Genomic DNA, 222614 nt, shown 5'->3' on the forward strand with positions numbered 1-222614 from the left:
CCCAACAGAGTTGCAGGCGGAAAGATGCGCTGCAAATCGCGGCCTGATTAGCAAAGCGAAAGCCGGGCGGCAACACCTTCGGAAGGAGGAACGTGCGTTTTTCCCGGAACGATGCTGCGGCCACGTCGTTTCCTTTTCATCCCCCACGACGAAAACCAACGAAAAGGACATCCCATGCCCTCCATCACATCCGCCCGCATCCTTATCCTCGCCACCCATGGCTATGAGCGCTCCGAGTTGCGCGTGCCGCTGGAACAGCTCTCCGCCAAGGGCGCCAAGGTCAAGATCGCCTCGCTCGAAAAGGCGCCGATCAAGAGCTGGGACGAGAATAACTGGGGCGACACTGTCGATGTCGATCTCACCCTCGACGAGGTGAAAATCGATGATTTCGATGCTCTGGTCATTCCCGGCGGCCAGATCAATCCCGACCTCCTGCGCAAGGAGCAGAAGGCCGTCGACGTGGTGAAGACTTTCGTCAATTCCGGCAAGGCCGTTGCTGCCATCTGTCACGGCCCATGGCTTCTGATCGAGGCCGGTGCCGTCAAGGGCCGCAAGGCGACCTCCTTCCCCTCGATCAAGACCGACATGATCAATGCCGGTGCCGACTGGCGCGATGAGGCCGTGGTTACGGATCAGGCTATCATCACCTCGCGCAATCCCGGCGATCTCGATGCCTTCGTGGCGAAGATCGTCGAGGAGATCGAGGAAGGCCGGCATCAGCGCCGCGCCGCCTGATCGCGTCTGCCAGACAACACGAGAGACCCGGCGGGCAACCGCCGGGTTTTTTGTGTTATGCCTGTGCTCACGGCATCTTCAGCCCGGAACCGAGGGCACTTCGCGCTTCAGGTCCGGCTCGTCGTGGATGAAGGTGAGCTGCAGCGTTGCCATACGCTCAATAGCGGGATCGCTGAAATCACCCAGCCCCTCTGGTGGCCCAACGGAAATGCCGCCCTCTTCCAATACGTCGACCAGCGTGCCAAATGCGCCGGCCGGAAGCGTCATCCGGATCGTGTTCATCAGGTTCGAATACATGCGCGTGTCGTCGATCCAGCCGCCGAGGCGGTTGACGGTGTCAAAGACGAAACTCGTTGCGGCCTTGCGCTCGACGCGCGTGACGGCCGTCAGCATGACGATGGCCATGGCCCGGACCCTCCCTCTCACGAGAGAGTGCAGCGGCAAGCGGTGACAAATCAAGCCTCGTGTGAAATAGGCTGAGGGCTGCGGCTTGCCGCGCAAGCTCGGACCCTGGACATGAAGAAGCAGAAGCAGCCACACAGGAAAACGGGGCGGGTTGTCGCGAAGAGCGGGCCTTCAGGGGCCGTCCGCAGCGTGGCTCATGGCGAGGGCAGCGGCGCGGCGATCCGCGACCCGGCCACCGTCAACGGCGCCGAGGACAAGGCGAGCGCTGCTGCCGAACGCTTCCGCGCCGGAGTTCGCACGCCTGGCTTCCGGATCGCCTTATCGGTATTTCTCGCCGGTGTTCTGACGGTTGCAGGTTCGCTTGCCATTCCACATGAATTCGCCTTCTTCGAGCTCGGCTATCTCTTCACGCTGTCGATCTATGATCTGGTTCTGGCCATGCTCGGCCTGTCAGTCGCCATCGGCATGGCCGAGCGGCGAGGCGAGGTCGTCTCGATTGTCGTCGCCTTTCTTGGCGTGATCACGCCGATGCTCCTCTTCTTCGACCCGATCTTCAGCGCCATCCTGCAGAGCCCGCTCGGGCACGAGCTCTTCCTGATCGCACCCATCGCCGTGATGCTGTCCGGCGTGGTCCTGTGGCTGCCGGCGCGGGTGCGCCGGATTGCAGCCCCGCTTGCGGCCGCTGTCGTCGGCTTCTCCTTCGCGCTGTTCATCGGGCTCGACGACTTCGGGATCGGCATCAAGGAATTCGCTTTCGCCGCCGTGCTCGGCGCGCTGTGGATCCTCGTTGTTCCCGGCTTGATGCTGCGCCCGTTCCGCGGCGCCTGGCTCACCATCCCGGCACGGATCATCGGTTCCTGGCTGATGGTAATCGCGGTCATCGTTACCGTCTCGCTTTACGTGCCGCTTTCACCCGATGCTCCGCCGCTGCCCGAGCTCCTCGATGACCCGTCGCTTGCACCGCTCGATCCGGCGGTCGAGGACGGGCTTACGGAGGCGCCGGAGAGCTTCGACAGCCCAGTCGACGACAACGCCATTCCACCACCGGAGTTCGGCGACAATCCGCTTCTCGGCGGCCGGCGCAACGGTGAGCCGTGAGGCGTGAGGCGAAGCAGACCGCATTGCCAGTCGACGCCTTCCACGTCAGCCGTTACAAGCGGTCAGTGTCGCCTCTGATTCCGGTAGATCCTGATGCATATCCGCTATGACCGTCCGGTGTCCCGTTCCGCCTTTCTCGCGCGACGGCTGGCGCTGTTTTCGCTCGGCTTGCTGCTGATCGTCGTGCTGGCGCATCGCTTCGGGCCGCTCTCGACGCCGGATTTCGTGCTTTTGGTGCTGGCAGCTGCCGTGCCGGCGGCGCTTGCCGTTCCGCTTGCGCTTCTCGGCCTTGCCCGGCTATGGCAGATCGGTGCGCTCGGGGGCGTGGCTTCCGCCTGGGCGCTGATCTATGCGGCCGTGCCGCTCGCCCTGCCCGGCTATGGCTATTACCTCTATGTCACCAAGCCGAAACTGACCGAGGTTTCGACCGATCTCGCCGATCGGCCGGCCTTCGTTTCCCTGCCGGATGCGCCGCAAAATCTCTTGCCCCGCCCTGCCCTGCCTGACAATGCCGGCGAGGCGCAGCTTGCCGCCTATCCGGGCTTGAACGGCCGGCGCTATGAAGGGGCAATCGACCGCGTCTATGAGGCGGTACGCAAGGTCGCGGGCGAAAACCGGCTGGTGGTGACGGCAAGCCGGGGCGAGGAATACGGCCTGCCGGCGCTGGAACTGCGGCCGACGACGGAAGTCCCGGTCGAGGCGGAAGCCCAGGGCGCAGCACCCGCGTCCCAGGACGCACTGCCGGAAAGCGGGCCGCTGCCGACCGCGCGCCCCGAGCCGAGCCTGCTCGTGCCACTGGATGACGGCGAACCGGAGGGGACGGCCCGGCTGCAGTTTGCCACCCGCACGCTGGTGCTTGGGCTGCCCTTCGATGCCGTCGTGCGGCTTCGCGAAGAAGCGGAGATGACGCTCGTCGACATCCGCGTCGCCTCACGCTACGGGCCGCATGATCTGGGGATCAGCGATGAGATTGCCGAGGGCTTCCTGCATGCGCTGGATGCGGAGCTTCTGGGGATTGCCGGGAACTGAGGCTGGCCTTGTGCCGCTTGCCCCCTCTGGCCTCCTGAGCTTGTCGAAGGGCGGCCATCTCCCCCACACGGGGGGAGAGCGGAAAACGCCGGCGCTGCCGAACCCTCCACTCTCCCCACCTGTGGGGGAGATGTCGGCGCAGCGGACAGAGGGGGCAAGCCGAAGGCTCATGACCTCTCAAGCCGGCCGATACTCTCCCGACAGCTTCGCCGGACCGTCCGTAGCGATCAGGCCCTTCTCCACGAGGTCCTCGAGATGGGCGAGCACTGAAAGGGCAGCTGCCCCATGCAGGCGGGAATCGGTGGTGGCGTAGATGACCTTGACCATGTCCGATATCCGGCGATCGCCTTGTCGAATGCGCTCCAGCACGGCGCGCTCGCGCATCAGACGATGGGTGCGCAGCGCCCGGACAAAAGCGCGGGGCTCGCTGACCGGACCGCCATGGCCGGGCAGATACAGGCGGTCGTCACGCGTGAGCAGCCGGTCGAGCGAAGCCATATAGTCGGCCATGGCGCCATCGGGAGGGGCGACGATCGAGGTGGCCCAGGCCATGACGTGATCGGCGGAAAAGAGGATGCCGGTGTTATCAAGCGTAAAGGCTGCGTGGTTGGCGGTGTGGCCGGGGGTATGCACGGCGGTGAGCTTCCAGCCATCACCTTCGACGGTCTCGCCGTCGGCAAGGGCAAGGTCGGGGACAAAATCGGTGTCGGAGCTTTCGGCGAAGGGGTTCACCTCGCCTTCAAAGAGCGGACGCGACGGGCGATGCGGGCCTTCGGCGACGATGATCGCGCCGGTCGCTTCCTTTAGCCGACGGGCGAGCGGGGAATGGTCGCGATGGGTGTGGCTGACGGCGATATGGGTGACCTCCCTGCCCTGCAATGCCTCCATCAGCGCATCAAAATGCGCGTCGTTATCGGGGCCGGGATCGACGACGCAGACGGATTTCTGACCGACGATATAGGTGTTGGTGCCGTGGAATGTGAAAGGGCTCGGATTGGGCGCTGTGAGACGCTCGACGCCGTCTGCCACGGGCACCGCCACGCCATGCTGCGGCTCGAAGGCGGTAACGAATTGCGGCACCGGCTGATCGCCCGCCGGATCTTCCGTCTTGCTCATTTATACTCGATCTCGATGAAACTCATCGGCTGGTCGCCGCCATTGATGACATTATGCTCGACGCCGGCATCCCGCCGATAGGCCTCGCCGGTCTTCGACGTCACGCGGCGCTCGCCTTCGGCATCCTCGATGAGGAAATGGCAATCGGTGAGCGGCACGACGACATAGCCGAGGCCATGGGTGTGATGGCCCGTCGCAGCTCCCGGCTCGAAATCCCAGCGGGTGATGCGGGTGACGGCATCGTCGAGGACCACGGTAGGGATGGCGGGCGGGCGGGCGGAATAGCCGGGCATGGGTATCTCCGGGTGGGTGGCGGGCACGGGCGGTGCCCGTGATGTCCGGACGTTAGCCTCTGGCCGTCCCGGGGGCAATCGCGCTGCAGGAACGGGCGCCGGCTCTAAGGCCATTTGCGATCCGCAGGTTGATCGCAAACGTCGGGATCCTCGGCGCGCGCCAGTTCGGCGTTCAGGTCGGAACCATGGCGGCAACCGTGATGTCGTGTCGCTCACCCCGTTCCTCCAGGCCGCGCCTGACGCCCTCCCGATCCGCCTCGGGGCGATTCTGGCTCATCTTGCGCTTCCCCTTGAGATCGACGATCGGCATGCGCACGCCGATGATGCCGCGCAACTGTCCGCTGATGAAGGTCTCCGGAGCATCCGCGACGGTCCAGGGCTGTTTGCGGGAAGCTTCGTGGTGATTGGTCAGGCGGTTGACGACCTCGAGCAGGCGATCGGCATCATCAAAGAACTCGACCGGGCCCGAGGCGTGCACGGCTGCATAGTTCCAGGTTGGCACCACTTTTCCATGCTCGGCTTTCGTCGCGTACCAGGATGGCGTGACATAGGCGTCGGGGCCCATGAACACGGCCAGGCCGTGTCCGACGACATCCGCCTGCCATTGCGGATTGGGTCTTGCGAGATGGCCGTAGAGCACCCCCATTTCGCCCTCGGTTTCATCAAGCAACAGTGGCAGGGGCGTTGCCATCGGCCCTGCCACTGTCGCGGTGATGAAGTTGGCCAGATGACACTGGCGCATCATCGCATGCAGCTCGGACCTTTCGGACACAACGAATGCTGGAGGGGTGTACATTTGGATCTCCGGTGACGTCTTCGGATTATCGCATCCAACTGGCATCAAACGAAGGACCAGTTTCCGGCAAAAAGCATGGACCATTTGAGCCGTGACAGGCGGTGAAATTGGCCCGGGGATGTCTTATGTCGGCCCGCAGGTGTCGGCGTAGCGGCAGAGGGCGGACGGTGTTATCATGCCAGCACCGTCAGGAAGGATCGTTATGTCCAGATACCAGACCGTGACCGTAACATTGCCCGAAGATCTTCTCGACCTGATCCGCTCTAAGGTGGCGTCTGGGGACTATGCCAATGAAAGCCAGGTTGTTTCGGAAGGGCTGAGACTGCTCGCGTCAAACGAAGACGCGCTGGAGGACTGGCTTCGCGACGAGGTAGCGCCGACCTATGACAGGGCGATGGCCGAGCCTGAGAGCTTGCTGGATCTGGATGCAGCGTTTGATGGTATCCGCGAGGGGCTGAAGTCCGGCAAGGCTTCGGCTGCAGAATGAAATATCGGCTTCGCCTGACACGCGAGGCGAGACAGGATATCGACGCACTGGCGCGATACATCGCGGAGCGTGCGGACCAGACAGTGGCTCTTGCCTATGTCGATCGATTGCAGGCATTTCTTGTCGCGACTCGCTCCGACCTCCCAAGCACAAATGCAATCCAAGGATGGCACGATGCGCACTAAGGTATGCGGTCTAAATTTGGCATGGGCACTGATCCAATTGCCTTGCAAAATAATAGTAACGGCTTCCGGCAACGGTATCTCGATTCAGTTGCGCAAGGTTATCTTGAGTTATCGAGCTATCTGAGACGTTTCCGATTAATGCTAAATCAGGGGTGAGCGGTATAATCCATTGCGTTGGTACGTCAGGAACAATGTACTGGCCGCCTTCAGATACAACGACCCGCCAAGTCGAAACAGGCTTAAAGCGTTTACAGAACTCGTCAACGCTCTGCTGAATCCAAATGCCATTAAGGTGTCTGGTCGGCACGAAACCGCCGCTCCTAACAAAAACATAGTGGTCCCGCTCCAAATTCTCTTCTTGCTCCAATGTGAGTTCATCACCATCTAAGCCGACTAATTCAGTTTCCTGATCCCTCAATTGATTGAATCGGGATCTCACGTACCAAAGCGCAAAAAAATCATCAACACTGCGCCTATCCGGCCCTTGAACCAAGCCGCATCGTTTCGCGATAACGGCTTCTGCAGCTGCTTGAAATCTAATTTCTATATCTCGCATATATCCGGACTCAGATCGTTGATCCCAAGCCCTTCTGGCGCAGAAAATTTGGTCCTTGGGCTTTGCTTTGCGCGTTCGCCCCCTAAGCAGATCATGCACCTGCAGTGTACCGCCGGCATCCGTGAATCTTGCGATGCACTTGGCTGGAAACACATGTTGCGACAACGTTAGCCCGCTGGGATTTCCCGGACGGGTCTTTGCCGGTTTGGACCATTTGGTTTCGTCTTCGTAGTCCGGTCGACCAGAGGCAGTTGCTCCCGCAATGGCGGCTGCGGAATATTCTCCGCTCCGACTGTACACCTGAATAGTCCTAGTGAAATGCTTCGGTTTATTCATTGACTTTACAAGCCTCAATGATCAGCTGTTAGAATACGTCGCGCAGGTCGTTTTGGCACCACCCCTCAAGAGGCAGATATCCCATAGCCCCATCACCCCCGCGCCTTGATCGCCGCCTGGGCCGCCCAGAGCCTCGCAATCGGCACACGAAACGGCGAGCAGGAGACATGATCCAGGCCGTCATCCTCGCAGAAGTGGATGAGGTCGGGTCGCCGCCGTGTTCGCCGCAGATGCCGAGTTTCATGTCGGGGCGGGTGTTGCGGACACATCCGCTGTCAGCGAAATCCCGAGCGCCTTCATCACTGCAAGCGTGGTCTTGAGCGTCGGATTACCCTCGCTGGACAGCGTGGTCACCTCGGCAATCCCGGCCATGCCACTTGCTCTGGCGCAGACACCGAGTGCGTGCGCGATATAGTCTGCATCTTCGGTCTTCAGCGCCTCATTGACGAAGACGGAAAGCGCTTCCGGTGAAGTGAGGTCTTCGGCTGGATCGTAGTCAGAAACAATCTCAGCCATCCCCTCACGCCTTCGCCTTGATCGCCGCCTGGGCCGCCGACAACCGCGCAATCGGCACGCGGAACGGCGAGCACGACACATAGTCCAGCCCGACATCCTCACAGAAATGGATCGAGGTCGGGTCGCCGCCGTGTTCGCCGCAGATGCCGAGTTTCATGTCGGGGCGCGTCTTGCGGCCGCGTTCGGCGGCGATGCGGATGAGTTCGCCGACGCCGTCGAAATCGAGGGAGACGAAGGGGTCCTGCACGATGATGCCCTTCTTCTGATAGGTCGGGATGAAGCGTGCGGCGTCGTCGCGGGACATGCCGAAGGTGGTCTGGGTCAGGTCGTTGGTGCCGAAGGAGAAGAATTCGGCGGCTTCGGCGATGATATGGGCGCGGATTGCGGCGCGCGGCAGCTCGATCATGGTGCCGACGAGATAGGAGATCTCGAGTTCGGCTTCGCCCATGACTTCGGCGGCCACGCGGTCGATGACGGCCTTGACGTAATCGAGCTCGGATCGCAGGCCGACCAGCGGCACCATGATTTCCGGCACGACGGCAGCGCCCGTTTCGCGGGCAGCAGTGACGGCTGCCTCGAAGATGGCGCGGGCCTGCATTTCGGCGATCTCGGGATAGGAGATGGCGAGACGGCAGCCGCGATGGCCGAGCATCGGGTTGAACTCGTGCAGGGCATCGATGCGGCGGCGCATGAAGCCGGGTTCGAGGCCCATGGCATAGGCCACTTCCTCGATCTCCTCGTCCGACTTCGGCAGAAATTCATGCAGCGGCGGATCGAGCATGCGGATCGTCACCGGCAACCCGTGCATGATGGTGAAAAGCTCGGTGAAGTCGGAGCGCTGCATGGGAAGCAGCTTGTCGAGTGCCGCGCGGCGGCCGGCCTCGTCTTCGGCGAGGATCATCTCGCGCATCACATGGATGCGCTCGCCCTCGAAGAACATGTGTTCGGTGCGGCAGAGCCCAATGCCCTCTGCCCCGAAAGAGCGGGCGGCGCGGGCGTCGGCGGGCGTATCGGCATTGGTGCGCACCGTCATGCGGCGGGTGCGGTCGGCCCATTGCATCAACTGGGCGAAATCGCCCGAGAGTTCCGGCTGAAGCATGGGCACTTCGCCCTTCAGTACCTGGCCGGAGGAGCCGTCGATGGTGATGATGTCGCCCTTGGTGAGGGTGACACCCATGCCAACCAGCTTCTCATTGCGCAGGTCGACGCGCATGGTGCCGGCACCGGAGACGCAAGGGATGCCCATGCCACGGGCAACGACGGCCGCATGGCTGGTCATGCCGCCACGGGTCGTCAGGATGCCCTGGGCTGCATGCATGCCGTGGATGTCTTCGGGGCTGGTTTCGACGCGGACGAGAATGACCTTGCGGCCTTCGCTTTCGGCTTCGACCGCCTCTTCCGCCGTAAACACGATGGCGCCGGTCGCCGCGCCCGGCGAGGCGGGCAGGCCCGAGCCGATGACATGGCGAGTGACGCGCGGGTCGATGGTCGGGTGCAGCAGCTGGTCGAGCGATGAGGGCTCGATGCGCATCACCGCCTCTTCCTCCGAGATCAGCCCTTCCGCCGCCATGTCGACGGCGATCTTCATCGCGGCCTTGGTCGTGCGCTTGCCCGAGCGGGCCTGCAGCATCCAGAGCTTGCCGCGCTCGATGGTGAATTCGAGATCCTGCATGTCGCGGTAATGGGCCTCGAGCCGGTCGCAGATCGCGCAGAATTCGGCAAACGCCTCCGGCATCAGCTTTTCGAGCGAGGGCTTGTCGGAGCCTGAATCGATGCGGGCCGCCTCGGTGATCGATTGCGGCGTGCGGATGCCGGCAACGACGTCTTCGCCTTGCGCATTGACGAGGAATTCGCCGTAGAGTTCCTTGGCGCCCGTGGAAGGGTTCCGGGTGAAGGCGACGCCGGTGGCGGAGGTGGAGCCCAGGTTGCCGAAGACCATGGTCTGCACGGTGACGGATGTGCCCCAGCCTTCGGGGATCGAATGCAGCATGCGATAGGTCTGGGCGCGCGGGTTCATCCAGCTGGAAAAGACCGCGCCGATCGCGCCCCAGAGCTGGACATGCGGATCCTGCGGAAAGGGCTCGCCCAGTTCCTGTTCCAGCACTTCCTTGTAGAGTTTCACGACCTGCTGCCACTCGGAGGCCGAGAGATCGGTGTCGAGTTCGTGGCCGAGCCTTGCCTTTTCGTCCTCCAGGATTTCCTCGAAGACCTCGTGATCGAGGCCCATGACGACATCGCCATACATCTGGATGAAGCGGCGATAGCTGTCCCAGGCGAAACGGGCGTCACCCGAATGCTCCGCGAGCGCCTCGACCGTGTGGTCGTTGAGGCCGAGATTGAGGACGGTGTCCATCATGCCGGGCATGGAGGTGCGCGAGCCGGAGCGGACGGACAAGAGAAGCGGCTGGCTGGTGTCGCCAAAGGCGCGGCCTGTTGCGGCCTCGATGCCGGATATGCCGCGGAGAACCTGGGTCTTCAGCTCGTCGGCGAGCGTCTTTCCACTCTTGTAGAAAAGGCCACACGCATCTGACACGATCGTGAGGCCGGGCGGAACCGGCAGGCCAAGCGCCGCCATTTCGGCGAGATTGGCCCCCTTGCCTCCCAGCTGCTCGATCTCGGCCCTACTCCCCTCGGCCGCTCCTCCGCCGAAGGTGTAAACCCACTTGCGCATTGCCCTCTCCACCCGAACAGGCTTGTTTTTCCACCGTTTACAGCAATTGTGACGGATTGGAAATGTTCAACAGACAAGTTTATGCTGCAATGCATCATAATTGCGGCAGATCTCGCCTCGAAGGCTCACGCGGATGTGAAATTGCGTGGAGAGACGTGAAAGACAGATTTCGACGCGGCATTGTAAGCAAGGCCTACAAGTGCAGGGATAGATGGGGACCGAAATGACTGTTCACTGGACGCGGCGCCAGCTTTTGCGGCTGGCCGGAGCGGCAACACTGACCGGAGCGCTCACCGGAGCGCTGAGGGCGGAGGGGATCGAGACCCAGACCGCGCTTCCGGCGGCGCAGACGCCACAGCTGCCTTTCGGTCTGACGCGCCCAGTGCATGTCGGCGAGGTTTGCCTGCGGGCGAAGGATGTCGCGCGGCTCAAGGCCTATTACACCAGCATGCTGGGGCTCGACGTGCTGACGGATGCGCCCGATGCCGTGACGCTCGGTGCGGGCGGGACGCCGCTCCTGCATATCCTTGCCCGGCCGGATGCGACGCCCGAGGCGCCGGGCCAGGCCGGCCTCTATCACACCGCCTTCCTGATGCCTGACCGTGCCGATCTCGCCCGCTGGCTGGTGCATGTGGCCCGCAGCCAAATTCCGCTGACCGGCTTTGCCGATCACTCGGTGTCGGAAGCGGTTTATCTGACGGATCCCGAGGGCAATGGCGTCGAGGTCTATAGCGATCGCCCGCAGGAGACCTGGCTCTGGGCTGGCAATACGGTGACCATGGGCAGTCGTGAACTCAACATCGACGACATCTTCATCAAGACGAAGACGCGCACGGACCGCGACGAGTATACGACCGTCCCGGCCGCGCTGCGGATCGGCCATATCCATCTGAGGGTCGGCGGGCTGGAAACGGCGCGCGCCTTTTATGCCGATGGGCTTGGTCTGGACGTGGTGGCCGGCAGCGATCAGCGTGGCGCGACCTTCCTGTCGTCGGGTCGCTATCACCACCATATCGGCGCCAATATCTGGGAAAGCCGTGATGCCGGCCCGCGTCAGGACGCAATGACCGGGCTCGACTGGTTCTCGCTGCACACGAGTGATGAAGCGATCCTTGAAGGGCGCCGCGCAGATCTTCAGGCGAAGGGCTTTGCCGTCAGCGCCATCGAAGGCGGGTTCGAGGCGCTGGATCCCTGGGGCACAAGGGTCAGGCTCAAGCGGGTTTGACGTGCCAGGACCGGGCTGATGTTACAGGGTCATCACGCAATGCAATAAACGGTCACGCAAAATGACCAGACAAATCAATTGAGGGTGATGCGCTCCGGTCCAGCGTTTGCTAGTTGGCATTCTAGTAAATTGTAATCCGGAATCAAACATGACCCTGACCAGCCCGGTTTCACTGACTGAGATCCCGCAGAACAACCTTTACCAGAAGGGCGACGTCTTCGTTCTTTTCGGCGAATTGTTCGGTCGTGGCTATGTCACTGGCCTGCTCGACCAGGCCAAGAAGGCCGGCATGGAGATCATCGGGATCACCGTCGGTCGCCGTGACGAGAATAACAAGCTGCGTCCGCTGACCGACGAAGAGCTTGCCCAGGCGGAAGCCAATCTCGGTGGCCGGATCATCAATATTCCCGCCATGGCCGGCTTCGATCTTGATGCGCCCGAAGGCGAGAAGACACCGACGGACCTGCTTGCTTCGCTGACGCTGGAAAACTGGGAAACGGAAAAGCTCGACTGGGCGCATATCGAAAAGTGCCGCCAGGTTGGCGTGTCGCGTTTCCAGGATGCCGTTGCCAAGATCATGGGCGAGCTGGAAGGCATGATTGCCGATGGCCGGAATGTGCATTTCGCCCACACGATGGCCGGCGGCATTCCGAAGGCCAAGGTCTTCCTCGTTCTTGCCAACCGCATCTACAAGGGCCGTGGCGCGCGCCACATGTCCTCTCAGGTGCTGCTCGACAGCGATCTCGGCAAGCTAATCCTGCAGAACTTCGACGAAGTCTCGGCCAACACCTTCCGTCACCTGATCGAGGGCAGCACTGCCATCCGCAACCGCATCGAAAAGAGCGGCGGCCAGGTGCGTTATTCGGCCTATGGCTATCACGGCACGGGCATCCTGATCGGCGACGAATATCGCTGGCAGACCTATACGAACTACACCCAGGGCTATGCCAAGATGAAGCTCGAGGCGATTGCCGAGGAGGCTTACGCTTCCGGCATCAAGGCGACCGTCTTCAACTGCCCTGAGATCCGCACCAACTCGTCCGATGTCTTCGCCGGCATTGAGCTGCCGCTTCTGCCGCTCCTGAAGGCGCTGAAGAAGGAAAATCCAGGCGCCCGCACCGAAAAGATCTGGGCCGACTGCGAGGCGCTGCTGGTCGAGGGTGCGACCGTCGAGGACGTGCTCAAGAAGATCGCCGACTTCCAGGCAAGCGACGTGATGATCCCGTTCTACGACTTCAACAACTGGCCGATGCCCAACAGCCAGGGCCAGTCCGACATCACCATCGGCACCTCGCAGGAGATTGCGCAGATGCACAAGGACGGCAAGGCGCTGATCTCGGACTATCTGAGCGTGCTCGTGGTCGAAGCAACCGGCGCGCTGATCTTTGGCGAAATGGCCAATCCGTCTGCGCCGGTGCTCTGGCTGAACCATGACATGGTCGCGCGGCAGATCAACAAGGCCGGCTGAGCGCGCGAAACGAATAGGCAGTAGCCAAGGGTCTGATGGTGCCGGGAGCTTCGCTTCCGGCATTTTTCGTTTCGCGAGGGCCCCCTCCTTCGTCATCCTCGGGCTTGTCCCGAGGATCTACTGCCGCTGCTATTGGCTCGACCTTTCAGTCCGCTCCTTAAGCCTCCAATCCATGGCAAGCCTTGGCAGATCCTCGGGACAAGCCCGAGGATGACGGCGTGTGTGGGGCGGCGAGCACCAGCCTGACCTGGCATAGCCCGTGAGCTGACCTGTCGAGACGCACGGTCTTTTCCGGGGAGAACCGATCGGCCGCCGCAACGGCTGGACTTGGCACACCGATGCTGGCACGCAGATGACTGGTCATCAGACAAATCGAGTCTCCCCGATGCATTTCCAGCCGCAGTATCGCGTCTATATCGCCTTCTTTCTGTTTGCCATGTGTACGGGATCGCTGTTCTCCCGGCTGCCCGACCTTCAGCTGCAGCTCGGGGTCAACAAGGCCGAACTGGGGCTGACGCTGATCGGCATGGCGATCGGCTCGCTGATTTCGCTCACCCTCTCCTCGCCGCTGATCGTCCGGCTCGGGTCGCGCACGACGTTGGCCATCTGTCTGCTCGGCGTCATGGCGCTCTTGTCCCTCATCTCGCTTCTGCCTTCCGCCCCTCTCGTCTTTGCCACGCTCTTCGCCGTCGGACTTCTCGCCGGCGCGCTGGAGATCTGCCTTAATGTCGAGATCGGACGGATCGAGGCGCAGGCCGGATTCGGCATCATGAACCGCGCGCATGGCTGCTGGAGCCTCGGCTTCTTCGTCACGGCGATCACTGCCTCGCTGGTCCGGCAGGCGGGGGTGACGATGCAGGTGCATATGCATGTGCTGCTGGGACTGATGTTCGTCATCGGTGCGATCACGATCGCGGGCATGAAGAATGCGCCTGTCCTCACAACCGCCGGAGCCGAGGACAAGGCACCGCATTTCGCGCTGCCGACGCTTGCTCTACTACCGCTCTGCATCATCGGCACCTCGGCCTTCCTGATCGAGGGTGCCGGCATCGACTGGTCGACGATCTACATGGAAGAAGTCTTCGACGTCTCGCCCTTCATCTCGGGTTCGGGGCTGACGCTGTTTGCCTTCTTCATGGCGCTGGCACGCCTGACGGTCGACCCGGTCGTCGATCGCTACGGCGCACGGCTCGTCGGGCGGGTGTTGCTTTCGGTCGCAGCATTAGGCATCGCCATGGCCTGGATTGCACCGTCTCCGACGATTGCCCTTCTCGGCTTCGCTCTGATGGGCGCCGGCTGCAGCGCAGTCTATCCGATGGCGGTCTCGGCCGCGGCCCAACGCACCGATCGCCCCGCCGTGATCAATGTCGCGGCAATCGCGCAGATGGCCTTTGTCGTCTTCTTCCTCGGGCCGCCGCTTCTGGGCTTCGTGGCCGAGGCCTTCGGCATCCGCAACGCCTATCTCGTCTGCCTGCCCCTGGTGCTCGGATCGATCCTCGCCAGCGGCGCGCTGCCGGTTGGGCCTGCTCGGCGGCAGAAGCTGGCGGCTTGATTCAAGAGCGCGTCAGAAACGTCAACTCCTCCGGCGTCGGATCGCCGAAGATCTTGATGCCAAGCTTGGCGTCAGAGACATAAAGCAGGGCCCGCTTGCCGTCCTCGGAGTAAAGCACGCGGATCCAGCTTGTTTCGCAGGTCCGCGGCTCGCAGGCGCGGAAGAGCTGCATGCGCTTGTCCTTGACCGCGACCTCCTCGGAGGCAAGTGCCACGTAACGCGGCTGGCGCACCAGGGCGCGCACCCAGAAGGGCAGCCCCGGCTGGCCCTTGAGCATCTCCATCAGGCTGTCGCGATGGGCCGGCGAGGTTGCCAGCACGCTCGGCAGGTAGTTGCCGGCAAGCGAGGGGGATGCGGTCTGGGCGTGGAGGGGGGCGGCGCTCACAGCCGCCAGGAGGCCAAGGGCGATGAGGTGGCGTTTCATACTACCTCCCTCTCGCGCAGGGCCTCCGCCGTCTGCAAATCAACGGAGACGAGCTGGCTGACGCCTTGCTCTGCCATGGTGACGCCGAAGAGGCGATTCATGCGAGCCATGGTGATGGGGTTGTGTGTGATGATGACGAAGCGGGTCTCGGTCGAGGCGGCCATTTCGTCCATCAGGTTGCAGTAGCGCTCGACATTGTGGTCGTCGAGCGGCGCGTCGACTTCGTCCAGCACGCAGATCGGCGCAGGGTTCGTCAGGAAGACGGCGAAGATCAGGGCCATGGCTGTCAGCGCCTGCTCGCCGCCCGACAGCAGCGTCATGGTCTGCGGTTTCTTGCCCGGCGGGCGGGCGAGGATTTCGAGGCCGGCTTCGAGCGGGTCGTCGCTTTCGATCAGCTGCAGTTCGGCGGTGCCGCCGTTGAACAGATGGGTGAAGAGGCGTTGGAACTGCGCATTGACGACGTCAAAGGCGGCGATCAGCCGTTCGCGGCCTTCGCGGTTGAGGCTCTGGATGGCACCACGCAGCTTGCGGATCGCATCAATGATATCGTCGCGCTCCTTGATGAGGGCGGCGAGCTTGTCCGACAGTTCCTTCTGCTCTTCCTCGGCGCGCAGGTTGACGGCGCCGAGCCGCTCGCGCTCCATCTTCAGACGGTCGAGATTGCGCTCGACCTCGCGCAGGTCGCCGATCTCAGAGGGATCTTTCAGGCCCGTCAGGCGGAAGGCCTCATGCGGGCTGACATTCAGCGTATCACCGATACGGGTCTCGGCCTCGATGCGCCATTCGCGGGCAGAGACCAGACGCTCTTCGGCGCGGCCGCGCTTTTCTCTGCTTTCAGCGAGTTCAGCCAGGGCGGCTGCCGCCTTCTGGTCGGCCTCGCGCTGGCGGGTTTCTGCCTCGATCAGGCGATCGGCGGCATCGCGGCGGTCCTTCTCGGCCTTGTCGAGGGCGGTCATCAGATTGCGGCGCTTATCCTCAAATTCGTCGGGCGCCATTTCGAGATCAGTGATCTCGTCGCGGGCCTCGGCCTCGCGCTCGCGCAGCGTCGCGATGTGTTCCTCGGCAGACTTGGCGCGGTTCTGCCAGTTCTGCTTTTCCTGGCGGATCGAGAGAATGCGGCGGCGGCGCATTTCATCTTCGCGGGCGAGGCCCTCGAAACGGGCGCGCGCTTCGGCGAGCAGGCCACGATCGCGGGCAACGACGGCCTCAGCTTCCCGCAGGCGGATATCGAGGGCGGAGAGATCAGGCGTCTCCTCCATCTCGATGCGGGCGGTTTCTTCATGCTCGACGATCTCCTCGATCTGGGCCTTCAACCCGTTCACCGCCTCCTCGATCACCTCGCGGCGTCGGATGAGATCACCCGAGGCACGTTCAGCCTGGGCAAGGGCATCGCGGGCTTCGGCCAGGCTTCGGACCGTCAGGCGGCTGCGGTCGCGGGCTTGCGTGAGGCGGGCTTCCTCGGTGCGGATGGCATCGGCGGCTTCAGCGAGACGATCCTCGGCCTCAACCATCTGGTCGCGGGCTTCCTCGGTCTCGATTTCGATTTCGGCAAGGCGGTTCTTCTGCGCGAGACGCAGGGCGGCGGCACTCGGGGCGTCGGCACCGGTGACATGGCCATCCCAGCGATAAACCGCACCATCGCGGGTGACGAGGCGCTGGCCGGGGGCGAGTTTGGGCATCAGGGCAAGCGCTTCGGCTTCCTCGACCACGCCGATCTGGCGGAGTGCCCGGGTAAGCGCTGCGGGTGCGCGGACATGGGTGATCAGGGGCTTCGCGCCAGACGGCAGGCTTGGGTCCCCTGCCCCGTCGCCATTGCCGTGCCAGTGGGCGGGGGCCGTGGGATCGAGCGCGCTGTCGAGATCGTCGCCGAGGGCGGCACCTAGGGCCGTTTCATAACCGCGATCGACGGAGAGTTCGTCGGCGACCGGCGGGAAGTCGCCCGTGGTCGTTGAGGCGAGGATGCGGGCGATGGTGCGGGCTTCGGTCTCCAGCCCGTTGACGCGGGCACGCGCGGCGTCCAGCGGCTGGCGCAGATGGCTTTCGGTGCGGCGGGCTTCGGTCAGCGCTGCTTCCGCCTCCATGGCCGCACTTTCGGCGTCAGCGACGGCCTGTTCGGCGATCTCGACCATTTCGCGCTTTTCGTCCGGATCAGGCAAGGCTGCTATGCGGTCGGAGATGTCGGAGAGTTCACGGGAGGCATCGGAGACCTGACGCTCCAGCCTTGCGCGGCGCTCCGTGAGGTCGCGGATGGCACGTTCCAGCTGGTTGCGGCCGGCAGCGGCTTCGGCGCGTTCGGCGGTCAGGCGGGTGAAGTCGCGTTCGCTATCGGCAAGCGTTGCAGCAGCGGCGTCGAAGGTCTCCTTCGCCTCCTCACCGAAGCGGCCGGCATCGGCGAGGATTTCCTCGAGTTCGGCTTCTTCCTCGGAAAGACGGGAAATGACCTCGGCATTCTCAGAGACGAGGCGTTCCTCACGGCGGATGTCTTCATCGAGCTGGGCAAGGCGGCGGGTCAGCTCATCGCGGCGACGGAGAATCCGGTTGGCTTCTTCGTCGAGTTGGCTGCGGGCGATCTGCAGGCGCTGTAAAGCGGCGGCGGCCTTCGCCTCCTCCTCGCGCAGTTCCGGCATCTTGAGGCTCGCGATGGCCTGGAGCTTGGCCGCCTCCATCTGGTGGTTCGCCTTTTCGGCGACCGTGGACATGGCCTGGTTCAAGGCGCTCTCGGCCTCGCCCTCGGCCTGTTTGGCTTGAGCCCAGCGGATATGCAGGAGCATGGCGTCATGGGCGCGGATGTCGGCGGACAATTGCTTGAAGCGGTTGGCCTGGCGAGCCTGGCGCTTGAGGCTCTCGATCTGGCTTTCCAGCTGGGCGGTGATGTCTTCCAGTCGCTCGAGATTGGTTTCCGCCGCACGCAGCCTGAGTTCCGCCTCGTGGCGGCGGGAATGCAGGCCGGAAATGCCAGCGGCTTCTTCGAGCAATTGCCGCCGCGCCTGGGGTTTGGCCGAAATCAGTTCGCCGATACGACCCTGGCCGACCATGGAAGGCGAGCGAGCCCCCGTCGAGGCATCGGCAAACAAAAGCTGCACATCCTTGGCGCGGGCTTCCTTGCCGTTGATGCGATAGACCGAACCATTGCCGCGCTCGATGCGGCGGGTCACCTGGATCTCATCGGCATCGTTGAAGGCCGCCGGTGCCGTGCGGTCGGAATTGTCGAGATAGAGGCCGACTTCGGCCGAGTTGCGTGCAGGACGATTGCCGGAACCGGAGAAGATCACGTCGTCCATGCCGGAGGCGCGCATGTTCTTGTAGGAATTCTCGCCCATCACCCAGCGGAGCGCTTCGACGAGGTTCGACTTGCCGCAGCCATTCGGTCCTACGATGCCGGTAAGGCCCCGTTCGATGACGAATTCGGAGGGTTCGACGAAGGACTTGAAGCCGACAACGCGGAGGCGGTTGAATTTCATGGCGCCACCCTCCGCCGAAGCAACGCACGAAAAACGGGCGCACGGGTTTCCCCGGCGCCCGTCGTCAGAACGGATCGTCGATCAGAGCATGCTGTCGATGAGGGCCGACATGGAGTCAACCGACATGTCCCCCGAATAGGCCTTGCCATTGATCAGGAAGGTCGGGGTCGACTGGACACCGAATTCCTGGGCGCCGCGGTCGCGGACTGCCGACACATCACCGGCAAGCTGGGCGTTCGTCAAGCAGGCGTCGAAGCTCTCCTGTGTAAAACCGGCAAGCTTGGACATTTGCAGCATGGCATTGCGCACGTCGCCGTCGGCCGGCGCGGCCCAGGCGGACTGCTGCTTGAGAAGCGTGGAGACGAAGGGGAAGTAGCGCTCTTCGGTCGTGCAACGCGCCAGCATGAAGGCCGCCAGCGATGCGGTGTCCTGCGGGAACGGGAATTCGCGCACGACGAAATAGACCTTGCCGGTGTCGACATAACGCGCCTTGATTTCGTCGAAGGTGCGAACGTGGAAGTTTGCACAATGCGAGCAGGTCATCGACATATATTCGATGATCTTGACCGGCGCGTTCGGGTCACCGAGCGCCATTTCCTTCAGCGGGCCGGGCTTCAATGCCTCTTCCATGTCGACGTCGCGATCGGCAGTCGGGATCTCGGCAGAGGTCGTCGAGGCGGTCGTCTCGTTGCTGACGGCGGGTTTGGGCTCGGCACTGGCGGCCTTGTCTTCTGCGTCGCTGCAGGCGGTGAGTGCCAGACCGACGGCGGCAATGGCGATACCGCCGAGGAGGCGGCGCTTGGTGATCGAGAGTTCGGATGTCGACATGGGTCAGTTACCTGCGTTGCAAGGATCTTGGATGGCTTCACCGTTATAACGGCAAAAGGCGCCAAACAAGGCAGGCTCCCACCTGAAAAATCAAAGATCCGTGACCTTTTAACCGTAGCCACGGCAAAATTGCCGAGACCGGCAAGTCATGTGCCTGCCGGTCCGGTGTCACTTTAAGGTGCGTTTTCAGCGAACCGCGGGACGGCTCACCAGCGACTGCACCGTGTAAACGAGGATCGCGATGCCGATGGCCCCCATGGCGGCGACGCCGAGCAGCACGATGATATCGACGGGACCGCCGATGTCGCCAAAGCCGGAGCGGGTGACGGCCTGGACGAACCAGACGGCGCCGATCGCGCCGAGCGGCATGGCAAGCTGGGCCAGCAGGAACTTCTTCCAGGAGACCTGGCGATCGCGGATCAGCACGTAAAGATAGGCGAGCGTGATCACGGCTGCGACCACGACCATGACCCAGAACAGGGTATGGCCGAAGATCTCTTCGAGAACCGCGACGATCATTCCGACAGTCATGTCCTTCATGGCATCCTCCTCAGGCGCGACCGCGCAGCATGGCGTTATAGGTGGGTTTCAAGGCGATCTCCTTCATCAGCCAGGAAATCCAGAGCTCTTCCAGCGGGGCGATCAGTCCGGGGAAGGACGGGACGAGATTGTCCTTGTAGTCGAACTCGACCAGCATCGCCGAGCCGATGCGGGTGATCAGCGGGCAGGACGTATAGCCATCGTAACTTTCCTTGCTCTCGCGCCCCTCGATCTGGGCGACGAGCTGGTCGACGGCGACGGGCACCTGCCATTTGACGCTGGCCGCCGTCTTGCCCTTCGGCACGCCGGCGATGTCGCCGACCGCGAAGACCTCGGGATAACGTGTGTGGCGCAGGGTGTGCTTGTCGACCTCGACCCAGCCTTGGCCCACCCATTTGTCAGCCCAGGGCAGCGGGCTGTTCAAGATGACATCGGGCGCCCGCATCGGCGGGATGACATTGGTGAAGTCGTAGCCGAGTTCCTTGTCGCCTTCCGGTGTGGTGAAGGTGGCGATCTTGCGCACGGGATCAATCTTCTTCATCACGTGTTCGTAGACCGTGTCGATGCCACGCTCCTCATAGAGCATGCGCACTTTTTCGGAGACGATCGGCACCCCGAAAAGCGCCTTGTTGTGGGCAGCATAGACGATCTTGGAGTTGCTGCGGGTACCCTTGCGGGTGAGATAATCCTCGGTGAGGAAGGTGTATTTCAGCGGAGCGCCGGCGCATTTCATCTCGGTGGCCGGGCGCGAGAAAAGTGCAAGGCCGCCCTTGTCGGTGAAGCGGTCCATCTCCGCCCAGGTCTTCTCGGCGTAATCAGGGCCTGCATAGACGGAACCGATGCCGTCCTTGCCGATCAGGTCGAGCGACATGCCTTCGATCGCCGCGTAGTCGAGCTTGAGACCGGTCGCGACGAAGAGGAAATCGTATTCGATCGCCTTGCCGCTCTCCGTCACCACCTTCTTGCCGTCGGGATCGACTTCGGCCGCACCTTCCTCGATCCATTCGACGCCGGCAGGCAGCCAGTCGGCCGTGCCGGACACGGAATAGGACGCGGGCTTGAGGCCTGCGGCGATCAGCGTGAAGCCCGGCTGGTACCAATGCTGCTTGCGCGGATCGAGAATGGTGATCCTGGCGCCGTCGAGTCGGTTGGACAACTGGTTGGCAAGCGCCGTTCCGGCCGCACCCGCACCAAGGATCAGAATTCGGGCATTGGTCTTGACGGGTTGTGCCGTCGCGCTGTGCAAAGGTGCCGCGGCCAGTGCCGCTCCACCGGCCGCCAGACCGAAAAATTGTCGTCTGCTGGTTTTCATTGCTTCCTCCCCCGGGGTGCAGCAAGTGCCCCCTTGCCTGTTCTGGATAACGCCTCGCCGAGACAGCATCGCCTACGGCTGAGGTCCTCATCATCTATCGCCGTCATATATATTATTTCGTATCTTCAATGCAACGTAGTTATTGAGATCTCGCACTAGACTGTCGTCGGGGATTTCCGTGCCGACGCATTGCCGCCAGATCGTGAGACAGCTAACAATTCATCGCTTCTGGCCGATGAACCATGCAAAGACCCAAACTTGGCCGGTCCAGTCGCGTTTGAGTTATTCTAACAAGACCTTAACGTGCCCTAGAGATTTCCGCTCGATCACAGTCAGAGTTCCTTTTCCCATGACGTTGCCGAAGAGCCGGGAGACTTTCTCTCTCGCTGCCCATAATCTGAGCCTCGCACTTGCCACCTTTTGCGTGGCGTTGTCTGTGGGCGGAGCCCTGGCGCAGCAATCCCAAAACGTCGCGCCGCGGACGGGCAGCGCATCGATCGACGAGGTCGAGGCCAAGCGAGAAGCCTTGTTCGGCCGGATGATGGCAGCACCCGACGATCTCGACACCGCTTTCGAATATGCAGCGCTGTCCTCCGAGGCCGGCGATCTGGAAGGGGCGATCTCGACGCTCGAACGTATGCTGATCTACGCGCCCGGCCTGCCACGGCTGCAGCTTGAACTCGGCGTTCTGTACTACCGTCTCGGGGCTTACGAGACCGCTCGGCAGTATTTCGACGCGGCGAAGTCCGCAGGCGACATGCCGCCGGAGGTCTCCGCCAAGGTCGACCAGTATCTTTCGGCCATCGACCAGCGCGGCGCCCCCTCGCAATTCTCCGGCATGATCAGGACCGGCATCCGCTATCAGAGCAATGCCAATGCGGGCCCGGGCAATTCGACGGTGACGCTGAATGGCCTCTCCTACACACTGGACGGCTTGAGCGTCGCCGGCGAGGACTTCAACGGCTTCGTCAATGGCGGGCTGCGTTATCGCCATGACACCGATATCCAGGGACTATCGCTGGAGGCAGGCCTTTCCGGCTATGCCGCCGGCTACCGCGACCGCAACACACTGAACACGGCTGCGGTCGAGGCCTATGCCGGCCCGGTCTTCGATCTTGGACGTTTCGGGCTCGACGACCGGACGCTCTCCGTCCTCCTGACCACCAGCGGCGTTCTGATCGAGGGTGACCGGTACATGGCATCCGCGGGGGTCTCGACGACGATCGACTGGCAGGTGACACCGGTCGACAGTCTCTCTGGCAGCCTGCAATACCGCTATGAGGATTTTTCCAACACCAAGTCCCGCCGGACCGCAAACCTGCAGAGCGGCCATCGTTTCGACGGCCAGTTTTCCTGGTCGCACAATCTCACCGAAGACTTCAGCCTGACGGGGCGCATTCTTGCGACCCGGCGCGACGCGGAGGTGGGTTACCTGTCCTCGAGCGAACTGGGCGGGGCGATCTCCGGCACCTATCGCTATGCCGCCCTCATCGGCGACGGGCCGGCCTGGGTCACCGGGGTAGAAGCGGCGGTCGCGGGACGCGGCTATGACGATCCCGACAGCATGATCAATTCGGCGACGCGTCAGCGAGACACCGACTTCAGCCTCAACCTGCGCCAGATCGTGCCGTTCAGCGAGCGCGTGGCGCTCGTCGCAGAGGCCGGCTACCGCAAGGTCTGGTCGAACTATGACATCAAGAGCTTCGACAACATCTCGCTGTCGATCGGCATCCAGTCCGCGTTCTAGGAGCATCACGATGAAGCCAAACACCCGTCATGCCCTGCTGGCCGCATCCGCGGCACTCTTCGTTGTCGTGGCGTTTCCCGTCAGCGCAGAGACCGATGTCGCTGGCGTCACCGCGGCGGTCAATCCCGATGCAAGCACCATCGACCGCGCTGGCAAGACGCGCCTGATCTCGCTCGGCGACCCCGTGATCCGCAATCACCGCATCGAGACGAGTGGTGCCGGCCTTGTGCAGATCCTTCTGGCCGACGGCACCTCGTTCACGGTCGGTCCGAACTCGTCCGTGGTGATCGACAGCTTCGTCTATGATCCGGAGAAGAACACGGCTGCGCTGGCGGCGACCATGAGCAAGGGGGCGCTGCGCTTCATCGGCGGCAAGGCATCGAAGGCGAGCGGCAACGTAACGATCAAGACGCCGATCGGCACGGCCGGCATTCGCGGCGCGGTGGTCGATATTAACCTTAGCGGCCAGACGCCCGACGGCCAGCCCCTGCCACCGCACATGACGCTGGTCTATGGCAAGGAAGTGCAGCTCACCGGCAATGGCGCGCCGCAGCGGCTGTTCAAACAGGGCTTCTCCATCGTTGCCGGCGACGGACAGCCGCGCGTCCAGCGCACCCCGCCGCAATGGGTGAGCGGGCTGCAGCAGGTGCTCGCCGGCCGGCCTGGCCAGAGCGGTGGCGCGAGCAATGCGCCGACGGAGCAGACAGTGGCCAGCAGCCCGGTTGCCGAGAGCAATTCCGCCCAGTTGCCTTCGGATAACGCCATCCCCGTGCCGACACCGCGCCCGATCGTGACGACACCGGTCGAAGAGGTGGCGAGTGCGTCGCAGCGGGATGTGGGGACGAGGCCGCAGGTGCCGGGCAGCGATGGAAACAATAGCGGCGGTGCCGACACAGAGATTGCCGTTTCCGGGCTCTCGCCCAAGGAAGTGGCTGGAGGCGGTGGCTCCAGTGGGCTAAGGCTGACTGCATCGCGCGGGACACTCACCCGAAACGCCGATGGGACGCTAAGCGGAGCCGATGGCGACAGTAACCGCTTCACCCTGCCGGCGTTGAGCTCAACCAGCGTGCTGACGGAGCGAAGCGTGTCCGCCTCGGTCAACGGGACACCCGTGACCGGTACGGCCTATACCGGAAGCGGAGGTTTCTTCACCTATATGCTGACGGCCGGCAACGACGATCCCAAGGCCTTCTACGTCATCGGCGGCACGCCTGCCGATGCACGGGTAACACTCTCGACCGGGGAAATCCTGTCCTATGTGCTGGAACCGGATCTGCTTGCTGCGCTGACGAATGGCAGCGGCACAACGATCCCGTTCACCGGCAGTTTCGACGCGGGCAGCGACGCAGCCGTGGTGAGCAATCTTCTCATAAGCGGAGTGTCGGATACCAGTGACGGCGTCATAGGACGTGCGCTACAGGCATCGCTCGTCATCAGCGGCACTGGAGCCGGCCAGCAGAGTGCCATCAATGTCTTTAGCGGTAGCGTCGAGTCCTTGTCCGGCGGGGGATATGGCCTCGTTGCTTCGACAGCGGGATCGATCCGCACCGATGCAATCGAGCTCGCCGAGAACAGCCAGGGTCAGGCCGGGAGTATTGGCTCGACCGCCGGGAAGGATCACTTCCTCGGTTCAAACGGCGAGTATCTGGTGATCGGGTCGGGATCGATCGGCGCAACAGAATTCGGCGATCCTGCTCCCGCTTTTCAGGGCTACGAGCAGGTACATGTTGCGAGCCGTGACGACACGGCAACTGTTTCAGGCAGTCGCACATTCAGCGGGAATGTTGACGGCTTCTCCTCCGCCGTGATCCGGCAGTGGGGCAGCAACAATCTGACGCGCGGCAGCTTCAGCCTCAACTTCGACAATGCTGCGGGCACATTCACCGGGGGCATCAGCACGGGCGGCGGCAGCTACTTCGCCGAATTCTACGGAGAAGCCGACCGATCCTATTTGTCCGACCAAGTGATTGCCGGAACCAATTCAAAGGACGGCGCCTATATGGTGTCGTCTGCCGTGGTGCCGGCGAAGATCTTCAACAACAGTACCAGCTCCACAATCTGCAATGCCTGTGAATTCATGACCTGGGGCTGGTGGGGTCGCAATGTCTATGGCGAAGTCAACTACACGGTTCATCTCGGCAACTGGATCATAGGCAAGCAGCCGGAAAACAGCGCTCTGCCCACCTCGGGTACCGCGACCTACAACGGCAATGCCGTGGGCACGGTGATCAATGGCAGCGCCCAATACATCGCTACGGGCACGATGACCTCGACAATGGATTTCAACGCGCGTTCTGGGACCGTTTCTGTCTCCAACTACGACAGCAAGAACTTCAGCGCCGGGGTGAACTTCGCCAGCAATGCGCCGACTTTCAGTGGGAACATCACGAGCGGCGTCGCCTCCGGCAGCGTCACAGGCGCTTTCGCCGCCAATGGCACCGATCCCGTCAAGGGGATCATGGGCAATTTCTCGGCGACTGACGGCAGCTGGGAGTCGACCGGGATCTTCGCAGGCAGCACGACAGGCGTCGTTCCGTGACCAAGGCAGCCGGAGGCCTGCGCCCCGAACAGAGACAAGGGCGGCCGACATCACGCCGCCTGTCTTCCTCGCAGCGCCGCAAGTTCGGCGTCGTGCTGGTCGGTCTTGCCGCGCTCATGATGGTCATTCTCGGCCATGCAGCTTTCTCCTCCCAGGCCTTTCGGCTCACGGCGCTGGTCTTCGACACCTATCAGGTGATGAAACCGCGTGACGCGACTGATCCACCGGTTGCGGTCATCGACATCGACGAAGTGTCGATCGGCAAGCTCGGACAATGGCCCTGGTCGCGCGGCACTGTGGCCGAGATGGTGACCAAGGCAAGCGGTCTTGGCGCGGCAGCCATCGGCTTCGACATCGTGTTTTCCGAGCCGGACCGGACGGCACCGGCGCGGCTCGTCGAGGCGATGCGGCGCCAGGGGATCGCCATCGACATCGGCGCCGACCTGCCGGACCCGGACGCCCAGCTGGCCAACTCGGTCGCCTTAAATGCCGTGGCGCTCGGGATCGCGCTCAGCAACGAGACCAACGCGCCGGCACCGGAGCCGAAGGCGGGGTTCTCGTTTCTGGGACCCGATCCGCGGGCGCGGCTCACACCCTATTCAGGCGCCTTGTCCAACCTCTCCGCGTTGACCGAACGCGCGACCGCGATGGGCTATTTCTCCTTCCCGCCGACGCCTGACAACATCATCCGCACCTTTCCACTCGTCTCCATGAGCGGCGACCGGCTCTACCCGGCCCTTTCGATCGAGGCGCTGAGGATCGCACAACAGGAGGGCTCCTTCATCCTGCGCTCCGCAGGCGCGGAAGACGGCTCGGCCTTCACCGACTTGAGGGTCGGTGCGCTCGATGTGCCGCTATCGGCCGACGGCGAGATCTGGATCTACTATTCCGGCCTTCCGAACATGCCGGTGATTTCAGCCGCCGATCTCTTCGATCCGGAGAAGGCCGAAACATTGGCAGGGCTGATCCAGGGACGCATCATGCTGGTCGGCACAAGTGCGGTGGGTCTGCGAGATATCGTGGCGACCCCGGTCGACCCCGCCATGCCGGGCGTCAAGGTGCATGCCGAAATCATCGACCAGATCGCCAGCGGGGTTTTCCTGCAGCGGCCCGACTGGATGATCGGGGCAGAACGGGCGGCAGCTGTTATCGTCGGCCTGATCCTGCTGACGGTCCTTGCAACAGCCGCGCCGGCCGTTTCGGTGGTGACGGGCCTGCTGCTGGCCGGACTTGTCGCCAGCGGATCCTGGCTTGCCTTTTCCCGGGCGTTCACGCTTTTCGATCCGTTGCTACCACTTTTCGCCCTCGGCGCGATGTTGCTGACAGCGTTGCCGCTGCTCCTGATGCTCACCCATCGGGAGAAACGCTTCGTACGTGAAAGCTTCGGACGCTATCTGTCGCCGACCCTGGTCGAACGCCTCTCCGAAAACCCGGAGGGGCTGACGCTGGGCGGTGAAGACCGCGAGCTCACGATTCTCTTTTCCGACATCAGAGGCTTTACCGGCCTCTCCGAAAAATTGACGCCGACCGAGCTCACCGGGCTGCTCAACAACTTCCTGACGCCCATGACCGACGTGCTTTTGGAGCGCGAGGCGACGATCGACAAATATATCGGCGATGCGATCATGGCCTTCTGGAACGCGCCGCTCGACATTGCGGAGCATCCGCAGAAGGCGTGTCTGGCGGCGCTCGACATGGTCTCAGCCCTCGACAGGCTCAACCGCGAGAGCGGCATGAACCTCAAGATCGGCATCGGTCTCAACTCCGGCATGGCCTGTGTCGGCAATCTCGGCTCCGACCAACGCTTCAGCTATTCCTGCCTCGGCGACAGCGTCAATCTTGCGTCGCGCGTCGAGGGCATGACCAAGCTTTACGAGGTCTCGATCCTGGTGACGGAGGATGTCAGAGCGCGGACGAAAGGGCTGGTCTTCGCCGAAGTCGACCGGGTGCGTGTCGTGGGGCGGCAGGCGCCGGTGACGCTGCATGCCTTGATCGGCAGTGCGGATGAAGCGGCGTCGGAACAGACGGACCTGCTGGCCGCCCATGTCGCCTTCATCCGCGCCTGGCAAACGGGCGATTTTTCGGCTGCACGCGAGTTGCTGAAAGACCTGCTTGTCCTGCCGCCAAACCGGCTGTCCGGCACCCATGCGCTCTACCGGGAAAGGCTGTCAGAACTCCCCGATACAGCTCCCGAAGACTGGGATGGCGTGTTTACCGCCAGCCGCAAGTAAAGGTCCTTACTCGTGCAGCGACTGCACCACGCGGTTGGCAATGGTGAGCCGCTCGGCGAGCGTGGTTGCGCAGAGGCGGTGGACGAGGAGTGCGAGCTCAGGGTCTGCCTGTTCGAGATAGAGCAGCTGGCGCCGGGCCAGGCGATAGACGGTCGAGGGCACCTCCGCCACGACATCGGCCGTGCGCGCGCCACCGCGATAGATGGCGATCTCGCCGAGCACGACGCCGGGCTTGACGGTTCTCAAACGCAGGCGCTTGCCGTTGGCGAGCACGGCCTCGACCTTGGCGCGGCCGGTCCAGAGCAGGAAGAGATCCTCTCCCGGTTCCCCCGCCCGGATGAAGCGGTCGCCTGGCTGGAGGCGGATTTCCTCCATCGAGGCGACCAGGTCCTTCAGCCGTGCGCTCGGACCAATGGTCTGGGCGAAATAATCCTCGATATCCTGCCAGGTCTCTTCGCGGGCCATGTCTTGCAGTAGATTTTGCTCGCAATATTCAATGGCATGATCAAGATCGGGCTCGAGACGGAGGGCTGGGCCAAGTGGCTCGCCGAGACCATTGCGGCGGAGCGTAGCCTGGCTCTCGGATGACAGACCACTGAGGAGCAATTCAGCGCCAGCTTCTGCCAAGAGGTTGCGGATCTTGACTAAAGCAGCGGCTGCCGCAGCGTCCATGCCGCTGACGCGGCGGAAGTCGACGATTGCATTGCGCAGCGTGGGACGATGCTGGTCCTGCAAACGCCGGCGCACAGCCGCGACCACCTGTTCCGCCGTCCCGAAGAACAGATACTCCTGGAGCTCCAGCACCTGGACCTGATCACCAACCGCTTCCAGATGGGTTGTCTCGACGGGCGGGCGATCCGTGCTGCTGCGGCGAGCATGCAGGGACGTGTCGCTGCGGATGACCGACAATCGCGCATAGTTGTAGACGAAGGACAGGATGGCGAGCGCAAGGCCTATCATCATGCCGGTCAGGAAGCCGAAGACCAGCATGCAGAAGGGAATGGTGAGAATAACCAGCCATTCGTTGCGCGGAAGTTGGCGGCGCGCTCCCCAGAGCCATTCCTCCGCCATGTCATAGCCCAGTGTGATCATAAGGCCGGCAGCCACGAAGGTAGGCATGGCACCGGCGAGTTGTCCGGCAAAGGGCAGCATCAAGACCAGTACCAGCGTGGTTGCTAAGCCTGGAAGGCGGCTTACACCGCCCATGCGGGTCGCAAGCAGTGTCATGCTCATGCTGCTGAACCCCGGCGCACCGCCGAAGCCGCCAACCAAGAGATTGGCGAGCCCGGTGGTGCGCAATTCGCTATCGGCGTCGATCTCGCGTCGCGTGGCGACCTCCTGGCCACTCGTGTTCAGAAGAAGCCCGACCATACTGAGAAGCACGACGGAAGCGATGGCGGGCGCTGCGTGAATAACGGCAGACCAATCGGCATGCGTGAAGATGGCGATGGGCGACGGCAGTTCGAGGCCGGCCTCAGCCGGCAGGGCGGGCAGCCAGTGGAAGCTCCGCGCTGTTTCAGCGTCCACGCCGAGGCCGATTAGCATCAGGTAAAAGAGGACTGCAGCCGCCAGCATGATGCCGGGGGCGACCAGCGGGCTCGAAGATCGGCGAAGCGCAAAGTTTAAAATGAAAGCGAAGATCAGGGCAATGTGCAGATTTGCGATCGCCTGACGGCCATCCACCGTCGTGAACAAGTCGATGACCGGATACCCCGCGACAAGCATGTTTACGGCCCCCTGGATCATCAGGCATCCGGACCCCGCCAGGAACCCGGCAATGACCGAGAAGGGCATGAAACGGACGAGCTTGCCGAAGCCGAATGCGCCCGACAGCACGAAGACGAGACCGGTTGCGACCGCACTGGCGCCGAGGACGGCGAAGGCGGTCATGATGCGCACATCTTCCGGCGCATCCATCAACGAGGGAGAGGCCAGTGCGGCTGCAATCGCGGCAGCCAGAATAGCGACATTCGGCTTGCGCACCTGGCCAATGCTCGTCGGGTAACGACTGCCGAGCGCGATGACGAGCGTGAGCAGGACGCTGGACATCAGGATTGCGCCGACGCCCATGCCGAAGCCGGCGGAGACGGAGCCGGTGAAGATGAGGGCGGCAAAGGCGATACTTGTACCGAGGCCATCGATGCCGGCAATCACCGCGAACAGCAGCGGCGCAATGAGACCGGTGAGCCTCGCCATGTGAGGCCGCATGGATCTCTCCGGCGCAGTCTCGGCCGGCAGTCTGTCCGGCTTTTGCGGAAACGATGCGTCCTGTAGCGTCACGAGCGTCTACGTCCTTACTCGTGCAAAGACTGCACCACGCGGTTGGCAATGGTGAGCCGCTCGGCGAGCGTGGTTGCGCAGAGGCGGTGGACGAGAAGCGCCAGCTCGGGGTCTGCCTGTTCAAGATAACGCAGCTGGCGCCGGGCCAGGCGATAGACGGTCGAGGGCACTTCGGCCACGACGTCGGCCGTGCGTGGTCCACCGCGATAGATGGCAATCTCGCCGAGCACGACGCCGGGCTTGACGGTTCTCAAACGCAGGCGCTTGCCGTTGGCGAGCACGGCCTCGACCTTGGCGCGGCCGGTCCAGAGCAGGAAGAGATCCTCTCCCGGTTCCCCCGCCCGGATGAAGCGGTCGCCCGGCTGCAGGCGGATTTCCTCCATCGAGGCGACCAGGTCCTTCAGCCGCGCGCTCGGACCAATGGTCTGGGCGAAATAGTCCTCGATATCCTGCCAGGTGTCTTCGCGACTGATAGCGGCGATCAGCCGTTCCTCGCAGCGCTCCAGGGCATGGTCGAGGTCACGCTCCCGGCCGACGGAAGGGTCGGAGACGAAATCGATGCCGTTTCTGGCCAGGGCTTGCTCGATCTCGGGCGACAGGCTGCTGAAGACGAGCTCGACTTCACTTCCGGCCAGCAGGTTGCGGATCTTGACGAAGGTGGCGGCAGCGGCCGCATCCATGCCGCTGACGCGGCGGAAATCGATGACCACGAAGCGCAGCGACAGGCGGCTGCGATCCTGCTGGCGGCGGCGGATCGCCTCGATGATCTGTTCCGCCGTGCCGAAAAACAGGAATTCCTGCAGTTCCAGCACCTGGACCTGCTCGCCTTCCAATTCGATCAGGCTGTTTTCTGCCGGCGGGCGGTCGATGCTGCTCTTGCGTTCACGCAGCGAGGCATTGACGCGGATCACCGAAAGGCGGGCATAGTTGTAGACGAAGCTGGCGATAGACAGCGCAAGTCCAAGCGCCATGCCGCCCATGAAGCCGAAGGCGGCCATGCCGAGGGGAATGGCGAGGACGACCAGCCACTCCATGCGCGGCAGTTGGGTGCGCGTGCGCCACAGCCAGTCCTGGATCAGCTCGACGCCGAGTGCGATCATCAGGCCGGCGGCCACAAAAGTCGGCATGGCGCCGGCCAGTTCGCCGGCAAAGGGCAGCATCAGCGCCAGCATCAGGGCAGTCGCGATACCGACGGAACGGGCCTTCGCCCCCATGCGGTTTGCGAGCAGTGTCATCGACAGGCCGGTGAAGCCGGGCGCACCGCCGAAGCCGCCGGCAACGATATTGGCAATGCCGGTCGTGCGCAGTTCGGCATCGGCGTCGATCTCCTGGCGGGTGGCAACTTCGAGACCGCTGGTGTTGAGAAGCAGCCCGACCATGCCGAGCAGCGCGACGGAAATGATCGCCGGCATGGCCTGCAGGACAACAGACCAATTGGCAGTGGAAACGATTTCAAGCGGTTGCGGGAGGGCAAAGCCCGGCCCTGAGGGCATGGCAGGCAGCCATTGCATTGCCCTCGCCTGCTCGCTGTCGACCCCGATCACCGCCAGCATCGCGTAGAACAGGGCGCCCCCACCGATAAGCACCAGCGGCATGGTCAGTGGGCTCGTCGAGCGCCTGATGGCAAAGACCATGACGATGGCGAAGACGACGGCGACATAGAGATTGGCGACCGCCTGCTGCCCCTCGGGGCGGACGAGAAGATCGACGAGGTTGCGGTTGCCGATGATCATCATCACCGCGCCCTGGATGAGCAGCCAGCCGGAACCGGCGAGGAAACCAGCGACGACCGGATAGGGCATGAAGCGCACGAGCCGGCCGAAGCGGCCAAAGCCGAAAAGCCAGAAGACCACACCGGTGACCACGGCACTCGATCCGAGAATGGCAAAGGCGGTGGCGACCTTGACCTCCTCGGGGGCCAGTTCGAGCTGCAGGGTCGCAGTTGCAATCGCGGTCGCAAGGATGGCGATGCTCGCCTCCTGCACCTGTCCGATGCTTGAGGGATAGCGGCTGCGCAGCGCAATCCACAGCGCCATGACGATGCTGGACATGAGGATGACGCCGACGCCCATGGAGAAGCCGGCAGCCAGCGGCCCGGCAAAGATCAGCGCGGCGAAGGCGATGCTGGTGCCGAGGCCATCGATGCCGGCGATCAGTGCAAACAGCACGGGAGCGACATAGCGCCTCGCCGCGCTCGGAACAGGATAACGCCATGCACGCTGCCGTGGGACGACATCGACCGCGGTCTTGCGATCCGGGGCGGGCGCTGGATTGTGGATGTTCACGGCTTTTCCTGCTGTTGAAAAGGCATTCGCCGCCAGGGACGACATGCCGGCTCACCGACTGGTAGACGGCGCTGGCGTGGCGGGCAACGCGACCATGCGGATCGGCCCAAACTTGGCCGGATCAGCTGCAGGAAAGGCGGAGATCGACGGGGAAAACCCGCAGGTTTAACGGGTCGGGGCCAGAGGGGAGAGCCGGTGGCTATTTGCGTTTCGCCTGCAAGACGGCGGTGCCCAGACGCTCGACGGCGCGGCGCAGGTTCTCGTTTTCAATGCCGTCCATCATCGCTTCGAGCCGGCGGGCTTTCTCACCTTCCAGCTTGCGGATACGGGGTCTCGTAATCGCCACCGAAACAGGTTTCTGGACGATGCGGACCTGGCCGATCGCGGGATAGCCGAAGAAGCCGTTGATGCGGGCGATCAGCTCGCCCTGGGCATGGGAGAGAAAGAGCGCACGCGCGCCTTCGCAGGCAACCGTCAGCACGCCTGGACGATGGCCGCCATCCTCAGGCAGATCGGAGCGGCGTGGCCAGGCGATCTTTTCGGGCCGGGTACAATCGGCAAAACCTTCGCCAACGATGTCTTCCCAGGAGCCGAGCAGCGCCGTGTTGATGCCCGCACGCCTTGCCAGCACCGGGTCGACGATGCCGTTGGCAATCTCGGAAATCTGGTTTGCGCCCTTGAATGTGGCCATGGCCTCTGGGGATCCTTCACATCGGCCCTTGAACGGGCGACTGCTTTGGTCAGATATAGGCCATCCTCCCCTCTCTTCGCAAATGACCGGCGTGACACTCCCCAGCAAAGCATCGACAAGACCGACGGCTCCCATGCTTCTCGCCTGGTATGACCGGCATCACCGCGAGCTTCCCTGGCGCATCTCGCCCGCTGCGGCGAAGCGCGGTGTGAGACCCGATCCCTATCACATCTGGATGTCGGAGGTGATGCTGCAGCAGACGACGGTTGCCGCGGTGAAGGCCTATTTTGCCAAGTTCATTGCGAGATGGCCGACGGTCAGGGATCTGGCAGAAGCGCCCACCGAGGATGTGATGGCGGCCTGGGCGGGGCTCGGCTACTACGCCCGCGCCCGCAACCTGAAGAAATGCGCGGAGGCCGTCGCCTTCGAGCATGGCGGCGTGTTTCCGGATACCGAAGAGGGTTTGCGGGCCTTGCCCGGCATCGGCGACTATACCTCGGCTGCGGTTGCGGCAATCGCCTTCAACCGGCCATCCGCTGTCATGGATGGCAATGTCGAGCGGGTGATCTCACGGCTTTTTGCCATCGAGGCGCCGCTTCCGGGATCGAAGCCGCAGATGAAGGCGAAGGTCGCGGAACTCACGCCGACCGACCGGCCCGGGGACTTTGCCCAGGCGATGATGGATCTCGGCGCCACGATCTGCACTCCGAAGCGGCCGGCCTGCGCGCTCTGTCCGTTCAACGGTGCCTGTCTGGCGCTCGCCACCGACGAGCCGGAGCGTTTTCCGGTGAAGGCGGCAAAGAAGGCGAAACCGGTGCGGCTCGGGGCGGCCTTCATCGCTGTTGATCGCGATGGCAACATCCTGCTGCGCAAGCGGGTGGAAAGCGGGCTGCTCGGGGGGATGACGGAGGTGCCGACGACCGAGTGGACCTCGCGGCAGGACGGGGAAACGGGGACGGGGGCAGCCCCCTTCCCGGCCGAGTGGCGGGCGGCGGGCGCGATCGCCCATGTCTTCACCCATTTCGAGCTTCGGCTCTCGATCTACCGCGTCGGGCCGATCGATCGCCCCTCTGTCAATCACGGTTTCTGGGTGCCCGTCACCGAACTTGATGGGCAAGCACTGCCGACTGTCATGAAGAAGGCAATTGCGGCCGCTATTCCAACCGCCTTTCCAACTCCTAAGGGCTAAGACATGACCGAAATCCGCCATATCGTCTTCGACATCGGCAAGGTGCTGATCCATTACGATCCGAACCTGCCTTTCTCGCGGATCATCCCGGACCCAGCAGAACGGGCGGATTTCTTCGCCCGGGTCTGTACCCATGACTGGAACATCGAGCAGGATCGCGGCCGCAACTGGGCCGACGCCGAGGCGCTGCTGATATCAGAGTTTCCCGAGAAGGAAGCGCATATCCGCGCCTTCCGGAAGCACTGGGCCGAGATGGTGCCGCATGCCTATGACGATAGCGTTTCCATCATGACGGGGCTGATCGATTCGGGCCGGGACGTGACCATGCTCACCAATTTCGCCGCCGACACATTTGCCGAAGCGCGTAAGATGTATCCCTTCCTGAACCTGCCACGCGGCGTCACGGTTTCGGGCGAAGTGGGGCTGATCAAGCCTGATGTGGCGATCTATGAGCGGCATGCTGTTGATTTCGGCCTGTCACCAGAGCATTCCGTCTTCATCGACGACAGTCTGGCGAATGTCGAAGGCGCGCGGGCTGCCGGCTGGCAGGCGGTGCATTTTACCGGAGCGGAAAAGCTGAAGGCGGATCTGCAGGGGCTGGGCGTCTCCGCCTGATTTTCCGGGTGGTTTACCTAGTGGGTGCCCCGCGAACACGGATCATCCCTCGTTCATCAACCGGGTCGCTCGACCAGTTCCACGCGGCGGTTCATGGCGCGGCCCGGCTCTGTCTGGTTGCTGGCACGCGGTGCCAGCATGCCCATTCCGGCGGCGGCGAGGCGTTCTTTCGAGATGCCCGCCGACACCAGTGCTGCCATGACCGCTTGGGCGCGCTTTTGTGACAGCGACAAGTTCGTCTCGGCATCCCCGATCCAATCGGTGTGGCCGACGATATAGACCTTCAGCCCCGGGTTCGAGGTCAGGAGCTTCGTCATCTCGGCAATCGCCGGGGCGGCTTCGGCGGAAAGGGTGGCGGTGCCGAAGTCGAAATAGACATTGTCGAGGGCTATATGCCCCTCGTCCGAGATGCCCTTGGCCATGGCTGCGGCATCGATCATGCGGGTTTCGAGTGCGGAAGACGTGACGAGATCCAGATGGACAGCCGCGCGTTCGGATGCATTTCCCGCGAGTGGTGCTTTCTGGTTTTGTGCGACGTAGAGCGCTACATGGCGCGTACCATCTGCTGAAACGGCTGCCATGTAGTTCTCGCCATCCTTGATATAGAGCGCGAACTCTGAGGCGGTCCCCAGATTGCGCAGCCTCCGATTTGCCGGATAGATAACCACCTTGCCCAAGAGGGCGTTGTTGCTGCCGCAGGCTCGGCCGACACATTCGAACAGGGGTGAAAAACCGGCGCCTATCAACGACGTGCGATAGTTGAGAAAGACGTCGGCAGCACTTGCGCCTTCGGGAGCGACATAGAGGCGACGCTGCAGATGCCCCTCAACCGGCTTGAGCTCGGAGGGGGCCCTACCCTTCATCGGGCCGACGGACAGATCAAAGCGCACAAAGCCGGCATCTTCCGCGCCGTAGAGGCAGGCACCTTCGTAGACGGCCATGTCCTCAAGCGGGGCGAAGCCGTCCAAGGTCGGACAGGTTTCCGCAGACGCATTATGCGCCAATCCCAGAAGCGCGAATACAAGAATGGCGAGGAATTTCCTGGAAAGCCGGACCATGCTGCACCTCTGACCGGGCAATCCCCCAATGGCCTGCCGCCTAACCGGATGGTGGCGTGTGCACAACGCCTGATCAAGTGTTTCCTATCACTCGGCATGCGTTTCCGTCACGCAGATCGAGATCCGGGACATAAGGTGAGCTGGAGGGTGTCGGGTAAGCCCTGACTCTGGGCATTGCCTGAGAGCGAGGCGCTGGCGCGGGTGGAGTTGGCGGACCCCTGCCCGCGCCAGATCGATCCCTTGAGATCGAATGCAGCCCGATTAAAGGCTTCGACTTGCTCGAAGCTGATCACAAGAATGTGAAGTTATTCTAATTTAACTGAGAATCGGATCGGCGCAATTTGGGCGCCGATCCGATGTCTTTACTCCAGGCCGCCCATGCGGCTGCGGATGACCGCACGCAAATCGTCGATCGGCTTCAGGGCACCCTTTTCTTCGACATGCCAGAAGGTCCAGCCGTTGCAGGCATCCATACCCTGGACGCGGGCGCCGACGCGGTGGATCGAGCCGGCCTCGCCGTTTGCCGTCAGCGTGCCGTCGGCGCGGATGATGGCGGAGTGGCGGCGCTTGGCATCGGTCAGGATCTGGCCGGGCTTCACGAGACCGGCTTCCAGGAGAACGTTGAAGGCAACGCGGGGCTCGGCCTTCTTGCCGGTCAGGACGGTCAGCTCGACTTTACCCAAAGGCTCGACGGCGGCGATGCGGGCAGAGGCTGCATCGATGTAATCCTGCTCGCGCTCGATGCCGACAAAATGGCGGCCGAGACGTTTTGCCACCGCACCCGTGGTGCCGGAACCGAAGAAGGGATCGAGCACGATGTCGCCCGGCTTGGTGGAGGCCATGATGACACGGGCGAGCAAGGCTTCCGGCTTCTGGGTCGGGTGGACCTTCTTGCCGTCGTCGCCCTTCAGCCGCTCGCCGCCCGAGCAGATCGGGAAAAGCCAGTCGGAGCGCATCTGGACATCGTCGTTCGAGGCCTTCATCGCATCGTAATTGAAGGTGTAGCCCTTGGCCTTCGGATCAGGCGAGGCCCAGATCATCGTCTCATGGGCGTTCTGGAAACGGCGGCCCTTGAAGTTCGGCATCGGGTTGGTCTTGCGCCAGACGATGTCGTTGAGGATCCAGAAGTTGAGATCCTGCAGCGTGGCGCCAACGCGGAAAATGTTGTGATAGGAGCCGATGACCCAGATCGTGCCGGTCGGTTTCAACACGCGGCGGCAGGCAAGCAACCAGGCGCGGGTGAAGGCATCATAGGCCTCAAACGAGGCGAACTGGTCCCATTCGTCATCGCAGGCATCGACGAGGCTCTGGTCCGGACGGTGGAGAGCGCCGCCGAGCTGAAGATTGTACGGCGGATCGGCAAAGATGACGTCGACGGATTTATCGGGAAGGGCTTCGAGGGCGGAAACGCAATCGCCCTTGATGATGCTGTCGACCCAGGCCAGCGGGTCGGACGAACGGCGGAGTTCGGCAATCGGAAATACAGAAGCCATCGGTTACTCACTCTTACGCTGACGCAGCACGGGATGTGAGGCTTATGGTTACCGAACTTGGTTACTGAAGGGTGAAGACGGGGTGAGATTTTGTGCGGGGGTGGGATGGCGTGGCGCGCCATCTTTCGATGCACGGCGAACTTAGTGATCAAGCAAAGCAGAAAGAGCTGGCAATCAGGAAGAGACGGCCGACCCGGACGTCTGGGTCGCCTTCAGTTTTTCTCCGACCTCGACGATTGCCACAAGCGCCGGAACCAGCTCCTGCCCCAGTGCTGTGAGTGCATACTCCACCGATGGCGGCGTCGTCGGCTGAATGGTCCGGGAAATCACACCACGCGCCTCCAGATCCTTCAGGCGCTGCGACAGGACCTTGGCCGAGACGGGCGGAATGTCGAGGCGCAATTCGTTGAAGCGGCGTGGACCGCCGCGCAGGTGCCAGATGACGTTCGGCGCCCAGGCGCCGCCGATGATCGACATGCACTCCGTCAGAACGCAGCTCTGGGGCGGGCGTTCGCTTCGGTTTTTTCGGATTTTCAGGGTCATGGCCGTTTCGAGTTACCGTGGAGAAACCTGAATATCCAGTAACCATAAGAAACCTGGTTTTCAAGTGTTACCTCACGCCGTAAGGTCTCTTCGTCCAACACAGACAAGGATCTATCCATGTTGCTTTATTTCAAGCACGGCGCCTGTTCTCTGGCGTCTCGCATCATTCTCACTGAACTGGACCGCGACTTCGATGCGGTCAGCGTCGATACCGAAACCGGCACCACGTCGGAAGGAGAGGATTACCGGACCATCAATCCGAAGGGGTACGTCCCGGCACTGAAAATCGCCCCTGGTGTGGTGCTGACGGAAAATCCGGCCATCCTTCAGTATCTCGGGGATCTCGCGCCTGGCGCGGGTTATACGCCGAATGCCGGCACACTTGAGCGCGTTCGCCTGCAGGAGTGGCTGAACTTCACCTCCTCCGAACTGCACAAGGCCTTCAGCCCATGGTTCAGCGGTCGCCCGTTCGAAGGCGAGGAGCGGGCACGCGCCGAAACCCGGCTTTTCCGGCGGATTGACGATGTTGAGGCCGCCCTCAAGGATGGACGCCCATACATTCTCGGCACCACATTCACGGTGGCCGACAGCTACCTCTTCGTCGTTCTCAACTGGAGCAATTTCATCGGCGTCGCTCTTGGCCGCTGGCCGGTCGTCGCTGCCTATGTGGCGCGCATCGCCGCAAGGCCAGCAGTGCGCAAGGCGTTGACGGCGGAAGGCCTGATTTCGGACGAGGCTGCCTGATGATGACGGAATTTCCGAGAATTGCAGCCGCCATCGAAGACTATTTCGATGCCCTCTATTTCTGCGATGTTGACAAGCTACAGAGCGTCTTTCACCAACGCGCCATCTATGCGACGGCCGACGAAACACCGTTCCTGCATCGCACGATGGAGGAATATTTTCCGATCGTTGCCGCACGCCAGTCCCCCGCCTCGCGCAAGGAACCGCGGCACGACTACATCGACTCCATCGAATTCGCCGGCGAAAACACCGCCTTTGCCCGGGTTCGGTGCTCAATCGGCGCACGTGACTTTGTCGATTTCCTGACATTCGTGAAAGTCGATGGAGTGTGGCAGATTATTGCCAAGGTTTTCCAGATCATCGAGCGACCGCCCCAGGAGCATTGAAGCGATGCCTTATGTGAACATCAAGATTACCCGCGAGGGCGCAACAGCTGCACAGAAGGCCGAACTCATCCAGGGAGTGACGAAACTGCTCGTGGACGTGCTGAACAAGACCCCTGCGACAACCTTTGTCGTCATCGATGAGGTCGCGATGGAGGACTGGGGTATCGGTGGCCTGCCTGTCGAGGCGTATCGACAGGCTTCGAAGCGGGGCGCCTGAAGCTTCATGGCTCTCAGAACCCGCATTACCGAAAACTTTGGTCTCTCGGTGCCGATCCTGTCGGCGCCGATGGCTGGTATCGCAGGCGGCGCCCTCGCGGCGGCGGTCGGTCATTCCGGAGGCCTGGGGCTGATCGGCGGCGGCTATGGCGACCGGCGCTGGCTGGAGCAGGAATTCGAACGCGCCGGCAATACCAAGGTCGGCGTCGGCTTCATCAGCTGGGCACTCGCCAGGGATCCCGGCCTGCTTGATATCGCCCTCGATCGATCTCCAAGAGCGATCTTCCTTTCGTTCGGCGATGTCGGGCAGTTTGCACCGGCAATCGCGCGCGCGGGCATCGCTCTCATCGCGCAGGTTCAAACGGTAAAAGCGGCGAAGATTGCCGTCGCCGAAGGGGCGCAGGTGATCGTCGCACAGGGCACCGAGGCCGGTGGTCATGGCGGCAGCCGCGCGACGCTTCCGCTCGTCCCGGCTGTCGTCGATGCCGTCCCCGGAACGCCCGTCATCGCTGCAGGCGGCATTGCAGACGGCCGGGGCCTGGCTGCTGCGCTCATGCTCGGAGCAGACGGCGTGCTGTGCGGCACGGCACTCTACGCGACACGGGAATCGCTTGCCAACATCCCGGCAAAGAACGCCGCGATCACCGGCTCCGGGGACGAGACCGTCAAGGGCACGGTCTTCGATCTGATACGCGGCCATGATTGGCCAACGCAATGGCAATTGCGGACACTCGACAACGGCTTGTACCGCGCATGGCACGACCGTCTCGCAATGCTGAAAGACAGTATCGATCAGGTTCGCCATCGCTATCTTGACGCCCAGGCGACCGGCGATACCGAGCAGTTGCCGGTCATCGTCGGCGAGGCTGTCGACCTTGTGCGGTCCCTGGAACCTGCCTCCCTCGTCATCGAACGCATGGCGCGCGAGGCCGAGGAGCGGATGCTAAACATCGTCAGAGACTGTATCACGCGCTAGTCGCGGGCATCCCAGGCCTTCACCACGGCCTTCTTCGCCTGCGTCCGCCAGACATGCGTCAGGTTTTCCCGCGCCCATTCGAGGTCGAGCCGGTCCGGACGGGCGAGCACCAGCCTATGGGGTCGGTGATGATCGGTGGTGAAAAAGGTGTCGGGGTCGATCTCAATCAGGTGGTCGCGCTCCTCGAAAGAGACCTTGAAGACCGGGCAGTCATGGGTCGGGTTCCAGAACAGCATGGCCTTGCCGTTGACCTTGAAGGACCGATGCCCCCAGGAGGTCGTTTCCTCCGTGGTCGGCAGGGCAAGGATGATCTGGCGCAGCATATCGAGGGTGATCATGGCGGGGCCTCCGGAGGTCAGTCTGCCAGAGGCTTTAGGACGTGTCATCAGGTCCACATACGCCCCCTCATCCGCCTTTCGGGCACCTTCTCCCCGCGAGCGGGGAGAAGGAGACGCCGCCAGCCTCAGGGGGCAACACGCACACTCAGATATCCGCCGTCCGCGACGCTGTCGCAAAGCTCCGACCATTCGCAGCCCGAACAGGCGGTGCGGATCTCACCGGTGGCGAAGGTTTTTCTGAGACGCGTAAGCAGAGCGGACGTCGGGGTGATGCGAGCGCCCGGTGGAAGCGGGCTGCCGATCAGGCGGGCGACGGCGTCTGCCGCTGCCCGGTCCCGCTCGACGACACCTGACCCATGGCAATGAGCCCCAGGGTCCTCAGTCAGCGGCCCGCAGATATCGTCCGGCCCCGCCACCAGTTCGATCTCCTCGCCGGCCGAGAGCCTTGAGGCGATGACCTCGTAGTTCTCGACGAAGGCGGGCGAATAGCCCTTGCCGACATAGGTCAGCATGCAGAGCAGGTGGTGGGCGCGGAGCCGGACGGTCATGCGTGTTTCAGTCGGTTGTCAGAGGCTTACAAGTCGAGCGGCTGTGCCTTGCGGCGGGCCAGTGCCATCAGCAGGGCGGCGGCGAGAGCCGATTTCAGCACGGCGCCGAGAATGAAGGGTGTGACGCCGAGGGCCAAGCCCTTTTCGGCTCCGATGAGATAGGCCAGCCATGCGCCACCGATGCCAAGGCAGAGGATATTGGCGGAGAGATGGGCGAGGAAGCTTTTGACGACTTGGCTGCCCGTCCAGCCCTTGTTCGCGAGATAACCGGCAAGCGCCGCGATGATCGGGAAGGCTGCGAGGTAACCGGCCGTCGGGCCGACAAAGGGGGCGAGGCCGCCACCGCCGTTGGCCAGAACCGGCAGGCCCATCATCGCCTCGCCGAGCCAGGCAAGCACGGTGAGCAAGCCCAGACGCCAGCCATAGAGCACGCCGATCATGGTCAGCGCAAAGGTCTGCATGGTGATCGGCACCGGCACCATGGGCACGGAGATCTGCGAGGCAAGGGCCAATACGCCCGTGCCAAAGAGGAGAAGAGCGGCCTGCACGGGAAGCGAACGGCCCGATATGCCAAGCGGATCGAAACCGCGGCCGGCGGGCGCAAGAATGGTCGTCATGGGCAATCTCCATTTTATAGATAATTTGAAGTGGCGGAGAATCTTTTATCTATGGAATCGACGAATGCCAAGATGAAGGCTGCAAGAATCTCGGAGAAGGTCGCTGGGGTGGGGATCAAGATTGCCGAGCATGGCGTAGCTTTGCGCCTCTTCTCTCTTTTTATCTATAATTTTAGAACGAGGCCGCGCCGGTCACCCTACCCTCTGCCCGCAAGCGGGGAGAGGGAGGTGCGCGCGGTCAGCGTTTTGGCCTTCTCCCCTGCAGCCAAGGAGAAGGTGCCGCCCTTCGGCGGGCTCAGGAGGCGGATGAGGGGCAGAGGATCACCCTTCACCCTGAGGTGCCTGCACCTGCAGGCCTCGAAGGGCGAGGCCACGGAAGAGCCACCCGCCTCGTCCTTCGAGGGGAGCGCTCGCTCCCGCCTCAGGATGAGGGCTTGCCACCAGAGAGGGCGCGTCCATCACAGGGCGGTGGCTGGCCAGCAGAGAGCGGCACCCTTCTGCCTGGATGAGGGCTTGCCTGAGGCGGCGCCGCCAACACCCTCCCCTTGAGGGGGAGCGTCGGACCGCAGGTCCGGGGTGGGGTGACAGCGACGCTGGCCGGGATCGAAGGCGGAGGTGGTTTTCGCCCCACAAAGCGGCCCGTGGCGGAAGTCGGACAGGTCGGCGGGTTTCACCCCCACCCGCCGCTTTGCGGCGCCCCCCTCAAGGGGGAGGCGGAGTGCGGCGGAACGGCTCGGCGACGCTCACCCGACGATGGCGAAACCTTCCGTCTCGGCGCGACCCGGCACCGGCATCGGCGCGCGGCCGATCCATTGGACGTGACGCTCGAGAATGCGTGCGGCTTCTGCCGCGTCGCCTGATTTCAGGGCTTCGAGGATGGCGCGGTGGTCGTGGTCGGTGCGGGCTTCCCAGGTGGCGCGCCAGGCGACGAAGAGGAAGCGGGCGGAGACGGCGTGGAGATCGTCGATGACGGACAGCAGGCGCGGCATGCCACAGGTGGAGACGATCAGCCGGTGGAAGCGGCGGTTGGCCTCCTCCCAGGTGCGAACATCCTTGGCGTCATCCGCGTCGGCTGCGGCCTGTTCGGCAGCGGCCAGCACCTCCGGCGTCAGGTTGGGGGCGGCGTGGCGAAGCGCCAGCACTTCAAGTGCTGCGCGCATCTCGGCGACTTCGCGCACCTGTTTGAGATCAAAGCTGGCGACCCGCACGCCCCGACGGGGCAGCGAGACGACCAGGCCTTGCGCCTCCAGCCGGCGGAAGGCCTCGCGCACGGGCACATGGCTTGCGCCGAATTCCTCGGCAATATGGTCCTGCCCCAGACGCGAACCGGGCACGAGTTCGCCATGGATGATACGCTCCGCAAGCGCGCGGCTGATGCGGCTCGCCACCGTGTCCTTCAAGGAATTGTCGCGGGTCTTGGGCATGCGGTCATGCATAGTCAGCGGGGCATGGCTTGTCGAGGGAGTGGCAGGACGCGCGTCAGTCGAGCGCCCTTAGGATCGCCTGCCAATCCTGCCGACCGCCGAGAATACGCAGGATGGTGACCTGCCCTTCCAGCCCCACATAGACGATCAGATGACTGCGATAGGGATAGATCCGGACCGGCGGCATAAACTCGAGACGTTCGCGAAACAGCGTTGGAGACCGAGCAACCCGGTCGAAGGCCTGCACGAGTTCGTCGAGATAGCGATCGGCCTGATCGGTGGAGCAGGTTTCCGCACCATAGGCCCAGACGGTTTCGAGGTCACGCTGAGCCTCAGGCGCAAGGGTGTAGCGGGCGCTAGCGGGCGCCATGGCTCTCGCGCATCCGCCGCTTGAAGGCCTCGGGATCGAAGGGCTCCGGCGGGCCGCTTTCGATCCCCTTGGTGATGGCGGCCTGAAGCTGGTCGAAGGCTGCGAGACGCTCCTGATCCTTGCGGATCAGGTCGCGGATATAGTCGCTGGCATTGCCGTAGCGGCCGCTCTCGGCCTGACGCTCGACCCAGGCCTTCATCGGATCGGGAAGGGATACGTTCATCGTTGCCATGGTCTGCCTCCAGTGATGCAGACAAAATGGCGCGGATGGCAAAGTTTGTCAAAACCCCACCCTCACCCATGCCTTGCGCGGCTATCCTCCGGCGCCTCGGCCCGGTCTTCGAGACCGTAGTCGCGCAGCACTTGGGCGACGCGCAGGCGATAGGCGGCGAAGACGCCGCCCCTGCCGGCCGCTTGCGCGGCGCGGTGTTCCTCCGTCTCGCGCCAGCGGCGGACTGCTTCTTCGTCGCGCCAGAAGGAGAGCGACAAGAGCTTGCCACGGGTCGACAGGCTCTCGAAGCGCTCAACGGAGAGGAAGCCGTCGGCCGCCTCCAGTTGGGCGCGCAGTTCACCGGCCAAATCGAGATAGCGGTGGCGTTCTCCGACAAATGGCACCACCTCGAAGATGACGGCGATCATGGCTGGACTTTCGACGATGGAGAGCTGGAGACATTCTTCAGGAAGAGGCGGTCCTCCTCCAGGATGAAGCGGGCGTTCCTGGCGAATTCATAATTGGCCTTGCCGAGCGGATCGGCAGCAAGCTTCGCGCGATAGGCTTCATAGGCCGCCAGATTTTCGATGTGGTAGATGCCGTAGGCCGTGGTTGCCGAGCCCTCGTGCGGGGCGAAGTAGCCGACCAGATCGGCGCCGCAGCGGGGGATCGCCTCGCCCCAGTTGCGAGCGTAAGTGGCGAAGTCGTCGCGACCGAAGGGGTCAATGCGGTAACGGATGATGCAGGTGATCATGGGTTGTTCCTCGTGGTTTGCGAGGTGGGCTTGCCACGGCACCGACGCCTGATGCTTCGATCGGGGTCGAAGTTTTGCCCAACCCTTTCCTTCAACAGTTCGACCCGGATCGAAGCATTGGCTACACTTGCGATGCAGACTGCGCTTTCTAACGGGGAGAACATCATATGGCGGAAGGACCTGACATCGCGCGCATCGCTTCACTGATCGGCGATCCGGCGCGCTCGAACATGCTATTGGCGCTGATCGGCGGCAAGGCGTTGACCGCGACGGAACTTGCGGGCGCTGCAGGCGTGACGCTGCAGACGGCGAGTTCGCATCTGTCGAAGCTCGAAGAGGGTGGCCTCCTCTCCCAGCGCAAACAGGGGCGGCATCGCTATTTTGCACTGGCCGACGGTCATGTCGGGACGATGATCGAGAGCCTGATGAGCTTCTCAGCGACGCGCGGGCACCTGCGCCACCGCACCGGGCCGAAGGAGCCGGAGCTGCGCAAGGCGCGGATCTGCTACGACCATCTGGCCGGCGATTTTGGCGTGCGCATGCTGGACAGCCTGGTTGGGCAGGGCGCAATCCGGGCGGAGGACGAGGCGCTGACGCTGACAACTGTGGGCGAGAGCCTGCTCGAAGGTCGCGGCCTCGATATCGGCAGCCTTAGAGCCAAGCGACGCCCGCTCTGCCGCGCATGCCTCGACTGGAGCGAGCGGCGGACGCATCTCGCGGGCGCGCTGGGGGCGGCGCTGCTCACACATTTCCTCGATCGGGGACTGGCGCGGCGGGTGGAGGAGAGCCGGATCATCCGGTTCTCACCCGAGGGCGAGCGGCATTTTCTCAAGTGGTTTCCCCTGCCCGACTGAGTTCGACATGCATGCGTCACAGGCACCTTGAAAAGAAACCAACCATACGGTATGTTTTAACATTCTCTTTTCCGGAGCCCCGTCCATGAACCCCACACTGACCGCCTATGGCGCGCTGGCTGCCGCCATCGTGCTCGAAGTCATCGGCACGACGTTGCTGCAGAAATCGGCCCAGTTCACCAAGCTTCTGCCGACGGCTGGTATGGTGATGTTTTATGTCGCCTCCTTCTACCTTCTGTCACAGGCGCTGAAGGGCATGCCGCTTGGCATCGCCTATGCGATGTGGGGTGGGCTCGGCATCGTGCTGACCGCTCTGATCAGTGTGTTCTACCTCAAGCAGAGCCTCGATCTGGCCGCGCTTGTGGGTATCGCCCTGATCGTTGCCGGCGTCATCGTGATGAACACGCTGTCGAGCACGGTGTCGCACTGATGGCGGCCTCTCCCTCGCGCGGAGACAAAACGCTTTCCGCGCATCACCGCAAGAAACAGCCGGAGCAGGTGCGCCGGGCTTTGCTGGACTGTGCCGCCCAGATTGCTGCCGAACAGGGATCGTCGGCCATCACGATCCAGGCGGTTGCCGAACGGGCCGGCGTGACAAAGGGCGGGCTGCTGCATCATTTCGACAGCAAGCAGGCGCTGCTGGCCGCCGTCTTTGAGGATCTTCTCGACAAGATGGATCAGGAAATCGACCGGACTCTGGCGGATGATACCGCGTCGCGCGGACGCTTCACGCGGGCCTATGTGCGTGCCTGCTTCTCCGACCGCCTGCTGGGCGACCGCAGCCTCTGGGGTGCACTGTCGGTCGCAATCGTCTCGGAACCGGCGCTGCGCGCGCTGTGGTCGGCCTGGCTCGACGGGCGCATGGCGCGGCATGCCGAGACCGACGCCGATCCGAGGCTGGTTGCCGTGCGGCTTGCAGCCGACGGCGTCTGGCTCGCTGACATGATGGAAAAGGCGGGCGGGCTCAAACGTTATCCGCAGGATTTCGAGGTCGTGCTGCTCGCGATGGCTGAGGCTTGAAACTAGACGGCCATGCGATGTTCGGCACGGCAGCCGTGCATGACGCGTGATTGTCCTCGCCCTCCCGATCGTGTAGGGAGCGACTTTCCCTGGACCACATGACGGATGTTTCCATGAGCGGCTTCGACCTCACCCTTTTCGATTGCGACGGCGTGCTCGTCGATTCCGAGATCATCGCGGCCAAGGTCGAATTGAAGCTTCTGACGGAAGCGGGTTATCCGATTTCGGTCGAGGAGATGGGCGAGCGCTTCGCCGGCATGACCTGGAAGAACATTCTGCTGTCGATCGAGAAGGAGATCGATATCCCGCTCTCAGCCAGCCTGATCGACAAGTCGGAACAGCTGCTCGACCAGAGGCTCGCCCGCGAGGTGAAGGCGATCGAAGGCGTGCAGTATGCCCTGGCGCGTCTCGCCGGTCCGCGCTGCATCTGCTCGAACTCGTCCTGGCATCGTCTGGACATGATGCTGACCAAGGTCGGCCTCAAGGAGTTCTTCGCGCCGCATATCTATTCGGCCAAGGATCTCGGTGCTGACAGGGTCAAGCCGAAGCCGGATATCTTCCTGCATGGTGCCCAGCAGTTCAATGTCAGTCCGTCCAAGTGCATCGTCATCGAGGACTCCGTGCACGGCGTACATGCGGCACGCGAAGCCGGCATGCGCGTCATCGGCTTTACCGGCGCCTCGCACACCTATCCCTCGCATGCAGACCGGCTGACTGATGCCGGCGCCGAAACCGTGATTGCCCGCATGCAGGATCTGCCGGGCGTGATCGCCGCCATGGCCGAGTGGGAAGGCGCGTTTTAATTCTCTGACGAGCGACCTGTTCAGGTCTTGATGGTCAACGCCAAGGGCAGGATTTCTGCGACGAAACCGCCCCGGATTGGCATTTCGCCGTCGATTTCTACCGGGAAACGCTGGGGATCACGCGGCCGCACCTCGACGCGACATCCTTTATGAAAACTTAAGAGCGGATGGCCGACATGGCCGGCGGAATGCAGGCGTCCCAGTAAATTCAGAAGGCCGAGGATCTTCTCCTCGCGCATCACGGCAATGTCGAACAGGCCATCGGCGACATCGGCATCCGGCGTGATGTGCATGCCGCCGCCAAACCAGCCGCCATTGGCAATCGCTGCGATTGCCAGCCGCCCCTGATGCACCTGCATGCCATCGATCAGCACTTCGAAATCATAGGGACGATAGCGCAGGATCGCGCGTGCCGCATGGACAAGGAAGCGGAGGGGGCCGTTCAAGATGCGTCTGCGTCCAGGCGCGTTCACAGCATCGACGATTTCGCCGGAAATGCCGACACTGGCGATATTGGCAAAGTGGCGACGCTGCTCGTTGCCGGCAGCATCGCGGCTGACGAGCAACCCGGCGTCAATCTTGCGGACAGGGGCGTTTGCGATGTGTTCTGCGAGGGCTGCCGGATCGCTCGGTAGCTTGAAGTTTCGGATGAAATCGCAGCCTGTGCCGATCGGCAGAAAGGCGAGCGGCATCTCGGGGCGCGACGAGGTCAGCACACCATCGACGACATCGCTGATCGTGCCGTCACCGCCGGCGACCACAACAACGTCGTAAGGCCGCACTGCCAGCTCGCGGGCGAGCCTTCTCGCGTCCCCGCTGGAGCGGCTTTCATGGATTTCCAGATCCGGGAAACGATGGCGGAAGGCGGCAAGCAGGGGAGCCCATTGCTTCTGGCCTGCTCGGCCGCCCGCAATGGGATTTCTCACGACAGCAATTTTCAACAAGGCCTCCCTGGGGACACAGCCTTGGTGCCCCACTCCCTCTCAATGCCAGCGCGTGCATCCCGAGGGGGCAGGCATGCTCCGCCATGTGGCTTGCACGCTAGCATCCGCCGAGCAGAGAGAGCAAGGCGAGGCACCGGCCCGGACCGATGCCTTGCACAACATGAGAAAGACGTGATCAGCCCCGCTGATGCCGGTGGGTGGAGGCAATGTGGCGATCGGTCAGTCGGGCGTTGCCGAAGAGCTTTTCCCGCAGCGGCCCTTCGCGGTATTCGGTCTTGTAGAGACCTTTCTCCTGCAGGCGGGGAATGACCAACTCGATGATGTCGTCGAAGCATTCCGGCACGACCGTGCGCGACAGGTTAAAGCCGTCGACGCCGGTGTCCTCGACCCAGTCCACCAGCCAGTCGACGACCTGATCTGCGGAGGCGACGAGTGGCGGCTGGCGGCTGCCGAGCACCATCTGTTCTATCAGTTTGCGCTTCGTCCATTGCGGTCCGGCCGCGCGGTCCATGGCCTTGATGTTGGAGGTGATCGCCTGGCTCTTGCCCGTCTCGACCGGTTCGTCCATGTCGAATTTGTCGAAGTCGATGCCCATCGAGGCGGCAGCATGGGTGAGCGCGGCCTCGGAGCTCACGTACTGGCGGTAGTCCTCGAACTTTTCGCGGGCCTCCTTTTCGGTGCGGCCGGTGACGATGGTGGCACCAAGGAAGACCTTGATGTCATCGCCTTGACGCCCCAGTCCCTCGGCACGTGCCCGGATGTCGGAGACGATCTCGCGCACGCCCTCCTTCTTCTGGCCGTTGACGAAGACGCATTCAGCGTGGGTTGCGGCGAACTGTCGGCCACGCGGCGAGGAACCGGCCTGATACAGCACCGGCGTGCGCTGGGGCGAGGGTTCGCAGAGGTGATAGGCATCGACCTTGTATTGGCGTCCATGATGATGGACGGGATGGACACGCTGCGGTTCGGCATAGACCTTTGCAGCCTTGTCGGCCACCACAGCGCCGTCCTCCCAGCTCCCTTCAAGGAGCTTGTAGATCACCTCCATGTATTCATCGGCGAGGTCGTAGCGATCGTCATGGGCCATCTGACCGTCGAGGCCGATGGCGCGTGCGGCACTGTCGAGATAGCCGGTCACGATGTTCCAGCCGATGCGGCCACCGGTCAGATGATCGAGCGTCGCCATGCGGCGGGCAAAGAGGAAGGGCTGTTCGTAAGTGAGGTTGGCCGTGACGCCGAAGCCGAGATGGCGGGTGGCCGCGGCCATGGCCGGAACCAGCATCATCGGATCATTGACCGGCACCTGCACGGCACCGCGAAGTGCTGGCGCCGGACTGCCGCTCAGCACGTCGTAGATGCCGACGACGTCGGCGAGGAAGATGCCGTCGAAGAGGCCCGCTTCCAGACGCTTCGCGTAGTCGGTCCAGTAGGCGAGGCTCGTATATTCCATCGAGCGATCGCGCGGATGGCTCCAAAGACCCTGCTGGATATGCCCGACGCAATTCATGTCGAAGGCGTTGAAACGGATTTCGCGTGCCATGCTCGTGTTCGTCCCTCTCTTTTGTCGACAGGCGGCGACTTGTGGATGCGCCGTCATCTATCGTATGTTCCCGTCCACTATAGAAGACGCGGCCGGAGAATTTGGCAAGGGTCGAGATGAAAAACACGGTGCAGAGAAACGATGTTCACGACGAGGACCGTCAGGCGCGGGCGATCGCCGAGCGGATCCGGCTGGAGCGGGAAACACGCGGCTGGTCGCTTGCCGAGCTTGCGGCGCGTTCGGGCGTCTCCAAGGCAATGATCAGCAAGGTGGAGCGCTGCGAAGCGAGCCCGACGGCAACCGTGCTCGGCCGCCTCTCCGGCGCCTTCGGCCTGCCGCTCTCGGTTCTTCTTGCGCTCGCCGAACGCGAGGGGGATCGACTGGCGCGCCACAACGAGCAACCGCTCTGGATCGATCCGGATACGGGCTATACGCGGCGGACGCTTTCCCCTGGAAACGGAGGCCAGCTTGAATTGCTGGAAGTGGTCTTGCCGCCTGGCGTCCGAGTGCCCTACCCGGCCTCTGCCTTCAGCTTCCAGCACCAGCAGATCTACGTGCTCGAAGGTCGCCTCGACTTTATGGAAGGCACACGCAGCCATCAGCTTTTGACGGGTGACTGCCTGCAACTCGGCGCGCCCAGCGATTGCGTGTTCGTCAACGCCAGCGACCAGGCAACCCGCTATCTGGTGGCCCTGACGCGGCGGGGCTAGGCGCCGATCTTCAGATCCGACGCCGTCCTCGGGAACTTACTTCTTCTTCGGCTGTTCGAAGCCGATGAAGACGCGGGCCGTGCCGGAGATATTGCCGGGAACGGTTGCCACCTTGCTGTAGATGAACTGCGTCGGCTGGTTCACATCGGCAAGTGTGACGGCATACTGCTCGACTTCGTTGAAGACTTCCTGACCGCCATCCACGACGGTGACGCGCACCGGCAGATTGATCGTGCCGGCCTTGCCCTGCGGGCCTGCGACGAGGCGACCCTGAACAAGCGCATTGATCGTGAGCGATGTTTCGGTGCGAGCGCAGGAGCGCGTGGTGTCGGCGAGCGAGGCCTGGAAGATGACCTGTTCGGCATCGCCGTCCTTGCCGCGCGCATAGGTGCGATAGGCGGCGGTTCCGTCACGCAGTGAAATCTGCGGGCAGAAGCCCTGCACGAAAGCCTGCTGAGTTGCGGCTGCAGCCGCGTTGCCTGGCTCCGACGGCGAAAGGCCGAGGCCACTGCCGAGACCGCCGGCGTTGCAGCCCGAAAGAACCATCATCAGCGAAACGGCGATCACACCGCGCGACACGTTTACAGACACGAGACTTCACCTTCCGCATGCTCGGCCCGAGGCCGAAAAACAGTCAAACTTGAGGCTTTTCAGCGCCCTCGCGGATGGTCTATACCAGCGGCCACGACAAAAATCGATTGGGTAGCCGGCAATTTGCTTCAATTTTCGATGGACCTTCGAGAGCCGGCAGGAGTCTCGGTATCAGCGCGTGAATGCACGACTGCCGGGCTTGCGAAATCCTGGCCGGTGCACTGGCGCAAACGGGCAAACCTCTTTATCCGAAACGCCATAGGTTTGACGGCGGCTTCGGCTCCAAATTCTTAAACTTTAGGGATGAGCGACGTGGAATATGTTTCGACCCGCGGCGAGGCTCCGAGCCTCGGCTTTTGTGACGCACTTCTGGCAGGCCTTGCCCGGGACGGCGGGCTCTATGTGCCGCGCGAATGGCCGCAGATGTCGAAAAAGGCGATCCGCGGGTTGCGCGGCAAGTCCTATGAAGAGGTCGCCTTCGAGGTGCTCCTGCCCTTTACGAACGGGGAGATCGAGCCCGACACCTTCCGCGCGATGATCGACGAGGCTTATTCGACCTTCAAGCATCCGGCCGTCGCACCGCTGGTGCAGACGGGGCCGAATTCCTTCGTGCTCGAGCTCTTCCATGGCACGACGCTCGCCTTCAAGGACGTGGCGATGCAGCTGCTCGCCCGCCTGATGGACCATGTTCTCGAAAAACGCGGCGAGCGGGCAACGATCGTCGGCGCGACCTCAGGTGACACCGGTGGGGCTGCGATCGACGCCTTTGCGGGTCGTGCGCGCACCGACATCTTCATCCTTTTCCCGCATGGCAAGGTTTCGCCGGTGCAGCAGCGCCAGATGACCTCGTCGCAGGACGAAAACGTGCATGCCATCGCCGTCGAAGGCAATTTCGACGACTGCCAGAACCTGGTGAAGGCGATGTTTAACGACGTACCGTTCCGCGATCGCGTCGGTCTTTCCGGCGTCAACTCGATCAACTGGGCGCGCATCATGGCGCAGGTGGTCTACTACTTCACCTCTGCAGTCGCGCTCGGCGCCCCCGACCGGAAGGTGTCCTTCACGGTGCCAACGGGCAATTTCGGCGATATCTTTGCCGGTTATGTCGCCAAGAAGATGGGCCTGCCGATCGACAAGCTGGTCATTGCCACCAATGACAACGACATCCTGGCGCGCACGATGAAAACGGGCCGCTACGAGATGAAGGGCGTCTCGGCGACCACCTCGCCGTCAATGGACATCCAGATCTCGTCGAACTTCGAACGCCTGCTGTTCGAGGCCTATGGGCGCGATGCTTCCGCGATCCGTTCGGCGATGGAGGGACTGAAGCAGTCCGGCGCCTTCGAGATCCAGCCGGAAGCACTGAAGTTCATCCGCAAGGATTTCCGCGCCGGGCGCGCGACGCAGAAGGAAGTGGCGAAGACGATCCGCACCGTTCTCGACGAGACCGGCTACCTGCTCGACCCGCATACGGCCGTCGGCGTGCATGTGGCAAGCAAGTTCGAAAAGCCGCAAAGCCCGATGGTTGTGCTGGCGACGGCCCATCCGGCCAAGTTCCCGGCGGCAGTAAAATCGGCCTCCGGTATTGACCCCGCGCTTCCGGCGTGGCTTGCTGATCTGATGGACAGGGAGGAGCGCTTCGAAGTCCTGCCCGCGGAACTGAAAGCCATCGAAAGCTTTGTCAGCAAACAGGCGCGAGCAGTCAGGTAGGAAGTGCGGAAAGACGGACCATGAATGTTGAGTGCACCCGGCTTCCATCGGGTTTGACTGTCGTAACCGAAAACATGCCCCATCTGGAAAGCGTGGCTCTCGGAACCTGGATCAAGTCCGGCTCGCGTAACGAGACCGAAGCCGAGCATGGCATTGCGCATCTGCTCGAGCATATGGCGTTCAAGGGTACGAATACGCGCACGGCCCGGCAGATCGCCGAGCAGATCGAGAATGTCGGCGGCGAAGTGAACGCCGCCACCTCGACGGAAACGACGTCCTATTACGCCCGCGTGCTGAAGGACAATGTTCCGCTCGCGGTCGATATTCTCGCCGACATCCTGACCGACAGCGTCTTCGACGAAGAGGAACTGGAGCGCGAAAAACACGTCATCCTGCAGGAAATCGGCGCAGCCGACGATACCCCAGACGACGTGGTCTTCGACCGTTTCTCCGAACAGGCCTATCGCGGCCAGACGATCGGCCGCAGCATTCTCGGCACGCCCGAGACGGTGCAGTCCTTCTCCAGCGACCAGATCCGCGCCTATCTGTCGCGCAACTACACGACCGACCGGATGTTCGTCGTGGCTGCCGGCAAGGTCGACCACGATGCCTTCGTCAAGCAGGTGGAGCAGCGTTTCGCCTCGCTGCCGACAAAGCCGTCTGCGACGCCGGTGATGGATGCCGCCCACTACACCGGTGGCGAGTCGCGTGAAGAACGCGACCTGATGGATACCCAGGTCCTGCTCGGCTTCGAGGGCAAGGCCTATCACATGCGCGACTTCTACTGCTCGCAGATCCTCGCCAACATTCTCGGTGGCGGCATGTCTTCGCGGCTGTTCCAGGAAGTGCGCGAGATCCGTGGCCTGTGCTATTCGGTCTACGCCTTCCACTGGGGCTTTTCGGATACCGGCATTTTCGGCATCCATGCCGCGACCGGCGGCGAGAACCTGCCGGAACTGGTGCCCGTGATCATCGATGAGCTGCGCAAGGTCTCCGACCGCATCGACCAGCAGGAAATCGAGCGTTCGCGGGCGCAGATCCGCGCCCAGCTTCTGATGGGCCAGGAGAGCCCGGCTGCCCGCGCCGGTCAGATCGCCCGGCAGATGATGCTCTACGGACGCACCATTCCTAACCAGGAAATGATGGAACGGCTTGCCGGCATCACCACCGAACGCCTGACGGACCTTGCCGGTCGGCTGTTCTTCGACACGGTTCCGACGCTATCGGCCATTGGCCCGGTCGATCATCTGGTTCCGCTCGACGATATCAGAGGCGCGCTGACGACACAGCCTGCCGGTATCCGCAAGGCCGTCGGCTAAGGGCCGCCGGCACAGACTGCGACCGGCGGGGACCCCGCCGGACATCGCTTGGGGATTGACGATGACGCGCTCGGTGTTTCGGTTTCTGTCCCGGCAGCCGGATATGCCGGAAATCACCAGCGAACGACTCCTCCTTCGCCTGCCCCGCTTCCGCGATTTCGAGCAATGGCACCAGTTGCGCAAAGAGAGCCGTGCATTTCTGCAGCCATGGGAGCCGTCCTGGCGCACCGACGAGCTGACCGAGCGCGCGTTTCGGCAGCGTGTGCTGCGTAATGAACAGGAATTTCACTCCGGCATGGCAGTGCCCTTCTTTGTCTTCGATCGGGCCGAGGACACCTTGCTGGGCGGGCTCACCATCGGTCTCATCCGCCGCGGAGCGGCACAAAGCTGCATGATTGGCTACTGGATGGGCGAACGTCATGCCGGCCAGGGCCACATGTTTGCCGCACTTCAGCTGGCTATTCCCTACATCTTCGGGCCACTCGAGTTGCACCGTATCGAAGCAGCCTGTATTCCGGACAACGTCAACAGCCTGAGGCTACTCGAAAAAGCGGGATTTGAGCGGGAAGGTCTTTTGCGCGATTATCTGAAAATCAACGGGGAATGGCGCGACCATCTGCTGTATTCCCGGATCGGCGGCCATAAGGCGCGGAACGGCAAGACGCCCTCATGACGAATACCCGAACCCTTTCGCGCGCCGTGCCTCGCCTCGCCGCCCTGTGGATTGCTGCGCTTACGACAGCATATCTGTGCCTCGCCGCATCGGCGGCATTCGCCGTCGAGCCGGTGAAGATTGCGCGCGACGACACTGCCCTCGACCTGACGGCAACCACCGAGATCTACACGAACCAGGGCGAGGCCTTCCAGGTTTCGACCGCCGCCGGTGCCGACGGCATTCGCCGGCGCATCGAGGTGCGTTCGAGCTCCGAGGAGCATCAGGGCGACTGGGCTGTCTTTGCGCTCGCCAATGTCTCGGAAGAACAGCTGGAGCGCGTGATCGTCGCACCGCATTTCCGTCTTTCCGGTTCCAGGATGTTCTGGCCGGATCTCGGCTCCCAGCGCATCATGGCGATCACGCCATCGGAAGGCTTCGCGCTCGACCGCGTGCCGAGTCCCGACGCCGACGTCTTCCGTATCACGCTCAATCCGGGCACCGTAATCACCTTCGTCGCCCAACTTGCTACACCGGAATTGCCGCAGATCTATCTCTGGGAGCCGGATGCGTACAAGGATACAGTCAACGCGTTCACGCTCTATCGCGGTATCGTGCTCGGCATTGCCGGTCTGCTCGCGGTGTTCCTGACGATCCTTTTCGTGGTCAAGGGAACGTCGATGCTGCCGGCCGCGGCAGCGCTTGCCTGGGCGGTTCTCGCCTATATCTGCGTCGACTTCGGCTTCCTCGAAAAGCTGATCTCGCTCACCTCGTCCGACATCCGAATGTGGCGCGCCGGAGCGGAAGTGGCGCTTGCCTCGTCGCTGGTCATCTTCCTCTTCACCTATCTCAACCTCAACCGCTGGCATGTGCATCTGGGCTACGCGACGCTTGCCTGGATGCTCGGCCTTACCGTGCTCTTCGGCGTGGCGATCTTCGACCCATCGATTGCTGCCGGCATCGCGCGCGTCTCCTTCGCACTGACCGGCGTCGTCGGCATCGGGCTGATCATTTATCTCGGCTTCAATCGCTACGACCGCGCCGTGCTTCTGGTGCCGACCTGGGCCCTGATCCTGGTCTGGCTCTTCGCCGGCTGGTTGACCGTGACCGGACAGCTCGACAACGACATCATCCAGCCGGCGCTTGGCGGTGGTCTTGTTCTCATCGTTCTCTTGATCGGATTTACGGTCATGCAGCACGCCTTTGCCGGCGGCGCCTATCAGCAGGGACTGTTCTCCGATCTCGAACGCCAGTCGCTTGCGCTCACCGGTTCCGGCGACACAGTCTGGGACTGGGACGTGGCGCGCGACCGCGTGGTGACGAGCCCTGATGTTTCGATACGTCTCGGCCTGTCGCCCGGCACCATGCACGGTCCGGCACGCAACTGGCTGCCGCGCCTGCATCCCGACGACCGGGACCGCTTTCGTGCGACGCTCGACGTGCTGCTCGAACACCGCAAGGGTCGCCTCAGCCATGAATTCCGCATTCGTGCCGAGGACGGCCACTTCCACTGGCTGAAGATCCGGGCGCGGCCGGTGCTCGGTTCGAACGGCGAAGTCATCCGTTGCGTCGGCACGATCATCGACGTGACCGAGCAGAAGAACTCGATCGACCGGCTGCTGGTCGATGCCATGCACGATAATCTGACGGGCCTGCCGAACCGCGAGGTCTTCCTCGACCGGCTGCAGGCGATCCTGTCGCTGGCCTCGACATCAGAGAGCGTGCGGCCTACCGTACTCGCGATCGACATCGATCGCTACAAGCAGGTCAATGACGCGCTTGGCATCGCGGCCGGCGACAACATCCTGATCGCCATCACACGTCGTCTGCGCCGGCTCCTGAAGCCGCAGGATACGTTGGCGCGCCTTTCCGGCGACGAGTTCGGGCTGATCCTGGTGTCGGAAAAGGATCCGGCCAAGATCGCCGACTTTGCGGATGCCATTTCCAAGGCGATCATGGTGCCGCTGAATTTCGCCAATCGCGAGATCAGCCTGACAGCCTCGATCGGCCTCGTGTCCTGGGTCGACCAGCAAGAGAGCGCGGCCAGCCTGCTCGCCGACGCGGAGCTTGCCATGTACCGGGCGAAACGATCAGGTGGCAATCGCGTCGAGCCCTTCCGTCCGGCCTTCCGCACCGTCAGCACCGACCGCCTACAGCTGGAGACGGATCTCCGCCGCGCCATCGAGCGCAAGGAGCTGTCGATGGCCTATCAGCCGATCGTCAGGCTTGCGAATGGCGAGATCGCCGGCTTCGAGGCCCTGATGCGCTGGGATCATCCGAAGCGCGGCAACATCTCGCCGACGGAGTTCATTCCGATCGCGGAAATGTCGGACCTGATCGAGCCACTCGGCATGTTCGCGCTGGAGCGCGCATCGGGTGACCTGATGGACTGGGAACGCCAGACGGGCGAACTGCCGATCTTCGTCTCGGTCAACCTCTCTTCGGCGCAGCTGATCTCGAGCGAGATCTACAACGACATCCGCGCCATGCTGGTGAAGACGCAGTGCGATCCGAAGCGGATCAAGCTGGAGCTGACCGAAAGCGTGGTGATGGAAAACCCGGAACAGGCGCGCCTGATGCTGGAAAAGCTGAAGGATACGGGCATCAGCCTGGCGCTCGACGACTTCGGCACCGGCTATTCCTCGCTTGCCTATCTCACCCGCTTCCCCTTCGACACAATCAAGCTCGACAAGGCGCTGGTCTGCGACCAGTCGGACAAGAAGTCCGTGCTGTTACGCTCCGTCGTCTCGATGGCGCGCGGGCTCGACATGCAGGTGGTGGCCGAGGGCATCCAGACCGACCAGGACGCCGCAGACCTTGCGATGATGGGCTGCGACTTCGGCCAGAGCTATCTGTTCGGCCCGCCGCTGGGTTCGGAATCGGTGCTCAGGTTGCTCAAGGAACGGTTTCCGCTGATGAAGCGGGCGTGAGGCGGAAGGGCCTCACGTGCGTTGGAAGGCGACCTGGAGGCCCAGCCCGACGAGGATCGCGCCCCCTACCCTTTGCAGATTGCGCTGCAGCGCCGAGACCCGTGATAGACGCGCGGTGATCGCGCCGGCCGTCAGGACGCAGACAATATCGGCGATGGTGAACATCGCATTGACCAGCGTGCCGAGGATCAGGAACTGCAGCCAGACTGGAAAGCCTGCCGTCGCATCGATGAACTGCGGCAGGAAGGCCAGGAAGAAAATCGCCGTCTTCGGGTTGAGTACTTCAACAAGCATGCTCTCCAGGAATGCACGGCCTGCTGATTTTGCGGGCGGCAGTGCGCCGCTCATGCCACCAGCCGCGCGGGCGGCACGGAACATGCGGACACCGAGATAGATCAGATAGGCAGCGCCTGCGAGCTTCACCGCGACATAGAGCGTGGGGACCAGGTGGAAAAGGATGGACAGGCCTGCGGCGGCGGCCACCACATGCACATAACATCCGACATGAATGCCAAGCGTCGCCATCAGGCCCGCGCGGCGATCCGCAGCCAGCGTGCGGGCCGCGACATAGAGCATGGCGGGCCCCGGGATGAAGGCGAAGACGGTCGTGGTGAGGAAGAAAGCGAAGAGGATCTCGACGGCAGGCATGGATGGGCCTCACTGTGATCTGGGCAGGATGGCCGGACGCTCGGAACATTGACCTCTCAGGTGGAGAGATGCAAGCCTTGCAACTGGGGCCGACGACAAAGCATGGGCCAGTTCCGCAGGATTTATCGGTCGGGATCGTGCAAGATTTCAGACGACTTCAATCACGCCAGAGAGTTATCATGCATCGCCAGAAAGCTTATCACGACCGTCTCGATCGGGTCCTCGACTACATCTACACCCATCTGGACGATGATCTCTCTTTCGACCGTCTGGCGGACGTCGCCTGCCTTTCGTCCTATCATTGGAGCCGCATCTATTCAGCCATGCGCGGAGAGACAATTGTTGCCACGATCCGGCGGCTGAGGCTCCAGCGTGCGGCTGATCAACTCGCGAATTCCGATTCGGATATACAGGCCATCACCCGGTGCGCCCGCTACAGCTCTGCCGACAGCTTCGGGCGGGCATTCAAGGAGGCCTTCGGTACGAGCCCGACTGCTTACCGCGAGATGGGCTCGCACGCCGCTTTCAAGGCCGCGAGCATGGCCAGCGACGGCCGCGGTTTTCCCGTGACGGTGGAGACCTTGCCAGAGCGCCGCTGCGCCGGGATCGATCACACAGGGTCCTACATGAAGATCGACCATGCCATGGGCAAACTGTTTGCCGAACTTGTCCAGCGATCTCTTCTACCGGAGGAGCCTGCCATGATCGGCATGTTTTTCGACGATCCCGATTTCGGGCCAGAGCACGCCCTGCGGTCGCGGGCCTGCATGCCGATAGCCAATCCGGTTGCCATTGATGCGCCGCTGGTGGAGACGGTTCTGCGCGGCGGATGCTATGCGAAGCTCAGCTATAAGGGCCCCTATGCCGACATGCGGGGTGCCTATCGCTGGCTGCTTGGCACTTGGTTGCCCGCCTCCGGTTACGAGCCGGATGATGCGCCAATCTTCGAAGCCTATCTCAACGACCCGCGTCACGTGCCGCAAGCGGCACTGCGCGCAGACATTCACCTGCCGCTAAAAGCCGCGCCATGACTGTGCCGCCCGTGCCGGACGCCATTTACCGCGCACTCTCTCGCCACCCGGAACATGTGCGGGGGCGTCTCCTCGAGATCCGCCAGTTGATCTTCACGGTCGCGGCAGAGATCGGAAATGTCGGTCCACTGACGGAAACGCTCAAATGGGGCGAGCCCGCCTACCTGACCGAGTTCAGCCGAAGCGGCACCACCATCCGGCTGGGCGCCACCAGAGAGGCGCCCCAGGACAGCGCGGTGCTATTCAACTGCAAGACAAGCCTCATCGCCATGGCTCGCACTGCATTTCCTGCAGATTTCAAGTTCGAGGGAAACCGTGCACTTGTGATCCCTGCCGACCGCACAATAACTCAGACGCCGTTGCTATTCTGCCTGAGTGCGGCTTTGACCTATCATCGGCAGAGAGGCACAGGCTCTCGCAACTAACGGGAGGAAAAACTCCAGGACGCCTGGCCCTCAGGCGTGCCCCGCCTCCATCGACAGCATGGCCGGATTGATCCCCATCAAGGCGAGTGCCCTGTCGTATTTGTTGTCGAGGCTGCGGTCGAAGATCAGGCTTTCGGTGGCAGCGCAATGCAGCCAGCCGTTCTGGGCGATCTCTTCTTCCAGCTGCCCCGGGCCCCAGCCGGCATAGCCGAGCAGCATGGTGGCGTGGCGGGGACCGCGCCCGTCCGAAATGGCGCGGACGATATCGAGCGTGGCGGTAAGCGAGATGTCGTCGCTGACGGGGATGGAGCTGTCCGACAGATAATCGTCGGAATGCAGCACGAAGCCACGGTTCTGCTCGACCGGGCCGCCGCACTGGATCGGGAAATGGCGGGCGTGATCGGGCAGCATGATCGCGTCGTTGCGGTCGATCAGCTCCAGGTGCAGGAGGAGATCCGCGAAGGTCACCGATTGCGAGCGGTTGATGATGAAGCCCATGGCACCGGCATCGGAATGGGCGCAGATATAGACGACCGCGCGGGCAAAGTTGCCATCGGGCATGCCCGGCATGGCAATCAGCAGCTGTCCATCGAGGAAGCCGCGTTCTCTCAGATCGGTTTTCGACGACAATGCCATGCCCGCCTCCTTAGTTCGCCTTATCGGCAATCGGCTTCACGCGTGGTTCTGATGTAGTCTCCCATTCAAGATGGGCCAGAAGCGGGTTCCGATCAACCCAAAATGATTGGCATGAAGCAAGCGTGACTGGCCAAGCCGACAGCGATCTTCTAGAGCCGGAGGCATGATCTCCAAAATGAACCCAGCGATGTCTTGTTCCCATCTCCGAGGCTTTTCTCGCAGCAGCCGCGCATCGGTAGTTGCAGCAGCCCTTGGCCTGTTCTCGCTCGTGTCCGCCATGCCGGCGCTGGCGGCGAGCAGCGACTGGGCGGTGAACGAAGGCGGACGGATGCGCCTGATCCTGCTGCCCCAGGAGGCAGACGGGACGCGACACGGCGCGCTCGTGATCGAGCCCAAACCGGGCTGGATCACCTACTGGAAAGAGCCCGGCGATGTCGGCATTCCTCCGGCAATCACGCCTCAGCCGGGCGCGTCCTACACCGTTGAGCTCATCGGCTTTCCCGTGCCGAAGGTCCTCTCAAACGACGAGATGACCGATGTCGGCTATGACCAACCCGTCACCCTGCCGCTCCGCCTGAAGAATGCGCCTGATGACACCGGCGTGACGCTGAGTGCCTTTGTCGGAGTCTGCCAAAACATCTGCATCCCCTTCCAGGCCGATCTCAGCGTGCCGCCAGACGCAGACGGGATCGCCAATGCCGTCGAAACCGCCCTCGTCCGCTCGGCCCAGGCCCAGGTGCCGCCAGGTCCCTCTCCCGACTTTCACGTCATCGACCACCAGCTGGGAGCCGGCCACAGAGAGCTCGTCGTGCGGCTGAAGATGCCAGCTGGCGCCGACAGTCCGAAGGCCTTTGTCAGCGGGCCGAGCGGCCATGTCTTCGTCGATTCCGTCGCCTCCCGAGGCGCCGATGGCGAGACGGTTCTGACATTGCCGATCGGCAAGCTGCCGAAGAAATACAAGATTGCCGGCAAACACTGGGGAATTCTCGTGGTCAGCGGCGACCGCGCCATGGAAACCACGCTTGCCTTTGATTGACCCATTCCTATATTCGCCTCGATTGCCATTCGGAGGGGTTCTGGATGGAGCAACCAAGCGAGGACGATTTCATGACCATTGCCATTGGCGACAAGCTGCCCCAGGCCACCTTCAAGGAAAAGACCGCTGACGGTCCGGTGGAGATCACCACGGAACAGCTGTTTGCGGGGAAGAAGGTCGTCGTCTTCGCCGTTCCGGGTGCGTTTACCCCCACCTGCACGCTGAACCACCTGCCGGGCTACCTGGAAAACCGTGATGCGCTGATCGCGCGTGGCGTCGACGACATCGCCGTCGTCTCCGTCAACGACTGGCATGTCATGGGCGCCTGGGCGCAGCATTCGGGTGGCCAGGGCAAGATCCATTTCCTCGCCGACTGGGACGCCTCCTTCACCAAGGCGCTCGGCCTCGACATCGACCTGTCGGGCGGCGGGCTCGGCGTACGCTCCAAGCGCTATTCGATGCTGGTCGAGGACGGCGTGCTGAAGAGCCTCAACATCGAAGAGAACCCTGGCCAGGCAACGGTCTCCTCGGCCGCCACGATGATCGAGCAGCTCAGCGCCTGAGACAGCAAGAGATTTTTTAGAACTGGAGAGGCTCGGGAAACCGGGCCTCTTCTCGTTTTGGGAAGCGTCAGTGCGCCAGATCGAAGACGAGGATGCCGGCCAGGCCACCATCGGTTGCGCCGACGATGCGTTCGCCGACTTCGACATGCTTCGGATGCTTCAGATAGTAGTCGCGGACCATCTCGTCCTCGAAGGTGACGATGAAGCCGTCATTGTAGCCGCCTGCCAGCCCTTCCGGCGAGACATTTGCCCCTGCCTTCACCTCCAGCATGCCCGGTACCACGTCCTTCAGATCGGCAATGGCCGCATAGATCGCCTGCTTCTCGGCCTCCTGGACGGCCGCCTTGAAGCGCAGGAACACGCAGTGCTGGATCATGGATGTCTCCCGTATGTTGTTTTGACGGGAGCATAGGGTCAACGGGGGAAAGGGCAAGGGGATGATGCGTGGCGCCCTCCTCGCCCCTTCGATCACTTCACCATCAGGGACTTGGGAAAGCCGCCCGACTTCTTGAACGGCTCCATGCCCTTACGGGCAAGCTCGTCGGCGCGTTCGTTCTCCGGGTGGCCGGCATGGCCCTTGACCCAGTGCCACTTCACCTTGTGGCGCTGGTTGGCGACGTCAAGCGCCTGCCACAGCTCGCCATTCTTCACCGGCTTCTTGTCGGCCGTCTTCCAGCCATTCTTCTTCCAGCCGAAGATCCACTTGGAGATGCCGTCCATCACATATTTGCTGTCGGTGTAGAGGTCGACTTCGCAGGCGTCTTTAAGCGCGTTCAGCGCCGTGATCGTGGCGAGCAGCTCCATTCGGTTGTTGGTGGTGTCGGCCTCGCCGCCGGAAAGCTCCTTCTCGGTTTCGCCGTAGCGCAGCACAGCACCCCAGCCGCCGGGGCCGGGATTGCCCGAACAGGCGCCGTCTGTGTAGATCTCGACATGTTTCATGCGATCAGTCCGTATTCCGAGGCATTGGTAACGGCGCGGTGGAAGCGCAGCTTCTTCAGATATTCGAGCGGGTCCTTCTTGACCACCAGCGCTCCGGCGGGCGTCGTCAGCCAGTCATAGAGGCGGGTCAGGAAGAAGCGGAGAGCAGATCCGCGGCAGAGGATGGGCAGGGCCTCGATTTCGGCGGGCGACAGCGGGCGCACGGACTGGTACCCTTCGATCATCGCCTTGCCTTTGGTGATGTTGTAGGCGCCGTCCTTTTCGAAGCACCAGGAATTCAGGCAGATCGACAGGTCGTAGACCAGGAGGTCGTTGCAGGCGAAATAGAAGTCGATAAGGCCGGATAACCGATCGCCGAGGAAGAAGACGTTATCCGGGAACAGGTCGGCATGGATGACGCCAGCGGGCAGATCCTTCGGCCAGTGGGTGGCGAGGACATCGAGCTCGGCGCCGATCTCGGCTTCCAGCCCCTCTTCCACCTCGTCGGCGCGCGCTTCCGACTTCGCCCAGAGCATCTGCCAGCCCTCCAGCGACAGCGCATTCGGGCGGGTCAACTCGAAGCCCTCGCCCGCGATGTGCATCTTGGCAAGCGCGGCGCCGACTTCGCGGCAGTGCTGCGCTTCCGGCTTTCGCAGCCACATGCCTTCAAGGAAGGAGATCAGCGCTGCCGGGCGGCCCGAGAGTTCGCCGAGCAGTTCGCCATCCTTGCGCGGCAGGGGCAGCGGGCAGTTGAGCCCGCGCTCCGAGAGGTGATGCATCAGGCCGAGAAAGAAGGGCAGGTCGGACTTTTCGACCCGCTTCTCGTAGAGCGTCAGGATCAGCGGGGACTTCGAGGTGTGCAGCAGGAAGTTGGAATTCTCCACGCCTTCGGCGATGCCCTTGTAGGAGAGCAGTTTGCCGGCGTCGTATTGCGCCAGAAAGGCCTTGAGGTCGATTTCGTTGATGTCGGTATAGACTGCCACAGCGTAAGTTCCGTGCCGCTTCGGGGATGACAGCAGTCCTATAACGGGCGCGGCGCCCATGCCAGCCCTGCTGCGACACGGGGCACAGGAAATGGCAAGCCTGACGCCGTCAGTTCCTTACTTGGAAAGAGCATAGCCTTTCATGTTCCCCGGATTATCATCGTCGTGCATCTGACGATCCGCAGCTTGAGCTAAGAAGCCAGAGCGCGTCAGACCATGCGCCTCGGCATGGGCATCAATGGCACGCAGGAGGTCTTCGGCCAGTGTGATGTTCACGCGGACCGCCTTTTTCGCGGGGCTTCTGAGCGGGATGAGAACGGCCACGGCATCGCTATTTCCAGGATCAGACATGATTGCCTCGAGCGACGAAGGCTCCGGAATGGCCTCACCATCCTCAATCATGCCTTCGACATGGAATGCCAGAGCTTCCTCCGCCATGCGGCGTGCATCGTCCAGATCCGTACCCGCCGTGGCGACACCGGGGAAATCGGGGAAGGAGACGCCGTAATCGCTGTCGGGATCCTTGTGAATGAGGCCAATGAAATTCTGCATGAGCTCACCTCAGCTTCAACGAAGACTGTTTCTCGATATTTTTCAGGGTGCCGATTGGCAGATCTCTCTTCGGATGAGGGACAGTGACGCGGCCGGGCTTCTTCTCATGCTTGAACTGCACATGACTGCCCTTGGTGGAGACTTCATACCACCCGTCAGCTTTCAACGCGGCGATAACTGCTGAACTCCTCATGTTAAATACTATACACACTCGATGCGCATGTCTCAAGATGCTCACCCTGTGCCGATCTTGGACGAACACTTTACGAACTGCTAATGTCGATCCGATAGCATTTCCGAAACAACGCGGGACTGTTGCAATGGATCTCCCTCCGACTGCTCGCCTGGCACATGACTTTGCTGCGACAATGAACCTCGCGCTCATCGTGGTCGACAGCCAAGGCGACATCCGATTCGCCAATGCCGCATTCTGCGCCATGTTCGGGTACGAAGCCGAGCAGGTTCGTGGCCGACAGATCACGATGATCATCCCAGAGCGCATGCGCGGCGCCCATTCAGCCGGCATGGCCAATGCTGCGTCGGGCGCCAAGCCGGGGCTGGCGGGAAAACCGGTGGAAGTGTCCGCGCTGAAGAGCGACGGAACGGAATTTCCGATCGAGATCACGCTTTCCATGTGGACTTCAGAGGGCGAATTCTGGGCCGGGGCCACCATTCGTGACATCTCCGAGCGGCGCGAGCGCGACGCGCGGTTGATGCGCCTTGCCTCGCATGACACGCTGACCGGCCTGCGAAACCGCCACGAATTCATGACCGTTCTTGCTGAAAAGCTGTCGTCGGGTGCTGCCTGCTCTCTCCTGATGATTGATCTGGACGGCTTCAAGGACGTCAACGATATGCATGGCCATCTTGTCGGTGACAGCCTCCTGCAAGCGGTCGGGGTGCGCCTGCCCTATCTGCTCGGCGACAAGACGGTGATCGGACGCCTCGGCGGCGACGAGTTTGCAGTGCTCTTCCCCGACAGTGGTGATCCGGTCGTTGCAAAAAGAGAGGCAGCGCGAATTCTCGACGCCTTTCGCAAGCCCTTCAGCCTTGGTGGTCTGGAGCTGGAACTGGGGGCGAGCATCGGCATCGCGCTTGCGCCCGCGCATGGACGTGAGGCCGAGGAATTGCTGGCATCGGCCGATTTTGCCCTCTACCGCGCCAAGGCGGCCGGCGGTCGTGCCTATCGGTTCTTCGAGACATCCATGCGCAACGAGAGCCAGGCCAAACGCGACATGCGCGACCGGCTGCGCCGCGCGTTGCACAAGAATGAACTCGAAATCTATTACCAGCCACAGGTGGATCTGAGCACGCGCAAAGTGGTCGGTTTCGAAGCGCTGATCCGATGGAACCATCCCGACCTCGGTCTCCTCTTGCCCGGCGCATTCCTGCCTTCCCTGGAGCAAAGCTCATTGGCCAGCGATATCGGCTGGTGGACCATCGAAGAGGCCTGCCAGATGGCGGCAGACCTCAATCGGCAGGACGGCCGATACCGGATCGCCGTCAATCTTTTCCCGCAACAGTTCCGGTCGCCACATCTATGCGACCGTGTGAGCGATGCGCTGGAACGCCACCAGGTGGCGCCGGAGTGGCTGGAACTGGAAATCACCGAAGAGGTGGCGTTGAACGATGCGGACGCAAGCGTCCAGGCTCTGAAGGCGATCCGCGATATCGGCGTTGGTGTCGCCTTCGACGATTTCGGGACAGGTTTTGCATCGCTGAGTTCGTTGCAGCGCTACCCGCTGACCACCCTGAAGATTGACCGAGGCTTCATCCGCGACATTCGCACGCGCACCTCGGACGCGGCAATTACCCGCGCGCTCGTCGCGATGAGCACGGAAATGGGCTTGCGGACGGTGGCCGAGGGGATCGAGGGCCCCGAACAAGAAAGCGTCTTGCGCGATATCGGCTGCCAGGAAGGCCAGGGTTATCTGTATGGTCGGCCGATGCGGAAAGAGGATGCGCTGAGATGCATCAACAATGCTGGAACGATCGGCAAACCCCTCCGCGTCAACGGACTCTGACGTCCGTGTTCAAGCTAGTCCGCGCGGAGTTGCAGAAGTCGGCCGGTTCTGGTCTTGGCGGCAATCTGCTTCTTGCCAAAGGCGCAGTCGAAAGTTTCCGCCAGCCGGCCCTTATCTATGCTGTTGGCGGCTAGCTGCGCCTGTGAGCCGGCCAGTTGCGAGCGCGATCTTGTTTCAGCCATCAGGCCATCGAATTTCATGGCGAGCTTCGGAGACTTGCGCTTCAGGAGGCACTCAAATTTCAGACTGCGCGGCAGGTCAGCCATTGACCCAGGCCATATCCTCTCGTGTCAGTTCGACATCGCGCAATTCGCGGTTGACGAGGAAATGTTCGTTTTCTTCCGCGGTGATGGCCAGTTCGACCTTGGCATCGAAGCGCTGGCGGAAGGCATCGATGATCTCGTCGACGATGACCTCAGGCGCTGAGGCGCCGGCGGAAATGCCGAGGGTTCCGATCTCGCCGATTTCGGACCAGTCGATTTCGGATGCGCGCTGGACCAGCATCGAGCGCGTCGCCCCTGCCCTCAAGGCGACTTCGACGAGGCGCTTCGAGTTCGACGAATTGGGAGCGCCGACGACGATGAAGAGATCGCAGCCGGGGGCGGCTTGCTTTACGGCTTCCTGGCGGTTGGTCGTCGCGTAGCAGATGCTATCGGCGGAGGGCGCCGTCAGGTTAGGGAAGCGCTCCATGAGGCGGGCGATGACGCCTGCCGTGTCATCAACGGACAGCGTCGTCTGCGTGACATAGCCGAGATTGTCGGGATTGGCGGGCTCGTAGGCATCCGCATCCTCGACCGTTTCGATCAGCGAGACGCTTCCGGGCGGCAGCTGGCCCATGGTGCCGATGACTTCCGGGTGGCCTTCGTGGCCGATCAGGATCACATGGCGACCGAGGCGCTCATGGCGCATGGCCTGCTTGTGGACCTTGGAGACCAGCGGACAGGTGGCGTCGAGATAGAAGAGGTTGCGGCTTGCGGCATCTTCCGGCACCGATTTCGGCACGCCATGGGCTGAGAAGACCACCGGTTGCTGGCGATGCTCGGCGGGGATTTCGTCGAGTTCCTCGACGAAGATTGCGCCCTTGGCCTCCAGGCCTTCCACGACATAGCGGTTGTGGACGATCTCATGGCGGACATAAACCGGCGCCCCGTAACGCTTCAAGGCGAGCACGACGATCTGGATCGCGCGATCAACCCCGGCGCAGAAGCCGCGGGGGCCACAGAGCCTGATCGTCAGAGGGGGACGGTTCATGTGCATGGTCATCGGGTCAGCCGGCAATCAGGACAGCGAGAATGGCGAGCGCGGCGGGCAGAGCCTGAATGACGAAGATCTTCCGCGAAGCCGTTGCACCCCCATATAGGCCGGCAACCAGCACGCAGCCAAGGAAAAACAACTGAATTTGAGTGCCGAAGGCGACATCCGGGTGAAGCAGGCCCCAGATCAGGCCGGCGGCGAGGAAGCCGTTGTAGAGACCCTGGTTGGCAGCCATGACCTTGGTCGCTTCCGCCTGCTCGGGTTTCATGCCGAAGGCACGGCGGCCGGTCGGCGTGGTCCAGAGAAACATCTCGAGGATCAGAATATAGATGTGTTCAAGCGCGACGAGCGCGACCAGTGTCGAAGCGAGATAGGACATGCATGTACCCCTTGGCGGCGATCGATCGGGACCGCACGGCCTTGCGTGTTTAGCCGAAAAGCTCTCTTCGGACTATCGGGTTTTGCGCCTGAACAGACCCGCAACCGCGACGGCCACGAGGGCAACTGCCAGGCCGTACCAGGTGATGACATATTGCATGTGATTGTTGGGCAGGTCGATCTGCGTCACGCCCCCCTTGGGCAGACCACCGGCGACCGGGGTCGAATCGGCATCGAGGAAGAAGGGGAGAACGCGATCGGCCGGCAGATCCACGGAAGCGGCCATGCGGCTTAGATCCTTCCAGTAGAAGATGTTCGCCTGCTCGTCATTGTCGGGAACAAGCGAAGAGGGCTTTTCCGTCAACTCCGCCCGGGCAAGGCCGGTGACCGTCTGCGCACCTTCGATCTGTCCTTCGGCACGTCCGGCGGACTCCTTGCGGTCATAGGGAACGAAGCCGCGGTTGACGAGGAGATAGCGGCCGTCCGCGAGTTCGAGCGGGGTGTAGATGTAAAAGCCTGACTGTCCTTCGAAGGTCGCCAGGAAATGGCGCTCCTTGTCATGCAGGTAGCGGCCGCCGGCGGTGGCGTGACGATAGTCGACAGGTTCGCCGGTCGAGAGCAGGCGCTCCAACGTGGCAACATCCACGGGGGCGGCCGTGCTGCGTTCCTGGATGTCCGCGAGCAGACTTTCCTTCCAGTGCAGCCGGTTGACCTGCCAGGTGCCGAGCGACAGCAGGATGGCGAGCGCTGCCGGCACCAGAACCAGGGCAAGCCAGAAACGCCAGGTGCGGCGACCCTCGCGATTTGCCTCGTTCATCCGTGTCTTAGCCACGATCGATCACCCCTTGGGAGGCATTGTGCTTGTATTGCAGGGCGATCAGCAATGCCTTCAGGAAACGCATGAGCCAGAGAGTCAGCGCCACGCCGAGCGGGGCAAAAACGAGGATGTGCAGCCACATCGAGGGCTGATAGGTGAGTTCCACCCAGACCGCGAAGCCAACGACGAGCAAGTCGGCGAGCAGGATGACGAAGATTGCCGGACCATCGCCGGCGTCGACCCAGGAGAGATCGAGGCCGCAGGAATTGCAGCGAGCTCTCGGTTTACTGAAGCCGTCGAAGAGCTTGCCATTGCCGCAGCGGGGGCACGACGCGGTCAGGGCCGCCTTGACCGGATCCACCGGCGGGAATTTTGCGCTGTCTTCGGTCACTGAACCTCTCCTTGATGCTGCTACGTGTCCCCGGCCAACCCTTAGAGCAAGCAGTGGTTCCCGACGAGTGCCGCATCGTCGCACGGGCCGAAAACACGAAGGGCGGCTTTCGCCGCCCTTCTGAGACTTTCGTCACCCGGATCAATGGGCGAGCGGTGCACCCCAGTCGCCCCAGATGTAGATGGCGAAGAAGAGGAACAGCCAGACCACGTCGACGAAGTGCCAGTACCAGGCGGCGGCTTCGAAGCCGAAATGCTGCTGGGCGGTGAAGTGGCCGGCAAGCGCACGGAACAGGCAGACGATCAGGAAGATCGTACCGACCAGAACGTGGAAACCGTGGAAGCCCGTCGCCATGAAGAAGGTCGCGCCATAGATCGAGTTCTTGAAGTCGAAGGGCGAGACTGCGTATTCATAGGCCTGCACGAAGGAGAACAGGACGCCGAGCAGCACGGTCAAGAGCAGCCCGTAGACGAGGCCCTTGCGGTCGTTGTGCAGCATGGCATGGTGGGCCCAGGTCACACAGGTGCCCGAGAGCAGCAGGATGACGGTGTTGTAGAGCGGCAGGTGCCAGGGATCGACAACCTCGATGCCAACGGGCGGCCACTGGCCACCGGTGAACTCGACGCGGCTCGTCTGGATCGCTTCGTTGGCGAAGAGGCTGGCATCGAAGAAGGCCCAGAACCAGGCAACGAAGAACATCACTTCAGAAGCGATGAACATGATCATGCCGTAGCGCAGGTGCAGCGACACGACGCGGGTGTGATGACCTTCGTGGGCTTCCTTTATGGTGTCTGCCCACCAGGCGAACATGGTGAAAAGCACGATCGCAAGGCCGATGTAGAAGAGCCACGGGTTGGCCCAATCCACGCCGAACAGGTTCAGCGAACCGCCGTTGAGGTAGCGCATGTAGCCGACGCCACCGAAGGTGAGGACGAAGGCGCCGATCGAGGCCAGAAGCGGCCAGGGGCTCGGATCGATGATGTGGTAGTCGTGGTTCTTCTGGTGCGCTTCGGCCATTTCAGCAATCCCCGAATGTCAATTTCATTACGAGTTCCGGCGAGCCGGAGCCCTCTCACAGTTTCGGCTGTCCTTTGTCTTCCTCGACCGCGAGTGCGGCCACCGGCGCCTGATCTGCGCGCGGATAGAAGGTGTAGGACAGGGTAATCGTTCCGATGCCCTTTGTCTCATCCGCCTCGACGATGGCGGGGTCGACGAAGAAGACGACCGGCATTTCCAGTGTCTCGCCCGGCTGCAACGTGGTTTCAGTGAAGCAGAAGCACTGGACTTTATTGAAGTAGGCTCCGGCTTCGCCGGGGGTGACGTTGAAGACCGCCTCACCCGTGACCGGATGGGGCGAATTGTTCGTCGCGGTATAGGTGATCTGAACGGTCTCGCCGATCTTCGGCGTCACCTTCTTGTCGACCGCCTTAAAATCCCAGTTCAGACCGGACGCTGCATTGGCGTCGAAGGTCACGTTGATCGTACGATCCAGGACCACGTCCGAGACCTGCTCCACCCGCTGGGTCGTGCCGCCATAGCCGGTCACCTGGCAGAAAATCTGATAGAGCGGAACGGCCGCATAGGCCATACCCACCATGCCGCCGACGAAGACGACACAGGCGGTCGCTACGCCAACATTGCGGCGGTTCGAAACCTTGATGTTCTCGTTCGATACAGTCACGGTGCGAAGCCTCTTTAACCCACGTTGCCGATCTTGATGATGGTTACGACGTAGAAGATCACCACCAGAGCTGCGAGCACCACGCCAAGCGCGATGTTGCGGCCGCGACGGGACTTCTTCTGCTTGTCATTCAGTTGCACGGTCTCCATCAGGCGGCACCTCCGAGGCTTGCCGCAAAGGGCGCGACGTAAAAGTCGATCATCAGGGCCGAGAAGATCGCGAAGAGATAGAAGATTGAATAGGCGAACAGCTTCTTGGCCGGCACCATCTTTTCGTCGCCGTCGGCCATGCGCCAGACGGCGATGGAACAGTGCACGAAGATTGCGCCAAGAAGGGCTGCTACAATGCCGTAACCGATCGAAGACAGGCCGGTGAAGGTCGGCAGCACGCCGGTGATGGCCGTCAGCACAGCGTATACCGCGATCTGACGCTTGGTCGACGGGATGCCTGCGACGTTCGGCATCATAGGCACGCCGACATCACCATAATCCTTCATCTTGAACAGCGCGAGCGCCCAGAAATGCGCCGGCGTCCAAAGGAAGATGATCATGAAGAGGATGAAGCTGTCGAGCGACACACCACCAGTCACGCAGGCCCAGCCGACCATGGGCGGAAAGGCGCCGGCCGCACCGCCGATGACGATGTTCTGCGAGGTCGAGCGCTTCAGCCACATCGTATAGACGACGGCGTAGAAGAAGATGGTGAAGGCGAGCAGACCGGCGGCAAACCAGTTCACGGCGAGGCCAAGCACGCCGACCGAAAACACCGAGAGGACAAGGCCGAAGGCGAGCGCCTCTTCCGGCGTGACGCGACCGGCCGGTACCGGACGGGTCGCCGTGCGGCTCATGATGGCGTCGATGTCGGCATCGTACCACATGTTCAGCGCGCCGGATGCGCCGGCGCCAACTGCGATGCAGAGGATCGCGATGAAGCCGATGATCGGATTGATTTCGCCGGGCGCAAGAACCAGGCCGGCAAGCGCCGTGAAGACGACGAGCGACATGACCCGCGGCTTCAGGAGCGCGAAGAAATCGCGCGGGTTCGCTTCGGACAGGCGAACCTCGCCTTCGATGCCGAATACGTCGCGATTGTCGATGACCGTCATGCTTTCGAATTCCGTCTTTCGTTTGGCTTTGCGGGCGCCGCGATCCCGAAGATCGCGGCGCCCGTTAGCGTTTCGCAGGTTAGGCGCTGCTTACTTGATCTTCGGCAGCTGTTCCCACTGGTGGTAAGGCGGCGGCGAAGACAGCTGCCATTCCAGCGTGGTCGCACCTTCACCCCAGGGGTTGTCGCCAGCGACGCGCTTCTTGGCGAAGGCTTCGAAGACGCCGTAGAGGAAGACGAGAACCGCAAAGGCCGAGATGTAGGAGCCGATCGACGAGACATAGTTCCAGCCGGCATAGGCATCCGGATAGTCGATGTAGCGGCGCGGCATGCCGGCAAGGCCGAGGAAGTGCTGCGGGAAGAACACCAGGTTCACGCCGATGAACATGACCCAGAAGTGAAGGTGGCCAACAAACTCGTTGTACATGTAGCCGGTGATCTTCGGGAACCAGTAGTACCAGCCGGCGAAGATCGCGAAGACGGCGCCGAGCGACAGAACGTAGTGGAAGTGGGCCACGACGTAGTAGGTGTCATGCAGCGAACGGTCGAGACCGGCATTGGCGAGCTGGACACCCGTGACGCCACCGACGGTGAACAGGAAGATGAAGCCGATCGACCAGACCATCGGGGTCTTGAAGGTCAGCGAACCGCCCCACATCGTTGCAATCCACGAGAAGATCTTGATGCCGGTCGGCACCGCGATGACCATGGTTGCGAAGAGGAAGTAGCGCTGCGCCTGGAGCGACAGGCCGACCGTGTACATGTGGTGAGCCCACACGACGAAGCCGACGGCACCGATGCCAACCATGGCATAGGCCATGCCGAGGTAACCGAAGACCGGCTTCTTCGAGAAGGTCGAGATGATGTGGCTGACAATGCCGAAACCGGGCAGGATCAGGATGTAGACTTCCGGGTGACCGAAGAACCAGAACAGGTGCTGGTAGAGAACCGGGTCACCACCGCCTTCAGGCGAGAAGAAGGCCGTGCCGAAGTTGCGGTCGGTCAGCAGCATGGTGATGCCGCCGGCGAGAACCGGGAGCGACAGCAGCAGCAGGAAGGCGGTGACCAGAACGGCCCAGGCAAAGAGCGGCATCTTGTGCAGCGTCATGCCCGGAGCGCGCATGTTCAGGATCGTGGTGATGAAGTTGATTGCACCGAGGATCGAGGACGCACCGGAGACGTGAAGCGCGAAGATCGCAAGGTCAACCGCAGGTCCCGGCTGTCCAGAGGTCGCCAGCGGCGGATAGAGCGTCCAGCCGCCACCGACGCCATAGGCGCCTGCCGGACCTTCGACGAACATCGAGAGGACGAGCAGCAGGAAGGCCGGGACGATCAGCCAGAACGAGATGTTGTTGAGGCGCGGGAAGGCCATGTCCGGTGCGCCGATCATGATCGGGATCATCCAGTTGGCGAAGCCGCCGATCAGCGCCGGCATGACCATGAAGAAGATCATGATCAGGGCGTGCGCCGTCGTGAAGACGTTGTACATGTGCTTGCCGCCGTCGATGGCAGCATCACCTTCGAAGCCGTAGACCATCTGGGCCAGACCGTGGAAGATCTGGATGCCCGGGTCCTGGAGCTCCATACGCATGGCAACCGAGAGGGCTGCACCGATGATACCCGCGACGATCGCGAAGATCAGGTAGAGGGTACCAATGTCCTTGTGGTTGGTGGACAGAAACCAGCGAGCGAAGAAGCCCGGCTTATGGTCGTGATGTGCGTGTTCGTCGTGGGCAACAGAGCCAGCCATTGACCTCACTCCTCTCAGTTCGTTGTGTTTTCGGCAGTCTGGACGGCGGGAGCGCCGTCAACAGCAGCCATGAGAGCGCGGTTGGCGCCCGACAGATCCGAGGTCGCAGCCTCAAGCCAGGTCGCATACTGCTCGTCGGTGACGACGCGGATGGCGATCGGCATGTAGGCGTGGTCCTTGCCACACAGCTCCGAACACTGGCCGTAGTAGAGACCTTCACGGTCGGCGCGGAACCAGGTTTCGTTCAGGCGGCCCGGGATGGCGTCGATCTTGATGCCGAAGGCCGGCATTGCGAAAGCGTGGATAACGTCGGTGGGGGCGGCTGTGACCAGCAGGCGAACCGTCTTGCCGACGGGAACGACGACTTCGTTGTCGACGGCCAGAAGGCGCGGATAACGCGCGACATCTTCCTTGCCGGCGTCGGCGCGGTCGGTTTCCTTCAGCATGTAGCTGTCGAAGGAGACGGCCTGCTCGCCCTCATATTCGTAGGACCAAAGCCATTGGGTGGCGGTCGCCTTGATGGTGATGTCGGGGTTTTCCGGCATCTTCAGCTGATAGGTCAGCAGGTTGAAGGACGGGATCGCAATCGCGAAGAGAATGAGAACCGGAGCAACCGTCCAGACGATCTCGATCGTCGTATTGTGGCTCGTCTTCGACGGCACCGGATTGGCGGCGGCGCGGAACTTCACGACCACGACGATCAGGAGAATCAGAACAAAGATGGTGATCGGAACGATGAACCACAGTGTGTACTGCTCGAACCAGCTGTTGAACTCCATGATGGAGGTGGCTGGTTCCTGCATACCCATCTGCCAGGGCTTCGGCTGATCGGCGAAGCCTACAGAAGCGAAAAGCAGACAGGCCAAGGCGGCCAAGGCTGCATAGGTTCTCTTCATCACGGTTTGGTCTCCCACAAGCGCTTGATCCACATCAAACCATAGCGCAAAAATCATGCTAGTGTCGCCGTTTCAAATCACAGATTGGCCGCAATCGCAATACGCCCGCGCGAAAGGCGGTGCGGCATTTTTGCGCTTCATCAAATACATGCGACCGCGATACACAGGCTTTAACCAGTTGGGGCACCATGAGGCGCATGATTGCGCTTCTGCATCCAAAAACGCAGTCCCAATTATGCCGCACTCGACCTTAAAACAGGGGTCGGGGCTTCCATTTGTGGACCCTCGCGACAAGAATGTCGTCAATGATTCGTTTTCCAGAGGTTTTCATGGGTCTGCCTAGACTTGCCTGGTCGAGCCTGACCGCGAGCGCCGTGCTGATGGCCGCACTCGCCACTCCGGCGCTGAGCCAGCAACCGCAACAACAGCCGGGCTCGATCCGCTCCAACCACGGCGCCTGGTCTGTCATCTGCGACAAGCCGGCCGGCGCTTCGGAAGAACAATGTGCGCTGATGCAGAACGTTATTGCGGAAGACAGGCCGGAAGTCGGCCTTTCCGTCGTCGTGCTGAAGACCGCTGATCGCAAGGCCCGCATCCTGCGCATTCTCGCACCGCTCGGCGTTCTCCTGAAGGACGGCATGGAGCTCTTCGTCGACGGCAACAATATCGGTCGGGCCTATTTCACCCGCTGCTTCTCGGAAGGCTGCTATGTCGAAGTCGAGATCGACGAAGAGCTGATGAAGATCCTGCGGGCCGGCAAGGCAGCCGTCTTTGCGCTGCGCGAATCGGCAGACCAGGACCGCGTCGGCATTCCGATCGAGCTTGCCGGCTTCGGCGAAGGCTATGACACACTGCCGTAAGGGCGCGGTCGCCTGATCGTGATGACATTATAGACAGGGGCAAGTCCGGCGGGCTTGCCCCTCTTTCGTTGCGCGCCTACATGCTTGATGCCAGCGCCCAAGGAGACATTCATGACCCAGGACCTTATCTCCCTCTTCGATTGCGACGAAGCCACGCTGACGCGGCGCGTTGCGGATGCTCTCAAGGGCGCCGACGACGGAGAGTTGTTCGTCGAACATGCCCAGGCGGAATCGCTGACCTTCGACAATGGTCGCCTGAAGGGTGGCTCTTTCAACACGGACCAGGGGTTCGGGTTGCGCGCCGTGGCCGACGAAGCGGTCGGTTATGCCCATTCCGGTGAATTGTCGCTAGCCGCCCTCTCCCGTGCCGCCGACGCCGTCGGTGCGGTGACCCATGGTTATTCCGGCTCCTATGCGACGGCGCCACAGCGGACCAATGCCAAACTCTATGGTGACGGCAACCCGATCGGCTCCCCGACCTTCGAGGAGAAGGTGAAGCTGCTCTCGGAGATCGATGCCTATCTGCGCGACAAGGATCCCAAGGTGCGGCAGGTCACGGCAACCGTCGGCGCAAGCTGGCAGGTGGTCGAGATCCTGCGTGCCGACGGCCACCGGGTGCGCGACATCCGGCCGATGACCCGCATCAATATTTCCGTTGTCACCGGCCAGGGCGACCGCCAGGAAAGCGGCTCCTTCGGCACCGGCGGCCGCATGAGCTTCAACGAGTTCCTGACCGAGGAGAGCTGGCGCCGTGGTGCCGACGACGCATTGCGCCAGGCGCTGGTCAATCTCGAAGCCCAGGAGGCGCCGGCCGGTACCATGGACATCGTGCTCGGCAATGGCTGGCCGGGCGTCATGCTGCACGAGGCAGTCGGCCACGGGCTGGAAGGTGACTTCAACCGCAAGAAGACGTCGGCCTTTGCCGGCCTGATGGGCGAGATGGTGGCGGCTCCTGGCGTCACCGTTGTGGACGACGGCACGATCAATGACAGGCGCGGATCGATCACCGTCGACGACGAGGGCACGCCGTCCGCCTACAACGTTCTGATCGAGAACGGCAAACTGGTCGGCTACATGCAAGATCGGCAGAATGCCCGATTGATGGGCATGAAGGCGACCGGCAACGGACGTCGCCAGGGTTATGCCCACCAGCCCATGCCGCGCATGACCAATACCTACATGCTCTCGGGCGACAAGACGCCGGAAGAGATCATCGCCTCGGTGAAGAAGGGCATCTATGCCGTATCCTTCGGCGGCGGTCAGGTCGACATCACCTCGGGCAAGTTCGTCTTCGGCTGCACCGAGGCCTATCTGATCGAAAACGGCAAGATCGGCGCACCGGTCAAGGGCGCCATGCTGATCGGCAACGGTCCCGATGCGATGAAGCGCATCTCGATGATCGGCAACGACACCAAGCTTGACACGGGCATCGGCAATTGTGGCAAGGCCGGTCAATGGGTGCCCGTCGGCGTTGGTCAGCCGCATCTGCGGATGGACCAGATCACGGTGGGCGGGACGAAGGCTTGAGGGAAAACGCGCTCGTCCCCGAACTGGCGGTCAGCGACTGGCGGACGAGCCGCGCCTTCTACTGCGATCTTGTTGGATTCGAGGTTGCCTATGAGCGGCCCGAAGAGGGCTTCAGTTTTCTGACCCTCGGAGACGCGCAGCTGATGATCGACCAGATTGGGATCGGGCGGACCTTCGAGGTTCAGGACGCTCCTGTCGAACGGTCACTTGGCCGCGGCCTGAATCTGCAGATCCTGGTGCCGCAGGTTGCACCCGTTCTGAAGCGGCTTGCTACGGCCGGAGTGTCTCTATATCTGCCGCTCGAAGAGAAGTGGTACCGGCGCGGCGATCGTGAGGTCGGCAACCGGCAGTTCGTCGTGCCGGATCCGGATGGTTATCTGCTAAGGCTCTACGAAGACTTGGGTGAACGCGATCTAGACCGCTAGCCTTCGCAGTCACCACTCGATAGCCGCTGCGGAAGCCTGCATCGAGCCCCTCACCCCCGCGCGGGCATCAGGACGCAGTCGTAGCGCTGGCGCACCAGCTTATCGCAGGCCGCACGAGCCGCTTCCTTGGTCTCGAATCCGGTGAAACGGGCGCGGTAGAAGGTGATGCCGTTGCGGGTGACCATTTCGGTATAGGTGTCGAGCCCCTGAAGCGGGCCACCGACCTTCTGGCGGGCCTGGGACAGCAAGTCCATGGCTGCCTGGGCGGATGTCGCGGCGGCAATCTGGACCTGCCACCTGCGTTCGAAAGACGTCGAAGGCGTGCTGGCGGTCTGCTGCGGGTCGACGGCAGCAAAGCGGCTTGCCGGTGTCGCGACGAGGTCTGCGGTTTCGGCCTGTGACGATGGCGCATAAGCCGAGGCGGTGCCCGGCGTCGCGGTCCCTATTGCTCCGACGAGCCCCTGCACTGCGGCCAGCGCCGACTGGCGGGAAACCGGAACCGGTACCTCGTCGCCAAGGCGGGCGAGATCCATCTGCGCGCCGGTCGAACGGGAGACGAGAAGCTGTTGGCCGGTCGAGGCCTTCTTGATGCTGGCGTCGATCAAACGCTCCATGATCTTGTCGCGGCTGGCAGCCGTGCGGCCGCCCATGACGACGCCGATGACGCGGCGGCCATCATGCTCGACTGCGCTGACCAGATTGAAGCCTGACGCGTTGGTATAGCCGGTCTTGATGCCGTCCATGCCCTTGTAGCGATACATGAGGTTGTTGTGACCGTTTATCGTCTTGCCGCGGAACTTGAAGCTCTTGGTGGCGAAGAGTTCATATTCCTTCGGGAAGTCGCGCATCAGGGCGACACCGAGGGTCGACATGTCGCGGGCCGTGGTAAACTGCCGGGGATGCGGCAGGCCGGAGGCATTGAAGAAGGTGGTGTTCATCATGCCGAGCGAGCGGGCCTTGCGGGTCATCAGGGCCGCAAAGCCCTCTTCACTGCCGCCGATCTTCTCGCCGATCGCAGCCGAGGCGTCATTGGCCGAGCGGACGATCATGGCGAGTACGGCTTCGCGGACGGTGATGCTGTCGCCTGCCTTGACGAAGAGCTTGGTCGGCGGGCGGGAGGCGGCATGTTTCGAAAAGGGAACGGGGCTATCCCAGCTGAGCTTGCCGGCCTTGATCGCGTCGAAAACCATGTAGACGGACATCATCTTGGTCAGCGATGCCGGGTGATTGAGCACATCCGGGTTCTCGGAGGCGAGGACTTCGCCGGTCCGGGCATCGAGGAGAAGCTGGGCACTTCCTGCCTGGGCTGTCGTCGAGAGGGAGAGGATCGCCACGCAAAACGAGAACGCGATCAGCAACTTGCTCATGAAAACTCCAATGCCGCCCGGATTTCAATGATGACTGCGACTGGTTCGATTCGATCGATCCGCCGTCTTCGGGTTGAGGCCCTATGGCAAGAATGGGGCGACAATCAGCCGATCGGAATCAAATGCAACCATCGATCCACAGAAGGTCGCCCGATCATGGTCAACAGATGGTTAATCGATTGCGCGAATGCTGGCACGGACGGTCACGAAGGCGTCAGCGGGCGAAGGTCACAGCGCCAGTCCCTTCTTCACCCAGCCGGTCTGCGGGATTGACCAGCTGGCAGCGCTGGAGAGACAGGCAGCCACAGCCAATGCAGCCGTCGAGATCATGCCGCAGGCCTTCGAGAATGCGGATGCGCTGGTCGAGCCTCTCGGCCCAGCGGGTGGCAATCTCACGCCAGTCTTGGGGCGTCGGCGTGCGCTTCTGCGGCAGTGCGGACAGCGCCTCGGCGACTTCCGAGAGCGGGAGCCCCACCTCTTGCGCGGCGCGGATCAAGGCGAGCCTGCGCAGCACGTCGCGGCCGTAGCGGCGCTGATTGCCGCCCGTCCTGTCGGCGAAGATCAGACCCTTGCGCTCGTAGAAATGGATGGCGGACACGGCCAGTCCGCTGCGGCGGGCGACATCTCCGACGGTCAGATGGTTTTTTTGTTCGGGCATGGCTTTACCTCAACCTTTGTTGAGGTTGTAGCATCGCGTGAAGTCGCATCCAATGCCATTTCGCAAAGTGAGTTCACGAATGACCGACAGCACGACCGACAAACCGGCCGGCCCTTCCCTACCGTCGATTCCGGACATGATTGATGAGTTCAAGACGCCGCCGAGCGAGCCGGGCGGCTGGCTCGATCTTCTGTCGCGCGAACACCTATCCACCACGCTGATGCTGAGCATGGGGGTTGCGCTCTTTGCCTTTAACGGCTTCTTCGTTTCCACCGTGCTGCCGAGCGCGATTGCCGAGATCGGCGGCGGCCACCTCATCGCCTGGTCCGTCTCACTTTACCTGATCGGGTCAATCGTCGCCGGCGTGACCGCAGCCCAGTTCAAACAACGCTTCGGCGCCCGCCGCGCCTTGGTCGTGGCGACACTGGTCTTCCTCGTCGGCACTCTGACGGCAGCGTTTGCGTCGACGATGGAGCAGGTTCTGCTCGGGCGGCTCGGACAGGGGCTCGGCGAAGGCGTGGTCGCTGCGATCTGTTACGCGCTCATTCCAGCCCTCTATCCGTCGCGTCTGGTGCCCAAGGTCTTTGGCGTGGAAGCGCTGGTGTGGACATGTGCTTCCTTCGGCGGACCGTTTGCCGCCGGCTGGCTGGCGGAGAGCTTTTCCTGGAGGACAGCATTCCTGATCAATCTGCCGTTCGGGCTGGTCTTTCTTCTTCTCGCACTGTTCACGGCAAGGCCGCGCGACGAGACAGTCGCCGCGTTTGCCGGGGTGCCGCTCTCCCCGCTCGTACTGCTGTCAGTGGGCCTTCTGATGATTCTGTCCTCAGGCGTCATGGCCGAGCCTCTGACCTCGGCCGTGCTGGTGGTGCTCGGCATTGCCCTTCTGGTCGCAAGCGTTCGCCGCGATCGGGTACTTCCAACGGGTCTGATGCCGGCGGAAGCCTTTGGTCTTTCGTCAACGGTCGGGGCGGGTCTTTGGCTGGTTCTTCTCATGCCCGTCGCCCAAGCGACCAGCAGCGTCTATTTCGTCTTGGGGCTGCAGCATGGCTTCGGCTTCGGTCCGCTGGCGGCCGGTGGGCTTGGCGCGATCATGGCGATGAGCTGGAGCCTTGTCGCCGTACTTGTTGCTCATGTCGGGACGGAGCGCGCGCGGCGGCGGGCAATCGAGTCCGGACCGCTCCTGCAATGCTGCGGCATGCTCCTGGTTGCCCTCGGCTTTCAGCAGGGATCGCTTTTACTGCTGGTCACGGGCCAGATCGTGGTCGGTGCGGCTTTCGGCGCCAGCTGGGCCTTTCTGAGCCAGATGCTTATGGAAACGAGTACGCGTACCGAGCGAGACAAGACTTCGGGGCTCATTCCGACGCTGCAATCGGCGGGCTTCGCAATCGGTGCGGCCTTTGCCGGCCTGGCGGGCAACAGTCTCGGCTTGGCAGAGACCTCTACAAGCGAGACCTCCCGGGCCGCTTTCTCGGCGACATTCCTCATTCCGGTACTGTGGACGATCCCTGCCATGCTGCTTGCTCGACGGGCAACCCGGCTGGCTGCGGAGCTGCCGCCGCATTCGCCATAATATTGAGACGACGTGTTGAACCTGCCTTAAGGGTTCGGGGGTAGCCTGTCTGGCATTGCAGTCAATGACATTTCAGGCAGAGGTTATGGCGGGACGGTTCAAACATAAGCTGAAGCGAGCGGCAATCACTGGGGGGCTGGAGATCTCCTTCCTCTTGTCGCGGCTCGGGCTGGCGGGTGGCCTTCGGGGCCGCGGGGTGATCTTCACGCTGCATCACGTCCGGCCGGGCGATGCCAGACCGTTCCAGCCGAACCGGCATCTCGACATCACGCCCGACTTCCTCGACGCAGCGATCCAGACGCTAATCCGGCGCGGCTATCGCTTCCTCCGACTGGACGAGGTGCCGGTGGCTCTTGCCGAACCCGAAGGCGGACAGCCCTTTGCCGTCTTCACACTCGACGACGGGTTTCGCGACAATCGCGACCATGCCCTGCCGGTCTTCGAGCGTCACGGGGTTCCTTTCACCATCTTCGTCTGCAAGGGGCTTTCGGAGCGCAGCCATACGATGTGGTGGGAGACGCTTGCGGCCCTGATCGGGGCCCGGCAAAGGGTGGCTCTCTGCCTGCCGGCAGGGCGGATCGACATCGACTGCAGCTCGACTAGCGCCAAGTGTGCCGCATTCGACGCCGCCGCGCGCCTGCTGATGGCGGGCGACGAAGCGAAGGGAGTGGCGCAACTCGATGCGGCGGCGAATGCTGCCGGTATCAACCCGCATGCGCTGGTTTCCGAAACGGTCATGGATCGGGAGGAACTTGCCGCCCTGACCCGCAACCCGCTGGTCTCCTACGGAGCGCATACCGTGAGCCATCGCGGCCTTGCCGATCTCAACGACGAGGCATTGTTGCAGGAGTATAACGAGAGCGCCGAATATGTTGCCGGCATCACCGGCACGCGCCCCCTCACCTTCGCTTATCCTTATGGCGATGCGCGGAGCGCAACGGTCCGGACGGCAGGCTATGCCGACTGGGCGGGCTTCAAGCTGTCGGTGACCACACGGCCGGGCACATTGACGCCAGCCTCGATGGCGAGCCCGCAGCTTCTGCCGCGGATCTCGCTGAACGGGCTCTATCAGAAGTCGCGCTATGTCGAGGCGCTGGCGTCGGGGCTGCCTTCGAAGCTTGTCGGCGGCTGAGCCCCTCCCCCCTGATCAGGGATACATCCGGACCTTGGACCAGCCGTCGCCTTCCGCGTCGCGGCGGAATTCGATGCGGTCGTGCAGGCGGAACTTGCGATCGTGCCAGAACTCGATCGAGCGCGGAATGATGCGGAGGCCCGACCAATGGGGCGGGCGTGGGACGTTTCCGAGCGCATATTTCGCGGTGTATTCGGCGACCGCCTTTTCCAGCGCGAAGCGGCCTTCGAGCGGCCGGGACTGCTTTGAAGCCCAGGCACCGATCCGGCTGCCAAGCGGCCGGGACTGGTAATATTCGTCGGCCTCCTCATCGGAAACCACCTCGACATCGCCCCTCAGGCGGATCTGGCGGCGCAGCGATTTCCAATGAAAACACATGGCTGCCTTTTTCTGGCCGAGAATTTCCTGTCCCTTCTGGCTCTCGAAATTCGTGTAGAAAACGAAACCCCTGACATCGAAACCCTTGAGCAGCACCATACGGACATTCGGCAGGCCATCCGCATCCACGGTGGCGAGTGCCACCGCATTGGGATCGTTGATCTCCGAGGCCTCGGCATCCTTCAGCCAGGTGGCGAAGAGCGCAAAGGGTTCGCTCTCTTCGGTGAAGTCACCAGTTGTTAACCCGATATCTGACATATTGTGTAAAATGCTCCCGATATGCATATTGGCCGTCGATGACGAAGCACTGGATCGCAGGCCCCTTGGCAGACATAGCAAAATCGGTCGAGCGGACAAAGGGTTGGTGCATGCGTAGAAGCTCGATCTTGCTCATCATCACTGCGACACTTCCGCTCAGCGGTTGCTTCGGCAGCAGCATGGACCTGTTCGGCTCGGATACGGTCGACAGTTCGATCTCAACATCGACTGTCGTAAAGAGTGGCAACCCCACGAGCCGCTCCGACGAACTCACCGTGCAAAGCGCTGTTTCGTCCGCGGATCTGTCCAAGACCGAGGGCAAGCCGCTTCCCTGGGCTAATGCGACGACCGGCAGTGCCGGTGTCGTGACCGCCATCCAGGAAGAGAAAGGTGACGGCGTCATCTGCCGCAACTTCTCGACGACCCGACATTCCTATGAAGGCATCGCCTACTTCTCCGGCAAGACGTGCACATCCGGCACCGGCAACTGGCAGCTGTTGAGCTTCGACCGCCGATCGTAAACGGCGGATCGATTTCGGTCGCATTAGAAAGACTTGCTTAAGCAAACCGGAAGAATGAGGTCGCCTGCCTGCCTTCGGCTAACCTTCGATTAGCATATGGCATGCGACGGTTCCCCAGACTGTAGCGTCCGGATCTGCATGAATTCGGCAGGGCGGCATGTAAGTTTTACGGATGGGGCCCGATGAACGGACCTTTTCCGCCTGAGGTGTGTTGGTGTCCTCGATGCGAGATTTTTATTCGATCCTTGGCGTGAAACGCGATGCCGGCTCTGACGAGATCAAGGCAGCATGGCGCACGAAGGCGAAATCCGTACATCCGGACAAGAACCGTGACGATCCGCAGGCCCACAACAGGTTTGCCGAGATCGGCCGCGCCTACGAAGTGCTCAAGGATCCGGCCAAGCGGAACCGATACGATCAACAGCGCATGAAGGTGGAAGCCTTGGAACGCGAACAGACGATCATGCAGCAGCGCCAGGCAGCGCGCGAGGCGGCGGAAAAAGCCAAGCAGGCCAAGATAAATGCCGAGCGCGTGCTTGAGGAGCTGGCGCGCGCCGAGGCGGAGAAAGCCAAGGCGGATGCGACCCAGGCAGCCCAGGCCGCCAAGGCGAAGGCTGCAAAGGAACAGGCCGCCGAGGCAAAGACCAAAGCCCAGGCCGAATCCGGTGCGAAGGATGCAGCCGCAGAAACGGCTTCTGCGACCGGCACCGACAAGACTTCGACTGCCGGTGCAAGCGCTGGCCCTAAATCGGGTCCGAGCGCTACCGTCGGCGGCACGGCTTCAGGCCCGGAGGAAGCCGCTTCACGCATTTTCGGCGATAGCCCGGAAGCGGCAGCAGCCGCTGAAAGCCTGCGCCGCGAGCAGGAGGCCGCAGAGCTCCAAGAGGGCATTCCCCTGAAGCCGGCGGCATCGCCCCTGCTGGCGCCGATCGAGCTCTTCAGTTCGCTGGTGCGTCGCCTGCGCGGCGCCCCGCCGCCGCTGCCGGAAAAGGCACCCGATATCTTTGCGGATGCCGTGGTCGCGATTGCCGATCTGCTCGAGCAAAAATCCGTGTCGATCACCCTGAACGACGGGCGCGAAGTGCGCGTGCCGCTCAACGGTGTGACCGAGGGCCATGTCGTGCGCCTCAAGGGTCAGGGGCTGAAGTTCCAGGGCCTGCAGCGCGGCGATGTCGCCGTGACGATCAAGGTGCTGCGCGCCGATCGCTTCGCGGTCGACCAGTTCGATATCCGCACCGTGTTGCCGATCACACTCGAAAACGCCGTGCTGGGCTGCGAGACCCAGGTCGAAGGACCTGACGGGACCATGGTGCCCGTCACGGTGCCCGCCTGGTCGAACTCCGATCAGGTCATCCGAATCGACGACCTCGGCCTTCCCAACGCCGAAGACGGCCGTGGCGCGCTTGTCGTCGAACTGCGCGTGATGCTCTGGGAAAAGCCGGACGAGAAGGTCACCGACCTGATGCGGCTGATGCGCGAGGGGCTCTATATCTGAGCCCCTTGGGTCCTGGTGACAGGTCTCCAGGTTTCGACCTCCTATTGTGCACAGCATTTTCGGCGAGCCTGTCGTTTGGGCCCGGCGGCAATTGTTGCGCTTCAGCCCTGCAGATTTCCGCCTGCTAAATGAGTGATTCCTGACGTTGTGATGGATGTCGGGGCCGTGTCCCGTCGATCTGAGCCTGCAATCTTGAACCCCGGATCGGCCTATGCCATAGGCAACTCCACCGAACGTCTTAAAGGGTCTCGATATGGTTCAGGGTTCCGGCCTTATGGCAGGCAAGCGCGGCGTCATCATGGGTGTCGCCAACAATCGCTCCATCGCTTGGGGCATCGCGAAGGCCTGTCGTGACCAGGGTGCCGAGATTGCCCTCACATGGCAGGGCGATGCGCTTAAGAAGCGTGTCGAGCCGCTCGCACAGGAACTGGATGCCTTTCTTGCCGGCGACTGCGACGTGACCAATCTCGAAAGCATCGACGCCGTCTTCAGCAATATCGAAGCCAAGTGGGGCAAGATCGACTTCGTCGTGCATGCCATCGCCTTTTCCGACAAGGACGAGCTGACGGGACGCTACATCGAGACGACGCGCGACAACTTCGCCCGGACGATGGATATCTCGGTTTATTCCTTCACCGCCGTTGCGGCGCGTGCCGAGAAGATCATGAATGACGGCGGTTCGCTTCTGACGCTCACCTATTACGGCGCCGAAAAGGTCATGCCGCACTACAACGTCATGGGTGTGGCGAAGGCCGCACTCGAAGCGTCCGTGCGCTATCTCGCCGTCGACATGGGTGGCCGCGGCATCCGCGTCAACGCGATCTCGGCCGGCCCGATCAAGACGCTTGCAGCTTCCGGCATCGGCGATTTCCGCTATATCCTCAAGTGGAACGAGTATCATTCGCCGCTGAAGCGCAACGTCACGACCGACGAAGTCGGCAAGTCGGGCATGTATCTCTTGTCCGACCTCTCGACCGGCGTTTCCGGCGAAGTGCATCATGTCGACTGCGGTTATCACACGGTCGGCATGAAGTCGGTCGATGCGCCCGACATCGTTCTCGGCAAAGACTGAATTCGGAGACTGCGCCGTGCTCATCTACATGATCCGTCACGGCCAGACCGATTGGAATGCCGAGGGCCGGATGCAAGGCCAGAAGGATATCGGCCTCAACGACACCGGCCGCCAGCAGGCCAGCGAAAACGGGCGCAAGCTCGCCCAGATCCTCGGCGGCCGCGCCGGGGATTTCGACTTTGTGAGCTCCCCGCTCGGACGCACGCGCGACACGATGGAACGGGTGCGCACCGCCATGGGCCTTCCCCCTGCCGACTACCGGCTCGACGAGCGGCTGAAGGAGCTTTCCTTCGGCGATTGGGAAGGCTCGACCCTGCCGGAACTGGCAGAGGTCTCGCCAGAGCGGGTCGAGGAACGGGCGCGCCAGAAATGGGGCTTCATTCCGCCCGGCGACGATGCGGAAAGCTATGAGATCCTGTCCTGGCGGATCGGCGCCTGGCTGACCTCTGTCGAACGGCCGACCGTCTGCGTCAGCCATGGTGGCGTTATCCGCAGCTGCTTCCGGCTGATTGGCAATGTCAGTGAGGACGAGGCCTGCGAGATGAACATTCCGCAGGATCGGATCCTGAAAATCGATCGCGACCGAAAATTGATAGACTGGATCTGAGATCGACCGTGCCGCCCTCTTCGGGCGGCCCCGCGCTTGCTACTGCAGCAGTTCCAGATCGTCGACGACCCGCTTGCCGTCCACTTCCGTGTAGAAGACGAGAACCTTCTGGCCCGGTTCGAGACCCTCGAAGTTGAATTCTGAGGGAACGGCATAGGTCTTGCCGTCATCGAGAACAAGGTTCATTCCATCGATGTTCACATCACGAATGGTGGCTTCCACATCGGCGCTGCCGGCATAGACGCTGACCGGCGACAGGAAGCCTGCGGTGGCGAGAAGCAGGGATATAACGACACGCATGCAAACCACCCTCGACCAAATCACTGCTGAAACCGACTGCAAACTAGCCTCCTGAATGTGGCGGAATTCGCCCCTGACAAACTCATTTCGGGGGATAGTGGACCCGAAGGGCAACCGGGATCAAGCGCGTTCGCCGCTGTCCCCCGACAATCTGTGGGCTCGTGCTCTGGCTCAAGGACCATGTGCGCCCCCTAAACAGCGAAACGATAAAAAAACCTGCCCCTGCCGAAATCCTAAATTAACCGCAGAGCCATAGGCTTAGCGCAATCGGGATCAGGGGAAGCATACACTTGCGCAAGTTGACGATGGACGCGCGTGCCGACAGGCGACTGAGCAACGGCATGCTCTGGCTGATCGGCGCGGCTGTGCTGAGCGTACTCATCGTGTCCGCAGGACTGATGATCGACCGCCAGACCGCGCTTACCGAACGCGGGCGCATCGAGCACGGGATCCTGGATCGCCTGCTGCGTGTGCAGTCCGACATCGAGACTCATCTGGATCAAGACATCAACATTGCTCTTTCCCTGGCGGACGACATCGCCGACGACGGCCTGCTTTCTCCGTTGGAGTTCAATCGGACGGTCAATCGCCTGATCACCGACAACCCGCAGCTTGACAGCATTCGCCTCGCCCCACTCGACGATCCCGCTCGCATGGCCTTTACGCCTAAGGTCACAAGGGATTCGCGGACCATCAGCGTCGATATCCCGGTCCCGCCTGTCTCATGGCAGTCCAGTACGGCATGGATTTCACTGGTCGTCGACATCGACGCTGGCCGCTTCTTCGACCATCACGGACTGCTGGCCGAGGTCGATGTGCCAGACCATGAAGGGCATGACCACACCAAGGTCGCCATCGTGATGCCATCCGCCGATGGCACCGATGAAGTCTTCGGTGACGAGACGATTTTCGATGACAACCCGATCAGCACCGCGTCTGTCGGCGGGCGTCTGGGCTACAATCTCTATGGCGTACCAGCCGATGGCTGGGATGCGGCAATGAACAGGCTGCTACCGAGCCGCCTCCTGGTCCTGGCCGGCGTCATCGCGATGACGAGTTCCGTGCTGCTCGCCCTCTTCCTGCTGCGCGAGCGCAACCTGAACATCAAGCGTCTGAGAGCGCGCGAACAGCGGCTTGTCGAACTGTCGCAGCGTTTTCAACTCGCACTGGAAACCTCCAATATCGGCATCTGGGAGATCGACGCATCGACCCATGCGCTCATTTGGGACAGCCGCAGCGCCGGCCTGCATGGCCTGCCCAACAGCCTGACCGACGAAGAAGACCGCCTGGCAGACTGGTTCGCCTGTCTGCATGCCGACGATATCGGTCGCGCCGAACAATTCTATTTCGATTCCGTTGTGGCCGCGACCGTCGACCAATGGGACATCAGCTACCGCGTTCCGCTCTCCGACGACAGTTTCCGCTATCTGCGTTCAGTTGGCGCCCGCACCAGCGACGGCAGCATCACCGGTATCGTCTGCGACGTGACGACCGATACGCTGGTCACCCAGTCGCTGAGCCGCGCGAAGGAAAACAGCGACATCAAGAACGCCGAGCTGGAGCTTGCCCTTGAGGAACTCTCAAGCCGCGAGCACCAGCTGGCGGAAGCCTCGCAGCGTCTGGATCTGGCACTCGGCTCATACAATTGCGGCACCTGGGAAGGCGATCCCGTTACGAAGAGCGCCATCTGGGACGAGCGCATGCATCAGCTCTACGGCATACCGTTCAGCGACAAGCCCGTTGCCGAACACGTCTGGCTGTCACGCCTTCATCCGGACGACCGCGGCGAGATCCAGCTTGCCACAAAGCGGGCGGTCACGCTCGACCATATCATCAACACGACACAGAGAGTGGTGTTGCAGAATGGCGAAATTCGCTACATCCGCTCGGTCGGCCAGCCGCATATCGGGCGCGACGGCAAGAAGAAGCTGATCGGCATTGCCTTCGACGTGACCGCCGACGCGCTGCTTGCCGAACAACTGCGCAATGCCAAGGCGGAAGCCGACATGCGCAACATCGAGCTGGAGCTCGCCAAGAACCGCATCGAGTTCAACGCCCTGCACGACCCGCTGACATCGCTCGCGAACCGCCGTAAGCTCGACCTCGAACTCGACACGCTGGCACGCAATGGCAACCGCCAATCGTCGAAGTTCGCGATCCTGCATCTCGACCTCGACCGCTTCAAGGAAATCAACGACACGCTCGGCCATGCGGCTGGTGATGCCATGCTGGTGCATGCCTCCCGCATCCTGATGAAACACGTGCCGCGCGGCGATCTCGTCGCCCGCATCGGCGGCGATGAATTCGTGGTGCTGGCACGGCGGCAGACTTCGGTCGACGAGCTGGCGACGCTCGCCAACAAGATCATCGACGAGATGCGCCAGCCGCTTGACTTCGAAGGCTTCGATTGCCGCTGCGGCGTCTCGATCGGGGTTGCGCAATCCCAGGGCGCGGCACCCGACCCGCGCAAGGTGCTGATCAACGCCGATATCGCGCTGTACCAGGCTAAGGAAAAGGGCCGGAACTGCTACGAATTCTTCACCCCGGACCTGCAGGCCAACATCGTCGCCAAGAAACGCATGGCCGACGACATGCTGGCCGGTCTCGACCGCGACGAATTCATCGTCTGGTACCAGCCGCAATTCGAGGCCTCCAGCATGCAGCTCTGTGGCGCCGAAGCCCTGATCCGCTGGCGCCATCCGGACCGCGGCATCCTCGCCTCCGGCAACTTCCTGAAGGTCGCCGAAGACCTGAACGTGATGGCACGCATCGACGAACTGGTGCTGCAGACGGCACTCAAGGACCAGATGCGCTGGACGGCGCTCGGCATGCAGGTACCGCGCATTTCGGTCAACGTCTCCTCCAAGCGCCTGCATGACGACAACCTGATCGACCAGTTGAAGGGCCTTTCGATCACGCCCGGTTCGATCTGTTTCGAACTGGTGGAGTCGATCTTCCTCGACGATAGCGACACGTTCGCCTCCGAGAATATCGAGAGGATCAAGGCGCTCGGCATCGACATCGAAATCGACGATTTCGGAACCGGCCATACCTCGATCGTATCGCTCCTGAAGCTCAAGCCGAAGCGGCTGAAGATCGACCGCCAGCTGGTCATGCCGGTCACGGTCCAGCCGCAGGAACGAAGCCTGGTGCGCAATATCGTCGAGATTGCCCGCTCGCTCGGCATCGAGACAGTTGCCGAAGGCGTCGAAACCCATGAACATGCCGGCATTCTGCGCCAGCTCGGCTGCGACTACCTGCAGGGTTACGCCTTCGCCAAACCGCTCTCGTTTGAGGATTTCACCCGCTTCGTCGACCGCCTGCCACAGCGCAAGGCGTCTTGAGCCGGCGCACGGCCGGATCACAGACGCCTCGGTGACACTGTGTCGTCGCAAATCGGCGGCGCGCGGCGCAAAAGCGCTTCACAGAAATTGTCAATTTGCTCTATGAGTGACGCCATCCAAGGCAGGGCCCGCCGGAAGACGTTCCGGCGGACGAGAATGGGACGGTAGCATACGCATGTCGCACAATACCTTCGGTCACCTCTTCCGCGTCACCACCTGGGGCGAAAGCCACGGGCCGGCGCTTGGCGCTGTTGTCGACGGCTGCCCTCCGGGTGTCCGCTTCGCCCAGGAGGATCTGCAGGTCTTCATGGACAAGCGCAAACCCGGCCAGTCGCGTTTCGTCACCCAGCGGCGCGAAGACGACATCGTGAAAGTACTCTCCGGCGTCATGCCGCAGGAAGACGGCACGATGATCACGACGGGTACGCCGGTCTCGCTGTTCATCGAGAATACCGACCAGCGCTCCAAGGATTACGGCGAGATCGCCAAGCGTTATCGCCCCGGCCATGCCGACTATACCTATGATCTGAAATACGGGATCCGCGACTATCGTGGCGGCGGACGCTCGTCCGCCCGCGAGACGGCCGCCCGCGTGGCAGCCGGTGCGCTGGCCCGGCTTGCCATGCCCGGCGTCACCATTCGTGGCGCGCTGGTGCAGATCGGCACGCACAAGATCAACCGCGAGAACTGGGACTGGGCGCAGGTCGAACAGAACCCGTTCTTCTGCCCTGATGCCGCGATGGTTCCCGTCTTCGAGGAGTATCTCGACGGCATTCGCAAGGCAGGCTCCTCTATCGGTGCCGTGATCGAAGTGGTAGCCGAAGGCGTGCCGGCCGGCATCGGCGCACCCGTCTATGGCAAGCTCGACCAGGAGATCGCAGCCGGCCTCATGTCGATCAATGCGGTGAAGGGCGTCGAGGTCGGAAACGGCTTCCAGGCCGCCGAAATCACCGGTGAGGAGAACGCCGACGAGATGCGGATCGGGGCGGACGGAAAGCCTGTATTCCTGTCGAACCATGCCGGCGGCGTGCTCGGCGGTATTTCGACCGGCGAGCCCATCGTTGCGCGCTTCGCCATCAAGCCGACTTCGTCGATCCTGACCGAGAAGCGCTCGATCGATGCCGATGGCAACGAAGTGGATGTCAGGACGAAGGGCCGCCACGACCCCTGCGTTGGCATCCGCGCCGTGCCCGTCGGCGAGGCCATGCTCGCCTGCACCATTCTCGACCATATCCTGAGAGACCGCGGCCAGAACGGCCGGACCAGATAAGGACTTGCCCCATGAGCTATGACCAGAAGCGCGTCGTCGAGGCGATCCGCGCCTTTGAAGCCGGCGAGATCGTCGTCGTCACCGACGATGACGGCCGCGAGAACGAAGGGGACTTGATTGTTGCCGCCGTTCACTGCACCGCCGACAAGATGGCCTTCATCGTGCGCCACACCTCGGGCATCGTCTGTACGCCGATGCCGAAGGAAGAGGCCAAGCGCCTGAACCTCTCGGCGATGGTGGCGGAGAACGACAGCGCGCATACCACGGCCTTCACCGTCTCCGTCGACTTCAAGCACGGCACGACAACCGGCATTTCGGCAGACGACCGGACGCTGACGGTGCGGAATCTAGCCAACCCGAATGTCGGCCCTTCAGATTTCGTTCGCCCCGGGCACATCTTCCCGCTGGTCGCTCGCGAAGGCGGGGTTCTGATGCGCTCGGGTCATACCGAAGCCGCCGTCGACCTTTGCAAGCTTGCGGGCCTGCCACCGATCGGCGTCATCTGCGAACTCGTCAATGACGACGGCACCGTGACGCGTGGCCAGCAGGTTGCCGATTTTGCCGTGAAGCATGGCTTGAAGCAGGTGTCGGTCGCCGACCTCATCGCCTATCGCCAGCGCAAGGAGACGCTGATCCAGCTGGTCTCCAAGTTCGATCTGCAGACGCCCTATGGCGCGGCCAAGGCCTATGCCTATTCCCTGCCCTGGGACCCGATGCAGCATCTCGCCGTCGTCTTTGGCGACATCCGGGACGGCGAGGACATTCCGGTTCGCCTGCATCTCGAGCATGTCGGCCAGGATGTCTTCGGCACCAACCGGCAGGTCGATGGCATCATGAAGCGGATCGCCGACAAGGGCCGCGGCGTGATCGTCTATCTGCGCGAGGGGTCCGTCGGTGTGGGTGTCTCCACCACCGCGCGCAGCGGCAAGCATGACCGCGAAGATCATTCGGAAGCGCAGGCACGCGAAAGCGAATGGCTGGAAATCGGGCTCGGCGCGCAGATCCTGAAGGACCTCGGCGTCACCTCGATCCGGCTCTTCTCGTCGCGCGAGCGCCACTATGTCGGGCTCGAAGGTTTTGGCATCAAGATTTCGGCGACGGAGATCGTCTGAGGGCCTTCCCTCTCGATTGATGCGATGTGGCGGCTGACAGCCGCCTGATCACCCCACCCCGGACCTTCGGTCCGACCCTCCCCCTCAAGGGGAGGGTGGAGTGACCCGAATGCCGCCGAAAAGCTCAGAACCCGATCGGCCCCTCGATTACCGGCTCTGGCCTGCCTTTCCAGCTCAGCCGCCAGACGTCCCCCTGGCGCACCGACTGGACGGCAGCGGGACGCAATATGGCAAAGCAGGTTCCGCTATCGTGGCGGACTGACGGGTAGACGATGCCGTTCAGCCCGGACCGTCTGGCTTCGAGTGCCAGTCGGTTGCCCTCCGGGTAGCCGAGCGCCTTATCCGGCGAGAGCGCCGGATGATCGGGCAGCGTCCTCAGGTCGAGGAATTCTCCCGACGTGCTGCAGAGCATTTCCGCATAATCGGCCACCGCTTCATAGACGCCCGTTCGTGACAGGAATTCCGTCATGTGAAAGGCGATTTCGGCGAGGCAGGTGCCTACGCCGAGCGCCGCATACCAGGCACCCCGGGTCTCACCGTTGAAGCGATTGGGTTCGCGCGGCTTGGCATAGGCGAAGCTAGCATTGATGAAATGCGCATGTGGCACGTCATAGACCAGCTCGTTGGCAGCCAGCCCGGAAATACCTGTTGACTGGGCCTGGATGCGGGTCGACGTGGCCGCCTCGATCTCGGCGAGTTCGGCGAGTTCATCGGCCGTATCGGCGAGTGGCGCGAGCACGGCTTGGCGCAAGCGTGCGGTGGAGACGAGACGCACGGTCCTTGGATAGGCGACAATGCTCACCGGAACGCCGTCGACCTCCAAGTCAGAGGCCCCCGCGCACGGCGTCGAGATAGCGGCGGACCTCCAGCATATGCGGGATCCCGCCCTCGATCATGGCAGCGACCGGCGTGCGGCGATCAAAGAGCGGCCCGGTATTTTCCAGCATCGGCCAGCGATCAGCCATGGCATCGACGAAGAGCAGATGCAGCGCCTTGTAGATGCCGGTCAGCGCCGAGATCCGGGTCATCTGATCCTGGCTCAGGGTTTTCGTGACGCTCTCAGGCTTCAACCGTTCCCAGGTGCTGAGCGAGACCCCGAGCAAGGCCGCCGCCTGCTGGCTCGTCAGGTCCCACTGAATGACCAGACGGCGAAAGGCTTTGAGCGCAGTTGCCGAAAGACGCTTCCGATCGGCTTCGATCGAGAAGCCCTTAGGCGGAGCGGCATCCGAGACGGCGTTGCGTTCGACGGCATGGAGCATAATCGGCATCCTTCAAGTGACATGCTAAATATGCGTCATTTGAAGGTTTTTTCAAGTGGACGGCAACACTGGGGCCAACAAAGTGGACATTGTGGAACGCCGGCGGCGGCTTGTCCGGCCTCAGATCACCCGCCGCGCCATGCCGACCGAACGCGGCGCAGTCTCGTCGAAGCCGAACTGGCTGTAGAGGCGGTTTGCCGGCACGTCGGCGATCAGGCTGACATAAGCCGTATTCGGCAGCGTGGCGATGAAGTCGGAGAGCGCCGCCATGATCCATTTCGCGAGCCCCCTGCCCTGATGCGCGGGCAGGATGGCGATGTCGGTCACCTGGAAGAAGCAGCCGCCATCGCCGATGATGCGGCCCATGCCAACGGTCTGGTCTCCCAGCATCAGGCTGACGCCAAAGATCGAGTTCGGCAGGCCTTTTTCCGCAGCTTCGCGGGCAAACGGCGTGAGGCCGGATTCAAGGCGAAGACGCATGTAGTCGTCGACGGCGGGCACACGGGGTTCGATGCGGTAGGCGCTGTTGTCGGTCACGTCTGGTTTTCCTGTTGATTGTGTCTTGATCAGCCGAGCCAGCCGGGCTGCAGGCGCACGGTTTCCATGCCGGCAAAGCGGGCGATACGCTGGAGTTCGGCTTCCAGCTTATCGAGGCGACCGGCCGTCGGTTTCACGCCTGGCTCCAGCCAGAGGCGGCGGACATCGAGAAGACCTTCCCTGCGTTCCGCCTTCATGTCGATGCGACCGATCAGGCGGTCGCCCTCCAAGAGCGGAAAGACATAGTAACCGTATTGGCGCTTCGGCTCTGGCACGAAGACTTCGATGCGGTAGAAGAAGCCGAAGAGGCGTTCGGTGCGGTTCCGGTCACGGATCAGGGGATCGAAGGGCGAGAGCACGCGGATGCGGGCCGGCGGCTCGGGGGCGTCGAGGAGCGATGCAACCCGGTCAGCGAAGGCAAAGGAGGCGCGTGGTTTCCCATCGACTGTTACCAGTTGCAGTTCTTGAAGTTCGTCACGATGGGCAACGATCCAGGCCTTGGCCTCGTCGGGAGTGACGATATCGAAAAAGGCGGCGATCTCGCCTGAGGTGGCGAAGCCGAGGCGGATGAGTGCTGCCCGGCAGGCCCAGTCGACGAAAGTTTCGTGATCGACTTCGGCGGTGTGATGTTCGGTTGGGATCACGCGTTCGGAGAGGTCATAGACCTTCTGGAAACCCTCGCGGCGCGCAATCGACAGTTTGCCGGTATGCCACAGAAATTCCAGCGCCGTCTTCGAGGGATGCCAGTTCCACCAGCCACCGGACTTGTGGTCCTCGGCCTTCACATCGCGGGCCATGACCGGACCGTGGTCACGGATGCGGGCATAGGTCTCCTCGAAGGCCTGATCGAAGCCCTCCCCTCGCCACTTCGCCCAGTTCTGCCGGATGCGCTCTTCACGTCGGACGAAGCGGTGCTTCCAATAGGGGAAGAAGGCCGAGGGAATAACGGAGGCGTCATGCGTCCAGTGCTCGAAAAGCGAGCGATCCTTTTCGAGAAGATGCTGCAGATCTTTGGTCCGATAGGTCTGGTTGCGGGAGAACAGGATCTGGTGATGGGCGCGCTCGACCCACTGGATGCTATCAACCTGAACGAAGCCGAGATCGTGGATCAGGTCGTAAAGCCCCTGACGCCCGAGCGCCTTTGTCGGCGAGCGGGACAGTCCCTGCCGTTCCAGGAAGATCTTTCGCGCGAGCGTGTTGGGGACGGGAATCGTCATGGCTGAGAGGCTAGGACATGTTCGCGGTTTGTTCAATGGGCGAAAACTTGTGGTAGTGGAGAGCTGCCGCGTCAGGCCGCGTCACGGTCGGCATGTTCCAAGACGTACTGGTCTCTGGCACCATGATCTCTGTCGGTCTATAGGATCACGGACTGCCCTCGGAGAATCTCCGCCTTGCATATCCGTTTCGATCAGGCCGAATTGCGCTTCGGCGACCGCGTGGCTCTCTTGCCGCTGTCGCTGTCGCTCGTCGAGCCGCGCATCGGCGTGATCGGGCTTAATGGTTCGGGCAAGACGAGTTTCGCGCGGCTTATTGCGGGCCTCGCCAAGCCGACATCGGGCACGGTGATGCTGGACGGGCTCGATACCGTTACCGACGAAAAGGCGGCGCGGGCGAAGACGGGATTCATCTTCCAGAACCCGGGCCATCAGATCATTTTGCCGGTCATTCGCGAGGATATCGCACTGGGGCCGAAGGCGCGGGGGCTGGCCGCTCCCGACGTGGATCGACTGGTGGATGAGGTCCTCGCCCGGTTCGGGATCAGCGATCTCGCGGCGAGGCGTCCCCACGAGCTATCGGGCGGTGAGCTGCAGTTAGCGGCGCTTGCAGCGGTCTGCGTCAACAGGCCTGACGTCGTCATCTTCGACGAGCCGACCAATCAGCTTGATCTCAAGAACCGCGCCCGGGTGAAGTCGGCGATCGACGGGCTTGCCGAACAGGCCGTGGTCATCAGCCACGATCTCGACCTCGTCGCGGATTTCGGTCGCGTGCTGGTGTTCCATGACGGCGTGCTCGCCTTCGATGGCGCAGGCCAGGACTCCATCGCCCGCTACCGGGAGATCGCCGGATGCTGACGAGCCTGCATGTGGAGGGCCGGAGCCTTCTCCATCGCATCCCCGTCAAGCCGAAGCTTGTCGGGCTGATGGCTTTCGGGCTGGCGCTCTATCTTGTCCATCAACCGCTCGCCCTGACCCTGGCCCTGATCGCCACCGGCACTCTCTATCTGTCGACCGGTGTCGGCCTGTCGGAAGGATTTCGGCGGCTGAAGCCCGTGCTCTTCACGATCGCCTTCCTCGCTGTGGTCAATCTCTTGCTGCTGTCGCCGCAAGAGGTCCTCGTGATCACGCTCAGGCTCGTTGCGATCCTGTTCCTCGCGGCTGCCGTTACGGCTTCCACCAGCATTGCCGACTTCATGGCCGCCGTTACCGATCTTGCCCGACCACTCGAGCGGCTCGGGCTCCTCAAAGCCGCAGATCTCGGTCTCGCGCTCGGGCTGGTGCTGCGTTTCGTGCCGGAGATTGTCGGGCGTTACGAAGCGCTGAAAGAGGCACATGCGGCGCGCGGCATTCCGGTGAAGCTCTCGCGCATGCTCGGGCCCCTCATCATTTCGACGTTGAAGGATGCCGATCGGATCGCCGAAGCGATTGACGCCCGGGGGATTAGGGGTCAGTAAAAACCCCAGAAAGTTTACCGGGGACCCGTTCAATGACCACCAGAGACATCGTGCTCGCCGCCCTCTTCACCGCTATCATCATCGTGCTCGGCTTCATTCCGCCGGTGCCGATCCCGCTGCTGCCGGTGCCGATCACGGCGCAGTCCATGGGCGTCATGCTCGCCGGCTGCATCATCGGGGCGAAGCGCGGTGCGGCCGCCTATGCCCTGCTCGTCGTGCTCGTCGCCGTCGGCCTGCCGGTGCTTTCGGGTGGTCGCGGTGGCCTCAACGTGCTTATGGGCCCGACGGGCGGTTACATCTTCGGCTGGATCATCGGTGCTTTCGTCACTGGCTTCCTCGCCGAAAAGCTCGTGCGCGAAGGCCAGTCGGCTGCCAAGCAAATGGCCGGCTTCTTCATTGCTTCCATCGTCGGCGGCATCGGCGTGGTCTATCTCTGCGGCATGCCGTGGCTCTCGGTCGCGGCCGGCACGCCCTTCGACAAGGTCGTCCTGGGCTCGCTGGCCTTCATTCCCGGCGACCTGGTCAAGGCGGCGATTGCCACGCTTGCAGCGCGCGCCGTGCTCGTCGGCTACCCGCTTCTGCCGGCCCGCGCATAACACCCAGAAAGCGTCGTTCAAGAATCGAAATGCCACCGCTAAGGTGGCATTTTCCGTTCTTGGGTCTGGGGGATTTCGAACCGTGACGACCGTGCCAACACTGATCTTGGCCTGCGCTCTGCAGGCCCTCGCCACCACCGCAGTCCTGGCAAACGACACCATGGCGACGCTGGAGGCAGGCGGCCTCGTCTTCACGCGCAGCAATGAGATCACCATGGCGCGGGAAGATCTCTACATTTCGCCGGAAAAGGTGGAGGTGAAATACCTCTATCGCAATACCAGCAACAAGCCGGTGACGACCATCGTTGCCTTCCCAATGCCGAAAATCGGCGGGCCGATCGAGATCATGTCGGCGGTGCCCGACGAGCAGAGCGACAACTTCATGGACTTCTCGGTCATTCAGGAGGGCGCGGAGATCGAGCCGAACTTGCAACAGCGTGTGCTCGTTCGCGGCATCGACTTCACCGCAGATGTCGAAGAGCAGGAAATCCCGCTGCAGCCTCTCCTCAAGGAAACGACGGAAGCGCTGAAGACGCTGGAACCCGATGTTATCAAGGATTGGCTGGCCAAGGGCCTGATCGCCGACATCAATTACGGCACGGGTGGCGAGGCTTCTCCGGAATATGTGCCCGTCTGGGAACTCGAATCCATCTACTGGTGGGAGACGACCTTCCCGGCCGGCGCAGACGTTGAAGTCGAGCATCGCTATCGCCCGAGCGTCGGCGGGAGTGCCGGTCTCGTGTTCATGTGGGACGGCAAGCCATCGGATGCCTATGCCGAGTACCAACAGCGCTATTGCGTCGATGACAACTTTCTGAAGGCTGCGATCAAGCTGGAGAAGAAGCAGAACCCGGATGCCGGGATCTACTATTTCGAGCAGTGGCTCTCCTACATCCTGACCACAGGCAACAACTGGTATGGACCGATTGGCGACTTTCGCCTGACCATCGACAAGCTGAATCCGGACTCGATCGTCAGCTTCTGCGGGCAAGGCGTGAAGAAGACCGGGCCGACGACATTCGAAATGCGCGCCAAGGACTTCTATCCCGAACGCGACCTCAACATCCTTCTCGTCGTTTCGAACAAGGTGGCCACGCAAGGCCCGTAAAATGGTCGCATTTGCTACCAAATTCGGCGACTGCGGTCATTCGGCCATGTCTTGGTAACGGCTTGTAAAATCGTTTCCGACAGGATTGCCAGCGATCGATCGTTTCCGGTGTCCCCCTGAGCACTCCATGATGGAGGCGCAAACGCCCGAACGGATCATGTCACCGCTGCATCTGGACGCCGGCATTCCGGCTGTCTCGCAATTATCGCGCGCCCGAAAGTCATGATCATGTTCCTTAAAAACCTTTCGCTCAGCAAAAAGCTGATCCTCACCTTTTGCACCATCATGGCCGGATGTTTCCTGGCCTCCGTCGTCGTCTTCCTGCAGGCCTATACGGCCAAGTCCGCGCTGATCGATCAGGATCGCGCGCAGCGCATCGTCAATCTCGTCGATGCCGCGAAGACCGCGATGGCCGAGCAAGCTGCAAACGAACGCGGCTACCTGCTGTTCGGCAGCGAAAGCACGCTTGCCGCGGTGACCACCGAGCGTCACGCCCTTGATGCAGCGATCATCGAAGCGAAAACGCTGGCAGCAAGCGACAATGCACTCATCTCCCGGCTTGATGCCATGCGGGCCGCCGCCGAAACCTATGCAAAACAGGTCGCCGATCCGCAGATCGCCGCTCGCAAGGCCGGCCAGACATCCGTCGAAGACATCGCGACGATCGGCAGCTCTGGCGCTGCGGGCGCCCTCGATTCCTTCCGGGCTGCGGCCGCCGACATCAAGACTTTGCTGGCAACGGAGACGGCGGCCACCCGCGCCCGTCTTGACGCGGCACATTTCGCCCTCGAACTGGCGCTGATCCTCGGTGCGGCCGTCGCCGGCGTGTTTGCGGTCGGGCTGATCTGGCTGCTTGCCCGCTCGATCGTCACGCCGATCACCGGCATGACCGATGCCATGGCCCGTCTCGCCGCCGGCGACCACGCCGTCGAAGTGCCGGCCGTCGACCGTGGCGATGAGGTCGGCCGCATGGCCAAAGCCGTGCTGGTGTTCAAGGATGCGGCGATCGAAAGCGCGCGCATGTCCGACGAGCGCCGCGCGATGCGCGAGCAGGCCGAGGCCGACCGCCAGAAGGCCGAAGCGGAAAAGGCCCGCGAGGCGGAAGAAGTGCGCTTCGCGATGACCGAACTCGCCAAGGGCCTCTCGGCACTCTCGGAAGGTGACGTCGTGTTCCGGCTCGAAAAGCCCTTCGCAGCCCATCTCGATAGTCTGCGTGGCAACTTCAATGATTCACTCGAAAAGCTTCATGCGGCGCTGAGAACCGTGGGCGCCAACGCCCATGCGATCCATGCCGGTGCCGCCGAAATCCGCGCTTCCGCGGACGATCTTGCGCGGCGCACGGAACAGCAGGCGGCGTCTGTCGAGGAGACGGCCGCTGCCGTCGAGCAGGTCACAAAGACCGTACGCGACACGGCCAAACGCGCCGAAGATGTCGGTCAGCTCGTCGACAGCACGCGTTCCGGTGCCGAACGCTCCGGTGAGGTTGTCCGGAACGCCGTTCAGGCGATGACGGAGATCGAGCAGTCGTCGCAGTCAATCTCCAGCATCATCGGCGTGATCGAAGACATCGCCTTCCAGACAAATCTCCTGGCACTGAATGCCGGCGTCGAGGCGGCCCGTGCCGGCGAGGCCGGCAAGGGTTTTGCCGTCGTCGCCCAGGAAGTGCGGGAGCTGGCGCAACGCTCGGCCAATGCCGCAAAGGAGATCAAGTCGCTGATTTCACGTTCGACCGCGCAGGTCGGCAATGGCGTGGCGCTGGTCGGCGAGACCGGCACGGAACTCGAAAAGATCGTCAGCGCCGTTCAGGAGATCAGCCACCATGTCGGCGCGATCGTCACCGCAGCGCGCGAACAGGCCACGGGTCTGCAGGAAATCAACCTCGCCGTCACCGCGATGGACCAGGGCACGCAGCAGAATGCCGCCATGGTCGAAGAGCAGACAGCCGCTTCGCATACGCTGGCGGCGGAGGCGGATTCGCTCAACACGCTGCTCGCCCAGTTCCGTCTGGGTCAGGGCGCATCAGCGGCCGCGCCTATCCGGACGCAGCACCGCGCAACGGCGCCCGCGTATGCGGCGCCCGCACCCGCTGCTCGGCCCGCACCGCGACAGCCGGCTGCTGCCTCTGCCGCCAATACGCCTGCCCCGTCGCCGGCGCGCGCGCTCGCGAGCAAACTCGGCCGCGCCTTCAGCATGGGTTCTGCGGCGCCCGCAGAACCGGCAAAGCAGGACTGGACGGAATTCTGATCGGCACGCGCCGGCGACCTTCCAGCGGAATCAGGAAAGCCCGTGGCTTGCGCCACGGGCTTTCCCTTTTGCCTGAACTCGAAACCGTCAGGCTACCGGTCGTCCTCGACATCATCGACGACGTCCGTCATGGGGCGGTCCGCACCGTCCGCATGTTCGTGATGCCACTCGCCTTCGGCGTCCTGCCAGCTGATTTCGGCGTCGCCATCGGCAAGCTGCTGGGCGCCTGCGGCCTTGCGGGCTGCAGCCACCGCTTCGTCGTGTGTCGGAAACGGCTCCGAATAGACGTTGCCAAGGCGGTAGGCATAACCTTCGTCATGCTCCACGACGTGATAGGTGACCTTGACCATGGCAGGTCTCAGTTCCAGCGCCAGCGGCTGTCGCGGGCCGGAGGAGTGGAATTGGCAAGCAGGTAGCCGACGATACCGCCGACGATGCCGAGCGTGATCAGGCCGGCGGAGGTGGCGGCTGCCGGATGACGGCGAACCACGCCAGCGACCGTATCGGCGCCTTCGCGAGCATAATCAGCCACAACATGGGCCGTGCGCGAGGCACCGTTGACGACATCAGACGCCCGGTTGCGGATGTCATCGCGGTCGTAGCCGGTCACGGAAGAAGCCGCGCGGCCCGCTTCGTCCAGCGCTTCGGAGGCGCGGTTGCGCATGTTGCGGCTGCTGCGGCCCGCTTCGCGGCTGATCATGTCCTTCAGATCATTCATCTGTTCGCGCAGTTCACGAAGTTCTGCCTGGAGGTTGGAAGACGCCATGGTGATACCCTTTCCGTTGTTCGTGTTGTTGCCGAGGAAACGTCGCGAATGCCGGATGGTTCCATTTGCAGAATGTGAGAGCACGTCAGAAACGAAAAACGCCCGGTGCGAGGCACCGGGCGTCAAAAAGCGCATTTTGCTGGACGATTACTTCGTCGCGGCTTCGTACATTTCCAGGACATAATCCCAGTTGATCAGGCTGTCGACGAAGGCTTCGAGGTACTTCGGACGGGCATTGCGGTAGTCGATGTAGTAGGAGTGTTCCCAAACGTCGACGCCGAGGATCGGGGACGCGCCGTGGATCAGCGGGCTTTCGCCATTCGGGGTCTTGGAGATTTCGAGCTTGCCGTCCTTGACGGAGAGCCAGGCCCAACCCGAGCCGAACTGGGTGGTGCCGGCTGCGACGAAATCGGCCTTGAACTTGTCATAGCCGCCGAGATCGCTGTCGACTGCAGCCTGAAGCTTGCCGGGCAGCTTGTTGCCGCCGCCATCCTTCTTCATCCAGTTCCAGAAGTGGATGTGGTTGTAGTGCTGGCCGGCATTGTTGAAGAGGCCGGCGTTCTTGCCGTAGGACTGCTTGACGACTTCCTCGAGCGACAGGCCTTCGAGGCCCGAATCCTTCAGGAGGTTGTTGCCGTTGGTCACATAGGCCTGGTGGTGCTTGTCGTGGTGAAACTCGAGCGTTTCAGCCGACATGAACGGTGCCAGCGAGTCGTAAGCATACGGGAGGGCGGGCAATTCGAAGGCCATGGTGAGATCTCCTTTTGGCAAATGGATTGCGGTTTGGCAGGTGACGGGAACATAGGTGCGGAACATCGCTCAGGCAACCTTTGCCCTTCCAAATTCCGGCCTCCAAGGGAAAGAAATGTCTTCCGTTTTTGGACTTGCACGACTTGGCGTTCCGGCCGACGCTCCGCGCCACAATGCACCCAACCGAGGTCCCCCATGTTCCGTTCCCACCCGCTTCTTGTGGCTACCGCGCTCGCCTTCATTCCCTTCGCCTCATCGGCGCTCGCCTCGTCGGGCGATGCCTGGGACGAATTCGCCAGGGATGTCGCTGCCAAATGCACTGTGCTGGCCGAGAGCCGGATCGAGCAGCCGAAGGTGGTTGTCGATCCCTTCGGGACGGAGAGCTATGGCGTGGCGATCCTGACCGGCAAGGCCGTCGGGGCCGATGCGATCGTCAGCTCGATCTGCGTCTATGACAAGAAGAGCCAGGCAGCGGAAATCGGCGGGGAACTGCCGGCTGACCAGGTGGTCATCAGCATCCCCTGAAGAGGTCAGGCCTCGTAGATATCAGGCTCCGGCAGGCCATCGATCGGAAAGCCGAACTCGGTGCGGGCGATCTTGCATTCCTCGTCGCCGGGCATGCAGGTGCGGCAGACATGCGGGCGCACGAGATAGACCGCGCAGCCGACATGTTTGCCGACCTCGCCGGTCAGCGCCGCACAACGCCCATTCTCGAACTTCATGCCGCTTTCGTCCTTGGCGATCATCGCCTCGGGGATGGCGGCGATTTCCTCGTCGCTTTCCATGGAAAAGCGCGGCCAGTCGGCGGAATAGGCGCAACAGGCGCCGCAGGCCTGGCAGTCGAAGATCTCGGGCGGAGAGGTTTCGAGCATGGCTCAGCGCCTCGCGGCGCGGACGCGCATCAGGTTCATGGCGAAGAAACCGGTGAAGCCCAGCATCAACAGGCCGACGAAGACAGGCCCGGCATCGACGGAGATCAGATCCATGGTCAGCCCCGTGCTGCCGGAGCCGGCGGCACTGCCTATGGCGTAGGCGAGTGCGAAAACGGCGGCACCCGAGACCAGCAGGCCACCACGAAAGCGCTCGCCGAGCAGGGTCAGCGCTGCGGTATAAAGCGAGAAGCTTGCAGCACCGAGGATCGAGATGGTGACCAGCAGCGCTGCCTGCGAGGTCATGAAGGGCAGAGCGAGGAAGGCGACAGCAGCGATTGCCGAGCCGGAGACGGCGATGACGGGCCGCGACAGCCGGTCGAGCAGCCAGCCGACAAAGGGCTGGGCGAGTGCCGTCGGCAGCGCCACCATGGTGACGACGAAGGCCGCAAAGTTCTGGCTGTAGCCGCGTTCGACGAAATAGAGCGGGATCATCGAGATCGCCGCGATATCCGAAAAGCCGAAGGCGACGACCATCAGGGTCAGGACCGGCGCCATTTTCACGAAAGTGAGGAGCCCGCCGGCTTCCGAGGCTTCCGGCTTGGTCTTGGCATAGCGACCGAGCATGACCGAGGCGAAGGCTACGAGGGCGACATAGGCCGCCGTCAGCGCGAAGGCGAAGCCGTCCTCGATGCCGAGAAGCGGAATGGCGAGCGGACCTGCGGCAAAGCCTGCACACATGCCAGCGCTATAGGCGCCGGAGACGCGGCCGCGCAGGCGGTCCGGACAGGCGGTGTTCAGCCAGGCCTCGGAAACCGTGTAGATGATGCTGGTGCAGAAGCCGAGTAGAAAGCGGGCGACGAACCAGACCCAGAGCTGGTCAAAGGCTGCGAAGGTGGCGAGGCAGACAGACACCCCGAGCAGCGAGGCCACGATCAGCCGGTCGCCGCGTATCCTCTGCGTCAGTCTGCCGATCAGCAGCGTCGACGAGGCGAGGCCGAGCGCAAAGACCGAGGCGTTCAAGCCCGCCATGCTGGAGGAGACACCCCGGCTTTCGAGGATCAGCGAGATCAACGGATAGGTGAGCCCCTGCCCCACAGCAAAGGCGGTGACGCCCAGAATGACAACCGCGATCGCCGCCCAATCAGGCGCGATGTCGGCTGCGATATCCGTGGTGTGTGCCGTGTGCATGGAGCCTCCGAGGCGCGTTTCACCGCCCGTCGATTGAAGGCCCGGTCTAGCGGGGGGATTGGGGGAAGTCCAGAGAGGGAGGCGAGAGCGTCACGGCTATCATGCCTGTAACAATACCCCCCTCTGTCACTGCGTGACATCTCCCCCACAAGGGGGGAGAGCGGAGCGCCACGTATGACGCTGCGCTTAACGCCCTCAAAGGCGGGGAATAGGCCGGCCGGTCAGTCGCTCTCCCCCCATGTGGAGGAGATGCCCGGCAGGGCAGAGGGGGGCTTGCCTGAGACAGGTTAGGGTCGCATCAAACCCCTAGGTCAACCCGCCGCAATAACCCCCGGCACGTCCTGGCCCAACGCCGCGAAAACCGTCTTCAGGATGCCGGCAGCATCCAGGCCGGCCTTGGCATACATGGTTTCCGGCTTGGCCTGGTCCATCCAGACATCCGGCAGCACGAGCGAGCGGACCTTCAACCCGTTGTCGAGCAGGCCCTCGTTGACGAGGAAATGCATGACATGGCTGCCGAAGCCGCCGACGGCGCCTTCTTCGACCGTAACCACCACCTGATGGTGGCGGGCGAGCTGGCGGATCAGGTCGTGGTCCAGAGGCTTGGCGAAACGGGCATCGGCAACCGTGGTCGAGAGGCCTGATGCGTCGAGGTCTTCCGCGGCCAGCAGGCAGTCGGCCAGACGCGTGCCGAAGGAGAGGAGTGCGACCTTGGAGCCCTGCTTGACGATGCGGCCACGGCCGATCTCAAGGATTTCGCCGCGTTCGGGCATGGGAACGCCCACACCTTCGCCGCGCGGATAGCGGAAGGAGATCGGACCTTCGTCATAGGCAGCTGCGGTCCGGACCATATGCTTCAGCTCCGCCTCGTCGGCCGCGGCCATGACCACGAAGCCGGGGAGAGCCGCAAGGAAACCGGTATCGAAGGAGCCGGCATGGGTCGGGCCATCGGCGCCGACGAAACCAGCGCGGTCGATGGGAAATCGCACCGGCAGCCCCTGAATGCCGACATCATGCACGACCTGGTCGTAGCCGCGCTGCAGGAAGGTCGAATAGAGCGCGCAGAACGGCTTGAAGCCTTCGGCAGCAAGACCGGCTGCAAAGGTCACCGCATGCTGTTCGGCAATGCCGACATCGAAGGTGCGCTCGGGGAAGAGCGACTGCAGCTTGTCGAGGCCGGTGCCCGAGGGCATTGCAGCTGTGACGCCGACGATCTTCTCGTCACGGCGGGCTTCCTCGACAAGCGCATCGGCGAAGACGGCGGTGTAAGCCGGTGCGTTCGGCTTGGCCTTGGCCTGGGTGCCGGTGATGACGTCGAACTTGTTGACGCCGTGATACTTGTCGGCGGCGGCCTCTGCCGGAGCGTAGCCCTTGCCCTTCTGGGTCACGACATGGATCAGCACGGGGCCCTTGGCGTTGTCGCGGACATTGCGCAGAACGGGCAGCAGGTGATCGAAGGAATGACCGTCGATCGGGCCGATGTGGTAGAAGCCGAGCTCTTCAAACATGGTGCCGCCGGTGACGTAACCACGGGCGTGCTCAACGGCGCGGGTGATCGCGCGGTCGACGGTCTTGCCGAGATAGGCGGTCAGTTTCTTGCCGAATTCGCGGAAGCCCATGTAGCTGCGGCCGGAGGCGAGGCGCGCGAGATAGGCGCTCATCGCGCCCGTCGGCGGAGCGATCGACATATCGTTGTCGTTGAGGATGACGATCAGGCGAGCGTCGAGGGCGCCGGCATTGTTCAGTGCCTCATAGGCCATGCCGGCGGACATGGCGCCGTCGCCGATCACGGCGATCACCTTGCGGTCAGTCTTCGACAGCTCGGCCGCGACCGCCATGCCGAGGCCTGCGGAAATCGAGGTCGAGGAATGGGCCGCGCCGAAGGGGTCGTATTCGCTTTCCGCGCGCTTGGTGAAGCCGGAGAGGCCGTCTTCCTGGCGCAGCGTGCGGATCCGCTCGCGGCGACCGGTCAGGATCTTGTGCGGATAACACTGGTGTCCGACGTCGAAGATCAGCCGATCATCCGGCGTTTCGAAGACCTTGTGGATGGCGATCGTCAGTTCGACGACGCCGAGGCCGGCGCCCAGATGCCCTCCCGTCTTCGACACCGCGTCGATCATCTCGTCGCGGACCTCGCGCGCCAGCTGCGGCAGGTCGCGATCCTCAATGGCCTTCAAGTCTTTCGGGAGCTTGACCTTGTCCAGGAGCGGGGTATCGGGCAGAGATGTCACGGGCTGATGCCTCTTCAGTCTGTTTGGATGCGCGATACCATCCCCCGACGATCAGGGCAATTCCACGTCATCAAGCGCTTATATAGCGGTCAACGGCCCTCCGGCAAAGGTACGAACTCGTCTTCGTCGCCGGGAACGATGTCAAAACGGCCAGTTCTCCACTCTTCCTTGGCCTGTTCGATGCGTTCCTTGGACGACGATACAAAGTTCCACCAGATATGTTTCCTGGTTTCCATGGCCGTACCGCCGAAGAGCATGACGTGACAGCCTGTCGCGCCGCCGATCAGGGTGATCTCGTCGCCGGGGCGGAAGACGAGAAGCTGGTCCTGGGCAAAGCGGTCGCCGGCGATCTCGATCTCGCCGGAGAGAATGTAGAGCGCGCGCTCTTCCTGGCCGGCGTCGAAGGGGAAGCGGGCACCGGGCTCGAGAGTGAGGTCAACATAGAGGGTCTCGGAGAAAGTCGTGACTGGCGAACGCAATCCGCCCATGCCGCCGATGACGAGGCGACCGGAAGCGCCGCGGTCGCTGAAGGTCGGCAGCTCGCCCTTCGCCGTATGGGCGAAGGCCGGGTCGATCTCCTCCAGATGATCCGGGAGCGCGATCCAGGTCTGCAGTCCCGACATCGAGAGTGGATGACCGCGCAGGTTCTCAGGCGTGCGCTCGGAATGGACGATGCCAGAGCCTGATGTCATCAGGTTGATGTCGCCCGGAGCGATCACCAGCTCCGTGCCGAGGCTGTCGCGATGCTTGATCTCGCCGTCGAAGAGATAGGTGACGGTCGAGAGGCCGATGTGCGGATGCGGACGGACATCCATGGCTTCGCCCGCCTTCAGAACGGCAGGTCCCATGCGGTCGAAGAAGATGAAGGGCCCCACGAGACGGCGCCGGACAGAGGGGAGCGCGCGCCGCACCGCAAAACCGCCGATGTCGCTGGAACGGGGAATGATCAGGTGTTCGATGGCGTCGCAGGCAAAGGCATCGCCGGGGACGGGGTCATTTCCGGGAAAGAAGGACATGAAAAACCTCTTCGTTTGCGTGCAGAGCGCGCCGCTCTCGTGGGGTGATGCTCCCATCATAGGGCGCTACCGAGCGACCACCGAGGTCTTTTTTCGATGGTCACGAGAACGGAACGAGACGTGATCTGCCTCTGAATCGGATAGCCATCGACGATCAGAAGCTTCCGAAGCTGATGCCCAATGCGACGATCGCCGCACAGGCGACCAGAGGCACCAGGACAGCGACGACGAAGATGTCGCCGTAAGCCTGACGGTGGGTCATGCCACAGATCCCGAGCAGGGTAATGACGGCGCCGTTGTGCGGCAAGGTATCGAGCCCTCCCGTCGCAACGGCAATCACCCTGTGCAGGAGAGCGGGATCCACGTTCTGGCTTACCGCCTGCGCAACGAGCGTCGGACCCAGCACGTCCAGCGCGATCGACATTCCGCCAGAGGCCGAGCCCGTAATCCCGGAGAGAAGCCCCGAGGACAGTGCTGCCGATATCACGACATTGCCGCCGGACAGGCCGTCGATCGCTGACCGCAAGACTTCGAAGCCCGGGAGGATGGCAATCACGGCGCCGAAGCCAACGAGGCTTGCCGTATTGAACAGTGGAAGGAGCGAGCTTTCTGCGCCCGCCCCAGTCGTTTCGAGGATCTTCGGTGGTGGGCTGACGACAAGGGCGAGCACCAGACCGAAGGTCAGGGCCGCGATGACGGACCAGAGCCCCTTGACCCTGGCCAGCTCCGTTGCACCATAAACCGGATCTGCCAGATAGCTGGTATCGAGACCCGGCAGGATGAACTGATCCATCAGCAGCGTCATGGGCGCCACCGATGCAATCGGCAGGGCCGCCCGCCACAGGGGCAGCGCAACCGTCTCCGACGCGGCACCGTTTCGAACAGGTGGCGGCTCTCCGGCCAGACGTGCGGTTCTTGTCCGAAGCCAGAGAAGTCCAAGACCAAGCATGATGCCGCCAGCAATCAGGCCGAGACCCGGGGCCGCAAAAGGCGTCGTGGCAAATGTCGCCATCGGAATGGCGTTCTGGATCGACGGCGTTCCGGGAAGTGCCGTCATGGTGAAGGTGAAGGCACCGAGCGCAATGGTCGCCGGGATCAGCCGGGCTGGAAGGCCGGTCTGAATGAAGAGGGCACGCGCCAAAGGCCAGGCAGTGAACGCCACGACGAACAGCGAGACGCCACCATAGGTCAAAACAGCGCAGGCAAGCACCACGGCAGGTATCGCGTTCTTGCGGCCCACCAGGTCCGCAATCGCCCTTGCCAGTGTGTCTGCGGCCCCGGACATCTCCATCACCCGCCCGAACATGGCCCCCAGCAAAAAGAGCGGGAAGAAGGAGATGACGAACCCTCCCGCTCCCTTCATGAAGACCTGGGTATAGCTGGCCAGCGCCGGATCTCCGGACAGAAAGGCGGCGACCACGGCAAGCAGCGGCGCAAGTGCCAGGACGGATGCGCCAGCCCAAGCCCCGGGAATGAGCAGCGTCAGGGCAAGCAGGATGATGAGGACAGACATGGGGGCCCCTCTTTATTGCGCTGCAATATATAGAGGAATTGACCCCGGTGAGCTACCGGCAACTCGCCCGCATCATCGGCCATTCTTGCAAGGCAAGGATATGAGCATGAAGCAAATCTGCAACGTCGAGATCAGACCAGGAGCAGGCTTTCATGCATTAATTCTTCATCAGTTATATCTAATGATTTTCATCGTAGCCGATTGATCCGTCCGGTATGGCTCGCCCGACAGACGAAGGAAGCGAGGCAATTTTGGTGAAGAAAATACTGGCGGTGGATGATTCAAAAACCATCCTGTCCATGGTTACCCAGACGCTTGAAAACGCAGGCTATGAGACGCTGCAGGCGGAAGATGGTATCCAGGGTCTGGAAGCGCTGGAAGGCGGCGCACCTGACCTCATCATCACCGACATCAACATGCCAAGGCTTGACGGGTTCGGGTTCATCGAGCGAATTCGCCGCAGCGATCGCTACAGGGCCATCCCAATCCTTGTGCTCACGACGGAAAACGATCCTCAGAAGCGCGAACGCGCCCGTAAAGCCGGCGCCACAGGCTGGATCGTCAAGCCTTTCGAAGCGGCCAAACTTGTCGACGCTGTGGGACGGCTGAGCGCCTGAGCTTCCGATGCCAGCCCCCTTGCAAACCTCATCAGGGGACGGAAGCCGGCGTGCAGGGGGATATCACGCTGTCCTCGCCGGCCTGTCTGCCCAATATCAGGCACCCAGTTTCGTGGCAGAGTTGCCAACCGCCCGGTGTTTCTCCAGAGGCGGCGAGGCGTATCTCGGAAAGTGGTGCCAGCGTCGGCGTCCAGCGCCACCAGCCATCTTCAAGCACCGCCCCCTCGCCCGGCTCCATGCCGGCGCCGGATCCCTTGACGCTGGCCTGCCTCAGCTGCAGCCCGGAAGACGTCATCGCCCACTCTTCACGCCACTCGACCTTCTCGACCGAATGCTCCCAGGAGAGCGAAAAAGTCGTGGTCGGAATTGTCAGAACTGTTGCAGCAAGCGCGACGCAAAGGCTCATGGCGTCTCGGTCCGGGGCGGAGCCGTTCCGACTGGTGCGGGCGCCTTGCCCGGGAACTTCCAGGCCATGAGGGCAAAGAGCAGAACGAGCGCTCCACCGATCTCGTCGGTGATGGGCAGGGCCGCAACCAGGAAGAACGCGGCGGCAGCAGCGACCAGACGGTGCAAGATCGGCAGCGGCCGGTTGAGATAGCCGATCACGGCGATACCCCAGAGACCGATCGACAGGCTGGCCTTGATGACGATGTAGAGGACGGCAAGCGGATAACCGATGGCCTCGGCCAGCGGACCGCCATCCTGCAGCATCAGGGCCGGCGTGTAGACGGCCATGAAGGGAATGACGAAGCCGGCGGCTGCCACCTTCACTGCTTCGAAGGAGATGCGCAGGCCCGATTCCCGGGCAATGGGGGCCGCCGCGAAGCAGGCGAGTGCCACCGGCGGGGTCAGGTCGGCGAGGATTCCGAAATAGAAGACGAACATGTGGCTGACGATCAGCGGCACGCCGAGTTCGAGCAGTGCGGGGCCGGCGATCGAGGAAGTGATGATGTAATTCGGGATGGTCGGGATGCCCATGCCGAGCAGGATGCAGGTGAGCATGGTGAGGACCAGCGACAGGAAGAGGCTGTGCTGTCCGACCGCGACGACGAACTGGCCAAAGGTGTTGGCAGCGCCTGTGAGCGTCATGGTGCCGACGATGATACCGACCACGGCACAGGCGACGCCGACGGGCAACGCCGTCTTCGCGCCATCCGCCAGGCTGTCAACGCTGAGTTTCAGGGCTTGCCGGCCCCCCTTGACCAGGAAATTCCAAGCAATCAGCACCAGGATGGCGATCAGAACTGCGCGGAAGCCATACTGGAAGAAGGAGGCACCGGCGAGGCCGATGCCGATCCAGAAGATGGTGCGCACGGCCGTGTTCGACATGCCGATGGCAATCGAGCTGCCGAGGATGAGCAGCATGGTGAGCGCGAGGCCTGCGGTGCCGGCGAAAAGTGGCGTGTAGCCGGAGAAGAGGAGCCAGACGAGGGCTGCGAGCGGCAGCAGCAGATACCAGTGCTGGCGGATGGCGGCGAGTGGTGAGGGCAAATCCTTCGGATCCAGACCGCTGAGGCCCCGTTTGCCGGCCTCGAGATGCACCATCCAGAAGACCGAAGCGAAGTAAAGGATGGCCGGGATAAGCGCTGCCTTGACGATCTCGGCATATTCCACACCCAGCGTCTCAGCCATGATGAAGGCAACGGCGCCCATGACAGGCGGCATGATCTGTCCGCCCATGGACGATGTCGCCTCGACGCCGCCGGCAAAGGCAGGGCGGTAGCCGAAGCGCTTCATCAGGGGGATCGTGAACTGGCCAGTGGTGACGACATTGGCGACACCGGAGCCTGAGATGGTGCCCATCAGGCCGGAAGAGATGACCGAGACCTTGGCGGGCCCGCCGCGCTTGTGACCGACGAGGCCGAGGGACACATCGGTGAACAGCTTGATCATCCCGGCCCGCTCCAGGAAGGAGCCGAACAGGATGAAGAGGAAAATATAGGACGACGACACATAGGTCGGCACGCCGTAGATGCCCTCGGTGCCATAGGCCATGTGGTCGATCACCTGGGAAAAATCGTAGCCGCGGTGATTGAGCGGCGAAGGCAGATATTCGCCAAACAGGCAGTAGGCGAGGAATAGGCCCGAAATGATCGGCAGCGCCGGACCCATGATCACCCAGGCACCGATGAAGACGGTGGCGATGGCAAGGACCCCAAAATAGAGATCCATGGTGATGAGATCACCAGCGCGCAGGATCAGCGGCTCATATTCGACAAACTGGTAGACGGCGACGGCGACGCCGATCGTCGCGAGCGCCCAGGCGCCTGCGGTGTAGAGCGCGCCCTTGCGCAGATTGGCGGCTACCAGCGGGAAGCCGAGAAGCAGAAGAAAGGCGACATGGGTAGAGCGGACGAGCTGGCTCGGCAGGTCGATCAGATGAGCCGCGGTCGCGATCTGAAAGAGCGAGAAGGCAACGGCGATGCCGTAGAGCAGCTTGCCCTCGGCGGTCGCCGGAAAAAGCTGCTCATGGGTGTTCGGTTCATGCGACAGGGTCTGGTCCGCAGTCGTAGCGCTCATGGGTATCCGTCCGAAGGGTAAGCCAAGGGGCAAAGGACCGGACGGCATATCGGCCGCCCGGTCCCTCAGAGGTTTTCAGAAGCCCGAGGGGCTCACAGCATTCCCTTTTCCTTGTAGTAGCGCTCAGCACCCGGATGCAGCGGGATCGGCATGCCCTTGGTGGCATCTTCCAGCTTGATGTCCTTGGCGGCGTTATGCGCGGCCTGCATCTCCGGCAGGTTCTCGAACAGCTGCTTGGTCATCTCGTAGGCGAGATCGTCGGACACCTCGGAATGGGTCACAAGGAAGTTGACGACAGCGACCGTCGGCACGTCCTCCGTCTGGCCCTCATAGGTACCGGCCGGGATGGTGGCGGCGATATAGGGTGCACCGAGCGAATTGGCGACATCGGCCGGAACGGCAACCAGAGAGACCGGCAGCGAGGTGGACAAGTCCTTGAGCGAAGCGACCCCGAGGCCGGCGGACTGGAGGGTCGCATCGAGCTGACAATTCTTGATCAGTTCGACAAACTCCGCAAAGGGCAGATATTCCGTCTTGCCCAGATCTTCGTAGCTCATGCTGGCCGCACCGAGGATGGCGCGGGCGTTGAGTTCCGTGCCGGACTTCGGTGCACCGACGGACAGGCTCTTGCCCTTGAGATCGGCAAGCGAGGTGATGCCAGAATCCTTCGTCGCGACGATCTGAATGAAGTTCGGATAGATGGCAGCAATGCCGCGCAGTTTGTCGAGCGGTGCCTTGAAGCCTGCATCCGCATTGCCTTCCGCTGCCAGCTTGACGCTATCGCCGAGCGAGAAGCCGATCTCGCCCTTGCCCTGCTGCAACAGATTGAGGTTTTCGACCGAAGCCTTGGTGGCCTGCACCTGGGTGCGGACATCCGGGATCTTCTCGCCGTAGATCTTCGACAGGGCGACGCCCAGTGGATAGTAGACGCCCGAGGTTCCACCGGTCAGGACGTTGACGAATTGCTCGGCGCGCGCGCCGGATGTGCCAAATGCGACAGACGCGGCCAGGGCGGCTGCGACCAAGGTGCTAAGTCTCGAAAAATGCATGATTGTCCTCCCAAACAATGTAAGCAATTGCGACATCATGGGCAGGCGAGAGAGGAGCGTCAACCTCGTATTTACCGAAGTTCAGGGATATCCCGGCGGATACCGAAATCTGCGCTCATTCCCGGACGGGAATATGCAGGCCGACCTTGACGTCGCGCAGCACGACATTGGTGTGCATGCGACGGATCTGCGGGTTCTCGGCCATCAATTGCGCGCTGATATCGTCGTAATGCTCGACGTCGCGGGCGGTGATGATGGCAACGAGATCAACCTGGCCGGTGACGTAATAGACCTGCTGGACGTGCTCCTGCTTGTCGGCCCAGGCTCGGAAGCGGGTGAGCGCATCGTAATTGTCGCGTTCGATTTCCATGCCGGTGATGAAGGTCATCGGGAAGCTCGTCGCCTTGCGGTTCACCACGGCGATCTCGGCAGTGATGATGCCTTCGTCGCGGAGACGGCGAAGCCTGCGCTGCACGGCGGACGGCGACAGGCCGACCTTGTCGGCGATGGCTTCCGCCTTCAACTGGCAATCCCGCTGCACCACTTCGAGAATGCTGCGGTCGAATTGATCGAGCTTGTCCGGCATGGCTCCCCCTCCTTGCGCGACCTCGTTTTCGCCCCCTTAGCCCATTTCATTCAACTGCGCCATCTTTCCGCATCATTCGACGCCATCGCGCAGGATTTTCCCACATTGCCGCTGAAATGCGCTCGAAATCCGCAGCTTTGGCCTCCTATGGTCTCGCAATTGTCAAACTACCTGGGATCAAGATGACAGGAACCGCCCCGGCCGCGCTCGACGTGCACGACATCCACAAGAGTTTCGCCGGTATTGAGGTTCTGAAGGGCATCTCTGCCACGGCCCAACGCGGGGACGTGATCTCGATCATCGGTTCGTCCGGTTCCGGCAAGAGTACCTTCCTGCGCTGCATCAACCTTTTGGAAGCGCCCGACCGCGGCCGCATCGTGGTGGGAGGCGAAGAGCTGAAACTCAAGCCGTCTCGCAAGGGCAGCCTCGAGGCCGCCGACCGAAAACAGTTGGAGCGGCTGCGCACCGGGCTTGGCATGGTGTTCCAGAGCTTCAATCTCTGGGCTCATCGAACTGTGCTGGAAAACGTCATCGAGGCGCCCGTTCACGTTCTGAAAATGCCGCGCGGCGAAGCGATCGAAAAGGCGCAAGCGCTGCTTGCCAAGGTCGGTCTCTACGACAAGCGCGATGCCTATCCCGCCTTTCTCTCCGGCGGCCAGCAGCAGCGTGCGGCAATTGCCCGCGCGCTCTGCGTCGATCCGGCCGTCATGCTGTTCGACGAGCCGACCTCGGCGCTCGATCCGGAGCTTGTCGGCGAAGTGCTGAAGGTCATCCGGGATCTGGCCGATGAGGGCCGCACCATGCTCATCGTCACGCATGAGATGAGCTTTGCCCGCGAGGTCTCCAGCCATGTGATGTTCCTCGACAAGGGCCGCGTCGAGGAAGAGGGACCGCCGGACCAGGTCTTCGGCGACCCGAAAAGCGCCCGTTGCCGCGAATTCACCCGCAGCCTTGGTGGGCGCGGGACCGCTTGAACACAAATCCAGAACCATCCAACCAATCGGGGAAAACGACGATGAAACTGATCTCCCTTCTTCTCGCCGGTGCCGCCTTTGCCGCAACCGCCGTCACCGCCCAGGCCGAAGTCCGCTTCGGCATCATGAACGAGGCCTATCCGCCCTTCTTCGCCAAGGATGCCTCCGGCACCTGGAAGGGCTGGGAAATCGATCTGATGAACGCCGTCTGCGCAGAGATGAAGGAAACCTGCTCGATCGTCGACGTCTCCTGGGACGGGCTGATCCCGGCACTGCAGACGAAGAAGTTCGACGTGATCTGGTCGTCGATGTCGATCACCGACGAGCGGCTGAAGACCATCGATTTTACCGACAAGTACTATAACACGCCGAGCAAGCTGATCGGACCGAAGGACGCGACGCCAGGTGCGACGCCCGAGGCCGTCGACGGCAAGACGATCGGCATCCAGGTCTCGACCGTGCAGTCGGAGTATTTCAAGAAGTACTTCGCCGACAAGGCCGAGGAACAGACCTACGCCACCCTGGATGAAGCCTTCCAGGATCTTTCCGCCGGCCGTATCGACTATGTCTTCGGCGATTCCATCCCGCTTGCCGACTTCCTCAACACCGATTTCGGCAAGGATTGCTGCGCCGACATGGGCAATGTCGCGGATGATCCGTCGGTTCTCGGCATTGGTATCGGCGGTGGCCTGCGCAAGGAAGACACCGAACTGAAGGCCAAGTTGAACGCGGCGATCGCCGCCGTCCGCGCCTCCGGCAAGTATGACGAGATCACGAAGGCTTACTTCACCTTCGACGTCTACGGCCAGTAATCGGCAGGGATTGCGGACGAGATGGCGACAGGGTCGATGACGGCATGGCAATTGCTGGCGCTTCAGCCTCCGGGCTGGGGCGGCGCGCTGTTGACCGGTGCTGCGACGACCGTTGCCATCTCGGCCTGCGCTTTCTCCATCGGGCTGGTCATTGGTCTCTTCGGAGCGATCGGCAAGCTTTCCGACAACCGCCCGGTGGGACTGATCCTCAAGGGCTATACCTCTGTCATCCGCGCGGTTCCGGAGCTGATCCTGATCGTCGGGCTCTATTATGCCGGGACCGACGGCCTGAACCGGCTGCTGCTGGCGCTTAACCTGCCGACCATCGAGGTCAATGGTTTCGTGGCGGCCGTCGCCGTGCTCGGCTTCGTGCAGGGCGCTTACATGACCGAGGTGCTGCGCGGCGCGATCCTGGCGATCCCCACCGGCCAGCTCGAGGCGGCGCGGGCCTTCGGCATGTCGCCGCTCCTGCGCTTTCGCCGGGTAACGCTGCCGGCACTGCTTCCCAATGCTCTGCCGGGCATGGCCAATCTCTGGATGTCAGTCACCAAGGACAGCGCGCTGGTCGCCGTCGTCGGCTATCAGGAACTGGCGCTGACCACGCGTCTCGCAGGCGCCAATACCAAGGAATATTTCCTGTTCTTCCTGGCAGCAGCGGTCCTCTATCTGGTCATCACGCTTCTCTCCAACCTCGTCTTCCATGGCATCGAGCGCCGCGTGCGCCGGGGCCAGAAGCCGGCGCATTGAAGGGGACGTGAGATGAATTTCGAATGGATCGCGAAATACTGGCCGCTGCTGATCGAGGGCGCCGTTCAGACCGTTTCGCTGCTGGTTATCTCGGTCGGCTTCGGCTTTGTGCTGGCGGTGGGGCTCGCCTTTGCACGGGTGAGCGGCGGGCCTGTTATCCGCAATCTCGCGCTTGGCTATTCCACGGTGTTTCGCGGGACACCATTGCTGATCCAGCTCTGGCTACTCTATTACGGCGTGGGCTCGCTGCTGCCGATGGTGCCGGGCCTGAGACAGAGCTTTCTCTGGCCGATCCTGCGCGAAGGCTTCTTCTTCGCTGCCGTCTCCTTCACGCTCAACTTCGCCGCCTATCAGTCGGAAGTGCTGCGCGGTGCGCTCTTGTCCGTGCCGAAGGGGGAGCTTGAAGCAGGACGCTCGCTCGGCATGAGCCCCTTGATGCTGATCCGGCGCATCTGGCTGCCTCGGGCGATCCGCACGGCGCTGCCGACGATTGCCGGCGAGATCGTGCTGCAGCTGAAAGCCACGCCGCTCGCCTTCACCGTCACCGTGATGGATCTGTATGCGGTCGCCTTCAAGGTCCGCCAGGACACGCTTCTCGTCTACGAGCCGCTGCTCGTGGTCACCCTCTTCTACGTCGCGCTGACTGCGCTCATCACCCGCGCCTTCGGGGTGGTCGAGGCGCAGGTGCCGATACGCCGCTGAGGCGGCCCGAAAGTAAAGTGCCATGACGAAAGCCTTCGTGACCCATCCCCTGCCCGCGTCTGCTGGTCCTGAAACCCGGGCGCTCGATGCCGGCCTGGTGATCGATCCGGCGACCGGGGCGATTGCGCCCAATATCTCGATGTCGGTCAACAATGCGCTGATGCCCGGCGATGGTGCCTTTTCCGCCGATGGCGTCGAGGATCTCGCCGATCTTCCCTATCTCTATGCCCGCTGGACGAACCCCACCGTGCGGCAGCTGGAACAGCGGCTGGCAGCCCTCGAAGGCGCCGAGGAGGCGCTGGCGACGGCAACCGGCATGGCGGCGATCGCCGGGACGCTGTTCACCTTACTCAAGGCCGGCGACCATCTCGTCGTCTCGGATGTCTGTTATGCGGGCGCTGTCGAACTCACCCAGCGGGTGCTGCCCGATTTCGGCATCGAGGTCACGCCTGTCAACATGGCGCGGCTCGATCTGGTTGAAGCCGCCATGCGGCCGAACACGCGGCTCGTCCATTGCGAGAGCCCGGTCAATCCGATCCTGCGCATCGTCGATCTCGAAGCGCTGGCGGCCATTGCCCACAGGCATGGGGCGCTGATCTCGGTCAATTCGACCTTTGCCACGCCGGTTGCCACGCGGCCGCTGTCGCTCGGCGTCGATCTCGTCATCCATTCGCTGACCAAGTTCATCAACGGCCATGGCGACGTGCTGGGCGGGGCCGTGATCGGGCGGAAGGAACTGATCGCCCGTATCAGGGGTCGAGCCGGAGTCTATCTCGGGGCGACACTCTCGGCCCAGTCGGCCTGGCTGATCATGCGCGGCATCGACACGCTCTATCCACGCCTGCGCATGGCGTCGGATAGCGCCCTTGCCGTCGCCACCTTCCTGGAAGGGCATCCGCAGGTCGAGCGTGTGATCTACCCGGGCCTAACCTCCCACCCGCAGCATGACCTCGCCAAGCGCCAGATGGATGTGTTCGGCGGCATGATCGCGTTTCGCACGCGCGAGCCGAAAGCCGCCGCCGAGCGGCTCGCGACACGCCTGCGTGTCGTCCACTATGCCTTTTCGCTCGGTCACCAGCGCAGCCTCGTGGTGCTGCTCGATACCGAGGAAATGATGACCTCCACCTTCCGCCTCACCGGCGAGGCCCTCACCGATTACCGCGCCTATGCTGGCGACGGGCTCTTCCGCCTGTCGATCGGCCTCGAGACCACAGGCGACATCATCGCCGATCTCGATCAGGCGCTTATCCCTTGACCGTATCTGACGGAGACCTTTCCATGGCTGACACACTGATCCTCGACGGCGGCATGAGCCGCGAACTCTTGCGGCTTGGCGCGGAGCTGAAGCAGCCGGAGTGGTCGGCGCTGGCACTGATGAACAGCCCCGAGATCGTGCGCCAAGTGCATGAGGAGTTCATTGCCGCAGGCGCCGATGTCGTCACCACCAATTCCTATGCGCTGGTGCCCTTTCATATCGGCGAAGAGCGGTTCCGCAAGGACGGTCCGGCCCTGATCGCATTGGCGGGTCAACTGGCAAAGGAGGCGGCCGACGGCGCTTGCCGCAAGGTCGTGGTCGCCGGCTCGCTGCCGCCGATCTTTGGCTCCTATGAACCAGAGAATTTCGATCCCTCGACGGTGCAGGATTACCTGAAGGTGCTGGTCGAGAACCTTGCCCCTCATGTGGATGTCTGGCTCGGGGAAACGCTCAGCCTGATTGCCGAGGGCGAGGCCGTGCGCAAGGCTATCCAGGCGCAGCCGAAACCGTTCTGGATCTCGTTTACGCTCGCCGATGATGCGGCCCAGGTGGCCGGTGGCGAGCCGAAGCTGCGCTCGGGCGAGACCGTGCAGGCGGCAGCGGAATGGGCCGCGGGCTCGGGTGCCTCGGCGCTGCTGTTCAACTGTGCAAAGCCCGAAGTGATGAGACGCGCGGTCGAGACGGCGGCTGCGGTGTTTGCCGAAAAGGGTTCGACGCTCAAGATCGGCGTCTACGCCAATGCCTTCGAAAGCGACACCGACGACAAGGCCGCCAATGAGGGGCTGCATGATACCCGTGGTGATCTGACCGGCGACGTCTATTCCCGTTTCGCCTGCGACTGGGCCGAGGCTGGTGCGACCATGATCGGCGGCTGCTGCGGGATCGGGGCGGAGCATATTCACAGGGTCGCAGGGGCGCTCAGAGCGAAGGGCTGATTGCCCTTCAGCGCCACGCTCAACAGGCGCCGCTCCAATTGTGGCATTCCTGTGTTTTTTTCTCGGCGGCGCTCTTGAACTCCTGATGGCAGGCCCCATTTGAGCATCTGCGGACCGGGCCCCTCTGACGACGGATTACCCTCGTGATGTCGGACCGCATCGAGCACGCTCGATGCCATGCCCGGACCGGACCTCTGTTCAGCGAGACCGTGCGCGCATTGCATCGAGCCCGGTCAATGCAACAGAGGTCATACAATTGGAACTCCTGCTCATTCTGTTTCTCGGCAAGCCACTCTGGATGTGGTTGCTGTTCATCCTGCTGGTCGTAGCACTTCTTGCCTTCGACCTTGGCGTCCTCAACAAGAAGGACCATGAAATCGGCATCGCCGAAAGTTTGAAGCTTTCGGCCATGTACATCACGCTGGGCGTGCTCTTCTCCGGCTTCATCTACTGGCAGATGGATACGACCGCGACCGCGCAGTATCTGACCGCCTTTGTGGTCGAAAAGACGCTGGCGATGGACAATATCTTCGTCATCGCGCTGATCTTTAGCTTCTTCGCCATCCCGCGCGAATATCAGCACCGCGTGCTGTTCTGGGGCATTCTCGGGGTCATCGTGCTGCGCGGCATCATGATCGGGCTAGGTGCGACGATCGTCGACCAGTATCATTGGGTTCTCTACTTCTTCGCCGGCTTCCTGATCCTGACGGGCGTCAAGATGCTGTTCGTCGCCGACAAGGAGCACAAGATCGAGGACAATGCCCTGATCCGCTTCCTCAAGCGCCGGATGAACGTGACCGAAGAGATCGACGGCCACAACTTCATCGTCAAAAAGCCGGACCCGGTGACGGGCAAGATCAAGCGTTTTGCCACGCCGCTTCTGCTGGCGCTCGTCATGATCGAGATCGCGGACCTGGTGTTCGCCGTCGACTCCGTACCGGCTGTCTTCACGATCACGACCGATCCGTACATCGTCTACACGTCGAACATCTTCGCGATCCTGGGTCTGCGCGCCCTCTATTTCGCGCTGGATGCCATCCTGCACCGCTTCGCCTATCTGAAGTATGCCCTGTCGGTGCTGCTGATGTTCATCGGCTCGAAGATCTTCATCGCCTGGGGCATGGGCTGGGAGAAGTTTCCGCCGGAGTGGTCGCTCGGCATCACCTTCCTCATCCTCGGCGTGGGCGTCGGCTATTCCCTGTGGAAGACCGGTCCTTCGAAGGCCGTGGAAGCCAAGAGCCCGGCCGAGTAAGCCTGAGGTTTCCAGACACCGAACGACGAATGGCCCCGCAAGGGGCCATTCTGATGTCTGGGGGATCGTTTGTCTTCAGAGGCTGGCGGCCATGCAAAAGGCGGCGGATGCACCATCCGCCGCCTCTTGTCTGCAAATCAATACGTCGGCCCGGGGACGCCTCCCGATGACTGCTTACGCGCCGTCGAGCGGCTCGACGGCGGTCGGCTTGCCGGCGCGGTCGAGACGGATCTTTTCGATGCGGTTTTCGGCCGCGGACAAGAGCTGCTCGCAATGCTTCTTCAGAAGCTCGCCGCGCTCGTAGATGGCGATGGATTCGTCAAGCGCCACGTCGCCGCGTTCCAGGCGCGCCACGATGCTTTCGAGCTCGGCCACGGCCTTTTCGAAGGAATAGCCGGTGAGATCGGCGGTTACGGCGTCGGACATACTCAACCCTTCATCAGTCTTAAGATGTGCAGGCCCGCCGATTCGGCGAGGCCTTCGAGATCATAGCCGCCTTCGAGCAGGCTGACGACCCGGTTATGGGCGAAACGGTCGGCGACTTCGAGCAGCCTTCCCGTCGCCCAGTCGAAATCCTCGCCGACCAGATTGATCTGTGCCAGGGGATCGCGATGATGGGCGTCGAAGCCGGCGGAGATCAGGATGAAGTCGGGTGAAAAGTCGTTGAGCGCCGGCAGAACGCGGCTCTTGAAGGCCTCGCGGAAATGATCGGAGCCGACATTGGGCGAGAGCGGCGCATTGACGATGTTGCGATGCTTGCCCGTCTCGTCCTTGGCGCCACTGTAGGGATAAAGCGGCATCTGGTGTGTCGAGCAGAACAGAACCGAGGGATCGTCCCAGAAGATGTCCTGGGTGCCGTTGCCGTGGTGAACGTCCCAGTCGACGATCGCGACGCGCTCGACGCCATAGGCCTTCTGCACATGGCGGGCGGCGATCGCGACCGTGTTGAACAGGCAGAAGCCCATGGCCTTCGACTTTTCCGCATGGTGGCCCGGTGGACGACCGGCGACGAAGGCGTTGTCGGCCTTGCCGGTCATGACGTCGTCGACGGCCGAAATCGCGCCGCCGATCGCGGTCAGCGCCACCTGCAGGCTCTTTTGCGAGGCATAGGTGTCGGCTTCGAGCTGGTTGATCTCGCCTTCCTCCTCGGGGATCTGTCGCATGACAGCGAAGAGATGCTCCTCCGGATGGGCGAGTGTCACAGCATCCTCATTGGCCTGAACAGCCTTGATCCGCTCCAGACGGGCGAAGTTCGGGTGCTCCAAAGCAATGTTGAGCGAACGCAGCCGATCGGCCCGCTCGGGGTGACCTTCCGGCGTGTTGTGTTCAAGGAAGATCGGGTTCTCATAGAGACGGGTGGCCATGGGCATCCTTCCGGGTTCGCGCAGAAGATAATGCGACCGCCTGTCATCTTCCACCTCATATCCGGGTTTTACCCAGTCCATGCGGGGCGGCATGCCGGTGTCTGCCGCTCTGAGCGCTTGTGAAGCCAGCCCCTATGCCGTTAGATGCCGCTAACACATGAAAACACCAGGGGAACTGCATGGACGAGACGGAACGGGTGGAGGTGAGCACGCTGGTTGTTGCCTATCGCGACATTGCTCCGACCGGTGAAATGCAGGCTGCCGCCTATGTCATCCATGCCGAAGAGGCGGTGCGCCACTTCTGGCGCTATCGCCCACCGCTCGAAGACGAGCCGCATTACAGCCCGACCAAGTTCGAGGTCCGCCTGCATCAGCCATTGCTCTTTGAAGACAAGATCCGCATGACCGTTCAGGTCGACAAGATCGGCGGCAAATCTGTCGGGTTTGAAGTCGCGATGGAGAAGGACGGGCAGACCGTTGCCGAGGTCGACATCACCTGGACTGCCCGGGAGCCGGAGACGGGCGAACCAATCGCCCTGCCCGAAGACATCCGCGACTGGCTCTATCGTTACGTGCCCTGAGCAGGGATCAGGCTGGCGGGTATGTTACTCAGGCAGCAGCGCTCTGTCGGCCGCGCAGATGCGAACCAGTTGCTGCTGCCGCAGAGCCCGGCTCGCGCCGGGCGCTACGGCGATTGAGCTTGAAAATGTCGACCAGCGTCTTCATCTTGCCGGCGCCGAGTGCCATGATGTCGCTGGCCGCAGTGATACTCGACACCAGACCAGCATTCTGTTGCGTCGCCTGATCGAGCTGGTTGACCGCATTGTTGATCTCGCTCAGGCTGGATGCCTGCTCATTGGCACCCGTGGCGATGGCATCGACATTGGTGTTGATCTCGTTGACGAATTTCTCAATGCGCTCAAGCGAAGCGCCGGTGGCATTAACCAGCCGAACCCCTTCGGAGACCTCGTTCGTCGAGTTGAGAATGAGGGCGGATATCTCGCGCGCCGCCGCGGCCGAGCGCTGTGCCAGTTCGCGAACTTCCTGGGCCACAACGGCGAAGCCCTTGCCGGCATCGCCGGCACGGGCGGCTTCTACACCGGCATTCAGAGCAAGAAGATTGGTCTGGAAGGCGATCTGGTCGATGACGTCGATGATACTGCCGATCTCTTTAGAGGCATTTTCGATACGACCGATTGCCTCGACGGTGGAGCGCACCACCTCTACAGACTGACCAGTTGCCGCACGCGCCTCCTTGACGATCTCGCGCGTGTCGCGGGCCCTTACCGAGGCCTCCTTCACCGTGGCTGTAATCTGTTCCAAAGCGGCGGATGCCTGTTCGAGTGCCGCTGCCTGTTGCTCTGTACGGCGTCCAAGCGACTCGGCGTCACCCTTCAGGCTCTCGCTGTTTTCCGTCAGTGAACCGGTTTCACCAAGCACGCTTTCCAGTGTTTTCTGGAACTCCTCGATTGCCTTGTTGAAGTCATTGCGGAGCCGTTCGAATTCCGGAATGAAGGGATCGTCGATCGTGATGCGAATGTTGCATTCGGAGAGACGGGCGAGACCGGCTGCGATGGCATCCACCGCCTGGACACGCCCCGTCACGTCGATGGCAAACTTCACCACCTTGAAGACCCGGCCGTCCTCGTCGAAGATCGGGTTGTAGGATGCCTGGATGTAGAGCTTGCTGCCGTCTTTGCGAATGCGGGTGAACTCGCTCGACTTGAACTCGCCGGCGCGCAGATCCTTCCAGAAAGCATGATATTCGGGCGACCGGGCGTACTCGCCCTCACAAAATATCGCATGGTGCTTGCCCATGATCTCTTCCAGCTTGTACCCGATGGCAGAGAGGAAATTCGGGTTGGCGGTCAGGATCTGTCCGTCCGGCGTGAACTCGATTGTCGCCTGAGCGCGGGAGATAGCGTTCAGTTTGCCGCTGTTTTCCAGTTCTGCCCGCTTCCGCTCGGTGATGTCTGTGGCAAACTTGACGACCTTGTAGGGCTTTCCGCCGCGCATGATCGGATTGTAGGAGGCCTCAATCCAGATCTCTCGGCCGCCCTTGCCGAAACGCTTGTACTGAGCACTGAAGAACTCGCCACGGGAAAGGCGGCTCCAAAATGTCTTGTATTCCGGCGAGTTCGCATAGTCTTGCCCGACAAACATGCTGTGATGCTTGCCCACGATTTCTGCCAGTTCATAGCCGACTGTCAGGCAAAAATTCCGATTTGCGCTGAGAATAGTGCCAGTCAGATCAAATTCGATCACGGCCTGTGATCGATCAAGGGCATTGAGAATTGACCTGGATTCATTGCCGAAGAAAGGGAGAAGAGACATGGTTGCACCTCTGCATAACAATTCACTCAGAGTTTAATTCACTCTTCCTATATAAATACTTACTAAAATTTACGATTTATTTTAATCGATCGATGCGTCTATGGTTGTTGAGATCGAGACTTGGCCCCAAAACAAATGAAGCCCCCCGGGCCCGAAACCGGGGGGCTTCTATTCCTGCAGGCCAGAAGGAGGAGGAGGAGGGCCTGCAGTTTTGTGTCGGAGCGCGCTGCTTGGGAGGATCACATCGCGCCAGCCATTGAACATTAGGATAAATTGCTTAAAGCATCTCTAATAAAACCCTGAATGGATCGGCGATCGAAAATCGCAACTCCTCGCCCGCGTCGCTCAAGCAGCAGAAGGCGATCCCGCGAAAAAGACTTGCGCGAAGGCGCATCTCCCCGCATTGACGGGGCATGAAGAAGCTCCCAGAACCCCAGCGCCTCGACCAGCTCCTGGTCGCCCTCGGCCTTTTCGCCAGCCGCTCCCGCTCCCGTGACGCCATCCAGCGTGGCACGGTGAAGGTGGACGGCAAGGTGGTGGCGAAGCCCAGCCTCGTCTTTGCCGCCACGCACCAGTTCGATATCGACGATCCGGCACAGGATTACGTCTCGCGCGCGGCGCTGAAGCTCGACGCCGCACTCGACCATTTCAACCTCTCGCCGGAAGGCTGCCACTGTCTGGATGTCGGCGCCTCCACCGGTGGGTTTACCGAGGTCCTGCTGAAGCGGGGCGCGGCGCATGTGACGGCGATCGATGTCGGCCACGACCAGTTGCATCCGCGACTGGCCAGCGACCCGCGCGTGACCAATCTGGAGGGATTGAATGCGCGCTACCTGGAGCCTGAGGATTATGACGATCAGCCATTCGACTTTCTCGTCTCCGACGTTTCCTTCATTTCGCTGAAGCTGGCGCTGGCGCCGGCCCTCGATCAGGCCGAGCCGGGCGCGCATTGCCTGCTGCTGGTCAAGCCGCAATTCGAGGCGGGCCGTGAAGCGATCAGCAAGGCTGGGCTTTTGAAAGAACCGGAAACGGCGCCGCTGGTGGCCGCCGAACTGGAGCGCTGGCTGACAGAGGACATGGGCTGGACCAGCCTCGGCCTCATCCCCTCCCCGATTGCCGGTGGCGATGGGAACGAGGAATTCCTGCTCGCCGGCGTCAAGCCTGATGATGCCGAAGATGGCGACGACGATCAGGACGACCAAGAGGACGCAGCATGAGCGCCGAAACCGTCACGATTTCAAGCCTCGGCGCCAAAGGCGACGGGGTGGCGCATGGCGCTGATGGTCCCGTGTTTGTGCCCTTCGCCCTGCCCGGCGAAACCGTCTCGATCGCCAAGGTGAAGAACGAGGGCACGATCATGTCCTTCGCCACCACCTCGCCAGATCGCGTTCAGCCGCCTTGCAAGCATTTCGGTCCTGATGGCGTCGGTGGTGTATGCGGCGGTTGTTCGCTGCAGCATATGGCAAAACCCGCCTACAATGCCTTCAAGCGGCAGATTCTGATCGACGCCCTGAAGTCGAAGGGGATCGAGGCTCCCGTTGGCGAGATCTTCGAGGCGCATCCGCATCAGCGGCGCCGCCTCGTCTTCACCGCTAGGCGGCGTGAGACAGGCCTGGTCATGGGTTTCATGCAGGCGGAGACGCATCATGTCGTGCCGGTCGAGGAATGTCCCATCGCGTCGGACGGGCTGATCTCCCGGCTGGACGCGATCAAGATCATCGCCAATGCCTGTGGTGCCGAGCACTTCCGCGTCACAGTGACCGAGACGACCACCGGCCTCGACATCTCGCTCGACGGTTTGCGTGGCGGGCTCGGCGACCAGGAACGGCGCGCGGTCACCAATGCCGTGATCCGGCTCAAGGACATCGCCCGCGTCTCGGCCAATGGCGAGATCGTCATCGAGCCGCACAAGCCGCTGCTCGATTTCGCCGGCGCCCGCGTCGTGCTGCCGCCGGGTGGCTTCACCCAGGCAACGCATGAGGCGGAAGACCACATGGCGGCGCTTGCCATTGCCCATATCGGCAAGGCCAAGAAGGTTGCGGATCTGTTTGCCGGCGTCGGCACCTTCGCATTGCGGTTCGCCCGCTCATATTCCGTGCTCGCGGTCGAGTCTGACGAGAAGGCGGTAAAGTCGCTGGATTTTGCCGCCCGCAACACGCAGGGGCTGAAGCCTGTGAGCGTCGAGCGGCGCGACCTCTTCCGCCGGCCGCTGATGACCTCCGAATTCAAGGGCTTCGACGCCGTCGTCTTCGACCCGCCACGGGCGGGTGCCGAGGTGCAGTGTGCGGAACTGGCGAAAAGCCAGGTGAAGAAGGTGGTCGCGATCAGTTGCAATCCGCTGACGCTTGCCCGGGACCTCTCAATCCTGATCGCTGGCGGCTACCGGGTCGATAAGGTGACACCGATCGATCAGTTCCTCTGGTCACCGCATGTCGAGGCGGTTGCAACGCTCAGCAAGAAATAGGCGGAAATACAGCTTCTAGCTGCATTCGATTTCTTGCGCCACCCCCGATAATCATCTCTGATCACATCATCGAGAAAATGACGTGATCAGAGGGGGAATGACGATGTCTGAAGTCGCAGCCCACGGACATGGCGTTCGTGGCATGAGCCGTGAATCCCTGCTGGCCCTGGCCGGCAATGCCGATCCCGGAAAATTCGGCAAAATGTTTCCGCGGCTTAGGCCACTGCATGCAGAGGATGACGCGCTTTTCGATCTCGCAGAGGCCATGCGGGATAACAATGTCGACACGGGCGACCATCCGAAACTGCCGGCCGGATATACCTATCTTGGTCAGTTCGTCGACCACGACATTACGCTCGACACGACCCCGCTCGACAAGCAGCGCACCGATCCGCTGGCGACAGAGAACTTCCGCACGCCGGCGCTGGACCTCGACTCCCTCTACGGCGACGGGCCGGGCCTGCACCCGTATCTCTATGCCAAGGAGAGTCTCCGCGCCCCACCGGGGCCGAAATTTCTGATCGGCAAGGCGCAGATTTCCGACGCACTTCCCCGACCGGAAGAGGAACCGCCCCGGAAGATCCCAGAGCTCGACAACGACCTACCGCGCAATGCCCATGGCCGCGCACTGATCTTTGACGAGCGCAATGACGAGAACCTGCTGGTGGCGCAGTTTCACCTGCTGATGCTGAAGTTCCACAATGCGGTGGTGGATCATCTCAAGAAGACGACGACCGGCCTCAAGGACCCAGAGCTGTTTAAGGAAGCGCGACGGATCGTGACCTGGCACTATCAATGGATCGTGCTCTTCGATTTCGTCGAACGCCTGACCGAGCCAGGGTTGATCCGCAGGATCAAACATGAGGGACGACGCTTCTATCGCTTCCGCAGCCGGCCTTACATGCCGGCCGAGTTCGCTGCCGCCGCCTATCGTCTTGGGCATTCCATGGTCCGGGAAAACTACAGCCACAACGCCGTTTTTCGTCCCGGCGGCCTTGCCGACGGCACACTCGAACTCATGTTCAACTTCACGGGCAAATCCGGTCTGATCGTGGGGGACCTCGCGCCTAAGCCCCCTCCACCATCGCCGCTTGGACCGCATCGCACGCTGCCGTCCAACTGGGCGATCGACTGGCGCCGCTTTTTCGATCTCGAAACCCCTCTCGAAGAAAACTTCACGCTCAATCATGCCCGCCGGCTTGACCCGCTGATCGTGTCCGCCCTGCATACACTTCCCGATCATCCCGAAGACATGAGCACCGTGGCTGCGCGGGAGTTCGTCCTGCCGTTTCGCAACCTCAGGCGCGGTTCGCAGATCGGCCTGCCATCCGGTCAGGATGTTGCCCGCGCCATGGGCTTCGAGCCACTCAGCGAAAAGCAGCTTTCCGGGGGTAGAGACGGCGAGGCTGCGGCGCGAAACGGCTTTCACAAGGCGACACCGCTTTGGTACTACATCCTGAAGGAAGCCGAGCAGCTTCATGAGGGATTGAGGCTCGGACCGGTTGGATCAACTATTGTTGCGGAGACGTTCCTCGGCCTTGTGCACGGCGATCAGAATTCCTTCCTCTGGCAGAAATCCAACTGGACGCCGCACCTGCCGGCAAAGACGCCAGGGCATTTCACCATGGCGGATCTGATCACCTTCGTCGATGATATCAATCCGGTCGGCAACGGCGTCGGGGTGGTGCCCGAGGAAAAGCCCGCTCAGTAGGTCAAAAGCGTGCCGGAGCCCGTAACATTCGCGCAACGGCAGCGTCCACCGACGCGGCCGGGATTGGCCGGGCAGGACACCTGCCCACCACCGCCGACGCTGCCGGACTGGTCGACAACACAGATATAGCGCTGCGGGCGGACCGGCCGGTTCTGACGCGGGGTATTCTGGCTTTCGCTGATCGCGCCGCTGGTATCATTGACCAGGACAAAGGGGAGCGACGAGCTTGCTGCCGCTTCGGCTGAAGCCGGCGCGGCGATGACAAGCAGGCTGAGTGCGACACAGAACAAACGCAACATGAGAACCTCGGCAAGACTGGTGACAGCTGGAATTTTGCAAATGACGACGACCCGCGGACCGTCCCGGACAAGACCCGAACGGCCTAGGACCACTGTGGTTGCAGAGATTAGAGCCAAACACTGAATACAGGCTGAACCCTCGCACCCAGTAACGAGAAACGGCGCCACAGGGGCGCCGTTTCATTTTGTAGATTATCGATCGCCCGATCAGGCGGCGCGACGCTGGCCGGACGATGCGCCTGCCGAGCGTTCGTCGATACGGAACTGGTTGAGCAGAGCCGTCAGCGCCGCCGCTTCCTGAGCAAGGCCGTGGCTGGCGGCCGTCTGTTCCTCGACCATGGCGGCGTTCTGCTGGGTGCCCTGGTCCATGGTGTTAACAGCCGTGTTGATCTCCTGCAGGCCGGTCGATTGTTCGCGCGAGGCGGTCACGATGGCGTTGACGTGGCCATTGATCTCCTGGACCTCGCGAACGATCACGTCGAGCGCCTTGCCGGTCTCGTTGACCAGATCGACGCCGACCTTGACCTGGTCGCCGGAGGCGCTGATCAGCGCCTTGATCTCCTTCGCAGCATTCGCCGAACGCTGAGCGAGTTCGCGGACTTCCTGAGCAACGACGGCAAAGCCCTTGCCGGCTTCACCAGCGCGTGCGGCCTCGACACCGGCATTCAGCGCCAACAGGTTGGTCTGGAAGGCGATCTCGTCGATGACACCGATGATGTTGGAGATCTCGCCCGAAGACTTCTCGATGCCCTGCATGGCACCGACGGCCTTTTCGACGATCTCGCCGGACTTTTCGGCACCGGCACGGGCGCGGGTCACCAGCTGGCCGACTTCCTCGGCACGGCGGGCGCTGTCCTTGACCGTGGTGGTGATTTCCTCAAGTGCTGCTGCCGTTTCTTCGACCGAGGCGGCCTGCTGCTCGGTGCGGCGGGCGAGGTTGTCGGCAGAGGAGCGGATTTCGGCAGCACCACCGTCGATAGCGCGGGCATTGCGGCCGACAGTGGCGAGCGCGTCATGCAGCTTCTCGACGGAGGCATTGAAGTCGACGCGCAGGCGGTCGAGATCACCGGCGAACGGGGTCTCGATGCGCGAGACCAGGTCGCCATTGGCGAGGCGGCCAAGGCCATCGGCCAGCGAATGCACGGCAAACGAGACCTGCTCGGCCTCGCGGGCCCTTGCGGTTTCGCGCTCGCGGCGTTCCTGTTCGGTCATCGAGCGGGTCTCGTCCGCTTCGCGGGCGAGGCGTCCGCGCTCGATGATGTTGTCGCGGAAGACGGCGACGGCTGCGGCCATCTGGCCGATTTCGTCCTTGCGCGCGGTGCCCGGAATTTCAGCCGAGACATCACCACCGGCGAGCTTGCCCATGACGCCAGTCATATCGACAACGGGGCGAACAACGAGGCGCGACAGGAGCGCTGCCAGGATGCCGATCATGGCGACCACGCCGACGAGGGTGGCAACCGCGGCTGCGGTGCGGAACTCGCCGATCGCTGCGAAAGCGAGATCGCGGTCGATCTGCACGCCGAGATACCAGTCTTCGCGCGGCAGGCCCTTGATCGGCAGGAAGGAGACGAGAACATTGGCATCGGCGAAGGTGGTTTCGGTGATGCCGGAGCCAACAGTGGGTGTCTGGTTCGGGAAGGCATCCTTCAACGTCTTGGTGACGAGGTTGCCATCGCGATGAACGAGGATCGTGCCGTCCTGCTTGACGAGGAAGGCCGAACCCTTGCCGCCCATGTCGACCGAGTTGACCATGTTGACGAGCGAGGTCAGCGAGAAGTCGGAAGCCGCCACGCCATAGAGCTTGCCGTCCTTCTTGACGGGAATGGCGGCGCTGATGATCAGATTGCCGGTCGAAGCGTCGGCATAGGGGTCTGTCAGGACCATCTTGTCGGCCTTGACGGCATCCTGGTACCAGGGACGCTTGCGCGGATCGTAACCCTCCGGCAGCGGCTGGTTGGGAACGCTGGTAAAGACGCCCTGCTCGTCGCCGACATAGGTCGACATGAATTCGCGGATCAGGACCGGGTTGTCGAAAGCCGCGATGATGGCGGCCGCATCGGGCGCCTTGGCGGCGGCATTGCCGGCGAGTTCGGTCAGCATGACGCGGGCGCTCAGCCAGTTGGCGATGCTCTGCGAAGCCTGGAGACCGGAGCTATCGATCTCACTCTTGACGGCCGCACTCGTAGCGTTGCGCTGGAGGCTGTCTATGTAGAAGGAGAAACCGGAAAGGGCAGCGACCACCACGAGGGAGGCGACCACCAGGATCTTGGTCATCAGGTTGGAACTGGTCTTCACGATACGGTCCTGCAAAAACTCTTCGCGCAACTTTGGCGCGAGGGCGTCATGGGGCATTGTGTGCTCACGACACCATCATGGTGAGGAGACGGCAAAATCGCCGCCTATCCATGTTTAGCCTGCAGGATTTAATGGGTAATTAAGAAGAACCGAAAGGACTCGTAAGCCCTGCGTACGAGCCTTTCATCCGCGTCCCTTCATGAAGGCTTCGAAGGCGGCGCGGGCTTCGGCGCTTTTCAGCTGGGCCACGAAATGCACGAGCTCTTCCTGCATACGGGTGCGGACCTCGTCGGCGCTGCCCTTTACCAGGGCGCGTGCGATCTTCATCGCGGCCGGCGGCTTGGACGCGAGCTGCGAAGCGATCTTCAGGGTCTCTGTCTCGACCTGATCGGGCGAGACCACCTTCCAGATAAGACCGGCCTCGCGGGCCTGTTCGGCCGAGAAGCCTTCGCTTGCAGCGAGCATGGCAAAGGCGCGCTGGTGGCCCATGGCGCGTGGCGCGATCAGGCTGGAGGCGGCTTCGGGCACGAGCGCCAGATCGACGAAGGGGGTCTTGAACAGGCTGCGATCGGAGGCAACCGTCAGGTCGCAATGCATATGCAGCGTCGTGCCGATGCCGATCGCCAGGCCATCGACGCCGGAGACCAGTGGCTTGGTGACTTCAGTCAGAGCCTTGAGGAGGCCAAAGGCTGCGGGCTCGCCGACGGCGCCGGCCATGGCGAAGCCCAAGAAATCTGCCATGTCATTGCCGGCGGAGAAACAGCCTTCGGTGCCGAGGAAGACGATGGCACGGATCGTGTCGTCCTGCTCGCCCTCCAGCAGGCCTGCGGTTAGCTTCTCGTACATGGCTTGCGTGATCGCGTTCTTCTTGTCCGGGCGGTTGAAGCGCAGGACGAGGACGCCAGGATGGGCTTCTGGGCGGGTGATCTCAATGTGGTCGGTCATGGGGTTCTCCTTCTCTTCTCCCCAGCGGGGAGAAGTGCCGAGCGAATGCGAGGCGATGAGGGGGTCTTGTGAGGCTTCGCCTCCCCCTCATCTCAAGCGCAAAGTATTGCGCTGAGGCCTTCGGCCACCTTCTCCCCGCTGGGGAGAAGAGGACGCGGGGCCAGCGTCTTATGCGAACAATGCCCGTGCCGCTTCTAGGCTCGCCGCACCATTGACGACGCGATCCTTGAGAGCCGCCGTCTCGGCGATCAGGTTCTCGGCGGCGAAGCGGCAGAGCGCCAGGCGGTTGTCGCGGCCGTGGTCCTCGTCGGCAAGTGCGCCCTTGGCGAGGTAGACGCCGGTCAATGCGAGGCCAAAGAGACGCTGGTAGGGTGTCGCCCCTGCGAGCGCTGCCGACGTGTTGCCTGCGGCCATCTGCGAGAGCAGCCATTCGGTGGTGTCTTCGAGATCCGACAGGCTCGCGTCGAGGCGGGCGGCGGTGTCACCGAAGCCTTCGAGATTCGAGGCGCGCACGGCATTGACCACCTGCTTCAGCTCGGTGATGTAGCCCCTGATATGGTTGCCGTTCGACAGCGGCAGCTTGCGGGTGACGAGGTCGGCAGCCTGGATGCCGTTGGTGCCCTCGTAGATCGGGGCGATGCGGCTGTCGCGCCAGAAGCGGGCGGCACCCGTTTCCTCGATGAAGCCCATGCCGCCATGGGTCTGGATGCCGAGCGAGGCAACATCGACGCCAGCGTCGGTGGCGAAGGACTTTGCGATCGGAGTGAGCAAGGCTGCGCGCTCGGCCCAATGGCGGGCTTCGTCGCCATCCGCGTGATGGCTCATATCGGTTGCGTGGGCGCAGACATAGCAGATGGCGCGCGAGCCTTGGGTCAGCGCCTTCATCGTCACCAGCATGCGGGCGACATCGGGATGTTCGATGATCGGCGACATGCCCTGCCCCGTCCAGCCAGGAGCCTTCCCTTGCGTGCGGTCCTTGGCGTATTGCACGGCCTTCTGGGTGGCGGCTTCGCAGATAGCGACGCCCTGCATGCCGACGGCGAGGCGGGCATTGTTCATCATCGTGAACATGCAGGCGAGACCCTTGTTCTCCTCGCCGATCAGCCAGCCGATTGCGCCGGCTTCATCGCCATACTTGCCGTCGCCGTAGATCATCGTGCAGGTCGGCGAGCCGTGGATGCCCACCTTGTGCTCCAGCGAATGGCAATGAAGGTCGTTGCGGGCGCCGATCGAGCCATCGTCGTTGACGAGATACTTCGGCACGAGGAAGAGCGAGATGCCGCGCGTACCGGCCGGCGCATCGGGGAGACGGGCGAGCACCAGATGGATGATGTTCTCGGTGATCTCGTGTTCGCCCCAGGTGATGTAGATCTTCTGGCCGAAGATGCGGTAGGTGCCGTCATCGCGGCGTTCGGCGCGGGACTTCATGACGCCGAGATCCGAACCGGCATGCGGCTCGGTCAGGTTCATCGTGCCGGTCCATTCGCCGGAGACCATCTTCGGCAGATACTTCGCCTTCAGTTCCTCAGAGCCGTGCGCCGTGACAGCGTCGACCGCACCCATGGTCAGCGTCGGGCCAAGTGCAAAGCCCATGGAGCCAGAATTCCACATTTCGAGTGCGGCGACATTCAGCATATGCGGTAGCCCCTGCCCGCCGAAATCTTCGGACGCTGTCAGCGAATTCCAGCCACCTTCGGCCCAGGCACGGTAGAGATTGTCCCAGCCATCGGGAACGACGACCTTGCCATCGACCATGCGGGCGCCCTGTTTGTCGCCAATTTCGGCAAGCGGGGCGACTTCGTCACTGGCAAAGCGGCCGGCTTCGGAGAGGATGGCATCAACGAGGTCGTCGCTCAGCTCACCGAGCTTGCCGTCTTCGATGGCCTTGGTGAGGCCAGCGACGTGCTTCAGGGTGAACGCGATCTCTTCTACGGGCGCCTTGTACATGACGTGCTCCTCCATCTGGCGTATGCTTCATGCCACGCCCAAACTCCCACCCAGGAGGCGCGGCTTATTCTCACTTCTGGCTAATTGATTTTTACGTAAACGTCAAATCTTTTGCATGCGACAGGAGGCCTCGTTCCCGGCGCGATGCGGGTGAAAGTCGAGGTGAAGATTGCCGCCGAAACAAAGATGCGTGAGCGGTCGGACGCCTCGCTTCTGGAGAGAACGGCAGTCTTCGGATCAAAGCCAAGATGCACCAATGACTTAAAGCGGCGACCGGCAGGACCTTCGCTGGAATGCCTAAATCAGCACCTTCACAACTATCGGACTGCCCCGATTTCGTCACATCCCTGTTATCTGTCCTGACTAGTCGGAGAGTAGACTTCATCCAAAAGGAGGCTCTGCCATGACCGACACCAACACCAACCATCTGTCCTGGGACGAGTGGGACGAGCTGCACAATCCGCCGCCGGCCGTGACCGACTTCGACCGCGTCGTCGAACGCGCGATCTCGCGCCGTGGGTTCCTCGGCGTGCTGGCCATGGGTTCGGCTGCCGTTGCCATGGGCTCCGTCGGCAACCTGATGAGCTCGACCTCGGCTCAGGCGCAGGAAGCCGCCTCGCGCTTTGCTTTCAAGCCGATCGACATTGCGACCGACAACACCATCCATGTGCCGGAAGGCTACAACTGGAAGCCCCTCGCCCGTTGGGGTGAGCCCCTGTTCTCCACGGCTTCCGACATCGATCCGATGAAGGGTGTGTCGCTAGAGAATTCCGACAAGGTCTTCGGTGAGAACACCGACGGCATGGAGCTGTTCGCCATCGGCAACGCCCAGGTGATCGCGGTCAACCACGAATACGTCAACAACGAAACCAACCTGCCGCACGCGCCGGAAGGCATGCCGCAGTCGCTCGACGACGTGAAGATCCTGCAGAACATGCAGGGCGTCACCGTCATGGAAGTGGCCGAAGGCGAAAATGGCTGGGCGATCGTCGTCGACAGCAAGTTCAACCGCCGCATCCACCACAACACGCCGATGAAGCTTTCGGGTCCGGCTGCCGGCTCCGAGCTCGTCAAGACGGCTGCCGATCCCGCTGGTGTCGACTGTCTCGGGACCTTCAACAACTGCGGCGCCGGCAAGACGCCTTGGGGCACCTACCTCACCTGCGAAGAGAACTTCAACGGCTACTTCGGCTCCACCAATGCCGAGTTCAAAATGCCTGAGGACTTTAAGCGCTACGGCATCGTCGCCGAGACCCGCTATGGCTACGAGAAGTTCGACGAGCGCTTCGACGTTTCAAAGAACCCGAACGAACCGCGCCGCGCCGGCTATATCGTCGAAATCGATCCGTCTGACGCCTCCTCGACGCCGATCAAGCGTACAGCACTTGGCCGCATCAAGCATGAGAACGCCGCCGTAGTGATTGCACGCGATGGTCGCGTGGTCGTCTATATGGGCGACGACGAGCGTGGCGAGTTCCTCTACAAATTCGTCTCCAACGGGATCTATGTCCCGGGTGGCGACACCTCCAAGCTGCTTGATGAAGGCACGCTTTACGTTGCCAAGTTCTCCGACGAAGGTACCGGCGAGTGGCTGGCTCTCACCGAAGAGACCACCGGCATGAAGGCCGACGAAATCGCTGTCTTCACGCGCCAGGCTGCTTCCAAGGTTGGTGCCACCACGATGGACCGTCCGGAATGGGTTGCGGTCAATCCGGTTGCGGTCGAAGCCTATTGCTGCCTCACCAACAACAGCCGTCGCGGTGAAGTGAAGGACGGCAAGCTGCGCACCAATGCCGGCGGCGACGAGATGGCCATCAACGCGGCCAATCCGCGTGAGAAGAACGAATACGGCCAGATCGTCCGCTGGTATCCGGCCAATGACGACCACACGGATTCCGCCTTCAGCTGGGATCTCTTCGCGATGGCCGGCAATCCGGCCGTGCACAAGGACGGCGCCTATGCCGGCTCGTCGAACATCAACGAAGGCAACATGTTCAACTCGCCTGACGGCATGATGTTCAATTCGACCGGTCTCGTCTGGATCCAGACCGACGGCGAGGATTCGAACGAAGGCGATTTCGCTGGCCAGGGCAACAACCAGATGCTTGCCGGCGACCCGGTCACCGGCCGCATCGAGCGTTTCATGACCGGCCCGAAGGGTTCGGAAGTCACGGGCCTCACCTGGTCGGCCGACAAGCGCACCATGTTTGCCGGCATCCAGCATCCCGACGCGCCCTTCCCGGATGGCGAAGGCAAGCTGCCGCGCTCGACGATCGTGGCGATCAAGCGCGACGACAACGCTCTGGTGGGCTGATGGTTCGGTCGGCAGGGCGGATGTGATCTGCCCTGCCCTCCACCCAAACGAAGAAGGCCGCCGACCGGGATACCGGCGGCGGCCTTTCTCATTCGTGACGACCTGGTCGATCAGGCGGCGAGGCGCTGGGCGTTGCGCGGGATCTCGACGTCGATCTCGAGGATCGAGACGTCTTCGTCACGGTCCATCTTGATCTGCACCTTGTCGCGGTCGAATTCGACATGCTTGGCGATCACGGCAAGGATTTCCTCGCGCAGGATGGCCACCAGATCACTTTCGAGCGAGGCGCGCTCATGGGCGAGCAGAACCTGCAGGCGTTCCCGCGCCATCGGTGCGGACCGCTGTTTGCGGAACAGAGAGAAAATGCTCATGCGGCCCTCCGCGCGAAGATCTTGTCGAGGAGACCACGCTTCTCGCCAGGGATGGTGATCGGAACGTTTTCGCCGGCCAGACGACGGGCGGCGTCGAAATAGGCCATGGCAGGCGCGCTGCGGGCATCGGCGAGCGTTACCGGAGCGCCGATGTTGGAGGCGCGTAGCACGTCCATGCTTTCCGGGATGATGCCGAGCAGCGGGATCGACAGGATCTCGAGCACGTCATCGACCTTCAGCATGTCGCCACGCTGGGCGCGATTGGCGTCGTAGCGGGTCAGCAGAAGATGCTTCTCCATGCGCTCGCCGCGCTCCGCTTTCAGCGTCTTGGAATCGAGCAGACCGATGATGCGGTCGGAGTCACGTACCGAGGAGACTTCCGGATTGGTGACGACGACGGCCATGTCGGCATGGCGCATGGCAAGCGTTGCACCGCGTTCGATACCGGCGGGGCTGTCGCAGATGATCCAGTCGAAATACTTCTTCAGCTCGTTGATGACCTGCTCGACGCCCTCGGCGGTCAGGTTATCCTTGTCGCGGGTCTGCGAGGCCGGCAGCAGGAACAGGGTTTCCAGCCGCTTGTCGCGGATCAGCGCCTGCGGCAGCTTGGCGTCGCCCTGGATGACATTGACGAGATCGTAGACGACGCGGCGCTCGGCGCCCATCACCAGATCTAGATTGCGAAGGCCTACGTCGAAATCGACGACGACGACTTTTTCATTGCGCTGTGCCAGCGCTGCACCGAGAGCGGCCGTCGAGGTCGTCTTGCCGACCCCGCCCTTGCCGGATGTCACGACTATCACCTTGCCCATGTGGTTCTCCTGTCTGTCCCCGCTCAAGTTCACGTCATTCTCTCTGTCATGATTGCATCCCCCTCCAGCCAAAGCTGAACAGGATGCCCCTTCAATTCTGGATCCATATCGTCGGTCATCGCGTAGACGCCGTCGATCGCAACCAGCTCGGATTCGAACTTACGACAGAAGATCCTTGCGTCGGCATTGCCAACGCATCCGGCGAGCGCTCTGCCGCGCAACGCACCGTAGATGTGGACGGAGCCTCCGGCGATCACTTCGGCACCCGACTGGACCGAACCGATGACCGTGACATCGCCCTGGGTGTAGATGACCGACTGACCGGAGCGGATGGTTTCTCGCACGATCATCGATGGGGCCGAGACCGGGCTTTGCTGCACCACGACCTGAGGGGCTGCCTGCCCTGCATGCTCGCGTGCGGCCTCTTCCGCACCGGTTGCCTTTTCCGATTCGCCCACCTCGTTGCGCGGCACCTCGTAGTCGGCGGCCGGCTTTCCACCCTTGAGCTGCGGTGGCATGCCCGGCTCGACCAGCGAAGGACGACCGCCCTCGATGCCCATAATCGAGACGTTGCGCGCCGCGAGTTCGGCAATCAGCGCCTTCAATTGCGGACGGTCGATCTCGATCTCGGACACGTCGAGCACGACGGGACGACCGAGGAAGAACCCGGCCGAGCGGGCCGCGAGGTCGTCGAGCCGGACGAGCCAGTCGTCGAACGGCGGATCCGGCGTCAGGACGACGGCCAGGAAGGATCTACCCTTGATGCGGATGGAGCGAGGTTCGGTTAGCACTTTGGTCATCTATGTAAACAAATCGTTGATGAAAGGAGTAGCGCCGATTTGGTTAACAAATGGTTAACGCGGCGATTTTGCCGTTAGGAAACAGGCGGATCGGGGCTACGAAAAAACCGCCCGCGGCAAAGGCCGGGGCGGCTAGAAATTAACCCTTTCCGGCTCCTTGTGGAAGCCGGATCAGAGGGGTCTGCCGATCAATAATAGGGCGACAGGCACTGCTGACGGGGGCCGTTATACGGCTGGAAGGTGTTGGAGCGGCTATCGTAGGAGCGGTAGCGGGCATTGCACCAGTCGTAGTGGCGCGGGTTGAGACCGGCTGCGCGGGGCGCTACCGGGGCCGGACGCGGCTGTGCGATCGCACCGCCGATGATGGCACCGGCTGCGAAGGCTGCGAGCGGATACCAGTAGCCGTTGTGGTAGCGGTAGCCCGCGCGGCGATCACGATAGCCACGATGACCATTGTAATAACGAGCGCGCTCGTAGCGATCGATGCGGCGGTCAATACGACGGTCCACGCGTCGGTCGAAGCGACGCTCGTAGCGGTCTCGATACTGCACGGTGGTGGCATCGGTCGTTGCCGCGATTGGCGCGACCGGGCGGATGACCTGGGCCTGGGCCGGGATCATACCGGTAAAGGCCATGATGGACGCGAGCGCTGCCACGGCGGTCGTCTTCAATGCAGTCTTCATGATGCTTCTCCCTGCATGTTTATCCGGTCGACCGAAGCGGGCGATGATGCCCGGTCCTCGACCTTGGGACAGAAATTAGCGAAGCCAGACTGAACTCAGGATTAACATCGTGTTCATACTTCGCGTTCCGCGCGCAACGGTCCAGCGACCGTTCTCGCGCACAAGTGCCCGTCAACGGAGGAAAAGGCCAATTGTTCCCGAACGGCTCAGTAGTAGGGCGACAGGCAGGTCCGGCGCGGCCCGTGATACGGCTGGAAGCTGTTGCTGCGCCAGTGATAGGAGCGGTAGCGTTCGGCGCACCAGCTGTAGTGCTTCGGGTTGATGCCCGCAGAATACTGCACGACGTGACGGCGCGGCACCGGCCGATCGACAATCACGCCGGCTCGCATGGAGCGCGGCGAGATCCAGAGACCATTGTGATAGACATAGCCCGGGCGATGCAGCCGTTGGCGATGACCATGGCCACGGTAGACTTGATGCCGCGAGTAGACGGTCACGCGCTCGTAATGACGGTAGCTGGTATGGCTTTGATAGATGCGGACTTCGATGCCGCCGGCGCGGACTTCGGTCCCCGATCCCATGAACCCGGCCAAAGCCAGGCATGCGACGGCGAAAGCAGAGACAAGCTTCATGCGTGATCCCCCCTTGACCCGGAGACACCCGTCGACCAGCCGGCCCTCATGGCCGAGGCCAAGTCCGATCACATGCAGCGATCGTGAGCCTCCATCAGCAGATGCTAACCCCTTGGGGAATGCGCTGCAAGTGGTTGAGGGGTAGCGAGATCCCGCAGAAAAGCGGAAGGGCGAGCCCCATCCGGACCCGCCCTATCTTCAAGGTCAATTGGTGGCTTGGCCAGCACCTAGGCTTCGATCTCGATGTCGCCCTTCGGCCGCGAACAGCAGGCGAGGATGTAACCTTCATCGATCTCGTCATCGAGAATACCGCCATTGTGGTCCATCTCGACTTCGCCCGAGAGTTTCATGACCTTGCAGGTGCCGCAAAGGCCGGATTCGCAGGCCGCCCCGATGCGGACACCGGCAGCACGGGCCGCCTGGAGGACCGTATGGCCGGGAGCGCAGAGGCCGTCCTTGCCGGACATGGCAAAGGTCACCTTGGTGGCCTGTTCGCCATCGCCATGGTCGGCGACGACCACCAGGGGCTCCGCCTTCACCGGCTGGAAGGCTTCCTCGTGATACTGTTTCATGTCGAAGCCTGCGCCTTCGAGCGCCTCGCGTACGGTCGCCATGAAGGGCGCTGGGCCGCAGCAAAAGACAGTGCGCTCCAGGAAGTCAGGCGCCAGAAGGGCGATCTTTGCCTTATCGATGCGACCCTTCAGGCCCGACCAGAGCTGGCCGCGGCCGAGCTGCTCGATGATGAAGCCGAGCTGGAAGTTCGGCATGTCGCGGGCCTTGGCCTCCAGCTCCCAGCGGAAGATGATGTCATCAGGCGAGCGCGCGCAGTTGAGGAAAGTGATGTCGCTGTCTGGCGCGCGGTCGCTGAGGTCGCGCGTCATCGACATCATCGGCGTCACACCGGAGCCGGCGGAAACGAAAAGGTATTTCTTGCCAGGGTGCTTGGCATAGGAGAAGTCGCCGAGCGGGCCGAAGGCCTTAAGCGCCATGCCGGGCTTCAGGTTGTCGAACATCCAGCGGGTGCCAATCGAGTCCTTCTGCGCCTTGACCGTCACGGCGACCGTATAGGGCCGCGAGGGGCTGGAGGAGAGCGTGTAGGTGCGCATCACCGGCTCTGGCCCGACGGGGATCTCGAGCGTGACGAACTGGCCGGGCAGATAACGGAACCAGAGGCCCGGCTTGTTCGGCTTGAAGGTGAAGGTCATCACGTCGGCGGCCTCAGGCGTGACGGCGACGCATTCCAAGAGATGCTCCCGGTCGGACCAGGGGCGCATCTCGTCGACATGGCGATACTGGGTGACGGCGATGTTCATGATCACGCCACCGCAGACAGGCGAGCCTTGTCGCCCTGCAGGCGGCCCGTCATGAAGTTGGAATACCACTCGACGAACTGCATGACGCCACCTTCGTGATCGACGGAATAGGGACCGGGCTCATAGGCCGGGGAACGTATGCCAAACGCGTTTTCCTCGACGATCGAGCGGTCCTGGTCGTTGGTCATGTTCCAGACATGGGTCAGCTCTTCCAAGTCGTAATCAACGCCTTCGACCGCGTCCTTGTTGACCAGCCAGGTGGTGGTGACGGCCGTCTCTTCGGCCGAAAGCGGCAGGACGCGGAAGGAGATCGCGTGGTCCCCGAGGATGTGGTTCCAGGTCGTCGGATAGTGGAAAAGCAGCATGGTGCCGATATGGCTGATCGGCACGTCTGCGGAGAGCGGCTTCTTCACGGCACGCTTGCCAGACATGGTGTAGCTCTCGGCATCCTCGATTAGCGGCATGCGGGCCGTGCGGAACTGGCCCGACGGGTCCATGCTGAAGGCGGACGGCAGGCCGGCGGCTTCGCAGCGCGCCCAGTGCTCGGAGATGAAGGGATCGTCACCCGCACCCTGGACGCCGGTTGCGGTCGGGGCTTCCGGATAGGTGCGGCAGAGCTCCGGATGGTTGCCGGCGCAGTGGTAGCATTCCCGGTTGTTTTCCCAGACGAGCTTCCAGTTACCCTTCTCGATGATCGTGTTCTTGTGGGCGACCTTGGCCTCCCAGAGGCGATGCGGACGCAGATAGGGTTCCAGCGAGGCGCGCATTGGCGCGAAATCGGGGGCTTCGTTGGCGAGGCAGACGAAGATGTAGCCGCCGACGCTTTCGCAATGGACGGTCTTCAGGCCGAATTCGGCCTTGTCGAAAGTCTCACCCATCTGGCGAGCGAAGACGAGCGATCCGTCGAGGTCATAGGTCCAGTTGTGATAGGGGCAGACGAGCTTCGCCGCGGCGCCCTTGTCCTTGGTGCAGACGCGGTGGCCGCGATGGCGACAGGTGTTGTGGAAGGCGCGGATGACCTGATCCTTGCCGCGGACGATGACGACAGGGTAATCGCCGATCTGGGCGGTGAAATAGTTGCCGGCGCGTGGGATCTCGCAGTCATGGCCGATGAACAGCCAATCGCGATACCAGATCTGCTCCATGTCGAGCTTGAAATAGTCCTGGTCGATGTAAAATGGCTGTTCGAGCGAGAAACCCTCGCGGCGGTTCTTCAGCTGGCGCAGCACGTTGGCCTGCAGATCCATGTCGTCCTCGTGTTTCAAAAACTCGGGGGAGATGAGAGCGCAGCCTGCCGTCGCCCTGGGAAGGCGGTGTGCATGGCTATCTCTGGTCGCCCTCCGCAACCTCAAATGTCCGTCTGCCAAGGCTGGTTTCCGGGCTCAGGAGTGGTCCATTTGCGGACCGCGTCGGCGCCTTCCCAGGGTTACCCCCAGTGGCCTTCTGCCAAAACGCATTCTCCACCACCGTTGCGGGGGCAGCGCCGGATTTTGACCGGCTTCCCGATTTCCTACCCTCCCTAGCAGGGCAGCACCTCGAGCTTGCCTGCATCTAATCACAGGCCGCGGGCCTCCGCTGCATTGCAGAACGACACGGCCCAAATCGTTTGCGACATCCCACAGACGACGACTAAGGGTGGCAAGGTCGGGAATTTCCCATTGTTTTCCGGGAGGTGCGGCGGCGGCGTTTCTCTGGCCGCTGAAATCATGGCGCAAACGGGCGATTTAAGGCAGTTGCATGGAACTGCACTGCGGCAAGCCTCGCGAAACCTCGCTGATGTAGAATACCATCAAATCATGATTAACCATGCTGCGTTAAGCTCAAGCAATCAGTCCGGGTACCGTCAGAGCGTCAAGATGCAGAAACTCAGATACTACGCGGCTCCCAAAGCGGAAACGCAAACGCCGCCCTCGTCAAAGGCAGTCCATACCGAGTTCCTGAGAACCGGTCGGATCTCGCGCAGCCGCGAGGACTGGCTGCCGGACGAGCGCCGGTATCTTTCCTATGAGGAAGTTGCGGCGCGGACCGGGCGGCGGCTGGAGCGGGCGGCCGAGACGACGCATGAGCGCATCAACGGCTTTCACCGTTCGATCAAGTTCCCCAAAGTCATCTTCCACCGCACACTGAACAACAGCCCACATCTGGGCTACTGTCACGTGACGGCGGCGCGCACGAATTTCGCGCAGTATGCCGATGTCAAATGGGCCTTCTACATCGCCAATTTCTTTGCCGAACTCGGTGGGGAAGAGGTGTTCTTCGAGCAGATCAAGCAGAATTACGGACGGATGTATTTCGCCGTGGCGATCAAGCCGGAGGCGGAGGCCAAGGCGATGACCATCGACCGTTCGTTCCGCAACAACGGACTTTTATTCCAGACAGTGGATCCGAAAGAGGCGCTGCGGAACGTACTGATGCTCGGCGCACGAGACGCCGAGCTCAGGAAGATCATCGCAAAACTTTGAAAGTGGACTTCGACGCTCAGGCGCCGAAACCACCCACCGGCTTCTTCTTGTAGAGCAGCCAATCCTTCGACACATAGTCGCTTGCACCGTAGATCGTCACGGTGTCGCCGCCGGCTGCCTTGGAGGTGGCGAGCGCCTTTTCGGCGAAGTTGGTGAAGTCGAAGGCGTTCGGGGCCTGCTCGGAGAAGCAGATGCCGAAGGACATGCCTAGCTGGCCCATGCGGGCACCGGTCGACGAGCCAACGAAATTGGTGGCCTTGAGCTTGGCGCGAACGAGATCGACCACGCGGCTGATCTCTTCCTGGTCCGAAGTGTAAAGCAGCAGTCCGAAGCGGCCGGCATCGAAGCGGCAGGCGAGATCGCCACCGCCGGAGACGGCTTCCAGCACCTTGGCGACCTGCATCAGGAAACGCTCGGCAACGGCCGGGCCCATCTGCTCCTGGATGCGCGCATAGTCGTCGATTTCGCCGATGGCGACACCGCAGAGTACCGGCATTTCCGGGTTCACATAGATCTTCGCGACCGCCTTGTTGAAGGCACGGCGGCTGGCAAGGCGGGTGACCGGATCAACGAATTTCGCGGCTTCGGCCTCTTCGGCCTCGCGCTGCAGGTCGGCAAGGGCTGCGGTCTTGTCGACCACGGCGCGCACGACATTGCTGTTCTGGTGAGCGCGCTTTTCGGTCGCGGCCTTCAGCATCTTGATCGACTGGCCGAGCGGCGTACCTTCGAGATCGGCTTCGGTCAGGATGGTCTTGGAAGCATGGCCGATGACGCGGCCGTAGTCGGTGAGCGAAATCTTCTCTTCGTTCAGCAGACTGATGAAATTGCTCATCTCGGCGCGAACCTGACCATTTTGGCGGCTCAGCAGCCCGTCTTCATGGTGGTGCGGCAGGAATTTGCGGCCGAGTTCGTCGAGGGCCTCTTGGGTCTTGATCTTGCCCAGCGCAATGAACTCGCGAACAAGTTCCGGATTGCTGCCGGAATAGGCCTCGTAAACCAGTTCGTAATTGCGCGGCAGACCGTCGATGCCCATCTGATGCATGGCGGTCGCGACGCGTAGCGCAATGCTGGCGGCCGGATTCTTGACTTGCTGCATCTGTCCACTTCCCCGAATGAGGCTTTCCCGTCTCTTAGTCCAGACCATAGGCGAACAGTTCTTTCTTTCAGTTACGCCGGTAGTTAAAATTCGAACGATTTGGGCTCCCCTTTAAAAATTAGGGTAGAAACTACCCCTGGCTCGGCCGAAAAGAGGTTTGCCGCCTCCTTCCGCACGCGATAAGGACGGTCGAAGGCAGACTGGAAGGCTCTCGAAAATGGCGCGGATCATCCCGATCGCTACCGACAAGGACAAGGCGGAGGCCATTGCGGCGGCGACCGAGGTGCTGCTGCGCCACCTTCCCGTGGCGATCCCCACCGAGACCGTCTACGGGCTTGCAGCCGACGCAACCCATCCGGCGGCCATCACGTCGATCTACGAAACAAAGGGGCGGCCGCGCTTCAATCCGCTGATCTGCCACATGGCGGATCTCGAGATGGCGGAACGCTACGCCGACTTCGATCCGATCTCGCGGCAACTGGCGAAGGCCTTCTGGCCGGGGCCGATGACGCTCGTTCTGACGCTCAAGGACAATTGCGACATTCATCCGCTGGCGACCGCGGGGCTCGATACCGTGGGCATACGCGTCCCCGTCGGCTTTACCGCAGAGCTCATTCGCAGTCTCGGCCGGCCGCTTGCAGCACCGAGCGCCAATTCCTCCGGACGGATCAGCCCGACGACGGCGCAGCATGTGGAGGCCGATCTCGGCCAGAAGATCGAGGTCATCGTCGATGGCGGCCCCTGCCCCGTCGGCGTGGAATCGACGATCGTGAAAGTCGAAGGCGGTGAAGTGAGGCTGCTCAGACCGGGCGGCATCGCCGTCGAGGCAATTGAGGCCGTAACGGGCAAGTCGGTCATGCGTCCAAAGACGTCTGGAACGGCAGCGATCGAGGCGCCGGGCATGCTCGCGTCGCATTATGCGCCCAATGCTGCCGTGCGACTGAATGCGACAGAGGTCTCCGGTCGGGAAGCCTTGATCACCTTTGGTCCCGACGACATATCCGGTGCATCGACAGCACATGCCGTTTTCAACCTGAGTCCCAAGGCGGACCTCGCTGAAGCGGCCAGCAATCTCTTCGATTATCTGAAGCGGGCCGATGCAAGTGGCGCGACCGGCATTGCCGTGGCACCGATCCCGGACGAGGGTCTGGGTGAGGCGATCAACGACCGGCTGATGCGGGCGGCTGCACCGCGTGGCTCGGGGGGATGACAAAGATGAATGTGACCATGAGCCTTGCGGACCGTCTGCGCGCCTTCGTCGATATCGTCGGCGAGGCCAATGCCCTGACCACGGCTGCTGATATCAAACCCTATCTGACGGAGAACCGGGGCCTCTATCACGGCGCCTCGCCGCTGGTGCTGAAGCCTGGCTCGACCCAGGAGGTTTCAGCCATCCTCAAGCTCGCCTCTGAAACGGGCACATCGATCGTGCCGGTCAGCGGCCGCACCGGACTTGTCGGTGGGCAAGTGCCGCGGGAGGACGGACACGATGTGCTGCTCTCGCTGGAGCGAATGAACAAGATCCGGGAAGTCGATCCCGTCGCCGATGTGATCGTTGCCGATGGCGGGGCTGTTCTGGCCGATGTGCAGAAGGCGGCAGAGGCGCATGACCGGCTGTTTCCGCTGTCGCTAGGATCCGAAGGCTCGTGCCGGATCGGCGGCAATCTGGCGACCAATGCCGGCGGCACGGCGGTGCTTGCCTATGGCAATATGCGCCAGCTCTGCCTTGGGCTTGAAGTGGTGCTGCCGACGGGCGAGATCTGGGATGGTCTACGGCGCCTGAAGAAGGACAATAGCGGTTACGACCTGCGCGATCTCTTCATCGGCGCGGAGGGCACGCTCGGCGTGATCACCGGCGCCGTTTTGAAGATGGTGCCGCGGCCGCGCGGGCGGCAGGTGGCCTATGCGGGCCTCGCTTCACCAGACGCAGCCCTTGCCCTGTTCGAGAAGGCGTCGCAGCGCTGCGGCTCGGCACTGACAGGCTTCGAGCTGATGCCACGCATTGGCGTGGAATTCACCACCAAGCATATTGTCGGCGTGCGCGATCCACTCGCCTCGATCCATCCCTGGTATGCGCTCATCGACATCTCGACTTCGGATTCGGCCGAGACCGCAGATACGATGATGCATGAGCTTTTGGCCGAAGCGCATGAGGTGGGTCTCGTGTCGGATGCGGCAATCGCCAGTTCGCTCGCCCAGCAGGATGCCTTCTGGCACCTGCGCGAGAGCATGTCCGAAGCGCAGAGACCGGAGGGCGGATCGATCAAGCATGATGTTTCGGTACCCGTCTCCCGCATCCCGGTCTTCCTCAAAGAGGCGGATGCCGCCGTGCATGCCTTGATGCCGGATGCACGGATCTGCGCCTTCGGGCATCTCGGCGATGGCAATATCCATTATAACATCAGCCAGCCTGTGGGTGCCGACAAGGCAGAGTTCATTGGCCGCTGGCGCGAGGTCAATGCCGTGGTGCATGCGGTCGTTCACAAGCATACGGGCTCGATTTCGGCGGAGCATGGCGTCGGTCAGTTAAAGCGCGACGAGCTTGCCGCCAGCCGACCGGCGATCGAAACGGAGCTGATGCGCCGTATCAAGCAGGCCTTCGATCCGGCCGGGATCATGAACCCTGGCAAGGTAATCGGCTGAGACCATGAGCGGCGCCCCTCGCCTTTCGCTCCGGATCGATCTTTCCAATGGCGCAAGGCTCGGGCCGGGCAAGGCGCAGTTGCTTTTGCTGATTGAGGAGCACGGCTCGATCCGGGCGGCGGGGGCGGCAATGGGCATGTCCTATCGGCGGGCCTGGCTGCTGGCGGACGAGATCAACCGCATGTTCAAGGAGCCTTCGATCTTCACCCGCCACGGGGGCAGAAGCGGCGGCGGTGCCGGGCTGACGCCGTTCGGCGAGTCGCTGATCGGCGCCTGCAGGCGCATGGATGCGGAGAGCCGAAAGGCGCTGTCGGCGGATCTCGCCTGGCTTGAAAGCATGCAGGCAGCGGATTTCGTCGCCGGCGGTCGCAAGAGTGACGACGACGGCTGAAGCCTCAGCCTCGCGCCTGACGGAACAGAGCTTCCGAAGCAATCGAGACCGTCTTGAACAGCAGATGCACGCGCATTCCAGGCGCGAGTGCGAGTTGGCGGCACGAGCGCCGTGTTACCTCTGCGATGAGAGCCTGGCCGTGGCAATCGACGGTCAGCGTTACGCTGCCGCTGTCGCGCTCGGAAAGCTCGACGATTTCACCCGAGAGCCGGTTGAGCGCCGAAAGCCCCTCGCCTGCCTCGGTCGCAACGACGATATCGGAGACAGGAACGAAAACGCGGACACGGGTGCCAACCGGCAGCGGCGTTTGCCGCAGAAGGATCGGGCCGGCGGCCGACAGCGCTTCTGTCAGGCCGTCGTCCTCGTGATGCCCGGTGATCTCGGCTTCGATGAAATTACCTGCCGGAAGCTCACCGGAGGCTTCAGCCACCATCGCGAGCGCCTCATCGGGGCGTCCGACGGCGATCGCTTTGCCGGCGTCGAAGGTGACGACGGCCGTTGCCAGCCGTGCCACCTCCTCGACGGAGTGGCTGACATAGAGGATCGGCACACCGAATTCGTCGCGGATGCGCTCGATATAGGGCAGGATCTGCGCCTTTAGCGCGCCATCGAGCGCCGAGAGCGGCTCGTCCATCAGGAGCAGTTTCGGGCTTGCCATCAGCGCACGGCCAAGGGCCACGCGCTGCTTTTCGCCGCCGGAGAGATTTGCCGGGCGGCGGGCGAGCAGGTCGGTGATGCCGAGCAGCGACGTGATGCGGGTGAGATCCTCGCGGCGTTCGGCGCGCGGAAGCAGGCGTTCGCCGTAGCACAGGTTCTGCAGGACCGTCAGATGCGGAAAGAGGCGCCCTTCCTGGAAGACATAGCCGATGCGGCGGCGATGCGGCGGCAGGAAGGTCGAGGCGTCGCTCCAGGTGTCGCCGTTGAAGCTGATGCGCCCCTCCTGAGGTCGGATCAGGCCGGCAACAATATTGATCAACGTCGTCTTACCGGAGCCGGAAGCGCCGAACAGGGCTGTCAGCCCCTCGCCCACCGCAAGATCGGCTGCAAGCGTGAAATCACCCTGACGATGGCGGATCGACAGCTCCAGCATCAGGCGGCTCCCACACGAGCGGCGATGCGGCGTGACAGAAACTCGGAAGCGATGAGGGCACCGAGCGACAGGACGATCGAGATCACGGTGAGGCGCATGGCGGCGAGGTCACCACCGGGCACCTGGGTATAGGTATAGATCGCCGATGCCAGCGTCTGGGTTTCGCCGGGAATGTTGGAGACGAACGTGATCGTCGCGCCGAATTCGCCCATCGATTTGGCGAAGGCAAGTATGGCGCCGGCGGCGATGCCGGGCAGGATCAACGGCAGGGTCACCGTGAAGAAGACGTAAGGCGGCGGTGCGCCAAGGGTGGAAGCGGCAGCCTCCAGCTTACGATCGACGGCATCCAGCGACAGGCGGATCGAACGCACCAGCAGCGGAAAGCCCATGACGGCCGCGGCCAGGGCCGCTCCCGTCCACCTGAAGGAGAAGACGAGGCCAAAGGTCTCTTCCAGGAAGGCGCCGACGGCGCCTCTGCGGCCAAAGGTGATGAGAAGAAGGTAGCCGGTGACAACAGGCGGCAGGATCAGCGGCAGATGCACAAGGCCGTTGAGAAGCGACTTGCCCCAGAACTCCTTGCGCGACAAAAGCCAGGCCACGAGAAGCCCCAAAGGGAGCGAAAAGGTCACGGCAACGGCCGCGACCTTCAGGCTGAGCAGCATCGCGGTCCATTCTTCGGCCGTCAGGGTCAAATGTGGCATCCCGGATGCTTGGTCGTGGCCATGTCAGTTTGTCTTGGCCAGGACTGTGAAGCCGGCGGCGATGAAGATGGCATGGGCGTCCACGCCCTGCAAGTAAGCGAGGAATTCGGCGGCGCGCGGGTTCTTGCTATCCGTCGTGAGAGCTGCCGGATAGACGATGGCGGGATGGCTGTCCTCGGGGAAGCGGTCGAGGATCTTCACGCCGGGATCAACCCTGGCATCCGTTTCGTAGACGATGCCGAGCGGTGCTTCGCCGCGCGAGACGAGCAGCAGGGCAGCACGGACATTCTCGACCTGGGCAACCTTGTCCTTGACGCTCTCCCAGACGCCGAGGCTTTCGAGCGCGGCCTTGCCATAGGCTCCGGCGGGCACGGCATCGACATTGGCCATGGCCAGACGTTCACCGCCAAGAAGGGATGCGAGCGGGAAGCCAGGGGCGATGGTCGTCGTCGTGGCCGCATCCGTCGGCGCGACAAGAACGATCCGGTTGCCGAGCAGGTTCACCCGGCTGTCCGCCTTTACCTGGCCCACCGTCTCAAGGTGGTCCATCCATTTGAGATCGGCAGAAATGAAGAGGTCTGCTGGCGCGCCCTGCTCGATCTGCCTGGCGAGCGCCGAGCTGCCGGCGAGGGAGAGCCGGACCTCCGTTCCGCCCGCTTGCTTCCACGCAGCGGCAATCTCTTCGAGGCTCTCCTTCAGACTTGCGGCGGCGAAGACCGTGACCGGGTGTTCGGCGCGCCCACCCGACGGAGCAAGGATCATGACGCCTACTGCCAGGAGCATGGCCAGCGCCAAAGCTTTCGTCTTCAACCGGTTGATCACAAAGCCCCCCGTAGCGATATATCCCAACGGATATATCGATAGCCAAAAGCAAACCCGCAGACAAGAGGACTGCGGGTTGCGGGAATGAACGTTGATCAGGCCTTCAGCTGCGCCAGGCTGAACAGCAGATCCGCCGAGATGCTGCCACTGCCGCCGCTCAGAATGGAGACGGCGGAATTGCTGAAACTGGCGTTTTCCGTGTCGTACATGGCAGTGTAGCGCTGCAAGAACCGCTCCAGTTTGGTTGGATCCTGCAGGTCGGCCAGGTCGAGGTTGTCGTTGATGATGCGCGCCTGCTGGTCGACGTCCATGTTGGAGAACTCGTCCGAGAAACCGAACGTCGTCCGGAAGACCGCCATGAGCGCGTCGTCGGCGATGAGGCCATAGGCATCGGTGATGTTCGGCGCGGTGCGCTCGAAATAGAGCGCCAGTCGGACAGCCTCGTTGCTTGCGCCTTCGGTTTCTTCCAGCGTCTGCCGGAGATACTTGTTCACGGTTTCCAGGGTCTCGCCACGCTGCTGGACCGTACCGATCGTCTCGCGGGTCAGATTGCCATTGGCGTCAAAGTTGAAGGAAGCGACAAGTTCGGCCCAGCGGCCATCCGGCTGCTGATTGACGAAGCTCTTGGGGTCGGACAGGTCCGACGCGAAAACCTGCTTGAGGAAGTCATCGGTGACATCCTCTGGATCCAGGCCGTAGGCGCCGATGACCACGTCGATAACGTCGCGATCGGCAAGCAGCTCCTTGACGGTGTCGATCGACTGAATGCGCTCCTGGTAAACCTCGGCCTTTTTGGTCGCGGCTTCGCGTGCGGCGGTTCTCTCGTTGTCGTCGAGGAAGCGGACTTCGTTGATGACATATTGCTTCGCGATCATCGTCGCCGTCAGCGTATTGTGCGGCGAAAGCGGCACGGCGGCATTGCCCTCGCCGTCGAAGTTGAAGAGCTTCGACATCTCGATCAGACGCGTGTCCTTCGACTTGTTGGCAAAACTGTTTGGATCGGTGAAATCGCTGGTCAGGGCCTGCCTCAGTTCGCGCACCGAGAATTCATTGGCCTCGAAACCAAACGTACGCTGCAGGACAAGGCGCATCGTCGTGTCAGTCAGAATGTCATCGACGTTTTCGGCCTCGGAGATATTGGTCTTGAAGAGCTCGGTCAAAGCCTCTTTGCGCTCTTCATCCGCATCGTCGTAGAAGGTTGCAAAGCCCGAATTCGTCGATGCGAGCTGTGTGGAACCCTGCGCGGTCATGCCGCTTTCGACCGTTCCGTCGCTAGCGAAGTTGAACTTGCCGGCAATGGCCACCCACGCATCGCCGCCATTGGTGGCCGCGTAGCTGTTCGGGTCGGAGGTGTCGCTCGTTACGATCTGCTTGAAGGTCGAAGCCCCCATCGAGCCCAGCTCGAATGCAGTCTTGACGTAATTGAACAGGCGCGTATCGGCGGTCAGTTCATCGACCGACGTGATCGTCGCGATCTTCTGCTCATAATAGGCGCGCTCGCGCTGACGATAGTAATCGGTGACGTAGATCTGCTCTTCGTCGACATACAGCGAGACGGTGGCCTCCTTCTGGGCCGCCGTCTGGGCAGTCGCGCCAGAGAGCGAGCCATCGGCATTGAAGTCGAAGGCTTCGGCGAGCTTCAGGAATTTCGACGCGTTGGCAGCGCCATTGGCGACCAACTGATTGACATAGCTGTTCGGATCCGAGGTGTCGCTCGTGAGGACCTTGGTCAAATGATCCTTGGTATAGACGTTGCCGTCGATGCCATAGGCATCGAGTGCGAAGGTCATCAGGCGGCTATTGTTGACCAAGCCGCTGACGCTGGTGATGTTGTCGATTACGGCCTCGTAGTAGAAGGCTTCCGCCTCCAGCGTGTCGCTCTGGGCCGTAAGCGAGGCTTCGTATCTTTCGAGCAATATCGTCTGCTGGGAGTCCGTCTGCAGATCGGTCTTTTCCGCCGAGAACTGGAAAGAAGCGGCGAAATTGCGGTAGCGCTCGTCGGTCAGCTGGTTGGCGAAGCTCGCTTCGTCGGAGAGATCGCTTTCCAGCACCTTTTTCATGAAGGCCTTGGCATAGGTCATCTCTTCGAGACCATGGGCCTTCATCGCATAGGAATAGAGCTGGTAGTCGTCGAGGAATTCCTCGAGGTTCGTGACCTTGCCGATGTTCTCCTTGAAGTACTCGGTCTGGCGCGCGACAACCGGATCGGAAGCGGTGCGGTTGATGCTCCCCTTGATGTCACGGTTGACGAGATTGTAGCTCAGATAGGTCGAGACCATCGGAATTCCTTAGAGAACACAGCGCGCGCGAATCACAGTATGGCGCAAAATCCTTGCCTCAAGCTTTATGAATTCATGAAGAAGCCTTAGGTCGTTTCTGCGCTCCAAAGTCGATGATCAGACCATTCAGGCGGTATCCGTTTCGTGTCGGTACAGATCGAAGAGGAGTTTCACCTTTTCGAAACCGTGACCGGTACGACAAAACTAACCATTTGACCGCGCAAGGTTTTCTTTACCGCATCTTTTAAGCTGTCTCCAACAGCGGCTGGCTATCTTGCACCCACAGAGGACGAAAAGTCCCGAACAGACGAGCACATGACGCGCTCTCGGGTAAAACAAGGGTAGCATGAAGATGACGAACACGGTTTTGAAGCCAGCATGGGCCGGCGCCACTCTGCGTCTGGATCCCTCGCGGTTCCCCCAGCAGGTGACTTACGCATTGCGGGGCGCTCTGGGCGACGTCACGATCACCATCGATGAGCGCGGCGCCGTTCTGCGCAAGATCCTCCCCGGCAGTGGCTTGCCGCTGTCCTTTGCTCTTCCAGCGCGGGCCTTCAAGGGCGTTGCCGCGCGCGCCATCGACCATGGCGACGGTGAAGTCACCGTGACGCTTGAACTGCATCACGACGATCCGGATCTCTGCATTCCGCTGCTCGTGGCTCATGATCTCTGCGATATCGCTGCCGACTGGCGCGGCTGGGCGGATGCGTTCCGCATTCCCATGCTGATGGTCGAAGCCGATGGCGTGGCTCGTCCGCTTGAAGAGCATCTCGGCGATGTCCGCACCAAGGAAACGCAGCCGCGTCGCCGCCACTCCTATTTCGCCGAGCGTAGGCCGCGCTTCCTGGTGCGTCGCACGACCGGCAAGCTGGGTGTAACCATGAAGATTTCCGGAAAGGAAATCATCGCACGCAACTGATCGCGTCCCAACACTGAACAGCCAGAGGCCCGGAAGGCAACTTCCGGGCCTCTGGCTTTTGAGGGACATCGGCTGCCGGCGTCTCGAAATGAAACGAGATCAGCGCCTGGATTAGCGAGAACTGTACAAAGCTCAGGCGAAAGGAATGGCGGCGACGAGCCCTAAGAAAATGATCAGGCCGACGCGGTTGTTCGACTTGAACAGCGCCAGGCACTGCGCTCCATCATCGATGTCGAGCACCTTGATCTGCCAGGCGAAGAGCGCAGCTGCAATCAAGAGACCTATGATTGCGGGGAAAGCCGCACCGGCAGCGATAAAGGCCGACAGGAGTAGCACCAGCGTCAACCCATAGAGCCCGCTCAGCCAGATCTTGGTGTCGCGATCGAAGAGACGCGCCGTCGAGCGGACGCCGACCAGCGCATCATCCTCGCGGTCCTGATGGGCGTAGATCGTGTCGTAGCCGATCGTCCAGGCGACCGCCCCGACATAGACGAGAATGGCAGCGAGCGAGAGATTGCCGTGCAGGCCGGCCCAACCCATCAGGCCGCCCCAAGAAAAAGCCAGCCCGAGGAAGAATTGCGGCCAGTCGGTGAAGCGCTTGGCAAAGGGATAGATTGCGACGACGGCGAGCGACAGGATGCCGAGCATGATCGAGAAGCTGTTGAAGCAGAGGAGCACGACGAGCCCGACCAGGGACTGCACGACCATGAAGATCTTGGCGTTGCGGCGCGAGATGCGCCCCGACGGCAGCGGACGCGACCGCGTCCGGGCGACCATGTTGTCGATCTCATGGTCGACGAGGTCGTTATAGGTGCAGCCTGCGCCGCGCATGGCGACGGAACCGACGAAGAACAGGAAGAGGTGGAAGACGAAAAGCGGAAGGTTCAGGCGCCCCTCGGCCGCAAGCGCATTGGCGGCAAGCGCCGAGGACCAGAAGCAGGGCCACATCAGGAGCTGCCAGCCGATCGGCCGATCCCAGCGGGCGAGCTGGGCATGCGGCCAGAGCCATCGCGGCAGAATGCGATAGACGAAGTTGTCGGAGGGCGCGTCGATGACGCGATCGATGTTCGGCTCAGTGGTGCTCATGGCCCAACTGATAGAGCATGGGCGGGTTCAAGAAAACCGCCCGCTCCCATCGCCGCTGCAAAATCGGCTGCGGCCTTTTCGTCAGTTGAAGCTGACGCCGAACTTATAGCTGGCAGAGACGCCGAACATCAGCTGATTCTTGCTGCCGCGTTCCTGCACGAGGCTCGAATCGGCAGCCGGGCCGGCGAGCCGCTTGTATTCGGTAAAGGCGCTCATGGTGATCTTGTCGGTGGCGTTCCAAGTGATCGCCCCGCCCGCACCATAGGAGGTCACGCCACCGTCCGGATTGTACTGGCTGAGCCCCGACGCGGCAGATTCGGCCGCGTCCACGCCGTAGTAAGCGCTGGTGTAACCGCTGGTGGCGAAGGTCATGCGCGGACCGGCCGAGACCCTGAGATCGGGCGCGATATCGGTGAAGGCGTCGACCGCGATATCGGCGACCAAGCCATCATGGGCGCGGATGCCCTGACGCACTTCGGCACGGGCCCGCATCCAGTCGGTGACATAGACATCGGCGAAACCGCCGAGTTCACCGCCCCACTTGACCTCGGAGAGGCCCCGCAGCGCATCGTCAGTACCGGCGTCGCGCGAGGGCACGAACTTGCCGACAACACCGGCACGCAGAACGTCCGTGTTGTAGATTGCGAAAGACGGATTGTCGTTGCGCGAGGAGAAGCGCGGCGCACCGCCACGGCCGACCGAAATGATCGGCTGGAAGAAGAGCTTGCGGTTCTTGGAGCCTTCGAAGGTCGGCGCGGAGATGCCGGCGCCGCCGAGGGTGACATACCAGTTTCCGGAGAAGAGACCATCGGCGAAGGCCGGCGAAGACGAGACCGCAACCGATGCGGAAAGCAGGGCGATAAGACGCAGCCTGTTCATGAAGACCCCCAAGAAAACGCAGTACACGAGACCGAAGATCGCGATCTCAACTTCGTTCAATATTTCAGGAATCCGTTACAGGATCTTTAACCACATCGGCGGCTCAGGACACTTCGGCTGCCAGGACATCAGGCGCACTGATCGATCCATCAGCCAAGCTTCTGGATTCATGTGGAAATCCACCTCGCGCGGCGGTTTTGACCTGGATCGTTGCCAAATCGTGTCCTGAGGGCGTGTTTCACCTTGACCTTGGAGCCTGAGGCGACTTTGCTGCGAAGCAACGAGAACAGGAGACCCGCCATGGCCGTCGATACATCCGCCCGCACCCCCACCTTCACCTATGTCGACGGAGAATGGTTTGCCGGCAACCCGCCGCTGATCGGGCCGGTCTCGCATGCGATGTGGCTTGGCTCGACGGTGTTTGACGGTGCGCGCTGGTTCGACGGCATTGCCCCGGATCTCGACCTGCATTGCCAGCGCGTCAATCGCTCGGCCGCCAACATGGGCATGAAGGCGACCATGGAGGCCGAGGAGATCGAGCGCCTCGCCTGGGAAGGCGTCGAGAAGTTCGACGGCAAGACCGCGATCTACATCAAGCCGATGTATTGGGCCGAACACGGCCAGATGGGCTCGGTGGTCGCAGCCGATCCGGAATCGACGCGCTTTGCGCTCTGCCTGTTCGAAGCGCCAATGCACACAGCGAAGCCCTCCTCGCTGACGGTTTCCCCCTTTCGGCGTCCGACGCCCGAATGCGCGATGACCGACGCAAAGACCGGCAGCCTCTATCCGAATTCCGGTCGGATGATCATCGATGCCCGCAAACGCGGCTTCGACAATGCGCTGGTGCGCGACATGAACGGCAATGTCGTGGAGACGGCCTCCTCCAACGTCTTCATGGTGAAGGATGGTGTGGTCTTCACCCCGGCCGCCAATCGCACCTTCCTTGCGGGCATCACCCGTGCGCGCATCATGGGCCTACTGCGCCAGGCCGGCTTCGAGGTGCGCGAGGTGACGCTTTCGGTCGAAGACTTCATGAATGCCGACGAGATTTTCCAGACCGGCAATTATTCCAAGGTCGTGCCTGTGACGCGTCTCGATGACGCGCAGTTCCAGGAAGGCCCGGTGACGCGCAAGGCACTGGAACTCTACATGGACTGGGCGAAATCGACTGCCGGCACGGACGGCTGACCCCTCGCAACGCGCCTGCCCCGCGTCCCGGCCGCTTGATCGCGGCCCCTCGCCTCTCTATCTCTCGCTGAGCTGAATGTTTCCATTTTCGGAAGGATCTCCCTTGTCCGTCTTCAAGAACCTGCCCGCCGCACCCGCCGCCGCCAAGAAGCCCGATTCCGATACCCGTCACGGCATCACGAGAACGGACGAATACGCCTGGCTGCGCGCCGACAACTGGCAGGCCATGTTCAAGGATACCTCGATCCTCGATCCGGAAATCCGCTCCACTCTCGAAGCCGAGAACGCCTATATGGAAGCGGCGATGGCGGACACCAAGGAGCTGCAGAAGACGCTGTTTGCCGAGATGAAGGGTCGTATCAAGGAAGACGATTCCTCGATCCCGATGAAGGACGGCCCCTTTGCCTATGGCTCTGCCTTTGTCACCGGCGGCGAGCAGCCGCGCTATTTCCGCATTCCGCGTGACGGCAGCCCGAAGGACGAGTCGATCCGCGACCTGCTGCTCGATGGCGACAAGGAAGCTGTCGGCAAGGACTATTTCCGCCTGTCCGGCATCGATCACACGACAGACCACAGCTTCGGCATCTGGGGTTACGACGACAAGGGCTCGGAATACTACACGCTGCGGATCCGCGATCTCTCCACCAAGCAGGATCTGGACGATGTGCTCGAAAATACCGCCGGCGGCGGTGTCTGGGCGCCTGATGGCAAGAGCTTCTTCTATACGCTGCAGGATGAGAACCACCGTCCGTCAAAGGTCTTCCACCATATCGTGGGTCAACCGCAGTCGTCTGACCGGCTGGTGTATGAGGAAAAGGACCCCGGTTTCTTCATGGGCGTCGGCGGCTCGTTGCTCGACGACTTCATCTTCATCGACATCCACGACCACGAAACATCCGAATACCGCCTGCTGTCCACCAAGGATTTGACGACTGAGCCCGTGCTGGTCGCCGAGCGCGAAGAGGGCGTGGAATATTCGATGACGGAAGGCGGCGATGTCTTCTACATCCTGACCAATGCCGATGATGCCAAGGACTTCAAGATCGTCGAGGCGCCGGTGACCGCGCCGGGCAAAGCGAACTGGAAAGACCTCGTGCCGCACGAGCCGGGCCGTCTAATCCTCAACCACATGGCGTTCGCCCGCCACCTCGTCTGGCTGGAACGTCGCGAGGGTCTGCCTGTCATCATGATCCGCGACCGCAAGTCGGGCGAGGAGCACTCGATTGCCTTTGCGGAAGAAGCCTATTCGCTGGGACTTCAGGGCGCTGCGGAATACGAAACCGATATCATCCGCTTCTCCTATTCGTCGATGACGACGCCAAGCCAGCTGTTCGACTACAACATGGCGACGCGCGAGCGCACACTTCTGAAGACCCAGGAAGTACCATCAGGCCATAACCCGGAGGATTATGTCACCCGCCGCGTCTTTGCCGAAGCGCATGACGGCGAGACGGTGCCGGTTACCCTGCTCTACCGCCGCGACACGAAGCTCGACGGCTCCGCCCCCTGCCTGCTCTATGGTTACGGTGCCTATGGCATCACCATTCCCGCCGGCTTCAACACCAATTGCCTGTCGCTCGCCGATCGCGGCTTCGTCTATGCCATCGCCCATATCCGCGGCGGCAAGGACAAGGGCTTCTCCTGGTACGAAGACGGCAAGATGGAAAAGAAGGTCAATACCTTCAAGGACTTCATCTCGGCTGCCGACCACCTGGTGAAGGAGAAGTTCACCTCCTTTGACCGGATCATCGCCGAAGGCGGCTCGGCCGGCGGCATGCTGATGGGTGCCGTCGCCAACATGGCGCCAGAGAAGTTCGCCGGCATCATCGCCGCCGTGCCGTTCGTGGATGTGCTCAACACCATGCTCGACGACACGCTGCCACTCACCCCGCCGGAATGGCCGGAATGGGGCAACCCGATCGAGTCGGAAGAGGAATATCGCTGGATCGCGGCCTACAGCCCTTACGACAATGTCGAGAAGAAGCCCTATCCGCCGATCATCGCTCTTTCAGGCCTCACCGACCCGCGTGTCACCTATTGGGAGCCGACCAAGTGGATCGCGCGGCTGCGGGATACGGCGCCGGATGCAGGCCCCTTCCTGCTGAAGACCAACATGGCCGCAGGCCATGGCGGCAAGTCGGGGCGTTTCCAGCGATTGGAAGAGATCGCGTTTGAATATGCCTATGCGATCAAGGTGGCGGGGAAGGTCTAAAGCGGCAGCGCGGTCGCAGACTCCAAGCAATAACGGGTGCGTTTTCGGTATTGTTTCGGCAATGCCTGAAACAGCCGCGCCTTAAAATTTCGATTCGCCGCCCGTACTTTCAGTCGCGACATTGCGCAAGGGGCAATTCTCATGGCGACATCGCCGGCGCAAGCTTCGCGCAAGGTTGAAAGGTTAACAAAAGGTTAATTCTTCAACTGAGGTGTCCGCCATGAGGATCGAAAGCGGCCTGAGCGGCTACTCCTACCAAAGCCGATACGTGCCGAACACGGCAGGCGCGGAGGATGCTGCCCCCGAAACGTCCAACACCAGCGCACCCCGCGGAAGCGGTGCGAGCACGTTTTCCAGTACGCTCCTGTCGAACCAGCTGGCTTCGGCCTTGTGGACCGTCGAAGGCTCGCGCAAGGCGATCGTCGACATCGGCAATGGCCCGAACCGGGATCGCCAGCCTGCCGATTCCCGGGTGCAGATGGTGGAAGCCGCCTACCGGGAATACGAGATACCCCCTTCGCCCTATCAGGAATTCTGATGAGACGATGCGGTCAAGAAGGCCGGCCGGCATGATGCCAGGCCGGCTTTCTTGCGTCTGGACGTCCGTCAGGGGTGACGATGCACGTGCTCTGCGCCGTGTTCATGGTGAGCGTCATCATGATCATGCCCCGACCCGCAGGATGCCTTCCCCGTCCCGCAGCAGGACGATGACAGGGTTATTGCTTCGCCCGCCCTCCACTCGCGGTAACTCTGGTTGAGGATCTGGACGGAGGAACTGAGGAACAGGCCTGCCATGATGCCGGCGACAATCAGGTCGGGCCAGGCAGTCGCGGTGCCCCAGACGCCGAGGGCCGCGATCATGACGATGACATTGCCGATCGCATCGTTGCGCGAGCAGAGCCAGACAGAACGCACATTGGCGTCCCCGTCCTTGTAGGACATCAGGAGAAGCACGCTCGCGACATTGGCGCCAAGCGCCAGGAAACCGATGAGGCCCATGACCGGCGCCTCTGGCACGCCGCCTTCAAAGGCCCGCCAGACTGTGGAGCCGAAGACCCAGAGGCCCATCAGGAAGAGGCTCACACCCTTGGCGGCGGCAGCCATGCTGCGGGTTTTCAGCGAGGCGCCGATCACGGCGAGCGAAATGCCGTAGGTTACGGCATCGGCGAAGAAATCCAGCGCATCGGCCTGCAATGCCTGGGAACGTGCCAGCTGTCCGGCCGTCATTTCCACGGCGAACATGGCGGCATTGATGGCAATCACCAGCCAGAGCCGGCGCTTGTAGGTGTCGGACATGCCGTCGAAAGGGGCATGGTCATGGCCGCAAGCAGCACTCATCTTTGATTTCCTTCAGGTCTTGATGTGGTCATGCATCGACCTTAGGATCTCTAGTGACTAGAGGTTCAAGGGGTTATTTCATGTTTTCGATCGGGGATCTGTCCCGGCGCGCGGGGGTCAAGGTGCCGACCATCCGTTACTACGAGCAGATGGGGCTGATCTCGGCCCCGGATCGCACGGAAGGCAATCAGCGGCGCTACGAGAAGGCCGATCTTGAGCGACTGACCTTCATCCGCCATGCGCGGGATCTCGGATTTCCGATCGAGGCGATTCGGGAGTTGCTGACGCTCAGCGGCCATCCGGAAGAGCCCTGCGAGCGGGCAGACCACATCGCCCGGGAACAGCTCGATGATGTCAGGGAAAAGATTGCGCGGCTGAAGAAGCTGGAGGCGGAGCTCGCCCGCATCGTCTCGCATGGGGAATGCCATACGATCGGCGACTGTTATGTGATCCGGGCACTGTCCGATCACGGGCTGTGCGAACACGAGCATTGAGGACCGATGCTCACGGCCCAGCGCCGGGGCAGAGGTGGAGCGGTGATGGTCAAGGGTCCTCGGTTGGATTGGCCCGCTGGTCGAGCAGTGCCGCATCAATATTGCGACCTGCATAGAAGAAGCCGAGCACCAAGACGTCACCTTCCCGGGCGACGAAGGCAATGCTCAGGCGTCGGCGGAAGCCGATGATCCGAAGCCCGTCTACCGCGCCGCTTCGCAAACTTCCACGCTCAGGGTAGGCGCAGAGATCGGCGAGGAGGGATTTTACGGCACTGACATAGCTCCACGCCCTGTCCGAGCCCGAGCGTTCCGCGATGTAATCGTATAGGTCATTGAGCTCTCCGGCCGCATCCGGATGGATAATCAGCGGCCGGGTCATGTTACCGGTCACTCACGCGACTGCGGTGGCGCGCCTCAAGTCGCGCAAATATCTCGTCGCCAGAGATCAGCCGGTCGGGATTTTGTCTGGCATCGGCGAAACGAGCAGGAATTTCGACGTCGAGCCAGCGATCTCTTGCACCATCAAGCTCATCAAGTAGTTCCAAGCCGGCGCGGACAACCGCCGAGGCATCGGAAAACCGACCGCTCGCCAGCTGACGTTCGATCCTCTCCCGATCATTGTCGTCGAGTTTAAGACTAATGGTCATCTGTCGACCTCCATGGAGACAAGCATACCATATCGCCAGCTTCAAAACAGCTGACAGTTCCCCCGTTGACAATCGATTTAAACTGGCGCATCACACCCGCCATGATCGATATCCGCGCAACCATCTCCTGCACGTATTTTTGGGCCTACCGGTAACCGGCGGCCTGACAAGATCACATTGTCAACAGGCCGCCGTCAGGCGGCCTTGTTGTTTTCCGGACGACTTTCCCCTGACGGCACGAAATGAGACCAAGGGAAAGCAACATGACCGAAGATACAAACCTTACACTCCCCCGCCCGCCGATCGTGTCCATCCGCCATGCCAAGCCGCGCGACCTGCCGCAACTCAACGCTATGATTCTGGCGCTCGCGCAGCATCACGGCGATGCTTCGGCGATGACGCCTGATGTCCTGGAGCGCGATCTGTTCGGACCCATGCCCTGGATCCAGGCGCTGGTTGCCGACAGCGGCGAAGAGGGCCTGATCGGCTACGCCATCCTCGTGCCGCTCTACAAGGCGCAAGAAGGCAAGCGCGGCATGGAACTGCATCATCTGTTCGTGCGCGACAGACAGCGCGGCAACGGCATCGGCCAGCATCTCGTCGACCGGGCCCGCCAGATCGCCCGCGCTTCCGGCTGTGACTTTCTTTCGGTGTCGGCTGCCACCGGCAATTTCGCAGCCCACCGCTTCTACGAAAACATGGACTTCATTCCGCGCCCGGTCACCGGCATGCGTTACCTGCAGGCCTTGAGCTGAGCCTCACCCGACAGACGCAAGGAGGAACCTCATGCCCCGCATCGTGATTGCCCTGCAGAACGACTATGCCGACTGGGAACCCGCGCTCCTGATGGCGGCAACGCGTTACTGGCTCGACTGCGAAGTGGTGACGGCAAGCCCGGATGGCAAACCCGTCATCTCCATGGGCGGGCTGAAGGTCACACCCGACGTCGGCTTTGACGCGATCGATGCCGAGCAGTTCGATGCGCTGATCATTCCCGGCGGCTATGCCTGGGAAAAGGGTGTGGCGTTCGACTTCACAGCGCTCGCCACGGCGTTTCGTGACAAAGGCAAGGTTCTCGGCGGGATCTGTGCGGCCGCGAGCGCGCTGGCGGCGACAGGCGTGCTCGACGACGTCGCGCATACCGGAAATGCGCTCGCGTCGCACAAGAAGTATCCCGGTTATCGCGGGGAGGCTCGGTATGTGGACCAACCACAGGCAGCGCGCGACGGAAAGATCGTGACCGCAGCCGGCTCGGCACCGGATACCTTTACGATCGAAGTGCTGAAGGCGCTTGATCTCTTCGGGCCTGAAGCAGAGGAAGAGCTGACGATGTTTGCCGCCGAGCATCGCCGTTGAGAACTGATGTTGTCCGCATCAGTGCCTGACGGGCGGATTCTCCGACCATTTCTGCAGCGTTGTCTTGATCAGGATGAGAGCCGCCTGCTGGGCGTGATCGCGCTCGCGCGGGTCAACGATGGCCGAGAGGCGCTTCTCAAAAGCACCAACAGTCTCATGCACCCAGCGGTGCAGAGCGGGGTCCGGATAGTTGTCGAGCAGGGACCGGAGCGCATTCTCCATCCGCCGGCGTTCGATGCTCATATCCCCTCCGCAGTCATTTCGACGACGGAAAGATGACAGACAAGGCTTGCGCGATGCTGAACAGAGCCGTGAAAGCTTGTACCAAGTGTCGATGATAAGAACCCATAGGATGGCTTATTGCGGGTTGCTGGCTAGGCGCGGCGCGCCGGGCGATGCTCCCGCATCGGCCAAGCGGCGCAACAACGCCAGGGGCCTGCAATAAGCCACGCTTGGTCGGCTTCCCGCCTATTCTGGCGTCGCCGAGTTCCTTGACCGCTGCGTCAGCATCGCTCTTCGGACCTCTCCTAGCCAAAAATTGCGGTCGAGCCGATCCTATAGATCCCTATCATCGACACTTGGTATCATTGCACCGCCGGGATCGCCTTCAGATAGGCGGCAATCGCCTCGCGATCGGCGGCCGTCAGTTCCGCCATGTTCTTCTGCACCTCGACCATGGAACCGCCGACACTGTCGTAATCGGGTGTGAAACCGGTTTCGAGATAGGTGACGATATCGCCTTCGCTCCACGACCCCATGCTCTTCGAGCCCGGCGTGATGTTGGGGATCGTGCCCTCACCATCCGGATTGGGACCGCCGGCGAGCCACTGGCCGGAAAGGAAGCCTCCGAGCGCATTGCGCGGCGTATGGCATTCGCCGCAATGACCAGGGCCTTCGACGAGATACTGGCCACGCTTCAGCATGTCGGAGGCATCGGCCAGTTCAACGCGCGGGGCATCGCTGAAGAACAGGAATTTCCAGCCGCCGAGCGCGATGCGCTGGTTGAATGGGAAGCCCAACTCATGCGCAGGTGCTACGGCATCACTCGCCGGCAGCGTCTTCATGAAACCGTAGAGGTCGTTGATATCCTTCGGCGTCATGCGCGCATAGGAGCCGTAGGGGAAGGACGGGTAAAGGTGTTCGCCCGCGCGACCCACTCCACGGGTCATGGCATCGCCGAACTCGGCGAGTGTCCAGGCGCCGATACCGGCTTGCGGGTCGCTGGAAATGTTGGGTGCGTGGAAGGTGCCGAAATCGCTCTTCAGCGGTGCGCCGCCCGAAAGGACCAGCCGCGCATCGCCCGTGGCTCCGACCGGCGCATGGCAACTCGCACAACCACCGGCAAAGAACACTTCTCGTCCATGGGTGAGATCTGGTTCGCCGAGATTGGCCCAGACCGCAGGGTCCTGGCGCTGAGGCGCGGTGATGAAAAGGAACGTGCCGAAACCGGCTGCACCGAGCACGGCGAGCGTACCGAGCCCCTTTACCCATGTCGATGCCATCTCAGGCCTCCGTCTACTGCATGCACACGCCTGGAAGCGTGCAATTCGGCGGGCGATCCAGGTCGTCCGGAGATCACCCGCCGGGAGGGCCTTACTTCTTCAGACGGTAGGTCTGGTGGCAATCGCCGCAAGTGGCACCGACGGCCTGCATCGTAGCACCGACGCCGGCCTGATCAGCCGGAAGTGCGGCGAGCTGGGCTTCCGCGATGGAAGCGAGCTTGGCGGACTTGGCCTTGAAGTCGTCCATGTTCTGCCAGATCGCCGGCGCGGCTTCGGATTCCATGCCGGTTTCGGTGCCCGCGGGAAAATGGTCGGGGAAGGTCTTGCCGACTTCGGCGAGCGTAGTGAGGGCTGCCTTCACGGCTTCCGCGTCATAGGGCTTCTCGCCCTTCGCGATACCGCCGAGCGCGCCCATGGCACCGCCGACCTTCTTCATTTCATCCTGACGCACGGCCTGCGGTTCGCCCGCAGCAATCGCTGCGGTCACGCCAAGACAGATCGCCGTCGCGGCAGACAGAACGAGTTTCAACTTCATCAGCTTTTCTCCAGGGGCTCAGCCGGACGCACCGGCGATCGTTAGCAGGGCATCCTATGTTTGACGCCTTGGAACATCCGATTGAAGTCACAAAGGAGTGATGAGCATCACCCTTGGCAAGTTTCAGATATTTATGACGAATTCACGTCAGCAGGCTGTCAGTGAATTGTCAGCGAAGATGCCTGTACGGCGCTTGCAGGGACGCAGCTGAAGGCTGCGGTCGGGTTCGCGACCATGTCCCGCGATCTCGATCCGGTCATCGAAGATGGAAAGGACCGCGAAGGCGTTCTGATGCTCCGTATCGACCATGCCACGGAAATTGACGAAGTGAACGCCGTTCTTCTCGGCATAATTGCCGGTGTGCTGGTGGCCGTTTAGGTAGGCCAGGGCCGAGGGGGACTCGGCGATGAGACCGGAGAGAGCCTCTGCACCCCAAAGCGCATGATCGGATGGCGGGTAGATGGGGTAGTGCCCGAGAAGAATGACGTCTTCGCCGCTTTCCTCGGCGGCCGCAAGTTGATCGGCGATCCAGGTCATCTGACGCTCGGAAATGCCGGCATTCCACCTGTTGGCGTTCGGCGCACCTTGTTCCCGCAACGCAGCAAGACGCTGCTCGGCTTCGATCCGCCTTGGGTCGCCCTCCGGCGGAGCGAAGAGCGAGATCTCGTTGCCATCTGTGACCAGTAGACGAAGGCCCTTCATTCGCACTGCATGATAGGGCGCCGGCATCCCGAGCCTGGGGTAAACCTGCGCCAGGCGCGCCGGGTCAACCATGAAGTCGTGATTGCCAGGCAGCAGGATGCGCGGCGCCTGCAACGTCTCGAGAAGATCGAGAACGGGTGGGAAATTCTCCCAACCGCGGTCGATCAGGTCGCCCAGCACCACCACGGCATCGAGGTTCTGGGCATTGAAGTGCTGCACGGCTTCACCGAGCTTGTCGAGCGAGCGGCGGAAGTATCGGTCCCGCTCCCGATCCGGGTCGAGGTCGGCATATTGTGGATCTGCGATGATGCCGAGCCGCAGGCGGGCGAGAGTGTCAGTCATGGATGCACCGTTTCTGGTTTTCGGCGGTGCATAGGCCCTGGCCATGACGGGTGAATGACAGTCCCTCAGCCAGGAAGATTGGGCTGTATCCGGGTCTGCGGCACGATCCCGCCATACAGCGTCATGCAGATCAAGGTCAGCGGGACTGCGAGCATGGCGCCCACGGCACCCCATAACCAGGTCCAGAAGACGATGGCGACAAAGAGCATGAAGGCGTTCATCTGCAGCCGCTTGCCCATTACCGCCGGGATCAGCAGGTTTTCCAGGAGACCATCGAGAAGGAAGAAGACAAAGGCCGGCAGGAGGCCGATAAAGAGGCTTTCATGCACCAGCAAGCCGGCGATCGCCATGGCGATGGTGACCATGGCTATGCCGAGAAATGGGATAAAGCTGAGCAGAAAAGCCGCCACACCCCAAAGCGCCGGTGTACCCAGACCGCCGATCCACGCGACCACTGCGGCGACAGCACCGAAGATACCGTAAACGACGACCGCCGTCGCAAAATAATAGCCGAGCGCTTCCTCGACCTCGTTGAAAAGGCGGATGGCCTTCAGACGACGCGCACGGTCGGAAAAGGCGCGGATCAGTTCTCGACGCAGTGCCAACCGACAGGACAGGAAAAGCAACAGGCCGGCGATGAAGATGAAGAGCTGCACAAGGGCTGGCGTCACGCCGGCTGCAACGGTCGAAAGAATGGTGCCGGAATTCTCCAGCATTGTTTCCATGGAATCCGGCCCGCGCGACAGGATTGCCAGGGGCCGCTGCATCCACGGAATACCCTCAAGATATTCGATCGTGCGATTGATCATGTCCGGACCATTTTCGACCAACATGTTGATCGGCGTCCAGACGATGCTGACCAGAACGAGTAGCAGGACCAGGAAAAGGCCGGACAAGATGACGGCCGTCACAGTGGGCGGCATGCCGAGCTTGCCGAGACGGTCGGCCGCAATTCCGAGGATGAGGCCGACGACGATCGCCATGGTCAGCGGGATGAGGATGAACGAAGCCAGATGCAGCGCGACAAGCGCAAAGATCAGAAAAAGACCAATGACCGACCAGGACACGACATAGTCGAGCCCCGTCTTCTTGAATCGGACCTTGCGAGAGGGGCTATGGCGGTGGTTGACCTGCACGTTCACCGGACGCTCCCGGACAGGCATTTCTCTCGGCTGATAGATGATGACATGATGTTGTTCCCTCGCGACGTCCTTCAACGTGCGGGAACAACATCCGTTCCACCGGGAATAACACGGTCAGTGTTTCGGATACGGCAGATCAGCTCTGAGGTGCGACCAGCGTCAGACCGATGCCCCATGGATCTGCGAGACTGAAGCCGCGCGGGGTCCGCTCCACCCTGATTTCCAGGCTCTCCAGGGTGGCGAGCACGTCGGTCAGAACAGAATGATCGTTGAAGGCGAGTTCGTAGTCCTGGAGCCCGGTCATTGCCCCTGTGCGAGCTGGCGCCTTGCGGCTGTTCCAGATGTTGGCGGCCACATGATGATGGTAGCTGCCGGAGGCATAGAAGCTCGCTCCCGGATAGCTCGCCATCTTCTTCAGACCAAGCACGCCTTCGTAGAAACGGTCCGCTTCAGGCACGTCGCCGACCTGGAGATGAATATGTCCAAGAGCCGCGTCCTGCGAGATGCCGGCCCACGGGGTCTTCGGAGCACCGTCATAGAGCGCCTGCAGATCAAGCCGGCGCGTGTCCATCTCGACGGTCCCATCAGGATGATAGGTCCATTCCTCCGGCTTGCGGTCCCGGTAGACCTCGATGCCGTTGCCTTCCGGGTCGGAGAGGTAGATCGCCTCGCTCACAAGGTGGTCGCTGGCACCTTCGAACTGGAGGCCGAGATTGGCAGCGTGCGCCAGCCAGTGGGCGAGCTCGGCGCGATCGGGCATGAGGAAGGCGTTGTGAAAGAGACCGGCTGCATTGCGGGGTGCAGCGGCTGCATCGCCGCGCGTCGTCAGGGTCAGGAGAACGCGATCACCGGCGCCGAGCTCGACACCACTCGGTCCATGCGCCAAGCGCTTCAGCCCGAGGGCCTTCTCGTAGAAGCCGGCCATCATCTCCAGATCACGCACGACGAGATGGGCGCGGCCGACATGCACGGGGCGGCTTAGGGCAAAGGATGCGGTTTCTGCATGGGCGGATGTCATCACGTTTCTCCTGCGGCCGAAAGCGACCTCTGGACCCAGATATGGGATAAAACCGTCGTTCACAAAAGACGACATTTCTTCGAAACATCGTTCGATAAAGATTGACGACCCGACACGCCTCAAAGTTGATCCTGATCAATGCGGCGCAGCACCAACGGACGCATTCTGCCCTCATAAAGAGGAAACACCCGGTGGGTGATAAAGGAGAGCAAGATGTACAAGAAGATCATCGTTCCGGTCGATCCGGCAGCCATTGCTGTCGGCGAGACGATCCTGACCAAGGCAAAGTCCCTGCTCGACGCAGGCGGCGAGATCGTGCTTCTGACCATCATCGAGGACATCCCCGGCTACCTGGCGATCGACGTTCCGGTCGACCTCATCGAGGGCGCGATCAACGACGCCAAGGCCAAGCTCGTCACGCTCAAGGAAACGACAGGGGTCAGCGCCCATATCGAGATCCGCTCCGGCGCCCCAGCCCGCGAGATCCTGGCGACGGCCGAGGAACACAAGGCGGACCTGATCATCGTTGGTTCGCATGTGCCCGACTTCTCGAACTATTTCATCGGCGCCACAGCAGACCGGGTGGTGCGCCACTCGAAGATCTCCGTGCTGGTCGATCGGTGATGTTATGATGGAGAACCCCGTACAAGCCATGGACACGGCCCATTTCGAACGCATCCTGCTTGCCCGCAAGGACGAGATCGAGCGGCGGCTGAAGAAGATCGACACCGATCTCGGCACCCTGAAGAGTGCCGACAGCACCGAACGCGCCACCGAGGCGGAGAACGACGAAGTGCTGGAGGAATTCGGCCAGGTCGGCGAGGAGGAATTGCGAGCGATCGATGCCGCTCTGGACCGAATTGCCAAGGGGCGGTATGGTCAATGCGTGACATGCGGCGAGCCGATTTCGATCGAGCGGCTGAAAGCCGTGCCGCATACGCCATTCTGCCAGGACTGTGCAGCCGCTCATTGAGCGGTAGCTTTCGAGGGGCGATGGGCAGGCCGGAGTGATGAGCTCCGGCCTGTTTCTTTATGCTATTTCTTGCGCATGGCCTCGGCAAGCGCCGCACCCAGACCACCCATCGCAGGCTGTTCCGGCTTCGGCGGGCGAGCGTTGGAATGCTTCATGGCGCTGGCATTGCCCTTGGCATCGCCGCGCATCGAGGGCTGTTGCGCCTCGCCGCCGTCTTTCCGCATGGTGAGGGCAATGCGCTTGCGCTTGACGTCGACCTCGACGACGCGGACCTTCACGACATCGCCTGCCTTCACCACCTCATGCGGATCCTTGACGAAGCGATCGGCAAGCTGCGAGACGTGGACCAGTCCATCCTGATGCACACCGATATCGACGAAGGCGCCGAAGGCGGCGACATTGGTCACGGTGCCTTCCAGCGTCATGCCGACCTTGAGATCGGTGATTTCATCAACGCCCTCGGCAAAGGTGGCGGTCTTGAAGCTTGGACGCGGGTCGCGACCCGGCTTTTCCAATTCGGCAATGATGTCCTTGACCGTCGGCAGACCGAACTGCTCGTCGATAAAGCGCTTCGGATCGAGGCCTTTCAGCGTCGCGCTGTCGCCCATCAGCGAGCGCAGGTCGCGGCCACAGGCGGCGACGATCTTCTTCGCCACGCCATAGGCTTCCGGGTGGACGGAGGAGGCGTCGAGCGGCTCCTTGCCGTTCGGGATACGCAGGAAGCCGGCGCATTGCTCAAACGTGCGGGCGCCGAGGCGCGGCACTTTCAGGAGATCCTTGCGGCTGCCGAAGGGGCCGGTCTCGTCGCGATGGGCGACGATGGCCTCCGCCGTCGTCTTGCCGAGGCCCGAGACGCGGGCGAGCAGCGGGGCGGACGCCGTGTTCACATCGACACCGACGGCATTCACCGCGTCTTCGACAACGGCATCCAGCGAGCGCCCGAGGCGGCCCTGATCAACATCGTGCTGGTACTGGCCGACGCCGATCGACTTCGGCTCGATCTTGACGAGTTCGGCCAGCGGGTCCTGCAGGCGACGGGCAATCGAGACGGCGCCGCGTAGGGAGACGTCGAGATTGGGGAATTCCTTGGCCGCCGTTTCCGAGGCTGAATAGACGGAGGCGCCGGCTTCCGAGACGATGACCTTTGTCGGCTTCGGGGCGGTCGCGGGGAACTGGGCGAGCATATCGGCCACCAGCTTTTCCGTCTCGCGGCTGCCGGTGCCGTTGCCGATCGAGATCAGCTCGACATTGTGCTTGCGGATGAGGCTGGCGAGTTCGGTCTGGCTGCCGCGGATGTCGTTGCGCGGCTGGAAAGGATAGACGGTGGTCGTCTCGACCACCTTGCCGGTGCCATCGATGACGGCGACCTTGACGCCGGTGCGGATGCCAGGGTCAAGGCCCATGGTCGGGCGAGAGCCTGCGGGGGCGGCGAGCAGCAGGTCTTTCAGGTTTCGGGCGAAGACGTGGATCGCCTCTTCCTCGGAGCGTTCACGCAGATCGCGCATCAGGTCGAGCGACAGCGACACGGAGAGCTTCACCCGCCATGTCCAGCCGGCAACCTCCAGCAGCCACTGGTCGGCGGGGCCTTTGCCGGCGACCTGATAGGCGGCGGCGATCATGCGCTGGCTGGTTTTAACAGGGGACGTGTCGTCACGGTCGACCTCGATCGAGAGCGACAGGAACTCCTCGTTCCAGCCGCGCAGCATGGCGAGCGCACGGTGGCCGGGCACAGTCGCCCAGCGTTCGAAATGGTCGAAGTAGTCCGAGAATTTGGCGCCGGCCTCGGCCTTGCCGTCGACGAGCTTCGAATAAAGGATCGCACGATCCTTCATGTCGTTGCGCAGGCGGCCAATGAGATCGGCATTTTCCGAGATCTGCTCGGCGATGATGTCGCGGGCGCCTTCAAGCGCTGCCTTCACGTCGAGGACTTCCTCGGTGATGTAGGCCGTAGCCAGCTTCTGCGGGTCGCTCGTGCGGTCGGCGAGGATCGCGTCGGCGAGCGGCTGCAGACCCTTTTCGCGGGCGATCTCGGCGCGGGTGCGGCGCTTCGGCTTGTAAGGCAGATAAAGATCTTCGAGCTCGGCCTTGGTGGTGACCTGAGCGATCTTGCGGGCGAGCTCGTCGGTCATCTTGCCCTGGCCGTCGATGCTCTCAAAAATCGATTTGCGACGCGCGGCAAGCTCGCGCAGATAGATCAGCCGTTCGGCGAGGTTGCGCAGCTGCGTGTCATCCAGGCCGCCGGTCACTTCCTTGCGGTAGCGGGCGATGAAGGGAACCGTGGCACCCTCGTCCAGCAGGCCGACCGCCGCTGTGACCTGGTCGGGACGGGCATTGATCTCGGTGGCGATGAGGGCGGCAATGGATCTGATGTCGTCGGCCATGGGTGTTCCATTCATTCATTCAGGGTGCGGACCATAGCGGGCGAATGCGGCAAGGCAACGGGCATCCGCCCCACTTCACAGGAAAGCAGGGCCATCCAAGGTCAATTCGGCTTGACCTTTCTCCCCTTCCCCCTTAACCGCCGGGCATTCCCTTGTGGCACTGGAGGCTGGCGATGAAGGTTCTGTTGATCGGGTCGGGTGGACGCGAACATGCGCTTGCCTGGAAGATTGCCCAGTCGCCGCTGCTGACCAAGCTCTATGCAGCGCCTGGCAATCCCGGCATCGAGGAAGAGGCGGAGCTTGTCTCGCTCGATATCGAGGATCACGGCGCGGTCGTGCAGTTCTGCAAGGACAAGGCGATCGACTTTGTTGTCGTCGGGCCGGAGGCACCTCTGGTCGCCGGCATTGCCGACCGGTTGCGCGAGGCAGGCATCGCGGTCTTCGGGCCGTCGGCGGCGGCGGCCCAGCTTGAGGGCTCCAAGGGCTTCACCAAGGATGTCTGCGCGCGCTTCAACATTCCGACCGGCGCCTATCTGCGCTTCAACAATGCGCCAAAAGCCAAGGCCTATGTGCGCGAACAAGGCGCGCCGATCGTCATCAAGGCCGATGGGCTTGCCGCTGGCAAGGGCGTGACGGTTGCCATGACGCTGGATGAGGCGCTCAGCGCCATCGACGACTGCTTCGAGGGCGCCTTTGGGGCAGCCGGTGCGGAAGTCGTGGTCGAGGCGTTTCTCGATGGCGAGGAAGCGAGCTTCTTCTGCCTTTCAGACGGCAAGTCGCTTTTGGCCCTCGCGACTGCCCAGGACCACAAGCGTGTGGGCGACGGCGATACCGGGCCGAATACCGGCGGCATGGGCGCCTATTCGCCGGCACCTGTGATGACACCTGAGATGGTCGAACGGACGATGAAGGAGATCATCGAGCCGACGATGCGCGGCATGGCCGAGATGGGCCACCCCTTCCAGGGCGTGTTCTTCGCCGGGCTGATGATCACCGAGAAGGGTCCCGAACTGATCGAATACAATGTCCGCTTTGGCGATCCGGAATGCCAGGTGCTGATGATGCGGCTGAAGAGCGATCTTTTGGCCATCCTCCATGCCTCGGCCACCGGCACGCTGGATCAAGTGACGGCCGAGTGGAGCGAGGACCCGGCACTGACCGTGGTGCTGGCGTCCAAAGGCTATCCGGGTGCCTATGACAAGGCGACGCCGATTGCCTCGCTTCCTGAGGCGCGCCATGGTGCCAAGGTCTTTCATGCGGGAACGGCGATCAAAGACGGCCAGCTGGTGGCAACGGGTGGACGTGTGCTCAACGCCACGGCCCGCGGCACGAGCGTAGCCGAGGCTCAGGCTGCGGCCTATGGCCTGGTTGATGCCGTAAAATGGGAGAACGGCTTCTGCCGCCGCGACATCGGCTGGCGGGCGATCGAGCGCGAAAAGGCCTGACGGGCAAGCGCTCTCCCACTGCCGGGAGCATGAAATCGATCATTCGTTCAAATTTTACCAAAGCTCCTGACCGGATCGAAAGAAACGATCGCTAATGTTCATCCCAACAATCGGGGAATAACGTGATGCGTTTCATCGTTTCGACATCCATGATGCTTGCCGTCTCGGCGCTTGCCATGCCGGCTCAGGCCGGTTCGATCTCGACCGTGACCGGACTTTCCACGAGCCAGCCGAGCATTCTGACGATCGATTGCGCCCACTGCCCGCCGCCCGCTGCGCGGGTCGGACGGACAGATTATCAGGTCCCCACCGTTCCAAGCGGCAGCCAGACCGCGGAAGTGGTCGATGTAGATGGCGAAAAGAAGCTGAAGCGGGTGGAGAGCTGGCTCGGCGGCTCGCCCGTCGTGGTCTACACATCCGCGACAGGCTGGGCCACCGACGGCTCGACTATCGTCGCAGGCGGCCTGCCCGCAGTCAACGAAATCGACCATGGCGCAACGACCGCCGCCGTCGATGCACCGATCGAGACCCACAAGGCACCGGCGCTGGCAGGCTTCGACCTGCGTCTAAACTAATCCCCCCATCCGCCCGCCTAACGATCCGGGCGCGGCGGTCTCTCGTGGTCGACACGGACATAACGCCCGGCCCAGTCCCGGGCGTTATGCCGTGAGCCCCTCCCCCATATATCATCGGTGTTTTTTCATATCGCCGCATCTGTGGACGCTTAAATTCATTTAAATCTTTAAAGGCGAGGCTGTCTTGCAAATACTCGGGACATGACGTGCCGATCCGTTCGACTGTTCCACCTCCCTGGCGCCCGAACCGCACGACAGACGAAAGCTCCCTCGCCCATGAAAAACCTCCGGATTTCCTTCCAGCTGATCTTGCTGATCGGTGGCCTGATGGCGGCTTTTGCCGCCGCCACTTATCTGCAGGTCCGTTCCTCCACCGAGACCATCTACCAGCAGCGCTATGAACTTCTGAGAACACAGGTGGAATCGGCGCTCTCGGTCATGAAGGACTACAACGACCGCGCCGCGGCTGGCGAGTTCTCCGTCGAGGAGGCCCAGAAGCTCGCTTACGGGCAGGTTGGAAAGATGCGCTTCGAGCCGGACGGCTATTTCTTCGCCTATGACTACGACGTCGTGATGGTCTTTCATCCCAATACCAAACTGGTCGGCAATTCCGGCAAGGGCAAGGGCGACCCCAACGGCTTCCTCTACCGCGACGAACTGGTCAAGCTCGGTCGCGCCGGCGGCGGTTTCGTAGAGTTCATCGGTCCCAAGCCGGGCCAGGATCCGAACGATTACAGCTTCCCGAAGGCCGCTTACGGCAAGGCGTTCGAGCCCTGGAACCTCGTCGTTGTCACGGGCCTCTATACCGACGACCTGAAGGCCGAGATCCGGTCCAGCATCATGAAGACGGTCGGCATGTCCGCCGGGATCTTCTTCCTTGCTCTGATCGCGGCCTATTTCGTCATCCGCAACATCACCACCCCGCTCAAGGCGATCCATGACGCGCTGGAAGCCGTGGCCGACGAGAATGTCAACATTGCCATCCCGCATACCGACCTCAGCAACGAGATCGGCATGATGGCGACCGCCACGAAGAGCCTGCAGGACAAGGTGCGCGAGCGCCATGCGCTCGCCGCCCGCCAGGAAGAGCAGAAACGCGAACTCGACAGCGAACGCAGCCAGAATGCCGAAGCGCAGCTTGCTGAAGCTCGCCAGCAGGCGCATGTCGTTTCGACCATCGGCCAGTCGCTGGAACAGCTCGCCCATGGCGACCTGACGGTGCGTTGCGCCGATCTGGGCCCGAAATATGCGGCACTCCGTGACAACTTCAACGATGCGCTCGCCCGTCTCGAAGAGGCCATGGCCCGCGTCAACCTCAAGGGCAACGATATTGCCGTATCGAAGGAAGAGATCCGTCGGGCCTCGGGTGAACTTGCCACCCGCACCGAACGTCAGGCCGCCAATCTTGAGGAGACGTCTGCCGCCCTCGACGAGCTGACCGTCGCAGTTCGCCAGACGGCGGATGGTGCGCGGGAAGCGGCTAATCGCGTCGGCACGGTTAGCGACGAGGCCCGCCAGAGTGACGAGATCGTTACCAAGGCGATCAACGCCATGAGCGGCATCGAGCAGTCTTCCGCCGAGATCACCAAGATCATCGGCGTGATCGACGAAATCGCCTTCCAGACCAACCTGCTTGCACTGAACGCCGGTGTCGAGGCGGCCCGTGCGGGCGAAAGCGGCAAGGGCTTCGCCGTCGTTGCGCAGGAAGTTCGCGAGCTTGCCCAGCGCTCGGCGGCTGCCGCCAAGGAGATCAAGGACCAGATCGCCCGCTCGTCGGCTCAGGTCGAACAGGGCGTGCAGCTGGTCGGCCAGACCGGCGAAGCGCTGAAGCGCATCTCCGACCAGATCGCCAGCGCCAACGACATCGTCTCGAAGATCTCGCACAGCGCCCAGGAGCAGGACACGACGCTTCGGTCGATCTCGTCCGCGGTCAACCAGCTCGATACGGCAACCCAGCAGAATGCGGCGATGGCCGAGGAAACCACGGCCTCGGCCGAGGTTCTCGCCAACGATACCGGCGACCTGCTGGACCTGATCCGCAGCTTCAAGACCAGCCAGGCTGGTGCTGGCCAGCCGCAGTATCGCATGGCGAGCTGAGCGAACACCGCATCCATGAACACAAGGCCGCCGGAGCAATCCGGCGGCCTTTCTCGTTTCAGCGGATGCTTTTGATGTGTGCTTCGAGCTTGTCGAGTTCCAGGTCGGAGAAGACGTCGATGCCGGCCTGACGCATCAGGGCTGCCGTGACGCCAAAACCGGGATGGCGGGTGCCGGAAAACGAGCCGTCATAGATGAAGCCGGATCCACAGGATGGGCTGCCGTCGATGAGGAGCGCGAAGCGGCAATCCTGCGCGCGGGCGAAGGCCACGGCCTTGCGGCCACCCTCGATAAATTCCGCAGTGACATCGCCGCCTGTCACTTCCAACACCCGGGCCCGACCGGCAAGGACATCGTCACCGTTTTTGCCGCCTTCGATTTCAGCGGGTGGACGTGGCGTCGGCAGGCCGCCGGCCTGTTCGGGGCAGTAACCGACGAGCCGGCCCTCGGTCTTCCAACGCTCAATCAGGGGATCGTGGAGGGGCTTGCCCTTGCCGTCGTAACGGACAGGGCGCCCGAGCAGGCAGGCGCTTATGAGGATTTTGGGGGGCATCAAGGTCAGTCGTCCAGTTTACCCAGATAGTCGGCTCGCTCGTGAATGATGCGCACAACTTCCACCATGCTATCCTCCAGAATGACGTAGAAGATCAGATGTGAGCCGCAACGCCTGCGGCGGTAACCAGGCCGCAATGAAGGTACCTCGCTGCCTGAAAACGGATGGACTCCGATTTCCCCGATCATCGCAAGGATCTGCCTGAGGTATCGCTCGGCTTGAGCCTCAGACCATCGATCCCGCGTGTAGTCACCGATTTCGAGAAAATCCTGGCGTGCGGCCGGACTGAGCCGGATCTCAGCCACGGCTTTTCCATCTTTCGCGAACGGAAGTCATGAGATCTTCTGGATCGAAAGAAACGGAGGGCCCACTGTTTTCCCCCTCGATCAGCGCGTTGCGCAGCCATTCGACCCTGGCCTGCTCCTCCTTCAAAAGCTGCAGACCGGCTTCGACCACCTCTTGCGCCGACTTAAACTGGCCGCTTTCGAGCTGGGCGTCGATGAAGCTGTCAAAGGGCTCAGCGATGGTCACCTGGACGGGCTTGTTCATGCGAGTGGCCTCCGGCTTTCTTCGCGTCAAGAATAACACAAGATATCGCGGTCAGAAAACGGTCACTGGAAATGAAAAACCCCGCCGAAGCGGGGTCTCAAATCATCAGCCTGTGATCTTGGAGAAGTCGGCGACCGTTGCAGTCGCCTCGCGGATCGCCTTCAGGAGCGCCAGGCGGTTGGCGCGGATGGCGGCGTCCTCGTCGTTGACCAGGACGTCCTCGAAGAACTTGTCTACCGGGCCACGCAAGGTGGAGAGCGCCTGCATGGCGGAGCGGAAGTCTTCCGATGCCACGGCCTCGGCGGCGGATTTCGAGGCGGACTGGATGGCGGCAAAGAGGGACTTTTCCGCGTCGAGCTTCAACAGCGCTTCCGAGACGCCATCGGCGACGACGGTGCCCTTCTTCTCTTCGGCTGCCAGCAACTGGGTGGCGCGCTTGGTGCCGGCCAAGAGGTTCAGGCCGTCTTCCGAGGTGATGAAGGCGGTCAAGGCTTCGGCCTTGCGGGCAACCATCAGGAGGTCGTCGGCATCGGGCGTCAGCACGGCATCGATGATGTCGTGGCGGGCGCCTTGGTCGCGCAGATAGACCTTGAGGCGGTCGTGGAAGAAGGAGAGGAGGTCGGCATCCTTGGCGACCGATGCGATCGGCAGCCGGATACCCTTCTCCAGGATCATGCGCACGACGCCGAGTGCCGCGCGACGCAGCGCATAAGGATCCTTCGAACCGGTCGGCTTTTCGTCGATGGCCCAGAAGCCGACGAGCGTGTCGAGCTTGTCGGCAAGCGCGACCGTCAGGCCGACCTTGTCTTCCGGCAGGCGGTCGGAAGGGCCATTCGGCTTCCAGTGATCTTCGATCGCGGCAGCAACAGAGGCGACTTCACCCTGCAGGAGCGCGTACTTGCGGCCCATCGCGCCCTGGAGTTCGGGGAATTCGCCGACGGCTTCGGTGCGCAGGTCGGCTTTCGCCAGCACCACGGCGCGGTCGACGAGGGCGGCATCGGCGCCCACGATCGGAGCCAGCACCTTGGCCAGCGCCCGGATGCGCGCGACGCGCTCGCCTTGCGTGCCGAGCTTGGCGTGGAAGGTGACGTTCAGCGCATCGAGCTTGGCCATGCGCTGGTCGAGCGGCTTCTTCAGGTCAAGGTCGAACTTGGCGGCCGAGGCCTTCAGCGTGTCGAGGTCCGGCAGGTCGCCCTGGTCGCGCTTCCAGAAATGCAGGGCATCCGACAGGCGGGCGCGCACGACCTTGCCATTGCCATGCATGATCTCGCGGCCGCCGTCGGTGGCCTGGATGTTGGAGATCAGGATGAAATGGTTGGAGAGCTTGTCCGTCTCACCCTGCGGGCGCACGACAAAACACTTCTGGTTGGTCTTGATCGTCAGGCGGATGATCTCGGCCGGGATCGAGAGGTAATCCTCTTCAAACGTGCCGAGCAGAACCTGCGGCCATTCGACGAGACCGGAGACTTCCTCCAGCAGGCCCTCGTCCTCGACCAGGTCGAGGCCATTGGCAAAGGCGATGTCGCGGGCGTCATGCAGGATCATGTCCTTGCGGCGCTCGGCATCGAGGATGACCTTGGCGCGTTCGAGGCTCGAGACGTAATCGTCGAAACGCTTGACGGTGATGGCGTCGGGCGCGTGGAAGCGGTGGCCATAGGTGACGTTGGAAGCCACGATGCCGTCAATCTCGAAGGGGATGACCTGCACTTCGTCATGTTCGGGGCCGAAGGTGCAGATGATCGATTGCAGCGGGCGCACCCAGCGCAGGCTTTCCATGCCCTTACCCTCGATGCCGCCATAGCCGGATCCCTTGGGCATGGAGGCGAAACCGGAGCGCATCGACTTCGGCCAGGGGAAAGCCCTGATAATGCCGGGCATGACATCGGCGATGATTTCTTCGGCCGCACGGCCGGGCTTTTCCAGATAGGCGACGTAGAAATCGCCCTTCTTCGGATCGGTCTTGATGATGGCCTGGTCGATCGAGGTGAGGCCAGCGCCGCGCAGGAAGCCGTCGATCGCTCCTTGAGGCGCCGAGACGCTTGGGCCCTTCTTCTCTTCCTTGATGTCGGCGGAACGGGCGGTTAGGCCACGGATATCCAGCGTCAGGCGCCGGGGCGTCCAGTATTCGCGTGCACCCTCATAGGTGAGACCCGCATCGACAAGCGCATCGGTGACCATCTTCTTCAGATCGCCAGCCGCCTTGCGCTGCATGCGGGCGGGGATTTCTTCGGAGCGGAGTTCGAGCAGGAGATCGGGCATCGGGTCTGACTTTTCGAGATGTTGCTTGAGGCTGCGGCGGACTTAGCAAGCCCTGCGACAAAAGTCATCCATGGATCGGCGCAAAATGGCGGGTGGATCAGGCGGCGGCCAGGGGATCACCCCCACCCGCGCGTTACGCGCGACCTCCCCCCTCAAGGGGGAGGTGGATGGCTACCACCCTCCCCCGCCACCGCCGCCGCCGCCACCGCCGGAGGAGCCGCCGGAGAAGCCTGACGAGGACGAGGAGCTGGAAGGAGGCGGTGTCGGGATGGTGGAGGCGATCGTCGAGGCCATGGAAGACGAGAAGCCGCCGATGCGGTCACCGAACCCGCCGGGATTGCTGCCGTGGTACCAGCCGGGGCTGTAGGCGGCGGTCGCGGCGCCTGCGGCAGCGGTTGCGAGCCAGGTTTCGAAGGTCCGCGACCAGGGCTTTTCGACGCCGAGGGCCACCGCGTAAGGCAGGAGCTTTTCGAAATGGCTGGGCGACATCGTCGGCGCGCCGGCCATGTTCATCCGGTCCTTTTCGGCCAATGTCAGATAAATGCGCAGGCCCTCGATGCCGTCCATCAGCTTGCGGCCGAGCGGCGTCGGCGCGCCCATCAGGAAGAAGAAGAGCAGGTTGACCAGGAGGATGCCACCGAAGGCGATGAGCACCGGGAATTGGTGGGTGGATTCGAGGTCCATCCACATGGAGATCAGCATCAGGCTCATGGTGGAGAGCGCGACAAAGCCGATCAGGGCCAGCGCCAGGACGGCGATGATCTTGCTGAAGAGAGAGCGGCCCCGCCTGAACGAGTTGACCAGCCCGATGGTGAAAGTACCGAAGAACACCGAGAAGAAGGTCGGCACGAAGATCAGCGCATAGACGTCCTCGTCGAGGTCTCCGAAAATGAAAAGTGCTGCGACCACGGCAATCGAGAGGCCGATGCCGAGCGAAGTGTAGCCGGGATTGCCATTGTAGTACTTGTTGCGGTGTTCCTTCTCGATCGCCTGGCGGAAGCGGCTGCCGACCGATTGCACCTTTTTGCCGTTGGCCTTGTCGATGACGAGCGTGTCGCCGCTTGACGGAATTTCCGCAATCAGAGCAGCCTCACCGGACTGCAGCTTGCTGGTGACGGTCTTCTTCGTGCGGCGGATGGTGATGCTGCTGTCGAGATCATCGAGCTCGACATAGCCAGCAACTGCGAGATTGAGTGCTGCGGCGGAAAGTGCTGTCCAGCCGGCACCTGAGAAGCCTTTGTTATCGATGTAATTAACGAGCGCAGGAGAGATGCCTTCCGGCGGATCCCAGCGGGGGACCACGATACCTTTTGGCGGATCGCGGCCGACGGCGACCCAGGAGCGCAGGTAATAGAGGAAGATGACGGCCAGGCCGCCGAAGCCGATGATGGTGTTGAGGTTGTCGCGGATGAACCACCAGGTGCTGTCTTCCGACGAGGGCGCTGCCACCACGCCCTTGTCGAAGGCGAGCACGATGGTCAGGCCTTCGTTCGGGCTCAGTGGCTGCGTGGTCTGGAATTCGAGACCGTTCGATCCCGGGATTTCACGGGCGTTCTGAGCGGTGGAACCCGATGGACCGGTGTAGACGGTGGTTCTTGTCGGAACGGCATCATCTGGAAGCGTGACGGTCGCGCCCGCGCGATCGATCGGGAAGAGCCAGCCATTGCCTGTCACGTTCCAATAGAGCTCGTCGTGATCGTCGAAGTAACGGATCTGCCGGCCGGTCCGGTAGGTTATGGTGTAGGTGTATTCGCCTGGCTGGAGGAAGACGTCGGCTGAGCCGGTATAGATGCGGATGCCGCCGGAGACGGTTTCGGTATGGTTGGCCTCCGGCCGACCGTCCCGTTCAACCGAAATCAGCTCGAAATCGACCTTCTGGCGAAAGCCCCGCGCATCCTGCGCATAAAGCGGGAAGTCGCGGAAAATTCCGCGCCTGATCTCGTTGCCCTCGGCATTGACGGTGATCGTTTCCGTCACCTCGATCGTAGCGTCGGGCAGGACCACGATATCGGCGTGGTAGTCGCGGATGACCTCTTCAGCCTGCGCGCCGCATGCCATCCAGATGAGGAGAAGGAAGGCGGAGCACAGGCGAAGCAGTGAGGTCATTTCGGATCGTTCCTGACGAGTTCGACGCCGAGTGAGGCGAGCGCATCCCAGTAGGCGGGATAGGTCTTGGCGACACAGCCGGGGTCGAGGATGGTGATGTCGCGGATCTTGAGACCCGCGAGCGCAAAGCTCATGGCAATGCGGTGATCGGCGAAGGTGTCTATGGAGGCTGGAAGCGACTGGCCTGATAGCGACGGATCGGAGAAGACCACGAGGTCGTCGCCCTCTTCCTTGGCCAGGCCCGCGCGGATGTTGTTGAGGCCAGTGGAGACGGCGCGGATGCGGTCGCATTCCTTGACGCGCAAGTTCTCGATGCCAACGAAGCGCACGGGCGTCTCGTTGAAGGCGGCGAGCACGGCAATCGTCGGGATCGCATCCTGCATCTGACTGCCATCGATCACGGCCGGCATGTTCGGGAACTGGGCGATCACGTCATAGGCCTTTGCGTCCGGCTGGGTGAAGGCATCCGATGGCGTGCCGATATCGATCTGGCCGTTGGTCAGGACTTCCGCGCCCCAGAGATAGGTGGCGGCAGAGGCATCCGGCTCGATGTGGAAATCGGTCGCGGTATAGCCGGTTGGCTGGATGACCCAGGAGGCCGATGTCGGCTGCTCCACCTTGGCACCGAAGGCGCGCATGGCCGACATCGTCAGGTCGATGTAGCCTCGGGCGCCGATATCGGCACCGGCAAGCTCGATGGTGAACGGCTCCGAACCGCAGGCCGCCGCCATCTGGAGGGCCGAGACATACTGGCTCGAAAGGCCGGCATCGATGACCACGTGGTTCTTCTTGAAAGCGCCGTTGGCGTCGATCGCGACCGGAGGGCAACCGGAGGGCGCGGCGATGGCAACGCCGAGCGATTGCAGCGCCTCGACCAGCGGCTTGATCGGCCGCTTGCGCATGTGCTCGTCGCCATCAACGACGTAGCGGCCCTTGCCCAAAGCGAGTGCTGCGGTGAGGAATCGAGTGGCTGTGCCGGCATTGCCCAGGAAAAGCGGTTCCGCAGGCGACTTCAACTCGCCCGTGCTGGTGACGACGAAGGTGGTCGCATCCGGCTCCTCGACGGTGACGCCCATCTGACGGAGCGCTTCGGCCATGTAGCGGGTGTCGTCGCTCTTCAGCGCGCCGGTCAGGCGGCTCGTCCCCTTGGCGAGGCCTGCGAGCAGCAAAGCACGGTTAGTGATGGATTTCGAACCCGGAGGGCTCACCTTGCCGGTGAGGGCATGGGTGGACGGAAGGATGGTCACACTGTCAGTCGTCATTGATCTCAGTCTCTATGCATGGTCTTCAGCAGGCCTGCAAAGAAGCATGCTTTGCCTGTTTAACCGGTCGCGGGTTCTGGTTGGAAAACCTTAGAACAGTTTTCCGGAACCCGCTGGAAGTGGACGTCAGAACTTGACCGTCGGTACCGCACGGTCGGCCTCGTTGGCAATCTCGAAATAGGGTTTCTTCGAGAAGCCGAACTGGCCGGCGACGAGGTTGTTGGGGAAGCTCTCGACCTTGACGTTCAGATCGCGGGCCGCGCCATTGTAATAGCGGCGCGACATCTGGATCTCGCCTTCAACGGTTTCGAGCGAACGCTGCAGCTCGAGGAAATTCTCGTTGGCCTTCAGATCCGGATAGGCTTCGGCCAGCGCGATGATCCGGCCCAGCGCCGCCCCGAGCAGGCCTTCGGCCTGGGCGCGGCCAGCGACATCGCCCGCCGGCACGGCCTGGGCCTTGTTGCGCAATTCGACGACGTTCTCCAGCGTCTCCTTCTCATGGCCGGCATACCCCTTAACCGTCTCGATCAGATTGGGGATGAGATCTGCCCGGCGCTTCAACTGCACATCAATGCCCGACCAGGCTTCCTCCGCCATCTGCCGGGCCTTGACCAGACCGTTGTAGATGAAGACGAGGTAGGCGCCGATGGCGGCGATGATGGCCAGTGTCGTAAACATGAATGGCAGGCTCCCAGCTGATATGGCCGCACGTTAGCGGGTCAATATGGGAAAGTCATGATCGAAGTTCCGGCAAGCCCGAGGCGGCGAGCCGGAAAACGCCATGGAAGTTTGCTTCAAATTCGACACATACGGGAGCCGCTCTGTTAATCCGAGACCACTAATGTGAGCATTCGGTAGGTTTTTGCAGCGGAGCTGTCGCATGCAAGCTATGACCTGGAATACTCTGCCCTCGTGGGCCCTGCTCGCCAGCCGCGAAATTCTGAAGGCGGCGATCCCAGATCGACGGCTCAGCGACACGCTGAAGGAAATTCTTTCGATCATCACTGCGCTGCCGCAACTCGATCTTTCGGAGATGGCGGCGATCTATGTGCGCGACGCGGGACAGGACCGGCAACGGCTGCTGCATCACAACACGGCGGACCAGTTGGACCTGCCGATCGACCTGCCGCCGGGCGTGTGCATGCCCGAATGTATCGCCGAGCGCGAAGACCTCCACCCCTACTGGATACCCATTAGCCTGCCCGGCAATCCGGATTTCGGCATCGGCGTCTTCTTCAGCCGGAGCGAAAGGCCCATCAATCTGGAAAGCCTGTCGGCACTCCGGCTGCTCGCCCAGGACATCGGGCCGATCATCCAGCAGCGCAATGGCTGCACGTCTTCCCTTCTCGACATGGTCGAGCTCTCGACCGACGAGATCTATATATTCGAGCCGCAGCGCTTCACTATCAGCCGGACGAATGCGACGGCGAGTGTCCGGACGGGTTACGCGCGCGAAGCCCTGACCGGCATGACACCTGCTTCGCTCAAGGTGGGCATCTCCGAACTCGATTATCGCGCCAAGCTCATGCCGCTCGTCGAAGGCACTGCCCAGAGCGTCACCTTCGACGCGATCCAGCGGCGGCGGAACGGGACTGTCTATCCGGTCAAGGTGCATGTCTGGCGGATCCGCGGCCCCTCCTCCGACCTCTTTGCCGAGGTTGCAATCGCAACTGCCGACCAGCGCAAGGCCTTTGGGCTGCTGGAACAGGTGTTCGATGCCATTCCCGGCGGGATCGGCGTCTTCGACAATCGCTCGCGGCTCTTGATGGCAAACCGGCGACTCTACGACCTGATGAACATTCCGCCGGAGATGTTTCCGCCTGGTTCCAAGTTCGAAGACATCCTCCGCTACAATGCCAACCGCGGAGAATGGGGCGATGGCGACCCAGAAGTCATGGTGCGCGAGCGGATTGAGCAGGCAGCACTCGGCCTGCCCTACAGCTTTGAGCGCGAACGCAAAAGTGGCAAGGTACTGGCCGTGCGCTCGGAGCCGCTGTCGAATGGCGGCTATGTGTTGAGTTACTCCGACATCACGCTGCGCAAGCGGGCCGAAAAGGATCTCATCCGCCACCGCGACGCGCTCGAAAGAACGGTCCATCAGCGCACCGCCGAAATCGCCGCCCAGGCAGCAGCGCTGGAAGAGGCACTGCAGCAGGAGAAGAACATCAACGCGATGCAGCGGCAGTTCGTGGCGATGACCAGCCACGAATTCCGCACGCCGCTCGCGATCATCGACGGTGCTGCGCAACGCATCCAGCGCAAGAAAGGCGAGATGGAGACGCGCTTTCTCGCGGACAAGACGCAGCAGATCCGATCGGCCGTTGCCCGCATGGTGGTGCTGATGGAGAGCTTCCTGTCTGCCGGGCGCATGGACACCGGCAAGATCGAGCTGACACTGGTCGACTGCTCTCTGCACAAGTTGATCGAGCAGGCCATCAAGCGGCAGAAGCTCTCATCCCAGCATCACCGGTTCGACGCCGAAATCGAGGCTTTGCCGCCCGTCATCCGTTGCGATGCGCTGGGGATTTCCCAGGTGCTGACCAACCTGCTGTCCAACGCCGTCAAATATGCGCCGCGCGCGCCCGACATCACCATTCGCGGCTGGGAGGAAGACGGCTTTGTCTTTCTCTCAGTCAAAGACGAAGGCGTCGGCATCGACGCGGAGGATGTGCCGAAACTCTTCCAGCCCTATTTCCGCGCCCGCACCTCGACCGGCATTGCCGGCACGGGGATCGGCCTGTCGCTCGTCAAGCAGATCGTGACCCTGCATGACGGCGACATCTTTGTCGAAAGCGAACGGGGAAAGGGCACCTGTTTCACGCTTGTGCTGCCGGTCCAGGGACCTGCAGCCAAAGACACTGCCGAACCGGCGCCGGAGGTCAGCGCCGCCTGAACCAAGGGTCAGAAAGGAAAACTGCCATGATCACCGTGCTTTGCGTCGAAGACGAAAGAGACGTCCGCGAACTGATCGCCGAGGAACTGGAGGATGCCGGAATTCGCGTGCTGCAGGCGGAAAACGGCAAGGAGGGCCTCGACAAGATCCTCACCCATCGGCCTGATATCGTGATTTCCGACATCACCATGCCGGAGATGGACGGTATCTCCATGCTCGGCGAATTGCAGATCAACCACCCGCAATTCTCCAACATGCCCTTCCTCTTCCTGACGGCGCTCGCAGACCGGGAAAAGATGATCGAGGGCTTAGGCGCAGGTGCCGAGAGCTACCTTACCAAGCCCATCGACTTCGACGTGCTGATGGCGAAGATCCACGGCCTGGTCGTCCGGATCGAGAACCGGGTGGCGGCGGGGCTGGAGTTTTAGAAAGCTCAGGCAGCCCGGCCGAAGTTCGCGCCACCTGCATCGGTCAGCAGAAACGCCTCGCCGCAGCTTTTGGCCAGCGCACGAACGCGGCCGATATAGGCCTGGCGTTCGGTCACGGAAATGACGCCGCGGGCGTCGAGCAGGTTGAAGATGTGGGAAGCCTTGATGCACTGGTCATAGGCCGGGAAGACGCATTTGTGCAGACGCTGGTTTTCCGAGTCAGAAGGCGCGCCGGCCGCGAGGAGGGCCTGGCATTCCTTCTCGGCATCGATGAAATGGCGATGCAGCATCTCGGTGTTGGCGAATTCGAAGTTGTGGCGGGAATACTCCTGCTCGGCCTGCAGGAAAACGTCGCCGTAGGAGATCTTCTCTTCGCCTTCGCGGCCGTTGAAGTTCAGGTCGTAGACGTTGTCGACGCCCTGGACATACATGGCGAGGCGCTCGAGACCATAGGTGAGTTCACCGGCAACCGGCGAGCAGTCGATGCCGCAAACAGCCTGGAAGTAGGTGAACTGCGAGACTTCCATGCCATCGCACCAGCATTCCCAGCCCAGACCCCAGGCACCCAGCGTCGGGCTTTCCCAGTCGTCTTCGACAAAGCGAATGTCATGCAGCAGCGGATCAAGGCCGATCGCCTTGAGCGAGCCGAGATAGAGCTCCTGGAGGTTGGACGGGTTCGGCTTCAGGATGACCTGATACTGGTAATAATGCTGCAGGCGGTTCGGGTTTTCGCCGTAGCGGCCGTCGGAGGGACGGCGCGAGGGCTGGACGTAAGCGGCACGCCAGGGCTTCGGCCCAAGCGCCCGCAGCGTCGTTGCCGGATGGAAGGTGCCGGCGCCGACTTCCATGTCGTAGGGCTGCAGCACCGCGCATCCCTTGTCCGCCCAGTAGGCGTGCAGCGTCAGGATCAGCGCCTGAAAGGAGCGCTTGGGGTCCATATGCGGGGCAAGGGGCGTGGTCATCGGGCTATCCATCGGGTTGGCTCAGGTTGCGGCCCGTCTGGTGCCATGAGCGGGCGGAAGGGTCAAGCGTCTCGGCTCTCGGCTTGGCAAGCCCGGATGGATCAGTTGTCGAGATCATCCGCATCGTGCAGCTTGCCGATCAGGGAAAAGGACACGCCCGTGGGCTCGAAGCGGATAGCGGCCTGCCCCTGGAAGAGATCGGAGACGACACGTTCAGTGAGCCGCGAGCCGAAACCGCGACGGGTCGGCTCCGTCACCGGCGGGCCGCCGCTTTCCTGCCAGTCGAAGGTGAAACGGTTGTCCTCACCCTTGCTCCAGCGGACGCAGATGCGGCCTTCCGGTCGCGAAAGCGCGCCGTATTTTGTGGCGTTGGTGGCAAGCTCGTGGATCGCGAGCGATAGACCAAGAGCCTGCTGGGCGGAGAGATAGACCTCAGGCCCGACGATCGAGATCCGGTCGTCGCCATCGATATGGGGCGCGACAGCCGTTCGCGTGATTGCGGTAATCTCGGCGGCGGTGACACTCATCCCGGTGAGCACGTCCTGCGCCTTGGCGAGCGTCTGGATGCGTCCGCCGATCGTCGCAGCCGCTTCCGGGATCGAGGTTGCGCCGCGCAGGCTCTGGCTGACGATCGACTGGACCATGGCGAGCGTATTCTTCATCCGGTGCGCAAGTTCGCGGTTCAACAGCTTGAGTTCGTCCTCATACTGTTCTCGCTCGTCGAGGTGCTTTTGCGCTTCGAGATAGGCCTTTTCAAGCGCCTGACGGTCTAAAACCGCGCTCGTGGTCTCGGTGACAACGTTCAAGAGGCCAGCAATCTTTCCTTGGTCGTCGTAGAGAGGACTGTAGGAGAAGGTCCAGAAGCTGTCCTGCATGATCCCGTTGCGCAAAATTCGCAAGGGAAGGTTCTCGATCCAAGTGCCCTCGCCCGCCTGCGCACGCAGCACGAAAGGCTCGATGCCGTCCCAGACATCGGCCCAATACTCCCGAAACGGCTGACCGAGCGCGCTTTTCTCCCGACCGGCGAGCATCGGCAGATAGGCTTCGTTGTAGAACTGGAGAAGATCGTCTCCCCACCAGAAGCACGTCGGTTGGCGGGTGGCGAGAACCTGCCGAAGCGTCGTCACCAAGGCGGGCGGCCAGTATTCCGCCCCCCCAAGTGATGTGCTGCTCCAGTCGAATGCACTGATTTCGTCTGCCACCTGTCCCGGCATACCGAGAAAATGCATGGTCTGGCTCATGGGACTCCGGGACTGGGCGATACGCGAAGCGGGGCTCAAAACGCCCGGAACGCCGCTTGTTTCCTTAGGTATCGTCTCGTCGTGCCGTACTCAAGCCACGGCATGCCGATTAGTCATCATCCTCGCGGCGAGGGCGATACTCCCCCGTTTCCGGATCCTGAATGAGCGTCCCGATCGCCTGGTTCTCGCGTTCTTTTTCCTCAGCACGCGATTTTGCCACCAGTTTCTCCGCATCCGCGACGAAGCGGCGATAGAGCAGCCAGGCGCCCCCCACCAGGATCGTCAGAAATATCAGCTGCGCCATGTCCCCTCGCCGTTAAGCCCTTCTTCGTCATTCCGGTCAAAGACCGTAGCGACCCCATAGTGCCTTTTCTTCGAGCGTCTCGGCAAGGCCGGCGACTGCCTGAACCGCGATCTGGTCAGGCGCAGCAAAAGCACCGATACCTGCCGCGCGGCGGCCGAAAAGGCCCTTATGGGCACCGATCAGTTCGAGGCGCGCATCCTTGCCGTAGCGGGTCTTGATTTCTTCACGCAGGCCGCCGAGGCGATCGACGAGGCCGAGTTCCAGGCCTTTGCGGCCCGTCCAGAACAGACCGGAGAAGATTGCCGGATCGTCTGCAAGCACCGTGCTGCGGCGCGCCTTGACCATGTCGATGAAGATTTCGTGGATCTCAAGCTGCAGGGTCTTCAGGTATTCGATGTCGCTTTCCTTCTCCGGCTGGAAAGGATCGAGGATCACCTTGTTCTCACCCGCCGTGTAGACACGGCGTTCAACGCCGATCTTCTTCAGGAGTTCGGGGAAGCCGAAACCGCCAGAGACGACACCGATCGAGCCGACAATCGAGGTCGCATCGGCGATGATCTCGTCGCCGGCGATCGCGATCATGTAGCCGCCGGAGGCTGCGACATCCTCGACGAAGACGAGCACACGCTTGTTCTTTTCTTCGGCCAGCGCCCGGATGCGATCATAGATCATCCGCGACTGGACGGGGGAACCGCCCGGCGAGTTGATCGACAGGGCCACGGCGGGGCTATCCTTCATGCCGAATGCCTTTTCCAGCTGGCCGGCAACCGAGGAGAGGTTCAAGGCAGGGCGAAAGCGCGAGCCGCCGCTCATGATCGGTCCGTGCAGCCTGACGACCGGAATGACGACGCCCTTTTTCTGGAAGCGCTTGGGAACCAGCCGTTTCAGAAAGTCTGCCATGGTCGCGTTTCAACTCCTCAGGATCATCACTCTGAGCGGAGATGTAAGGAGCCGGAGAGCGAACACAATGGTTCTGCTAAAAAATCAGTGTTTTCAACGAAGGCGCCGATAGCCCACGCGGCCGTTGTTCAGGTCGTCGACCAAGGGGGCGAAGGCGTGACTGTCGGGCTTGTCGTGCATCAGGAGCGGCGCGCGCAGCTGTAGCTTCGCCCGTGACCCCTTGATTGCGGTCACCAGGATGCGGGTTGCGTTTTCGCCGGGTCTTGGGTGGATCGCCGTGATCTCCAGGCCGCCGAAGCGCCTGCCGCAAGCGGCGATGATCTCGGCGATCGACTGTGGTCTGGCAATCAGGGAGAGTTGACCGCCGGGCATCACGATCGCGCCTGCCGTGCGGATCCAGCTCTCGAACAGGTTCTCTGTCATCGCATGGGCTTCCGCCTTCAGGGCATCCGGCGTCTTGCGGTCGCCGGGATCGTTGAAGGGCGGGTTCATGATGACGTGGTGGAAGCTGTCGTCAGGGAGGCCCGCTGCGAAGCGCGCCTTGCCGGTCAAGGTGACATCGGCCTCGATAACCTCGGCGCGCTGCGCGAACTTAGCGTTTTCCGGCAGTGCGAGGCTCTTGCGGGCAAAGGCGGCCATATCGCTCGAGCGCTCGACAAGCACGACGGCAGCATCGGGAAGGCGGGTGGCAACGGCCAGACCGGCGGCTCCTGCTCCAGCACCGAGATCGGCAACCCGGATCGGGCGATCGTCCACAACGAGAGAGGCGAGCAGCATGGCATCCATGCCGGCGCGATGGCCGCGTCCCACCGGCTGCACGAGATGAAAGCGGCCACGATGAAAGGCGTCGACCGTTTCGGCCAAGGGCTTGTCGACGAGGGGCTCTAGTCTTGTGACCATCGCGCCCTCACGCTTCGCGGTCGCGCAGTTCTGCCCCAAGGCCGGCATCGGTCAGGATGCGGCGGGCCTGGTCGACACAGTCCGAATCGACCAACAGGCGGCGCTGCAGCATGCCGAGCGAACCCTCGAGGATGCTCATGGACTGGTCTGCGATCATCGAAGCGATCCCGGCGTCGCGCATCAGGCTTTCGGCAAAGGAGAGCAGGACGACGTCGTTGCTGCGAATGATCTCATGCATCGATTTCAGAACTCACTGTTAACAGCTAAACCGGCTTTCAGGCCCAGACCGAGGCAATTCGCCCCTTGCCGTGGCCTTCCGGGCTTTTTATGGTCGGCGACCAAACTGAACAGGAGTCCGGTGCGTTGGGCGTAGTCATACCGCTTGAGGAAAGCAAAAACAAACAGGCATCCGTCAAGCCTCTGGTGGACCTGACCAAAAGCGGCATGGAGCGCGTCAATCAGCTGATCCTGTCGAAGGCAGGCTCTGACGTTCAGATGATCCCGGAGGTGGCAAACCACCTGATCTCATCGGGCGGCAAGCGACTACGCCCGATGCTCACGCTCGCGACAGCCGCCATGTTCGGCTACGAGGGCGACCATCACATCAAGCTCGCGACCTCCGTTGAGTTCATGCACACGGCGACGCTGCTGCATGACGACGTGGTGGACGAGAGCGATCTTCGCCGTGGCAAAAACACAGCCCGCACCATCTGGGGCAACCAGGCGAGCGTGCTGGTCGGCGACTTCCTGCTCGGTCAGGCATTTCGCATGATGGTTGAAGTTGGCTCGCTCGAGGCGCTCGACGTGCTCTCGACCGCGGCCTGCGTGATCGCCGAGGGTGAGGTGCTGCAGCTCTCCGTCGCCAAGAACATGGAGACGACGGAAGACGATTATCTCGCTGTCATCCGCGCCAAGACGGCAGCGCTGTTTGCGGCTGCCGCCGAAGTCGGCCCGATTGTCGCCGGCACTGACAAGGCGACCCGCAGCGCCATGAAATCCTATGGCATGAATCTCGGCCTTGCCTTCCAGCTGGTCGACGACGTGCTCGACTACGGCGGCAAGGCTGCCGAGACCGGCAAGAATGTCGGAGATGATTTCCGCGAGGGCAAGATTACCCTGCCGGTCATCCTCTCCTATCGCCGTGGCACGGCTGCCGAGCGGGAATTCTGGAAGGAATCGATCGAAGGCGGGCTGAACGATGATGTGCGGCTCGAAAGGGCGCTCGGCCTGATCGGCAAGTATGGCGCGCTCACCGACACGATCCAGCGGGCACAGCATTACGGCACCATCGCACGCGATGCACTGGCGCCGCTGCCCGAGACGCCGTGGAAGAGCGCCCTCAACGACGTGATCGACTTCTGCATCTCCCGCGTGAATTGACGCAGATCCCGTGATTGCCTTGCGGGGCTGCTTCAAAAAAGCCATTCTATTCGTGAATCATCGCCAATTGCCCGCGCGCGGGCGACCTGCGCTTGCTCTCGGTTCTTGAAAGGCTCGTCCATGCGGCAAAGCTTTGCCCTTCGCACTCTCGCCGGCACCGCGCTCGCGCTGCTGCTCAGCGTCTCGCAGGCGCCGCTGGCGCTTGCTGCTGCCACTGCCCAGTCCACAGAGGCCGAGAGCTTCGATATCGGTAGCGTCGAATCCTTTGCGGGCGCCTTCCTGGCAGCCCGGACTGCGGAAACGGATCGCGATTATCCGAGCGCGGTGAAGTTCTACAAGAAGGCCCTGGAATTCACGCCGAACGAGCTGGAGCTTCAGCAGCGTCTGATGATCGCGCTCATCATGAACGGTGAGTTCGACGAGGGCGCGGATCTCGCCAAGGTTCTGGAAAACGATCCGGCCGTGGAGCGCGTCACCTCCGTAGCCCTCGGCTTTCGAGCCATGCGAGACGGCGACTATGCGCAAGCCCTCAAGCATTTCAAATATCAGGGGCCGAACGATCTCGACCGGCTGATGAACCAGCTGCTGATCGCCTGGACCAAGGTCGGCGAGGGCAAGGGCGAGGAAGCCCTGAAGCTCGTGCAGGATCTCGATGGTCCGAGCTGGTACGGCATTTTCCGCAACTACAATGCCGGCGTGATGGCCGCCATGATCGGCGACGTCGATGCCGCGCGCAGCGCGCTGACCGACACGGTCACCGATCGCAATGGCGGTGCGACGGCGCCCGATACCTTTGCCCGTTCGGTGATCGCGCTTGCGACACTTGAGGCGCAGGCCGGCAACAAGCAGAAGGCACTCGATGCTCTCGCGGCCGGCGACGAACTGATCACCAACTTCGCCCCCTTCAAGGCGCTCCGCACCGAGATCGAATCCGGCAGCCAGCCGAAACCGGTTGTCACAACGGCGGCGCAGGGGGCGGCCGGTGTTCTCTTCTCGATCGGTGGCGCGCTGAACCGTGAAGGCGCCGAAGACACTGTCATGCTGTATCTCCAGCTTTCCCATGCGCTGGACAAGGATGCCGCCGACACGCTGATCCTGCTCGGCGGGATCGCCGAGAATGCGAAGCAGCCGGAAAAGGCGATCGCGTTTTACCGGCAGGTACCCGAGACCTCGCCGATGCGGCGCATTTCCGAGCTCCAGCTCGGCCTGACGCTCGCCGAAACCGGAAAAGTTCAGGAAGCGCGCGAACATCTGCTCGCCCTCATCGCCTCCGATCCGCAGGATATCAGAAGCTACCTCGCCTATGGCAGCGTGCTGTCCGATGCCAAGGATTATGCGGCCATGGCGGAGAATTACGACAAGGCGATCGAGATCATCGGTCCGAACCCGGCGCGGAACCACTGGTCGGTCTTCTTCCAGCGTGGCATCGCCTATGAGCGGCTGAAGAAGTGGGACACGGCGGAGCCAAACTTCCACAAGGCGCTGGAGCTCAACCCCGATCAGCCGCAGGTGCTGAATTATCTCGGCTATTCCTGGGTCGACATGAACCGCAATCTCCAGGAAGGTCTGGAGATGATCAAGAAGGCGGTCGAGCTTCGGCCGGACGACGGCTACATCGTCGATTCGCTCGGCTGGGCCTATTATCGACTTGGTCGCTTCGAAGAGGCGGTGGTCGAACTGGAACGCGCCGTCGAGCTGCGTGCCGGTGACCCAACGATCAACGACCATCTGGGCGATGCCTACTGGCGCGTCGGGCGCAAGCTGGAAGCCAAGTATCAGTGGAAGCGCGCACTCGCATCCGAACCGGAAGAGGTCGAAGTTCCGAAGATCCAGGCAAAGATCGACAAGGGCCTTCCGGCGATCGAGTTTGATGCCGCCAAGGCCGAGACCAAACCGGTCGAAGAGCCCAAGAAAGACGACAAGAAGACCTGAGCCGAATGAAAGACATTGCAGAGCGCCGGCCGGAGCGGATCGTCGAGACGGCTCCGGCCAAGATCAACTTTGCTTTGCACGTCACAGGTCGGCGGGACGACGGCTATCATCTTCTCGACAGTCTCGTGACCTTTGCCGAGGACGGCGACGAACTCGCCTTTGAGACGGCAAACACAGACAGTTTCCGTATCGTCGGGCGCTTCGGGGCTGCGCTTTCAGGCGATGACAATCTGGTTCTGAAGGCGCGCGATCTGCTTCGGGCCGCCCTCGATGAATGCGGCCAGCCACATGGCGCTGTTTCCATTCTTCTCGACAAGAGCCTGCCGATCGCGTCGGGGATCGGCGGTGGTTCGGCGGATGCCGCAGCGACATTGCGCGGTCTCCTCAGGCTCTGGAAGGCGGAGCTGCCGGCGGAGACGTTGCAGCAGATCGCAGTGCAGCTCGGCGCCGATGTGCCGATGTGCCTTGCCTCGACGCCGCTGCGCGCGCGCGGGATAGGCGAGGCAATCGAGACAGTTGCCATGCCCTCCGTACCGCTGGTGCTGGTCAATCCGCTGAAGCCCGTTTCCACGCCGGAGATCTTTCGCAGCCTTCAGCGCCGCGACAATGATCCGATCGGCGAGATGGACCAATCTTCCAGTCTCTCTGCGTGGATGCAGTCGCTCTCCGCCCTGCGCAACGACCTGCAGCCGCCGGCAGAAGCGCTGGTGCCCGAGATTGCCGAGGCCTGCGATCTGCTGCGGCAGAGCCTGGCAGGTTTTGTGCGCATGTCTGGCTCTGGCGCCACCTGTTTCGGGCTCTACGAGACCGAGGCTGCGGCGATGAAGGCGGCCTTGGCGCTTTCGGCCTATCGGCCGAACTGGTATGTGCTCCTCACACGTACTGTTCAGGGAGAGAGCCGATGAGCCGCATCGACGAAAGCCGCCCCTTCATTCCCGTTGGCATTGCGGTGCTCACCGTTTCCGACACCCGCAGCCTTTCCGACGACAAATCCGGGGACACGCTGGTCGCGCGCATCGAAGAGGCTGGTCACCGGCTTGTTGCCCGGGCGATCGTCAAGGACGACAAGACGGCGATCCGGGACCAGGTCGAGACCTGGACGAAGACGCCCGAGATCGATGTCGTCATCACCACCGGTGGCACGGGCTTTACCGGGCGGGATGTCACGCCCGAGGCCTTGGAGCCGCTGTTCGAAAAGCGCATGGACGGCTTTTCCGAAGTCTTCCACCGCATTTCCTATGACAAGATCGGCACTTCGACGATCCAGTCCCGCGCGACGGGTGGCGTTGCCAACGCCACCTTCATCTTCGTGCTGCCGGGTTCGCCCGGCGCCTGCAAGGATGCCTGGGACGGTATCATCAAGCCGCAGCTCGACTATCGCCACATGCCCTGCAATTTCGTTGAAATCATGCCCAGGCTCGACGAGCATCTGAAGCGCAGCCAAGGCTGACTAGCGGCGCGCCTCGCGGGCGACCCAGGACGGAATGATCTCGGAGGCGAGACGGCGCGGCTTGTGCCCGCGCGCCAGCTGAAGCAGTTCCCTGCCCTCCCCAGCCAGCCCCTGTGCCTGCCGCTTCGGGATCAGGAGGCCATTCTCGAGCAGCGGCGTCGAGCGGGTCAGCCGCCGGTAGAAGGGCTGCCGGTAAAGCCGCGATTCGGAGAAACGGGCGGGCGCCTTATTGAGCGCGACATATTCCGCAACCTCGTCCACCCAGCCCTGGCCGAGCCGCGCACCGGGTTCGATGAGCAGCAGCCATTCGCCCCGCGCCGTCGCCAGCACGTCCTTCATGTCCCATTGCTGATAAAAGCGGCATCCGGCAGCATCGGCAACCAAGGACGAACCATCGGTCGAGCCGTGGTCAAGCACGATGACATCGCTGACCAGACCCTCGACAGCGCCGGCCACCAGCACGGACAAGGTCTGTGCGAGCTCGGGTTCCTGGTCGTGGCATTCCATGATCACTGTCAGCATTGCCTATATCTATCGCATTGCACAAAGTTTTGCCACAGACAGTTTTCCGAAGTTTGTTCTTGCATTGTTCTCTTTTTGCCGCTAGGAATAAAGTCATTGAGCGAGGCTTGAACGCCCGCGAGGAGCCAAACATGACCGAGCTGTCTCTTGTGAGCCAGGCTGCCTTTCAGCCCGGCAATACGGCAGATATTGCCGATGCGCTGATGAACGCGTCCAGCATGCGGATCGAGATCGATCGGCGGCGCGGACGTGCGGCCGGGATCAATCCGGCCGGCCGGTTCGAGAACCAGGAGCACGTCGCCTTCGATGACGGCTGGCATACGCTCGAGGACATGCCGCCCTTCAGGACCGAAGTTCAGGTCGAGAAGCCGCGCACGGTCATCACCCGCAACGATTCACCCGACATTCCCTTCGACCGTTCGATCAATCCCTATCGCGGCTGCGAGCATGGCTGCATCTACTGCTTCGCCCGACCGACGCATAGCTATATGGGCCTGTCGGCAGGCCTCGACTTCGAGGCGAAGCTGTTTGCCAAGCCGGATGCGCCGCGCCTGCTGGAACGGGAGCTGTCGAAGCCGGGCTACAAGGTGAAACCGATCGCGATCGGCACCAATACCGATCCCTACCAGCCGATCGAGCGCGAATGGCGCATCATGCGCCAGATCCTCGAGGTGCTGGACAAGGCGAACCATCCGGTTGTGATCGTGACGAAGTCCGCGCTCATCCTGCGCGATATCGACATCCTGACGTCGATGGCAGAGCGCGGGCTGGTGAAAGTCGGCATCTCGGTGACGACGCTGGATCGCAAGCTGGCACGGACGATGGAGCCCCGTGCCTCGACACCGGCCAAACGGCTGGAGGCGATCAAGACACTTTCAGAGGCCGGCATTCCTGTGGCCGTTATGATGGCGCCAGTCATTCCCGCTCTCAACGATCACGAGATCGAACGCATTCTCGACAGCGGCAGGGCCGCAGGGGCGACTGAGGCGAGTTATGTGCTGTTGCGCCTGCCGCTCGAAGTGAGCCCGCTGTTTCGCGACTGGCTGCTGCAGAACTATCCGGACCGCTATCGTCACGTGATGTCACTGGTTCGCTCGATGCGCGACGGCAAGGATTATGATGCCGAATTCGGCAAGCGGATGAAAGGGGCCGGTCCCTATGCCTGGCAGATCAGCCGTCGCTTCGAGATGGCGACCAAGCGGCTCGGCCTGATGCGCCGCAGCCTGCATCTCAGGGAAGACCTGTTCATCTCGCCCGATAGCGACGGAGTGCAGCTGTCGCTGCTCTGACTTGGGTTTGTTTTCGTATTCCGGTGCTGTTGTCCGCCGCCTCGCACCGGATGTAGTCCCTGGTAAGCCGCCCCTTTCGCCATGATCGCGATTGGGACCGGGGACTTGCAGGAGGTCGGGTGCGCGTGCGATTTCTGCCGCATGAAACGACGCACGCCACCCGATTCTCCTGGCCTCTTTCCAGACTTGCCCCTCGTCCCGGATTTCTCACTTGAGAGCCGCGCCAAGCGCCAGGGCCTTTGGCCGGTGGCCGGGACCGACGAAGCAGGACGCGGGCCTCTGGCAGGCCCGGTGGTCGCCGCAGCCGTGATCCTCGATCCGAAGCGGATCCCCGACGGGCTGAACGACTCCAAGAAGCTTTCCGCCGTCCAGCGTGAGGTCCTCTATGAACATATCCTGGCCGAAGCGACCGTTTCGATTGCGTCCTCCTCGCCCAAGCGCATCGATTTCATCGACATCCGCAAGGCGAGCCTCGATGCCATGCGCCGGGCCGTGGCCGGCCTCGATCAGGAGGCCCGGCATGTGCTCGCCGACGGTCGCGACGTGCCGATCGGTCTTTTGTGCTCGGGTGAAGCGGTGGTCAAGGGCGATGCGCGTTCTGTCTCGATCGCTGCCGCCTCGATCGTCGCCAAAGTGATGCGGGACCGGATGATGGTGAGAGCTGGCCTCGTCTATCCTGATTACGGCTTTGAGGTCCATGCGGGCTACGGCACGGACCGCCACCGCGGCGCGATCGTGACCCACGGCCCCTGCCCCTTGCACCGGATGAGTTTCCGACCGCTGAAGATCACCGCCACGCCAGCGGACGCAGACCTCTAGCCCTCATATCTGCGCGCACCTGCAACCGTAACCGGGAATGCACGCCACAGAGCACTGACGACCATGCGTCGCGCTTCATCCATCTCGACAGGCTACACATCGAAAAAGAAAACGCCCCGACCGGAGACCGGTCGGGGCGTCACAATCAGCAACTTGTCAGCGGTCGGCCGAACTCAGTTCAGGCGCGACTTCACTTCACCGACGGAGGCCTTGAACAGCGACTGCTGCACGGCTTCGTCGGACTTCTTGGCCAGGACCTTCTCGGCAGCTGCAATCGCAAGGTCGACGGCTGCAGCGCGAACGGCGTTCACGGCTTCGGTCTCGGCCTGCTTGATCTTCTGCTCGGAGAGTGCGTTGCGGCGTGCAACGAACTCTTCGGTCTTCTGCTTGGCTTCCGCGGTCAGGGCAGCGGCCTCGCGCTCGGCGGCGGCCACGATGGCTGCAGCCTCGGCTTCGGCTTCCTTGCGCTTGCGCTGGTATTCGGCCAGCAGGTGCTGAGCCTCTTCGCGCAGGCGCTTGGCTTCGGCCAGCTCGTCGCGGATCTTGTCGGCGCGCTCGTCCAGAGCCTTCGCCATCATGCCCGGTACCTTCAGGTAGGCGAGCAGGAGGAAGAAGAGGACGAGGGCAACGAGCGCGAAAAATGAAGAGTCCATGATGCTTAGGCCCCCTGCTTTGCGACGCCGGAGACGGCGGCCTTGATGTCGGCCGCGGTCGACTTGGCGCCGATCAGTTCTTCGACGATTGCGCCGACGGTGTCGATCGCGATCGTGTCGACTTCAGCGAAAGCGCGCGCCTTGATGTCGGCGATGCGGCTTTCGGCAGCGGCGATCTTGGCGGACAGTTCCGTCTCAATCGCAGCACGCTCCGCATCGGCCTTGGCCTTGGATGCATCACGAGCGGCAGAAGCGATCTGGCCGGCTTTCGCCTTGGCCGCAGTCAATTCGCGCTCGTAGGTTTCGATGGCAGCATCGGCTTCGGACTTCAGACGAGAAGCCTCGTCGAGATCCTGGGCGATGCGGTCGTGGCGGTTCTCAAGAATGCCGCCGACGCGCGGGACGATGACCTTCTGCATGAGCATGTAGAACACGCCGAACGTGATCACCAGCCACAGAAGCTGCGACGGATAGGTCGAAAAATCGAACGGCGGGAACACGCCGCCGCCATGAGCCTCGTCGTGGGCCACGCCGGTCTCTGTGTGAAGCTGGCCTTCTGCCGGGGTTTCCTGGGCAAAGGCGGGGGTCACAAACATGCTCACCTCCAGGTGTATGCTCAAATGCGCGAGATCACGGCTGCCTTGTCGGCGCGCCGTGATCTCAAACTCCAGCCGTTATCAGACGGCGAACAGGAGAAGGAGAGCGATGAGCAGCGAGAAGATGCCCAGAGCTTCCGTAACGGCGAAGCCGAATACCAGACGGCCGAACTGGCTGTCAGCAGCAGACGGGTTGCGCAGTGCGCCGGTCAGGTAGTCACCGAAGATACGGCCGAGAGCGAGGGACGTACCAGCCATGCCGAGGCATGCGAGACCCGCGCCGATGTACTTTGCTGCTTCCGCTTCCATATGGATACTCCTTCGAATGGGTTGTTGCGGCTGTTTTTGACACCCGGGAAACCGGGGCCAGCGACTTTATTCTCAGTGACCACCATGCACGGCGTCGTTCAGGTACATGCAAGTCAGTACCGCGAAGACGTAAGCCTGCAGGAAGGCAACGAGAAACTCGAGAGCGGTCATGGCGACCGTCATGATGAGGGGCAGGATGGAGCCTGCGACGCCGACGGCACCGGCAGCACTCATCGACACGACGAAGCCCGCGAAGACCTTCAGCGTGATGTGACCGGCCAGCATGTTGGCGAAGAGACGAACCGAAAGGCTGATCGGGCGCGACAGGAAGGACACGACCTCAATCGTCGACACGAGCGGCAAAAGTGCGCCCGGAACGCCGGATGGCGCAAAGATCGAGAGGAAGTGCAGACCGTGCTTGTAGAAGCCGTAGATCAGGACCGTCAGGATCACGAACAGCGCCAGGGCGAAGGTGACGATGATCTGGCTGGTGATCGTGAAGAAGTAGGGGAACATGCCGAGCAGGTTTGCCGTCAGGACGAACATGAACAGCGAGAAGACCATCGGGAAGAAGTGCATGCCCTTGGAGCCCGCGCCTTCGCGCAGCATGGAGGCAATGAACTCGTAGGCCATTTCGGCGACCGACTGCATGCGCGTCGGGATGAGACCGCGATTGGCGGTCGAGAAGTAGAGGAAACCCGAGGCGGCAGCCACGGTTGCCACCATGAACAGGGAGGCGTTGGTGAACGAAAAATCAATCCCGCCGATTTCGATCGGTACAATCGGCTTCACAAGGAACTGGGAAGTGGGATCGTTTGCCACGTTCTGCTCTTTCGCTTTCGCCGCCGAAGCGGTCATTCTCGTTTCCGGGCCGGCGCGTCAGCGACCGTTGCCCTTGTCGTCCAAGTCCAGTCTGCGATCCGCCGGATGTGGCGATGCCACGATCCCGACGACGCGCATGACGTTCAACACGCCGGCGCAGAAACCGATGAGAAGCATGACGATCATGCCCCATGGCCCCGTGCCCACAAAGTAGTCGAAAAGATAACCCAGGATGGCACCGACAATGATGGCGGAGATGAATTCGCTCGAGATCTTCATTGCCATACCATATCCCTTGCGGGTCTGGTCGGCATTGATCTCGGCTCGCTCCTCGTCCTTGACCTTGGCGTCCCGCTCAGCGAGTTCCGTGGTCAGCCGTCTGCGGCGCTCTTCCAGATCTTCTTCCCGGTGGTCCGTCATGGCTTTCTCCGACCGTCGCCTGTCTCATGGGCCGTTTATGCGCCCGAATTGAATGCAGAAACGGCGAGATAGAAACCCTTCTGGCCCGCTTTGAAGTCGGCCGCACCATAATTTTGAGCCCCTGCATAGTCAAGGCGTGACAGCACCAAGTTTCACCACAAATTAACCCCGAAAAATCATAGACTTAAGTCCAAGATGCAGAATCGTCGCAGATGACGGACGACAAATCCGGTCAATCCGTCGCAAGCATGGACCAGAATCTGCCACATTCACGGAGTCGTGTGACTTGCGTCATCGTCGGCCCGCATGGGCCATGCTGGGAAGATTGCGGAACGGGGACAGACATGGGACGTTCTTGGGGAAGTCCTGCCCGGGGGAACCATGACACGCTTCATTGTCCGCATTCTAACCAGCCTTGCCCTTGGCTGGATGATCGGCGTGCAGGCGGCATTCGCGTTTGGCCCGGAGGGCAATCTGACGCCGATGCTTTACATCTTCGTCACGGTGCCACTCACTTATGCTGCATCGTTCCTGATCGTGCCGCTGCTGTCGAACTGGCTCGACCGGCTGCGCTGATCGGATCAGCTCCAGCCGCCGCCATAGGTGCGGTAGAAGATGTGCTTGCCGATCTTTTCTACGCGCTTCATCGTCGGGCCCCAGGCCGGGCTGACATAGGTCGCGTGGTAATGGGTGGCGGAACCGACATCCTTGAACCAGATCTTACCGGCGGTGACAGCCATGGCAATTTCCTTGGCGATCTTCCAATGGCGTGGCGACGTGACGATGTCGGGAATGCGATCGCAGGCGAAGGAGAACTGGCAACGGTTGCGCCAGTTTTCGTTCTGATAGACCACGCCGCAAATCGTATCGGGATAATGCGGATTGCGCACGCGGTTGAGGATGACCTGGGCGACCGCGGCTTGACCCTTCACCGATTCGCCCCGGGCTTCGAAGTAGATGCCTTCCGCCAGGCACTTCTGTTCCTTGTCGGAGAATACGGCTGCCGGCAGCGGCGTCGCGGCCCAGGCGTGATCCTTCGGGTCGATATCGGGGATGAAACGGCCCTGGTCTTCCTGCTGGTCGGTCAGGATGCTGTCGAAGGGCGAAACGCTCGCGTAGTCCGGGGCCGGCGGCGCATAGGCGGTCGCCAGCACGTCAGGCACGGAATTGGTCACAAGATCAGCAATCATAGGCGACAGGGAGGGATCGGCGGCCGGCTTTTCGCGCTTGAAATAGAAGCTTGCGAGCTCGACGGGCTTGGACTTGTCTTCCTCGTGGGCAAAGACGGATGGTGCTCCAAGCTCGGGCTCCATCAGCGAGCTCGTCCGCTGCAGGATAGATCCGGCCGAAAAGGCGCGCGGCGGTAGCATGGGCTCGACGGCCATGACCCGGCCCCTTTTTTGGTCGCGGGTGACACGCATTTCGTCCGGCAACGAATCAGGGGCGGCCTTGCCGCCGTCGAAGGCGATGCGGCGGCCGTCGGGCAGGATCAAGCCAGCGCCACCGGACAGCGCCTCGGACGCCTCCCCTTCCGAAAAGGCAAGATTGGCTTCGTGGATCGAGCCGGCCGGCGTTGATGTCATCACCATGCGCCAGTTGCTGGCACCACGGTCGAGACCGGTCAGAAGGCCCGCCATATCGGCCTGGGCGGTAACGGAGGGGAAAATCAGCCAGGACGCGAGGCCGAAGACCAGGGGAGAGGTCCAGTTCTCCAGTCGGGAGAGGACCTTCTTCGAAGGACGAAACTTGGGACGCAAGGCCACACTCCAACACACGCTGACACGGGCCCGATGCTTCGAACCCAAACAGGATTACATTAGAGGAATATCTCTCGTTAACCTTGATGCTTGGTTAATGCGCGATCACAGCTTTGGGAGCATCCGGACAAATGCGGCAGGACCGCCGGGCGTGCCGACGGTCCTGAAGCTCACGGAGGAACGTTGGGCCGGTCAGATGATGACGTGTGACCCGAGTTCGATCACCCGGTTGGCCGGCAGGCGGAAATAGTCGGACGGGTCTGCTGCGGCTTCCGCAAGCGCGATGTAGAGCCGATCCTGCCAGTGGGGCATGCCCATGCCCTGCCCTGCCACCAGCTTGCGACGGCCGAGATAGAAGGAGGTCGACATGATGTCGAACTTCAACCCGCCGCGGCGCAGGCTGGCCAGCGTCTTGGAGACGTTCTGGGTTTCCATGAAGCCGAAGCGGATTTCGACGCGCGAGAAGCGTTCCGATAATTCCTCGACCTCGAACCGATCCTCCTCGGCAATGCGAGGGCGTCCCAGCGTGCGGATGGTCAGGATGATATTGCGCTCATGGATGACGTGGTTGTGCTTCAGATTGTGCATCAAGGCGGCCGGCGCGCGGGTCGGGTCGCTGGTCAGGAAGATTGCCGTGCCGGGCACGCAGGCCGGGCTGTGCTCGCCCTTCTTCTCGATCATGGCGACAAAGGCTTCGAGCGGGACATCGTCGCGGCGGGTCTTCTGGAAGAGGATTGCCGTGCCGCGACGCCAGGTCCACATGACCACCGTGAAGGCTGCGGCGAAAAGAACCGGTATGTAGCCGCCATCATGGATCTTCAAAAGGTTGGCGCCGAGGAAGACCAGTTCGAGCAGAAGGAGCGGGGTCAGGACTGCTGCAGCAAGCGCCAGGCTCCAGTTCCATTTCTTGCGGACGAATTCGAAAGCCATGATGGTCGTCACCACCATGGCGCCGGTCACCGAGATGCCGTAGGCCGTGGCCAGCGCTTCCGAGCTTTCAAAGAGAAGAACCAGCGAGAGAACGCCGACGAGCAGAAGTGTGTTGACCGAGGGCAGGTAGATCTGGCCGCTCTGGGTTTCGGACGTGAACAGGATCTGCATGCGCGGCAGGAAGCCGAGGTGGATCGCCTGGCGAACCAGCGAAAACGCACCCGTGATCACCGCCTGGCTGGCAATGATGGTGGCGAAGGTCGCGAGGATGACAATCGGCAGCAGCGCCCAGGATGGAAACATCAGGAAGAATGGATCCGAGGCCGTAGAGGGATCGCTGAGGACCAGCGCCCCCTGCCCCAGATAATTCAGCACGAGCGCCGGAAAGACGAGCGCGAACCAGGCGAGCTGGATCGGCTTGCGGCCGAAGTGTCCAAGGTCGGCATAGAGCGCTTCCGCACCCGTGACGGTGAGGAACACGGCGCCGAGGACAACAATGCCGAGGAAGCCTTCGTGCAGCAGGAAGCTTGCCGCATACCATGGATTGAAGGCGGCAAAGATGCCGACGTCGTCGAAGATATGGATAATGCCGCCAGCTGCCATGACGATGAACCAGAGCGCCGTGATCGGCCCGAAGAAGCGGGCCACCGCCCCCGTTCCTCGTGACTGGACCGCGAAGAGGCCGATCAGGATCGCAAGCGAGATCGGCACGATGTAATCGGACATGTCCGGCGCGACGAGTTTCAATCCCTCGACGGCCGACAAGACCGAGAGCGCCGGCGTGATCATGGAATCGCCGAGGAAGAGTGCGGCGCCGATCAGGCCCAGCACCATCAGGACCGGACCGTGACCGTTTGCCGACTTCGAGAGCAGCGCCAGAAGCGACAGGGTGCCGCCTTCGCCGTCATTGTCGGCACGCAGCAGGAAGAGGACATATTTGAGCGTCACGATGATCGTCAGCGACCAGATCATCAGCGAGATGAGGCCAATGATTTCGACGCGGGTGATGCCGTCGACACCGATCGGCTTCAGCGCCTCGCGGAAGGCGTAAAGCGGGCTGGTGCCGATGTCGCCATAGACGACACCGACAGAACCGAGCGCGAGAAGAAAAAGACTGCGTGCATCCTTCGGACCAGCCGAGGGCTGGTGATCGAGTTGTGGCATGGGATACCAGGCTCTTTAGAGCCAGCCTTTCCAACGGAAAAACAAGAAGGGGATGATGGCGGAGAGCAGCATGGCAAAAAGCGCCATGGGGTATCCGAAGTTCCATCCGAGTTCCGGCATGAACTGAAAATTCATGCCGTAGATCGACGCGACAAGGGTCGGTGGCAGGAAGACAACCGAGGCGATCGAGAAGATCTTGATGATGGCATTCTGCTCGACATTGATGAGGCCGAGCGAGGCATCGAGCATGAAGGTGATGTTGTTGGCGACAAAAGCCGCGTGCTCGCCAAGCGATTGAAGGTCGCGGACAACGAGGCCGCAGAGTTCTGCGGCTTCTTCCTCCCGGCGCACCGCCGGCTGCGACTGGAGGAAAAGAACCAGGCGAGACAAGGAGACGAGGCTGTCACGCACCTTCCCCACGAGCTGATGATGGCTGGCGATATCGAGCAGCTTGTCTTCCAGGAAGCGCGGCGGACGACGCTTGGCGGCCTTGCGATTGACAAAGACCGTGATCGAGAGCGCATCGAGGCGTGCGGCCAGCGTTTCCAGGATCTCGGCGGTCCGGTCGACAATCGTCTCCAAGAGATGGCCGAGAAGTTTCGCGCCGGTGTCGCACTGTCCGTTCAGGCGCAGGAGGCTCGCACTGAAGAGTTCGAAGGCCTTGGGCTCGGCATAGCGGATGGTGATGAGGCGCCCGCGATGGAGAATGAAGGCGACGTCGGTGAGCAGCGGATAGCTGGAATCGGCCCTGTAGAGCAGCGAGGCCGTCATGTAGATCGCATCGTGCTCGACATAGAGCCGGCTGGACGGTTCGATGTCCTTCAGCTCATCCGGGGTCGGCAGCGGAATGCCGATCCGGCTCTCGACGAAGTGTTCCTCGTCGCGGCTCGGCTTGATCAGGTCGATCCAGATGATGTCATCGGGGAAATTGCTGGCTTGAGGCTCGATGCCGATGATTTCGGCACTTCCGTCTCGTCGATAGGCCCTTATCAAGGACTGGTCACCTTCATGGCACGCCGCGCGGTTAAGCTCCGGAGACAATCATAGTCCCGAATGGAATGCCAAAGCAATTGTTGCAGCACAGCAATGCAGCCGACGCACGCCTCGACGGGGCAAAGCAATGGCCGGTCGAGGCCGCTGCTCAGCGATTATTCGAAGACGATCGCCGGCGCTGCGCGACCCGATCGAGCCTTGACCTGTTCCCAGGCCTTGGTCGCGATGTCGCGGTAGATCTTCGCCTGCGGCCCGTCCGGTTCGCTCACCACGACCGGAGTTCCCGCATCCGAGGTCTCGCGGATCGAGATGGTGAGCGGCACTTCGCCGAGGAAGGGCACGCCGATCTTCTCGGCCTCGGCTCTCGCGCCACCATGGCCGAAGATATCGTAGCGGTTTCCGGTGTCGGGCGCGATGAAATAGCTCATATTCTCGACGATGCCGAGCACGGGTACTTCGACCTTGTTGAACATGTTCAGGCCCTTGCGCGCGTCGATGAGGGCAAGGTCCTGCGGGGTGGAGACGATGACCGCCCCCGACAGCGGCACCTGCTGGGCCATGGTCAGCTGCGCATCACCGGTGCCCGGCGGCATGTCGACGACCAGCACGTCGAGATCGCCCCAGGCGACTTCGCGCAGCATCTGCATGAGGGCCGACTGGACCATCGGGCCGCGCCAGATCATCGCGGTCCCTTCATCGACGAGGAAGCCCATCGACATGACCTTGATGCCGTAATTTTCCATCGGCACGATGATGCGGTTCTCGATCTGCTGCGGGCGTCCGGTAATGCCGAGAAGGCGCGGCATGGAAGGGCCGTAGACATCGGCGTCGAGAATGCCGACCCGCAGGCCGTTTGCCTTCATGGCCAGGGCCAGGTTGACCGCCGTGGTCGACTTGCCGACGCCACCCTTGCCGGAGGCGACCGCGATGATGGCTTCGATGCCGGGGACGCCGGCCTTCGTGCGCTGAGGTCCGCTCTTCGCCGGGCCATGACTGTGGCCGTGGCTGTGGGTGGGCGCTGCAGGCTGCGGGCGTGGCGGCGGCGGCGTGGAGCCCTGCTTGCGCTCGGCGGTCAGACTGACGACCGCACCGTTCACACCGGGCAAGGCCTTTACCGTACGCTCTGCCGCCTGGCGCAGCGGTTCCAGTTCCTGGGCGCGCTCGGCCGGCACGTTGATGGAGAAGTAGACCTTTCCGTCGGAGATGAAGACATCCGAGACCATGCCGAGGTCGACAATGTTGCCATCGAGATCCGGTCCGCGGATTCCCTTCAGCGCCTCAATCACCCGATCACGCGACAGTTCGGCCATTTCAATCTTCTTTCCGCTTACGTCTTTTAAGTCTGGGAAATCAGATAATGGAGCATGAGACATTCGCCAACAACAAATGCGGCTTAGGGCTGCGACCTTTGTGGCAGAAACAGACAAGCCGCCTGCGGAGAGCACCCCCCGCGGCGGCTTGTCAGGCTGCACCCTTTGACGGGTGTCGTGCAACGTCCCCTCTGGACTGACACTAGCAATGCAGAAAGCGTGCCAGTTTTGAAAGGGCGGGAAATGCGGCCTTGAAGCATGCCACGGGCGTCACCAGATCGGGATTGTGCCGGGAAACTAGGCTGACATGATGTGTGGCGCACAAAAATGCACCAGCGTTTACCCTTACTTTATCAAGCCGAGCCGGAGGGCCTTGGCGACGGCCTGGGTGCGGTTGACCGCGTCCAGCTTCTTCGTCGCACGGTTCAGGTAGTGGTTAATCGTGTGCTCGGAGAGCGTCAGGATTTCCGCGATCTCGACGCTGGTCTTGCCGGCCGCCGTCCAGTTGAGGCAGTCGAGCTCCCGTTCGGTCAGCATGTCACTGTTGCGGCTGTCCATCTCGCGGATTTCAGCGAGGCGGTTGAAAACATGCGTCGCGATATAGGCGAGCTCCATCATCTCGAGCGTGTTGAAGGGCTCGCGGTCGCCAATGAAGGATACAACCCCTCGTGCACCCGTTGCATCATGGACGGGGAAATAGGACCCGCGGTTCATGCGGAAGCGGGTAAAAAGCGCCTTGGAGATTTCGCCGGAGCGGCTGTCCCGCTGCTGCGCCACGTAATCGATGTCGAAACGCAAGGGGATCGATGAGCGACGCAGATGGGCCAGCACAGGGCTGCCCGACAACAGGGAAATTTGATCGAACTCGGTCAACAGATCGGAAGGCCAGTTGGTGATGATCGAACTGCTGCCGAGTTCCTGTGCCGTAGCACCCGGCATGTTCAGCACCATGAAGGCACGGGCGCCGTAGAGCTCCGTCACCCGCTTCATGAAGCGGAAGACGTCGAACTGGGTCTTGAACCCCTTCACGTCCGTGATCAGACCCTCGACACGCTCCGCGGCTGCCATGTCCTGGTTCGTCATCACACACCCGTCCATACCGGGTCACCGGTCGTGATTATCGAGGAGATTGTCCAAGACGTATACGTCAACTGCTACAATACCTGCCATTGGCTGCGGATCGAAGGCGTGGGTAACCTGGCTGCAGCCGGTCCTTTATCTCGCCTGCTCCCGTGTCAGAGACCTTGCGATCGGAATGCTTGAAGGAACACCCAAAGGCGACATCAAAGCCGAATCTGTTCCCCTGAGTTGGCGGAGCATAGACTTGTAAAGCGCCGAGGGTCCAGATACCCCATAAATTTTACCGTAAACCCCTGTTTGCGACCTTAGTCGTACGGCAGATTTAGAAGAAATCGACAAGGAGGAAGAGTGTGATCGCGACAGAGAGCTTTACCGGCAGGACGCTATCCGAAGAGCGCATGGAACTGGGAGAGGGCCCGACCTATGACCCGACGACTGGTGCGCTGTTCTGGTTCGACATCCTCGGCAAGACGCTGTGCGAGCTCGATGTTGCCGGCGGCCGTCTGAAGAGACACGCCCTGCCCTTCCTCGGCAGCGTGCTCGCTATCGTCGACGAGAAGCGGCAACTGATCGCCTCCGACCAGGGGCTCTTCCTGCGCGATGCTACAAGCGGCACCCTCTCGCCCTATGGAAAAATCGAGGACAAGCCGCAGAACCGCTCGAATGACGGCCGCGTGCATCCGAGCGGCGCCCTGTGGATCGGGACGATGAGCCGGACTGCCGAAACCGGCGCCGGCGCCATCTACCATGTCGCGGGAACGACCGTGACCAAGCTCTCTGACGCCGTCAGCATTCCGAACGGCATCTGCTTCTCGCCGGATGGCAGCGTCGGCTACTTCAACGATTCGAAGATCAACCACATGATGCGGGTCGAACTCGATGCAGCGACTGGCCTTCCCACTGGCGCTCCGACGGTGTTCATCGATCAGTCTCAGCGTCAGGGCGTCATAGACGGATCGGTCGTCGATCTCGAAGGCACGATCTGGAACGCCAACTGGGACGGCGGCGCGGTGGATCGCTATGCGCCCGACGGTCGGCATATCGCCCGCTACGCAGCCGCGATGCGCCGGCCGACCTGCCCGGCATTTTATGGCGCCAATCTCGATCGCCTCGCTGTGACCTCCTGCTGGGAGGGCCTGAGCGACGCAGAAAGGGCCGAAGACAGGCTTGCAGGCATGACCTTCGATCTCGGCGTGAGCGTCAAGGGCAAGTCAGAACCGAGGTTCAAACTCTGAGTAAAACGGATTGACGACGCGGGGCCAAAAGCGGCCCCGCAAACTGCTTTCTTTGCATTTTGTTCCTGCAACCCATTCAAAATATTCAGCACTTCGGCAACGGAACGATCAAGGCCGCCGGACATTTTCCTCTCGAACCGATGCCGCCCAGCACATCAGCTGAGGCAGCGTCAGTCCCAGACCATCTCAGAGGAAAGGTAGGTCCACCATGAACAAGTCTCTCAAGACCCTCGCCGCAGCCATGCTGCTCGGTTCCACCGCCATGGCCCCGTTTGCCGTCGCTCAGGACGCCACTCCGGGCGCAACGACCACGCCGCCGGCTGCTACGGACGGCACCACCACGATGCCGGCTCCGGCCACTCCGGATGCTTCGATGGACGGCTCGATGGCGACCACCGCTGACGCTGCTGGCTCGGCCACGTATCTGACGCAGCAGGCCGAGAACCAGATCTCGGTCAGCGACTTCATGGGCAAGTCGATCTACACCGCAGACAACCAGTCGATCGGTGACATCAACGATCTGCTCGTTGCCAAGGACGGTGGCGTAGTGGCTGCGGTTGTCGGCGTAGGTGGCTTCCTCGGCATCGGCGAAAAGGATGTCGCCATCCCGTTCGACAAGATCACCATCACCCGCGAAACCGCTTCCGGCGATGCCGCTGATGCAGCAGCCGATGGCGAGACCCAGGCCGAAGTCGTTGCCGAAGCGGAAGTCCGCCTGACAACCACGGAAACGGCTGAAAGCCTGCGCAACGCTCCGGAGTTCATGACTCTCGAAGATCAGGCCGATGCGAGTGATGCGACCGGCACAATGGCTCCGACCGACGGCACCACCACCTCGTCGACGGATAACTAATCCCGGAACGTGGGACGTGTTAAGGTCCTAAGGGGCGGCGCTTCGGCGCCGCCTTTTGCTATGCGCTAAAGCAGGCTGCAAAAGCGCAGGGCATCGTAGACGGCAGCGTGGATGTTGCGGCTTTCGACCGCATCCCCGATGCGTACAAGGTCGAAGCTGGCGGCCTCATCCTTGAGCGGCAGCGGCTTGCGTCTCGCGATCAGCGCGGCATAGTCGACAGCACCGCGATTGCGTGAAAGCGGCTTGAGTTCGAGATAGAGATCCGCATTGGCCATGGTGCCGTGCTCCACCACCACCTGCGCGACGCGCCGCTCCACCCTCACATCTGAAAAGTCGGAGCCGAGTGTCGCGAGCAGAGCATTACCATCGCGGCGGACGCCAACCAGCTTGGTGTTGATCGTGACGCGGACATTCTTTTCGGCAAAGGTCTTGGCATAGGGCACATGGTTCATGCCGCCCATCTCCGGCGCGAAAAGGCGTTCCGGCGAGACCACTTCGAGTTCGACGCCTGCATTGGCGATGACCTCTGCGGCACTCATGCCGGGATGCCCGCCATTGTCGTCGTAGAGCAGAACCGGCCCCTCGGGCTTCACGCTGCCGGCCAGGATGTCCCAGCTCGAGGTGACGAGATCATCGCCCGTCTCCAGTTCCGGCGACTGGGCGATGCCGCCGGTCGCGATGACCACCAGATCGGGATTGAAGGCGAGCACGTCGTCGGCACCGGCATAGGTGTCATAGTAGATGGTCACGCCGAGGCGTTCGAGTTCCGCCAGACGCCAGTCGATGATGCCGACCATTTCCTTGCGGCGCGGATTGCGGGTGAGCAGGTTCACCTGGCCGCCGGCGCGGCTCGATGCCTCCAGCACCTCGACATGGTGTCCGCGTTCGGCGAGCACGCGCGCGGCTTCGAGACCTGCCGGCCCTGCCCCCACCACAATGGCCTTGCGAGGTTTTTCTGACTTGGGCAGGTCGTGCGGGATCAGCGCCTCTCGGCTGGTGGCGGCATTGTGGATGCAAAGCGCCTCGCCGCCTTCATAGATGCGGTCCAGACAGTATGTCGCGCCGACGCAGGGGCGGATCTGGTGCTCGCGGCCCTCGATGATCTTTCTCACGATATGCGGATCGGCGATATGGGCGCGGGTCATGCCGACCATGTCGAGCTTGCCCTCGGCAATCGCATGGCGAGCCGTCGCGACATCGGCGATGCGCGCGGCGTGGAAGACCGGGAATTTAGTTGCCGCCCTGATATCACCGGCGAAATCGAGATGCGGGGAAGCCGCCATGCCCTGGATGGGGATCACGTTGTTCAGCGCCGCGTCGTGCTCGATGTGTCCCCTGATGATGTTGAGGAAGTCGATCTTGCCACCGGCGGCAAAACGCTTGGCGATCTCGACGCCCTCGTCGCGGCTCAAGCCCTTGTCCCAATCCTCATCGGCAACCATTCGGATGCCGACGATGAACTCAGGGCCGACGGCCTTTCTGACGGCTGATATCACCAGGTTGGAAAAGCGCATCCGGTTGTCGAGCGAGCCGCCGAATTCATCCTCGCGCCGGTTGGTGGCCGGTGACCAGAAGCTGTCCATCAGATGGCCGTAAGCCTCGAACTCGATGCCATCAAGGCCAGCTTCCTGCATTCGCGCGGCGGCTGTCGCATAGTCCTCGACGATGCGCTCAATGTCCCAATCCTCGATCTCCTTGGGGAAATGCCGGTGGGCGGGCTCACGGATCGGAGAGGGGCTAAGCACCGGCAGCCAGTCCCCCTTGTTCCAGTTGGTGCGGCGGCCGAGATGGGTGAGCTGGATCATCACGGCGCAGCCATGCTCGTGACAGTCGTCAGTCAGGCGCTTCAGATGCGGGACGATCTCGTCCTTCCAGGCCAAGAGATTGCCAAAGGCGGGCGGGCTGTCGCGGCTGACACTGGCCGAGCCCGCCGTCATCGTGAGCGCGATGCCGCCCTTGGCCTTTTCGACATGATAGAGCCGGTAGCGCTCGGTCGGCATGCCCCCTTCCGAATAGGCCGGCTCATGCGCCGTCGACATGATGCGGTTCTTCAGCGTCAGGTGCTTCAGCTGGAAGGGCTGGAGGAGGGGATCACGGTTCCCGGTCATTCGTCATGCGTTCCCGTTCAATACCAGGCGTCCGGCTTGGCGCGCTTTGTGCGATCCACATAGTCTAGAAGCGCCTCGTCGATGGCGACATCCAAAGGCGGCGCTTCATATTCGGCGAGCGTCTTTTTCCAGCGGGCATTGGCACGCGTCGCCATGTCGGTTGAACCGGCTTCCGACCACTTTTCGAAGGGCTCGTTGTCCGAGAGGGCCGAGTCCCAGAAGGCGGCCTGGTAGTTGCGCATGGTGTGGGCGGAGCCCAAGAAATGACTGCCCGGACCGACCTCTTCGAAGGCATCCATGGCAAGTGTGTTGTCGTCGACCACGACGCCGGCGAGGTATGAATGCAGCGCGCCGCAGAAGTCGGTGTCCATCACGAACTTCTCGTAGGACATGGCGAGCAGTCCATCGACGAAACCGGCCGAATGCAGGATGAAGTTTGCGCCACAATGCACTGCCGACATCATCGACATGACGCCCTCCTGCATGGCCTGGGCATCCGGCAGCTTGGAATTGGAGAAGTTTCCAGCACAGCGCAGCGGCAGTTTCAGTCGCCGGGCGAGCTGGCCGATGACCATGGAGCCGATCGCAGGTTCCGGCGTGCCGAAGGTCGGCGAACCCGAGCGCAGGGACATCGAGGAGAGGAAGTTGCCGAAGATGACGGGCGCGCCGCGGCGTTCCAGCTGGGTGAGCGCGCAGCCGGCCATGGTTTCGGCCAGCGACTGGGCAATGGCGCCGGCATTGGTGACCGGGCCCATGGCACCGCCCAGTATGAAGGGCACGATGACGGCCGCCTGATTGGCGCGGGCATAGGCGCGCAGCGCCCGCGTCATGGTACCGTCCCAGACGAGCGGCGAGTTGACGTTGACATTGCCGAGAATGATGCAGTTCCGGTCAACGAAATCAGCACCGAAGAGGATGCGGGCCATTTCGATCAATTCCTCGGCGCGCTCTTCTGCCGTCACCGAGCCCATGAACGGGCGGTCGGAGTATTTGATGTGGCTGTAGACCATGTCGAGGTGGCGCTTGTTGACGGGTACATCGACCGGTTCGCAGATCGTGCCGCCGGAATGGTGCAGCCAGGGCGAGGACTGGGCAAGCTTGATCAGATTGCGGAAGTCCTCGATCGTCCCGTAGCGGCGACCCTTGTCGAGGTCCATGACGAAGGGCGAGCCATAGGCCGGCGAGAAGACGACGGCATTGCCGCCGATCTCGACGTTGTTTGCGGGATTGCGCGCATGCTGGGTGAAGGTTGCCGGGGCCGAGCTCAGGATTTCACGCAGCATGCCCTTCGGGAACCGCACCCGTAGCCCATCCATCTCGGCGCCCGCCTTGCGCCAGAGTTCAAGCGCTGCCGGATCGTCACGGAACTCGATGCCGATCTCGGCGAGGATGCGATCGGCCACCGCTTCGATCCGCAGAAGGTTTTCTTCCGACAGGATGTCATAGGTCGGGATGTTGCGTCGGATGTACGGAACCACCAGAGGCGAGACCAAGGCTCCCCCTCGTCGAGCCGATCGCTGCCTGCGCGTGCCCGTGTTTTCCGCAAGTGCCTGGTCCATGACGCTTCCCCTCGTTTTATCGCAAGGTAGTTCAAGGCAAATTGGCTGTGACGCTGGAAAATTGCTGGAGATGCAATAAGCTCAACTTATGACAACATTTCGCAACCTTATCCCCTCTGCTAATGCCCTTGTGATTTTCGAAGCGGCCGGGCGACACGAGAACTTCACCCGGGCGGCGGAAGAACTCGGCATGTCGCAGGTGGCCGTGTCCTATGCCGTCCGTGGGCTTGAACAGCAGCTCGGGACGCAGCTGTTCGAGCGGCAGCATCGGGCAGCCCGCCTGACGGAGGTCGGCGAGCGGTTTCATGCCGACGTATCGGCCGGGCTCTCTCGGATCGGCCGGGCGGCGGAGGAAATCCGGATGAAGGGCCGTGAGGTGAATGTGACGCTTGCCGCCTCGACTGCCTTTGCTTCGATGTGGATGCTGCCGCGTCTTTCTGCCCTCAGGGACGACCTGCCCGATATCGATCTCAGAATCCAGACCAGCGTGCGGGATCTCGACCTCGACGAGGAGGATATCCCGCTCGGGGTGCGCGGTGGTAATCCGCAGGACTGGCCGCATTATCATTCAGCCGAACTGGCGCCGGAGATCGTCACCGCCGTGGCGAGCCCCGCCTTCGTCGAGGCGAACGGCTTGCCGGACAGTCCCGAAGCCATCGCCCGGCACCGGCTGATCTGGCTGGAGGAACCGGTGCGGCAGGCCTGTAGCTGGCCGGAATGGTTTGCCTCGGCCGGCATCGACTATCGGCCGACCGGGCGGCGGCTGGCGATCAACGATTATGTTCTGGTCATCCAGGCGGTACTCGCCGGCCAGGGCATTTCGCTTGGCTGGCGGCATCTGGTCGAGCGGCTGATCGAGCAAGGGCAACTCGTCGAAGTGGGTGGCCATGCGCTCCGGACCGGCCAGGCCTTCCATGTCGTCTGGCCGAGGTCACGAGACCTCAGTGCGGCGGCCACGCGGGTGCGCGACTGGTTGCTGAGACAGACCTGAGCGAGAAGAGGATCAGGCGGAGGCGCGGTCGACGAGCGCGAAGTCGTGGTGGTTCTCGGCGAGGTAGCGCAGGGTGGCGGCAGCATCGACCGGCTTGCCGAAATAATAGCCCTGCCCCATGCCACAGCCGAGTTCGCGGAGCTTCTGGGCTTCTGCTTCCGTCTCGATACCTTCGGCGACGACCTCGAGATCCAGGCCCTCGCACATGCTGACGATCGCCTTGATGATATGTTCGGACGTGCGGTCGGTGGTGATCGCCGAGACGAAGGCGCGGTCGATCTTCACCTTGTCGAAGGTGAATTCGCGCAGACGGCCAAGGCTCGACTGGCCCGTGCCGAAATCGTCGAGCGAAATGCGTATGCCGGCGTCCTTCAATTCCTTGATGATGCGCCGTGCCGTATCGGCCGAGGACATCACCGCCGTCTCGGTGATTTCCATCTCAAGGCGGCGCGGGTCAAAGCCGACGCTGTTCAGGATCGACAGCGTATTGAACGAGGTCCTAAGGTCCATCAGCTGGACCGAGGAGAGATTGAAGGACAGGAAGAGATCACGCGGCCAGGCGAGCGTCGCTTCGGCTGCCTTGCGCAAAAGCGTCTCGGACAGCGTGTCGATGAAACCGCGCTCTTCGGCGAGCGGCACGAAGACGGCAGGCGAGACGAAGCCGAGATCGGGATCGATCCAGCGGGCCAGCGCCTCGAAGCCGACGATGCGGTTGTCGCGCAGCCGCACGATCGGCTGGAAGTGGACGTCCACCGTATCGTTGATGATGGCATTGCGCAGCGCCTGTTCGAGCTGCGTCGCCTGTTTCATCTCCTGAGCGATCTCGCGGGAATAGACGGTGATCTGGCCACGGCCACGACGCTTGGAGCGGTAAAGCGCCGTCTCGGCACTCTTCATCAGCTCTTCGAAATCCTCGCCGGCAAAAGGATAGACGGCAAATCCGAGGGAGGCGGAGAGGCGCACATTGCGGTCACCGAGATCGTAAGGCGCGGACAGCACATCCTTGATCAACTGGCCGGCGCGCTCCGCACCAATGCGCTCGAAGACCAGCGGCAGGACGATGGCGAATTCGTCGCCATCGTGACGGGTCACCGTCGCACCGTCGGGCACGCAGGCCTTCAGGCGATGAGCGACCTGGCAGAGGATCTCGTCGCCTGCGGCCTGGCCGAACAGATCGTTGATCGGTTTGAAGCCGTCGAGATTGACGATGCCGACGGTGAAAGGGGCAGGGTCGGACGCGCGGTCGGCTGCAAGCTGGCGCACCTTGTCACCCAGCCGATGGCGATTGCCAAGGCCGGTCAAGCGGTCGCTGTAGCCTGTCGTCTTGTGGTCGCTCTGGCCCATGGGGTCAGAGACGATTCCGGCGGCACCCATTCATGCTTCCTGGTACGGTTCTTTCACACGTCCCAGAATGGGTCCAAAACATTAAAATTATCATATCGATGCATGTAAAGCGGCGGCCGCAGGCACCCCAAAAATCGGGTATCGGGTCAGGCTGTGGACGCCAGTCTTGCGATATCGGGAACGAGGCGACGAATGGCCTGATCAACGACATCAGGGCTTAGCGGCTTCAGGATGACATCGTTCATGCCCGATGCGAAGCAGGCTTCGCGGTCCCTGTCGAAGGCCTGGGCGAGAACACCGATGATCGGCGTCGGAAGCGATGTGTCCCCCGGGGACTGGCGGATGCGGCGGGCCGCCTCGAAGCCGTTCAGACCCGGCAGCGTCACATCCATGAGCACGATGGCCGGTTTGAGTTCAGAGCAGAGGTTTACCGCCGCTTCGCCGTCGGCGCAGATGCGATAGGCATAGCCCAGACCTTCGAGGATCTGCGAAAAGACGATCTGGTTGATCTCGTTGTCTTCGGCCACGAGCACGAGAGAGGGCTGGCGTGGTGGTGAGACCTTCACCGGAGCTGGCGTAGCCATCGTCTGCGGCGGGATTGCCGAGGGGAACTCCGGTGGTGCGGGACCGTCCTCAGTGGTGATTTCCCAGTCGTCCGCTGGAGATGGTCGCGCCTGCAAGGCGGTCATGCGATCGAGGACGGTAAAGGCCAGATCCGTGGCGATTTCGTTTTCCGCCAGCGTCAGATAATCGATATCGACGGCCTGAAGCAGCTCCAGGCACTGCATGTCGAGATCGACATCGACGATGGCAAGGTCGATGACCACACCCACCGAGCGGGCCACGGACAGAAAGGCATCGAGTTCTTCATCATTGCGCACACAGCAACTGTCGAGGCCGAGGAGTTGCAGGATCTCCAGCGCGCGCGCCTCAAATTCGCGATCGCCGGTGATGAGCAATGCCTTGCGGCCGTTCAACCGTCCGTCAAGCGCGGCGTATCCACCATCCTCATATTCGCGCGTCTCAGGCATTTCGGCCGGGTATGACTGCAGGTCAGCGCCACTGCCGACTTCGCCAAGGCTCGAGACAATCAGGTAGCGGCCGGGCGTCCCGACCCGCTGGACATGCAGGAGGATCGGCCGCGGTAGATCTCCGTAGAGACGCATGGGCAGGGTCAGCGAGGATGTGAGACCGGTTTCCAGCACTTGACGAGAAACCATTGCGAGGCGCGCGGCGACCTCTGCCTCGAACAAGGACGCGATCGTGCCGCCCAGCGCGTTGTCGGCGCCGACGGAGATAGCCGAGCAGAAGACCTTGTTGACCGCTACCAGCTGAAGGTTGCGGTCCTGAACGAAGACAGGATGGGCAAGATTGTCGAGGATTTCTTCGGTGAGCTGGACGCGCTCGATATCAGCGCGCCACTGTTCTTCCCGACGCTTCTGCTCGGTGATGTCGCTCATGACGCAGAAGCCGAAACCGGAGGGCAGACGACGCTTGGAGAACCGGGTCCAGCGCTTGCTGTCGTCGCAGGACTGAATTTCGTAGCGTTCCTTCCAGTGGGCGGCGATCTGGCGGGTCAGCCATTCCTCGCGACTGAGCACTGCCTCCGACTGGCCGCTCGCCGCCTGGCGCAGGCCGAGGTCATAGGCGGCGCCGAGAATGTCTCTCAGGCGCGTGCCGGGCTCGAAGAAAGAGGCGGGAAGCGGCAGGAACTGACGGGCGCTGCGGCTGGCAAAGATCAGATGATCGTTGCGATCATAGACAATGAAGGCGGAGGAGAAGGCCTCGGACACCGCATCCAACAGGGCAGCATCGAGCGCAGCTTCAGCCGACGGATTGTCGTGCCCCTGCCGTCTCTTGTCCTGGTCGGGGGCCGGTGGAAACTCGCTCACACTGCTGCCTCTTGGAACCTCGTTGCTGAACGCAACGAGACTTTTGTGGGGCTGATGCCATAACGGAGACATGCCGAACCATGCTTCTGGCGGGAACCCACACGAGAGACACCGCGGCTGTGTCCTCATTCCGCTGCCAGCGGACCTGCGCTCAGAGACATTGCAAGTCATTGTTCAGATTAGAGACATTCCGTTAAGGCCCGCTTAATGATGGACATCGTCCGCACGCACTTACGATTTCGTCTTTCGTCGCAGCCAAGAATCCGCGAAAATGGGTTCATGATCATCAAGCAGCTCTCCGAAACGCTCATCAACCAGATCGCCGCCGGCGAGGTCATCGAAAGACCGGCCAGTGCGGCGAAGGAATTGATCGAGAATGCGATTGACGCAGGCGCCACCCGGATCGAGGTGGCAACGGCTGGCGGCGGCAAGACGCTACTGCGCGTCATCGACAATGGCTGCGGCATGGGGCCTGAGGATCTTGCGCTTGCGATCCGGCGACACTGCACGTCGAAGCTCAACGAAACCTTGTTCGACATCCGCTCGCTCGGCTTCCGGGGCGAGGCCCTGCCCTCGATCGGCTCGGTCGCCAAGCTGACGATCACCAGCCGTCCGGCCGGCGCCGACAGCGGCGCCGAGATCGCCGTGGTCGGCGGCAAGGTGGGGGACGTGCGCCCGGCAGCCGCCAATCCCGGCACGACGGTCGAGGTGCGTGATCTGTTCTTCGCCACACCGGCGCGGCTGAAATTCATGAAGACGGAAAAGGCGGAAGCCGGCGCGATCACCGAGATCGTCAAGCGCATGGCGATTGCCTTTCCGGCGATCCGCTTCGTGCTCTCGGGAACGGACCGCTCGACACTCGAATTTCCCGGCACCGGCGACGATCATCTGGCGCGCATCGCCCAGATACTGGGTGCCGATTTCAAGGACAATGCGATCGAGCTCGATGCCGAGCGGGAGGATGTGCGGCTCACAGGCTTTGCCGGCGTGCCGACCTTCAATCGGGGCAATTCCGCCCATCAATATGCCTTCGTCAACGGCCGCCCCGTGCAGGACAAGCAGATCCTGTCGGCCATTCGCGGCGCCTATGCCGAGACGATCCCGCAGGGACGTTATCCGGTGGCGGTGCTCTCATTGACGCTGGACCCGGCGCTGGTCGACGTCAACGTGCATCCGGCGAAGTCGGATGTGCGTTTCCGTGACCCGGCCCTTGTGCGCGGCCTGATCGTCGGGGCCATCCGGCAATCCCTGCAGCGCGAAGGCGACCGGGCGGCAACAACGAGTGCCGGCGGCATGCTGCGCGCCTTCCGGCCCGGGTTCTCGCCGCAGCCGGCACAGGCGTGGTCTCCAGCCAGTTCCCCGTCTCGGCCTCTTTATGGCGGTGCGCCAAGCTATGGCGGCGGGCTTGCGGCTGCGGCCGCACCGGCTGCGCGCGGTTTTGGCGAGGCGGCGCAGGCAGCATTCGACAGCCTGTCCGTGCCGACCGCCCGCAGTGAACCGGTCGTGACCACCCCTGCCCCTACCAGCGCTTCTGTCGAGGCAATCTCGAACTATCCGCTGGGTGCAGCGCGGGCACAGGTGCATGCCAACTATATCGTCGCTCAGACGGAGGACGGTCTCGTGATCGTCGACCAGCATGCCGCTCATGAACGCCTGGTCTTCGAGCAGATGCGCAAGGCGTTGACGGGCCGACGGCTCCCCTCGCAGGGTCTGCTCATCCCTGAGATCGTCGACCTGCCGGAAGAAGACTGCGACCGGCTGATGACCCATGCGGAAAGCCTGGAACAGCTGGGGCTTGCAATCGAACGCTTCGGCCCGGGCGCAATCGCGGTGCGTGAGACACCGGCGATGCTCGGCGAAATGGACGCGACGCAGCTGGTGCGCGATCTCGCCGACGAAATCGCCGAATGGGATACGGCCGACCGGCTGTCGGCCAAGCTCGAACATGTCGCGGCGACCATGGCCTGCCATGGTTCGGTGCGATCAGGCCGGCGGCTTCGGGTCGAGGAAATGAACGCGCTTCTGCGCCAGATGGAGCAGACGCCGGGCTCCGGCCAGTGCAATCATGGACGACCCACCTATGTGGAACTCAAGCTCTCTGATATCGAACGGCTGTTCGGACGTAGCTGAGCCGCCGCAGATGGTGGGTTTTACGGCGAGCCATCTTTCAATCGCCCGGAGGGCGCTGTATTGCAGTTCCGTGACACGCGGCGCAGGAGAAGAGTGATGAACCGTTTCGAAGGCGGCGGAAACCGCGAGGCCAAGATCCGCTATCTCGATGCCGATTTCCAGATCCTGACACCGGGGACCTTCGTCACCTGCGCGATCACCGGACGGCCCGTGCTGGTCGATGAACTACGCTACTGGAGCGTCGTCCGGCAGGAGCCTTACGCGGATGCAGCAGCATCACTCGAAGCCGAGAAGCGCGCGGGCGCGCTGCCCAACCAGCGGCGCTGAGCCTCAGGCCTTCTTGCCGAGACGCCTGCGTCTGCAGGCTTCGATTGCCCGGTCGATGATCAGGTCCGGCGCCTTCGGGTCGTCGAAGAGCATGTCGACATCGACGACCCTCGATTTTTCCCGAAGCTCCTCCGAACGTCCATGACCGCCTGACAGGCGGACGCTGTCCTTGGCCGTCGTGACGAGTTGCAGGCCCTGTCTTTCGGCGCGAGCGATGAGATCCGATATCTCGTCCTCGGCGAGGTGATGGTGATCGGGGAAATCCTGACGATCGGCGATGACGGCGCCGAGCTCGCCCAAGGTCCGATAGAATTTGTTGGGGTCGGCGATGCCGGCATAGGCAAGCACGGATAAACCGACGAGGTCGCGGCCGGTGCTCGGCACGACATTGGCGACCAGGACCGGCTTGCCGCTGCGGGATGCCTTGCGGACGAACTGGTCGGCGGCGTCGCCCTTGCCGACCTTCAGGATCGCATCAAGGTGGCGCATCTGGATGCCGATCGGGGCACGCACAGGGCCCGACGGAACGACCCAGCCATTGCCGATGCCACGCTGGCTGTCGATGACAATCAGGGCGTAGTCGACCATGAGGCGCGCACTCTGGAAGCCGTCATCCATGATGATGATATCGGCACCCTCGGCTACCAGCTTCTCGGCCCCGGCAACCCGCCGGCGGGAAATGACCGTCAGCGCCTCGCGGGCGAGCAGCAAGGGCTCGTCACCAACGGCCGTCGAACGATGATGATGCGGGTCGACGACCGTCGTGACATCGAGAGAGCCACCGTAACCACGGCTGAGAAAACCGGGCTTCAGCCCACGCGCCTTCGCGGCCCTGGCGATCGCGATCGCGGTCGGCGTTTTGCCGGCGCCGCCGACGGTAAAGTTGCCCACGCAGATGACGGGGACGGATAAGACATGCCGGCGGCGATGGCGCATGACGGCACCGGAAATGCGGCCATAGGCGAAGGAGAGCGGATAGAGGCAGATTGCCTGCCAGCCGGTCTTTGTCCACCAGAAGGGCGGTGCCTCGGATACCATTCTTGTCCCTGTCGTGACCTCAGCGCCCCGCGGACGCCTCCTTACCGGCGGAACAAGAACCATTGCAACGCTTGATGGTCAAGCGCGAGCGTGCCGAAATGGCACGGCGTGTCTCAGGCAAAAAGCGCTTCGAGCCCCGAGATATCGCCCAAGATCATGTCAGAGTGAAGGGTCAGCGTTTCTCGCGAGCCGGTTCCTGAGAGGACACCGATCTTCAAGCCGGCACCGGCATTCAGCCCCATGTGCAGATCGTGATTGTTGTCGCCGACGACGGCGACTTCCGACGGGGCAAGACCCGTTGCCGCGCAAAAGCCGAGCACCATGCCGGCCTCCGGCTTCTTGCCGTGGCCGCTGTCATAACCGGCGATGTAGTCGACGAAGGGCATGATGCCGAACCGTTCGGCAGCAACCCGGATCGAGCGTTCGTTGTCGCTGGAGGCAATTCCCAGGCGAAGGCCCTTGCCATGCAGACGGGCGAAAAGCGGTTGAAGCTCGGTCACTGGCACGGAGAACTCTGCGGCCTTGGCGAAGCACGCGTCGATCTTCGGCACCAGAACGTCCAGCGCAATCGGCGAACCCGCCGCAATCATGCCTTCGGCGATCTCGACCGTATTGCCGGCCGCAAACAGGCTGTCCGGTACGATGTCGCCGGACACCGGATCCATGCCGCAAGCCAGAAGCAACGCATCGGCAAGTGCTTGATCACCATCCGCCGCCATCAGGGCCACTTCCCGGTTGACCGGTCCCCAGCTCGCGTCAAAATCGAGCAGCGTCCCGTCCTTGTCGAACAGGATGCCGGCAATCCGGGGTTTGTCGTTCATGAAAGAGGTCCTGAGGTGAGTGTCAGCTCTGGCCCGCAGCGCGCGGCTCGAGCTTGGCCTTGACGGAGAGAGGGCTGATATAGGGTTCGAGCCCCTTGAGGGTCGTCGTCAGCGCACCGCGCATTTCCTGCATGCTCTCGAGGCCGGCGTCGATCATCTTCGCGCGGGCGACTTCATTGTTGAGCAGGAAATGGACGGCCTTGGCCAGCATTTCGGCATCACGGACAATGCGGGCCGAGCCCTTGCGCACGAGGCGCTGGTAGCTTTCGCGGAAATTGCTGACCTGCGGGCCCGACAGCACGGCGCAGCCGAGCATGGCCGGCTCCAGCGGGTTCTGACCACCTTCGGCCGAAAGCGAACGGCCGACGAATGCGACCTCCGTCAGGCGCAGATAAAGCCCCATCTCGCCGATGGTGTCGCCGAGGAAGACATCGGTCTCGGGCGTGATGACATCGCCGCGCGTGCGGCGCGCGACCACCAGACCCTTTTCGACCAGCATGGCCTCGATTTCGTCGCAGCGATCGGGATGGCGCGGCACCAGAACGGTTAGCATGCCGGTATGGGCCTTGAGTGCCCGGTGGACCATGGAGGCGATCTTCTCTTCGCCCTCGAAGGTCGAGATCGCCGCCCAGGTCTTGCGGTCGCCGATCTGCTGACGATAGCGCTCCAGCACCTGCTCATCGCAGGGCGGCGCGTCGCTGTCGACCTTGATATTGCCCGACACGCTGACCGGCCAGGCGGCCAGATCACGGAAGCGTTCCGCATCGAGGTCGGACTGGGCAATCACCAGCGCCAGTTTGCCAAACAGTGTTTCGGCGATCGAGGGATGGCGCTTCCAGCGATCAAAGGACCGATCGGACATGCGGGCATTGACCAGGATCTGCGGGATATGACGCCGATGCAGTTCGGCAAGCGTCGTCGGCCAGATCTCGGATTCGACACCGATTGCAACATCTGGCTGCCAGTAGTCGAGGAAACGACGGATGCAGGGGAGAAGGTCGAGCGGCACATACTGGTGCAGGACCATGTCGCCGAGGCGGTTCTTTGCGACTTCCGCCGAGGTGACCGTGCCGGTGGTCAAGAGTACATGAATGTCACGACGGCGCAGCTCGCGCATCAGGGCGACGACGGCCGTCGTTTCACCGACGCTTGCGGCGTGGATCCAGACGAGCGGACCGGCGGGTCGGGCAAGGCTCGCATGGCCAAAGCGTTCGCTGCGGCGGGCGCGGTCTTCCTTGCCCTTGGCGGCACGATAGGCAAGCAGCGGGCGTGACAGCGGGTAGGCGGCGAGACCCAGCCAGCCATAGGACGTCAGAGCGAGGGATGCGAGACCGTCGCTCAGTGCCATCGATCAAACCTGCTCATCTTCATCGACAATGCCGTTCTT

The 222614-nt window shown here is 62.3% G+C and carries 222 protein-coding genes, 1 tRNA gene, 1 pseudogene and 1 riboswitch (1 of these 225 only partly in view); of the genes and pseudogenes, 93 read left to right on the top strand and 131 right to left on the bottom strand.

From position 1 onward, the window contains the following. Positions 1-4, bottom strand: a tRNA-Gln gene (locus SJY08_RS12415) (it extends 71 nt beyond the left edge of the window). 170 nt (positions 5-174) lie between these two features. Between SJY08_RS12415 and SJY08_RS12420 the strand changes: the two genes are divergently transcribed. Then, positions 175-735, top strand: a complete 561-nt coding sequence (locus SJY08_RS12420) for a type 1 glutamine amidotransferase domain-containing protein (RefSeq protein ID WP_069041926.1) — start codon at positions 175-177, stop codon at positions 733-735. A 78-nt stretch (positions 736-813) separates the two neighbouring features. Here the strand turns inward: SJY08_RS12420 and SJY08_RS12425 are convergent, their stop codons facing one another. Further along, complete coding sequence (locus tag SJY08_RS12425) at positions 814-1140, bottom strand: hypothetical protein (protein ID WP_153761703.1); 327 nt, start codon at positions 1138-1140, stop codon at positions 814-816. 111 nt (positions 1141-1251) lie between these two features. On the opposite strand from SJY08_RS12425, the gene SJY08_RS12430 reads away from it, so the two are divergent. Next, positions 1252-2238: a hypothetical protein gene (locus SJY08_RS12430; protein WP_377275962.1), complete on the top strand. Its 987-nt coding sequence runs from the start codon at positions 1252-1254 to the stop codon at positions 2236-2238. A 93-nt stretch (positions 2239-2331) separates the two neighbouring features. Continuing rightward, complete coding sequence (locus SJY08_RS12435; RefSeq protein WP_300889015.1) at positions 2332-3267, top strand: DUF1499 domain-containing protein; 936 nt, start codon at positions 2332-2334, stop codon at positions 3265-3267. A 177-nt stretch (positions 3268-3444) separates the two neighbouring features. Here SJY08_RS12435 and SJY08_RS12440 read toward each other — a convergent pair whose 3' ends face one another. The 3 genes from SJY08_RS12440 to SJY08_RS12450 all read right to left on the bottom strand — a co-directional run bounded on the left by SJY08_RS12440 (position 3445) and on the right by SJY08_RS12450 (position 5472). Next, positions 3445-4383, bottom strand: coding sequence for an MBL fold metallo-hydrolase (locus SJY08_RS12440; protein WP_377275964.1), 939 nt, complete (start codon positions 4381-4383; stop codon positions 3445-3447). Then, complete coding sequence (locus tag SJY08_RS12445) at positions 4380-4676, bottom strand: cupin domain-containing protein (RefSeq protein WP_377275966.1); 297 nt, start codon at positions 4674-4676, stop codon at positions 4380-4382. The genes SJY08_RS12440 and SJY08_RS12445 overlap by 4 nt, the downstream gene beginning before the upstream one ends. Positions 4677-4848: 172 nt before the next feature. After that, on the bottom strand, positions 4849-5472 hold the full coding sequence (locus tag SJY08_RS12450; RefSeq protein WP_377275968.1) for an FMN-binding negative transcriptional regulator: 624 nt from the start codon (positions 5470-5472) through the stop codon (positions 4849-4851). Positions 5473-5674: 202 nt separating this feature from the next. Between SJY08_RS12450 and SJY08_RS12455 the strand changes: the two genes are divergently transcribed. Both SJY08_RS12455 and SJY08_RS12460 read left to right on the top strand, forming a co-directional pair. Beyond that, positions 5675-5959 carry a type II toxin-antitoxin system ParD family antitoxin gene (locus SJY08_RS12455; RefSeq protein ID WP_377275970.1) on the top strand — a complete coding sequence of 95 codons (285 nt, stop codon included), beginning with the start codon at positions 5675-5677 and terminating at the stop codon, positions 5957-5959. Beyond that, positions 5956-6144, top strand: a complete 189-nt coding sequence (locus tag SJY08_RS12460; protein ID WP_377275972.1) for a type II toxin-antitoxin system RelE/ParE family toxin — start codon at positions 5956-5958, stop codon at positions 6142-6144. Before SJY08_RS12455 ends, SJY08_RS12460 begins: the two co-directional genes overlap by 4 nt. Positions 6145-6154: 10 nt before the next feature. Here SJY08_RS12460 and SJY08_RS12465 read toward each other — a convergent pair whose 3' ends face one another. The 4 genes and pseudogenes from SJY08_RS12465 to ppdK form a co-directional block, all read right to left on the bottom strand. Next, entirely contained in the window at positions 6155-6700 is a 546-nt protein-coding gene (locus SJY08_RS12465; RefSeq protein WP_377275974.1) for a hypothetical protein, read from the bottom strand. Between the two features lie 428 nt (positions 6701-7128). Further along, positions 7129-7298 (bottom strand): annotated as a pseudogene (locus tag SJY08_RS12470) (putative PEP-binding protein); the annotation flags it as partial. Beyond that, on the bottom strand, positions 7277-7552 hold the full coding sequence (locus tag SJY08_RS12475) for an addiction module antidote protein (protein ID WP_377275976.1): 276 nt from the start codon (positions 7550-7552) through the stop codon (positions 7277-7279). The pseudogene SJY08_RS12470 and the gene SJY08_RS12475, both read right to left, overlap by 22 nt. Positions 7553-7556: 4 nt before the next feature. Beyond that, a complete protein-coding gene (gene ppdK / locus SJY08_RS12480) occupies positions 7557-10223 on the bottom strand; it encodes a pyruvate, phosphate dikinase (RefSeq protein WP_377275978.1) in 2667 nt (888 codons plus the stop codon). 223 nt (positions 10224-10446) lie between these two features. On the opposite strand from ppdK, the gene SJY08_RS12485 reads away from it, so the two are divergent. The 3 genes from SJY08_RS12485 to SJY08_RS12495 all read left to right on the top strand — a co-directional run bounded on the left by SJY08_RS12485 (position 10447) and on the right by SJY08_RS12495 (position 14468). Next, positions 10447-11448 (top strand): VOC family protein, encoded by a 1002-nt coding sequence (locus SJY08_RS12485; RefSeq protein WP_153761696.1) that lies wholly within the window; start codon positions 10447-10449, stop codon positions 11446-11448. A 154-nt stretch (positions 11449-11602) separates the two neighbouring features. Then, complete coding sequence (locus SJY08_RS12490) at positions 11603-12916, top strand: enoyl-acyl carrier protein reductase FabMG (protein ID WP_194842824.1); 1314 nt, start codon at positions 11603-11605, stop codon at positions 12914-12916. A gap of 385 nt (positions 12917-13301) precedes the next feature. Further along, a complete protein-coding gene (locus SJY08_RS12495) occupies positions 13302-14468 on the top strand; it encodes an MFS transporter (RefSeq protein WP_300889002.1) in 1167 nt (388 codons plus the stop codon). Between the two features lies 1 nt (position 14469). Here SJY08_RS12495 and SJY08_RS12500 read toward each other — a convergent pair whose 3' ends face one another. From SJY08_RS12500 to SJY08_RS12520, 5 genes are all read right to left on the bottom strand, one after another. Then, positions 14470-14892: an Ivy family c-type lysozyme inhibitor gene (locus tag SJY08_RS12500; protein WP_054149178.1), complete on the bottom strand. Its 423-nt coding sequence runs from the start codon at positions 14890-14892 to the stop codon at positions 14470-14472. Continuing rightward, positions 14889-18353 carry a chromosome segregation SMC family protein gene (locus SJY08_RS12505; protein ID WP_377275982.1) on the bottom strand — a complete coding sequence of 1155 codons (3465 nt, stop codon included), beginning with the start codon at positions 18351-18353 and terminating at the stop codon, positions 14889-14891. The genes SJY08_RS12500 and SJY08_RS12505 overlap by 4 nt, the downstream gene beginning before the upstream one ends. Before the next feature lie 81 nt (positions 18354-18434). Next, positions 18435-19181, bottom strand: coding sequence for a DsbA family protein (locus SJY08_RS12510; RefSeq protein ID WP_054149180.1), 747 nt, complete (start codon positions 19179-19181; stop codon positions 18435-18437). Positions 19182-19367: 186 nt separating this feature from the next. Further along, positions 19368-19721, bottom strand: a complete 354-nt coding sequence (locus tag SJY08_RS12515; protein WP_377275983.1) for a DUF5368 domain-containing protein — start codon at positions 19719-19721, stop codon at positions 19368-19370. Positions 19722-19731: 10 nt separating this feature from the next. Then, on the bottom strand, positions 19732-21033 hold the full coding sequence (locus tag SJY08_RS12520) for an FAD/NAD(P)-binding oxidoreductase (protein WP_377275984.1): 1302 nt from the start codon (positions 21031-21033) through the stop codon (positions 19732-19734). A 349-nt stretch (positions 21034-21382) separates the two neighbouring features. On the opposite strand from SJY08_RS12520, the gene SJY08_RS12525 reads away from it, so the two are divergent. The 3 genes from SJY08_RS12525 to SJY08_RS12535 are packed head-to-tail and all read left to right on the top strand — an operon-like array spanning position 21383 to position 27550. Next, positions 21383-22780, top strand: a complete 1398-nt coding sequence (locus SJY08_RS12525) for a tetratricopeptide repeat protein (RefSeq protein ID WP_377275986.1) — start codon at positions 21383-21385, stop codon at positions 22778-22780. Positions 22781-22790: 10 nt separating this feature from the next. Further along, complete coding sequence (locus tag SJY08_RS12530) at positions 22791-25319, top strand: FecR domain-containing protein (protein ID WP_377275988.1); 2529 nt, start codon at positions 22791-22793, stop codon at positions 25317-25319. After that, positions 25316-27550, top strand: coding sequence for a CHASE2 domain-containing protein (locus tag SJY08_RS12535; protein WP_377275990.1), 2235 nt, complete (start codon positions 25316-25318; stop codon positions 27548-27550). The genes SJY08_RS12530 and SJY08_RS12535 overlap by 4 nt, the downstream gene beginning before the upstream one ends. 6 nt (positions 27551-27556) lie before the next feature. Here SJY08_RS12535 and SJY08_RS12540 read toward each other — a convergent pair whose 3' ends face one another. The 3 genes from SJY08_RS12540 to SJY08_RS12550 form a co-directional block, all read right to left on the bottom strand. Continuing rightward, on the bottom strand, positions 27557-29758 hold the full coding sequence (locus SJY08_RS12540; protein ID WP_377275992.1) for a SulP family inorganic anion transporter: 2202 nt from the start codon (positions 29756-29758) through the stop codon (positions 27557-27559). 86 nt (positions 29759-29844) lie between these two features. Next, positions 29845-32115: a SulP family inorganic anion transporter gene (locus SJY08_RS12545; protein WP_377275994.1), complete on the bottom strand. Its 2271-nt coding sequence runs from the start codon at positions 32113-32115 to the stop codon at positions 29845-29847. 199 nt (positions 32116-32314) lie between these two features. After that, the gene (locus tag SJY08_RS12550) at positions 32315-32806 is read right to left on the bottom strand and encodes a DUF721 domain-containing protein (protein ID WP_054149188.1); all 492 of its coding nucleotides are present in this window, start codon (positions 32804-32806) and stop codon (positions 32315-32317) included. An 82-nt stretch (positions 32807-32888) separates the two neighbouring features. Between SJY08_RS12550 and mutY the strand changes: the two genes are divergently transcribed. Together mutY and SJY08_RS12560 are read left to right on the top strand one after the other, a co-directional pair. Then, positions 32889-33995, top strand: a complete 1107-nt coding sequence (gene mutY / locus SJY08_RS12555) for an A/G-specific adenine glycosylase (protein ID WP_377275996.1) — start codon at positions 32889-32891, stop codon at positions 33993-33995. A gap of 3 nt (positions 33996-33998) precedes the next feature. Beyond that, the gene (locus SJY08_RS12560) at positions 33999-34610 is read left to right on the top strand and encodes an HAD family hydrolase (protein ID WP_377275998.1); all 612 of its coding nucleotides are present in this window, start codon (positions 33999-34001) and stop codon (positions 34608-34610) included. A gap of 56 nt (positions 34611-34666) precedes the next feature. On the opposite strand, the gene SJY08_RS12565 is transcribed toward SJY08_RS12560, so the two are convergent. The 3 genes from SJY08_RS12565 to SJY08_RS12575 all read right to left on the bottom strand — a co-directional run bounded on the left by SJY08_RS12565 (position 34667) and on the right by SJY08_RS12575 (position 37638). Further along, positions 34667-35668, bottom strand: coding sequence for an OmpA family protein (locus tag SJY08_RS12565; RefSeq protein WP_377276000.1), 1002 nt, complete (start codon positions 35666-35668; stop codon positions 34667-34669). Between the two features lie 362 nt (positions 35669-36030). Next, positions 36031-37161 (bottom strand): site-specific DNA-methyltransferase, encoded by a 1131-nt coding sequence (locus tag SJY08_RS12570; RefSeq protein WP_377276002.1) that lies wholly within the window; start codon positions 37159-37161, stop codon positions 36031-36033. A 174-nt stretch (positions 37162-37335) separates the two neighbouring features. After that, a complete protein-coding gene (locus tag SJY08_RS12575) occupies positions 37336-37638 on the bottom strand; it encodes a winged helix-turn-helix transcriptional regulator (protein WP_377276004.1) in 303 nt (100 codons plus the stop codon). A 183-nt stretch (positions 37639-37821) separates the two neighbouring features. Between SJY08_RS12575 and SJY08_RS12580 the strand changes: the two genes are divergently transcribed. Genes SJY08_RS12580 through SJY08_RS12595 form a run of 4 tightly spaced genes read left to right on the top strand, consistent with a single transcriptional unit; the run spans position 37822 to position 40026 of the window. Beyond that, positions 37822-38448: a glutathione S-transferase C-terminal domain-containing protein gene (locus SJY08_RS12580; RefSeq protein WP_377276006.1), complete on the top strand. Its 627-nt coding sequence runs from the start codon at positions 37822-37824 to the stop codon at positions 38446-38448. Then, positions 38448-38834, top strand: a complete 387-nt coding sequence (locus SJY08_RS12585; protein WP_377276008.1) for a nuclear transport factor 2 family protein — start codon at positions 38448-38450, stop codon at positions 38832-38834. Before SJY08_RS12580 ends, SJY08_RS12585 begins: the two co-directional genes overlap by 1 nt. A 4-nt stretch (positions 38835-38838) precedes the next feature. Then, positions 38839-39051: a 4-oxalocrotonate tautomerase family protein gene (locus SJY08_RS12590; protein WP_054149195.1), complete on the top strand. Its 213-nt coding sequence runs from the start codon at positions 38839-38841 to the stop codon at positions 39049-39051. Between the two features lie 6 nt (positions 39052-39057). After that, the gene (locus SJY08_RS12595) at positions 39058-40026 is read left to right on the top strand and encodes an NAD(P)H-dependent flavin oxidoreductase (RefSeq protein ID WP_377276010.1); all 969 of its coding nucleotides are present in this window, start codon (positions 39058-39060) and stop codon (positions 40024-40026) included. Here SJY08_RS12595 and SJY08_RS12600 read toward each other — a convergent pair. The 8 genes from SJY08_RS12600 to SJY08_RS12635 all read right to left on the bottom strand — a co-directional run bounded on the left by SJY08_RS12600 (position 40023) and on the right by SJY08_RS12635 (position 44288). Continuing rightward, positions 40023-40364 (bottom strand): MmcQ/YjbR family DNA-binding protein, encoded by a 342-nt coding sequence (locus SJY08_RS12600; protein ID WP_377276012.1) that lies wholly within the window; start codon positions 40362-40364, stop codon positions 40023-40025. The genes SJY08_RS12595 and SJY08_RS12600 overlap by 4 nt on opposite strands. Positions 40365-40489: 125 nt before the next feature. Further along, positions 40490-40912, bottom strand: coding sequence for a DUF1284 domain-containing protein (locus tag SJY08_RS12605; protein ID WP_377276014.1), 423 nt, complete (start codon positions 40910-40912; stop codon positions 40490-40492). A 26-nt stretch (positions 40913-40938) separates the two neighbouring features. Beyond that, positions 40939-41529, bottom strand: coding sequence for a biotin transporter BioY (locus SJY08_RS12610; RefSeq protein WP_377276016.1), 591 nt, complete (start codon positions 41527-41529; stop codon positions 40939-40941). A 743-nt stretch (positions 41530-42272) separates the two neighbouring features. Then, the gene (locus SJY08_RS12615; protein ID WP_377276018.1) at positions 42273-42953 is read right to left on the bottom strand and encodes a GntR family transcriptional regulator; all 681 of its coding nucleotides are present in this window, start codon (positions 42951-42953) and stop codon (positions 42273-42275) included. Positions 42954-43008: 55 nt separating this feature from the next. Beyond that, the gene (locus tag SJY08_RS12620) at positions 43009-43323 is read right to left on the bottom strand and encodes a type II toxin-antitoxin system RelE/ParE family toxin (protein ID WP_377276020.1); all 315 of its coding nucleotides are present in this window, start codon (positions 43321-43323) and stop codon (positions 43009-43011) included. Further along, positions 43310-43555, bottom strand: a complete 246-nt coding sequence (locus SJY08_RS12625) for a type II toxin-antitoxin system ParD family antitoxin (protein ID WP_054151189.1) — start codon at positions 43553-43555, stop codon at positions 43310-43312. The genes SJY08_RS12620 and SJY08_RS12625 overlap by 14 nt, the downstream gene beginning before the upstream one ends. Positions 43556-43617: 62 nt before the next feature. Beyond that, positions 43618-43962 (bottom strand): antibiotic biosynthesis monooxygenase, encoded by a 345-nt coding sequence (locus SJY08_RS12630; RefSeq protein ID WP_054151188.1) that lies wholly within the window; start codon positions 43960-43962, stop codon positions 43618-43620. Then, complete coding sequence (locus tag SJY08_RS12635; RefSeq protein ID WP_054151187.1) at positions 43959-44288, bottom strand: NIPSNAP family protein; 330 nt, start codon at positions 44286-44288, stop codon at positions 43959-43961. Before SJY08_RS12635 ends, SJY08_RS12630 begins: the two co-directional genes overlap by 4 nt. Positions 44289-44455: 167 nt before the next feature. Between SJY08_RS12635 and SJY08_RS12640 the strand changes: the two genes are divergently transcribed. From SJY08_RS12640 to SJY08_RS12655, 4 genes are all read left to right on the top strand, one after another. Continuing rightward, positions 44456-45142: a helix-turn-helix transcriptional regulator gene (locus tag SJY08_RS12640; protein ID WP_054151186.1), complete on the top strand. Its 687-nt coding sequence runs from the start codon at positions 44456-44458 to the stop codon at positions 45140-45142. A gap of 85 nt (positions 45143-45227) precedes the next feature. Next, a complete protein-coding gene (locus SJY08_RS12645; RefSeq protein ID WP_054151185.1) occupies positions 45228-45572 on the top strand; it encodes a multidrug efflux SMR transporter in 345 nt (114 codons plus the stop codon). Beyond that, complete coding sequence (locus tag SJY08_RS12650; protein WP_377276024.1) at positions 45572-46162, top strand: TetR/AcrR family transcriptional regulator; 591 nt, start codon at positions 45572-45574, stop codon at positions 46160-46162. Before SJY08_RS12645 ends, SJY08_RS12650 begins: the two co-directional genes overlap by 1 nt. A gap of 113 nt (positions 46163-46275) precedes the next feature. Beyond that, positions 46276-46965, top strand: a complete 690-nt coding sequence (locus SJY08_RS12655; RefSeq protein WP_377276026.1) for an HAD family hydrolase — start codon at positions 46276-46278, stop codon at positions 46963-46965. A gap of 20 nt (positions 46966-46985) precedes the next feature. Here the strand turns inward: SJY08_RS12655 and SJY08_RS12660 are convergent, their stop codons facing one another. Further along, complete coding sequence (locus SJY08_RS12660; RefSeq protein ID WP_377276028.1) at positions 46986-47906, bottom strand: diacylglycerol/lipid kinase family protein; 921 nt, start codon at positions 47904-47906, stop codon at positions 46986-46988. A 178-nt stretch (positions 47907-48084) separates the two neighbouring features. Next, the gene (locus tag SJY08_RS12665) at positions 48085-49449 is read right to left on the bottom strand and encodes an LLM class flavin-dependent oxidoreductase (protein ID WP_377276030.1); all 1365 of its coding nucleotides are present in this window, start codon (positions 49447-49449) and stop codon (positions 48085-48087) included. Positions 49450-49577: 128 nt separating this feature from the next. Between SJY08_RS12665 and SJY08_RS12670 the strand changes: the two genes are divergently transcribed. Beyond that, positions 49578-50159 (top strand): helix-turn-helix domain-containing protein, encoded by a 582-nt coding sequence (locus tag SJY08_RS12670; protein WP_377276032.1) that lies wholly within the window; start codon positions 49578-49580, stop codon positions 50157-50159. A gap of 36 nt (positions 50160-50195) precedes the next feature. On the opposite strand, the gene SJY08_RS12675 is transcribed toward SJY08_RS12670, so the two are convergent. Next, a complete protein-coding gene (locus SJY08_RS12675; protein ID WP_069041957.1) occupies positions 50196-50750 on the bottom strand; it encodes a hypothetical protein in 555 nt (184 codons plus the stop codon). A gap of 303 nt (positions 50751-51053) precedes the next feature. Between SJY08_RS12675 and thrC the strand changes: the two genes are divergently transcribed. The 4 genes from thrC to SJY08_RS12695 all read left to right on the top strand — a co-directional run bounded on the left by thrC (position 51054) and on the right by SJY08_RS12695 (position 57361). Next, positions 51054-52460 carry a threonine synthase gene (gene thrC, locus SJY08_RS12680; RefSeq protein ID WP_069041958.1) on the top strand — a complete coding sequence of 469 codons (1407 nt, stop codon included), beginning with the start codon at positions 51054-51056 and terminating at the stop codon, positions 52458-52460. 20 nt (positions 52461-52480) lie between these two features. Further along, positions 52481-53779, top strand: a complete 1299-nt coding sequence (locus tag SJY08_RS12685; protein ID WP_054151179.1) for a pitrilysin family protein — start codon at positions 52481-52483, stop codon at positions 53777-53779. Between the two features lie 61 nt (positions 53780-53840). Next, positions 53841-54452, top strand: coding sequence for a GNAT family N-acetyltransferase (locus SJY08_RS12690; protein WP_054151178.1), 612 nt, complete (start codon positions 53841-53843; stop codon positions 54450-54452). Next, positions 54449-57361 (top strand): EAL domain-containing protein, encoded by a 2913-nt coding sequence (locus SJY08_RS12695; protein ID WP_377276036.1) that lies wholly within the window; start codon positions 54449-54451, stop codon positions 57359-57361. The genes SJY08_RS12690 and SJY08_RS12695 overlap by 4 nt, the downstream gene beginning before the upstream one ends. Positions 57362-57373: 12 nt before the next feature. On the opposite strand, the gene SJY08_RS12700 is transcribed toward SJY08_RS12695, so the two are convergent. Then, entirely contained in the window at positions 57374-58009 is a 636-nt protein-coding gene (locus SJY08_RS12700; RefSeq protein WP_377276038.1) for a LysE family translocator, read from the bottom strand. A gap of 179 nt (positions 58010-58188) precedes the next feature. On the opposite strand from SJY08_RS12700, the gene SJY08_RS12705 reads away from it, so the two are divergent. Further along, on the top strand, positions 58189-59040 hold the full coding sequence (locus SJY08_RS12705) for a GyrI-like domain-containing protein (RefSeq protein WP_377276040.1): 852 nt from the start codon (positions 58189-58191) through the stop codon (positions 59038-59040). Next, the gene (locus tag SJY08_RS12710) at positions 59037-59465 is read left to right on the top strand and encodes a DUF1801 domain-containing protein (protein ID WP_377276042.1); all 429 of its coding nucleotides are present in this window, start codon (positions 59037-59039) and stop codon (positions 59463-59465) included. Before SJY08_RS12705 ends, SJY08_RS12710 begins: the two co-directional genes overlap by 4 nt. Before the next feature lie 30 nt (positions 59466-59495). Here SJY08_RS12710 and SJY08_RS12715 read toward each other — a convergent pair whose 3' ends face one another. Continuing rightward, positions 59496-60101: a YqgE/AlgH family protein gene (locus SJY08_RS12715; protein ID WP_069041963.1), complete on the bottom strand. Its 606-nt coding sequence runs from the start codon at positions 60099-60101 to the stop codon at positions 59496-59498. A gap of 187 nt (positions 60102-60288) precedes the next feature. On the opposite strand from SJY08_RS12715, the gene SJY08_RS12720 reads away from it, so the two are divergent. Further along, complete coding sequence (locus SJY08_RS12720; protein ID WP_246727489.1) at positions 60289-61137, top strand: protein-disulfide reductase DsbD domain-containing protein; 849 nt, start codon at positions 60289-60291, stop codon at positions 61135-61137. Between the two features lie 71 nt (positions 61138-61208). After that, positions 61209-61700 carry a peroxiredoxin gene (locus SJY08_RS12725; protein ID WP_069043894.1) on the top strand — a complete coding sequence of 164 codons (492 nt, stop codon included), beginning with the start codon at positions 61209-61211 and terminating at the stop codon, positions 61698-61700. 67 nt (positions 61701-61767) lie between these two features. On the opposite strand, the gene SJY08_RS12730 is transcribed toward SJY08_RS12725, so the two are convergent. The 5 genes from SJY08_RS12730 to SJY08_RS12750 form a co-directional block, all read right to left on the bottom strand. Next, positions 61768-62076, bottom strand: coding sequence for a Dabb family protein (locus SJY08_RS12730; RefSeq protein WP_054148958.1), 309 nt, complete (start codon positions 62074-62076; stop codon positions 61768-61770). A 92-nt stretch (positions 62077-62168) separates the two neighbouring features. Then, positions 62169-62639, bottom strand: coding sequence for a ribonuclease HI (rnhA, locus tag SJY08_RS12735; protein WP_006726778.1), 471 nt, complete (start codon positions 62637-62639; stop codon positions 62169-62171). Beyond that, positions 62636-63601, bottom strand: coding sequence for a homoserine kinase (locus SJY08_RS12740; RefSeq protein WP_377276046.1), 966 nt, complete (start codon positions 63599-63601; stop codon positions 62636-62638). Before SJY08_RS12740 ends, rnhA begins: the two co-directional genes overlap by 4 nt. Positions 63602-63718: 117 nt before the next feature. Next, entirely contained in the window at positions 63719-64153 is a 435-nt protein-coding gene (locus tag SJY08_RS12745) for a type II toxin-antitoxin system HicB family antitoxin (protein WP_377276048.1), read from the bottom strand. 4 nt (positions 64154-64157) lie between these two features. Next, the gene (locus tag SJY08_RS12750; RefSeq protein ID WP_082347610.1) at positions 64158-64346 is read right to left on the bottom strand and encodes a type II toxin-antitoxin system HicA family toxin; all 189 of its coding nucleotides are present in this window, start codon (positions 64344-64346) and stop codon (positions 64158-64160) included. A 127-nt stretch (positions 64347-64473) separates the two neighbouring features. On the opposite strand from SJY08_RS12750, the gene SJY08_RS12755 reads away from it, so the two are divergent. After that, the gene (locus SJY08_RS12755; protein WP_377276051.1) at positions 64474-66177 is read left to right on the top strand and encodes a putative bifunctional diguanylate cyclase/phosphodiesterase; all 1704 of its coding nucleotides are present in this window, start codon (positions 64474-64476) and stop codon (positions 66175-66177) included. 14 nt (positions 66178-66191) lie between these two features. Here the strand turns inward: SJY08_RS12755 and SJY08_RS12760 are convergent, their stop codons facing one another. From SJY08_RS12760 to coxB, 11 genes are all read right to left on the bottom strand, one after another. Next, positions 66192-66377: a hypothetical protein gene (locus SJY08_RS12760; protein WP_377276053.1), complete on the bottom strand. Its 186-nt coding sequence runs from the start codon at positions 66375-66377 to the stop codon at positions 66192-66194. A gap of 58 nt (positions 66378-66435) precedes the next feature. Beyond that, complete coding sequence (gene ispH / locus SJY08_RS12765) at positions 66436-67434, bottom strand: 4-hydroxy-3-methylbut-2-enyl diphosphate reductase (protein WP_377278580.1); 999 nt, start codon at positions 67432-67434, stop codon at positions 66436-66438. 10 nt (positions 67435-67444) lie between these two features. Beyond that, on the bottom strand, positions 67445-67810 hold the full coding sequence (locus SJY08_RS12770; RefSeq protein WP_377276054.1) for a DUF1304 domain-containing protein: 366 nt from the start codon (positions 67808-67810) through the stop codon (positions 67445-67447). A 72-nt stretch (positions 67811-67882) separates the two neighbouring features. Then, the gene (locus SJY08_RS12775; protein ID WP_377278583.1) at positions 67883-68626 is read right to left on the bottom strand and encodes an SURF1 family protein; all 744 of its coding nucleotides are present in this window, start codon (positions 68624-68626) and stop codon (positions 67883-67885) included. A 7-nt stretch (positions 68627-68633) separates the two neighbouring features. Further along, complete coding sequence (locus tag SJY08_RS12780; RefSeq protein ID WP_054148949.1) at positions 68634-69017, bottom strand: DUF983 domain-containing protein; 384 nt, start codon at positions 69015-69017, stop codon at positions 68634-68636. Between the two features lie 141 nt (positions 69018-69158). Next, complete coding sequence (locus tag SJY08_RS12785) at positions 69159-70034, bottom strand: cytochrome c oxidase subunit 3 (protein WP_377276057.1); 876 nt, start codon at positions 70032-70034, stop codon at positions 69159-69161. 55 nt (positions 70035-70089) lie between these two features. Then, the gene (locus SJY08_RS12790) at positions 70090-70698 is read right to left on the bottom strand and encodes a cytochrome c oxidase assembly protein (protein ID WP_377276059.1); all 609 of its coding nucleotides are present in this window, start codon (positions 70696-70698) and stop codon (positions 70090-70092) included. Positions 70699-70712: 14 nt separating this feature from the next. Then, positions 70713-70847, bottom strand: coding sequence for a hypothetical protein (locus SJY08_RS12795; RefSeq protein ID WP_054148946.1), 135 nt, complete (start codon positions 70845-70847; stop codon positions 70713-70715). Then, positions 70847-71803: a heme o synthase gene (locus SJY08_RS12800; protein WP_054148945.1), complete on the bottom strand. Its 957-nt coding sequence runs from the start codon at positions 71801-71803 to the stop codon at positions 70847-70849. Before SJY08_RS12800 ends, SJY08_RS12795 begins: the two co-directional genes overlap by 1 nt. 90 nt (positions 71804-71893) lie before the next feature. After that, the gene (gene ctaD / locus SJY08_RS12805) at positions 71894-73552 is read right to left on the bottom strand and encodes a cytochrome c oxidase subunit I (RefSeq protein ID WP_054148944.1); all 1659 of its coding nucleotides are present in this window, start codon (positions 73550-73552) and stop codon (positions 71894-71896) included. A 14-nt stretch (positions 73553-73566) separates the two neighbouring features. Beyond that, positions 73567-74451 (bottom strand): cytochrome c oxidase subunit II, encoded by an 885-nt coding sequence (coxB, locus tag SJY08_RS12810; RefSeq protein ID WP_150127435.1) that lies wholly within the window; start codon positions 74449-74451, stop codon positions 73567-73569. Positions 74452-74828: 377 nt separating this feature from the next. Between coxB and SJY08_RS12815 the strand changes: the two genes are divergently transcribed. The 3 genes from SJY08_RS12815 to SJY08_RS12825 all read left to right on the top strand — a co-directional run bounded on the left by SJY08_RS12815 (position 74829) and on the right by SJY08_RS12825 (position 77260). Next, the gene (locus SJY08_RS12815; protein ID WP_371418469.1) at positions 74829-75308 is read left to right on the top strand and encodes an invasion associated locus B family protein; all 480 of its coding nucleotides are present in this window, start codon (positions 74829-74831) and stop codon (positions 75306-75308) included. Positions 75309-75419: 111 nt separating this feature from the next. After that, complete coding sequence (tldD, locus tag SJY08_RS12820; protein WP_377276063.1) at positions 75420-76835, top strand: metalloprotease TldD; 1416 nt, start codon at positions 75420-75422, stop codon at positions 76833-76835. Next, positions 76832-77260, top strand: coding sequence for a VOC family protein (locus SJY08_RS12825; protein ID WP_069041968.1), 429 nt, complete (start codon positions 76832-76834; stop codon positions 77258-77260). The genes tldD and SJY08_RS12825 overlap by 4 nt, the downstream gene beginning before the upstream one ends. A 50-nt stretch (positions 77261-77310) precedes the next feature. On the opposite strand, the gene SJY08_RS12830 is transcribed toward SJY08_RS12825, so the two are convergent. Together SJY08_RS12830 and soxR are read right to left on the bottom strand one after the other, a co-directional pair. After that, complete coding sequence (locus tag SJY08_RS12830) at positions 77311-78627, bottom strand: serine hydrolase (protein WP_377276065.1); 1317 nt, start codon at positions 78625-78627, stop codon at positions 77311-77313. A 214-nt stretch (positions 78628-78841) separates the two neighbouring features. Continuing rightward, positions 78842-79285 carry a redox-sensitive transcriptional activator SoxR gene (gene soxR, locus SJY08_RS12835; protein WP_153761658.1) on the bottom strand — a complete coding sequence of 148 codons (444 nt, stop codon included), beginning with the start codon at positions 79283-79285 and terminating at the stop codon, positions 78842-78844. Positions 79286-79364: 79 nt separating this feature from the next. On the opposite strand from soxR, the gene SJY08_RS12840 reads away from it, so the two are divergent. Together SJY08_RS12840 and SJY08_RS12845 are read left to right on the top strand one after the other, a co-directional pair. Beyond that, on the top strand, positions 79365-80855 hold the full coding sequence (locus SJY08_RS12840; RefSeq protein ID WP_377276068.1) for an MFS transporter: 1491 nt from the start codon (positions 79365-79367) through the stop codon (positions 80853-80855). 85 nt (positions 80856-80940) lie between these two features. Then, positions 80941-81987 carry a polysaccharide deacetylase family protein gene (locus tag SJY08_RS12845; protein WP_377278585.1) on the top strand — a complete coding sequence of 349 codons (1047 nt, stop codon included), beginning with the start codon at positions 80941-80943 and terminating at the stop codon, positions 81985-81987. Between the two features lie 15 nt (positions 81988-82002). Here SJY08_RS12845 and pdxH read toward each other — a convergent pair whose 3' ends face one another. Further along, complete coding sequence (pdxH, locus tag SJY08_RS12850; RefSeq protein WP_054148936.1) at positions 82003-82623, bottom strand: pyridoxamine 5'-phosphate oxidase; 621 nt, start codon at positions 82621-82623, stop codon at positions 82003-82005. Between the two features lie 65 nt (positions 82624-82688). Here pdxH and SJY08_RS12855 point away from each other — a divergent pair, with 65 nt between their 5' ends. The 4 genes from SJY08_RS12855 (at position 82689) to SJY08_RS12870 (ending at position 86318) form a co-directional block, all read left to right on the top strand. After that, positions 82689-83144: an RT0821/Lpp0805 family surface protein gene (locus tag SJY08_RS12855; RefSeq protein ID WP_371418425.1), complete on the top strand. Its 456-nt coding sequence runs from the start codon at positions 82689-82691 to the stop codon at positions 83142-83144. 223 nt (positions 83145-83367) lie between these two features. Then, entirely contained in the window at positions 83368-84639 is a 1272-nt protein-coding gene (locus SJY08_RS12860) for a DnaJ domain-containing protein (protein ID WP_153761656.1), read from the top strand. Positions 84640-84892: 253 nt separating this feature from the next. Further along, positions 84893-85711, top strand: a complete 819-nt coding sequence (gene fabI, locus SJY08_RS12865; RefSeq protein ID WP_054148934.1) for an enoyl-ACP reductase FabI — start codon at positions 84893-84895, stop codon at positions 85709-85711. Between the two features lie 16 nt (positions 85712-85727). Further along, positions 85728-86318 carry a histidine phosphatase family protein gene (locus SJY08_RS12870; RefSeq protein WP_054148991.1) on the top strand — a complete coding sequence of 197 codons (591 nt, stop codon included), beginning with the start codon at positions 85728-85730 and terminating at the stop codon, positions 86316-86318. A gap of 39 nt (positions 86319-86357) precedes the next feature. Here the strand turns inward: SJY08_RS12870 and SJY08_RS12875 are convergent, their stop codons facing one another. After that, positions 86358-86618: a DUF1344 domain-containing protein gene (locus SJY08_RS12875; protein ID WP_054148933.1), complete on the bottom strand. Its 261-nt coding sequence runs from the start codon at positions 86616-86618 to the stop codon at positions 86358-86360. Between the two features lie 290 nt (positions 86619-86908). Between SJY08_RS12875 and SJY08_RS12880 the strand changes: the two genes are divergently transcribed. The 3 genes from SJY08_RS12880 (at position 86909) to ribB (ending at position 92344) form a co-directional block, all read left to right on the top strand. Beyond that, on the top strand, positions 86909-89962 hold the full coding sequence (locus SJY08_RS12880) for an EAL domain-containing protein (protein ID WP_377276072.1): 3054 nt from the start codon (positions 86909-86911) through the stop codon (positions 89960-89962). Between the two features lie 175 nt (positions 89963-90137). Further along, positions 90138-91232, top strand: a complete 1095-nt coding sequence (gene aroC, locus SJY08_RS12885) for a chorismate synthase (RefSeq protein ID WP_377276074.1) — start codon at positions 90138-90140, stop codon at positions 91230-91232. 11 nt (positions 91233-91243) lie between these two features. After that, on the top strand, positions 91244-92344 hold the full coding sequence (ribB, locus tag SJY08_RS12890; RefSeq protein ID WP_054148930.1) for a 3,4-dihydroxy-2-butanone-4-phosphate synthase: 1101 nt from the start codon (positions 91244-91246) through the stop codon (positions 92342-92344). 124 nt (positions 92345-92468) lie between these two features. Here ribB and SJY08_RS12895 read toward each other — a convergent pair whose 3' ends face one another. From SJY08_RS12895 to SJY08_RS12910, 4 genes are all read right to left on the bottom strand, one after another. Then, the gene (locus SJY08_RS12895) at positions 92469-93167 is read right to left on the bottom strand and encodes an RES family NAD+ phosphorylase (protein WP_377276077.1); all 699 of its coding nucleotides are present in this window, start codon (positions 93165-93167) and stop codon (positions 92469-92471) included. Position 93168: 1 nt separating this feature from the next. Further along, the gene (locus tag SJY08_RS12900) at positions 93169-93603 is read right to left on the bottom strand and encodes an antitoxin Xre-like helix-turn-helix domain-containing protein (protein ID WP_377276079.1); all 435 of its coding nucleotides are present in this window, start codon (positions 93601-93603) and stop codon (positions 93169-93171) included. 120 nt (positions 93604-93723) lie between these two features. Beyond that, positions 93724-94083, bottom strand: coding sequence for a GNAT family N-acetyltransferase (locus tag SJY08_RS12905; protein ID WP_377278587.1), 360 nt, complete (start codon positions 94081-94083; stop codon positions 93724-93726). 86 nt (positions 94084-94169) lie between these two features. Next, positions 94170-95357, bottom strand: coding sequence for a winged helix-turn-helix domain-containing protein (locus SJY08_RS12910; RefSeq protein WP_377276081.1), 1188 nt, complete (start codon positions 95355-95357; stop codon positions 94170-94172). A gap of 174 nt (positions 95358-95531) precedes the next feature. On the opposite strand from SJY08_RS12910, the gene SJY08_RS12915 reads away from it, so the two are divergent. The 5 genes from SJY08_RS12915 to SJY08_RS12935 all read left to right on the top strand — a co-directional run bounded on the left by SJY08_RS12915 (position 95532) and on the right by SJY08_RS12935 (position 100759). After that, positions 95532-96212 (top strand): energy-coupling factor ABC transporter ATP-binding protein, encoded by a 681-nt coding sequence (locus SJY08_RS12915; protein ID WP_377276083.1) that lies wholly within the window; start codon positions 95532-95534, stop codon positions 96210-96212. Then, positions 96206-96811 carry an energy-coupling factor transporter transmembrane component T family protein gene (locus SJY08_RS12920; protein WP_377276085.1) on the top strand — a complete coding sequence of 202 codons (606 nt, stop codon included), beginning with the start codon at positions 96206-96208 and terminating at the stop codon, positions 96809-96811. Before SJY08_RS12915 ends, SJY08_RS12920 begins: the two co-directional genes overlap by 7 nt. 32 nt (positions 96812-96843) lie before the next feature. Further along, entirely contained in the window at positions 96844-97407 is a 564-nt protein-coding gene (locus SJY08_RS12925) for a biotin transporter BioY (RefSeq protein WP_153761650.1), read from the top strand. Positions 97408-97489: 82 nt separating this feature from the next. After that, on the top strand, positions 97490-98515 hold the full coding sequence (locus SJY08_RS12930) for a DUF4424 domain-containing protein (RefSeq protein ID WP_377276087.1): 1026 nt from the start codon (positions 97490-97492) through the stop codon (positions 98513-98515). Between the two features lie 228 nt (positions 98516-98743). Next, positions 98744-100759 carry a methyl-accepting chemotaxis protein gene (locus SJY08_RS12935; RefSeq protein WP_377276089.1) on the top strand — a complete coding sequence of 672 codons (2016 nt, stop codon included), beginning with the start codon at positions 98744-98746 and terminating at the stop codon, positions 100757-100759. A gap of 92 nt (positions 100760-100851) precedes the next feature. On the opposite strand, the gene SJY08_RS12940 is transcribed toward SJY08_RS12935, so the two are convergent. From SJY08_RS12940 to SJY08_RS12950, 3 genes are all read right to left on the bottom strand, one after another. After that, positions 100852-101109, bottom strand: a complete 258-nt coding sequence (locus SJY08_RS12940; protein ID WP_054148923.1) for a DUF2188 domain-containing protein — start codon at positions 101107-101109, stop codon at positions 100852-100854. Positions 101110-101117: 8 nt separating this feature from the next. Continuing rightward, entirely contained in the window at positions 101118-101525 is a 408-nt protein-coding gene (locus tag SJY08_RS12945) for a hypothetical protein (protein WP_153761647.1), read from the bottom strand. A 147-nt stretch (positions 101526-101672) separates the two neighbouring features. Next, the gene (locus tag SJY08_RS12950) at positions 101673-102275 is read right to left on the bottom strand and encodes a superoxide dismutase (protein ID WP_054148921.1); all 603 of its coding nucleotides are present in this window, start codon (positions 102273-102275) and stop codon (positions 101673-101675) included. A gap of 195 nt (positions 102276-102470) precedes the next feature. Here SJY08_RS12950 and SJY08_RS12955 point away from each other — a divergent pair, with 195 nt between their 5' ends. Then, positions 102471-102800, top strand: coding sequence for a hypothetical protein (locus SJY08_RS12955; protein WP_377276092.1), 330 nt, complete (start codon positions 102471-102473; stop codon positions 102798-102800). A gap of 5 nt (positions 102801-102805) precedes the next feature. Here SJY08_RS12955 and SJY08_RS12960 read toward each other — a convergent pair whose 3' ends face one another. The 5 genes from SJY08_RS12960 to SJY08_RS12980 all read right to left on the bottom strand — a co-directional run bounded on the left by SJY08_RS12960 (position 102806) and on the right by SJY08_RS12980 (position 109095). After that, complete coding sequence (locus SJY08_RS12960) at positions 102806-103147, bottom strand: YkgJ family cysteine cluster protein (protein ID WP_153761645.1); 342 nt, start codon at positions 103145-103147, stop codon at positions 102806-102808. A gap of 3 nt (positions 103148-103150) precedes the next feature. Next, positions 103151-104335 (bottom strand): MFS transporter, encoded by a 1185-nt coding sequence (locus SJY08_RS12965; RefSeq protein ID WP_377276094.1) that lies wholly within the window; start codon positions 104333-104335, stop codon positions 103151-103153. Between the two features lie 311 nt (positions 104336-104646). After that, entirely contained in the window at positions 104647-106566 is a 1920-nt protein-coding gene (dxs, locus tag SJY08_RS12970) for a 1-deoxy-D-xylulose-5-phosphate synthase (RefSeq protein WP_153761643.1), read from the bottom strand. A gap of 89 nt (positions 106567-106655) precedes the next feature. Then, positions 106656-107582, bottom strand: a complete 927-nt coding sequence (locus tag SJY08_RS12975; protein WP_377276097.1) for a pirin family protein — start codon at positions 107580-107582, stop codon at positions 106656-106658. A 154-nt stretch (positions 107583-107736) separates the two neighbouring features. Further along, a complete protein-coding gene (locus tag SJY08_RS12980) occupies positions 107737-109095 on the bottom strand; it encodes a GntP family permease (protein ID WP_377276099.1) in 1359 nt (452 codons plus the stop codon). A 251-nt stretch (positions 109096-109346) separates the two neighbouring features. Here SJY08_RS12980 and SJY08_RS12985 point away from each other — a divergent pair, with 251 nt between their 5' ends. Beyond that, positions 109347-109712: a response regulator gene (locus SJY08_RS12985; RefSeq protein ID WP_300888912.1), complete on the top strand. Its 366-nt coding sequence runs from the start codon at positions 109347-109349 to the stop codon at positions 109710-109712. Between the two features lie 31 nt (positions 109713-109743). Here SJY08_RS12985 and SJY08_RS12990 read toward each other — a convergent pair whose 3' ends face one another. From SJY08_RS12990 to SJY08_RS13005, 4 genes are all read right to left on the bottom strand, one after another. Beyond that, positions 109744-110118 (bottom strand): DUF1850 domain-containing protein, encoded by a 375-nt coding sequence (locus SJY08_RS12990; RefSeq protein ID WP_377276101.1) that lies wholly within the window; start codon positions 110116-110118, stop codon positions 109744-109746. After that, entirely contained in the window at positions 110115-112232 is a 2118-nt protein-coding gene (locus tag SJY08_RS12995) for a TRAP transporter permease (protein WP_054148912.1), read from the bottom strand. The genes SJY08_RS12990 and SJY08_RS12995 overlap by 4 nt, the downstream gene beginning before the upstream one ends. Positions 112233-112324: 92 nt before the next feature. Beyond that, complete coding sequence (locus tag SJY08_RS13000; protein ID WP_377276103.1) at positions 112325-113281, bottom strand: TAXI family TRAP transporter solute-binding subunit; 957 nt, start codon at positions 113279-113281, stop codon at positions 112325-112327. Between the two features lie 115 nt (positions 113282-113396). Then, a complete protein-coding gene (locus SJY08_RS13005) occupies positions 113397-113867 on the bottom strand; it encodes an Lrp/AsnC family transcriptional regulator (RefSeq protein WP_054148910.1) in 471 nt (156 codons plus the stop codon). Between the two features lie 182 nt (positions 113868-114049). Here SJY08_RS13005 and SJY08_RS13010 point away from each other — a divergent pair, with 182 nt between their 5' ends. The 7 genes from SJY08_RS13010 (at position 114050) to SJY08_RS13040 (ending at position 120544) form a co-directional block, all read left to right on the top strand. Next, positions 114050-114841 (top strand): ABC transporter ATP-binding protein, encoded by a 792-nt coding sequence (locus SJY08_RS13010; protein WP_153761637.1) that lies wholly within the window; start codon positions 114050-114052, stop codon positions 114839-114841. A 41-nt stretch (positions 114842-114882) separates the two neighbouring features. Further along, positions 114883-115653: a transporter substrate-binding domain-containing protein gene (locus SJY08_RS13015; protein WP_377276106.1), complete on the top strand. Its 771-nt coding sequence runs from the start codon at positions 114883-114885 to the stop codon at positions 115651-115653. A gap of 21 nt (positions 115654-115674) precedes the next feature. Next, positions 115675-116400, top strand: coding sequence for an ABC transporter permease (locus SJY08_RS13020; RefSeq protein WP_377276108.1), 726 nt, complete (start codon positions 115675-115677; stop codon positions 116398-116400). Between the two features lie 12 nt (positions 116401-116412). Beyond that, positions 116413-117102, top strand: a complete 690-nt coding sequence (locus SJY08_RS13025; protein ID WP_054148907.1) for an ABC transporter permease — start codon at positions 116413-116415, stop codon at positions 117100-117102. Between the two features lie 22 nt (positions 117103-117124). After that, complete coding sequence (locus SJY08_RS13030; RefSeq protein WP_377276110.1) at positions 117125-118357, top strand: trans-sulfuration enzyme family protein; 1233 nt, start codon at positions 117125-117127, stop codon at positions 118355-118357. Positions 118358-118380: 23 nt separating this feature from the next. After that, positions 118381-119292, top strand: a complete 912-nt coding sequence (locus SJY08_RS13035) for a homocysteine S-methyltransferase family protein (RefSeq protein WP_377276112.1) — start codon at positions 118381-118383, stop codon at positions 119290-119292. A 250-nt stretch (positions 119293-119542) separates the two neighbouring features. Next, positions 119543-120544 carry a TerC family protein gene (locus SJY08_RS13040; RefSeq protein ID WP_371418467.1) on the top strand — a complete coding sequence of 334 codons (1002 nt, stop codon included), beginning with the start codon at positions 119543-119545 and terminating at the stop codon, positions 120542-120544. Positions 120545-120718: 174 nt separating this feature from the next. Here the strand turns inward: SJY08_RS13040 and SJY08_RS13045 are convergent, their stop codons facing one another. Next, the gene (locus SJY08_RS13045) at positions 120719-120970 is read right to left on the bottom strand and encodes an exodeoxyribonuclease VII small subunit (protein ID WP_054148903.1); all 252 of its coding nucleotides are present in this window, start codon (positions 120968-120970) and stop codon (positions 120719-120721) included. Positions 120971-120972: 2 nt separating this feature from the next. Then, positions 120973-121908, bottom strand: a complete 936-nt coding sequence (locus SJY08_RS13050) for a histone deacetylase family protein (protein ID WP_377276115.1) — start codon at positions 121906-121908, stop codon at positions 120973-120975. A 179-nt stretch (positions 121909-122087) separates the two neighbouring features. On the opposite strand from SJY08_RS13050, the gene SJY08_RS13055 reads away from it, so the two are divergent. Further along, positions 122088-122489 (top strand): acyl-CoA thioesterase, encoded by a 402-nt coding sequence (locus tag SJY08_RS13055; protein WP_377276117.1) that lies wholly within the window; start codon positions 122088-122090, stop codon positions 122487-122489. A 28-nt stretch (positions 122490-122517) separates the two neighbouring features. Here SJY08_RS13055 and SJY08_RS13060 read toward each other — a convergent pair whose 3' ends face one another. Continuing rightward, positions 122518-124242, bottom strand: a complete 1725-nt coding sequence (locus tag SJY08_RS13060) for a PAS domain-containing methyl-accepting chemotaxis protein (RefSeq protein WP_054148900.1) — start codon at positions 124240-124242, stop codon at positions 122518-122520. Positions 124243-124655: 413 nt separating this feature from the next. On the opposite strand from SJY08_RS13060, the gene SJY08_RS13065 reads away from it, so the two are divergent. The 3 genes from SJY08_RS13065 (at position 124656) to SJY08_RS13075 (ending at position 128417) form a co-directional block, all read left to right on the top strand. Then, positions 124656-125459, top strand: coding sequence for a TlyA family RNA methyltransferase (locus tag SJY08_RS13065; RefSeq protein ID WP_054148899.1), 804 nt, complete (start codon positions 124656-124658; stop codon positions 125457-125459). After that, complete coding sequence (locus SJY08_RS13070; RefSeq protein ID WP_300888897.1) at positions 125456-126706, top strand: class I SAM-dependent RNA methyltransferase; 1251 nt, start codon at positions 125456-125458, stop codon at positions 126704-126706. Before SJY08_RS13065 ends, SJY08_RS13070 begins: the two co-directional genes overlap by 4 nt. A 103-nt stretch (positions 126707-126809) precedes the next feature. Further along, positions 126810-128417: a heme peroxidase family protein gene (locus SJY08_RS13075; protein WP_377276120.1), complete on the top strand. Its 1608-nt coding sequence runs from the start codon at positions 126810-126812 to the stop codon at positions 128415-128417. Here SJY08_RS13075 and SJY08_RS13080 read toward each other — a convergent pair. From SJY08_RS13080 to SJY08_RS13095, 4 genes are all read right to left on the bottom strand, one after another. Continuing rightward, the gene (locus SJY08_RS13080; RefSeq protein WP_069041992.1) at positions 128411-128716 is read right to left on the bottom strand and encodes a hypothetical protein; all 306 of its coding nucleotides are present in this window, start codon (positions 128714-128716) and stop codon (positions 128411-128413) included. The two genes, SJY08_RS13075 and SJY08_RS13080, sit on opposite strands and share 7 nt — an antisense overlap. A 207-nt stretch (positions 128717-128923) precedes the next feature. Next, entirely contained in the window at positions 128924-131014 is a 2091-nt protein-coding gene (locus tag SJY08_RS13085) for a methyl-accepting chemotaxis protein (RefSeq protein WP_153761630.1), read from the bottom strand. Positions 131015-131197: 183 nt separating this feature from the next. Further along, entirely contained in the window at positions 131198-131959 is a 762-nt protein-coding gene (locus tag SJY08_RS13090; RefSeq protein WP_377276123.1) for a crotonase/enoyl-CoA hydratase family protein, read from the bottom strand. 168 nt (positions 131960-132127) lie between these two features. After that, on the bottom strand, positions 132128-133906 hold the full coding sequence (locus tag SJY08_RS13095) for an acyl-CoA dehydrogenase (protein ID WP_377276125.1): 1779 nt from the start codon (positions 133904-133906) through the stop codon (positions 132128-132130). Positions 133907-134309: 403 nt separating this feature from the next. Between SJY08_RS13095 and SJY08_RS13100 the strand changes: the two genes are divergently transcribed. Beyond that, positions 134310-136220: a PhoX family protein gene (locus tag SJY08_RS13100; protein WP_377276127.1), complete on the top strand. Its 1911-nt coding sequence runs from the start codon at positions 134310-134312 to the stop codon at positions 136218-136220. A gap of 110 nt (positions 136221-136330) precedes the next feature. Here the strand turns inward: SJY08_RS13100 and minE are convergent, their stop codons facing one another. From minE to SJY08_RS13135, 7 genes are all read right to left on the bottom strand, one after another. Further along, positions 136331-136591: a cell division topological specificity factor MinE gene (gene minE / locus SJY08_RS13105; protein WP_006726700.1), complete on the bottom strand. Its 261-nt coding sequence runs from the start codon at positions 136589-136591 to the stop codon at positions 136331-136333. Beyond that, positions 136588-137403 (bottom strand): septum site-determining protein MinD, encoded by an 816-nt coding sequence (minD, locus tag SJY08_RS13110; RefSeq protein WP_069041996.1) that lies wholly within the window; start codon positions 137401-137403, stop codon positions 136588-136590. The genes minE and minD overlap by 4 nt, the downstream gene beginning before the upstream one ends. 29 nt (positions 137404-137432) lie before the next feature. Continuing rightward, on the bottom strand, positions 137433-138203 hold the full coding sequence (gene minC, locus SJY08_RS13115; protein WP_377276130.1) for a septum site-determining protein MinC: 771 nt from the start codon (positions 138201-138203) through the stop codon (positions 137433-137435). Between the two features lie 188 nt (positions 138204-138391). Beyond that, positions 138392-138886, bottom strand: a complete 495-nt coding sequence (locus tag SJY08_RS13120) for a BA14K family protein (RefSeq protein WP_054148891.1) — start codon at positions 138884-138886, stop codon at positions 138392-138394. A 206-nt stretch (positions 138887-139092) separates the two neighbouring features. Beyond that, positions 139093-139518: a BA14K family protein gene (locus SJY08_RS13125; protein WP_377276132.1), complete on the bottom strand. Its 426-nt coding sequence runs from the start codon at positions 139516-139518 to the stop codon at positions 139093-139095. Between the two features lie 227 nt (positions 139519-139745). Next, a complete protein-coding gene (locus tag SJY08_RS13130; RefSeq protein ID WP_377276134.1) occupies positions 139746-140831 on the bottom strand; it encodes a 2Fe-2S iron-sulfur cluster-binding protein in 1086 nt (361 codons plus the stop codon). A gap of 2 nt (positions 140832-140833) precedes the next feature. Next, positions 140834-142078 (bottom strand): aromatic ring-hydroxylating dioxygenase subunit alpha, encoded by a 1245-nt coding sequence (locus tag SJY08_RS13135; RefSeq protein WP_377276136.1) that lies wholly within the window; start codon positions 142076-142078, stop codon positions 140834-140836. Positions 142079-142180: 102 nt separating this feature from the next. Continuing rightward, a riboswitch (cobalamin riboswitch) is annotated at positions 142181-142384 on the bottom strand. 303 nt (positions 142385-142687) lie between these two features. Here SJY08_RS13135 and SJY08_RS13140 point away from each other — a divergent pair. Then, positions 142688-143293, top strand: coding sequence for a DUF6656 family protein (locus tag SJY08_RS13140; protein WP_054148887.1), 606 nt, complete (start codon positions 142688-142690; stop codon positions 143291-143293). A 16-nt stretch (positions 143294-143309) separates the two neighbouring features. Here the strand turns inward: SJY08_RS13140 and SJY08_RS13145 are convergent, their stop codons facing one another. Further along, a complete protein-coding gene (locus SJY08_RS13145) occupies positions 143310-144389 on the bottom strand; it encodes a GGDEF domain-containing protein (RefSeq protein ID WP_377276138.1) in 1080 nt (359 codons plus the stop codon). A 217-nt stretch (positions 144390-144606) separates the two neighbouring features. Between SJY08_RS13145 and SJY08_RS13150 the strand changes: the two genes are divergently transcribed. Genes SJY08_RS13150 through SJY08_RS13160 form a run of 3 tightly spaced genes read left to right on the top strand, consistent with a single transcriptional unit; the run spans position 144607 to position 147423 of the window. After that, on the top strand, positions 144607-145599 hold the full coding sequence (locus tag SJY08_RS13150) for an L-threonylcarbamoyladenylate synthase (protein WP_377276140.1): 993 nt from the start codon (positions 144607-144609) through the stop codon (positions 145597-145599). After that, a complete protein-coding gene (locus tag SJY08_RS13155; protein ID WP_377276142.1) occupies positions 145596-147032 on the top strand; it encodes an FAD-binding oxidoreductase in 1437 nt (478 codons plus the stop codon). Before SJY08_RS13150 ends, SJY08_RS13155 begins: the two co-directional genes overlap by 4 nt. Positions 147033-147036: 4 nt before the next feature. Continuing rightward, entirely contained in the window at positions 147037-147423 is a 387-nt protein-coding gene (locus tag SJY08_RS13160; protein WP_377276144.1) for a winged helix-turn-helix domain-containing protein, read from the top strand. A 4-nt stretch (positions 147424-147427) separates the two neighbouring features. On the opposite strand, the gene modC is transcribed toward SJY08_RS13160, so the two are convergent. From modC to SJY08_RS13180, 4 genes are all read right to left on the bottom strand, one after another. Next, entirely contained in the window at positions 147428-148513 is a 1086-nt protein-coding gene (gene modC / locus SJY08_RS13165; protein ID WP_377276146.1) for a molybdenum ABC transporter ATP-binding protein, read from the bottom strand. Then, a complete protein-coding gene (gene modB / locus SJY08_RS13170; protein WP_377276148.1) occupies positions 148513-149214 on the bottom strand; it encodes a molybdate ABC transporter permease subunit in 702 nt (233 codons plus the stop codon). Before modB ends, modC begins: the two co-directional genes overlap by 1 nt. A 24-nt stretch (positions 149215-149238) precedes the next feature. Then, entirely contained in the window at positions 149239-149997 is a 759-nt protein-coding gene (modA, locus tag SJY08_RS13175; protein WP_377276150.1) for a molybdate ABC transporter substrate-binding protein, read from the bottom strand. A 134-nt stretch (positions 149998-150131) separates the two neighbouring features. Next, positions 150132-152315 (bottom strand): DUF1217 domain-containing protein, encoded by a 2184-nt coding sequence (locus SJY08_RS13180; RefSeq protein ID WP_377276152.1) that lies wholly within the window; start codon positions 152313-152315, stop codon positions 150132-150134. A 352-nt stretch (positions 152316-152667) separates the two neighbouring features. Between SJY08_RS13180 and SJY08_RS13185 the strand changes: the two genes are divergently transcribed. Continuing rightward, the gene (locus SJY08_RS13185; RefSeq protein ID WP_054148983.1) at positions 152668-153234 is read left to right on the top strand and encodes a DUF6101 family protein; all 567 of its coding nucleotides are present in this window, start codon (positions 152668-152670) and stop codon (positions 153232-153234) included. Between the two features lie 132 nt (positions 153235-153366). Here SJY08_RS13185 and ubiA read toward each other — a convergent pair whose 3' ends face one another. Next, positions 153367-154320: a 4-hydroxybenzoate octaprenyltransferase gene (gene ubiA / locus SJY08_RS13190; protein ID WP_377276154.1), complete on the bottom strand. Its 954-nt coding sequence runs from the start codon at positions 154318-154320 to the stop codon at positions 153367-153369. Positions 154321-154401: 81 nt separating this feature from the next. Beyond that, complete coding sequence (locus tag SJY08_RS13195) at positions 154402-155199, bottom strand: MipA/OmpV family protein (protein WP_054148982.1); 798 nt, start codon at positions 155197-155199, stop codon at positions 154402-154404. Here SJY08_RS13195 and SJY08_RS13200 point away from each other — a divergent pair. The 4 genes from SJY08_RS13200 (at position 155198) to SJY08_RS13215 (ending at position 159137) form a co-directional block, all read left to right on the top strand. Beyond that, a complete protein-coding gene (locus SJY08_RS13200; RefSeq protein ID WP_194842777.1) occupies positions 155198-155428 on the top strand; it encodes a hypothetical protein in 231 nt (76 codons plus the stop codon). The two genes, SJY08_RS13195 and SJY08_RS13200, sit on opposite strands and share 2 nt — an antisense overlap. 71 nt (positions 155429-155499) lie before the next feature. Then, positions 155500-156387 carry a branched-chain amino acid aminotransferase gene (locus tag SJY08_RS13205; protein WP_153761614.1) on the top strand — a complete coding sequence of 296 codons (888 nt, stop codon included), beginning with the start codon at positions 155500-155502 and terminating at the stop codon, positions 156385-156387. Positions 156388-156490: 103 nt separating this feature from the next. Then, the gene (locus SJY08_RS13210) at positions 156491-158599 is read left to right on the top strand and encodes a S9 family peptidase (protein WP_377276157.1); all 2109 of its coding nucleotides are present in this window, start codon (positions 156491-156493) and stop codon (positions 158597-158599) included. 220 nt (positions 158600-158819) lie between these two features. Then, a complete protein-coding gene (locus SJY08_RS13215) occupies positions 158820-159137 on the top strand; it encodes a hypothetical protein (RefSeq protein ID WP_054148876.1) in 318 nt (105 codons plus the stop codon). Between the two features lie 68 nt (positions 159138-159205). On the opposite strand, the gene SJY08_RS13220 is transcribed toward SJY08_RS13215, so the two are convergent. Beyond that, positions 159206-159937, bottom strand: a complete 732-nt coding sequence (locus SJY08_RS13220; RefSeq protein WP_377276160.1) for a cation transporter — start codon at positions 159935-159937, stop codon at positions 159206-159208. Between the two features lie 80 nt (positions 159938-160017). Between SJY08_RS13220 and SJY08_RS13225 the strand changes: the two genes are divergently transcribed. Next, entirely contained in the window at positions 160018-160431 is a 414-nt protein-coding gene (locus SJY08_RS13225) for a helix-turn-helix domain-containing protein (protein ID WP_069042011.1), read from the top strand. Between the two features lie 49 nt (positions 160432-160480). On the opposite strand, the gene SJY08_RS13230 is transcribed toward SJY08_RS13225, so the two are convergent. Then, the gene (locus SJY08_RS13230) at positions 160481-160810 is read right to left on the bottom strand and encodes a type II toxin-antitoxin system RelE/ParE family toxin (protein WP_377276162.1); all 330 of its coding nucleotides are present in this window, start codon (positions 160808-160810) and stop codon (positions 160481-160483) included. 1 nt (position 160811) lies between these two features. Beyond that, positions 160812-161078, bottom strand: a complete 267-nt coding sequence (locus tag SJY08_RS13235) for a type II toxin-antitoxin system ParD family antitoxin (RefSeq protein ID WP_377276164.1) — start codon at positions 161076-161078, stop codon at positions 160812-160814. 263 nt (positions 161079-161341) lie between these two features. Between SJY08_RS13235 and SJY08_RS13240 the strand changes: the two genes are divergently transcribed. Then, positions 161342-161833, top strand: coding sequence for a GNAT family N-acetyltransferase (locus SJY08_RS13240; protein ID WP_377276166.1), 492 nt, complete (start codon positions 161342-161344; stop codon positions 161831-161833). Between the two features lie 31 nt (positions 161834-161864). Continuing rightward, positions 161865-162434: a DJ-1/PfpI family protein gene (locus SJY08_RS13245; RefSeq protein WP_377276169.1), complete on the top strand. Its 570-nt coding sequence runs from the start codon at positions 161865-161867 to the stop codon at positions 162432-162434. Positions 162435-162452: 18 nt separating this feature from the next. On the opposite strand, the gene SJY08_RS13250 is transcribed toward SJY08_RS13245, so the two are convergent. The 6 genes from SJY08_RS13250 to SJY08_RS13275 form a co-directional block, all read right to left on the bottom strand. Continuing rightward, a complete protein-coding gene (locus tag SJY08_RS13250) occupies positions 162453-162677 on the bottom strand; it encodes a hypothetical protein (protein ID WP_054148869.1) in 225 nt (74 codons plus the stop codon). A 341-nt stretch (positions 162678-163018) separates the two neighbouring features. Then, positions 163019-163936: a cytochrome c gene (locus tag SJY08_RS13255; RefSeq protein ID WP_054148868.1), complete on the bottom strand. Its 918-nt coding sequence runs from the start codon at positions 163934-163936 to the stop codon at positions 163019-163021. A gap of 91 nt (positions 163937-164027) precedes the next feature. After that, positions 164028-164471, bottom strand: coding sequence for a cytochrome c (locus SJY08_RS13260; protein ID WP_069042016.1), 444 nt, complete (start codon positions 164469-164471; stop codon positions 164028-164030). 147 nt (positions 164472-164618) lie between these two features. Beyond that, a complete protein-coding gene (locus SJY08_RS13265; RefSeq protein WP_377276172.1) occupies positions 164619-165515 on the bottom strand; it encodes a metallophosphoesterase in 897 nt (298 codons plus the stop codon). Between the two features lie 65 nt (positions 165516-165580). Beyond that, on the bottom strand, positions 165581-166657 hold the full coding sequence (locus tag SJY08_RS13270; RefSeq protein WP_377276174.1) for an AI-2E family transporter: 1077 nt from the start codon (positions 166655-166657) through the stop codon (positions 165581-165583). A gap of 136 nt (positions 166658-166793) precedes the next feature. Beyond that, positions 166794-167675 carry a VOC family protein gene (locus SJY08_RS13275; RefSeq protein WP_377276176.1) on the bottom strand — a complete coding sequence of 294 codons (882 nt, stop codon included), beginning with the start codon at positions 167673-167675 and terminating at the stop codon, positions 166794-166796. A 213-nt stretch (positions 167676-167888) separates the two neighbouring features. Here SJY08_RS13275 and SJY08_RS13280 point away from each other — a divergent pair, with 213 nt between their 5' ends. Beyond that, entirely contained in the window at positions 167889-168299 is a 411-nt protein-coding gene (locus SJY08_RS13280; RefSeq protein WP_054148865.1) for a universal stress protein, read from the top strand. Positions 168300-168327: 28 nt separating this feature from the next. Continuing rightward, positions 168328-168648, top strand: a complete 321-nt coding sequence (locus SJY08_RS13285) for a TraR/DksA family transcriptional regulator (RefSeq protein ID WP_054148864.1) — start codon at positions 168328-168330, stop codon at positions 168646-168648. 62 nt (positions 168649-168710) lie between these two features. Here SJY08_RS13285 and SJY08_RS13290 read toward each other — a convergent pair whose 3' ends face one another. After that, complete coding sequence (locus SJY08_RS13290; RefSeq protein ID WP_377276178.1) at positions 168711-171029, bottom strand: Tex family protein; 2319 nt, start codon at positions 171027-171029, stop codon at positions 168711-168713. Positions 171030-171202: 173 nt separating this feature from the next. Between SJY08_RS13290 and purD the strand changes: the two genes are divergently transcribed. The 3 genes from purD to SJY08_RS13305 all read left to right on the top strand — a co-directional run bounded on the left by purD (position 171203) and on the right by SJY08_RS13305 (position 175146). Beyond that, positions 171203-172474 (top strand): phosphoribosylamine--glycine ligase, encoded by a 1272-nt coding sequence (gene purD / locus SJY08_RS13295; protein ID WP_377276180.1) that lies wholly within the window; start codon positions 171203-171205, stop codon positions 172472-172474. A 125-nt stretch (positions 172475-172599) separates the two neighbouring features. Then, positions 172600-173049 (top strand): plant virulence effector HPE1-like domain-containing protein, encoded by a 450-nt coding sequence (locus tag SJY08_RS13300; protein WP_377276182.1) that lies wholly within the window; start codon positions 172600-172602, stop codon positions 173047-173049. Between the two features lie 276 nt (positions 173050-173325). Further along, complete coding sequence (locus tag SJY08_RS13305) at positions 173326-175146, top strand: methyl-accepting chemotaxis protein (RefSeq protein ID WP_054148860.1); 1821 nt, start codon at positions 173326-173328, stop codon at positions 175144-175146. A gap of 58 nt (positions 175147-175204) precedes the next feature. Here the strand turns inward: SJY08_RS13305 and SJY08_RS13310 are convergent, their stop codons facing one another. From SJY08_RS13310 to SJY08_RS13340, 7 genes are all read right to left on the bottom strand, one after another. Further along, positions 175205-175708, bottom strand: a complete 504-nt coding sequence (locus SJY08_RS13310) for a DUF523 domain-containing protein (protein WP_377278591.1) — start codon at positions 175706-175708, stop codon at positions 175205-175207. Continuing rightward, a complete protein-coding gene (locus SJY08_RS13315) occupies positions 175705-176004 on the bottom strand; it encodes a type II toxin-antitoxin system RelE/ParE family toxin (protein ID WP_377276184.1) in 300 nt (99 codons plus the stop codon). The genes SJY08_RS13310 and SJY08_RS13315 overlap by 4 nt, the downstream gene beginning before the upstream one ends. Continuing rightward, complete coding sequence (locus SJY08_RS13320) at positions 175997-176248, bottom strand: type II toxin-antitoxin system ParD family antitoxin (RefSeq protein WP_054148857.1); 252 nt, start codon at positions 176246-176248, stop codon at positions 175997-175999. The genes SJY08_RS13315 and SJY08_RS13320 overlap by 8 nt, the downstream gene beginning before the upstream one ends. 105 nt (positions 176249-176353) lie before the next feature. Then, positions 176354-178507, bottom strand: a complete 2154-nt coding sequence (gene glyS, locus SJY08_RS13325) for a glycine--tRNA ligase subunit beta (protein WP_377276187.1) — start codon at positions 178505-178507, stop codon at positions 176354-176356. A 171-nt stretch (positions 178508-178678) separates the two neighbouring features. Further along, positions 178679-180613 (bottom strand): DUF2207 domain-containing protein, encoded by a 1935-nt coding sequence (locus SJY08_RS13330; protein ID WP_377276189.1) that lies wholly within the window; start codon positions 180611-180613, stop codon positions 178679-178681. Further along, on the bottom strand, positions 180610-181875 hold the full coding sequence (aroA, locus tag SJY08_RS13335; RefSeq protein ID WP_377276191.1) for a 3-phosphoshikimate 1-carboxyvinyltransferase: 1266 nt from the start codon (positions 181873-181875) through the stop codon (positions 180610-180612). The genes SJY08_RS13330 and aroA overlap by 4 nt, the downstream gene beginning before the upstream one ends. Positions 181876-182001: 126 nt before the next feature. Then, a complete protein-coding gene (locus tag SJY08_RS13340; protein WP_054148853.1) occupies positions 182002-182553 on the bottom strand; it encodes a LemA family protein in 552 nt (183 codons plus the stop codon). A 202-nt stretch (positions 182554-182755) separates the two neighbouring features. Between SJY08_RS13340 and SJY08_RS13345 the strand changes: the two genes are divergently transcribed. Both SJY08_RS13345 and SJY08_RS13350 read left to right on the top strand, forming a co-directional pair. Next, positions 182756-184768 (top strand): PAS-domain containing protein, encoded by a 2013-nt coding sequence (locus SJY08_RS13345; protein ID WP_069042027.1) that lies wholly within the window; start codon positions 182756-182758, stop codon positions 184766-184768. 26 nt (positions 184769-184794) lie between these two features. Further along, positions 184795-185196 (top strand): response regulator, encoded by a 402-nt coding sequence (locus SJY08_RS13350; RefSeq protein ID WP_054148851.1) that lies wholly within the window; start codon positions 184795-184797, stop codon positions 185194-185196. Between the two features lie 5 nt (positions 185197-185201). On the opposite strand, the gene SJY08_RS13355 is transcribed toward SJY08_RS13350, so the two are convergent. The 6 genes from SJY08_RS13355 to SJY08_RS13380 all read right to left on the bottom strand — a co-directional run bounded on the left by SJY08_RS13355 (position 185202) and on the right by SJY08_RS13380 (position 189741). Beyond that, complete coding sequence (locus SJY08_RS13355; RefSeq protein WP_140829073.1) at positions 185202-186134, bottom strand: glycine--tRNA ligase subunit alpha; 933 nt, start codon at positions 186132-186134, stop codon at positions 185202-185204. Between the two features lie 125 nt (positions 186135-186259). Next, complete coding sequence (locus tag SJY08_RS13360) at positions 186260-187399, bottom strand: sensor histidine kinase (RefSeq protein ID WP_377276194.1); 1140 nt, start codon at positions 187397-187399, stop codon at positions 186260-186262. Positions 187400-187508: 109 nt separating this feature from the next. Continuing rightward, the gene (locus SJY08_RS13365) at positions 187509-187703 is read right to left on the bottom strand and encodes a hypothetical protein (RefSeq protein WP_054148848.1); all 195 of its coding nucleotides are present in this window, start codon (positions 187701-187703) and stop codon (positions 187509-187511) included. 36 nt (positions 187704-187739) lie between these two features. Next, positions 187740-188603 (bottom strand): S49 family peptidase, encoded by an 864-nt coding sequence (locus SJY08_RS13370; RefSeq protein ID WP_069042030.1) that lies wholly within the window; start codon positions 188601-188603, stop codon positions 187740-187742. Between the two features lie 93 nt (positions 188604-188696). Next, positions 188697-189503 (bottom strand): tRNA1(Val) (adenine(37)-N6)-methyltransferase, encoded by an 807-nt coding sequence (locus SJY08_RS13375; RefSeq protein ID WP_377276197.1) that lies wholly within the window; start codon positions 189501-189503, stop codon positions 188697-188699. A 7-nt stretch (positions 189504-189510) separates the two neighbouring features. After that, positions 189511-189741 (bottom strand): DUF2007 domain-containing protein, encoded by a 231-nt coding sequence (locus SJY08_RS13380; protein WP_054148845.1) that lies wholly within the window; start codon positions 189739-189741, stop codon positions 189511-189513. Positions 189742-189866: 125 nt separating this feature from the next. Here SJY08_RS13380 and SJY08_RS13385 point away from each other — a divergent pair, with 125 nt between their 5' ends. The 4 genes from SJY08_RS13385 (at position 189867) to moaB (ending at position 194265) form a co-directional block, all read left to right on the top strand. Next, positions 189867-190883, top strand: a complete 1017-nt coding sequence (locus SJY08_RS13385; RefSeq protein WP_069042032.1) for a polyprenyl synthetase family protein — start codon at positions 189867-189869, stop codon at positions 190881-190883. A 120-nt stretch (positions 190884-191003) separates the two neighbouring features. After that, the gene (locus SJY08_RS13390) at positions 191004-192815 is read left to right on the top strand and encodes a tetratricopeptide repeat protein (RefSeq protein ID WP_377276200.1); all 1812 of its coding nucleotides are present in this window, start codon (positions 191004-191006) and stop codon (positions 192813-192815) included. Positions 192816-192820: 5 nt separating this feature from the next. Next, complete coding sequence (locus tag SJY08_RS13395) at positions 192821-193720, top strand: 4-(cytidine 5'-diphospho)-2-C-methyl-D-erythritol kinase (protein WP_377276202.1); 900 nt, start codon at positions 192821-192823, stop codon at positions 193718-193720. Next, positions 193717-194265 carry a molybdenum cofactor biosynthesis protein B gene (gene moaB, locus SJY08_RS13400; protein ID WP_300888837.1) on the top strand — a complete coding sequence of 183 codons (549 nt, stop codon included), beginning with the start codon at positions 193717-193719 and terminating at the stop codon, positions 194263-194265. Before SJY08_RS13395 ends, moaB begins: the two co-directional genes overlap by 4 nt. On the opposite strand, the gene SJY08_RS13405 is transcribed toward moaB, so the two are convergent. Beyond that, entirely contained in the window at positions 194266-194787 is a 522-nt protein-coding gene (locus SJY08_RS13405; RefSeq protein WP_054148840.1) for a glycosyl transferase, read from the bottom strand. It lies immediately after the preceding gene. Positions 194788-194918: 131 nt separating this feature from the next. Here SJY08_RS13405 and SJY08_RS13410 point away from each other — a divergent pair, with 131 nt between their 5' ends. Further along, complete coding sequence (locus tag SJY08_RS13410) at positions 194919-196076, top strand: PA0069 family radical SAM protein (protein ID WP_377276205.1); 1158 nt, start codon at positions 194919-194921, stop codon at positions 196074-196076. Positions 196077-196217: 141 nt separating this feature from the next. Next, positions 196218-196895: a ribonuclease HII gene (locus SJY08_RS13415; RefSeq protein ID WP_377276207.1), complete on the top strand. Its 678-nt coding sequence runs from the start codon at positions 196218-196220 to the stop codon at positions 196893-196895. Positions 196896-197068: 173 nt separating this feature from the next. Here the strand turns inward: SJY08_RS13415 and SJY08_RS13420 are convergent, their stop codons facing one another. The 5 genes from SJY08_RS13420 to SJY08_RS13440 form a co-directional block, all read right to left on the bottom strand. Beyond that, positions 197069-197548: a F0F1 ATP synthase subunit B gene (locus SJY08_RS13420; protein WP_054148837.1), complete on the bottom strand. Its 480-nt coding sequence runs from the start codon at positions 197546-197548 to the stop codon at positions 197069-197071. 5 nt (positions 197549-197553) lie between these two features. Further along, entirely contained in the window at positions 197554-198144 is a 591-nt protein-coding gene (locus SJY08_RS13425) for a F0F1 ATP synthase subunit B (RefSeq protein WP_054148836.1), read from the bottom strand. An 81-nt stretch (positions 198145-198225) separates the two neighbouring features. Continuing rightward, positions 198226-198453, bottom strand: a complete 228-nt coding sequence (locus SJY08_RS13430) for a F0F1 ATP synthase subunit C (protein ID WP_006726635.1) — start codon at positions 198451-198453, stop codon at positions 198226-198228. A gap of 72 nt (positions 198454-198525) precedes the next feature. Continuing rightward, positions 198526-199275, bottom strand: coding sequence for a F0F1 ATP synthase subunit A (locus SJY08_RS13435; protein ID WP_054148980.1), 750 nt, complete (start codon positions 199273-199275; stop codon positions 198526-198528). 57 nt (positions 199276-199332) lie between these two features. Then, positions 199333-199695: an AtpZ/AtpI family protein gene (locus tag SJY08_RS13440; RefSeq protein ID WP_054148835.1), complete on the bottom strand. Its 363-nt coding sequence runs from the start codon at positions 199693-199695 to the stop codon at positions 199333-199335. A 381-nt stretch (positions 199696-200076) separates the two neighbouring features. Between SJY08_RS13440 and SJY08_RS13445 the strand changes: the two genes are divergently transcribed. Then, positions 200077-200271 (top strand): hypothetical protein, encoded by a 195-nt coding sequence (locus SJY08_RS13445; protein ID WP_069042037.1) that lies wholly within the window; start codon positions 200077-200079, stop codon positions 200269-200271. A 5-nt stretch (positions 200272-200276) separates the two neighbouring features. Here SJY08_RS13445 and SJY08_RS13450 read toward each other — a convergent pair whose 3' ends face one another. From SJY08_RS13450 to SJY08_RS13470, 5 genes are all read right to left on the bottom strand, one after another. Next, positions 200277-201452 (bottom strand): cell wall hydrolase, encoded by a 1176-nt coding sequence (locus SJY08_RS13450; RefSeq protein ID WP_377276211.1) that lies wholly within the window; start codon positions 201450-201452, stop codon positions 200277-200279. A gap of 192 nt (positions 201453-201644) precedes the next feature. Then, positions 201645-203546, bottom strand: a complete 1902-nt coding sequence (locus tag SJY08_RS13455; protein WP_377276213.1) for a potassium transporter Kup — start codon at positions 203544-203546, stop codon at positions 201645-201647. Positions 203547-203561: 15 nt separating this feature from the next. After that, positions 203562-204539: a magnesium transporter CorA family protein gene (locus tag SJY08_RS13460; RefSeq protein WP_069042040.1), complete on the bottom strand. Its 978-nt coding sequence runs from the start codon at positions 204537-204539 to the stop codon at positions 203562-203564. Between the two features lie 155 nt (positions 204540-204694). Continuing rightward, entirely contained in the window at positions 204695-205849 is a 1155-nt protein-coding gene (gene apbC / locus SJY08_RS13465; protein ID WP_377276215.1) for an iron-sulfur cluster carrier protein ApbC, read from the bottom strand. Positions 205850-206194: 345 nt separating this feature from the next. Beyond that, positions 206195-206932, bottom strand: a complete 738-nt coding sequence (locus SJY08_RS13470; RefSeq protein WP_377276217.1) for an autoinducer binding domain-containing protein — start codon at positions 206930-206932, stop codon at positions 206195-206197. A gap of 395 nt (positions 206933-207327) precedes the next feature. On the opposite strand from SJY08_RS13470, the gene SJY08_RS13475 reads away from it, so the two are divergent. Then, a complete protein-coding gene (locus tag SJY08_RS13475) occupies positions 207328-208164 on the top strand; it encodes an SMP-30/gluconolactonase/LRE family protein (RefSeq protein ID WP_377278594.1) in 837 nt (278 codons plus the stop codon). A gap of 208 nt (positions 208165-208372) precedes the next feature. Continuing rightward, positions 208373-209017 carry a PRC-barrel domain-containing protein gene (locus SJY08_RS13480; protein WP_377276219.1) on the top strand — a complete coding sequence of 215 codons (645 nt, stop codon included), beginning with the start codon at positions 208373-208375 and terminating at the stop codon, positions 209015-209017. A 65-nt stretch (positions 209018-209082) separates the two neighbouring features. On the opposite strand, the gene SJY08_RS13485 is transcribed toward SJY08_RS13480, so the two are convergent. Then, positions 209083-211125, bottom strand: coding sequence for an FAD-dependent oxidoreductase (locus SJY08_RS13485; RefSeq protein WP_377276221.1), 2043 nt, complete (start codon positions 211123-211125; stop codon positions 209083-209085). A gap of 17 nt (positions 211126-211142) precedes the next feature. Continuing rightward, complete coding sequence (locus SJY08_RS13490; protein WP_377276223.1) at positions 211143-212684, bottom strand: trimethylamine methyltransferase family protein; 1542 nt, start codon at positions 212682-212684, stop codon at positions 211143-211145. 88 nt (positions 212685-212772) lie between these two features. On the opposite strand from SJY08_RS13490, the gene SJY08_RS13495 reads away from it, so the two are divergent. After that, positions 212773-213675, top strand: a complete 903-nt coding sequence (locus SJY08_RS13495) for a LysR substrate-binding domain-containing protein (protein ID WP_377276225.1) — start codon at positions 212773-212775, stop codon at positions 213673-213675. Positions 213676-213687: 12 nt separating this feature from the next. Here SJY08_RS13495 and SJY08_RS13500 read toward each other — a convergent pair whose 3' ends face one another. Together SJY08_RS13500 and SJY08_RS13505 are read right to left on the bottom strand one after the other, a co-directional pair. Then, positions 213688-215049, bottom strand: coding sequence for a bifunctional diguanylate cyclase/phosphodiesterase (locus SJY08_RS13500; RefSeq protein WP_054148825.1), 1362 nt, complete (start codon positions 215047-215049; stop codon positions 213688-213690). A 116-nt stretch (positions 215050-215165) separates the two neighbouring features. Next, a complete protein-coding gene (locus SJY08_RS13505) occupies positions 215166-216911 on the bottom strand; it encodes a response regulator (protein WP_377276227.1) in 1746 nt (581 codons plus the stop codon). Between the two features lie 279 nt (positions 216912-217190). Between SJY08_RS13505 and mutL the strand changes: the two genes are divergently transcribed. Continuing rightward, positions 217191-219041, top strand: coding sequence for a DNA mismatch repair endonuclease MutL (gene mutL, locus SJY08_RS13510; RefSeq protein WP_377276229.1), 1851 nt, complete (start codon positions 217191-217193; stop codon positions 219039-219041). A gap of 96 nt (positions 219042-219137) precedes the next feature. Further along, positions 219138-219368: a DUF2093 domain-containing protein gene (locus SJY08_RS13515; RefSeq protein WP_054148822.1), complete on the top strand. Its 231-nt coding sequence runs from the start codon at positions 219138-219140 to the stop codon at positions 219366-219368. Between the two features lie 3 nt (positions 219369-219371). Here SJY08_RS13515 and lpxK read toward each other — a convergent pair whose 3' ends face one another. The 3 genes from lpxK to waaA form a co-directional block, all read right to left on the bottom strand. Continuing rightward, entirely contained in the window at positions 219372-220406 is a 1035-nt protein-coding gene (gene lpxK / locus SJY08_RS13520; RefSeq protein ID WP_377276232.1) for a tetraacyldisaccharide 4'-kinase, read from the bottom strand. A 113-nt stretch (positions 220407-220519) separates the two neighbouring features. Next, on the bottom strand, positions 220520-221227 hold the full coding sequence (locus tag SJY08_RS13525) for an HAD family hydrolase (protein ID WP_054148820.1): 708 nt from the start codon (positions 221225-221227) through the stop codon (positions 220520-220522). Positions 221228-221249: 22 nt separating this feature from the next. After that, positions 221250-222569, bottom strand: a complete 1320-nt coding sequence (gene waaA / locus SJY08_RS13530) for a lipid IV(A) 3-deoxy-D-manno-octulosonic acid transferase (protein WP_203019926.1) — start codon at positions 222567-222569, stop codon at positions 221250-221252. Between the last annotated feature and the right edge of the window lie 45 nt (positions 222570-222614).

This window comes from Rhizobium sp. R86522, assembly GCF_042466255.1.
Taxonomy (GTDB): Bacteria; Pseudomonadota; Alphaproteobacteria; order Rhizobiales; family Rhizobiaceae; genus Allorhizobium.

What these genes read in the sequence shown, in the direction of transcription:
- SJY08_RS13020 (WP_377276108.1), top strand. Translation starts at nt 115,675, where the DNA reads ATGGCGACAGGGTCGATGACGGCATGGCAATTGCTGGCGCTTCAGCCT.
- ubiA (WP_377276154.1), bottom strand. Translation starts at nt 154,320, where the DNA reads ATGAGCACCACTGAGCCGAACATCGATCGCGTCATCGACGCGCCCTCC.
- SJY08_RS12775 (WP_377278583.1), bottom strand. Translation starts at nt 68,626, where the DNA reads ATGAACGAGGCAAATCGCGAGGGTCGCCGCACCTGGCGTTTCTGGCTT.
- SJY08_RS12700 (WP_377276038.1), bottom strand. Translation starts at nt 58,009, where the DNA reads ATGCCTGCCGTCGAGATCCTCTTCGCTTTCTTCCTCACCACGACCGTC.
- SJY08_RS12515 (WP_377275983.1), bottom strand. Translation starts at nt 19,721, where the DNA reads ATGAAGGACATGACTGTCGGAATGATCGTCGCGGTTCTCGAAGAGATC.
- SJY08_RS12925 (WP_153761650.1), top strand. Translation starts at nt 96,844, where the DNA reads ATGACCACCAGAGACATCGTGCTCGCCGCCCTCTTCACCGCTATCATC.
- SJY08_RS13135 (WP_377276136.1), bottom strand. Translation starts at nt 142,078, where the DNA reads ATGGATCTGCAGGCCAACGTGCTGCGCCAGCTGAAGAACCGCCGCGAG.
- SJY08_RS13140 (WP_054148887.1), top strand. Translation starts at nt 142,688, where the DNA reads ATGCAGAAACTCAGATACTACGCGGCTCCCAAAGCGGAAACGCAAACG.
- SJY08_RS13285 (WP_054148864.1), top strand. Translation starts at nt 168,328, where the DNA reads ATGGACACGGCCCATTTCGAACGCATCCTGCTTGCCCGCAAGGACGAG.
- SJY08_RS13350 (WP_054148851.1), top strand. Translation starts at nt 184,795, where the DNA reads ATGATCACCGTGCTTTGCGTCGAAGACGAAAGAGACGTCCGCGAACTG.
- SJY08_RS13015 (WP_377276106.1), top strand. Translation starts at nt 114,883, where the DNA reads ATGAAACTGATCTCCCTTCTTCTCGCCGGTGCCGCCTTTGCCGCAACC.
- SJY08_RS13515 (WP_054148822.1), top strand. Translation starts at nt 219,138, where the DNA reads ATGAACCGTTTCGAAGGCGGCGGAAACCGCGAGGCCAAGATCCGCTAT.
- SJY08_RS13320 (WP_054148857.1), bottom strand. Translation starts at nt 176,248, where the DNA reads ATGAACAAGCCCGTCCAGGTGACCATCGCTGAGCCCTTTGACAGCTTC.
- SJY08_RS13250 (WP_054148869.1), bottom strand. Translation starts at nt 162,677, where the DNA reads ATGAGCATCGAACGCCGGCGGATGGAGAATGCGCTCCGGTCCCTGCTC.
- SJY08_RS13445 (WP_069042037.1), top strand. Translation starts at nt 200,077, where the DNA reads ATGACACGCTTCATTGTCCGCATTCTAACCAGCCTTGCCCTTGGCTGG.
- SJY08_RS12580 (WP_377276006.1), top strand. Translation starts at nt 37,822, where the DNA reads ATGTTGCTTTATTTCAAGCACGGCGCCTGTTCTCTGGCGTCTCGCATC.
- SJY08_RS13205 (WP_153761614.1), top strand. Translation starts at nt 155,500, where the DNA reads ATGGCCGTCGATACATCCGCCCGCACCCCCACCTTCACCTATGTCGAC.
- SJY08_RS12725 (WP_069043894.1), top strand. Translation starts at nt 61,209, where the DNA reads ATGACCATTGCCATTGGCGACAAGCTGCCCCAGGCCACCTTCAAGGAA.
- SJY08_RS13065 (WP_054148899.1), top strand. Translation starts at nt 124,656, where the DNA reads ATGAAGAAGCTCCCAGAACCCCAGCGCCTCGACCAGCTCCTGGTCGCC.
- aroC (WP_377276074.1), top strand. Translation starts at nt 90,138, where the DNA reads ATGTCGCACAATACCTTCGGTCACCTCTTCCGCGTCACCACCTGGGGC.
- SJY08_RS12685 (WP_054151179.1), top strand. Translation starts at nt 52,481, where the DNA reads ATGAATGTTGAGTGCACCCGGCTTCCATCGGGTTTGACTGTCGTAACC.
- SJY08_RS13055 (WP_377276117.1), top strand. Translation starts at nt 122,088, where the DNA reads ATGGACGAGACGGAACGGGTGGAGGTGAGCACGCTGGTTGTTGCCTAT.
- SJY08_RS13355 (WP_140829073.1), bottom strand. Translation starts at nt 186,134, where the DNA reads ATGGACCCCAAGCGCTCCTTTCAGGCGCTGATCCTGACGCTGCACGCC.
- SJY08_RS13405 (WP_054148840.1), bottom strand. Translation starts at nt 194,787, where the DNA reads ATGCTGACAGTGATCATGGAATGCCACGACCAGGAACCCGAGCTCGCA.
- SJY08_RS13090 (WP_377276123.1), bottom strand. Translation starts at nt 131,959, where the DNA reads ATGACCGACCACATTGAGATCACCCGCCCAGAAGCCCATCCTGGCGTC.
- SJY08_RS13470 (WP_377276217.1), bottom strand. Translation starts at nt 206,932, where the DNA reads ATGACGAACCAGGACATGGCAGCCGCGGAGCGTGTCGAGGGTCTGATC.
- SJY08_RS13005 (WP_054148910.1), bottom strand. Translation starts at nt 113,867, where the DNA reads ATGCCGGACAAGCTCGATCAATTCGACCGCAGCATTCTCGAAGTGGTG.
- ppdK (WP_377275978.1), bottom strand. Translation starts at nt 10,223, where the DNA reads ATGCGCAAGTGGGTTTACACCTTCGGCGGAGGAGCGGCCGAGGGGAGT.
- SJY08_RS12945 (WP_153761647.1), bottom strand. Translation starts at nt 101,525, where the DNA reads ATGGCGTCTTCCAACCTCCAGGCAGAACTTCGTGAACTGCGCGAACAG.
- modA (WP_377276150.1), bottom strand. Translation starts at nt 149,997, where the DNA reads ATGCTCCTGGCAGTAGGCGTCATGATCCTTGCTCCGTCGGGTGGGCGC.
- pdxH (WP_054148936.1), bottom strand. Translation starts at nt 82,623, where the DNA reads ATGTCAGATATCGGGTTAACAACTGGTGACTTCACCGAAGAGAGCGAA.
- SJY08_RS13240 (WP_377276166.1), top strand. Translation starts at nt 161,342, where the DNA reads ATGACCGAAGATACAAACCTTACACTCCCCCGCCCGCCGATCGTGTCC.
- SJY08_RS12500 (WP_054149178.1), bottom strand. Translation starts at nt 14,892, where the DNA reads ATGAAACGCCACCTCATCGCCCTTGGCCTCCTGGCGGCTGTGAGCGCC.
- SJY08_RS13430 (WP_006726635.1), bottom strand. Translation starts at nt 198,453, where the DNA reads ATGGAAGCGGAAGCAGCAAAGTACATCGGCGCGGGTCTCGCATGCCTC.
- SJY08_RS12655 (WP_377276026.1), top strand. Translation starts at nt 46,276, where the DNA reads ATGAGCGGCTTCGACCTCACCCTTTTCGATTGCGACGGCGTGCTCGTC.
- minD (WP_069041996.1), bottom strand. Translation starts at nt 137,403, where the DNA reads ATGGGCAAGGTGATAGTCGTGACATCCGGCAAGGGCGGGGTCGGCAAG.
- tldD (WP_377276063.1), top strand. Translation starts at nt 75,420, where the DNA reads ATGACCCAGGACCTTATCTCCCTCTTCGATTGCGACGAAGCCACGCTG.
- SJY08_RS13260 (WP_069042016.1), bottom strand. Translation starts at nt 164,471, where the DNA reads ATGAAGTTGAAACTCGTTCTGTCTGCCGCGACGGCGATCTGTCTTGGC.
- SJY08_RS12455 (WP_377275970.1), top strand. Translation starts at nt 5,675, where the DNA reads ATGTCCAGATACCAGACCGTGACCGTAACATTGCCCGAAGATCTTCTC.
- SJY08_RS13145 (WP_377276138.1), bottom strand. Translation starts at nt 144,389, where the DNA reads ATGCAGCAAGTCAAGAATCCGGCCGCCAGCATTGCGCTACGCGTCGCG.
- SJY08_RS13380 (WP_054148845.1), bottom strand. Translation starts at nt 189,741, where the DNA reads ATGCATGAGATCATTCGCAGCAACGACGTCGTCCTGCTCTCCTTTGCC.
- SJY08_RS13360 (WP_377276194.1), bottom strand. Translation starts at nt 187,399, where the DNA reads ATGAGCCAGACCATGCATTTTCTCGGTATGCCGGGACAGGTGGCAGAC.
- SJY08_RS12510 (WP_054149180.1), bottom strand. Translation starts at nt 19,181, where the DNA reads ATGTCGACATCCGAACTCTCGATCACCAAGCGCCGCCTCCTCGGCGGT.
- SJY08_RS12525 (WP_377275986.1), top strand. Translation starts at nt 21,383, where the DNA reads ATGACGTTGCCGAAGAGCCGGGAGACTTTCTCTCTCGCTGCCCATAAT.
- SJY08_RS12860 (WP_153761656.1), top strand. Translation starts at nt 83,368, where the DNA reads ATGCGAGATTTTTATTCGATCCTTGGCGTGAAACGCGATGCCGGCTCT.
- SJY08_RS12900 (WP_377276079.1), bottom strand. Translation starts at nt 93,603, where the DNA reads ATGCTCCATGCCGTCGAACGCAACGCCGTCTCGGATGCCGCTCCGCCT.
- moaB (WP_300888837.1), top strand. Translation starts at nt 193,717, where the DNA reads ATGAGCCGCATCGACGAAAGCCGCCCCTTCATTCCCGTTGGCATTGCG.
- SJY08_RS12620 (WP_377276020.1), bottom strand. Translation starts at nt 43,323, where the DNA reads ATGGCGCCCGCTAGCGCCCGCTACACCCTTGCGCCTGAGGCTCAGCGT.
- SJY08_RS12715 (WP_069041963.1), bottom strand. Translation starts at nt 60,101, where the DNA reads ATGGCATTGTCGTCGAAAACCGATCTGAGAGAACGCGGCTTCCTCGAT.
- SJY08_RS12450 (WP_377275968.1), bottom strand. Translation starts at nt 5,472, where the DNA reads ATGTACACCCCTCCAGCATTCGTTGTGTCCGAAAGGTCCGAGCTGCAT.
- SJY08_RS12420 (WP_069041926.1), top strand. Translation starts at nt 175, where the DNA reads ATGCCCTCCATCACATCCGCCCGCATCCTTATCCTCGCCACCCATGGC.
- SJY08_RS13365 (WP_054148848.1), bottom strand. Translation starts at nt 187,703, where the DNA reads ATGGCGCAGCTGATATTTCTGACGATCCTGGTGGGGGGCGCCTGGCTG.
- SJY08_RS12940 (WP_054148923.1), bottom strand. Translation starts at nt 101,109, where the DNA reads ATGGTCAAGGTCACCTATCACGTCGTGGAGCATGACGAAGGTTATGCC.
- SJY08_RS13155 (WP_377276142.1), top strand. Translation starts at nt 145,596, where the DNA reads ATGACAAAGATGAATGTGACCATGAGCCTTGCGGACCGTCTGCGCGCC.
- SJY08_RS13485 (WP_377276221.1), bottom strand. Translation starts at nt 211,125, where the DNA reads ATGACCGGGAACCGTGATCCCCTCCTCCAGCCCTTCCAGCTGAAGCAC.
- SJY08_RS13245 (WP_377276169.1), top strand. Translation starts at nt 161,865, where the DNA reads ATGCCCCGCATCGTGATTGCCCTGCAGAACGACTATGCCGACTGGGAA.
- SJY08_RS13045 (WP_054148903.1), bottom strand. Translation starts at nt 120,970, where the DNA reads ATGTCCGACGCCGTAACCGCCGATCTCACCGGCTATTCCTTCGAAAAG.
- ribB (WP_054148930.1), top strand. Translation starts at nt 91,244, where the DNA reads ATGAGCTATGACCAGAAGCGCGTCGTCGAGGCGATCCGCGCCTTTGAA.
- SJY08_RS12565 (WP_377276000.1), bottom strand. Translation starts at nt 35,668, where the DNA reads ATGGTCCGGCTTTCCAGGAAATTCCTCGCCATTCTTGTATTCGCGCTT.
- SJY08_RS12755 (WP_377276051.1), top strand. Translation starts at nt 64,474, where the DNA reads ATGGATCTCCCTCCGACTGCTCGCCTGGCACATGACTTTGCTGCGACA.
- SJY08_RS12990 (WP_377276101.1), bottom strand. Translation starts at nt 110,118, where the DNA reads ATGAGCCTTTGCGTCGCGCTTGCTGCAACAGTTCTGACAATTCCGACC.
- SJY08_RS12690 (WP_054151178.1), top strand. Translation starts at nt 53,841, where the DNA reads ATGACGCGCTCGGTGTTTCGGTTTCTGTCCCGGCAGCCGGATATGCCG.
- SJY08_RS12485 (WP_153761696.1), top strand. Translation starts at nt 10,447, where the DNA reads ATGACTGTTCACTGGACGCGGCGCCAGCTTTTGCGGCTGGCCGGAGCG.
- modC (WP_377276146.1), bottom strand. Translation starts at nt 148,513, where the DNA reads ATGCTGGAGCTGTCGATCCGCCATCGTCAGGGTGATTTCACGCTTGCA.
- SJY08_RS13215 (WP_054148876.1), top strand. Translation starts at nt 158,820, where the DNA reads ATGAGGATCGAAAGCGGCCTGAGCGGCTACTCCTACCAAAGCCGATAC.
- SJY08_RS12530 (WP_377275988.1), top strand. Translation starts at nt 22,791, where the DNA reads ATGAAGCCAAACACCCGTCATGCCCTGCTGGCCGCATCCGCGGCACTC.
- SJY08_RS12995 (WP_054148912.1), bottom strand. Translation starts at nt 112,232, where the DNA reads ATGAGCGCTACGACTGCGGACCAGACCCTGTCGCATGAACCGAACACC.
- SJY08_RS12750 (WP_082347610.1), bottom strand. Translation starts at nt 64,346, where the DNA reads ATGAGGAGTTCAGCAGTTATCGCCGCGTTGAAAGCTGACGGGTGGTAT.
- SJY08_RS12980 (WP_377276099.1), bottom strand. Translation starts at nt 109,095, where the DNA reads ATGTCTGTCCTCATCATCCTGCTTGCCCTGACGCTGCTCATTCCCGGG.
- SJY08_RS13060 (WP_054148900.1), bottom strand. Translation starts at nt 124,242, where the DNA reads ATGTCTCTTCTCCCTTTCTTCGGCAATGAATCCAGGTCAATTCTCAAT.
- SJY08_RS13480 (WP_377276219.1), top strand. Translation starts at nt 208,373, where the DNA reads ATGAACAAGTCTCTCAAGACCCTCGCCGCAGCCATGCTGCTCGGTTCC.
- SJY08_RS12770 (WP_377276054.1), bottom strand. Translation starts at nt 67,810, where the DNA reads ATGTCCTATCTCGCTTCGACACTGGTCGCGCTCGTCGCGCTTGAACAC.
- SJY08_RS13415 (WP_377276207.1), top strand. Translation starts at nt 196,218, where the DNA reads ATGAAACGACGCACGCCACCCGATTCTCCTGGCCTCTTTCCAGACTTG.
- SJY08_RS12920 (WP_377276085.1), top strand. Translation starts at nt 96,206, where the DNA reads ATGCTGACGAGCCTGCATGTGGAGGGCCGGAGCCTTCTCCATCGCATC.
- SJY08_RS12720 (WP_246727489.1), top strand. Translation starts at nt 60,289, where the DNA reads ATGTCTTGTTCCCATCTCCGAGGCTTTTCTCGCAGCAGCCGCGCATCG.
- SJY08_RS13275 (WP_377276176.1), bottom strand. Translation starts at nt 167,675, where the DNA reads ATGACATCCGCCCATGCAGAAACCGCATCCTTTGCCCTAAGCCGCCCC.
- SJY08_RS12975 (WP_377276097.1), bottom strand. Translation starts at nt 107,582, where the DNA reads ATGTCCTTCTTTCCCGGAAATGACCCCGTCCCCGGCGATGCCTTTGCC.
- SJY08_RS13255 (WP_054148868.1), bottom strand. Translation starts at nt 163,936, where the DNA reads ATGGCATCGACATGGGTAAAGGGGCTCGGTACGCTCGCCGTGCTCGGT.
- SJY08_RS12905 (WP_377278587.1), bottom strand. Translation starts at nt 94,083, where the DNA reads ATGCGTCTTCGCCTTGAATCCGGCCTCACGCCGTTTGCCCGCGAAGCT.
- SJY08_RS12785 (WP_377276057.1), bottom strand. Translation starts at nt 70,034, where the DNA reads ATGGCCGAAGCGCACCAGAAGAACCACGACTACCACATCATCGATCCG.
- SJY08_RS12520 (WP_377275984.1), bottom strand. Translation starts at nt 21,033, where the DNA reads ATGAAAACCAGCAGACGACAATTTTTCGGTCTGGCGGCCGGTGGAGCG.
- SJY08_RS12445 (WP_377275966.1), bottom strand. Translation starts at nt 4,676, where the DNA reads ATGCCCGGCTATTCCGCCCGCCCGCCCGCCATCCCTACCGTGGTCCTC.
- SJY08_RS13425 (WP_054148836.1), bottom strand. Translation starts at nt 198,144, where the DNA reads ATGTTTGTGACCCCCGCCTTTGCCCAGGAAACCCCGGCAGAAGGCCAG.
- SJY08_RS13235 (WP_377276164.1), bottom strand. Translation starts at nt 161,078, where the DNA reads ATGACCATTAGTCTTAAACTCGACGACAATGATCGGGAGAGGATCGAA.
- SJY08_RS13305 (WP_054148860.1), top strand. Translation starts at nt 173,326, where the DNA reads ATGAAAAACCTCCGGATTTCCTTCCAGCTGATCTTGCTGATCGGTGGC.
- SJY08_RS13225 (WP_069042011.1), top strand. Translation starts at nt 160,018, where the DNA reads ATGTTTTCGATCGGGGATCTGTCCCGGCGCGCGGGGGTCAAGGTGCCG.
- SJY08_RS13000 (WP_377276103.1), bottom strand. Translation starts at nt 113,281, where the DNA reads ATGCATTTTTCGAGACTTAGCACCTTGGTCGCAGCCGCCCTGGCCGCG.
- SJY08_RS12430 (WP_377275962.1), top strand. Translation starts at nt 1,252, where the DNA reads ATGAAGAAGCAGAAGCAGCCACACAGGAAAACGGGGCGGGTTGTCGCG.
- SJY08_RS12540 (WP_377275992.1), bottom strand. Translation starts at nt 29,758, where the DNA reads ATGCGGCCTCACATGGCGAGGCTCACCGGTCTCATTGCGCCGCTGCTG.
- SJY08_RS13490 (WP_377276223.1), bottom strand. Translation starts at nt 212,684, where the DNA reads ATGGACCAGGCACTTGCGGAAAACACGGGCACGCGCAGGCAGCGATCG.
- SJY08_RS12830 (WP_377276065.1), bottom strand. Translation starts at nt 78,627, where the DNA reads ATGAGCAAGTTGCTGATCGCGTTCTCGTTTTGCGTGGCGATCCTCTCC.
- SJY08_RS13420 (WP_054148837.1), bottom strand. Translation starts at nt 197,548, where the DNA reads ATGGACTCTTCATTTTTCGCGCTCGTTGCCCTCGTCCTCTTCTTCCTC.
- SJY08_RS12745 (WP_377276048.1), bottom strand. Translation starts at nt 64,153, where the DNA reads ATGCAGAATTTCATTGGCCTCATTCACAAGGATCCCGACAGCGATTAC.
- SJY08_RS13500 (WP_054148825.1), bottom strand. Translation starts at nt 215,049, where the DNA reads ATGGGTGCCGCCGGAATCGTCTCTGACCCCATGGGCCAGAGCGACCAC.
- SJY08_RS13095 (WP_377276125.1), bottom strand. Translation starts at nt 133,906, where the DNA reads ATGTACAAGGCGCCCGTAGAAGAGATCGCGTTCACCCTGAAGCACGTC.
- SJY08_RS13280 (WP_054148865.1), top strand. Translation starts at nt 167,889, where the DNA reads ATGTACAAGAAGATCATCGTTCCGGTCGATCCGGCAGCCATTGCTGTC.
- SJY08_RS13495 (WP_377276225.1), top strand. Translation starts at nt 212,773, where the DNA reads ATGACAACATTTCGCAACCTTATCCCCTCTGCTAATGCCCTTGTGATT.
- mutL (WP_377276229.1), top strand. Translation starts at nt 217,191, where the DNA reads ATGATCATCAAGCAGCTCTCCGAAACGCTCATCAACCAGATCGCCGCC.
- SJY08_RS13035 (WP_377276112.1), top strand. Translation starts at nt 118,381, where the DNA reads ATGGCTGACACACTGATCCTCGACGGCGGCATGAGCCGCGAACTCTTG.
- SJY08_RS12800 (WP_054148945.1), bottom strand. Translation starts at nt 71,803, where the DNA reads ATGACGGTCATCGACAATCGCGACGTATTCGGCATCGAAGGCGAGGTT.
- SJY08_RS13195 (WP_054148982.1), bottom strand. Translation starts at nt 155,199, where the DNA reads ATGAACAGGCTGCGTCTTATCGCCCTGCTTTCCGCATCGGTTGCGGTC.
- SJY08_RS12645 (WP_054151185.1), top strand. Translation starts at nt 45,228, where the DNA reads ATGAACCCCACACTGACCGCCTATGGCGCGCTGGCTGCCGCCATCGTG.
- glyS (WP_377276187.1), bottom strand. Translation starts at nt 178,507, where the DNA reads ATGCCCGATCTCCTGCTCGAACTCCGCTCCGAAGAAATCCCCGCCCGC.
- SJY08_RS13330 (WP_377276189.1), bottom strand. Translation starts at nt 180,613, where the DNA reads ATGACCTCACTGCTTCGCCTGTGCTCCGCCTTCCTTCTCCTCATCTGG.
- minE (WP_006726700.1), bottom strand. Translation starts at nt 136,591, where the DNA reads ATGAGCATTTTCTCTCTGTTCCGCAAACAGCGGTCCGCACCGATGGCG.
- SJY08_RS13050 (WP_377276115.1), bottom strand. Translation starts at nt 121,908, where the DNA reads ATGGCCACCCGTCTCTATGAGAACCCGATCTTCCTTGAACACAACACG.
- SJY08_RS12600 (WP_377276012.1), bottom strand. Translation starts at nt 40,364, where the DNA reads ATGATCACCCTCGATATGCTGCGCCAGATCATCCTTGCCCTGCCGACC.
- SJY08_RS13030 (WP_377276110.1), top strand. Translation starts at nt 117,125, where the DNA reads ATGACGAAAGCCTTCGTGACCCATCCCCTGCCCGCGTCTGCTGGTCCT.
- SJY08_RS12695 (WP_377276036.1), top strand. Translation starts at nt 54,449, where the DNA reads ATGACGAATACCCGAACCCTTTCGCGCGCCGTGCCTCGCCTCGCCGCC.
- SJY08_RS13290 (WP_377276178.1), bottom strand. Translation starts at nt 171,029, where the DNA reads ATGGCCGACGACATCAGATCCATTGCCGCCCTCATCGCCACCGAGATC.
- SJY08_RS12495 (WP_300889002.1), top strand. Translation starts at nt 13,302, where the DNA reads ATGCATTTCCAGCCGCAGTATCGCGTCTATATCGCCTTCTTTCTGTTT.
- SJY08_RS12955 (WP_377276092.1), top strand. Translation starts at nt 102,471, where the DNA reads ATGTTCCGTTCCCACCCGCTTCTTGTGGCTACCGCGCTCGCCTTCATT.
- SJY08_RS12760 (WP_377276053.1), bottom strand. Translation starts at nt 66,377, where the DNA reads ATGAAATTCGATGGCCTGATGGCTGAAACAAGATCGCGCTCGCAACTG.
- SJY08_RS12910 (WP_377276081.1), bottom strand. Translation starts at nt 95,357, where the DNA reads ATGACGATTCCCGTCCCCAACACGCTCGCGCGAAAGATCTTCCTGGAA.
- SJY08_RS13410 (WP_377276205.1), top strand. Translation starts at nt 194,919, where the DNA reads ATGACCGAGCTGTCTCTTGTGAGCCAGGCTGCCTTTCAGCCCGGCAAT.
- SJY08_RS12595 (WP_377276010.1), top strand. Translation starts at nt 39,058, where the DNA reads ATGGCTCTCAGAACCCGCATTACCGAAAACTTTGGTCTCTCGGTGCCG.
- SJY08_RS12425 (WP_153761703.1), bottom strand. Translation starts at nt 1,140, where the DNA reads ATGGCCATCGTCATGCTGACGGCCGTCACGCGCGTCGAGCGCAAGGCC.
- lpxK (WP_377276232.1), bottom strand. Translation starts at nt 220,406, where the DNA reads ATGGTATCCGAGGCACCGCCCTTCTGGTGGACAAAGACCGGCTGGCAG.
- SJY08_RS13180 (WP_377276152.1), bottom strand. Translation starts at nt 152,315, where the DNA reads ATGGTCTCGACCTATCTGAGCTACAATCTCGTCAACCGTGACATCAAG.
- SJY08_RS13125 (WP_377276132.1), bottom strand. Translation starts at nt 139,518, where the DNA reads ATGAAGCTTGTCTCTGCTTTCGCCGTCGCATGCCTGGCTTTGGCCGGG.
- SJY08_RS13080 (WP_069041992.1), bottom strand. Translation starts at nt 128,716, where the DNA reads ATGTTGCGTTTGTTCTGTGTCGCACTCAGCCTGCTTGTCATCGCCGCG.
- SJY08_RS12610 (WP_377276016.1), bottom strand. Translation starts at nt 41,529, where the DNA reads ATGACGACCATTCTTGCGCCCGCCGGCCGCGGTTTCGATCCGCTTGGC.
- SJY08_RS13370 (WP_069042030.1), bottom strand. Translation starts at nt 188,603, where the DNA reads ATGGCAGACTTTCTGAAACGGCTGGTTCCCAAGCGCTTCCAGAAAAAG.
- SJY08_RS13390 (WP_377276200.1), top strand. Translation starts at nt 191,004, where the DNA reads ATGCGGCAAAGCTTTGCCCTTCGCACTCTCGCCGGCACCGCGCTCGCG.
- SJY08_RS13130 (WP_377276134.1), bottom strand. Translation starts at nt 140,831, where the DNA reads ATGAACATCGCCGTCACCCAGTATCGCCATGTCGACGAGATGCGCCCC.
- SJY08_RS12550 (WP_054149188.1), bottom strand. Translation starts at nt 32,806, where the DNA reads ATGGCCACATTCAAGGGCGCAAACCAGATTTCCGAGATTGCCAACGGC.
- SJY08_RS12435 (WP_300889015.1), top strand. Translation starts at nt 2,332, where the DNA reads ATGCATATCCGCTATGACCGTCCGGTGTCCCGTTCCGCCTTTCTCGCG.
- ispH (WP_377278580.1), bottom strand. Translation starts at nt 67,434, where the DNA reads ATGCACATGAACCGTCCCCCTCTGACGATCAGGCTCTGTGGCCCCCGC.
- SJY08_RS12440 (WP_377275964.1), bottom strand. Translation starts at nt 4,383, where the DNA reads ATGAGCAAGACGGAAGATCCGGCGGGCGATCAGCCGGTGCCGCAATTC.
- SJY08_RS13100 (WP_377276127.1), top strand. Translation starts at nt 134,310, where the DNA reads ATGACCGACACCAACACCAACCATCTGTCCTGGGACGAGTGGGACGAG.
- soxR (WP_153761658.1), bottom strand. Translation starts at nt 79,285, where the DNA reads ATGCCCGAACAAAAAAACCATCTGACCGTCGGAGATGTCGCCCGCCGC.
- SJY08_RS13375 (WP_377276197.1), bottom strand. Translation starts at nt 189,503, where the DNA reads ATGGTCACAAGACTAGAGCCCCTCGTCGACAAGCCCTTGGCCGAAACG.
- SJY08_RS12505 (WP_377275982.1), bottom strand. Translation starts at nt 18,353, where the DNA reads ATGAAATTCAACCGCCTCCGCGTTGTCGGCTTCAAGTCCTTCGTCGAA.
- SJY08_RS12640 (WP_054151186.1), top strand. Translation starts at nt 44,456, where the DNA reads ATGGCGGAAGGACCTGACATCGCGCGCATCGCTTCACTGATCGGCGAT.
- minC (WP_377276130.1), bottom strand. Translation starts at nt 138,203, where the DNA reads ATGACCAAAGTGCTAACCGAACCTCGCTCCATCCGCATCAAGGGTAGA.
- mutY (WP_377275996.1), top strand. Translation starts at nt 32,889, where the DNA reads ATGACCGGCGTGACACTCCCCAGCAAAGCATCGACAAGACCGACGGCT.
- SJY08_RS12935 (WP_377276089.1), top strand. Translation starts at nt 98,744, where the DNA reads ATGTTCCTTAAAAACCTTTCGCTCAGCAAAAAGCTGATCCTCACCTTT.
- SJY08_RS13345 (WP_069042027.1), top strand. Translation starts at nt 182,756, where the DNA reads ATGCAAGCTATGACCTGGAATACTCTGCCCTCGTGGGCCCTGCTCGCC.
- SJY08_RS12950 (WP_054148921.1), bottom strand. Translation starts at nt 102,275, where the DNA reads ATGGCCTTCGAATTGCCCGCCCTCCCGTATGCTTACGACTCGCTGGCA.
- SJY08_RS12585 (WP_377276008.1), top strand. Translation starts at nt 38,448, where the DNA reads ATGATGACGGAATTTCCGAGAATTGCAGCCGCCATCGAAGACTATTTC.
- SJY08_RS12615 (WP_377276018.1), bottom strand. Translation starts at nt 42,953, where the DNA reads ATGCCCAAGACCCGCGACAATTCCTTGAAGGACACGGTGGCGAGCCGC.
- SJY08_RS13200 (WP_194842777.1), top strand. Translation starts at nt 155,198, where the DNA reads ATGAAGACCCCCAAGAAAACGCAGTACACGAGACCGAAGATCGCGATC.
- SJY08_RS12815 (WP_371418469.1), top strand. Translation starts at nt 74,829, where the DNA reads ATGGCCGCACTCGCCACTCCGGCGCTGAGCCAGCAACCGCAACAACAG.
- aroA (WP_377276191.1), bottom strand. Translation starts at nt 181,875, where the DNA reads ATGACGACTGACAGTGTGACCATCCTTCCGTCCACCCATGCCCTCACC.
- purD (WP_377276180.1), top strand. Translation starts at nt 171,203, where the DNA reads ATGAAGGTTCTGTTGATCGGGTCGGGTGGACGCGAACATGCGCTTGCC.
- SJY08_RS12845 (WP_377278585.1), top strand. Translation starts at nt 80,941, where the DNA reads ATGGCGGGACGGTTCAAACATAAGCTGAAGCGAGCGGCAATCACTGGG.
- SJY08_RS13075 (WP_377276120.1), top strand. Translation starts at nt 126,810, where the DNA reads ATGTCTGAAGTCGCAGCCCACGGACATGGCGTTCGTGGCATGAGCCGT.
- SJY08_RS13340 (WP_054148853.1), bottom strand. Translation starts at nt 182,553, where the DNA reads ATGTTTACGACACTGGCCATCATCGCCGCCATCGGCGCCTACCTCGTC.
- SJY08_RS13525 (WP_054148820.1), bottom strand. Translation starts at nt 221,227, where the DNA reads ATGAACGACAAACCCCGGATTGCCGGCATCCTGTTCGACAAGGACGGG.
- SJY08_RS12705 (WP_377276040.1), top strand. Translation starts at nt 58,189, where the DNA reads ATGCATCGCCAGAAAGCTTATCACGACCGTCTCGATCGGGTCCTCGAC.
- SJY08_RS12465 (WP_377275974.1), bottom strand. Translation starts at nt 6,700, where the DNA reads ATGCGAGATATAGAAATTAGATTTCAAGCAGCTGCAGAAGCCGTTATC.
- thrC (WP_069041958.1), top strand. Translation starts at nt 51,054, where the DNA reads ATGAGCGACGTGGAATATGTTTCGACCCGCGGCGAGGCTCCGAGCCTC.
- SJY08_RS13455 (WP_377276213.1), bottom strand. Translation starts at nt 203,546, where the DNA reads ATGCCACAACTCGATCACCAGCCCTCGGCTGGTCCGAAGGATGCACGC.
- SJY08_RS12570 (WP_377276002.1), bottom strand. Translation starts at nt 37,161, where the DNA reads ATGGCTTCTGTATTTCCGATTGCCGAACTCCGCCGTTCGTCCGACCCG.
- SJY08_RS12460 (WP_377275972.1), top strand. Translation starts at nt 5,956, where the DNA reads ATGAAATATCGGCTTCGCCTGACACGCGAGGCGAGACAGGATATCGAC.
- rnhA (WP_006726778.1), bottom strand. Translation starts at nt 62,639, where the DNA reads ATGAAACATGTCGAGATCTACACAGACGGCGCCTGTTCGGGCAATCCC.
- SJY08_RS13070 (WP_300888897.1), top strand. Translation starts at nt 125,456, where the DNA reads ATGAGCGCCGAAACCGTCACGATTTCAAGCCTCGGCGCCAAAGGCGAC.
- SJY08_RS12605 (WP_377276014.1), bottom strand. Translation starts at nt 40,912, where the DNA reads ATGACCGTCCGGCTCCGCGCCCACCACCTGCTCTGCATGCTGACCTAT.
- SJY08_RS12960 (WP_153761645.1), bottom strand. Translation starts at nt 103,147, where the DNA reads ATGCTCGAAACCTCTCCGCCCGAGATCTTCGACTGCCAGGCCTGCGGC.
- SJY08_RS12475 (WP_377275976.1), bottom strand. Translation starts at nt 7,552, where the DNA reads ATGGCTGAGATTGTTTCTGACTACGATCCAGCCGAAGACCTCACTTCA.
- SJY08_RS12795 (WP_054148946.1), bottom strand. Translation starts at nt 70,847, where the DNA reads ATGGAGACCGTGCAACTGAATGACAAGCAGAAGAAGTCCCGTCGCGGC.
- SJY08_RS13150 (WP_377276140.1), top strand. Translation starts at nt 144,607, where the DNA reads ATGGCGCGGATCATCCCGATCGCTACCGACAAGGACAAGGCGGAGGCC.
- SJY08_RS12560 (WP_377275998.1), top strand. Translation starts at nt 33,999, where the DNA reads ATGACCGAAATCCGCCATATCGTCTTCGACATCGGCAAGGTGCTGATC.
- SJY08_RS12590 (WP_054149195.1), top strand. Translation starts at nt 38,839, where the DNA reads ATGCCTTATGTGAACATCAAGATTACCCGCGAGGGCGCAACAGCTGCA.
- SJY08_RS12625 (WP_054151189.1), bottom strand. Translation starts at nt 43,555, where the DNA reads ATGGCAACGATGAACGTATCCCTTCCCGATCCGATGAAGGCCTGGGTC.
- SJY08_RS12840 (WP_377276068.1), top strand. Translation starts at nt 79,365, where the DNA reads ATGACCGACAGCACGACCGACAAACCGGCCGGCCCTTCCCTACCGTCG.
- ctaD (WP_054148944.1), bottom strand. Translation starts at nt 73,552, where the DNA reads ATGGCTGGCTCTGTTGCCCACGACGAACACGCACATCACGACCATAAG.
- SJY08_RS12635 (WP_054151187.1), bottom strand. Translation starts at nt 44,288, where the DNA reads ATGATCACCTGCATCATCCGTTACCGCATTGACCCCTTCGGTCGCGAC.
- SJY08_RS12710 (WP_377276042.1), top strand. Translation starts at nt 59,037, where the DNA reads ATGACTGTGCCGCCCGTGCCGGACGCCATTTACCGCGCACTCTCTCGC.
- SJY08_RS13185 (WP_054148983.1), top strand. Translation starts at nt 152,668, where the DNA reads ATGACGAACACGGTTTTGAAGCCAGCATGGGCCGGCGCCACTCTGCGT.
- SJY08_RS13300 (WP_377276182.1), top strand. Translation starts at nt 172,600, where the DNA reads ATGCGTTTCATCGTTTCGACATCCATGATGCTTGCCGTCTCGGCGCTT.
- SJY08_RS12875 (WP_054148933.1), bottom strand. Translation starts at nt 86,618, where the DNA reads ATGCGTGTCGTTATATCCCTGCTTCTCGCCACCGCAGGCTTCCTGTCG.
- SJY08_RS13265 (WP_377276172.1), bottom strand. Translation starts at nt 165,515, where the DNA reads ATGACTGACACTCTCGCCCGCCTGCGGCTCGGCATCATCGCAGATCCA.
- SJY08_RS12965 (WP_377276094.1), bottom strand. Translation starts at nt 104,335, where the DNA reads ATGCACACGGCACACACCACGGATATCGCAGCCGACATCGCGCCTGAT.
- SJY08_RS13395 (WP_377276202.1), top strand. Translation starts at nt 192,821, where the DNA reads ATGAAAGACATTGCAGAGCGCCGGCCGGAGCGGATCGTCGAGACGGCT.
- fabI (WP_054148934.1), top strand. Translation starts at nt 84,893, where the DNA reads ATGGTTCAGGGTTCCGGCCTTATGGCAGGCAAGCGCGGCGTCATCATG.
- SJY08_RS13475 (WP_377278594.1), top strand. Translation starts at nt 207,328, where the DNA reads ATGGAACTGGGAGAGGGCCCGACCTATGACCCGACGACTGGTGCGCTG.
- SJY08_RS13010 (WP_153761637.1), top strand. Translation starts at nt 114,050, where the DNA reads ATGACAGGAACCGCCCCGGCCGCGCTCGACGTGCACGACATCCACAAG.
- SJY08_RS12575 (WP_377276004.1), bottom strand. Translation starts at nt 37,638, where the DNA reads ATGTCGATCATCGGCGGCGCCTGGGCGCCGAACGTCATCTGGCACCTG.
- SJY08_RS13025 (WP_054148907.1), top strand. Translation starts at nt 116,413, where the DNA reads ATGAATTTCGAATGGATCGCGAAATACTGGCCGCTGCTGATCGAGGGC.
- SJY08_RS12665 (WP_377276030.1), bottom strand. Translation starts at nt 49,449, where the DNA reads ATGGCACGCGAAATCCGTTTCAACGCCTTCGACATGAATTGCGTCGGG.
- SJY08_RS13440 (WP_054148835.1), bottom strand. Translation starts at nt 199,695, where the DNA reads ATGACGGACCACCGGGAAGAAGATCTGGAAGAGCGCCGCAGACGGCTG.
- SJY08_RS13160 (WP_377276144.1), top strand. Translation starts at nt 147,037, where the DNA reads ATGAGCGGCGCCCCTCGCCTTTCGCTCCGGATCGATCTTTCCAATGGC.
- SJY08_RS12630 (WP_054151188.1), bottom strand. Translation starts at nt 43,962, where the DNA reads ATGATCGCCGTCATCTTCGAGGTGGTGCCATTTGTCGGAGAACGCCAC.
- SJY08_RS12730 (WP_054148958.1), bottom strand. Translation starts at nt 62,076, where the DNA reads ATGATCCAGCACTGCGTGTTCCTGCGCTTCAAGGCGGCCGTCCAGGAG.
- SJY08_RS13220 (WP_377276160.1), bottom strand. Translation starts at nt 159,937, where the DNA reads ATGAGTGCTGCTTGCGGCCATGACCATGCCCCTTTCGACGGCATGTCC.
- SJY08_RS13120 (WP_054148891.1), bottom strand. Translation starts at nt 138,886, where the DNA reads ATGAAGACTGCATTGAAGACGACCGCCGTGGCAGCGCTCGCGTCCATC.
- modB (WP_377276148.1), bottom strand. Translation starts at nt 149,214, where the DNA reads ATGCCACATTTGACCCTGACGGCCGAAGAATGGACCGCGATGCTGCTC.
- SJY08_RS12650 (WP_377276024.1), top strand. Translation starts at nt 45,572, where the DNA reads ATGGCGGCCTCTCCCTCGCGCGGAGACAAAACGCTTTCCGCGCATCAC.
- SJY08_RS13230 (WP_377276162.1), bottom strand. Translation starts at nt 160,810, where the DNA reads ATGACCCGGCCGCTGATTATCCATCCGGATGCGGCCGGAGAGCTCAAT.
- apbC (WP_377276215.1), bottom strand. Translation starts at nt 205,849, where the DNA reads ATGGCCGAACTGTCGCGTGATCGGGTGATTGAGGCGCTGAAGGGAATC.